Source organism: Mesobacillus sp. ABV4_180 (assembly GCF_056158485.1).
In genome coordinates this window covers 2,736,314-2,963,587 of sequence record NZ_JBSWTJ010000001.1, presented here as the reverse complement: position 1 = coordinate 2,963,587, position 227,274 = coordinate 2,736,314, and the positions used below count along the sequence as shown (strand labels likewise).

General features: G+C 40.5%; 254 protein-coding genes, 1 tRNA gene, 2 pseudogenes and 3 riboswitches (1 of these 260 running past the window's edge). Of the genes and pseudogenes, 204 read left to right on the top strand and 53 right to left on the bottom strand.

Annotation, left to right across the window (positions count from 1 at the left end; genetic code table 11):
- The 26 genes from ACXAEA_RS15250 to ACXAEA_RS15125 form a co-directional block, all read left to right on the top strand.
- Positions 1-308, top strand: the final stretch of a protein-coding gene (locus ACXAEA_RS15250) for a GGDEF domain-containing protein (protein ID WP_475096735.1). 781 nt of this gene lie to the left of the window's left edge; the window shows 308 of its 1,089 coding nt (coding positions 782-1,089); its start codon lies off the left edge, out of view; its stop codon occupies positions 306-308.
- A gap of 222 nt (positions 309-530) precedes the next feature.
- Positions 531-1,808, top strand: a complete 1,278-nt coding sequence (gene yfmF, locus ACXAEA_RS15245) for an EF-P 5-aminopentanol modification-associated protein YfmF (RefSeq protein WP_475096734.1) — start codon at positions 531-533, stop codon at positions 1,806-1,808.
- Positions 1,808-3,103 (top strand): EF-P 5-aminopentanol modification-associated protein YfmH, encoded by a 1,296-nt coding sequence (yfmH, locus tag ACXAEA_RS15240; protein WP_475096733.1) that lies wholly within the window; start codon positions 1,808-1,810, stop codon positions 3,101-3,103. Before yfmF ends, yfmH begins: the two co-directional genes overlap by 1 nt.
- A gap of 69 nt (positions 3,104-3,172) precedes the next feature.
- Positions 3,173-3,895, top strand: a complete 723-nt coding sequence (gene ymfI / locus ACXAEA_RS15235) for an elongation factor P 5-aminopentanone reductase (protein WP_475096732.1) — start codon at positions 3,173-3,175, stop codon at positions 3,893-3,895.
- Between the two features lie 100 nt (positions 3,896-3,995).
- Positions 3,996-4,253 carry a DUF3243 family protein gene (locus ACXAEA_RS15230; protein WP_475096731.1) on the top strand — a complete coding sequence of 86 codons (258 nt, stop codon included), beginning with the start codon at positions 3,996-3,998 and terminating at the stop codon, positions 4,251-4,253.
- Positions 4,254-4,452: 199 nt separating this feature from the next.
- The gene (locus ACXAEA_RS15225) at positions 4,453-5,244 is read left to right on the top strand and encodes a DUF3388 domain-containing protein (protein ID WP_475096730.1); all 792 of its coding nucleotides are present in this window, start codon (positions 4,453-4,455) and stop codon (positions 5,242-5,244) included.
- A 20-nt stretch (positions 5,245-5,264) separates the two neighbouring features.
- Positions 5,265-6,146: a helix-turn-helix domain-containing protein gene (locus ACXAEA_RS15220; protein ID WP_475096729.1), complete on the top strand. Its 882-nt coding sequence runs from the start codon at positions 5,265-5,267 to the stop codon at positions 6,144-6,146.
- 168 nt (positions 6,147-6,314) lie between these two features.
- Positions 6,315-6,893 (top strand): CDP-diacylglycerol--glycerol-3-phosphate 3-phosphatidyltransferase, encoded by a 579-nt coding sequence (gene pgsA, locus ACXAEA_RS15215; RefSeq protein WP_475096728.1) that lies wholly within the window; start codon positions 6,315-6,317, stop codon positions 6,891-6,893.
- 24 nt (positions 6,894-6,917) lie between these two features.
- A complete protein-coding gene (locus ACXAEA_RS15210; RefSeq protein ID WP_475096727.1) occupies positions 6,918-8,168 on the top strand; it encodes a competence/damage-inducible protein A in 1,251 nt (416 codons plus the stop codon).
- Positions 8,169-8,479: 311 nt separating this feature from the next.
- Complete coding sequence (recA, locus tag ACXAEA_RS15205; RefSeq protein WP_475096726.1) at positions 8,480-9,520, top strand: recombinase RecA; 1,041 nt, start codon at positions 8,480-8,482, stop codon at positions 9,518-9,520.
- Positions 9,521-9,875: 355 nt separating this feature from the next.
- Positions 9,876-11,438: a ribonuclease Y gene (rny, locus tag ACXAEA_RS15200; protein WP_475098137.1), complete on the top strand. Its 1,563-nt coding sequence runs from the start codon at positions 9,876-9,878 to the stop codon at positions 11,436-11,438.
- A gap of 120 nt (positions 11,439-11,558) precedes the next feature.
- Positions 11,559-12,356: a TIGR00282 family metallophosphoesterase gene (locus ACXAEA_RS15195; protein ID WP_475096725.1), complete on the top strand. Its 798-nt coding sequence runs from the start codon at positions 11,559-11,561 to the stop codon at positions 12,354-12,356.
- A gap of 147 nt (positions 12,357-12,503) precedes the next feature.
- On the top strand, positions 12,504-12,764 hold the full coding sequence (gene spoVS / locus ACXAEA_RS15190; RefSeq protein WP_010193268.1) for a stage V sporulation protein SpoVS: 261 nt from the start codon (positions 12,504-12,506) through the stop codon (positions 12,762-12,764).
- Between the two features lie 141 nt (positions 12,765-12,905).
- On the top strand, positions 12,906-13,838 hold the full coding sequence (locus ACXAEA_RS15185; protein WP_475096724.1) for a dipeptidase: 933 nt from the start codon (positions 12,906-12,908) through the stop codon (positions 13,836-13,838).
- A gap of 285 nt (positions 13,839-14,123) precedes the next feature.
- Positions 14,124-15,857 carry a 2-oxoacid:acceptor oxidoreductase subunit alpha gene (locus ACXAEA_RS15180; protein WP_475096723.1) on the top strand — a complete coding sequence of 578 codons (1,734 nt, stop codon included), beginning with the start codon at positions 14,124-14,126 and terminating at the stop codon, positions 15,855-15,857.
- A gap of 1 nt (position 15,858) precedes the next feature.
- Positions 15,859-16,725, top strand: coding sequence for a 2-oxoacid:ferredoxin oxidoreductase subunit beta (locus ACXAEA_RS15175; RefSeq protein WP_475096722.1), 867 nt, complete (start codon positions 15,859-15,861; stop codon positions 16,723-16,725).
- Between the two features lie 390 nt (positions 16,726-17,115).
- On the top strand, positions 17,116-18,660 hold the full coding sequence (miaB, locus tag ACXAEA_RS15170; RefSeq protein ID WP_475096721.1) for a tRNA (N6-isopentenyl adenosine(37)-C2)-methylthiotransferase MiaB: 1,545 nt from the start codon (positions 17,116-17,118) through the stop codon (positions 18,658-18,660).
- Position 18,661: 1 nt separating this feature from the next.
- On the top strand, positions 18,662-19,099 hold the full coding sequence (locus ACXAEA_RS15165) for a YlbF/YmcA family competence regulator (protein ID WP_475096720.1): 438 nt from the start codon (positions 18,662-18,664) through the stop codon (positions 19,097-19,099).
- Positions 19,100-19,336: 237 nt separating this feature from the next.
- Positions 19,337-19,879, top strand: a complete 543-nt coding sequence (locus ACXAEA_RS15160; RefSeq protein ID WP_475096719.1) for an outer spore coat protein CotE — start codon at positions 19,337-19,339, stop codon at positions 19,877-19,879.
- Between the two features lie 566 nt (positions 19,880-20,445).
- Positions 20,446-20,889: an NUDIX hydrolase gene (locus ACXAEA_RS15155; protein WP_475096718.1), complete on the top strand. Its 444-nt coding sequence runs from the start codon at positions 20,446-20,448 to the stop codon at positions 20,887-20,889.
- A gap of 210 nt (positions 20,890-21,099) precedes the next feature.
- Positions 21,100-21,243 carry a hypothetical protein gene (locus ACXAEA_RS15150; protein WP_475096717.1) on the top strand — a complete coding sequence of 48 codons (144 nt, stop codon included), beginning with the start codon at positions 21,100-21,102 and terminating at the stop codon, positions 21,241-21,243.
- A 22-nt stretch (positions 21,244-21,265) separates the two neighbouring features.
- Positions 21,266-21,592, top strand: a complete 327-nt coding sequence (locus tag ACXAEA_RS15145) for a hypothetical protein (protein WP_475096716.1) — start codon at positions 21,266-21,268, stop codon at positions 21,590-21,592.
- 382 nt (positions 21,593-21,974) lie between these two features.
- Positions 21,975-24,635 (top strand): DNA mismatch repair protein MutS, encoded by a 2,661-nt coding sequence (gene mutS / locus ACXAEA_RS15140; protein WP_475096715.1) that lies wholly within the window; start codon positions 21,975-21,977, stop codon positions 24,633-24,635.
- Between the two features lie 28 nt (positions 24,636-24,663).
- On the top strand, positions 24,664-26,592 hold the full coding sequence (gene mutL / locus ACXAEA_RS15135) for a DNA mismatch repair endonuclease MutL (RefSeq protein ID WP_475096714.1): 1,929 nt from the start codon (positions 24,664-24,666) through the stop codon (positions 26,590-26,592).
- 328 nt (positions 26,593-26,920) lie between these two features.
- Positions 26,921-27,367 (top strand): hypothetical protein, encoded by a 447-nt coding sequence (locus ACXAEA_RS15130; RefSeq protein WP_475096713.1) that lies wholly within the window; start codon positions 26,921-26,923, stop codon positions 27,365-27,367.
- A 108-nt stretch (positions 27,368-27,475) separates the two neighbouring features.
- A complete protein-coding gene (locus tag ACXAEA_RS15125) occupies positions 27,476-27,997 on the top strand; it encodes a DinB family protein (protein WP_475096712.1) in 522 nt (173 codons plus the stop codon).
- Positions 27,998-28,090: 93 nt separating this feature from the next.
- Here ACXAEA_RS15125 and mreBH read toward each other — a convergent pair whose 3' ends face one another.
- Positions 28,091-29,098 carry a rod-share determining protein MreBH gene (mreBH, locus tag ACXAEA_RS15120; protein ID WP_475096711.1) on the bottom strand — a complete coding sequence of 336 codons (1,008 nt, stop codon included), beginning with the start codon at positions 29,096-29,098 and terminating at the stop codon, positions 28,091-28,093.
- Between the two features lie 276 nt (positions 29,099-29,374).
- On the opposite strand from mreBH, the gene miaA reads away from it, so the two are divergent.
- The 4 genes from miaA (at position 29,375) to ACXAEA_RS15100 (ending at position 32,202) form a co-directional block, all read left to right on the top strand.
- The gene (miaA, locus tag ACXAEA_RS15115) at positions 29,375-30,328 is read left to right on the top strand and encodes a tRNA (adenosine(37)-N6)-dimethylallyltransferase MiaA (RefSeq protein WP_475096710.1); all 954 of its coding nucleotides are present in this window, start codon (positions 29,375-29,377) and stop codon (positions 30,326-30,328) included.
- 29 nt (positions 30,329-30,357) lie between these two features.
- Positions 30,358-30,588, top strand: a complete 231-nt coding sequence (hfq, locus tag ACXAEA_RS15110; protein ID WP_214902219.1) for an RNA chaperone Hfq — start codon at positions 30,358-30,360, stop codon at positions 30,586-30,588.
- 336 nt (positions 30,589-30,924) lie between these two features.
- Positions 30,925-31,872, top strand: a complete 948-nt coding sequence (spoVK, locus tag ACXAEA_RS15105) for a stage V sporulation protein K (RefSeq protein ID WP_475096709.1) — start codon at positions 30,925-30,927, stop codon at positions 31,870-31,872.
- A gap of 99 nt (positions 31,873-31,971) precedes the next feature.
- Positions 31,972-32,202, top strand: a complete 231-nt coding sequence (locus tag ACXAEA_RS15100) for a glutaredoxin family protein (protein WP_475096708.1) — start codon at positions 31,972-31,974, stop codon at positions 32,200-32,202.
- Between the two features lie 39 nt (positions 32,203-32,241).
- On the opposite strand, the gene ACXAEA_RS15095 is transcribed toward ACXAEA_RS15100, so the two are convergent.
- Positions 32,242-32,709, bottom strand: coding sequence for a hypothetical protein (locus ACXAEA_RS15095; RefSeq protein WP_475096707.1), 468 nt, complete (start codon positions 32,707-32,709; stop codon positions 32,242-32,244).
- Positions 32,710-33,154: 445 nt separating this feature from the next.
- On the opposite strand from ACXAEA_RS15095, the gene ACXAEA_RS15090 reads away from it, so the two are divergent.
- Positions 33,155-34,174: an STAS domain-containing protein gene (locus ACXAEA_RS15090; protein ID WP_475096706.1), complete on the top strand. Its 1,020-nt coding sequence runs from the start codon at positions 33,155-33,157 to the stop codon at positions 34,172-34,174.
- A gap of 57 nt (positions 34,175-34,231) precedes the next feature.
- Here ACXAEA_RS15090 and ACXAEA_RS15085 read toward each other — a convergent pair whose 3' ends face one another.
- Complete coding sequence (locus tag ACXAEA_RS15085) at positions 34,232-34,855, bottom strand: trimeric intracellular cation channel family protein (protein ID WP_475096705.1); 624 nt, start codon at positions 34,853-34,855, stop codon at positions 34,232-34,234.
- Between the two features lie 182 nt (positions 34,856-35,037).
- Here ACXAEA_RS15085 and hflX point away from each other — a divergent pair, with 182 nt between their 5' ends.
- The 19 genes from hflX (at position 35,038) to ACXAEA_RS14990 (ending at position 52,844) form a co-directional block, all read left to right on the top strand.
- Positions 35,038-36,297: a GTPase HflX gene (gene hflX, locus ACXAEA_RS15080; RefSeq protein ID WP_475096704.1), complete on the top strand. Its 1,260-nt coding sequence runs from the start codon at positions 35,038-35,040 to the stop codon at positions 36,295-36,297.
- Between the two features lie 30 nt (positions 36,298-36,327).
- On the top strand, positions 36,328-37,599 hold the full coding sequence (locus tag ACXAEA_RS15075; RefSeq protein ID WP_475096703.1) for a methionine gamma-lyase family protein: 1,272 nt from the start codon (positions 36,328-36,330) through the stop codon (positions 37,597-37,599).
- A 144-nt stretch (positions 37,600-37,743) separates the two neighbouring features.
- On the top strand, positions 37,744-38,148 hold the full coding sequence (locus ACXAEA_RS15070) for a MerR family transcriptional regulator (protein ID WP_475096702.1): 405 nt from the start codon (positions 37,744-37,746) through the stop codon (positions 38,146-38,148).
- A gap of 20 nt (positions 38,149-38,168) precedes the next feature.
- Entirely contained in the window at positions 38,169-39,506 is a 1,338-nt protein-coding gene (gene glnA / locus ACXAEA_RS15065; RefSeq protein WP_475096700.1) for a type I glutamate--ammonia ligase, read from the top strand.
- A gap of 437 nt (positions 39,507-39,943) precedes the next feature.
- The gene (locus ACXAEA_RS15060; RefSeq protein ID WP_475096699.1) at positions 39,944-41,275 is read left to right on the top strand and encodes a phenylacetate--CoA ligase family protein; all 1,332 of its coding nucleotides are present in this window, start codon (positions 39,944-39,946) and stop codon (positions 41,273-41,275) included.
- Between the two features lie 13 nt (positions 41,276-41,288).
- Positions 41,289-42,248, top strand: coding sequence for a 1,2-phenylacetyl-CoA epoxidase subunit PaaA (gene paaA / locus ACXAEA_RS15055; protein ID WP_475096697.1), 960 nt, complete (start codon positions 41,289-41,291; stop codon positions 42,246-42,248).
- Positions 42,249-42,300: 52 nt separating this feature from the next.
- Positions 42,301-42,648 (top strand): 1,2-phenylacetyl-CoA epoxidase subunit PaaB, encoded by a 348-nt coding sequence (gene paaB, locus ACXAEA_RS15050; RefSeq protein WP_475096696.1) that lies wholly within the window; start codon positions 42,301-42,303, stop codon positions 42,646-42,648.
- On the top strand, positions 42,645-43,463 hold the full coding sequence (gene paaC / locus ACXAEA_RS15045) for a 1,2-phenylacetyl-CoA epoxidase subunit PaaC (protein WP_475096695.1): 819 nt from the start codon (positions 42,645-42,647) through the stop codon (positions 43,461-43,463). The genes paaB and paaC overlap by 4 nt, the downstream gene beginning before the upstream one ends.
- Before the next feature lie 5 nt (positions 43,464-43,468).
- Positions 43,469-43,951: a 1,2-phenylacetyl-CoA epoxidase subunit PaaD gene (paaD, locus tag ACXAEA_RS15040; protein ID WP_475096694.1), complete on the top strand. Its 483-nt coding sequence runs from the start codon at positions 43,469-43,471 to the stop codon at positions 43,949-43,951.
- Between the two features lie 103 nt (positions 43,952-44,054).
- Complete coding sequence (locus tag ACXAEA_RS15035) at positions 44,055-44,363, top strand: EthD family reductase (RefSeq protein ID WP_475096693.1); 309 nt, start codon at positions 44,055-44,057, stop codon at positions 44,361-44,363.
- On the top strand, positions 44,356-45,135 hold the full coding sequence (locus ACXAEA_RS15030; protein ID WP_475096692.1) for an enoyl-CoA hydratase-related protein: 780 nt from the start codon (positions 44,356-44,358) through the stop codon (positions 45,133-45,135). The genes ACXAEA_RS15035 and ACXAEA_RS15030 overlap by 8 nt, the downstream gene beginning before the upstream one ends.
- A gap of 14 nt (positions 45,136-45,149) precedes the next feature.
- Positions 45,150-45,923 carry an enoyl-CoA hydratase-related protein gene (locus tag ACXAEA_RS15025; protein WP_475096691.1) on the top strand — a complete coding sequence of 258 codons (774 nt, stop codon included), beginning with the start codon at positions 45,150-45,152 and terminating at the stop codon, positions 45,921-45,923.
- Positions 45,924-45,959: 36 nt separating this feature from the next.
- Positions 45,960-47,477 carry an aldehyde dehydrogenase family protein gene (locus tag ACXAEA_RS15020; protein WP_475096690.1) on the top strand — a complete coding sequence of 506 codons (1,518 nt, stop codon included), beginning with the start codon at positions 45,960-45,962 and terminating at the stop codon, positions 47,475-47,477.
- A 66-nt stretch (positions 47,478-47,543) separates the two neighbouring features.
- On the top strand, positions 47,544-48,407 hold the full coding sequence (locus tag ACXAEA_RS15015; RefSeq protein ID WP_475096689.1) for a 3-hydroxyacyl-CoA dehydrogenase: 864 nt from the start codon (positions 47,544-47,546) through the stop codon (positions 48,405-48,407).
- Between the two features lie 12 nt (positions 48,408-48,419).
- The gene (gene pcaF, locus ACXAEA_RS15010; protein WP_475096688.1) at positions 48,420-49,628 is read left to right on the top strand and encodes a 3-oxoadipyl-CoA thiolase; all 1,209 of its coding nucleotides are present in this window, start codon (positions 48,420-48,422) and stop codon (positions 49,626-49,628) included.
- Positions 49,629-50,405: an enoyl-CoA hydratase-related protein gene (locus ACXAEA_RS15005; RefSeq protein ID WP_475096687.1), complete on the top strand. Its 777-nt coding sequence runs from the start codon at positions 49,629-49,631 to the stop codon at positions 50,403-50,405. It abuts the gene before it with no gap.
- Between the two features lie 131 nt (positions 50,406-50,536).
- Positions 50,537-51,412, top strand: coding sequence for a phenylacetic acid degradation operon negative regulatory protein PaaX (gene paaX / locus ACXAEA_RS15000; RefSeq protein ID WP_475098136.1), 876 nt, complete (start codon positions 50,537-50,539; stop codon positions 51,410-51,412).
- 113 nt (positions 51,413-51,525) lie between these two features.
- Positions 51,526-52,071: a flavodoxin family protein gene (locus tag ACXAEA_RS14995; RefSeq protein ID WP_475096686.1), complete on the top strand. Its 546-nt coding sequence runs from the start codon at positions 51,526-51,528 to the stop codon at positions 52,069-52,071.
- A gap of 98 nt (positions 52,072-52,169) precedes the next feature.
- Positions 52,170-52,844 (top strand): NAD(P)H-dependent oxidoreductase, encoded by a 675-nt coding sequence (locus tag ACXAEA_RS14990; RefSeq protein WP_475096685.1) that lies wholly within the window; start codon positions 52,170-52,172, stop codon positions 52,842-52,844.
- A gap of 41 nt (positions 52,845-52,885) precedes the next feature.
- Here the strand turns inward: ACXAEA_RS14990 and ACXAEA_RS14985 are convergent, their stop codons facing one another.
- The gene (locus ACXAEA_RS14985) at positions 52,886-53,407 is read right to left on the bottom strand and encodes a gamma carbonic anhydrase family protein (RefSeq protein WP_475096684.1); all 522 of its coding nucleotides are present in this window, start codon (positions 53,405-53,407) and stop codon (positions 52,886-52,888) included.
- A 74-nt stretch (positions 53,408-53,481) separates the two neighbouring features.
- Between ACXAEA_RS14985 and ACXAEA_RS14980 the strand changes: the two genes are divergently transcribed.
- From ACXAEA_RS14980 to ACXAEA_RS14890, 19 genes are all read left to right on the top strand, one after another.
- A complete protein-coding gene (locus ACXAEA_RS14980; protein WP_475096683.1) occupies positions 53,482-54,429 on the top strand; it encodes an NAD(P)H-dependent flavin oxidoreductase in 948 nt (315 codons plus the stop codon).
- 446 nt (positions 54,430-54,875) lie between these two features.
- Complete coding sequence (locus ACXAEA_RS14975) at positions 54,876-55,874, top strand: ABC transporter substrate-binding protein (RefSeq protein WP_475096682.1); 999 nt, start codon at positions 54,876-54,878, stop codon at positions 55,872-55,874.
- Between the two features lie 18 nt (positions 55,875-55,892).
- Complete coding sequence (locus tag ACXAEA_RS14970; RefSeq protein ID WP_475096681.1) at positions 55,893-56,924, top strand: ABC transporter permease; 1,032 nt, start codon at positions 55,893-55,895, stop codon at positions 56,922-56,924.
- Entirely contained in the window at positions 56,899-57,693 is a 795-nt protein-coding gene (locus ACXAEA_RS14965) for an ABC transporter ATP-binding protein (protein ID WP_475096680.1), read from the top strand. The genes ACXAEA_RS14970 and ACXAEA_RS14965 overlap by 26 nt, the downstream gene beginning before the upstream one ends.
- Before the next feature lie 330 nt (positions 57,694-58,023).
- Positions 58,024-58,413 (top strand): thioesterase family protein, encoded by a 390-nt coding sequence (locus ACXAEA_RS14960; RefSeq protein ID WP_475096679.1) that lies wholly within the window; start codon positions 58,024-58,026, stop codon positions 58,411-58,413.
- A gap of 62 nt (positions 58,414-58,475) precedes the next feature.
- Positions 58,476-59,582 (top strand): Leu/Phe/Val dehydrogenase, encoded by a 1,107-nt coding sequence (locus tag ACXAEA_RS14955; RefSeq protein ID WP_475096678.1) that lies wholly within the window; start codon positions 58,476-58,478, stop codon positions 59,580-59,582.
- A 33-nt stretch (positions 59,583-59,615) separates the two neighbouring features.
- Positions 59,616-60,683, top strand: a complete 1,068-nt coding sequence (gene pdhA / locus ACXAEA_RS14950) for a pyruvate dehydrogenase (acetyl-transferring) E1 component subunit alpha (protein WP_475096677.1) — start codon at positions 59,616-59,618, stop codon at positions 60,681-60,683.
- Complete coding sequence (locus ACXAEA_RS14945) at positions 60,683-61,678, top strand: alpha-ketoacid dehydrogenase subunit beta (RefSeq protein WP_475098135.1); 996 nt, start codon at positions 60,683-60,685, stop codon at positions 61,676-61,678. The genes pdhA and ACXAEA_RS14945 overlap by 1 nt, the downstream gene beginning before the upstream one ends.
- A gap of 11 nt (positions 61,679-61,689) precedes the next feature.
- Positions 61,690-63,123 carry a dihydrolipoamide acetyltransferase family protein gene (locus ACXAEA_RS14940; protein ID WP_475096676.1) on the top strand — a complete coding sequence of 478 codons (1,434 nt, stop codon included), beginning with the start codon at positions 61,690-61,692 and terminating at the stop codon, positions 63,121-63,123.
- Positions 63,124-64,548, top strand: a complete 1,425-nt coding sequence (gene lpdA, locus ACXAEA_RS14935; RefSeq protein ID WP_475096675.1) for a dihydrolipoyl dehydrogenase — start codon at positions 63,124-63,126, stop codon at positions 64,546-64,548. It abuts the gene before it with no gap.
- A 289-nt stretch (positions 64,549-64,837) separates the two neighbouring features.
- The gene (gene hppD / locus ACXAEA_RS14930) at positions 64,838-65,953 is read left to right on the top strand and encodes a 4-hydroxyphenylpyruvate dioxygenase (RefSeq protein WP_475096674.1); all 1,116 of its coding nucleotides are present in this window, start codon (positions 64,838-64,840) and stop codon (positions 65,951-65,953) included.
- 71 nt (positions 65,954-66,024) lie between these two features.
- Complete coding sequence (gene hisC / locus ACXAEA_RS14925) at positions 66,025-67,116, top strand: histidinol-phosphate transaminase (protein WP_475096673.1); 1,092 nt, start codon at positions 66,025-66,027, stop codon at positions 67,114-67,116.
- Positions 67,117-67,119: 3 nt separating this feature from the next.
- Positions 67,120-67,731: a flavin reductase family protein gene (locus tag ACXAEA_RS14920; protein WP_475096672.1), complete on the top strand. Its 612-nt coding sequence runs from the start codon at positions 67,120-67,122 to the stop codon at positions 67,729-67,731.
- An 8-nt stretch (positions 67,732-67,739) separates the two neighbouring features.
- The gene (locus tag ACXAEA_RS14915; RefSeq protein ID WP_475096671.1) at positions 67,740-68,663 is read left to right on the top strand and encodes a fumarylacetoacetate hydrolase family protein; all 924 of its coding nucleotides are present in this window, start codon (positions 67,740-67,742) and stop codon (positions 68,661-68,663) included.
- A 15-nt stretch (positions 68,664-68,678) separates the two neighbouring features.
- Positions 68,679-69,836, top strand: a complete 1,158-nt coding sequence (locus tag ACXAEA_RS14910; RefSeq protein WP_475096670.1) for a homogentisate 1,2-dioxygenase — start codon at positions 68,679-68,681, stop codon at positions 69,834-69,836.
- A 343-nt stretch (positions 69,837-70,179) separates the two neighbouring features.
- Entirely contained in the window at positions 70,180-71,838 is a 1,659-nt protein-coding gene (locus tag ACXAEA_RS14905; RefSeq protein ID WP_475096669.1) for a ribonuclease J, read from the top strand.
- 120 nt (positions 71,839-71,958) lie between these two features.
- On the top strand, positions 71,959-72,375 hold the full coding sequence (locus ACXAEA_RS14900; RefSeq protein WP_475096668.1) for an SRPBCC family protein: 417 nt from the start codon (positions 71,959-71,961) through the stop codon (positions 72,373-72,375).
- Between the two features lies 1 nt (position 72,376).
- Positions 72,377-72,703, top strand: coding sequence for an ArsR/SmtB family transcription factor (locus ACXAEA_RS14895; protein WP_475096667.1), 327 nt, complete (start codon positions 72,377-72,379; stop codon positions 72,701-72,703).
- Between the two features lie 136 nt (positions 72,704-72,839).
- Positions 72,840-76,022, top strand: coding sequence for a DEAD/DEAH box helicase (locus ACXAEA_RS14890; RefSeq protein ID WP_475096666.1), 3,183 nt, complete (start codon positions 72,840-72,842; stop codon positions 76,020-76,022).
- Between the two features lie 62 nt (positions 76,023-76,084).
- Here the strand turns inward: ACXAEA_RS14890 and ACXAEA_RS14885 are convergent, their stop codons facing one another.
- The 3 genes from ACXAEA_RS14885 to ACXAEA_RS14875 form a co-directional block, all read right to left on the bottom strand.
- The gene (locus tag ACXAEA_RS14885; RefSeq protein WP_475096665.1) at positions 76,085-76,924 is read right to left on the bottom strand and encodes an STAS domain-containing protein; all 840 of its coding nucleotides are present in this window, start codon (positions 76,922-76,924) and stop codon (positions 76,085-76,087) included.
- A 172-nt stretch (positions 76,925-77,096) separates the two neighbouring features.
- Positions 77,097-78,545 (bottom strand): zf-HC2 domain-containing protein, encoded by a 1,449-nt coding sequence (locus ACXAEA_RS14880; RefSeq protein WP_475096664.1) that lies wholly within the window; start codon positions 78,543-78,545, stop codon positions 77,097-77,099.
- A complete protein-coding gene (locus ACXAEA_RS14875; protein ID WP_475096663.1) occupies positions 78,542-79,039 on the bottom strand; it encodes an RNA polymerase sigma factor in 498 nt (165 codons plus the stop codon). Before ACXAEA_RS14875 ends, ACXAEA_RS14880 begins: the two co-directional genes overlap by 4 nt.
- Before the next feature lie 202 nt (positions 79,040-79,241).
- Between ACXAEA_RS14875 and ACXAEA_RS14870 the strand changes: the two genes are divergently transcribed.
- Positions 79,242-79,691 carry a GNAT family N-acetyltransferase gene (locus ACXAEA_RS14870; protein WP_475096662.1) on the top strand — a complete coding sequence of 150 codons (450 nt, stop codon included), beginning with the start codon at positions 79,242-79,244 and terminating at the stop codon, positions 79,689-79,691.
- A 65-nt stretch (positions 79,692-79,756) separates the two neighbouring features.
- Here ACXAEA_RS14870 and ACXAEA_RS14865 read toward each other — a convergent pair whose 3' ends face one another.
- Entirely contained in the window at positions 79,757-81,013 is a 1,257-nt protein-coding gene (locus ACXAEA_RS14865; protein ID WP_475096661.1) for a cation:dicarboxylate symporter family transporter, read from the bottom strand.
- A 119-nt stretch (positions 81,014-81,132) separates the two neighbouring features.
- Positions 81,133-81,274, bottom strand: a riboswitch (cyclic di-AMP (ydaO/yuaA leader).
- A gap of 183 nt (positions 81,275-81,457) precedes the next feature.
- On the opposite strand from ACXAEA_RS14865, the gene ACXAEA_RS14860 reads away from it, so the two are divergent.
- Together ACXAEA_RS14860 and ACXAEA_RS14855 are read left to right on the top strand one after the other, a co-directional pair.
- Positions 81,458-82,375: a Nif3-like dinuclear metal center hexameric protein gene (locus ACXAEA_RS14860; protein ID WP_475096660.1), complete on the top strand. Its 918-nt coding sequence runs from the start codon at positions 81,458-81,460 to the stop codon at positions 82,373-82,375.
- 58 nt (positions 82,376-82,433) lie between these two features.
- Positions 82,434-82,955, top strand: coding sequence for a GNAT family N-acetyltransferase (locus ACXAEA_RS14855; protein ID WP_475096659.1), 522 nt, complete (start codon positions 82,434-82,436; stop codon positions 82,953-82,955).
- 127 nt (positions 82,956-83,082) lie between these two features.
- On the opposite strand, the gene ACXAEA_RS14850 is transcribed toward ACXAEA_RS14855, so the two are convergent.
- Positions 83,083-83,598: an undecaprenyl-diphosphatase gene (locus ACXAEA_RS14850; protein ID WP_475096658.1), complete on the bottom strand. Its 516-nt coding sequence runs from the start codon at positions 83,596-83,598 to the stop codon at positions 83,083-83,085.
- Positions 83,599-83,865: 267 nt separating this feature from the next.
- Positions 83,866-84,195 carry a DUF4257 domain-containing protein gene (locus tag ACXAEA_RS14845; protein WP_475096657.1) on the bottom strand — a complete coding sequence of 110 codons (330 nt, stop codon included), beginning with the start codon at positions 84,193-84,195 and terminating at the stop codon, positions 83,866-83,868.
- Between the two features lie 270 nt (positions 84,196-84,465).
- On the opposite strand from ACXAEA_RS14845, the gene ACXAEA_RS14840 reads away from it, so the two are divergent.
- From ACXAEA_RS14840 to ACXAEA_RS14800, 9 genes and pseudogenes are all read left to right on the top strand, one after another.
- The gene (locus tag ACXAEA_RS14840) at positions 84,466-84,903 is read left to right on the top strand and encodes an NUDIX hydrolase (protein WP_475096656.1); all 438 of its coding nucleotides are present in this window, start codon (positions 84,466-84,468) and stop codon (positions 84,901-84,903) included.
- A gap of 138 nt (positions 84,904-85,041) precedes the next feature.
- Positions 85,042-85,620 (top strand): kinase, encoded by a 579-nt coding sequence (locus ACXAEA_RS14835; protein WP_475098134.1) that lies wholly within the window; start codon positions 85,042-85,044, stop codon positions 85,618-85,620.
- Positions 85,617-86,528 (top strand): annotated as a pseudogene (locus tag ACXAEA_RS14830) (serine hydrolase domain-containing protein). Before ACXAEA_RS14835 ends, ACXAEA_RS14830 begins: the two are co-directional and overlap by 4 nt.
- 105 nt (positions 86,529-86,633) lie before the next feature.
- Positions 86,634-87,239, top strand: coding sequence for a DUF4253 domain-containing protein (locus ACXAEA_RS14825; RefSeq protein WP_475096655.1), 606 nt, complete (start codon positions 86,634-86,636; stop codon positions 87,237-87,239).
- Positions 87,240-87,289: 50 nt separating this feature from the next.
- The gene (locus tag ACXAEA_RS14820) at positions 87,290-88,327 is read left to right on the top strand and encodes a DUF2332 domain-containing protein (protein WP_475096654.1); all 1,038 of its coding nucleotides are present in this window, start codon (positions 87,290-87,292) and stop codon (positions 88,325-88,327) included.
- 71 nt (positions 88,328-88,398) lie between these two features.
- On the top strand, positions 88,399-88,623 hold the full coding sequence (locus tag ACXAEA_RS14815) for a hypothetical protein (protein WP_475096653.1): 225 nt from the start codon (positions 88,399-88,401) through the stop codon (positions 88,621-88,623).
- A 53-nt stretch (positions 88,624-88,676) separates the two neighbouring features.
- A complete protein-coding gene (locus tag ACXAEA_RS14810; RefSeq protein ID WP_475096652.1) occupies positions 88,677-89,282 on the top strand; it encodes a hypothetical protein in 606 nt (201 codons plus the stop codon).
- Positions 89,269-89,799: a GNAT family N-acetyltransferase gene (locus tag ACXAEA_RS14805; RefSeq protein WP_475096651.1), complete on the top strand. Its 531-nt coding sequence runs from the start codon at positions 89,269-89,271 to the stop codon at positions 89,797-89,799. The genes ACXAEA_RS14810 and ACXAEA_RS14805 overlap by 14 nt, the downstream gene beginning before the upstream one ends.
- Positions 89,757-90,218, top strand: coding sequence for a GNAT family N-acetyltransferase (locus tag ACXAEA_RS14800; protein ID WP_475096650.1), 462 nt, complete (start codon positions 89,757-89,759; stop codon positions 90,216-90,218). The genes ACXAEA_RS14805 and ACXAEA_RS14800 overlap by 43 nt, the downstream gene beginning before the upstream one ends.
- 540 nt (positions 90,219-90,758) lie before the next feature.
- Here the strand turns inward: ACXAEA_RS14800 and ACXAEA_RS14795 are convergent.
- Positions 90,759-90,956, bottom strand: coding sequence for a hypothetical protein (locus ACXAEA_RS14795; protein WP_475096649.1), 198 nt, complete (start codon positions 90,954-90,956; stop codon positions 90,759-90,761).
- A gap of 90 nt (positions 90,957-91,046) precedes the next feature.
- Between ACXAEA_RS14795 and ACXAEA_RS14790 the strand changes: the two genes are divergently transcribed.
- Positions 91,047-91,466: a hypothetical protein gene (locus tag ACXAEA_RS14790; RefSeq protein WP_475096648.1), complete on the top strand. Its 420-nt coding sequence runs from the start codon at positions 91,047-91,049 to the stop codon at positions 91,464-91,466.
- Positions 91,463-91,843, top strand: coding sequence for a hypothetical protein (locus ACXAEA_RS14785; RefSeq protein ID WP_475096647.1), 381 nt, complete (start codon positions 91,463-91,465; stop codon positions 91,841-91,843). The genes ACXAEA_RS14790 and ACXAEA_RS14785 overlap by 4 nt, the downstream gene beginning before the upstream one ends.
- 13 nt (positions 91,844-91,856) lie before the next feature.
- Here ACXAEA_RS14785 and ACXAEA_RS14780 read toward each other — a convergent pair whose 3' ends face one another.
- The 3 genes from ACXAEA_RS14780 to ACXAEA_RS14770 all read right to left on the bottom strand — a co-directional run bounded on the left by ACXAEA_RS14780 (position 91,857) and on the right by ACXAEA_RS14770 (position 93,315).
- The gene (locus ACXAEA_RS14780) at positions 91,857-92,141 is read right to left on the bottom strand and encodes a YfjL-like protein (RefSeq protein WP_475096646.1); all 285 of its coding nucleotides are present in this window, start codon (positions 92,139-92,141) and stop codon (positions 91,857-91,859) included.
- Between the two features lie 104 nt (positions 92,142-92,245).
- On the bottom strand, positions 92,246-92,773 hold the full coding sequence (locus tag ACXAEA_RS14775; protein WP_475096645.1) for a GNAT family N-acetyltransferase: 528 nt from the start codon (positions 92,771-92,773) through the stop codon (positions 92,246-92,248).
- Between the two features lie 17 nt (positions 92,774-92,790).
- A complete protein-coding gene (locus ACXAEA_RS14770; protein ID WP_475096644.1) occupies positions 92,791-93,315 on the bottom strand; it encodes a hypothetical protein in 525 nt (174 codons plus the stop codon).
- A 173-nt stretch (positions 93,316-93,488) separates the two neighbouring features.
- On the opposite strand from ACXAEA_RS14770, the pseudogene ACXAEA_RS14765 reads away from it, so the two are divergent.
- Positions 93,489-95,416 (top strand): annotated as a pseudogene (locus ACXAEA_RS14765) (ATP-dependent DNA helicase).
- Positions 95,417-95,487: 71 nt separating this feature from the next.
- Here ACXAEA_RS14765 and ACXAEA_RS14760 read toward each other — a convergent pair.
- Positions 95,488-95,724: a hypothetical protein gene (locus tag ACXAEA_RS14760; protein WP_475096643.1), complete on the bottom strand. Its 237-nt coding sequence runs from the start codon at positions 95,722-95,724 to the stop codon at positions 95,488-95,490.
- Between the two features lie 209 nt (positions 95,725-95,933).
- Here ACXAEA_RS14760 and ACXAEA_RS14755 point away from each other — a divergent pair, with 209 nt between their 5' ends.
- Positions 95,934-96,092, top strand: a complete 159-nt coding sequence (locus ACXAEA_RS14755) for a DUF3934 family protein (protein ID WP_475096642.1) — start codon at positions 95,934-95,936, stop codon at positions 96,090-96,092.
- A gap of 69 nt (positions 96,093-96,161) precedes the next feature.
- On the opposite strand, the gene lexA is transcribed toward ACXAEA_RS14755, so the two are convergent.
- The gene (lexA, locus tag ACXAEA_RS14750; RefSeq protein WP_475096641.1) at positions 96,162-96,785 is read right to left on the bottom strand and encodes a transcriptional repressor LexA; all 624 of its coding nucleotides are present in this window, start codon (positions 96,783-96,785) and stop codon (positions 96,162-96,164) included.
- Positions 96,786-96,939: 154 nt separating this feature from the next.
- Between lexA and yneA the strand changes: the two genes are divergently transcribed.
- From yneA to ACXAEA_RS14695, 11 genes are all read left to right on the top strand, one after another.
- Positions 96,940-97,254 (top strand): cell division suppressor protein YneA, encoded by a 315-nt coding sequence (gene yneA, locus ACXAEA_RS14745; protein WP_475096640.1) that lies wholly within the window; start codon positions 96,940-96,942, stop codon positions 97,252-97,254.
- Positions 97,255-97,280: 26 nt separating this feature from the next.
- On the top strand, positions 97,281-97,928 hold the full coding sequence (locus tag ACXAEA_RS14740; protein ID WP_475096639.1) for a YneB family resolvase-like protein: 648 nt from the start codon (positions 97,281-97,283) through the stop codon (positions 97,926-97,928).
- 75 nt (positions 97,929-98,003) lie between these two features.
- Complete coding sequence (locus ACXAEA_RS14735; protein WP_475096638.1) at positions 98,004-98,237, top strand: DUF896 domain-containing protein; 234 nt, start codon at positions 98,004-98,006, stop codon at positions 98,235-98,237.
- A 359-nt stretch (positions 98,238-98,596) separates the two neighbouring features.
- Positions 98,597-100,606 carry a transketolase gene (tkt, locus tag ACXAEA_RS14730; protein ID WP_475096637.1) on the top strand — a complete coding sequence of 670 codons (2,010 nt, stop codon included), beginning with the start codon at positions 98,597-98,599 and terminating at the stop codon, positions 100,604-100,606.
- Positions 100,607-100,836: 230 nt separating this feature from the next.
- A complete protein-coding gene (locus ACXAEA_RS14725; protein ID WP_475096636.1) occupies positions 100,837-101,391 on the top strand; it encodes an RNA polymerase sigma factor in 555 nt (184 codons plus the stop codon).
- Positions 101,388-102,410, top strand: a complete 1,023-nt coding sequence (locus tag ACXAEA_RS14720; protein WP_475096635.1) for a hypothetical protein — start codon at positions 101,388-101,390, stop codon at positions 102,408-102,410. The genes ACXAEA_RS14725 and ACXAEA_RS14720 overlap by 4 nt, the downstream gene beginning before the upstream one ends.
- Before the next feature lie 155 nt (positions 102,411-102,565).
- The gene (locus tag ACXAEA_RS14715) at positions 102,566-102,991 is read left to right on the top strand and encodes a VOC family protein (RefSeq protein WP_475096634.1); all 426 of its coding nucleotides are present in this window, start codon (positions 102,566-102,568) and stop codon (positions 102,989-102,991) included.
- 110 nt (positions 102,992-103,101) lie between these two features.
- The gene (locus ACXAEA_RS14710) at positions 103,102-103,848 is read left to right on the top strand and encodes an SDR family NAD(P)-dependent oxidoreductase (RefSeq protein WP_475096633.1); all 747 of its coding nucleotides are present in this window, start codon (positions 103,102-103,104) and stop codon (positions 103,846-103,848) included.
- Between the two features lie 93 nt (positions 103,849-103,941).
- On the top strand, positions 103,942-104,637 hold the full coding sequence (locus tag ACXAEA_RS14705) for a lysozyme family protein (RefSeq protein ID WP_475096632.1): 696 nt from the start codon (positions 103,942-103,944) through the stop codon (positions 104,635-104,637).
- A gap of 240 nt (positions 104,638-104,877) precedes the next feature.
- Complete coding sequence (locus ACXAEA_RS14700) at positions 104,878-105,876, top strand: phosphotransferase enzyme family protein (protein ID WP_475096631.1); 999 nt, start codon at positions 104,878-104,880, stop codon at positions 105,874-105,876.
- Positions 105,877-106,065: 189 nt separating this feature from the next.
- Positions 106,066-106,215: a hypothetical protein gene (locus tag ACXAEA_RS14695; protein ID WP_475096630.1), complete on the top strand. Its 150-nt coding sequence runs from the start codon at positions 106,066-106,068 to the stop codon at positions 106,213-106,215.
- 39 nt (positions 106,216-106,254) lie between these two features.
- On the opposite strand, the gene ACXAEA_RS14690 is transcribed toward ACXAEA_RS14695, so the two are convergent.
- Complete coding sequence (locus tag ACXAEA_RS14690) at positions 106,255-106,890, bottom strand: FMN-dependent NADH-azoreductase (RefSeq protein WP_475096629.1); 636 nt, start codon at positions 106,888-106,890, stop codon at positions 106,255-106,257.
- A gap of 251 nt (positions 106,891-107,141) precedes the next feature.
- Between ACXAEA_RS14690 and sirA the strand changes: the two genes are divergently transcribed.
- The 7 genes from sirA to ACXAEA_RS14655 all read left to right on the top strand — a co-directional run bounded on the left by sirA (position 107,142) and on the right by ACXAEA_RS14655 (position 111,634).
- The gene (sirA, locus tag ACXAEA_RS14685) at positions 107,142-107,582 is read left to right on the top strand and encodes a sporulation inhibitor of replication protein SirA (protein WP_475096628.1); all 441 of its coding nucleotides are present in this window, start codon (positions 107,142-107,144) and stop codon (positions 107,580-107,582) included.
- An 87-nt stretch (positions 107,583-107,669) separates the two neighbouring features.
- Positions 107,670-107,885, top strand: a complete 216-nt coding sequence (locus ACXAEA_RS14680) for a YneF family protein (protein ID WP_475096627.1) — start codon at positions 107,670-107,672, stop codon at positions 107,883-107,885.
- A gap of 133 nt (positions 107,886-108,018) precedes the next feature.
- Positions 108,019-108,474 carry a GNAT family N-acetyltransferase gene (locus tag ACXAEA_RS14675; protein WP_475096626.1) on the top strand — a complete coding sequence of 152 codons (456 nt, stop codon included), beginning with the start codon at positions 108,019-108,021 and terminating at the stop codon, positions 108,472-108,474.
- A gap of 28 nt (positions 108,475-108,502) precedes the next feature.
- Positions 108,503-108,877, top strand: coding sequence for a DUF2750 domain-containing protein (locus ACXAEA_RS14670; protein WP_475096625.1), 375 nt, complete (start codon positions 108,503-108,505; stop codon positions 108,875-108,877).
- 87 nt (positions 108,878-108,964) lie between these two features.
- Positions 108,965-110,263 (top strand): MFS transporter, encoded by a 1,299-nt coding sequence (locus ACXAEA_RS14665; protein WP_475096624.1) that lies wholly within the window; start codon positions 108,965-108,967, stop codon positions 110,261-110,263.
- A gap of 112 nt (positions 110,264-110,375) precedes the next feature.
- Positions 110,376-111,038 carry a Type 1 glutamine amidotransferase-like domain-containing protein gene (locus ACXAEA_RS14660; RefSeq protein ID WP_475096623.1) on the top strand — a complete coding sequence of 221 codons (663 nt, stop codon included), beginning with the start codon at positions 110,376-110,378 and terminating at the stop codon, positions 111,036-111,038.
- Positions 111,035-111,634, top strand: a complete 600-nt coding sequence (locus tag ACXAEA_RS14655) for a nucleotidyltransferase family protein (protein WP_475096622.1) — start codon at positions 111,035-111,037, stop codon at positions 111,632-111,634. Before ACXAEA_RS14660 ends, ACXAEA_RS14655 begins: the two co-directional genes overlap by 4 nt.
- A gap of 73 nt (positions 111,635-111,707) precedes the next feature.
- On the opposite strand, the gene ACXAEA_RS14650 is transcribed toward ACXAEA_RS14655, so the two are convergent.
- Positions 111,708-112,067, bottom strand: a complete 360-nt coding sequence (locus ACXAEA_RS14650; RefSeq protein WP_475096621.1) for a response regulator transcription factor — start codon at positions 112,065-112,067, stop codon at positions 111,708-111,710.
- Positions 112,068-112,251: 184 nt separating this feature from the next.
- On the opposite strand from ACXAEA_RS14650, the gene ACXAEA_RS14645 reads away from it, so the two are divergent.
- The 5 genes from ACXAEA_RS14645 to ACXAEA_RS14625 are packed head-to-tail and all read left to right on the top strand — an operon-like array spanning position 112,252 to position 116,162.
- A complete protein-coding gene (locus tag ACXAEA_RS14645) occupies positions 112,252-112,899 on the top strand; it encodes a class I SAM-dependent DNA methyltransferase (protein WP_475096620.1) in 648 nt (215 codons plus the stop codon).
- Between the two features lie 24 nt (positions 112,900-112,923).
- Entirely contained in the window at positions 112,924-113,622 is a 699-nt protein-coding gene (gene mtnN, locus ACXAEA_RS14640) for a 5'-methylthioadenosine/S-adenosylhomocysteine nucleosidase (RefSeq protein ID WP_475096619.1), read from the top strand.
- Complete coding sequence (locus ACXAEA_RS14635; protein WP_475096618.1) at positions 113,622-114,089, top strand: S-ribosylhomocysteine lyase; 468 nt, start codon at positions 113,622-113,624, stop codon at positions 114,087-114,089. The genes mtnN and ACXAEA_RS14635 overlap by 1 nt, the downstream gene beginning before the upstream one ends.
- Positions 114,090-114,104: 15 nt before the next feature.
- Positions 114,105-115,028: a PLP-dependent cysteine synthase family protein gene (locus ACXAEA_RS14630; protein ID WP_475096617.1), complete on the top strand. Its 924-nt coding sequence runs from the start codon at positions 114,105-114,107 to the stop codon at positions 115,026-115,028.
- Positions 115,029-116,162, top strand: coding sequence for a bifunctional cystathionine gamma-lyase/homocysteine desulfhydrase (locus ACXAEA_RS14625; protein WP_475096616.1), 1,134 nt, complete (start codon positions 115,029-115,031; stop codon positions 116,160-116,162). It abuts the gene before it with no gap.
- A gap of 89 nt (positions 116,163-116,251) precedes the next feature.
- Here ACXAEA_RS14625 and ACXAEA_RS14620 read toward each other — a convergent pair whose 3' ends face one another.
- Both ACXAEA_RS14620 and ACXAEA_RS14615 read right to left on the bottom strand, forming a co-directional pair.
- Positions 116,252-117,562: a nucleobase:cation symporter-2 family protein gene (locus ACXAEA_RS14620; protein ID WP_475096615.1), complete on the bottom strand. Its 1,311-nt coding sequence runs from the start codon at positions 117,560-117,562 to the stop codon at positions 116,252-116,254.
- Positions 117,559-118,161: a xanthine phosphoribosyltransferase gene (locus ACXAEA_RS14615; protein WP_475096614.1), complete on the bottom strand. Its 603-nt coding sequence runs from the start codon at positions 118,159-118,161 to the stop codon at positions 117,559-117,561. Before ACXAEA_RS14615 ends, ACXAEA_RS14620 begins: the two co-directional genes overlap by 4 nt.
- A 132-nt stretch (positions 118,162-118,293) precedes the next feature.
- Positions 118,294-118,395, bottom strand: a riboswitch (purine riboswitch).
- A 188-nt stretch (positions 118,396-118,583) separates the two neighbouring features.
- Between ACXAEA_RS14615 and ACXAEA_RS14610 the strand changes: the two genes are divergently transcribed.
- Both ACXAEA_RS14610 and ACXAEA_RS14605 read left to right on the top strand, forming a co-directional pair.
- Positions 118,584-120,332 (top strand): ABC transporter transmembrane domain-containing protein, encoded by a 1,749-nt coding sequence (locus tag ACXAEA_RS14610; RefSeq protein WP_475096613.1) that lies wholly within the window; start codon positions 118,584-118,586, stop codon positions 120,330-120,332.
- A gap of 3 nt (positions 120,333-120,335) precedes the next feature.
- Positions 120,336-122,129: an ABC transporter ATP-binding protein gene (locus ACXAEA_RS14605; protein WP_475096612.1), complete on the top strand. Its 1,794-nt coding sequence runs from the start codon at positions 120,336-120,338 to the stop codon at positions 122,127-122,129.
- A 55-nt stretch (positions 122,130-122,184) separates the two neighbouring features.
- Here the strand turns inward: ACXAEA_RS14605 and ACXAEA_RS14600 are convergent, their stop codons facing one another.
- Positions 122,185-122,355, bottom strand: a complete 171-nt coding sequence (locus ACXAEA_RS14600; protein ID WP_475096611.1) for a Spo0E family sporulation regulatory protein-aspartic acid phosphatase — start codon at positions 122,353-122,355, stop codon at positions 122,185-122,187.
- 303 nt (positions 122,356-122,658) lie between these two features.
- Here ACXAEA_RS14600 and ACXAEA_RS14595 point away from each other — a divergent pair, with 303 nt between their 5' ends.
- From ACXAEA_RS14595 to ACXAEA_RS14545, 11 genes are all read left to right on the top strand, one after another.
- Positions 122,659-123,366, top strand: a complete 708-nt coding sequence (locus tag ACXAEA_RS14595) for a cytochrome c biogenesis CcdA family protein (RefSeq protein WP_475096610.1) — start codon at positions 122,659-122,661, stop codon at positions 123,364-123,366.
- A gap of 195 nt (positions 123,367-123,561) precedes the next feature.
- On the top strand, positions 123,562-123,921 hold the full coding sequence (locus tag ACXAEA_RS14590; protein ID WP_475096609.1) for a response regulator: 360 nt from the start codon (positions 123,562-123,564) through the stop codon (positions 123,919-123,921).
- A gap of 85 nt (positions 123,922-124,006) precedes the next feature.
- Complete coding sequence (locus ACXAEA_RS14585; protein WP_475096608.1) at positions 124,007-124,498, top strand: CcdC family protein; 492 nt, start codon at positions 124,007-124,009, stop codon at positions 124,496-124,498.
- Between the two features lie 129 nt (positions 124,499-124,627).
- Positions 124,628-125,386, top strand: coding sequence for a reverse transcriptase-like protein (locus tag ACXAEA_RS14580; protein ID WP_475096607.1), 759 nt, complete (start codon positions 124,628-124,630; stop codon positions 125,384-125,386).
- Positions 125,387-125,586: 200 nt separating this feature from the next.
- A complete protein-coding gene (locus ACXAEA_RS14575; RefSeq protein ID WP_475096606.1) occupies positions 125,587-126,519 on the top strand; it encodes a collagenase in 933 nt (310 codons plus the stop codon).
- Between the two features lie 53 nt (positions 126,520-126,572).
- On the top strand, positions 126,573-127,187 hold the full coding sequence (locus tag ACXAEA_RS14570; protein ID WP_475096605.1) for a class I SAM-dependent methyltransferase: 615 nt from the start codon (positions 126,573-126,575) through the stop codon (positions 127,185-127,187).
- A gap of 133 nt (positions 127,188-127,320) precedes the next feature.
- Positions 127,321-128,334 carry a phosphotransferase enzyme family protein gene (locus ACXAEA_RS14565; protein WP_475098133.1) on the top strand — a complete coding sequence of 338 codons (1,014 nt, stop codon included), beginning with the start codon at positions 127,321-127,323 and terminating at the stop codon, positions 128,332-128,334.
- A gap of 89 nt (positions 128,335-128,423) precedes the next feature.
- Positions 128,424-128,876, top strand: a complete 453-nt coding sequence (locus ACXAEA_RS14560) for an NUDIX hydrolase (protein ID WP_475096604.1) — start codon at positions 128,424-128,426, stop codon at positions 128,874-128,876.
- Positions 128,877-128,878: 2 nt separating this feature from the next.
- On the top strand, positions 128,879-129,382 hold the full coding sequence (locus ACXAEA_RS14555; protein WP_475096603.1) for a hypothetical protein: 504 nt from the start codon (positions 128,879-128,881) through the stop codon (positions 129,380-129,382).
- 18 nt (positions 129,383-129,400) lie between these two features.
- Complete coding sequence (locus ACXAEA_RS14550; protein WP_475096602.1) at positions 129,401-129,877, top strand: NUDIX hydrolase; 477 nt, start codon at positions 129,401-129,403, stop codon at positions 129,875-129,877.
- An 11-nt stretch (positions 129,878-129,888) separates the two neighbouring features.
- A complete protein-coding gene (locus ACXAEA_RS14545) occupies positions 129,889-130,257 on the top strand; it encodes a cupin (protein WP_475096601.1) in 369 nt (122 codons plus the stop codon).
- Between the two features lie 69 nt (positions 130,258-130,326).
- Here ACXAEA_RS14545 and ACXAEA_RS14540 read toward each other — a convergent pair whose 3' ends face one another.
- The gene (locus ACXAEA_RS14540; protein ID WP_475096600.1) at positions 130,327-130,719 is read right to left on the bottom strand and encodes an NUDIX hydrolase; all 393 of its coding nucleotides are present in this window, start codon (positions 130,717-130,719) and stop codon (positions 130,327-130,329) included.
- Positions 130,720-130,845: 126 nt separating this feature from the next.
- Here ACXAEA_RS14540 and ACXAEA_RS14535 point away from each other — a divergent pair, with 126 nt between their 5' ends.
- Both ACXAEA_RS14535 and ACXAEA_RS14530 read left to right on the top strand, forming a co-directional pair.
- Positions 130,846-131,250: a VOC family protein gene (locus ACXAEA_RS14535; protein WP_475096599.1), complete on the top strand. Its 405-nt coding sequence runs from the start codon at positions 130,846-130,848 to the stop codon at positions 131,248-131,250.
- Positions 131,247-131,483 carry a DUF3977 family protein gene (locus ACXAEA_RS14530; protein WP_475096598.1) on the top strand — a complete coding sequence of 79 codons (237 nt, stop codon included), beginning with the start codon at positions 131,247-131,249 and terminating at the stop codon, positions 131,481-131,483. Before ACXAEA_RS14535 ends, ACXAEA_RS14530 begins: the two co-directional genes overlap by 4 nt.
- A 73-nt stretch (positions 131,484-131,556) precedes the next feature.
- Here the strand turns inward: ACXAEA_RS14530 and ACXAEA_RS14525 are convergent, their stop codons facing one another.
- On the bottom strand, positions 131,557-132,030 hold the full coding sequence (locus ACXAEA_RS14525) for a hypothetical protein (protein ID WP_475096597.1): 474 nt from the start codon (positions 132,028-132,030) through the stop codon (positions 131,557-131,559).
- 159 nt (positions 132,031-132,189) lie between these two features.
- Between ACXAEA_RS14525 and ACXAEA_RS14520 the strand changes: the two genes are divergently transcribed.
- The 7 genes from ACXAEA_RS14520 (at position 132,190) to ACXAEA_RS14490 (ending at position 135,605) form a co-directional block, all read left to right on the top strand.
- Entirely contained in the window at positions 132,190-132,663 is a 474-nt protein-coding gene (locus tag ACXAEA_RS14520) for an NUDIX domain-containing protein (RefSeq protein ID WP_475096596.1), read from the top strand.
- Positions 132,664-132,692: 29 nt separating this feature from the next.
- Positions 132,693-133,175 (top strand): GNAT family N-acetyltransferase, encoded by a 483-nt coding sequence (locus tag ACXAEA_RS14515; protein ID WP_475096595.1) that lies wholly within the window; start codon positions 132,693-132,695, stop codon positions 133,173-133,175.
- A gap of 117 nt (positions 133,176-133,292) precedes the next feature.
- A complete protein-coding gene (locus ACXAEA_RS14510; protein ID WP_475096594.1) occupies positions 133,293-133,766 on the top strand; it encodes a GyrI-like domain-containing protein in 474 nt (157 codons plus the stop codon).
- A gap of 74 nt (positions 133,767-133,840) precedes the next feature.
- Positions 133,841-134,224 carry a DUF2500 domain-containing protein gene (locus ACXAEA_RS14505; protein WP_475096593.1) on the top strand — a complete coding sequence of 128 codons (384 nt, stop codon included), beginning with the start codon at positions 133,841-133,843 and terminating at the stop codon, positions 134,222-134,224.
- Positions 134,225-134,258: 34 nt separating this feature from the next.
- Positions 134,259-134,654: a hypothetical protein gene (locus ACXAEA_RS14500; RefSeq protein WP_475096592.1), complete on the top strand. Its 396-nt coding sequence runs from the start codon at positions 134,259-134,261 to the stop codon at positions 134,652-134,654.
- A 23-nt stretch (positions 134,655-134,677) separates the two neighbouring features.
- A complete protein-coding gene (locus tag ACXAEA_RS14495; RefSeq protein WP_475096591.1) occupies positions 134,678-135,166 on the top strand; it encodes a hypothetical protein in 489 nt (162 codons plus the stop codon).
- A 1-nt stretch (position 135,167) separates the two neighbouring features.
- Complete coding sequence (locus tag ACXAEA_RS14490) at positions 135,168-135,605, top strand: hypothetical protein (protein WP_475096590.1); 438 nt, start codon at positions 135,168-135,170, stop codon at positions 135,603-135,605.
- Between the two features lie 28 nt (positions 135,606-135,633).
- Here the strand turns inward: ACXAEA_RS14490 and ACXAEA_RS14485 are convergent, their stop codons facing one another.
- A complete protein-coding gene (locus tag ACXAEA_RS14485) occupies positions 135,634-136,089 on the bottom strand; it encodes a putative periplasmic lipoprotein (protein WP_475096589.1) in 456 nt (151 codons plus the stop codon).
- 115 nt (positions 136,090-136,204) lie between these two features.
- On the opposite strand from ACXAEA_RS14485, the gene ACXAEA_RS14480 reads away from it, so the two are divergent.
- The 6 genes from ACXAEA_RS14480 to ACXAEA_RS14455 all read left to right on the top strand — a co-directional run bounded on the left by ACXAEA_RS14480 (position 136,205) and on the right by ACXAEA_RS14455 (position 139,622).
- Positions 136,205-136,609: a VOC family protein gene (locus tag ACXAEA_RS14480; RefSeq protein WP_475096588.1), complete on the top strand. Its 405-nt coding sequence runs from the start codon at positions 136,205-136,207 to the stop codon at positions 136,607-136,609.
- Positions 136,606-137,166, top strand: coding sequence for an AAA family ATPase (locus ACXAEA_RS14475; RefSeq protein WP_475096587.1), 561 nt, complete (start codon positions 136,606-136,608; stop codon positions 137,164-137,166). The genes ACXAEA_RS14480 and ACXAEA_RS14475 overlap by 4 nt, the downstream gene beginning before the upstream one ends.
- 21 nt (positions 137,167-137,187) lie before the next feature.
- Entirely contained in the window at positions 137,188-137,769 is a 582-nt protein-coding gene (locus ACXAEA_RS14470; RefSeq protein WP_475096586.1) for a DUF899 family protein, read from the top strand.
- An 81-nt stretch (positions 137,770-137,850) separates the two neighbouring features.
- Positions 137,851-138,294 carry a GyrI-like domain-containing protein gene (locus ACXAEA_RS14465; protein WP_475096585.1) on the top strand — a complete coding sequence of 148 codons (444 nt, stop codon included), beginning with the start codon at positions 137,851-137,853 and terminating at the stop codon, positions 138,292-138,294.
- Between the two features lie 100 nt (positions 138,295-138,394).
- Positions 138,395-139,135, top strand: a complete 741-nt coding sequence (locus ACXAEA_RS14460) for a class I SAM-dependent methyltransferase (RefSeq protein WP_475096584.1) — start codon at positions 138,395-138,397, stop codon at positions 139,133-139,135.
- A 4-nt stretch (positions 139,136-139,139) separates the two neighbouring features.
- Entirely contained in the window at positions 139,140-139,622 is a 483-nt protein-coding gene (locus ACXAEA_RS14455) for a GNAT family N-acetyltransferase (protein ID WP_475096583.1), read from the top strand.
- A gap of 1,350 nt (positions 139,623-140,972) precedes the next feature.
- On the opposite strand, the gene ACXAEA_RS14450 is transcribed toward ACXAEA_RS14455, so the two are convergent.
- Complete coding sequence (locus ACXAEA_RS14450) at positions 140,973-141,383, bottom strand: nuclease-related domain-containing protein (RefSeq protein WP_475096582.1); 411 nt, start codon at positions 141,381-141,383, stop codon at positions 140,973-140,975.
- Between the two features lie 145 nt (positions 141,384-141,528).
- Between ACXAEA_RS14450 and ACXAEA_RS14445 the strand changes: the two genes are divergently transcribed.
- Positions 141,529-141,753, top strand: a complete 225-nt coding sequence (locus tag ACXAEA_RS14445; protein WP_475096581.1) for a hypothetical protein — start codon at positions 141,529-141,531, stop codon at positions 141,751-141,753.
- A 15-nt stretch (positions 141,754-141,768) separates the two neighbouring features.
- Here the strand turns inward: ACXAEA_RS14445 and ACXAEA_RS14440 are convergent, their stop codons facing one another.
- Positions 141,769-142,077 carry a hypothetical protein gene (locus ACXAEA_RS14440; RefSeq protein ID WP_475096580.1) on the bottom strand — a complete coding sequence of 103 codons (309 nt, stop codon included), beginning with the start codon at positions 142,075-142,077 and terminating at the stop codon, positions 141,769-141,771.
- Positions 142,078-142,160: 83 nt separating this feature from the next.
- Here ACXAEA_RS14440 and ACXAEA_RS14435 point away from each other — a divergent pair, with 83 nt between their 5' ends.
- From ACXAEA_RS14435 to ACXAEA_RS14425, 3 genes are all read left to right on the top strand, one after another.
- Entirely contained in the window at positions 142,161-142,337 is a 177-nt protein-coding gene (locus ACXAEA_RS14435) for a hypothetical protein (RefSeq protein WP_475096579.1), read from the top strand.
- 15 nt (positions 142,338-142,352) lie between these two features.
- The gene (locus ACXAEA_RS14430; RefSeq protein WP_475096578.1) at positions 142,353-142,880 is read left to right on the top strand and encodes an AAA family ATPase; all 528 of its coding nucleotides are present in this window, start codon (positions 142,353-142,355) and stop codon (positions 142,878-142,880) included.
- 553 nt (positions 142,881-143,433) lie between these two features.
- Positions 143,434-143,724, top strand: coding sequence for a hypothetical protein (locus ACXAEA_RS14425; protein WP_475096577.1), 291 nt, complete (start codon positions 143,434-143,436; stop codon positions 143,722-143,724).
- A 205-nt stretch (positions 143,725-143,929) separates the two neighbouring features.
- On the opposite strand, the gene ACXAEA_RS14420 is transcribed toward ACXAEA_RS14425, so the two are convergent.
- A complete protein-coding gene (locus ACXAEA_RS14420) occupies positions 143,930-144,361 on the bottom strand; it encodes a DUF2621 domain-containing protein (protein ID WP_475096576.1) in 432 nt (143 codons plus the stop codon).
- A 139-nt stretch (positions 144,362-144,500) separates the two neighbouring features.
- On the opposite strand from ACXAEA_RS14420, the gene ACXAEA_RS14415 reads away from it, so the two are divergent.
- A tRNA-Sec gene (locus ACXAEA_RS14415) sits at positions 144,501-144,597 on the top strand.
- 106 nt (positions 144,598-144,703) lie between these two features.
- On the opposite strand, the gene ACXAEA_RS14410 is transcribed toward ACXAEA_RS14415, so the two are convergent.
- The 5 genes from ACXAEA_RS14410 to ACXAEA_RS14390 form a co-directional block, all read right to left on the bottom strand.
- A complete protein-coding gene (locus ACXAEA_RS14410) occupies positions 144,704-145,822 on the bottom strand; it encodes a site-specific integrase (protein ID WP_475096575.1) in 1,119 nt (372 codons plus the stop codon).
- A 132-nt stretch (positions 145,823-145,954) separates the two neighbouring features.
- A complete protein-coding gene (locus ACXAEA_RS14405) occupies positions 145,955-146,134 on the bottom strand; it encodes a helix-turn-helix domain-containing protein (protein ID WP_214784645.1) in 180 nt (59 codons plus the stop codon).
- Positions 146,135-146,266: 132 nt separating this feature from the next.
- Complete coding sequence (locus ACXAEA_RS14400) at positions 146,267-147,769, bottom strand: hypothetical protein (RefSeq protein ID WP_475096574.1); 1,503 nt, start codon at positions 147,767-147,769, stop codon at positions 146,267-146,269.
- Positions 147,762-148,634, bottom strand: coding sequence for a bifunctional DNA primase/polymerase (locus ACXAEA_RS14395; protein ID WP_475096573.1), 873 nt, complete (start codon positions 148,632-148,634; stop codon positions 147,762-147,764). Before ACXAEA_RS14395 ends, ACXAEA_RS14400 begins: the two co-directional genes overlap by 8 nt.
- Before the next feature lie 29 nt (positions 148,635-148,663).
- Complete coding sequence (locus tag ACXAEA_RS14390; protein ID WP_475096572.1) at positions 148,664-148,849, bottom strand: hypothetical protein; 186 nt, start codon at positions 148,847-148,849, stop codon at positions 148,664-148,666.
- 989 nt (positions 148,850-149,838) lie between these two features.
- Here ACXAEA_RS14390 and ACXAEA_RS14385 point away from each other — a divergent pair.
- The 13 genes from ACXAEA_RS14385 (at position 149,839) to ACXAEA_RS14325 (ending at position 164,158) form a co-directional block, all read left to right on the top strand.
- On the top strand, positions 149,839-150,471 hold the full coding sequence (locus ACXAEA_RS14385; RefSeq protein ID WP_475096571.1) for a hypothetical protein: 633 nt from the start codon (positions 149,839-149,841) through the stop codon (positions 150,469-150,471).
- Positions 150,472-150,497: 26 nt separating this feature from the next.
- Complete coding sequence (locus tag ACXAEA_RS14380) at positions 150,498-150,686, top strand: hypothetical protein (protein WP_475096570.1); 189 nt, start codon at positions 150,498-150,500, stop codon at positions 150,684-150,686.
- A 191-nt stretch (positions 150,687-150,877) separates the two neighbouring features.
- Entirely contained in the window at positions 150,878-151,195 is a 318-nt protein-coding gene (locus tag ACXAEA_RS14375) for a hypothetical protein (RefSeq protein WP_475096569.1), read from the top strand.
- Positions 151,196-151,251: 56 nt separating this feature from the next.
- The gene (locus ACXAEA_RS14370) at positions 151,252-151,557 is read left to right on the top strand and encodes a hypothetical protein (protein ID WP_475096568.1); all 306 of its coding nucleotides are present in this window, start codon (positions 151,252-151,254) and stop codon (positions 151,555-151,557) included.
- On the top strand, positions 151,545-152,093 hold the full coding sequence (locus ACXAEA_RS14365) for a hypothetical protein (RefSeq protein ID WP_475096567.1): 549 nt from the start codon (positions 151,545-151,547) through the stop codon (positions 152,091-152,093). Before ACXAEA_RS14370 ends, ACXAEA_RS14365 begins: the two co-directional genes overlap by 13 nt.
- Positions 152,094-152,126: 33 nt before the next feature.
- A complete protein-coding gene (locus ACXAEA_RS14360) occupies positions 152,127-153,179 on the top strand; it encodes a hypothetical protein (protein ID WP_475096566.1) in 1,053 nt (350 codons plus the stop codon).
- A 159-nt stretch (positions 153,180-153,338) separates the two neighbouring features.
- Positions 153,339-154,280 carry a hypothetical protein gene (locus ACXAEA_RS14355; RefSeq protein WP_475096565.1) on the top strand — a complete coding sequence of 314 codons (942 nt, stop codon included), beginning with the start codon at positions 153,339-153,341 and terminating at the stop codon, positions 154,278-154,280.
- A 190-nt stretch (positions 154,281-154,470) separates the two neighbouring features.
- The gene (locus tag ACXAEA_RS14350) at positions 154,471-155,715 is read left to right on the top strand and encodes a replication-relaxation family protein (RefSeq protein WP_475096564.1); all 1,245 of its coding nucleotides are present in this window, start codon (positions 154,471-154,473) and stop codon (positions 155,713-155,715) included.
- Positions 155,716-155,975: 260 nt separating this feature from the next.
- Entirely contained in the window at positions 155,976-157,436 is a 1,461-nt protein-coding gene (locus ACXAEA_RS14345; protein ID WP_475096563.1) for a phage NrS-1 polymerase family protein, read from the top strand.
- Positions 157,437-158,032: 596 nt separating this feature from the next.
- Positions 158,033-160,003 carry a GIY-YIG nuclease family protein gene (locus tag ACXAEA_RS14340; RefSeq protein WP_475096562.1) on the top strand — a complete coding sequence of 657 codons (1,971 nt, stop codon included), beginning with the start codon at positions 158,033-158,035 and terminating at the stop codon, positions 160,001-160,003.
- A gap of 60 nt (positions 160,004-160,063) precedes the next feature.
- Positions 160,064-160,774: a YqaE/Pmp3 family membrane protein gene (locus tag ACXAEA_RS14335; protein ID WP_475096561.1), complete on the top strand. Its 711-nt coding sequence runs from the start codon at positions 160,064-160,066 to the stop codon at positions 160,772-160,774.
- A gap of 1,852 nt (positions 160,775-162,626) precedes the next feature.
- A complete protein-coding gene (locus ACXAEA_RS14330) occupies positions 162,627-163,157 on the top strand; it encodes a hypothetical protein (RefSeq protein ID WP_475096560.1) in 531 nt (176 codons plus the stop codon).
- Between the two features lie 437 nt (positions 163,158-163,594).
- Positions 163,595-164,158 carry a recombinase family protein gene (locus ACXAEA_RS14325; RefSeq protein WP_475096559.1) on the top strand — a complete coding sequence of 188 codons (564 nt, stop codon included), beginning with the start codon at positions 163,595-163,597 and terminating at the stop codon, positions 164,156-164,158.
- Between the two features lie 152 nt (positions 164,159-164,310).
- On the opposite strand, the gene ACXAEA_RS14320 is transcribed toward ACXAEA_RS14325, so the two are convergent.
- Positions 164,311-164,775 carry a hypothetical protein gene (locus ACXAEA_RS14320; RefSeq protein ID WP_475096558.1) on the bottom strand — a complete coding sequence of 155 codons (465 nt, stop codon included), beginning with the start codon at positions 164,773-164,775 and terminating at the stop codon, positions 164,311-164,313.
- A gap of 117 nt (positions 164,776-164,892) precedes the next feature.
- Positions 164,893-165,348, bottom strand: coding sequence for a hypothetical protein (locus tag ACXAEA_RS14315; RefSeq protein ID WP_475096557.1), 456 nt, complete (start codon positions 165,346-165,348; stop codon positions 164,893-164,895).
- A 295-nt stretch (positions 165,349-165,643) separates the two neighbouring features.
- Between ACXAEA_RS14315 and ACXAEA_RS14310 the strand changes: the two genes are divergently transcribed.
- Together ACXAEA_RS14310 and ACXAEA_RS14305 are read left to right on the top strand one after the other, a co-directional pair.
- The gene (locus tag ACXAEA_RS14310; RefSeq protein ID WP_475096556.1) at positions 165,644-165,910 is read left to right on the top strand and encodes a YolD-like family protein; all 267 of its coding nucleotides are present in this window, start codon (positions 165,644-165,646) and stop codon (positions 165,908-165,910) included.
- Positions 165,911-166,041: 131 nt separating this feature from the next.
- Positions 166,042-166,407, top strand: coding sequence for a hypothetical protein (locus ACXAEA_RS14305; protein WP_475096555.1), 366 nt, complete (start codon positions 166,042-166,044; stop codon positions 166,405-166,407).
- Between the two features lie 38 nt (positions 166,408-166,445).
- Here ACXAEA_RS14305 and ACXAEA_RS14300 read toward each other — a convergent pair whose 3' ends face one another.
- Positions 166,446-166,763 (bottom strand): hypothetical protein, encoded by a 318-nt coding sequence (locus ACXAEA_RS14300; RefSeq protein WP_475096554.1) that lies wholly within the window; start codon positions 166,761-166,763, stop codon positions 166,446-166,448.
- Positions 166,764-167,077: 314 nt separating this feature from the next.
- On the opposite strand from ACXAEA_RS14300, the gene ACXAEA_RS14295 reads away from it, so the two are divergent.
- From ACXAEA_RS14295 to ACXAEA_RS14280, 4 genes are all read left to right on the top strand, one after another.
- The gene (locus ACXAEA_RS14295; protein WP_475096553.1) at positions 167,078-168,379 is read left to right on the top strand and encodes a hypothetical protein; all 1,302 of its coding nucleotides are present in this window, start codon (positions 167,078-167,080) and stop codon (positions 168,377-168,379) included.
- A 301-nt stretch (positions 168,380-168,680) separates the two neighbouring features.
- Positions 168,681-173,147: a sacsin N-terminal ATP-binding-like domain-containing protein gene (locus ACXAEA_RS14290; RefSeq protein WP_475096552.1), complete on the top strand. Its 4,467-nt coding sequence runs from the start codon at positions 168,681-168,683 to the stop codon at positions 173,145-173,147.
- An 859-nt stretch (positions 173,148-174,006) separates the two neighbouring features.
- On the top strand, positions 174,007-174,447 hold the full coding sequence (locus ACXAEA_RS14285; protein ID WP_475096551.1) for a DUF6376 family protein: 441 nt from the start codon (positions 174,007-174,009) through the stop codon (positions 174,445-174,447).
- Positions 174,448-174,976: 529 nt separating this feature from the next.
- Complete coding sequence (locus tag ACXAEA_RS14280) at positions 174,977-175,660, top strand: hypothetical protein (protein WP_475096550.1); 684 nt, start codon at positions 174,977-174,979, stop codon at positions 175,658-175,660.
- A gap of 102 nt (positions 175,661-175,762) precedes the next feature.
- On the opposite strand, the gene ACXAEA_RS14275 is transcribed toward ACXAEA_RS14280, so the two are convergent.
- Positions 175,763-176,698, bottom strand: coding sequence for an LCP family protein (locus tag ACXAEA_RS14275; RefSeq protein ID WP_475096549.1), 936 nt, complete (start codon positions 176,696-176,698; stop codon positions 175,763-175,765).
- Positions 176,699-176,989: 291 nt separating this feature from the next.
- Between ACXAEA_RS14275 and ACXAEA_RS14270 the strand changes: the two genes are divergently transcribed.
- The 7 genes from ACXAEA_RS14270 (at position 176,990) to ACXAEA_RS14240 (ending at position 181,552) form a co-directional block, all read left to right on the top strand.
- The gene (locus tag ACXAEA_RS14270) at positions 176,990-177,259 is read left to right on the top strand and encodes a DUF1450 domain-containing protein (protein WP_475096548.1); all 270 of its coding nucleotides are present in this window, start codon (positions 176,990-176,992) and stop codon (positions 177,257-177,259) included.
- Between the two features lie 103 nt (positions 177,260-177,362).
- A complete protein-coding gene (locus tag ACXAEA_RS14265; protein WP_475096547.1) occupies positions 177,363-177,713 on the top strand; it encodes a hypothetical protein in 351 nt (116 codons plus the stop codon).
- 130 nt (positions 177,714-177,843) lie between these two features.
- Positions 177,844-178,356: a cell wall hydrolase gene (locus ACXAEA_RS14260; protein ID WP_475096546.1), complete on the top strand. Its 513-nt coding sequence runs from the start codon at positions 177,844-177,846 to the stop codon at positions 178,354-178,356.
- A gap of 215 nt (positions 178,357-178,571) precedes the next feature.
- Positions 178,572-179,354 carry an SGNH/GDSL hydrolase family protein gene (locus ACXAEA_RS14255; protein ID WP_475096545.1) on the top strand — a complete coding sequence of 261 codons (783 nt, stop codon included), beginning with the start codon at positions 178,572-178,574 and terminating at the stop codon, positions 179,352-179,354.
- A 12-nt stretch (positions 179,355-179,366) separates the two neighbouring features.
- Positions 179,367-180,278 carry an ABC transporter ATP-binding protein gene (locus ACXAEA_RS14250; RefSeq protein ID WP_475096544.1) on the top strand — a complete coding sequence of 304 codons (912 nt, stop codon included), beginning with the start codon at positions 179,367-179,369 and terminating at the stop codon, positions 180,276-180,278.
- Entirely contained in the window at positions 180,271-181,251 is a 981-nt protein-coding gene (locus tag ACXAEA_RS14245) for an ABC transporter permease (RefSeq protein ID WP_475096543.1), read from the top strand. The genes ACXAEA_RS14250 and ACXAEA_RS14245 overlap by 8 nt, the downstream gene beginning before the upstream one ends.
- 85 nt (positions 181,252-181,336) lie before the next feature.
- On the top strand, positions 181,337-181,552 hold the full coding sequence (locus ACXAEA_RS14240) for a YczF family membrane protein (RefSeq protein WP_475096542.1): 216 nt from the start codon (positions 181,337-181,339) through the stop codon (positions 181,550-181,552).
- 16 nt (positions 181,553-181,568) lie between these two features.
- On the opposite strand, the gene ACXAEA_RS14235 is transcribed toward ACXAEA_RS14240, so the two are convergent.
- From ACXAEA_RS14235 to ACXAEA_RS14225, 3 genes are read right to left on the bottom strand one after another with little or no spacing between them, the layout of a single operon-like run.
- A complete protein-coding gene (locus tag ACXAEA_RS14235) occupies positions 181,569-182,681 on the bottom strand; it encodes a GerAB/ArcD/ProY family transporter (protein ID WP_475096541.1) in 1,113 nt (370 codons plus the stop codon).
- Positions 182,682-182,695: 14 nt separating this feature from the next.
- Positions 182,696-183,880: a Ger(x)C family spore germination protein gene (locus ACXAEA_RS14230; RefSeq protein ID WP_475096540.1), complete on the bottom strand. Its 1,185-nt coding sequence runs from the start codon at positions 183,878-183,880 to the stop codon at positions 182,696-182,698.
- Positions 183,881-183,895: 15 nt separating this feature from the next.
- Complete coding sequence (locus ACXAEA_RS14225; RefSeq protein ID WP_475096539.1) at positions 183,896-185,410, bottom strand: spore germination protein; 1,515 nt, start codon at positions 185,408-185,410, stop codon at positions 183,896-183,898.
- Between the two features lie 351 nt (positions 185,411-185,761).
- Between ACXAEA_RS14225 and ACXAEA_RS14220 the strand changes: the two genes are divergently transcribed.
- On the top strand, positions 185,762-185,938 hold the full coding sequence (locus ACXAEA_RS14220) for a hypothetical protein (protein WP_475096538.1): 177 nt from the start codon (positions 185,762-185,764) through the stop codon (positions 185,936-185,938).
- A 139-nt stretch (positions 185,939-186,077) separates the two neighbouring features.
- Here the strand turns inward: ACXAEA_RS14220 and ACXAEA_RS14215 are convergent, their stop codons facing one another.
- Positions 186,078-187,490 (bottom strand): glycoside hydrolase family 18 protein, encoded by a 1,413-nt coding sequence (locus tag ACXAEA_RS14215; RefSeq protein ID WP_475096537.1) that lies wholly within the window; start codon positions 187,488-187,490, stop codon positions 186,078-186,080.
- A 172-nt stretch (positions 187,491-187,662) separates the two neighbouring features.
- On the opposite strand from ACXAEA_RS14215, the gene ACXAEA_RS14210 reads away from it, so the two are divergent.
- From ACXAEA_RS14210 to ACXAEA_RS14145, 14 genes are all read left to right on the top strand, one after another.
- Entirely contained in the window at positions 187,663-188,031 is a 369-nt protein-coding gene (locus ACXAEA_RS14210) for a hypothetical protein (RefSeq protein WP_475096536.1), read from the top strand.
- 164 nt (positions 188,032-188,195) lie between these two features.
- Positions 188,196-188,534: a YolD-like family protein gene (locus ACXAEA_RS14205; RefSeq protein ID WP_475096535.1), complete on the top strand. Its 339-nt coding sequence runs from the start codon at positions 188,196-188,198 to the stop codon at positions 188,532-188,534.
- 200 nt (positions 188,535-188,734) lie between these two features.
- The gene (locus ACXAEA_RS14200; protein WP_475096534.1) at positions 188,735-189,259 is read left to right on the top strand and encodes a cysteine hydrolase family protein; all 525 of its coding nucleotides are present in this window, start codon (positions 188,735-188,737) and stop codon (positions 189,257-189,259) included.
- A gap of 72 nt (positions 189,260-189,331) precedes the next feature.
- Positions 189,332-189,748 (top strand): hypothetical protein, encoded by a 417-nt coding sequence (locus ACXAEA_RS14195; RefSeq protein WP_475096533.1) that lies wholly within the window; start codon positions 189,332-189,334, stop codon positions 189,746-189,748.
- Between the two features lie 177 nt (positions 189,749-189,925).
- A complete protein-coding gene (locus ACXAEA_RS14190) occupies positions 189,926-190,834 on the top strand; it encodes a DMT family transporter (protein ID WP_475096532.1) in 909 nt (302 codons plus the stop codon).
- 180 nt (positions 190,835-191,014) lie between these two features.
- Positions 191,015-192,253: a glycine zipper domain-containing protein gene (locus ACXAEA_RS14185; protein WP_475096531.1), complete on the top strand. Its 1,239-nt coding sequence runs from the start codon at positions 191,015-191,017 to the stop codon at positions 192,251-192,253.
- A gap of 9 nt (positions 192,254-192,262) precedes the next feature.
- Complete coding sequence (locus ACXAEA_RS14180) at positions 192,263-193,045, top strand: hypothetical protein (protein ID WP_475096530.1); 783 nt, start codon at positions 192,263-192,265, stop codon at positions 193,043-193,045.
- Entirely contained in the window at positions 193,035-193,553 is a 519-nt protein-coding gene (locus ACXAEA_RS14175) for a DUF5381 family protein (RefSeq protein WP_475096529.1), read from the top strand. The genes ACXAEA_RS14180 and ACXAEA_RS14175 overlap by 11 nt, the downstream gene beginning before the upstream one ends.
- Positions 193,554-193,633: 80 nt before the next feature.
- Positions 193,634-194,146, top strand: coding sequence for a DUF5381 family protein (locus tag ACXAEA_RS14170; protein WP_475096528.1), 513 nt, complete (start codon positions 193,634-193,636; stop codon positions 194,144-194,146).
- Between the two features lie 549 nt (positions 194,147-194,695).
- The gene (locus ACXAEA_RS14165; RefSeq protein WP_475096527.1) at positions 194,696-195,367 is read left to right on the top strand and encodes a sigma-70 family RNA polymerase sigma factor; all 672 of its coding nucleotides are present in this window, start codon (positions 194,696-194,698) and stop codon (positions 195,365-195,367) included.
- 20 nt (positions 195,368-195,387) lie between these two features.
- Positions 195,388-195,969 (top strand): ATP-dependent Clp endopeptidase proteolytic subunit ClpP, encoded by a 582-nt coding sequence (clpP, locus tag ACXAEA_RS14160; RefSeq protein ID WP_475096526.1) that lies wholly within the window; start codon positions 195,388-195,390, stop codon positions 195,967-195,969.
- Positions 195,970-196,198: 229 nt separating this feature from the next.
- A complete protein-coding gene (locus ACXAEA_RS14155) occupies positions 196,199-197,383 on the top strand; it encodes an LL-diaminopimelate aminotransferase (protein WP_475096525.1) in 1,185 nt (394 codons plus the stop codon).
- A gap of 476 nt (positions 197,384-197,859) precedes the next feature.
- Positions 197,860-198,687 carry a pentapeptide repeat-containing protein gene (locus tag ACXAEA_RS14150; protein WP_475096524.1) on the top strand — a complete coding sequence of 276 codons (828 nt, stop codon included), beginning with the start codon at positions 197,860-197,862 and terminating at the stop codon, positions 198,685-198,687.
- Positions 198,688-198,848: 161 nt separating this feature from the next.
- Positions 198,849-199,394, top strand: a complete 546-nt coding sequence (locus tag ACXAEA_RS14145) for a hypothetical protein (protein WP_475096523.1) — start codon at positions 198,849-198,851, stop codon at positions 199,392-199,394.
- Positions 199,395-199,441: 47 nt separating this feature from the next.
- Here the strand turns inward: ACXAEA_RS14145 and ACXAEA_RS14140 are convergent, their stop codons facing one another.
- The 4 genes from ACXAEA_RS14140 to ACXAEA_RS14125 form a co-directional block, all read right to left on the bottom strand.
- Positions 199,442-200,257: a DUF2785 domain-containing protein gene (locus ACXAEA_RS14140; protein WP_475096522.1), complete on the bottom strand. Its 816-nt coding sequence runs from the start codon at positions 200,255-200,257 to the stop codon at positions 199,442-199,444.
- A gap of 119 nt (positions 200,258-200,376) precedes the next feature.
- Positions 200,377-201,246 (bottom strand): permease prefix domain 1-containing protein, encoded by an 870-nt coding sequence (locus ACXAEA_RS14135; RefSeq protein WP_475096521.1) that lies wholly within the window; start codon positions 201,244-201,246, stop codon positions 200,377-200,379.
- Between the two features lie 8 nt (positions 201,247-201,254).
- On the bottom strand, positions 201,255-201,584 hold the full coding sequence (locus tag ACXAEA_RS14130) for a PadR family transcriptional regulator (protein ID WP_475096520.1): 330 nt from the start codon (positions 201,582-201,584) through the stop codon (positions 201,255-201,257).
- Positions 201,585-201,706: 122 nt separating this feature from the next.
- Complete coding sequence (locus tag ACXAEA_RS14125; RefSeq protein ID WP_475096519.1) at positions 201,707-202,456, bottom strand: YqcI/YcgG family protein; 750 nt, start codon at positions 202,454-202,456, stop codon at positions 201,707-201,709.
- A 188-nt stretch (positions 202,457-202,644) separates the two neighbouring features.
- On the opposite strand from ACXAEA_RS14125, the gene ACXAEA_RS14120 reads away from it, so the two are divergent.
- Positions 202,645-203,034: a thiol-disulfide oxidoreductase DCC family protein gene (locus ACXAEA_RS14120; protein ID WP_475096518.1), complete on the top strand. Its 390-nt coding sequence runs from the start codon at positions 202,645-202,647 to the stop codon at positions 203,032-203,034.
- A gap of 379 nt (positions 203,035-203,413) precedes the next feature.
- Positions 203,414-203,773, top strand: a complete 360-nt coding sequence (locus tag ACXAEA_RS14115) for a hypothetical protein (RefSeq protein ID WP_475096517.1) — start codon at positions 203,414-203,416, stop codon at positions 203,771-203,773.
- Between the two features lie 231 nt (positions 203,774-204,004).
- Here the strand turns inward: ACXAEA_RS14115 and ACXAEA_RS14110 are convergent, their stop codons facing one another.
- Positions 204,005-204,403 carry a hypothetical protein gene (locus tag ACXAEA_RS14110; RefSeq protein ID WP_475096516.1) on the bottom strand — a complete coding sequence of 133 codons (399 nt, stop codon included), beginning with the start codon at positions 204,401-204,403 and terminating at the stop codon, positions 204,005-204,007.
- An 802-nt stretch (positions 204,404-205,205) separates the two neighbouring features.
- Positions 205,206-206,528, bottom strand: coding sequence for a DUF3238 domain-containing protein (locus tag ACXAEA_RS14105; RefSeq protein ID WP_475096515.1), 1,323 nt, complete (start codon positions 206,526-206,528; stop codon positions 205,206-205,208).
- Positions 206,529-206,727: 199 nt separating this feature from the next.
- Here ACXAEA_RS14105 and ACXAEA_RS14100 point away from each other — a divergent pair, with 199 nt between their 5' ends.
- From ACXAEA_RS14100 to ACXAEA_RS14075, 6 genes are all read left to right on the top strand, one after another.
- Positions 206,728-206,910, top strand: a complete 183-nt coding sequence (locus ACXAEA_RS14100; RefSeq protein WP_475096514.1) for a hypothetical protein — start codon at positions 206,728-206,730, stop codon at positions 206,908-206,910.
- Between the two features lie 41 nt (positions 206,911-206,951).
- Positions 206,952-207,881, top strand: a complete 930-nt coding sequence (locus tag ACXAEA_RS14095) for a DMT family transporter (protein ID WP_475096513.1) — start codon at positions 206,952-206,954, stop codon at positions 207,879-207,881.
- A 351-nt stretch (positions 207,882-208,232) separates the two neighbouring features.
- Complete coding sequence (locus tag ACXAEA_RS14090) at positions 208,233-208,796, top strand: DUF3267 domain-containing protein (RefSeq protein ID WP_475096512.1); 564 nt, start codon at positions 208,233-208,235, stop codon at positions 208,794-208,796.
- A 108-nt stretch (positions 208,797-208,904) separates the two neighbouring features.
- Positions 208,905-209,699: a phosphotransferase gene (locus ACXAEA_RS14085; RefSeq protein WP_475096511.1), complete on the top strand. Its 795-nt coding sequence runs from the start codon at positions 208,905-208,907 to the stop codon at positions 209,697-209,699.
- 455 nt (positions 209,700-210,154) lie between these two features.
- Positions 210,155-210,547, top strand: a complete 393-nt coding sequence (locus tag ACXAEA_RS14080) for a MarR family winged helix-turn-helix transcriptional regulator (protein ID WP_475096510.1) — start codon at positions 210,155-210,157, stop codon at positions 210,545-210,547.
- Between the two features lie 182 nt (positions 210,548-210,729).
- Entirely contained in the window at positions 210,730-210,957 is a 228-nt protein-coding gene (locus tag ACXAEA_RS14075; protein ID WP_475096509.1) for a hypothetical protein, read from the top strand.
- A 29-nt stretch (positions 210,958-210,986) separates the two neighbouring features.
- Here ACXAEA_RS14075 and ACXAEA_RS14070 read toward each other — a convergent pair whose 3' ends face one another.
- Entirely contained in the window at positions 210,987-211,508 is a 522-nt protein-coding gene (locus tag ACXAEA_RS14070) for a ferritin-like domain-containing protein (protein WP_475096508.1), read from the bottom strand.
- A gap of 139 nt (positions 211,509-211,647) precedes the next feature.
- Between ACXAEA_RS14070 and tatA the strand changes: the two genes are divergently transcribed.
- Positions 211,648-211,842: a twin-arginine translocase TatA/TatE family subunit gene (gene tatA, locus ACXAEA_RS14065; protein WP_475096507.1), complete on the top strand. Its 195-nt coding sequence runs from the start codon at positions 211,648-211,650 to the stop codon at positions 211,840-211,842.
- A 412-nt stretch (positions 211,843-212,254) separates the two neighbouring features.
- Here the strand turns inward: tatA and ACXAEA_RS14060 are convergent, their stop codons facing one another.
- On the bottom strand, positions 212,255-212,548 hold the full coding sequence (locus tag ACXAEA_RS14060; protein WP_475096506.1) for a hypothetical protein: 294 nt from the start codon (positions 212,546-212,548) through the stop codon (positions 212,255-212,257).
- A 1-nt stretch (position 212,549) separates the two neighbouring features.
- Positions 212,550-213,836: a TolB family protein gene (locus tag ACXAEA_RS14055; RefSeq protein ID WP_475096505.1), complete on the bottom strand. Its 1,287-nt coding sequence runs from the start codon at positions 213,834-213,836 to the stop codon at positions 212,550-212,552.
- 212 nt (positions 213,837-214,048) lie between these two features.
- Here ACXAEA_RS14055 and ACXAEA_RS14050 point away from each other — a divergent pair, with 212 nt between their 5' ends.
- The 9 genes from ACXAEA_RS14050 (at position 214,049) to ACXAEA_RS14010 (ending at position 218,456) form a co-directional block, all read left to right on the top strand.
- Positions 214,049-214,303 carry a hypothetical protein gene (locus ACXAEA_RS14050; RefSeq protein ID WP_475096504.1) on the top strand — a complete coding sequence of 85 codons (255 nt, stop codon included), beginning with the start codon at positions 214,049-214,051 and terminating at the stop codon, positions 214,301-214,303.
- A 142-nt stretch (positions 214,304-214,445) separates the two neighbouring features.
- Positions 214,446-214,784, top strand: coding sequence for a PadR family transcriptional regulator (locus ACXAEA_RS14045; RefSeq protein WP_475096503.1), 339 nt, complete (start codon positions 214,446-214,448; stop codon positions 214,782-214,784).
- Positions 214,771-215,631 carry a permease prefix domain 1-containing protein gene (locus ACXAEA_RS14040; protein WP_475096502.1) on the top strand — a complete coding sequence of 287 codons (861 nt, stop codon included), beginning with the start codon at positions 214,771-214,773 and terminating at the stop codon, positions 215,629-215,631. Before ACXAEA_RS14045 ends, ACXAEA_RS14040 begins: the two co-directional genes overlap by 14 nt.
- 18 nt (positions 215,632-215,649) lie before the next feature.
- Positions 215,650-216,063: a hypothetical protein gene (locus tag ACXAEA_RS14035; RefSeq protein WP_475096501.1), complete on the top strand. Its 414-nt coding sequence runs from the start codon at positions 215,650-215,652 to the stop codon at positions 216,061-216,063.
- Positions 216,064-216,178: 115 nt separating this feature from the next.
- Positions 216,179-216,568, top strand: coding sequence for a hypothetical protein (locus ACXAEA_RS14030; protein WP_475096500.1), 390 nt, complete (start codon positions 216,179-216,181; stop codon positions 216,566-216,568).
- Positions 216,569-216,590: 22 nt separating this feature from the next.
- Positions 216,591-217,094, top strand: a complete 504-nt coding sequence (locus tag ACXAEA_RS14025) for an N-acetyltransferase family protein (RefSeq protein ID WP_475096499.1) — start codon at positions 216,591-216,593, stop codon at positions 217,092-217,094.
- A gap of 86 nt (positions 217,095-217,180) precedes the next feature.
- Complete coding sequence (locus ACXAEA_RS14020; protein WP_475096498.1) at positions 217,181-217,366, top strand: hypothetical protein; 186 nt, start codon at positions 217,181-217,183, stop codon at positions 217,364-217,366.
- Between the two features lie 13 nt (positions 217,367-217,379).
- Positions 217,380-217,628 carry a hypothetical protein gene (locus ACXAEA_RS14015; RefSeq protein WP_475096497.1) on the top strand — a complete coding sequence of 83 codons (249 nt, stop codon included), beginning with the start codon at positions 217,380-217,382 and terminating at the stop codon, positions 217,626-217,628.
- A 90-nt stretch (positions 217,629-217,718) separates the two neighbouring features.
- Positions 217,719-218,456 (top strand): phosphatase PAP2 family protein, encoded by a 738-nt coding sequence (locus ACXAEA_RS14010; RefSeq protein ID WP_475096496.1) that lies wholly within the window; start codon positions 217,719-217,721, stop codon positions 218,454-218,456.
- Here the strand turns inward: ACXAEA_RS14010 and ACXAEA_RS14005 are convergent.
- From ACXAEA_RS14005 to ACXAEA_RS13995, 3 genes are read right to left on the bottom strand one after another with little or no spacing between them, the layout of a single operon-like run.
- Positions 218,451-219,227, bottom strand: coding sequence for a nucleotidyltransferase domain-containing protein (locus ACXAEA_RS14005; protein ID WP_475096495.1), 777 nt, complete (start codon positions 219,225-219,227; stop codon positions 218,451-218,453). The two genes, ACXAEA_RS14010 and ACXAEA_RS14005, sit on opposite strands and share 6 nt — an antisense overlap.
- Positions 219,228-219,241: 14 nt before the next feature.
- Positions 219,242-220,093 (bottom strand): patatin-like phospholipase family protein, encoded by an 852-nt coding sequence (locus ACXAEA_RS14000; protein WP_475096494.1) that lies wholly within the window; start codon positions 220,091-220,093, stop codon positions 219,242-219,244.
- 30 nt (positions 220,094-220,123) lie between these two features.
- Positions 220,124-220,870 (bottom strand): AAA family ATPase, encoded by a 747-nt coding sequence (locus ACXAEA_RS13995; RefSeq protein ID WP_475096493.1) that lies wholly within the window; start codon positions 220,868-220,870, stop codon positions 220,124-220,126.
- Between the two features lie 208 nt (positions 220,871-221,078).
- A riboswitch (cobalamin riboswitch) is annotated at positions 221,079-221,264 on the top strand.
- Between the two features lie 144 nt (positions 221,265-221,408).
- On the opposite strand from ACXAEA_RS13995, the gene ACXAEA_RS13990 reads away from it, so the two are divergent.
- The 4 genes from ACXAEA_RS13990 (at position 221,409) to ACXAEA_RS13975 (ending at position 226,249) form a co-directional block, all read left to right on the top strand.
- A complete protein-coding gene (locus ACXAEA_RS13990) occupies positions 221,409-221,897 on the top strand; it encodes an acyl-CoA thioesterase (protein WP_475096492.1) in 489 nt (162 codons plus the stop codon).
- Entirely contained in the window at positions 221,894-224,104 is a 2,211-nt protein-coding gene (locus tag ACXAEA_RS13985) for a ribonucleoside-diphosphate reductase subunit alpha (RefSeq protein ID WP_475096491.1), read from the top strand. Before ACXAEA_RS13990 ends, ACXAEA_RS13985 begins: the two co-directional genes overlap by 4 nt.
- Before the next feature lie 18 nt (positions 224,105-224,122).
- A complete protein-coding gene (locus tag ACXAEA_RS13980) occupies positions 224,123-225,160 on the top strand; it encodes a ribonucleotide-diphosphate reductase subunit beta (protein ID WP_475096490.1) in 1,038 nt (345 codons plus the stop codon).
- 318 nt (positions 225,161-225,478) lie between these two features.
- Complete coding sequence (locus ACXAEA_RS13975) at positions 225,479-226,249, top strand: TerC family protein (protein WP_475096489.1); 771 nt, start codon at positions 225,479-225,481, stop codon at positions 226,247-226,249.
- A 108-nt stretch (positions 226,250-226,357) separates the two neighbouring features.
- Here the strand turns inward: ACXAEA_RS13975 and ACXAEA_RS13970 are convergent, their stop codons facing one another.
- Entirely contained in the window at positions 226,358-227,125 is a 768-nt protein-coding gene (locus tag ACXAEA_RS13970) for a FixH family protein (protein ID WP_475096488.1), read from the bottom strand.
- Positions 227,126-227,274 lie beyond the last annotated feature (149 nt).

The following is a 227,274-nucleotide window of genomic DNA, read 5'->3' as shown; positions in this document are numbered from 1 at the left end:
TCCGTTATGGTGGAGAAGAATTCGCCTTCCTTTTACCCGCCACTGATGAAACCAGGCAAATCAGCTTTTTTGATGAACTATACGGCAGGCTGTCTTCAGAAACATTCAGTGAACAATGTGCAAGTGTGACCATGAGTTTTGGTATTGCTCCTTCAAATGGAGAGGCTTTCCCTGATAAGCTTCTGGGATATACTGACCAGCTATTATACATCGCGAAAGGATCCGGTAAAAATCAGGCTAAATTCGCGACCGGTTATACATACCATTACTCAGCTGCAAATAAAGAAATTGCAGCCTCAAGGCAATAAAGGCTCCCCTATCGGCGGAGCTTTTGCTGTATTTATTCTTGTTTGCCGGGCGTTGCTTGAATTAGCCAGAACGGGATAGGTATAGTTAGAGTATATTTATAGGAATATTAAATGTAGGCATAACACGTATACATAAGAATGAGAAATGTTTTGTTTGTATGAAACATGTGAAGAAGAACGATGTAAGGCTAGTGTAGTTGTCATAAACAAAGGAGGATTTCAATGGCTGTCATTTCAGAAACAATCAAGGATATGAAAGGCTACAAGCTCCATATTGTAAAAACGGAAAAGTTCAAGACGAACACAATTGTATGGAAGATGAAAGCACCCCTGACCAGGGAAGATGTGACCAAACGGGCCTTGCTTCCATATGTGCTGCAAAGCAGTTCCAAGGCTTTCCCATCCACTTCAAAGCTGCGTTCCTATCTTGACGAGCTATATGGTGCCAATTTATATGTTGATGTTTCAAAAAAAGGTGAATATCAGGTTCTCAGCTTTTCCCTTGAGATCGCCAATGAGAAGTTTTTAAGCGATCCAGAACCATTATTAAAAAAAGGCATGGAGTTAATTGCAGAAATACTTGTGAATCCGCTAGCGGAAAAAGGTGCCTTTGATAAGGACACGGTAGAAAAGGAAAAGCGTACTTTAAAGCAGCGTATTCAGGCTGTTTATGATGATAAAATGAGGTATTCAAATTTCAGGCTTGTCCAGGAAATGTGCAAGGATGAACCATATGCACTCCATGTGAATGGTGAGATTGATGACATCCCTCAAATTAACGAGCAAAATCTTTTTGAGTATTATAAACAAGCATTTGCCGAAGATGAGTTGGATTTATTCATTATCGGCGATGTGAATGAAAATGATGTTCAATCCATTGCAGAAACCCTTCTCCAATTTGAGCAGCGTACGCCTAAACTGGTTGGAAATAAGGGACCTGGAAGCGTAGAAGAAAAGACAGTGAAGGATCAAGAGGATGTAAAACAAGGGAAATTGAACATTGGCTACAGGACGAATGTGCTTTACGGTGACAAGGACTACTACGCACTTCAGGTATTCAATGGTATTTTCGGAGGCTTTTCACATTCAAAGCTGTTTTTGAACGTCAGGGAGAAGAACAGCCTGGCTTATTACGTCGCCAGCAGGCTTGAAAGCCATAAGGGTTTGATGATGGTGATGTCAGGGATTGAGTTCAATAATTTTGAACTGGCCGTAAAAATTATCCGTGAGCAAATGCAGGCAATGCAAGCGGGGGATTTCACCGATCAGGAAATTGAACAAACGAAGGCCGTCATTGAAAACCAGATGCTGGAAACGATGGACACAGCCAGAGGGATGGTAGAGGTTTTATACCATAATGTGGTATCAGATCAGAAGGTCACTCTGGATGACTGGCTACAGGGCATGAGCAGAACGACGAAAGAGGAGATCGTCGAAGTAGCCAAGAAAGTCCAATTGGATACGATTTACTTCTTAACTGGATTGGAGGCGGACAAATAATGGAGAAGATTATTTTTGATCAGCTGCAGGAAGAGATGTTCTATGAAAAGCTGGATAACGGCCTGGATGTATATATCCTTCCGAAAAAAGGCTTTAACAAAACGTACGCAACATTCACAACCAAATATGGTTCAATCGATAATCATTTCCTTCCGCCTGAAAAAGATGATTTTGTAAAAGTGCCAGATGGGATTGCCCATTTTCTTGAGCATAAATTATTCGAAAAAGAGGACGGCGATGTATTCCAGCAATTCAGCAAGCAGGGCGCATCAGCAAATGCTTTTACCTCTTTTACCCGTACAGCTTATTTGTTTTCCAGTACTTCCAATGTAGAGAAGAACTTGGAAACATTGATCGACTTCGTTCAGGAACCATATTTTACAGAAAAGACGGTCGAAAAGGAAAAGGGCATTATCGGACAGGAAATCACGATGTACGATGATAATCCTGACTGGAGATTGTATTTTGGCCTAATTCAGAATATGTATAAGAATCATCCCGTTAAAATCGATATTGCAGGAACGATCGAGTCAATTTCCCATATAACGAAGGATATGCTGTACGAGTGCTACGAAACTTTTTACCACCCGAGCAACATGCTTCTATTCGTGGTAGGGCCGATAAATCCAGATGAAATCATGGTGCAGATCAAAGAAAACCAGAGCAAGAAAGAATACAAGAATAAGCCTGAGATCAAGCGCGAATTCGAAGACGAACCTGCAGGAGTCGCCGAGAAAAAACAGGTTCTGAAAATGAATGTCCAGACATCAAAATGCCTTGTGGGAATCAAGGCAGCCAATCCGACACAGTCGGGGAAAGAGATGCTTAAAAACGAACTTTCAATCAATGTGATGCTTGATCTCGTCTTTGGCAAAAGCTCTGAGAACTACACTAAGCTATATGGCGAAGGTTTAATCGATGATACGTTCTCCTATGATTATACTCAGGAACAGGGATTTGGCTTTGCAATGGTAGGTGGGGATACTAATGAGCCTGATGTTCTTGCTGGTGAACTTGAAGCCATGCTGTTGGATGCTAAATCCGGCAATGGCTTGACGGAGGAAAGCCTTGAGCGGACGAAAAAGAAAAAAATCGGTACCTTCCTTCGGGCCGTGAATTCTCCGGAATACATCGCCAACCAGTTCACACGCTATGCCTTTAACGATATGGATCTTTTTGAAGTAGTTCCAGTACTGGAAAGCCTGAAACTTGAGGACATTAAAGGAGCTGCAAACAGCTTGATTGCAGAAGACCGGTTTACTGTCTGCCAGGTGATCCCAAAAGATAAGCAATAACATTCCATACAGTGCGCCGGGGCTTCCGGCGCATTTTCGATTAGATGATTAGTGGAGAGGGATAGGAAGATGAAAAAATTCGCATTGGTGACAGGAGCAAGCGGTGCAATTGGCCAGGCTATATCAATCAAGCTGGCAGAGGCAGGTTATTCGCTGTACCTGCACTATAACAATAATGAAAAAGGAATAAATGAGCTTCTTAAGATGCTTCAAAAATATAACGGGGAATACATCCCGATCAAGGCCGACTTGTCATCGAGGTCAGGTTATTTGGACTTAGCAGCAAGCATATTTTCTCTGGATGCCATTGTGCACAATGCAGGAAATGCCTTGTATGGCCTCCTTGAGGATTTGGAAGAGGAAGATGCAGATGCACTTATTCAGATTCATATGACCAGCCCGCTTTTATTGACAAAAAAGCTGCTCCCGAAAATGAGGCAGAGAAAAAGTGGCAGTATCGTCATTGTTTCTTCCATTTGGGGCCAAACAGGCGCGGCTTGTGAAGTGGCCTATTCAATGGTTAAGGGAGCACAAATCTCCTTCGCAAAAGCATTGAGCAAAGAGTTAGCTCCCTCCGGCATAAGGGTGAATGCCATTGCGCCGGGAGCCATCCGTACTCCTATGGTTTCAGGGTTTACTGCCGAAGAGATGGATCGTCTTGCAGAAGATATTCCCGCAGGACGGCTAGGGAAGCCTGAGGAAGTGGCAGACAGTGTCGAATTCCTTTTATCAGATAAATCAACATACATAACTGGACAAGTTCTTGCGATTAACGGCGGATGGCATACCTGATGATTTGTGACAAATTTTCAAAAGCGGTATGGAAATGAATAATAACCGCCATTCGTATGCAAAATAACCTTGTACTATTTTAGACAAGGAGGTTGTCAATATGTCCGTATTGGATAATTGGAATCAATGGAAGGATTTCCTGGGAGACCGCCTTCACCAGGCGCAGAATCAGGGCATGAATAAAGAAGTGATGGGTGATCTTGCTTACCAGATTGGAGATTATCTTGCACAGAATGTGGATCCTAAAAACGAGCAGGAAAGGGTTCTCTCAGATCTTTGGTCAGTAGCAAGCCCGGACGAACAGCATGCCATCGCAACAATGATGGTGAAACTTGTTCAAAACAACGGTTCTAAATAACAAATGCAGAATTGAGAGGGGACATCCATTCCTCTCTTTTTTTTATTCATATCTCGCCAATAGCTCCCCCTTTCCGCCACTTTTCATTTATGGCTTGTTTTTCCTTTCATCTTCCGGAAAAATCATATAATATAGTAGCTAGATATTTGATGTCAAAATGTGTCGCATATAAAAGGCAAGATAGCAGAGGAGGAGAACGATGGAGAAGAAAGAATGGTACTTGGAATATGAGATCGTGATTAACCGTCCAGGACTGCTTGGTGATATTTCCTCTTTGCTTGGGATGCTGTCGATCAATATTGTCACGATTAATGGAGTCGATGAAGGCAGACGCGGCCTGTTGATCCTTGCTAATGATGATGATCAAATTGAGCGATTAGAGTCAATTTTAAATACAATGGATACAATAAGAGTAATTAAAATCCGAGAACCAAAGCTTCGCGATAGAATGGCTGTACGTCATGGACGATACATCCAGCGTGACGCAGATGATAAAAAAACATTCAGGTTTGTAAGGGATGAGCTTGGACTGCTCGTCGATTTTATGGCAGAATTATTTAAGCAAGAAGGGCACAAATTGATCGGTATTCGGGGAATGCCTCGGGTTGGGAAGACGGAATCGGTTGTCGCATCAAGTGTCTGCGCCAATAAAAGATGGCTCTTTGTTTCATCTACATTATTGAAGCAGACAATCCGCAACCAATTGATCGAGGATGAATATAATGCTGACAACTTGTTCATCATTGATGGGATTGTCTCCACCAGGAGGGCTAATGAAAAGCACTGGCAGCTGGTAAGGGAAATCATGCGGCTCCCTGCAGTTAAGGTTGTGGAACATCCGGATATCTTTGTCCAGAATACGGAATATACAATGGATGATTTTGATTATATAATTGAACTTCGAAACGATCCAAGTGAAGAAATTGTATATGATATGGTTCAGAAGAATCACATGTTTACCGATTCTGATTTTGGAGGATTTGATTTTTAACAGTATTGGAAGGTGTTATCGTGACTGAGTTAGGAATTATTTTAAGAGAAGCGCGTGAAGCAAAAGGCCTCAGCCTGGACGAACTGCAGTCCATCACGAAAATACAAAAGCGCTATCTGCTTGGTATTGAAGAAGGCAATTACGCGATGATGCCAGGGAAGTTCTATGTCCGTGCATTCATCAAACAGTATGCAGAAGCTGTAGGGCTTGATCCAGACCAGCTTTTTGAGCAGTACAAAAATGAAGTTCCATCTACATACAACGAAGAACTGCCTGAGCAGCTTTCGCGTGTCCAGTCGAGGAAAAGCCTATCTCCTGACACGTCCAAGGTTTTTGACCTGCTTCCTAAAATATTGATAGGGGTCTTCATTATTGGTGCAGTCGCTTTAGTTTGGTATTTGATTGTCCAGAATGCCGGAGATGATGCCGAGCAGCCAGCGAATACCGACAAGAGTCAGCCAAAGGTCGAAGAGACGGAAGAGTTTGCTGATGATAATGCAAGCGAGGGTGATGGCGAGGAAGAAGATAAAGCCGTGGAAGAGACGGTTGAGGAAGAAACTGAGCCAGAAACTCCCGCACAGGAACTTGTATCTGTATCAAACAGTGGAAGCAATTCTGTCTATGAGCTGAAAAACACCGACAAGTTTGTCATCAAGATTGTATCCTTAGGCCAAACATGGGTAGGGGTCTCAAATGGTGCAGGGAAGTCAATTTTCCAGGAAACCCTTGTTAAAGGGAAAAATGAAAGCCGGACAGAAGATTTATCCAACGAAACCCAGGCTGTGATCAATGTCGGACGAGCTCCTGAAACAGAAATATACGTTAATGACCAGAAGCTCGAGTACGCTGTTCCGCCTGAAAAAGATATGACCCAGTTAATAACAATCAAATTTGTTAAGTAATTTGGATATTCGCTAAAAGTAAAGAAGGACCAAAATGCCCGTATGGACTTTTGTTTATACGGGCTAAAATTATAATAGGCATTTTTTGAAGTTGATTGTACATATCGCATATAATGGATGAAGTCAGACTTCTGGCTTCATAATTTTTCATCCTGGAGGAAATTGAGTATGAATTTGCCAAATAAAATTACGATTTCACGGATCTTTTTGATTCCATTATTCCTGATCGTGATGATCGTGCCATTTTCATGGGGAGAAATATCCCTTCTTGGTACGACTATGCCGGTTACCCATCTGGTAGGTGCACTTATTTACATCTTTGCGTCTGTTACAGATTGGGTGGATGGCTACTTAGCACGCAAGCACAATCTTGTGACCAATCTAGGGAAATTCCTTGATCCGCTGGCGGATAAGCTCCTGGTTTCATCAGCCTTGATCGTCCTCGTCGAGCTTGGGTATGCTCCAGCCTGGATTGTCATCGTCATCATCAGCAGGGAGTTCGCCGTTACAGGGCTAAGGCTCCTGCTTGCAGGCGGCGGTGAGGTTGTTGCAGCTAAAATGCCGGGCAAGATAAAAATGTGGGCACAAACAGTTGCCATTTCTGCATTGCTGCTACACAATATCATTTTTGAAGCAATTTCGATTCCATTTGCCGATATCGCATTATGGGTTGCTATGTTCTTTACGATTTGGTCTGGATGGGATTATTTTGCTAAAAACAAGCATGTGTTCAATAACTCGAAATAAGGGGATCGGGCAGGAGGAAATCGAATGAATGCCGAAATCATTGCAGTGGGGTCTGAACTTCTTCTGGGCCAAATTGTCAATACAAATGCGAGGTTTCTATCCAGGCAGCTTGCTGATCTGGGGATAAACGTTTTCTATCATACGGTCGTCGGCGATAATCCTGACAGGCTGGAACAAGCGATAAAGGTTGCACAACAACGAGCAGAGCTGATTATCTTTACCGGTGGCCTTGGGCCGACGAAAGACGACCTGACTAAGGATACAATCGCCTCACAGCTGGGGAAAAAGCTAGCCCTGGATGAAGAAGCCATGCGCTCGATAGAGTTATATTTTGAAGAGACCAACAGGGTAATGACTGAAAATAACCGAAAGCAGGCTCTTGTCATTGAGGGATCTGTCATATTAAAAAATGACCATGGTATGGCTCCGGGTATGTTTCTGGCAACACCTGACCATAAATATATGCTTTTGCCAGGACCGCCGTCCGAGATGGAGCCGATGTTCGTTAAATATGGACAGGAAGCGATCGCAGGGCTTTCAGGAAAACAGGCAAAAATCGAGTCCAGGGTATTGCGTTTCTTTGGAATAGGCGAAGCTGCTCTTGAAGCAAAAATTGAGGATCTAATCGATCAGCAACGCAATCCTACGATAGCTCCTCTTGCGGGTGATGGCGAAGTTACCCTTAGGCTGACAGCCCGGGACGAATCATCTGACACTGCCCAGTCTTTGATCGATAATACGGAAGCGAGGATCATGTCGCGGGTCGGAGAATATTTTTACGGTTATGACGATACTTCATTAATTGCTGAACTATCAAAGAAGCTCAAAGAAAAAGGGATGTCCATTTCTGCAGCGGAGAGTCTTACAGGTGGCATGTTCCAGCAGGAGCTGACATCTTTGCCTGGGGCGAGCAGCCTGTTCAAGGGAGGATTTGTCTGCTATTCAAATGAGGCAAAGATCGCACTTGTTAAGGTGAAACCAGAAACACTCGATAAACATGGTTCAGTAAGCTGTCAATGTGCCGAAGAATTGGCTGTCAATGCTGCATCCTTAACCGGGGCCAATATCGGTATCAGTTTCACCGGCGTTGCCGGACCGGAGGAACTTGAAGGACATCCTGCCGGAACAGTTTATATTGGAATCCATATTAATGGAGAACCAGTCCTTACAGAAAAACTAACCCTTGGAGGGTCCCGCACAGAAATCAGGAAGAGAGCAGTAAAGTATGGCTGCCATTTATTGATTAATAGATTGGAAGAAACACGGAGGCATTAAACCTCCGTGTTTTTAGTTTGAATATGGCCTCACGACGAGAGGGAAAACCAATTTATATAACTCCTGATTTATATAGGCAGTTTATTTAAGGAAATTATATTTTAGGGGGTACAATCCATTGTAAAAATGGAATAAATCCCGTCTAAAAATGATTTTATTATGTTTTTATCATCTGAAAAAAATCGAATAAATGTTCGATTTTTTGATGGACAAACGATGCCGAAAAAGGTATAGTAATAGTAGGTTTTAAATAAGAGATTTACGGGCAGGCAGTATGCCGGTTCGTCTTTATATAAAAGGAGGAATTTTGAGTGAGTGATCGTCAAGCTGCGTTAGATATGGCATTGAAACAAATCGAAAAGCAATTTGGTAAAGGCTCAGTTATGAAGTTGGGAGAGAAGACGGACACTAAAGTTTCTACTTCTCCAAGTGGTTCCCTTGCATTGGATGCTGCTCTTGGAATAGGCGGATATCCTCGCGGGCGTGTTATTGAAATCTATGGACCTGAAAGTTCAGGTAAAACGACTGTTGCACTACATGCGATTGCTGAAGTACAGGCTAATGGAGGCCAGGCTGCGTTTATCGATGCTGAACATGCATTGGATCCAGTCTATGCCCAAAAGCTTGGCGTAAATATCGATGAACTTCTTCTTTCACAGCCGGATACAGGTGAGCAGGCTTTGGAAATCGCTGAAGCACTTGTACGAAGCGGAGCGATTGATATCATTGTTATTGACTCCGTTGCAGCGCTTGTACCAAAAGCTGAAATCGAAGGTGAAATGGGTGATTCCCACGTAGGTCTGCAGGCTCGTTTGATGTCCCAGGCATTGCGTAAGCTTTCTGGTGCGATCAACAAATCCAAGACAATTGCCATCTTCATTAACCAGATTCGTGAAAAAGTCGGAGTTATGTTCGGAAACCCTGAAACAACTCCTGGCGGCCGTGCATTGAAGTTCTATTCAAGTGTACGTCTTGAAGTGCGCCGTGCAGAAACATTGAAGCAGGGCAATGACATGGTAGGTAACAAAACAAAGATCAAGGTTGTTAAGAATAAGGTTGCTCCTCCGTTCCGTGTAGCTGAAGTGGATATCATGTACGGTGAAGGGATTTCCAAAGAAGGCGAAATCATTGATATGGGTTCAGACCTCGATATCGTTCAAAAGAGCGGTTCATGGTATTCCTACAATGACGAGCGTCTTGGACAGGGAAGGGAAAACGCAAAGCTTTTCCTTAAAGAAAATCCGTCTATCCGTCTTGAAATCCAGAAGAAGATCCGTGATCACTACGGCCTTGATGGCGAGTTCACAGTGGCGGAAACAGACGAAGACCAGGAAGAATTCCAACTGGATTAATAGTAAAGCTAGTTTCATTGACAAGGTCTCCTGAAATTCGGGAGGCCTTGTTTAGTTTTTTCCAAATATCATGTTGTCCTATGTGGTGCCAGGACAGAAAATAATCAGTAAAATGGTGATTAGCTGCAAAAAATAAGACTTATTCGAATAATTAATCAAAAGGAATCGAATCCTTGGGGGACAAACCCTTGACAATAAAAATTGGCAGCTTTACAATTAAAAATGTATATTTTACATTTTCATGGTATTAAAAACGTTTAAAAGCATTAGAGCTGTATGTTGATGCTTGAAACAATGTACATGCCGACACTTTAAAAAACGTAACACAAGTTCATAGCAAGAGGAGGTGAAAATGATGGATCCTATTATTTCAATCATCTCCATTTTGCTTGGCCTATTCGTCGGTGCAGTTGTTGGCTATTTTTATCGTAAATCCGTTGCGGAAGCAAAAATTGCAGGTGCCAGAAACGCCGCAGATCAAATTGTTGAAGATGCGAAGCGTGAGGCAGAGGCTATGAAGAAAGAAGCCCTGCTGGAGGCTAAGGATGAAAATCACAAACTGCGTACTGAAGCAGAGCGTGAGATTCGTGAACGAAGAAATGAACTGCAAAAACAAGAAAATCGTTTATTGCAAAAAGAGGAGAATCTTGATCGTAAAGATGACTCGTTGAACAAACGTGAAAATCTTTTAGAGAAGAAAGATGATGCTCTTTCCAAAAGACAACAGCATATTGAAGAGATGGAAAGCAAAGTGGACGAGATGGTACGAAATCAGCAGGCTGAACTAGAACGCATCTCGGGCTTAACGCGTGATGAGGCTAAATCCATCATTTTGGAGCGTACTGAGCAAGAACTTGCTCACGACATTGCACTAATGATTAAGGAAAACGAAAACAGGGCGAAAGAGGAATCCGATAAGAAAGCAAAGGAAGTCCTTTCACTTGCCATCCAAAGATGCGCAGCTGACCATGTTGCTGAAACAACAGTGTCAGTCGTAAACCTTCCGAATGATGAAATGAAGGGACGCATCATCGGACGTGAGGGACGGAACATCCGTACCCTGGAAACGTTAACGGGAATTGACCTCATTATTGATGATACTCCGGAAGCAGTAATCCTTTCCGGATTTGATCCAATCAGACGTGAAACAGCCCGTTTGGCTCTTGACAAGCTTGTCCAGGATGGACGTATTCATCCGGCCCGAATTGAGGAAATGGTTGAAAAGGCACGCCGTGAAGTGGATGAACACATTCGTGAGGTGGGGGAACAAACAACCTTCGAAGTGGGCGTTCACGGGCTGCACCCAGACCTTATCAAAATTCTTGGCCGCTTGAAGTATCGAACTAGCTACGGACAGAATGTTCTCAAGCATTCAATGGAAGTAGCCCAGTTGTCCGGATTGCTTGCAGCAGAGCTAGGTGAAGATGAAACATTAGCTCGCCGTGCAGGACTCCTGCATGACATCGGAAAGGCAATTGACCATGAAGTAGAAGGAAGCCACGTTGAAATCGGAGTGGAACTTGCTACTAAATACAAGGAGCATCCTGTTGTTATCAATAGTATTGCTTCCCACCATGGCGATACTGAGCCGACTTCGGTTATTGCAGTACTCGTTGCTGCTGCTGATGCATTGTCAGCTGCAAGGCCTGGTGCCCGCAGCGAAGCGCTTGAAAACTACATCCGACGACTTGAAAGATTAGAAGAGATTTCTGAATCATACGAGGGAGTCGAGAAGTCGTTTGCTATTCAGGCAGGAAGAGAAATCAGGATTATGGTAAGGCCTGATCAAATTGATGACTTGCAGGCACATCGCCTCGCACGTGATATCCGAAAGAAAATCGAGGAAGAACTCGATTATCCTGGACATATCAAGGTTACAGTCATCCGTGAGACTCGGGCAGTTGAATACGCAAAATAAAGCGGTGCTTATGCGCCGCTTTTTATTTTGTTGTGAAATGTTCAGGGGTTTTCTTCTGACCTCGATAGTATGATACAATTTTAGCAAAACAACATAATTTTAGACGGGAAAGTGAATGCAATGAGAATTTTATTCGTTGGTGACGTGGTTGGTTCACCGGGCCGGGATATGGTAACTGAATATCTTCCTAAACTTAAGGAAAAATATCGTCCAACTGTAACGATTATAAACGGGGAAAATGCGGCGAGCGGCAAAGGGATTACTGAGAAGATTTATCGGCAGTTCCTGGAGGAGGGTGCACAGGCTGTAACACTTGGCAACCATGCATGGGATAACCGCGAGATCTTTGAGTTTATCGATAAAGCGAAATATTTGGTAAGACCTGCGAATTTTCCTGATGAAGTGCCTGGAAAAGGAATCGTCTACCTAAAGATCAATCAGGAAGAACTGGCGATTATCAATTTGCAGGGAAGGACTTTTTTGACTCCGATTGACTGTCCCTTCAAGAAAGCTGATGAATTGATTACTGAAGCAAGTAAAAGGACTTCATTGATCTTTGTTGATTTCCATGCAGAGGCAACAAGTGAAAAGCAGGCGATGGGCTGGTATCTTGACGGAAAAGTTTCGGCTGTTATTGGTACACATACACATGTCCAGACGGCGGATCAGCGTATTTTGCCGGGCGGGACGGCATATTTATCTGATGTAGGCATGACTGGTCCGTATGATGGCATTTTGGGCGTCGAGAAAGAGGCTGTCATGCGAAGATTCCTGACAAGCCTGCCAACACGCTTTGAAGTGGCAAAGGCCGGCAGGAATCAATTATCTGCTGTTTTGATTGACCTCGATAAGAAAACAGGTAAGGCAGTGAAAATTCAGACTGTCCTTGTCAATGATGATCACACTTTTTATACTTAAGCTGCGATTTTTTTATGTGAATCTGCTCGATTTTCGATGTGCAGGTCATATGTAGGCTTCCTCCTGAATATAGTAGCAGTGGAACAAACTAACCTGGATGTCCTGATATGGAATCTGGGATCGGGAGAAAATAAGGAGGAGCCAGGAATGGAAATATTAAAAGTTTCAGCAAAATCTAATCCTAATTCTGTAGCTGGTGCGCTTGCTGGGGTACTGCGTGAAAGAGGCGGCGCAGAAATCCAGGCTATTGGAGCGGGTGCATTAAATCAGGCCGTTAAGGCAGTAGCGATCGCAAGAGGGTTCGTAGCACCTAGCGGAGTCGATCTAATCTGCATCCCGGCATTTACTGATATCCTGATTGATGGCGAAGAGCGGACTGCTATTAAATTGATTGTTGAACCCAGATAATTGTTTGCGCAGGTCTGGATAGAAAAAAACTACTTACATTCGAAACTGTTTAATATACTTTAACCTGTTTGCTTCCGCAAGCAGGTTTCTTTTATTTTCGCCAAGGTTTATACCTTATAATAGGGGATGAGGAGGAGTTCCATGAAAATTTTTGATGCCCACTGTGATGTATTATATAAACTGTTCATGAATCCGGGCCTGGATTTCGCGACATCATCGGAGTTACAGGTGAATTTAAAAAAACTGGAAACATCAGGAACAAAGGTACAGCTATTTGCAATCTATGTGCCTGAATCGGTCCATCCTGATTTAAAGTTCCAGGCCGCCTTGCGAATGGCAGATTTATTTTATGAAAAAATCCTGTCAGGAAATTCACGGATGAAGCAGGTGAAAAGCAGCGATGAGATAAATCAGCTCGCTGAACATGAAATAGGGGCGGTTTTGACTCTTGAAGGCTGTGACGCAATTGGACAGGATCTGTTGAAATTACGGACTTTGTTAAGACTTGGAGTGCGTTCGGTAGGCTTGACATGGAATTTTGGGAATTTTGCCGCAGACGGAGCAATGGAAGAACGTGGCGCAGGCCTTTCGAGGTTTGGCAGGCAGGTAGTTCAGCTTTTGAATGAAACGAATACTGTATGTGACGTGTCGCATTTGTCTGAACGAGCCTTCTGGGATGTATTGGAGACAAGCCGCCAAATATTTGCCTCCCATTCTAACTGCCATTCTCTGTGCCCGCATCCCCGGAACCTGCGTGATGACCAGATCAAGGCTTTAATCGGCCGGGACTCTGTGGTTGGCATTACCTTTGTGCCTGAATTTCTTTCTGGAGAGAAGACTGCTTGCATTGATGATGTCATGCGCCATCTAGAACACGTATGTACATTGGGAGGCGAGGACCATGTTGGTTTCGGGTCGGACTTCGACGGGATTGAATTTACTGTCGAGAAGCTTACGGGGAATGAACATTATGCAAACATTTGGGATGAATTGCAAAAATATTATTCTGATATACAAGTAAAGAAGTTCCTTTTTGATAATATGGCAACCCGTTTACCTGGCAGATATAGCTGAACCGGGCATTGTCAGCTGAATTGGCAGACGCTTTTGGGCAGTGAACTTATAATATTTTAATAAATAAAAAAATATTCATATTTTCGCCAATATTTGATTGGAAAGGGTTGCTTTTTTTTTCACATAGGTCTAGAATTGTAAGCGTTTAGTACCATCCATTTACTAGATTTCTACAAGGTATTGGTTGAAAAACCGTTTAATTCTAGTGAATTACTTGGAAAAGTGCTACACTTAATAACGAAGCGTTTTTACATATTTTTCTACGTATCTAAAGGGGTGTAAGAGATGATCAATCAACTTTCATGGAAAGTTGGCGGACAGCAGGGAGAAGGAATTGAATCTACCGGGGAAATTTTTTCTATTGCATTGAACCGTCTAGGCTACTACTTGTATGGCTACCGTCACTTTTCATCACGTATCAAGGGCGGACATACAAATAACAAGATTCGAGTAAGCACTACACAGGTTCGGTCTATTTCTGACGATTTAGATATTCTTGTAGCTTTCGACCAGGAAACGATCGATGTAAACTACAAAGAATTGCATGAGAACGGCGTCATCATTGCTGATGCAAAGTTCGACCCTAAGAAGCCAGAGGATACTAAAGCTGCAATGTATGCGGTTCCATTTACGGACATGGCTACTGAACTGGGAACATCTCTTATGAAGAACATGGTTGCGATTGGTGCTACCAGCGCAATTCTTGACCTGGATATCCAGGTTTTCGAAGAAGTCGTCCAGGAAATCTTCGGGCGCAAAGGACAACAAGTTGTCGATAAAAACATGGAAGCCATCAAAGCTGGCTACGAATATACGAAGGAACAATTAGGCGGCGCGGAGACTATGCAGCTTGAAAAAGCGGATGGACAAAAACGCATGTTCATGATTGGAAACGATGCTATCGCATTGGGAGCACTTGCAGGCGGTTGCCGCTTCATGGCTGCTTATCCAATTACACCGGCTTCTGAAATCATGGAATATCTGATCAAGAAACTACCTGCCCTTGGCGGAACAGTTATCCAGACAGAGGATGAAATCGCTGCTGTAACGATGGCGATCGGCGCCAACTATGGCGGCGTCCGTACTATTACAGCTTCTGCAGGTCCTGGTCTATCATTGAAAATGGAAGCAATCGGTCTTGCTGGAATCACTGAAACTCCGCTTGTTATTGTTGATACACAGCGTGGGGGTCCATCAACTGGTCTTCCAACCAAGCAGGAACAATCTGACCTTATGGCGATGATTTACGGAACACACGGTGAAATTCCTAAGATTGTCATGGCTCCAAGTACAGTTCAGGAAGCATTCTATGATGCTGCTGAAGCGTTCAACCTTGCGGAGGAATATCAGTGTCCGGTAATCGTCCTGACTGACCTTCAATTGTCTCTAGGAAAACAGACTGTTGAACCTCTTGACTTTGAAAAAGTGGAAGTCCGCCGAGGCAAGCTTGCAACGGATGAACTTCCTGAAATTGAAAACAAAGGCTACTTCAAGCGTTATGAAGTAACAGAAGATGGCGTTTCACCTCGTGTAATTCCTGGTATGAAGAACGGAATCCACCACGTTACGGGTGTTGAGCATGACGAAACTGGAAAGCCATCAGAATCTGCTGCGAACCGCATTGCCCAGATGGATAAGCGTTTCCGCAAAGTCAGCAATCTGAAGTTCGATACGCCAATCCATAAAAACGCTCCGCATGAGGAAGCTGATCTATTGATCGTCGGTTTCAACTCTACAAGAGGCGCAATAGAAGAGGCTATGGGAAGACTGGAGAAGGATGGTTTGAAAGTAAACCACGCACATGTGCGCCTGATTCACCCATTCCCGGCTGAAGAAATGATGCAGCTTGTAAAATCTGCAAAGAAAGTTGCAGTTATTGAAAACAATGCAACAGGACAGCTGGCAAACATCATGAAGATGAATGTCGGAGGACATGAAAAGATCCATAAGATCCTCAAGTACGACGGAAATCCATTCTTGCCGCAAGAAGTCCACACAAAATGCAAGGAGTTGTTCTAGGATGGCGACTTTTAAAGAATTTCGCAATAATGTAAAACCAAACTGGTGCCCAGGCTGCGGCGACTTCTCTGTACAGGCGGCAATTCAGCGTGCTGCTGCAAATGTTGGTCTTGAGCCTGAAGGCTTGGCTGTCATTTCAGGTATCGGCTGCTCTGGCCGTATCTCAGGATATATCAATTCATACGGTTTCCACGGCATCCACGGCCGCGCACTTCCAATTGCGCAGGGCGTTAAGATGGCGAATCGTGATTTAACAGTTATTGCTTCCGGCGGCGACGGAGATGGCTTCGCGATCGGTATGGGACATACAGTCCATGCGATCCGCCGTAACATCAACATTACTTACATTGTCATGGACAACCAGATTTATGGTCTGACAAAGGGACAAACTTCCCCGCGTTCGGCTGCTGGCTTCAAAACAAAGTCAACTCCAGCGGGTTCTATTGAGCAAGCGATCTCTCCAATGGAACTGGCTTTAACAACTGGTGCTACTTTCGTGGCACAAAGCTTCTCTACGGACCTGAAAGATTTGACTGCTCTAATTGAAGCAGGAATCAATCACGATGGATTCTCTTTGATCAACGTATTCAGCCCTTGTGTAACGTACAACAAGGTAAACACATACGACTGGTTCAAGGAAAACCTTACAAAGCTTAGCGATATCGAAGGATACGATCCATCAAACCGTGAAGCTGCAATGCAGACATTGATGCAGCATAATGGTCTTGTAACAGGATTAATCTATCAAAACACTGAGCGTAAATCTTATCAGGAGCTTGTAAGCGGCTATTCAGAAACTCCGCTTTCACAAGCAGACCTTAAGCTGGACCAAGCTCATTTTGATAAGCTTGTAGCTGAATTCATGTAATATAATATCCGGTCGTGAACACCGGATTGCGATAAAACCCCAATCCTTTGATTGGGGTTTTATTATTCAATATCTGGTTTCTTAATGAACGGCCTTATTTTATCGCAGTCGGATCGATTATAGTGATGAGAATCACAACTAAAATTAAGATATTAAGATAATATTTATTCTTAAGGATGCTTTTTTACTATTCAAGCAGCCCTATTTAAAGTGCCTGCTATTGTTTTCATTCAATGAAGAGTTTATACTATTATAATGTGTATATTTAATATTTTCAGGGGGAATATGACCCTGTTTTCAAATGATAGAAACAGGATTTGGATGCTTCCTGGTTCGAGCGCATAGACATAACATGATTCCTGCGCTTTTCTGATGAAAGGAGATCTATAAATGAACGAGAATCAACGCTTAGAAGGACAGCAAGTACAAACTGCAAATTCTTCGGACAAAAAATCTAGCAAGGATTACAGCAAGTACTTTGAAACAGTTTATACAGCACCTTCTTTGAAGGATGCCAAGTTGCGCGGCAAGGAAGAAGTCAAGTACCAGAAAGATTTTGATATTCCTGAGCAATTTAAGGGAATGGGCCAGGGCCGCAAATTCTATATCCGTACTTATGGCTGCCAGATGAATGAGCACGATACAGAGGTCATGGCTGGCATTTTCCTCGGTCTGGGCTATGAACCAACCGACAGTGTCGATGATGCGAATGTCATCCTGTTGAACACTTGTGCAATCAGGGAAAATGCTGAAAACAAGGTATTCGGTGAACTTGGTCACTTGAAGCATCTCAAAAAGGAAAAGCCGGATCTTCTTTTAGGAGTCTGCGGCTGCATGTCACAAGAAGAATCTGTTGTTAATAAAATCCTTAAGACATATAACCAGGTTGACATGATTTTTGGAACGCATAACATCCACCGCTTGCCTCATATCCTTCAGGAAGCCTACATGTCCAAGGAAATGGTCATCGAGGTATGGTCAAAGGAAGGAGACGTTATTGAAAACCTTCCTAAAGTCCGCCGTGGTAACATCAAGGCGTGGGTTAATATTATGTACGGATGCGATAAATTCTGCACTTACTGTATCGTTCCTTATACACGAGGCAAAGAGCGAAGCCGACGTCCTGATGATATCATCCAGGAGGTGCGCCAATTGGCAGCACAGGGCTATCAGGAAATTACTCTGCTTGGCCAAAACGTAAACGCGTATGGAAAAGATTTTACAGATATGAAATATGGTCTGGGTGACCTGATGGATGAAATCAGTAAAATTGATATTCCTAGGATCCGTTTCACGACTAGCCATCCGCGTGATTTTGACGATCATTTAATCGAAGTGCTTGCCAAGGGCGGAAACTTGATGGATCATATCCATCTACCAGTACAGTCTGGGTCCACTGAAGTATTGAAAATCATGGCGCGCAAATATACTCGTGAGCAGTATTTGGAGCTAGTGCAAAAAATCAAAGCAGCGATTCCTAATGTTACTTTGACTACGGATATTATCGTAGGCTATCCGAACGAGACGGATGAGCAGTTTGAAGAGACAATGTCCCTTGTTCGTGAGGTGGGCTATGAGGCTGCCTATACCTTCATCTATTCTCCAAGAGAAGGGACGCCTGCTGCTAAAATGCAGGATAATGTTCCAATGGAAGTGAAGAAGGAAAGATTGCAGCGACTGAACGCACTTGTGAATGAGCAGTCTGCACAGTCTATGAAGAAGTATCAGGACCAGGTAGTGGAAGTGCTTGTCGAAGGAGAAAGCAAAAACAATCCGGATGTATTGGCGGGTTACACAAGCAAATTGAAGCTAGTCAATTTTGTTGGTCCAAAAACGGCAATCGGCAAGATTGTCAAAGTGAAGATTACTAATGCAAAAACATGGTCTTTAAACGGGGAAATGGTAGAAGAAATCGAACCAGTTGAGGTGAAGTAAGTTGGCAAAATACAATAAAGATGATATTATCCAGCGTTCAAGAGAAATTGCTTTAATGATTGCAGAAACAGAAGAGGTTGACTTTTTTAAGCGTGCGGAAGCGCAAATTCACGAAAATGAAAAAGTAAAAACAATTATTTCTTCTATTAAAGGACTGCAAAAGCAGGCTGTGAACTTCCAGCATTATGGAAAGCCAGAAGCTTTGAAGAAGACAGAAGATAAAATTGCTTCCCTGGAACAGCAGCTGGATGAAATTCCTGTTGTACAGGAATTCAAACAATCTCAGCTTGAAGTGAATGAACTTCTTCAGCTGATCGCAACAACCATTTCCAATACGGTAACGGACGAAGTTATTGCATCAACTGGTGGAGATGTCCTGCGAGGCGAAACTGGAGCATCACTCAAAAACGGTGCAAGCTGTCATAGCCACGATCATTAATAAGATTATCTAACAAGGGATCTGCTTTTAGGCGGGTGCCTTGTTTTTTTATTCCTCTGTTAGAACATTTAATGCGAAAACAATCCTTACAACTTTCATCAATCGGGAACATTCAGAACAAATGGGCATACAATGAACTATGCCTAAGTTTTTACCAGCTGTTCTAAAATTAATCGCACACTAGTCTAATATCACGCATAGGATGAATTGAAAAAGATTGAGGAGGTTTCGCTCGCAATGGGAGATTACAGAGAGATTATTACGAAAGCCGTCGTAGCGAAAGGACGTAAATTCACACAGTCCAATCATACGATCAACCCAGCGCATCATCCGAGCAGCATTCTGGGCGCTTGGGTAATAAACCATAAGTATAAAGCAAAAAAGGTCGGCAAAACAGTTGAAGTAAGCGGACATTATGACATCAATATCTGGCACTCCTTTGATGATAATACAAGAACGGAAGTTGTGACGGAGAAAGTAACATATTGTGATGTCATCAAGCTAAAATACCGCGACCCGGATTGCATGGATGACCATGATGTCCTTGTCGAGGTCCTTCAGCAGCCTAACTGCATCGAGGCAGTCATTTCGCCAAATGGCAACAAGATCATCGTTCATGTAGAGAGGGAATTCCTGGTGGAAGTCATCGGTGAAACGAAGGTCTGTGTTATTGTCCATCCAGGGGGCTGCGATTGTGACGACGATGAATGGGGACACGGAGTCGATGATGATGAATTCGAAGACTTGAACCCAGATTTCCTCTTAGGAGAAGAAGAATAAGGTCGAACTAGGAAGCTTGCACTTCCTAGTTTTTTTGACTTGAAAAGGCAAAGTCAGTCAATGCAGCAGCGGACCGCGTAATGTTATTAGAGAAAGGTAGATTTGTGGAAAACGGGCATGGGTTCATCTCCCATGCTCTTATTGTATTGATTTAAGCATCTCGCTTCTTCTTTGTTTTTATTGAGAAGTTAATGAGTTGAATAGCAATATGAAGACCAGCCAGGATTATAAAAGTCCAGAAAAATAATGGGTTTTGATGATCAATCCATTCCAATTCTAAAAAATTCTCTATAAGGGAAAAAATAAAGAAGAACAGAAAGAATTTAAGGGTTAAGCTCTCAAGTTTTTTTAACATAGGAAATATCCTTTCTCTGCATTTAAACTATATAATTTCAATAAAATTGGTAAAAATCCTTCTCTTTTTGCCTCTTTAGATATACATTTTTCTAATTCTAGAAAGGAATTTTACTCCAAGGTGAAGAACAATTATTCTGTTAGGGCAGGCTCTTCGTTTCCAATCCCGGTGGATAAATGATTTAGTTATTTAATTAAAGCAGGAGGAAGATATGCTTATTTTCGGAAAAAAGGAGAAAGGCGTCAGATACACCTGGAGGCCTGGTGTCTATGGAATTATCTTTAATGAACAGAAGGATAGGATTGCTTTAATGCAAACAGACGATGGTAAATACTTTCTTCCTGGCGGAGGGTTGGAAAATGGGGAAAGCCACCATGACTGCCTTTTAAGGGAAAGCATTGAGGAAATGGGTATGTTCATTAAGCTAGGGGTTTATATCGGCGAAGCCCAGCGCTATTTCTATTCAACAAAGGATCACGAATATTATCTGGTTGTGGGATATTTCTACTTCGGTGAACTGGCTGGTTATGCAGGAAAACCGACTGAGACAGACCACCATCTCAAATGGGTGGAACCTGAGTTGGCGGTCGTGTGTTTGTTCCAGGAACATCAAAAATGGGCTGTAGGAAAGTCTTTAACAATGTTGTGTAAATAGAAGTAGGGATATCGATTCTAAAGCAATGCCAAAGGCTGTCCTGCGAAATTAGTTGGGAAAATGAAATAAACCAAAATACTTCTTTTCTTTATCGCCTGCTTAATGGTACTGTTAGCATAATATAATATCTCTCATTAGAAAAATTGTTTGACCCAAGGAAAAATTGGGAAAATATTTTCTAGAATAGTCAAGAATATAATGAGGGCGATTATGGATAACAAATTTGAATACCGGATCTTTCACGAGGAACTAAGCAAGCTGCAAAAAGAATTTCAGCGGTGTGAAGATGTCAGGATAAGGATTGAGATATCTAAAGACATCGAACTTATAGTAAATGCACTTGAAACGATCTAAAATTTATGCAGGAGATTTATATATGAATAAAATTTTAAATGATCCAGGATTCCTGACTTTTTGCGAGTCAGCTATGCCGATTGATGTGGTCAAGAAATTTACAAACAACAATATCCGAGGCCTTGAAAACATCGCATTAAGGTCCATTTCAACAAGGAACAAGCTTCCTGCTAATGTAGTGAATGTTCTGTTGGCGTATTTCTATAGCCACTTTGGCAATCAAGTATATAATCGGAATGACCTGGCCAGGCTTTATGATTACTGGGCATCCAAAGACGTCCGTACAATGTCTCAAGCAATCGAAATGGTCAATGAAGACATCGAACAAGTGCTTAAAAACTTAAAATGATTCATTCGCATTGAACAGGCTTCGGCCTGTTTTTTTTAAAAAGAGAGAAAGTATAAAATTCACTTCGAGAATTGTCCAGCTCCATCGCTTAGCCAGTTTTCATCCTGTGAGTCTTCTTCGATGATCTTGCGATAAGCGTCAGCTTTCAGCAGCTCGAGACGCTTATCCAGTTTCGCCTCCTAGAAACTCCGAAACTTCAACTCCGCCGGTCGGCCCTCCAGCGCTAGTCGGGTCTGAACGAGGCGCTTGCGCTTTTCTTTATACTATCCAAAATTGACTGGTAATTCTTTTTTAAGGGGATTCTATCGAAAATTAACTTTTGTCGAGTTATAATAGATATTTAGAGTAATAGATCGAAACAAAGTGAATTTTGGAGGATAATATGGCTACATATACCCCTATGATCAAGCAATACTTGCAAGTGAAGGCAGATTACCAGGATGCCTTTTTATTTTTTCGCTTAGGCGATTTTTATGAAATGTTCTTTGAGGATGCGCTTAAGGCTTCCCAGGAGCTTGAAATTACACTTACTAGCAGAGAGGGCGGTGGAGAAGACCGTATACCAATGTGCGGGGTTCCGTACCATTCTGCTCCTAACTATATTGAACAACTGGTCGCAAAAGGATACAAAGTTGCGATTTGTGAACAAACAGAAGACCCTAAAACAGCAAAGGGTGTTGTAAGGCGTGAAGTTGTCCAGCTGATCACTCCCGGAACAATGATGGAAGGCAGAGGACTATTAGAAAAGGAAAACAATTTTATCGCAGCTCTGTCTATTTTTCCAGGAGAAATATATGGATTTGCATGCAGTGACCTTACAACTGGTGAAAGCAGGGCTACAGTAATAAGTGGGAATATCGAGGAACTGATCAACGAAATGTCCTTATCAGGTGCAAAGGAAGTTATTATTGAAAGCACTCTTTCAACAGAAAACCAGAAAAAGCTGAAGGAGCGCTTCAATCTGGCACTTTCCATTGAAGATAACACTGAAGTCAATGACAGCTTCAATCATCTTTTCGCAAATCTTGAAAATGAGCAGCTAAAAAAGACGTCTTCAAGATTATTCAATTACTTGCACAGGACTCAGAAGCGCAGTCTTGATCATTTGCAGAAGGTTTCCGTATATAAAGTACAACAGTATATGAAGATCGACTATTTTTCAAAGCGTAATCTTGAGCTTACAGAGACAATCCGTTCTACGGCGAAAAAAGGAACGCTCATATGGCTGCTCGATGAAACAATGACAGCAATGGGCGGAAGGATGCTGAAGCAATGGATCAACAGGCCGCTGATAGAAATGGACGAAATCGGCCGCAGGCAGGAATTGGTCCAGCTTTTCACCGGCCAGTTTTTCGAGCGACAGGAATTGAGGGAAAAACTGAAAGACGTCTATGACCTGGAACGACTTGCGGGTCGGGTGGCGTTTGGCAATCTGAATCCAAGGGACTTAATGCAGTTGAAGAGATCCTTACTGCAGGTTCCTTCACTAAAATATATTCTGAACAATCTACCGCATGAAGAAGCAGTACGTATGGCTGAACGCGTCGACCCTTGTGAAGAGGCAGCAGATCTGCTCGAGCAGGCCATTGTGGATAACCCGCCTATGTCCGTAAAAGAAGGGAATATCATCCGGGATGGCTATAATCAGCAACTTGACGAATACCGTGATGCCAGTCGAAACGGAAAGAGTTGGATTGCTATGCTTGAACGTGAAGAGCGGGAAAAAACAGGCATCAAATCGCTGAAGATCGGCTACAACAGGATATTTGGATATTATATCGAAGTGACTAGGGCGAACCTGCATTTACTGCAGGAAGGCCTGTATGAACGAAAGCAGACACTTTCGAACGCAGAGCGATTCATCACTCCTGAACTGAAGGAAAAAGAGGAATTGATCCTGGCTGCAGAGGAAAAGAGCATAGAGCTTGAGTACCAGTTGTTTGTCAGCATCCGCGAAACAATCAAAGAATATATCCCTAGGCTGCAAGGATTGGCAAAAGCACTAAGCGAACTGGATGTCCTTCTCGGGTTCGCGGAGCTGAGTGAACAGCGCAGATATGTAAGGCCAGCATTTTCAGCCGAGAGGAAAATTGTGCTGAAGGATGGACGCCACCCTGTTGTCGAAAAAGTAATGGATGCACAGGAATATGTGCCAAATGATTGCTACATGGACAATGAGCGGGAGGTCCTTTTGATCACAGGACCGAATATGTCCGGGAAAAGTACGTATATGCGTCAAGTTGCCTTGACTGCGATCATGGCGCAAATTGGCTGCTTTGTTCCAGCATCTGAAGCTGTGATGCCGATTTTTGACCAGGTGTTCACCAGGATTGGAGCGGCTGATGATCTTGTTTCAGGGCAGAGTACTTTTATGGTTGAGATGCTAGAGGCGAAAAATGCGATTACAAACGCAACAAGTGACAGCCTGATTTTATTTGATGAGATTGGCCGCGGGACATCGACTTATGATGGGATGGCACTTGCACAGGCAATGATTGAATACATTCATGATAAAATCGGCGCAAAAACACTGTTCTCGACTCACTATCATGAGTTGACATCCCTTGATCATGAACTGTATAAGCTAAAGAATGTCCATGTAAGTGCGGTCGAACAAAATGGAAAAGTTGTATTCCTTCATAAAATCAGAGAAGGCGCAGCAGACAAGAGCTATGGAATTCATGTCGCCCAGTTAGCTGAACTCCCAGCTGATCTGATTGAGCGTGCAGCAGAAATTCTCGAAATCCTGGAACAAAATGATGTTCATGTTTCAAACGTCCCTAGTGGAGAAAAAATTAGAGAATCTGTACGTGAACAGAATACAACGGAACAAATCAAAAACAATGAACTTCACATGAAAGAAACAGCGGCGGCTGCACAGCTTTCGTTCTTCGATGAAGCGCCGGTAAATAAGAAGGACAGCGGTGCGAGCAAAAAAGAGAAGCAGGTCCTTGAACAATTGAGCGGACTTGAAATCCTTGATATGACACCATTGCAGGCAATGAACATGCTATACGAATTACAGAGAAAACTGCGCAAGTAAGCGTGGAAATCGATCTGGGGGTGAGGGAATGGGGAAAATCATTCAGCTTGATGATGCATTATCAAATAAAATCGCGGCCGGTGAGGTAGTTGAACGCCCTGCCTCTGTGGTCAAGGAATTGCTTGAAAACTCTATAGATGCTGGAAGCACAGTTATTGAAATTGATCTTGAGGAAGCGGGCCTTGCAAGAATCCGGATTACTGACAATGGCGATGGAATTGAAGAGGAAGACGTACTTGTCGCATTCCAGCGCCATGCAACGAGCAAAATCAAGAATGAAAACGACTTATTCCGAATCAGAACGCTTGGATTCCGTGGTGAAGCATTGCCAAGTATAGCCTCTGTTTCTAGACTTGAAATGAAGACATCCACCGGAATGGAAGGGAACAAGATCATCATAGAAGGCGGCAAGGTTGAGTCGCTGGAAAAGGCAGACAGCCGCAAAGGCACAGACATCTTGATCTCAGATCTCTTTTTTAATACCCCGGCACGACTGAAATACATGAAGACCATTCATACAGAGCTTGGAAATGTCACCGATGTCGTCAATCGGCTGGCACTGGCGAATCCAAATATTTCATTCAGGCTTGTGCATAATGGACGACAGCTGCTGAAAACTGCTGGAAACGGAGATGTGCGACAGGTTCTCGCTGCCATTTACGGAATCAATATGGTTAAGGCCATGATCCCGATATCCGGTGAATCCCTTGATTATAAAATCAGCGGATATATCTCAATGCCTGAAATGACAAGAGCGTCAAGGAATTATATTTCGACTATGATCAATGGTCGCTTTATCAAGAATTATGCTCTGGTAAAAGCAATTCAAGAAGGATATCATACATTGCTGCCAATCGGGAGGTACCCCGTCATCCTTTTGAATATTGAGATGGACCCGCTTTTGATCGATGTGAATGTCCATCCATCCAAAATGGAAGTGCGGTTAAGCAAGGAACAGGAATTGAATGAGCTTGTTTCCGGATTAATCAAGTCTCTATTTAAGACGAAAGAATTGATTCCTGCAGGTTTCACCACTCAGAAACCAGTAAAGCCAAAGACTGAACAAACCTTTATGAATTTGGACCATTTACCCGTCAACGAGAAAACCTCAGAGACGTCAGAACCTGCGAGCAGGTCAATAATAGAAGAAAAAGCATACGAGCTTAGCCAGCGGGGGCAAGCTTCAGAACAAAAGGACCTTATTCAACCAGAACAGCCAAATTGGCGAAATGCGTTTATGGTCGAAGAAACCCGGAGTATGGTTGAGGAGACACATGCCCAGAATGAAGTTCAACCTGAAAAGGAAGATATGGAAGATGAACAGGTAAATGACCTGAACGAGGTTCATGTACCTGTAATCGAAGAGTCTGCCTCCCGTGTCCCTCCCCTCTATCCAATCGGCCAGATGCATGGAACCTATATTCTCGCCCAGAATGATCGAGGACTGTATATTATCGACCAGCATGCAGCACAGGAGAGAATCAAGTATGAATATTTCAGGGAAAAGGTAGGACAGGTTGCAACCGAGCTTCAGGAAATGCTTGTACCAATCACGCTTGAGTATTCTGCTGACGAATGCATTAAAATCAATGAATATCAGCATGAGCTGGAAAAAGTCGGTGTCTTCCTTGAGCCGTTTGGATATAATAGCTTCATCGTCAGGTCACACCCTCAATGGTTCCCTCAGGGCGAGGAGCAGCAGCTGATTGAAGAAATGATTGAACAGCTTCTGGCCATGAAAAAAGTCGAAATCAAAAAACTTCGAGAAGAAGCTGCGATCATGATGAGCTGTAAAGCATCCATAAAAGCAAACCATTATTTGCGAACCGATGAAATCCAGGCATTACTGGATGAACTGCGTCGATCATCAGATCCATTCACCTGTCCACATGGCCGGCCGATCATTGTCCATTATTCAACCTATGAAATGGAAAAAATGTTCAAACGAGTGATGTAAGAAAAGCGTAAGCGTCTCGGTCAGCCCCGACAAGCGCTGGAGCTGGACAATTCTCTAAATGTAATTTATCTCCTATCTCTAAAAAACGTAAAACAGTGTTTCCTTTGGGAAATGCTGTTTTTTTATTTTACTTTAGAATGAAATATCTGTATTTGATGGATAAAAATTCTTGTTAATTTTCTAATTTTAGTGTAAAATTACACCGTAAGGAAGAAATGACATGATTTTCTGTTAATTGGTCACCTGTTTTGGAAAAAGATATTTTTAGTGCAGGTCATTAATCAAAAATAATGGCTGGCAATATATTTAGTTTAAGGGAGGTGATTCATTGTTTGCTTTTTCATTGCTATTCATGATCATGCCGGCTGTAATTTTGGTTTTCATTTTGGCCTTTGCTGTGAAAAATAAAGATAAAGGGGGAGAAGAAGTGGTTAGGCATTTATACACTTATCTTGTATTATTTGCAACATTGATGATGGTGATTGGTGGAGGAGTTTCGATTTTTATGGCTACAGCAGACCTTGTCAGTCCATCAGGTTATTATCAAAGCTATTCAGAATACAAACAAATGAACATGCACGAAAAGATAGAAGGTACAAAGGAAGACATGAGCGAGGAAGAACTGCGGAGCAGCTATGAGACATATATAAAGGAAGAAAAGGAAAGGCAAAAAAATCAGGCAATAAACCAGATTATCAAAAGCACTGGATTTATTGTCATCCCACTGCCAGTTTTCCTGTACTTTAATAGGTTAAGGAAACAATATAAAGAGTAATGAAGGAAGAGGCACTGTTTTTAGTGCCTCTTAAAATAAGTAATAAGAAGGGGATATTAGCCGCAGAATCGAATGTAAATAGAGACCATAGAGGGAGTGTGAGAAAATATGTACAATCGGCCAAAGTTCGAAGAATTCCCGGAATATACAAGGAAATATATCAGACTGCTTCCAGAAGGAAAATTGATTGACATTCTCAACAGCCAGATGAATTATACATATCAGCTTTTGTCAAACATTACTGACTCTCAAGCCAACTTCAGATATGCTGAAGGGAAATGGGCACTGTGCGAGGTATTAGGGCATCTGATCGATACGGAACGGATCATGTCCTACAGAATTTTGCGTATTGCCAGAGGTGACACGAGCCCGCTCTTGGGTTTTGATGAAAATAGGTTTGTAGAAGAAGCGCTGTTTCCATTGCGCGCAATGTCAGACCTCCTGGAAGACTACCAAAATGTGAGAAATGCGACGATTAGCCTTTTAACAGGATTGCCACAGAAATCATTAGAAAATTTGGGAAGTGCGAATGGATTTGACGTAAAAGTGGAAACCATCGCTTATATGATTGCAGGACATGAACTCCATCATTTGAAAATCATAAAGGAAAAATATTTAGATGCAAAATAGTTATAGTCCTAAAAATTCCCCAAGAACTTTTTAAGTGAACTAGATATAAAAAAAAAATCGCCAAATCTGGCGATCTTTTTTTTATATCGTTATCTATCTCACAGCTGGCTGCAGCTTGTGAATGTATTGAAGTGCCTTGCCCGTACCAATTGCGACTGATTCGAGTGGGTTAGGAGCAATGTGTACTGGAACGACCATTTCGCTGCCGAGCCAATCCTGCATGCCGTTAAGCAATGCGCCTCCACCGGAGAGGATTACACCGCGGTCTACGATATCACCACTTAGTTCTGCGGGGCAATCCTCGAGAGTTGCGCGGATCGCTTCCATGATATGAAGAAGCGATTCCTTGATTGCGTCCCTGATTTCATATGAATTCAAGGTCACCGTTTTTGGAAGTCCTGTCACCAAATCACGGCCGCGGATGTCCAATTCCATCATTTCATGGTCAACGAGTGCATAGCCGATTTCCATTTTAATCTTTTCAGCTGTTCTTTCACCGATCAAAACATTGTATTCTTTGCGTACATATTGAATGATGTCCTCGTCCAATCTGTCACCAGCAATTCGGATGGAGTGGCATGCGACAACTCCGCCATAGGAAATGATGGCTACTTCAGTCGTTCCTCCGCCAATATCAACAACTACGTTTGCTACCGGCTCGTCAACAGGAAGTCCCGCTCCGATTGCTGCAGCAACCGGTTCTTCAATCAGGTGAACCTTTTTGGCACCTGCATTTCTGACTGCGTCCTGAATTGCACGGCGTTCAACGCTTGTGGAACCTGATGGCGTACAGACGACTACATCAGGTTTGCGTAGCGAAAAGCCGCCTTTCTTTGCAGCCTTTTTCATAATTTGTTTCAGCATTTCAGTAGTTACATCAAAATCTGCGATGACGCCATCTTTTAAAGGTCGGATCGCCACGATTTTGCCTGGAGTCTTCCCGATCATTTCTTTCGCTTCCTTACCAACAGCAAGGACGCTCTTACTTTCAGTATCGATTGCCACAACGGAAGGTTCGTTTAAGGCAATACCTTTATTTTTACTATATACAAGTGTGTTTGCTGTACCTAAATCAATTCCAATTTCTGTAGTTGATAACATTCGTTTTCACCCAGTTCTCTATAAATTAGTTAATCCATCATAGACTTCTATTAAACTACCATGAATTTGGGGGTGAAGGAGCCTTTGTTACTGAATCGTTATCTAAATGTAAAAGTTAAGGAAAATTTTTTCAAAAAAGAGAAATAAAGAATACCCATTAAAAAAAAGGGGTATAATGCATAGATGTTCAACTGCTTTCTAATTAATGGTAAGATTAAATCAAGATGTCGGTATTCTATAACTGGCACGTTCTTTGAAAAGGCAGTGTGAAATTTTTTGGAACAGAAACAGAAATTAATTGTGTTAATTGGTCCGACTGCAGTCGGCAAGACGAAGCTGAGTATTGAACTGGCTAAAAAATACAATGCTGAAATCATCAGCGGCGATTCGATGCAGATTTATAAAGGGATGGATATTGGAACAGCGAAAATCACCCCTGAAGAGATGGATGGTGTCCCGCATCATTTGATTGATATTAAAGAGCCTGATGAAAGTTTTTCTACTGCAGAATTCCAGGAGCTCGTCCGCAAAAAGATTGCAGAGATCAGTTCCCGGGGAAGGCTGCCCATGATTGTAGGCGGTACAGGGCTTTATATCCAATCAGTCATTTACGATTACCATTTTACTGACGCACCTTCAGACCCTGAGTTTCGTCGACAGTTAGAAGAAGTTGCCGAAAAATTGGGGCCAGAGCTTTTGCATGACAGATTAAAGGAAGCTGACCCGATCAGTGCAGAGAGAATTCATCCGAATAATGTGCGCCGGGTGATCAGGGCACTGGAAATCATCCACTGTTCAGGGAATACACCGGGAGAGCTGCAGGAAGACCAATCCCCAGAGTTATTATATGATACCGCCATCATTGGGCTGTCCATGGAAAGGAACCTGCTTTATCAGCGGATCAATCTGAGGGTGGATTTAATGATCGAACAAGGGCTGCTTGATGAAGTAAAGTATTTCTATGATAAAGGGTTACGAGAAAGTCAGTCGATCCAGGCAATCGGCTATAAAGAATTGTACGAGTTTTTCGATGGCGACATATCGCTTGAGCAGGCGGTCGAAAATTTGAAACAAAATTCACGCCGATATGCAAAAAGGCAGCTAACATGGTTTCGAAACAAGATGAATGTGGAATGGTTTGATATGTCAGTGTCAAATGACACTGAAAAAAAATTCGCCGAAATTTCCAAGTTCATTGAAGGAAAGCTCGAGATAACAGCGAATACATAATAATAGAGATAAAAGAGGAGGATCCGCCCATGAAACAAGTGAACATTCAGGACCAGTATTTAAATCAGTGCCGCAAAGATAATATTAATGTGACCGTTTTTTTATTGAACGGTTTTCAGTTAAGAGGACAAATTAAAGGATTTGATAACTTTACAGTCCTTTTTGAATCTGACGGCAAGCAGCAGCTCGTCTATAAGCATGCGATTTCTACATTCGCACCGCAAAAGAATGTTCAAATTGATTATGAAGGCCAAGCTTAATTCAGATATGCAAGAGGACCCGCCATTGGCGGGTTTTTTCTTTATCAGTGAATGGACTTAAGATTGTGCATCAGATTAATACATAAATAAGATTTATTTTAAAAATGAATTCCTGCCCTGACGAATACATATAAATATAGGAGTTTATTTCTTGGGAAACCGCAGATTGTGACAAAGTCTATAGATTAATACGAAGTTTGTCTTTTAATCGGTTCCCAAGTGCCCAGATCTCAATGATCAGAAATGTTCTCCTTGCTCGGCGTATGCCTCAAGCAGGTGAATATCAGAGTTACAGCTATTTTGCGAATATTGTTTCCAGAATGAGAGGTGAAATCTTTGGACCAACCGCTTCGCAAGAAAAATAACGGTCAAATCAGCATTGTTTTGAACTCGCAAAAAAGAAAGACGTTGACGAAAGAATTACCTGAAACGAATATGGTTCCAAAGTCGATCCCGCAGGAGCACACAGCCTTGAAAGAAATTGAGGAAGAGCTCGGGGCGCTTGTTGGCATGGAAGAAATGAAAAGAATGATAAAAGAAATTTATGCCTGGATATATGTGAATAAAAAAAGGGAAGAAATGGGCCTGAAAGCAGGCAAACAGGCTCTTCACATGATGTTCAAGGGGAATCCGGGAACAGGGAAGACAACTGTGGCAAGGATCATCGGCAAGCTCTTTCTGAAGATGAATGTTCTTTCGAAAGGGCATTTAATCGAGGCAGAACGGGCCGACCTTGTTGGGGAATATATCGGGCATACGGCACAAAAGACACGGGATTTGATAAAAAAAGCTCTTGGGGGCATTCTTTTCATCGATGAAGCATATTCGCTCGGACGCGGCGGAGAAAAGGATTTTGGCAAGGAAGCGATTGATACGCTTGTCAAACATATGGAGGATAAACAGCATGAGTTCATTTTAATCCTTGCAGGGTATTCCCGTGAAATGGAATACTTCCTGACCCTGAATCCTGGTCTTCATTCACGTTTTCCACTGGTGATCGATTTTCCGGATTATTCTATTGAACAACTGATGGATATCGGCCAGCGAATGTTAAAGGAGAGGGAATACAGCCTGAGCCATGAAGCAGAACGCAAATTCAGGGAGCACCTTGTCACTGTAAAATCCACTCTAGGTGCAGCGGCATTTTCGAATGGGCGTTATGTAAGGAATGTAATCGAAAAATCAATCAGGGCACAGGCAATGAGACTCTTGATGCAGAATCAGTATGACAAGCATGAATTGATGACCATCCGCAGCAATGACCTTGTCTTTTCAGAAGATTAAAAAGGTGAAACAATGTCAAAAGCTTTTGTTGACATTGTTTTTGGTCTTTGTTAATATACCCTTAAGGGTATATTAAATCTTTTGCTTGGGGGAATAATCATGAACGATATTACAGTTTACACAACGAATACATGTCCTTACTGCACGATGATGAAGAACTTCCTGGACGACAAAGGAATCGCTTATAAGGAAGTTAATGTCCAAAAAGATCCAATCGCCGCACAAAGACTGGTTGAAGCAACTGGCCAAATGGGCGTGCCGCAATCAAATGTAAACGGAAATTGGGTATTAGGATTCGATCCAAATTCGGTAATGTCTTTTCTTAAATAATGATAAAAAGGATCCCGTAGTGAGTCTGGGGATCCTTTTTCATTTTTCGATTAAAACCTCTTCCTGCCATACTTGATATAAGTAGATCACTACAGAGAATAAAACAAATAATAGAAATCGCTCCCAGGGGGTAATATTGATCAATCGATAAATGCCCATTTTTTCTTGTAACAAATAGTGGACAGGAAAAATGGCAAAAACGAAATCAACGATGATGTTTGTAATGAGGTACTTCCAGAATTGTCCGTATGTATAGTAGAAAATCCATATAGTTATTATGATAAAAACCCCGAACACCCCTGAGACAAATAGAGGTTTTAATGAGGGGATAATCGAAACTTTTATCTCCCAGTGCTTTTGGTTGTAAGCAATGACATTGTATACTGCCATTATAAGAGAAGTGAGAATCGCGACTGGCATATAACGTTTGATCCCTACCTTCTTTAGAAATAGAAGGGTGAACCACGGGACTATCAGCGAAGCCCACAACAATAATTTATTGACCATACGGAAATCTCCTTTGTTAAGGTAATTCTAGTATTTGAAATTCCCTCCAATTTATCCATAAGAATCAATCCCTTCGATTCAATAAAACTGAAAGATCACGCTCGAGGTTACATCTATTATCGTTTTGCCTTTTAACAAAACATTCTTTACTTTTTAAAGTACCCTGTCCAATTTTTGAAATAATTCGGCAAACAACGTTCTCTTTTTCTCCTTTTCATGTAGTTTGGTACTAGCTTGATGACAGAAGTAAGTCATGAGCTAAATTATGATTGAACAGAAATCAAAGAAGTTAAAGAAATACTTTTATCAAAAAAAGGTTTACAAAGTTTTTTTATGGGTAAACAATATTGGGTTTTTCTATTAATTTTTCGACTGTGGGAGAAACTAAACACCAACATAATTTTCAATCTTAGTTAAGCTATAGATATTAAAGGAGAAATAAAATATGGGGTATGAGTACAACCACAAGATTGAGGGTATTGATTTTAGCTGGGATGTCAATAAAGGAAGATTCTCATTCGAAGGTGAGGATGCAGTGCTCTTCTGGATTTCTTCAGCTATGAAAACTTTTTTTGATACAATCGAAGAGATCTCAGGTGAAGAGGCATCGAATCTTGTTTTTGAAACGACAGGATTCCGGCAGGGCCTGGTAGTCGGACAGTATTTTGAAAAAATGAAGGAAGTCAGTGTCACCGAGGCTGCTGAAATGATCACCAATACATATTCTACCGCAGGATGGGGCATGACCATCATTGAAGATTTGAACTTCGAAACGAAAACATTTACTGCCATCATGAAAGACAGCTGGGAGCATAAAGTGAACGTAGCCCAGGGCAAGTCCAAGGGAGGGAGATTCCTCCCGGCACATTATGCAGGAGTATTTTCGGGGCTCTTTGGCACGAATATTTGGTATAAAATCAAACAGGACCAGTTAGAGGGAAACGAACACAGTATAATCGAATATTTTCCTTCCGATGTGACGATATCGGATAATATTCATCAGCTGGCTCGCAAAAAAGAGTCAGAACAAATCAGGAAGCTTGAAAGCCTGGTCGAAGAAAAAACCTTGGAATTGAAGGAATTGGTTAACAAGCTTTCGTCACCTATTATTCCGGTGCTAGAGGGAGTCGTTGTGGTACCCTTGATCGGAAAATACGACGAAGACAGGGCAGACCAGCTGATTATCAATACACTCAACAAATTGCCTGCGTATAAAGCAAGCTATCTCGTGCTTGACCTGACAGGCATGGATCAGGATATCGGCCCACATGCCGTCAGTTTAATCGAGAAAATTGGATCTGCTGCAAGATTGATCGGCACAAAAACAATTCTCGTTGGCATTTCCTCGTCATTGGGAATTGAAATCACCCAATCAAATATTAACTTATCAAAATTTGATTGTTTCCAAACGCTGCAACACGGTATCCATTATGCAATCGGACAGATGGGCAGGAAAATCATCTAAAAAAAGCAGAGTACATTCATTAAACTGAATGCGACTCTGCTTTTTTTGCAGTCTTTTTTATAGCTGAGGTGGATGGAGATTGACTCCCAGCTTCCGGACTGGAAGATGCCACTTATAGGTGTAGGATAATACACGAAGTGCAGTCAGGATACCAAATAAGCCATAGAGCGTAACGGCATTGTCTGCCATTCCGAGCCCGATGATTAGACCGGCAAGAACTGCCCATACAGCATAGATCTCTGCTTTAAATACCAATGGTTTCCGGCCGGCAAGCAAATCACGGATGATTCCGCCGCCGCTGCCTGTCAATACGGCTGCCACAATGACTGCGCTAAGCGGATGCCCCATATTGGAAGCGTATATGGCTCCCTGGATTGCAAATGCAGCAAGTCCGATGGCATCAAAAAAATTGCCCCATCGTTGCCAGTGTTTCAAAAGATTGGTTGGAAACAGAAAAACGATCGTAATCGACAGCAAAGCCAAATTGAAGAAAATTCCCTGATCCCAAATTGCCGATACAGGCACACCAATAAGCAAGTTTCGGATTGCTCCGCCGCCAAAGGCTGTCACGATTCCCAGTATATATACTCCGAAGATATCATATTCCTCTTCCATTGCGATAATTGCACCGCTGATCGCGAATGCGACTGTTCCAATCATGCTGAGTACTTCCCATGTCATTTCCGCTGTGCTCCTCTTGTTAAAATAAAACTTAAATACTAAAATAGGAAAATGCAAACATATTGATTTTATCATTTTTGATGCAATTTACAACCACTTTAGCCCGGTATGCCAAAATTTTTGTTTGAGGATGAATTTTGGTATGATGTTTTTAGCTATATAGAAGGAAAGAAGGGGATTGTTTGGAACAAGATCATGTACTTGAAAAAGTGATCCTTGTTGGCTGCCAGACGAATGATGAGGATGATCTTCGCTTTCAGTATTCAATGGAAGAGCTTGCATCGCTTACGGAAACGGCAAAAGGGAACGTAATGGTGCAGGTTGTTCAAAAGAGGCCCAAGGTCCATCCGGCTACATACATAGGAAAAGGGAAAGTTGAAGAGCTTCAGGCACTGGAGGAAGAGCTTGAACCAGATTTGATTATCTTCAATGATGAATTATCACCAAGCCAAAACCGCAACTTGTCTGCAGGACTGAAAGCAAGAGTTATTGACAGGACACAGCTCATTCTCGACATTTTTGCACAAAGGGCCCGTTCAAAAGAAGGGAAGCTTCAGGTCGAGCTCGCACAGCTTCAATATCTTCTTCCTCGTCTTGGCGGAAAAGGAATTGAGATGTCGCGTCTTGGAGCCGGTATCGGTACGAGGGGACCGGGGGAAACGAAGCTGGAGTCAGATCGCCGTCATATCCGCAGGCGGATTGACGATATCAAAACACAACTTTCAGTCATTGTTCAGCATCGCGACCGCTACAGAGAACGCCGCAAGAAAAATAAGGCATTCCAAATCGCACTTGTGGGTTATACGAACGCTGGGAAATCTACATTGTTCAATCGGATGACAGAGGCTGATTCTTTTGAAGAAAACCAGTTGTTTGCCACGCTTGATCCGATGACAAGAAAGGCTGTTTTACCAAGCGGGTTCACTGTCTTGCTGACAGATACGGTCGGTTTCATACAGGATTTACCGACTACCCTGATTGCAGCTTTCAGATCAACACTTGAAGAAGTAAGCGAAGCCGACCTGCTGCTTCATGTAGTCGACATGTCGAGTCAGGATTATTTTTCCCACGAACAGACGGTGAATAAATTACTTGAGGATCTTGATGTCCATCAAATCCCGCAGATTACCGTCTATAATAAACGCGATATCGCACACCAGGATTTCGTGCCTAATGCCAAAAATGAAACGGCATTCATTAGTGCATTCAGTGAAGAAGACAGAAAGAATCTGCTTTTAAAAATCGAGCAGAGCATCATCGGAATGATGGAACCATTCAACGTGCTTGTCCCTTCAGACGAAGGCAAACTGCTGGCACAATTGAAAAATGAAACCATCCTTCGTGAACTTGCTTTTGATGAAGATAAACAAGCTTATGTTTGCAAAGGTTTTTCTTTAGCTGACCATCAAATTACCGGACAGCTGAAGCGTTTTTCAATATAATCATGATTTTCACAGGAATAGGAGAGCAACATGTTTACACAGCTAAAAAACGGGCAAATGCTTCAGCCGCTTGTCAGTGGCGTTGAGCAGCAAATTGCCGAAGTGCACAAAAAAATTGATGCGAGGATTGATTCCAATCAATTCAGGGTTCTGCAGAGTTTCCAGCGAAATCGTGTCAGTGATTCACATTTCATCCCGACGACCGGTTACGGATATGATGATGCAGGCCGGGAAACGCTCGAAAAAATCTATGCCGAGGTTTTTGGCGGAGAAGCAGGCCTTGTTCGTCCGCAAATCATTTCGGGAACACATGCAATTTCAATTGCGTTATTTGGCATTCTTCGCCCTGGCGATGAACTTCTTTACATTACAGGAAAGCCCTACGACACCCTTGAAGAAATCGTCGGCATACGTGGTACAGGAAATGGGTCCTTAAAGGAATTTGGTGTATCCTACAATACCGTGAATCTAACGGCGAACGGTGGGATTGATTGGGATGCTGTCCAAAAGGCGATTAAGCCTGAAACGAAAATGATTGGCATCCAGCGGTCAAAGGGCTATGCGACAAGGCCGTCCTTCACGGTATCTGAAATTGGTGAAATGGTTAGATTCGTAAAAGAAATTAAGTCTGACGTAATTGTCTTTGTCGACAACTGCTATGGCGAATTCGTTGAGGAAATGGAACCATGCCATGCAGGTGCGGATCTAATGGCAGGTTCACTGATTAAAAATCCCGGCGGTGGCATTGCGAAAACAGGCGGGTATATTGTGGGCAAGGCTGAATATGTAGAGTCCTGTTCTTACAGGATGACATCTCCCGGTATCGGGGCGGAAGCTGGTGCTTCATTATATTCCTTGCAGGAAATGTATCAGGGCTTCTTCATGGCGCCGCATATTGTTGCCCAGGCATTAAAGGGTGCTGTATTTACTGCTGCAATGCTGGAGCGCCTGGGAATGAACTCGTCGCCAAGATGGGATGCTGAACGGACTGACCTGATTCAATCCGTCCAATTCGATGATCGAGACAAAATGGTCGCTTTTTGCCAGGCGATACAGTTTGCTTCCCCGATAAACTCTCACGTCACTGCTCATCCAGCTTATATGCCTGGATATGAGGATGATGTAATCATGGCAGCTGGTACATTCATCCAGGGAGCAAGCATCGAATTAACTGCAGATGGTCCGATCAGACCGCCGTATGTAGCCTATGTTCAGGGAGGGCTGACATATTCCCATGTGAAAATGGCGGTATGTCTTGCCATCGATTCATTAATAGAAAAAGGTTTAATTCATATAAAATAGGAAAATATACAACAGGACAGCTTGCTGAAAGTGTCCTGTTGTTTTTTTATGAAAATTCATGTCAGATAATCTAACATATGTTTGACAACATATCTTACATTGAATATAATGAAAATATCTTAAGAGGGAAGGAGGAGAAATCAAATGGGCGGAAGTGAAATTCGCCGGAATATGCCGCTCTTCAGCATTGGGATTGTCATGCAGCTGACTGATTTAACAGCCAGGCAAATCCGATACTATGAAGAACATGAATTGATTTCTCCGGCAAGAACAGAAGGCAAAAAAAGACTCTTTTCCTTAAATGATATTGACAAGCTCCTTGAGGTCAAGGATTTGATTGATCAGGGAGTCAACATGGCAGGCATCAAGCAACTATTTAATGTGAAGCAACAGACAGCCATTAGTGCTGCTGAAGAAAAACAAGCTGAAAAAGCAAGACGTGAACTTTCCGATTCAGATTTACGGAAATTGCTCCGCAAAGAGCTTCTCCAGGCAGGACGTTTCAACCGTTCAACCGACCGTGGAGACATGTCGAGATTTTTTCATTAAAATTTAGGAGGAAATTTAGGATGGCAAAGTACACAAGAGAAGACATTGTACGTTTATCAAAAGAAGAAAATGTAAAATTCATTCGTTTGCAGTTCACTGACATTCTAGGAACAATCAAAAACGTAGAAATTCCAATCAGCCAGCTTGAAAAAGCGCTTGATAATAAAATGATGTTCGATGGATCATCTATCGAAGGCTTCGTTCGTATTGAAGAATCTGATATGTACCTTATTCCAGACTTAGATACATGGGTTGTCTTCCCTTGGACAGCTGAAAAGGGGAAAGTTGCACGTTTAATCTGTGATATTAACAATGCGGACGGCACACCATTTGCTGGTGACCCTCGTGGAAACCTGAAGCGTATCCTTAAGGAAATGGAAGAGTTGGGCTACACGAATTTCAACCTTGGGCCAGAACCAGAATTCTTCCTGTTCAAGCTTGACGTTAATGGTGAGCCAACACTTGAATTGAATGACAACGGTGGATACTTCGACCTTGCTCCAACAGACCTTGGCGAAAACTGCCGACGTGATATCGTTCTTGAACTTGAAGAAATGGGCTTTGAAATCGAGGCATCTCATCACGAGGTTGCTCCAGGACAGCACGAAATCGACTTTAAATATGCAGATGCTTTAACAGCTTGTGACCAGATCCAAACGTTCAAGCTTGTTGTAAAAACAATCGCACGCAAACACGGCCTGCATGCTACATTCATGCCAAAGCCATTGTTCGGTGTGAACGGCTCAGGAATGCACTGTAACATGTCATTGTTCCGCAACGGCGAGAACTCATTCTATGATCCATCTGATAAGAAACTTGAGCTGAGCGAAACTGCATACCAGTTCATCGCTGGAACACTTAAGCACGCATCTGGATTTACAGCTGTAACGAACCCAACTGTAAACTCTTACAAGCGTCTGGTTCCTGGCTATGAAGCTCCTTGCTACGTAGCATGGTCTGCAAAGAATCGTTCTCCTTTGATCCGTATCCCTGCATCACGCGGAATGAGCACACGTGTTGAAGTCCGCAGTGTTGACCCTGCAGCTAACCCATACCTAGCAATGGCAGTATTGCTTGCAGCAGGCCTTGACGGAATCAAGAACAAAATGACACCTCCTGCATCAGTAGACCGCAACATCTATGTCATGAACAAAGAAGAGCGTGTTGAAGAAGGAATCGATGATCTGCCACCAACATTGGCTGCAGCACTTGACCAGCTGAAGAAAGATCAGGTCATCTGCTCAGCACTTGGTGAGCACATCCTTGAACACTTCATCGAAGCGAAAGAAATCGAATGGGATATGTTCCGCACACAAGTTCACCCTTGGGAACGTGAACAGTATATGAGCATGTATTAATAGAAAAGAAATGGCCTCTTGATTGAATCAAGAGGTCTTTTTTTGCGAAAAAAAGCCGCTGCAGATGTTATCACTGCTTCTCCGTGATGAATTAGGATGAAATGAGTAGTAGTAACCCGCTGCTGGTTAAAATCTCTACAGTTTGCAGGATAATCTCTCCGAAAGCTACATTAATCTCTCAATAAATCACAATAATCTCTCAATAAATCACAATAATCTCCCCGGAAGTCACGTTAATCTCTCTGAAAACCACATTAATCTCTCCTTTTTCCATCTCCTAACAAAATTCCGCCATCAAATATTAAAATTTTCAGAAAAATAATTGACTTTTTCCTATATACACGTTATCTTTGTTTTAAAATATATAACACTTTTATTGTGTTACGGTTATATAACGTTATATAAATAAAATTTTATGTAATGTAGGGGGCGGAAACTTGATCTTACATGAAATCGAAACGAAAAGCCGTGAGTCAATTGAGGGAATCCAGCTTCAAAGACTTAGGACAGTAGTAGAAAAAGTCGCTCAGAGGGTCCCATTTTACCGGGAGAAATTCGCAAAGGTTCATTTTTCTCCAGAAATGCTCAAAAGTCTCTCAGATTTGGAAGCGCTTCCTTTTACAGAAAAGCAAGATTTACGGGACCACTATCCATTCGGATTATTTGCTGTTCCGCAAAGTGAACTGGTCAGAGTCCATGCTTCTTCTGGAACAAGCGGCAAGTCCACGGTTGTAGGCTATACAAAAAATGATATTGAAATGTGGGGAGAGATTGTAGCCAGATCCATCGCCTTAGCTGGCGGTGAACCAGGTAAGTTCCTTCACAATGCTTATGGGTACGGGCTTTTTACCGGAGGGCTGGGGCTTCACTACGGAAGCGAAAAGCTCGGGATGGTGACAGTGCCGGTTTCAGGAGGGAATACGCAAAGACAGATCATGTTAATTGAAGATTTTAAACCAGAAGTCATTTGCGGAACTCCATCCTACATACTGAATATTGCTGAAACGATGGAAGAAATGGGCAAGGACCCGAGAAAGACTTCCTTAAAATATGGAATTTTCGGGGCTGAACCCTGGTCGGAAGAAATGAGGAAAACGCTTGAAGAAAAGCTGGATATTAAGGCGGTCGATATTTACGGGCTAAGTGAAGTGATCGGGCCAGGAGTGGCGAATGAATGTCATGAAGCACAGGCCGGACTCCATGTTGCTGAGGACCATTTTTATGTCGAAGTAATCGATCCAGAAACATTGAAGCCACTTCCAGATGGCGAAGAAGGAGAGCTAGTCTTCACCAGTCTGACGAAGGAAGCCTTCCCGGTCATTCGATACCGCACAGGAGATATTGCATCGCTTACTAGAGAAAAATGCAGCTGCGGGCGGACGACAGTGAGAATGTCCCGTGTCAAGGGAAGGATCGATGACATGCTGATCATCAACGGCGTGAATGTATTTCCGTCACAGATCGAGCACTGTCTGCTGACTGTCCCTGAGCTTGCCCCTCATTACCAGATTCAAATTTTACAAAAACGGACATTAAAGGTTCTTGAACTGCATGTAGAAATGAATGAGGAGTACTTCAGGATGATAGGAGAGGACCCTATTTCTGATGCAGTTTATATGCTGGAGAAAAACATCCAATCATTGCTGAAAAGCCAGTGCCTGATCTCAGTGGAGGTGCGTGTGCATCGTCCGAAAACGATCCCTCGTTCAGAGGGGAAGGCTGTCCGGATTATTGATAAAACGAAGGAACCAATCGGAACACAAACATAAGGAGGTTAACAGCATGGAAAACATGATTTCCTTCGATCAGCTGACTGAAGAAGCTAAATATGAGCTTTTCATAAAGCGGATTGAAGCTGGCGAGAAAATTGAGGCAGACGACTGGATGCCGGATGACTATCGAATGACGCTGATCAAACTGATTTCAATGCATGGAATCAGTGAAATAATGGGTGCATTGCCAGAAAAGGAGTGGGTCCCAAAAGCTCCTTCGCTGAAAAGAAAGCTTGGAATCATGGCGAAGGTCCAGGATGAAATGGGACATGGGCAGCTGCTGCTGCGGGTGGCAGAGGATTTGATGAAGCCGCTTGGGAAATCAAGAGAAAATATTATTCAGGATCTCCTTTCCGGTGACCTGAAATTCCATAACGTCTTCCATATGGAAGCTAAAACATGGGGAGATGCCGGGTTGATCGGCTGGCTTGTCGATGGAGCCGCAATTATATCCCAGACAAATATGCTCGATGCTTCGTATGGTCCATATGCGAGAGCATTAAAGCGAATCTGCGCAGAGGAAGTCTTCCACGCACAGCATGGTGAGGCGATCATCATGGCGCTGGCTGAAGGAACAGAAGAGCAAAAAGCATTGATCCAGGATTCGATCGACCGATGGTGGGAAGCACTCCTTATGTTCTTCGGACCAGCAGATGCATCGACGACGGGAACATCAAAGCAGGATACGACAATCAAATACAGAATCCGGACAAAAACAAACGAAGAGCTGCGCCAGGATTTCTTCACGAAGTATATTCCGCGGGTTCTTTCACTGGGACTTAAGCTGCCGGATGAAACGATGCACTTCGACCAGGAGTCAGGCTTGTGGCAATATAAGCAGCCAGACTGGACCAAATTCAAGCAAATCATAAAGAATAATGGTCCAAAATCAAAGGATCGCCTGAGATTAAGGGAAATTTCCTATAGCAATAACAAGTGGGTCATCGACGCATTAAGTGCAAAAGCATAATGGTGTTTGGGAGAGGATAACTCTCGAAACTACAGGGAAAGGAGAGGAAATCATGTCTGGGAATGGATTTTACCAGGAATTTGAAGTGTTCAGCAAGCGGACGGATACTTCGCCTATGCAGTACCAATTCTCATTGCTTGCTCCGAACCATGAGCTTGCTCTGGTGATGGCACAGGAGAATTTCATGAGGCGGGAGCCGGTTGCCGATATTTGGGTCGTCAAGCGCGACGATGTAAGGAAGATGTCGCTTGAAGAACGACTGACATTGCAGCGGCTTGACAATAAAGATTACCGGAATACAAAAGGCTATGGCTATTTGAAAAAGAAATGGCGGCATTATGAGCAGGAAATGCTTGATGAAAAAGAAATACTGTCGTGGGGAGGGAAGCAGGAGAAATGAAATATACACTTGAAGATGCTTTGAAAAATGAAGCTTACCGTGCCGCTGCTGCAAATCTATTGTTCCAGCTTGCAGACGACGATTTCATCCTTGCATACCGCGGTTCCGAGTGGCTTGGCCTTGCACCCCATATTGAAGAAGACGTGGCTTTTTCATCAATCAGCCAGGATACGATGGGCCATGCGGCGATGTTCTACCAGCTCCTGCATGACCTCGGAGCCGGTGATCCTGATGAGCTGGCACACGCAAGGCCTTCAGCAGAAAGGAAGAATGCGATTTTACTAGAAAAGGTAAATGGCCCTGGAACCTATATGAATGAGCCCCATTATGACTGGGCATTCGCTGTGGTCAGGAATTACTTTTACGCCCAGGCCAAGAAAGTGAAAATTGAATCGCTGAAAAATTCTTCCTATCAGCCATTGTCCGAGGCAGCGGTGAAAGTAAATATGGAGCTTTTCTACCATCTGCTTCACTGGAAAACGTGGTTTACGCAGCTTGTCAGTGCCGGTGGAGAAGCAAGGACCAGGATGGAATCTGCCATGGAGCTTGTTTTCGAGGAGCTGGAAGGCTTGTTTTCGCTGGGGGATAAAGCTGAAGAAATTACAAAGTACCGTCTGGTAGATTCAGAAGATGGACTAAAAGCAAGATGGGTGCAGATGATGACACCAGTTTTTGAGTCTTTGAACCTCAAGATGCCGGAGAAGTTCGGGATGAAGAGCGGAAATGGACGCAATGGTGAACACACGCCCGATTTGCAGAGTGCACTGGATACTTTGGGAGAAGTCTATAACTTCGATCCGGCAGCAAGCTGGTGATCTTCATGGTGCGAGAAAAAGTCATTGAAGCACTGCAAACTGTTAAGGACCCGGAAATTGACAGTATTTCGATTATCGAGCTGGGAATGCTCGAGGATTTGGAAATCAATTCTAATGTAGTCTTGGTCAAACTGCTGCCGACATTTATGGGGTGTCCTGCCTTGGATATCATCAAAAAAAATGTCGTTAACGCGATTGCTGCAATTGAAGGGGTCAAGGACGTCAATGTCCAATTCTTCTTCCATCCGCCATGGACGTCTGATCGGGTTACAGTAGCTGGCAGGGAAAAACTGAAGGAATTTGGAATCGCTCCACCGCCAAGGCATATTGAGGAAACAGGTGAATGGCAGGCGGACTGCCCTTACTGCAGTTCGACCTATACGACCATGGAAAACCTCTTTGGTCCAACAGCTTGCCGCAGCATTTTATACTGCAAATCATGCAAGAATCCATTTGAAGCAATGAAACCAGTATCAACCTTGATGTGACCCAAATATTTTTGGATGTCACATCAAATGATTAATAGATTCACGAAGAAATGCATATATTCATTTTGGTCTACAATTCTATCGATTAAGGGAGAGATTTTTTATGGTAAAACTAATCGCGATCTACAAGCATCCACAGGATAAAGAAGCATTTGACCAACACTATTTTGAAACGCATGCGCCGCTTACAGCAAAAATTCCAGGACTTCGCAAAATGGAAGTGACTCGTATTGTGGGCAGCCCAATGGGTGGAGAAGGAAAATATTATTTGATGTGTGAAATGTATTATGACGATCATGAAGCATTAAAAGCTGGGATGAAATCAGCAGAAGGCAGAGCTTCCGGAAAGGATGTTATGAGCTTTGCAGGCGATCTGGTCACGATGATGATCGGTGAAGAAGTGAATGAGTAGGAATTATGAAGTAATTGAAAAAAGTATAAAAGGTGAAGTCGGACTGATTTTGCTTAACCGTCCGAAGGTCCTTAATGCCCTGAACAGGCAAATGGTTTCAGAGGTCCTTTCTGCGATGGAAGATTTCGATCATGATCCTTCTGTTAAGGTCATGGTCCTTGCGGGAAAAGGAAGGGCGTTTGCAGCAGGTGCCGATATCGATGAAATGATGGATGCTGACGCAATCAGCATGGAAACAATGAATCAATTCACCGACTGGGACAAATTAGCCTGGATCAAAAAACCTGTCATTGGAGCTGTCCATGGATTTGCATTAGGCGGCGCATTTGAGCTTGCACTATGCTGTGATATGCTTTTTGCTGCTGAAAATGCGGAGTTTGGTTTCCCGGAAGTCAACCTTGGAGTCATGCCTGGAGCCGGGGGAACACAACGGCTGACAAAGCTTGTCGGCAAAACGAAGGCGATGGAATGGATCCTCAGCGGCAAGCGCATCTCTGCGCATGAGGCTTTACACTACGGAATCATCAATTCGACATTCGCCGAGGAAGTGCTGATGGAAGAAACGCTCAAATTTGCGAAAACAATCGCGAACCAGGCACCAATTGCGGTCAGGATGATCAAGGAGTCTGTCTTGAAAGCGGTCGACTATCCTTTATATGAAGGAATGCAATATGAGCGTAAGAATTTCTACATGCTTTTTGCCACAGAAGACCAGAAGGAAGGCATGAAGGCTTTCAAGGAGAAAAGAAAGCCACAATTCAAAGGGAAATAAGGGGGTACATAATTGTGTTTGAAACCGTTTTGTATGAAGTGCGGAATCAGGTCGCATACATTACCCTGAACCGCCCGGATAAATTGAATGCCTTCACCGAGCAATTGAACAAGGAAATCCAGAATGCGATCAAGACTGCATCAAGAGATAAGGAAGTCAGGGCGGTTGTCATCACTGGTGCCGGACGCGCCTTTTGCTCAGGAGAGGATCTGGCAGGCGTTTCTGATGATATGGATCATGGTGAAGTCCTCAGAAAACGCTATAATCCAATGCTCCTTGATCTTGATCGCTGTGAAAAGCCAGTGATTGCCGCTTTGAACGGAGTTGCAGCCGGTGCAGGGATGAGCTTGGCATTGTCATGTGACTTCCGTGTTGCATCTGAAAAAGCCAGCTTTGTCGAAGCTTTCATCCATGTAGGCCTTGTGCCTGATGCAGGAAATCTATATTACCTCCCGAAGATTATCGGCCATGCGAAAGCAATGGAACTGGCTGTTTTTGGAGAGAAAATTCCGGCAGACAAGGCGAAAGAACTCGGTCTCGTTACAGAAGTTTTCCAATTGGATAACTGGAATGAAAGTGTCGCTGCTTTTGCAGAAAGGCTGGCCAATATGCCAACAAAGGCAATCGGCCTGATCAAGAGGAACCTGAAAGCGAGCTGGCATTCAAATTTTGAAGACTATCTTGAAAGAGATGCCCAGAGCCAGCGGATTGCCGGACAGAGTGCTGACCATAAGGAAGGCGTCCAGGCGTTTATGGAAAAAAGAAAACCAGTTTTCAAGGGTGAATAAACGAAACAATGAATCCACTTAAAGGAGATGTTACGCGTGACAACAGTAAAAGAACAAAAATTCGAATCAATGGCGGTAAAACGCGAGACATATCAGCTGATTATCAATGGAGTTCGCCAGGACAGTGTGAACGGGGAAACTTATAAAGTGTATAATCCAGCAACAGGTGAAGAAGTTGCAACAGTGGCGAAAGCGTCCAAAGAAGATGCAGAGATGGCAGTTCAGGCAGCCAGAAATGCATTCGACTTCGGAAAATGGCGTCATTTTCCTGTGAATAAGCGCTCACGGACACTTAATAAAATTGCTTCCATCATGCGTTCCCGTTTCAATGAGCTGGTAGAATTAGAGATTCTGGATACAGGGAAATCGCTTGCGGCAGCCCAGGGACAAGTGATGCAGGCAATCGAAGATTTCGAGTTTTACGCGGGTGCGATCGTCAGCCACCGCGGTGCTGTCAACAGCATGCCAGGTGCATTCCAGAACATAACGGAAAAAGAGCCAGTCGGTGTCTGCGCGCAAATCATTCCTTGGAATTATCCTTTGATGATGGCTGCATGGAAAATTGCCCCGGCCATTGCTGTCGGCTGTTCTGTCATTGTAAAGCCAGCCTCACTGACGCCTCTTACTGCGATTGTTCTCGGGGAAATCTGTATTGAGGCGGGCGTACCTGAAGGTGTGGTAAACGTAATTCCTGGATCAGGTTCGGTAATTGGAAACTATCTAGTAGAGCATGAAAAGGTCGATAAAGTGGCTTTCACAGGATCTACTCCAATTGGCAAGGACATTATGGCAAGAGCTTCACAGACTCTAAAGCGCGTAACACTTGAGCTTGGCGGTAAGTCCCCAAGCATCATATTCAACGATGCTGACATCGATGCGGCTGTAGACGGTTCTTTGTTCGGTATTTTCTATAATACTGGCCAATCCTGTGAGGCCCGCTCAAGACTCTATGTCCATGAGGATGTATACGATGAATTCATCGAGAAATTCGTCGCAAAGACTAAGCAGCTGAAGCTCGGCAACCCTTTTGATAAAGAAACGCATGTCGGCGCGGTCATCAGCGAAGACCAAATGAATGTCATCGACAGCTATGTAAAATCAGCTGTAGAAGATGGAGCAGCCGTATTGACAGGCGGAAAGGCAGCTAATCTCGAAGGCTATGAGAATGGCTACTGGTATGAGCCTACCATCATCGCTGAAACAAATCACAGCATGAAAGCTGTAAAAGAAGAAATCTTCGGACCAGTTGTTGTCGTCATGAAGTTCAAGGATGAAAAGGAAGCTGTAAAACTTGCGAATGACAGCGAGTATGGTCTCGGTTCCGCAATCTGGACGAAGGATTACGGCCGTGCCACAAGGGTTTCCAAGCTGATCCAGGCAGGAATCGTCATGATCAACTGCCCATTCTCCGCTTTCCCTGGCACGCCATTCGGAGGCTACAAGCAATCCGGATTCGGCCGCGAGCTTTGCATCGAAACACTAGATTTATATACAGAAACAAAGAGTATCGTCTCTTACTACGGCAGCCGCCCGCTAAACCCGTTTAACGTATAAAAATGAGGCGAGCACTCCTTTATTTGAGTGCTCGCCTTTCAGTTTTTCAATTAGGAGGTATATATAATGAAGAAACTCGTCGTAATCGGCTCAGGCGTTATGGGAAGAGGCATTGCCTACGTCAGCTGCCTTGGCGGCTTTGATACAGTATTGATTGATGTCGATGAAAAACAGCTCCGCAATGCTGAACGTGATATCAACAGCATTTTTGAAAAGGGCATCGCCCGCGGGAAAGTTACGTTTGACGAAGCGGAGTCCGCAAAAGCTAAGTTGAAGTATTCTAATTTCCTCGCCGAAAACGTGCAGGATGCGGATTTGATCATTGAAGCAGTCCCGGAAAAAATAGACATCAAAAAGGCAATTTTTGAAGTAATTGACCAGCATGCACCCGCAAACTGCCTGTTTGCATCCAACACATCGACAATGAGCCCGACTGAAATCGCTTCTTTTACGAAGCGTCCTGAGAAGGTCATCGCGATGCACTTCTTCAATCCTGTCCATAAGATGCCGCTCGTTGAAATCATCCGCGGTCTGGAAACGAGCAATGAAACGGCAGAAGCGATTCAGAAGGCAGCTATTCAGATGGGAAAAGAAACAGTTATCGTCAATGAATTCCCTGGATTTGTTACAAGCCGGATCAGTGCGCTGGTCGGCAACGAAGCCTTTTACATGCTGCAGGAAGGCGTAGGCACAGCTGAAGAAATCGATAAAGCAATCAAACTCGGACTTAATTATCCAATGGGACCATTCGAATTAGGAGATCTTGTTGGTTTGGACACCCGTTTGAACAATTTGAAATACCTGCACGAAAAGTTAGGTGAAAAATATCGTCCAGCCCCATTGCTTGAGCAATATGTAAAAGCTGGCCGCCTTGGCAGGAAGACCGGGCGCGGAGTTTATGACTACAGAGAATCAGTAACCACGAAATAAAGGAGGATGGCGATGAGAGAAGTAGTAATTGTAGATGCAGTCAGGACCCCAATAGGAAGGTATAACGGCAGCCTCCGCCATATTCGTCCGGACGATCTTGGGGCAATTGTCATAAAAGCATTGCTCGACCGCAATCCTGCATTGCCAGCAGCTGCAATTGAAGAAGTGGTGTTCGGCAATGCCAATCAAGCCGGAGAAGATAATCGAAATGTCGCAAGGATGTCTGGCCTGCTGGCAGGCTTGCCTGTCGAAGTTGCCGGAACTACCATCAACCGTTTATGCGGATCTGGACTTGATGCTGTCAACTATGCAGCTAGGGCGATTTTAGCTGGTGAAGGCGACATCTTCATTGCTGGCGGGACGGAAAGCATGACAAGAGCGCCTCTTGTGATGGCAAAGCCGCAAACGGAATTCCCGCGCGGCAATATGGAAATGTTCGATACGACAATCGGCTGGCGTTTTGTGAACAGTAAGCTGAAGGAAATGTACGGAACAGACAGCATGCCTGAGACAGCAGAGAACGTAGCGAAAAAGTATGGCATCTCCCGGGAAGCTCAGGACGAATTCGCAGCAGAAAGCCAGCTTCGCGCACAAATAGCAATGGAGGCAGGGATGTTTGAAAATGAAATTGTCCCTGTTGTGTATGAAGATAAAAAAGGAAACAAAACAGTTATTGACCGGGACGAACATCCACGCCCGGGCACGACGGTCGAGAAGCTGTCAAAGCTTAAGCCGTTATTCAAGGATGGTACCGTTACTGCAGGGAATGCGTCTGGGGTAAATGATGGTGCGTCCGCTCTGCTGCTAATGAGCCGTGATAAGGCTGAGGAGCTTGGATTGAAGCCGTTGGCAAAATATATCGTTTCAGCAACAGCGGGACTTGAGCCGTCCATTATGGGCATGGGGCCAGTCTATGCAGTTCAGAAAGCTTTGAATAGAGCAAATCTGTCTGTTGAAAACGTGGATCTGATCGAATTGAATGAAGCATTTGCGGCACAATCACTTGCCTGTATCCAGGAGCTGGGACTCGACCAGTCCAAGGTGAATGTCAATGGAGGTGCAATTGCATTCGGGCATCCGCTTGGTGCGAGCGGGGCGAGAATATTGACTACCCTATTGTATGAAATGAAAAAGCGGGATTCCAGATATGGACTGGCGACCATGTGTATTGGTGTTGGCCAGGGAATCGCCACGATTATTGAAAATATAGGAGAGAGATAAATGAATTATATCAAATTCCAGAAAGAGCAGCATATCGCATATGTAACAATCGACCGGCCGGAATCCCTTAACTGTTTCAATTTCGAAACGCTCCAGGAGCTTGGGGATTTAGTAGACAGACTGCACACAGATGCAGATGTCAGAGTCGTCATTTTTACCGGAGCAGGAGAGAAAGCTTTCAGCGCCGGAGCAGACTTGAAGGAAAGAAAGCACCTTACTGAGGGAGAAGTGCGCCGTAATGTGAAGAAAATTCGTGATGTGTTCAGCGCGGTTGCCGAACTGCCCCAGCCGACAATTGCCGCTGTGAACGGCTTTGCTTTTGGTGGCGGCTTTGAATTGATGCTGGCTTGCGACTTTAAAATTGCCGCAGAAAGTGTCGTAATGGGGATGACCGAAGTGAGCTGGGGAATCATCCCTGGTGCAGGCGGGACACAGCGTCTCTCCAGGCTGATTGGTGAGATGAAGGCGAAGGAATTAATTTTCACAGCAAGGAAAATCTCAGCGGAAAAAGCTCATGAGCTGGGGATCCTTACTTCAGTGGAATCAAAAGAGAACGTCATGACTGCCTGCAAAGACCTTGCGGAAGAAATACTCCAGAACGCCCCGATCGCTGTGAGACAGGCGAAGTATGCGATCCAGCATGGCAGCAGCACGGATTTGCAGACTGGTTTGGCAATTGAGACCAAAGCTTATGAGGTAACGATCCCTACGAAAGATCGCGTCGAAGCGCTGAACGCATTCAGTGAAAAACGCAAGCCTGTTTTTACAGCACAATGAATCCATAGGGAGAAATCCCTATGGTTTTTTCACATTTGTTCGAATTGTTTTTGCAAAATAATGATAATACTGTAAAATATTCTATAACGGATTTATTACGAACGACAAAAACGAATGAGGATGACAGAGGCTTGAATACTAGATCAATGATTTTCACTTTATATGGGGACTATATCTCCCATTATGGGAGTAAGATTTGGATTGGCAGCCTGATCAGGCTGCTAAATGAATTTGGCCACAATGACCAGTCCGTGAGAGCTGCGATTTCGCGGATGAACAAGCAGGGGTGGGTGCAGGCTGAAAAAATCGGGAACAAGAGCTATTATTCCCTGACACCGCGCGGCCAAAAAAGGATCGACGAGGCAGGGAAACGTATTTTTAAATTGAAGCCAGAGGAATGGGACGGGAAGTGGCGAATCCTGATGTACACGATCCCTGAGGAGATCCGCAATGTCCGTGACGAACTGCGCAAGGAATTGATCTGGAGCGGCTTCGGTTCGATGTCCAACAGTTTCTGGATTTCGGCCAATAATCTCGAAAGACAGGTAAGGGACCTGATCGAGAAATACGAAATTGAACAATATGTTGATTTCTTTGTCGCAGAGTATAATGGCCCGCATGAAAATCTGCGGCTAGTTGAAAAAAGCTGGGACCTTGTTGAAATAAACGCAAAATACCAGGAATTCATCAGTGAATACAGCCAGAAATACATTATTGACAAAAATAAAATCCAAAGAGGCAGTATGTCCGACGCAGAATGCTTCGTTGAAAGGACGAAGCTGGTCCATGAATACAGGAAGTTCCTCTTCTTTGACCCAGGACTTCCTGAAGAACTGCTTCCGGAAAAATGGCTTGGCAGCCACGCAGCCGCCTTATTCAGCGAATACTACAAAGAACTCGCAGAACCAGCATCCCGCTTCTTCGAATCCGTATTTAAAGAAGGCAATGAAATCAAACATAAAGACGTTGATTATAATGTCATGGACCATCCGTATATTTTAGAATAATAAAGCAGGGCACTTGCCCTGCTTTTAGTGTTTTATTAAGCAGGTAAGTGTGAAGCTGAATCATTTTAGGTAAAATAAGGGTGGAGTTGAAAGGATTAGAGGAGGGAAATTGTATGAGCATTGCAGTCATATACGGGGGGACCCGACCAAATGGAAATACAGAATTACTTACAAAGCACGCTTTAAAGGGCTTAGAGGTTGAACAAATTATTCTCAGAGAGCACAACATTCTTCCTATTGATGATAAACGCCACGATGCTAAAGGATTCGAAGACAGGCATGACGATTATAATTCAATCATGAAACGTATACTTCCACATGATACACTTATTTTTGCGACACCAATTTACTGGTATAGCATGTCAGGCATCATGAAAAACTTTGTTGATCGCTGGTCACATACAATGAGGGATACAAAATTCCCCGATTTCAAACAACAAATGTCAAAGAAGGACGCATTTGTCATTGCCGTCGGAGGCGATAATCCCGCAATTAAAGGGCTGCCGATGATCCAGCAATTCCAATATATCTTTGATTTTATGGGAGTCCAGTTTAAAGGGTATATTATTGGAAAAGGGAACCAGCCTGGTGATATACTTGATGATGAAACTTCACTAACAGCTGCAGAAATCCTTTATGCAAAATTGAAAGCAAAATAAAGGGAGAGTTTTTAGCAATCTCCAAGGCTTATACGAACAGCAATAATTAATGCTAAACAGCTTCATATAAAAATTAATCCTGGGAGGAGAGAAGAAAAATGCGTGAAAAAGAGACAGTGAAAAAAGAGATTTTAGACGCTTTCAATTTTAGACATGCTACTAAGGAATTTGACCCGGACAAGAAGATTTCTGAGGAGGATTTCCAATTCATTTTAGAAACAGCCCGTTTATCTCCCAGTTCGTTTGGATTCGAGCCATGGCGCTTATTGATTGTCCAAAGTGATAAAATGAGGGGAAAAGTTAAAAACACAGCATGGGGCGCATTTGGCAAGCTGCCGGAAGCAAGCCATTTTGTTGTAATATTAGCCAGGACTGAGCTCGATACCAAGTATGATTCGGATTATTTGCAGGACCACTTCAATAATGTGAAAAAGCTGCCAGAGGATTTTAAAGCTAATTACCTGAAAAGGATCGAAGAATTCCAGAAATCCGATTTCAAATTGCTTGATGGAGACCGGCCTCTTTTTGATTGGGCATGCAAGCAAACATACATAGTCCTCGGAAACATGATGACTGCTGCAGCACAAATAGGAATAGATTCATGTCCGATTGAAGGCTTTAATTTTGAAAAAATGAATAAGCTTCTTGCTGATGAGGGTTTGTTGGAAAATGGCCATTTTGGCATTTCAGTCATGTGCGCCTTTGGCTATCGTGTTAATGAACCAAAACCAAAAACAAGAAGGCCGATGGACGATATTGTGAAGTGGGTATAGTGGAATCATAAAGAGCTTGATGCAAACCAAGCTCTTTTCGCTTATTTAATATCTTTCAAAGATTCCCGGTATTCCTTGCCCTTTTGCACATATGTATCAATGGAAAGCTGGATCAATTCCAAATCCTTTTCGCCGATTTCCCTTACAACTTTGCCTGGTGCACCAACAACAAGAGAGCGAGGCGGAATTTTCTTGCCAGCAGGAATCAAAGTGTTGGCCCCGATAATACACTCCTCACCAATTTCTGCTCCATCAAGAATGGTGGAGCCCATTCCGATAATGCATCTTTTCCTGATCGTACAGCCATGAAGAATCGCGTTATGGCCAACGGTGACTTCATCTTCAATGACGAGTGGAGATCCTTCGTAAAGGTGGCAGGTCACATTGTCCTGGATGCTGCAGCTTTCGCCAATCGTAATGGTGTCCTCATCACCACGGAGGACAGCATTGAACCATACACTCGAGTTCCTGCCGATTTTCACATCACCTATAATATAGCTTCCAGGTGCCTGGAAGACACTTTCATCTACAGCAGGCTTTTTATTGGAATAACTAAGAATCAAAAGAAAATCCTCCTTTAGCAATTGTCATAATTTTAGAACTAGTATAACATTAATTTAACGAAGGGGGAATTTTTGTGAATGGAATTACTTCTGTTCTGGACATAAAATATCCAATCATCCAGGGTGGAATGGGGAATATCAGTAATGCGGTTTTGACGGCTGCTGTATCCGAGGCTGGAGGTTTAGGCACAATTGGTGCCGGGACGATGCCTGTTGAAGAAGTTGGACTGATCATTATGGAAACAAAGTCTAAAACATCAAAACCGTTTTCTGTGAATATTGCATTAAGTGTATCGCCGAATGCGGCAGGAATATTGCGTCTGGCTGTAAAACATAAGGTTCCAGTCGTTACATTGTCTGCCGGCAATCCTGCGCCATTCATTCCAAAGCTGAAAGAAGCTGGTGTCAAGGTGATTGCGGTTGTGGCTTCAGTAAAGCAGGCTGTGAAAGCAGAAGCAGCCGGGGCAGACATTTTAGTAGCAGAAGGATATGAGGCTGCAGGTATAAATTCGAACCTTGAAACGACTACATTAGCGCTGATTCCGCAAATTGTCGCCCATGTTAAAATCCCTGTCGTCGCCGCAGGGGGAATTGGTGACGGCAAAGGGCTGGCCGCGATGCTGGCACTTGGTGCAAGTGGAGTGCAAATGGGAACGAGGTTCATTGCCACGAAAGAAGCTCCGTTCCATGATGTCTATAAGCAAAAGCTATTGAAGGCTAATGATCATGAAACGGTCATAGTAGGACGGTCAGTAGGGAAAATTCGCAGACTCCTGAATACTCCTTATGCAGGCAAACTGCTGGATGCAGAAAAGCAGGGGATTACTGCCGAAGAGTTCGCAGAACTGACGACTGAAGAAATTCATAAAAAAGGTGCGCTGGAAGGAAACGAAGAGAACGGGTTCATGAATGGCGGCCAGGTATCAGGACTGATTTCTGATATCCCGACCGTAAAGGAATTACTAGACAGAATGGTGAAAGATGCCAAGGAACGGCTTAAGATTGCAACAGTATTATTATAATCTTTACAAAGTATGCTTCAAAAAAGGAGCATGCTTTTTTAATTTGTTTTTTTAATCCACACTCAAGACAAGAAGCTAATAAAAGTAAATTAGCAATAAATGTCCTAAAATACATAGTTTATTCAATCACTTTCGCGCATAAAAGCGAAAAAGTTTTATTATTTTTAAAAAACATCTTGTTCATTTTCCCAAAAGGTGTTTTAATAATTAGAAATCTCAACATACGAAATTTTCGGAATATTATTGACACCATTTTAGGGCTGGTGTTAATATAACGTTATATTTACGGTGCCTATAGTGAATATCATACGTTTTGGTAACGCTTTCATCAATTCATTCCTATTAGTTTAAGAAACAAAATTTTTCTGGTGCATTCCGGCTGCCTGTAAGTTTTAACCTACATAGTTGTTCTGCCGGTTTATAAAAAAATATCAAGGGGGATTTTTATGAAAAAGTCTGTAAAAGCTATTTCTCTTGTTCTTGCCAGTGCGCTGCTAATGGCTGGCTGCGGAGGAAAAGAAGCATCAAATGGTTCTTCAGACAAAAAGCAGTACAAGATCGGTTTGACTCAGTTTGCTGAACATCCATCTCTTGATGCTGCAACCGAAGGCTTCAAGAAAGCTCTTGAGGATAAGGGATTCAAAGAGGGCGAAAATGTTAAGTATGATTTCCAGAACGCACAGGCTGATATGAACAATACCGCAACAATTGCCAATAACTTTGTTGGTGACAAGGTTGATTTGATTTTTGCCAATGCGACACCAAGTGCGGTAGCCGCTCTTAATGCAACGAAGGACATCCCAATCATCTTCACATCTGTTACAGATCCGGTTGGAGCAGGATTGGTGGAAGCGTTTGACAAACCAGGGGACAACGTCACAGGGACTACAGACAACCATCCAGATGCGACCAAGAAGACGATTGATTTTATGGTAAAAGAAGTTGGTGCGAAGAAAATCGGTGTCATTTACAACGCTGGAGAACAGAACTCAGAAGTTCAGCTGAAGGAAGTCAAAAAGCTTGCAGAAGCAAACGGAGCAAAAGTGGTTGAAGCTTCAATCTCAACGTCTGCGGAAGTTAAACAGGCTGCTGAGTCACTCGTGGGCCGTGTTGACGCAATGTATGTTCCAACTGACAACACAGTAGTATCTGCTCTTGAATCTGTTATCTCTGTAGCAAATGGGAAAAAGATCCCATTGTTCGTTGGTGAGCTGGATTCCATGAAGCGTGGGGCAGTGGCTGCGAGCGGTTTCAACTATTATGACATCGGCTACCAGTCAGGTCTGATGGCAGCTGAAATTTTATCAGGCAAGAAGAAAGCATCAGAAATTCCTGTTGAGCTTCCTAAATCATTGACACTGACAATCAACAAAAAAGCAGCATCGGAACAGGGTGTTGAAGTCAAGGAAGAGTGGGGAGAAGACGCAGAGTTTTACGAAGAATAGGAGAAAGGATGATTCAACTTGTTTACTGCAATATTCGGGGCATTTGAGTCAGGCATCATCTATGCAATCATGGCTCTTGGCGTATACTTATCCTTTCGGGTACTTGATTTTCCGGATTTAACGGTTGATGGCAGCTTCGTAACGGGTGCTGCGGTTGCCGCAATCATGATCGTGAATGGAACCAACCCATTTATCGCGACATTGACGGCCCTTGCTGCGGGATTTATCGCAGGCTGTTTGACAGGCATCATCCACACTGTAGGCAAAGTGAATGCCCTGTTGTCGGGTATCCTGATGATGATTGCCTTGTATTCTATCAATCTCAGAATCATGGGAAAATCGAATGTTCCGCTGCTGAATACTGATACTGCGATGACGGCAGTCAGGGACTTTTTCGATAAGACTGGAATTGACTCGATTTTTAATGGGTTCCTGACGGCGGTCGGCCTTGGCGACAGCCTTCCTAGAACATGGGGAATCCTGTTGTTCATGATTTTCGTGACATTTGCGATAAAATTCATAACGGATGCATTCCTTAAAACTGAAATTGGCCTTGCGATCAGGGCAACTGGCGATAACAAAAGAATGATCCGCAGTTTTTCATCTAACACCAACTTGATGATCATACTCGGACTAGGTCTTTCGAATGCGATGGTTGCTTTTTCAGGAGCCTTGATTGCCCAGCAGGGTGGGTTCGCGGATGTCGGAATGGGAATTGGGATGATCATCATCGGCCTTGCTTCTGTAATCATTGGAGAGGCGCTCTTTGGTACAAAGTCAATTGCAAGAACGACACTAGCTGTAATTGGTGGTGCGATCATCTACCGCATTGTTGTTACACTGGCATTGAGGGTCGAATTCCTTGAGCCTGGTGACATGAAGCTTATTACCGCGGTGATCGTAATCCTGGCACTGACAGCGCCTAAGATGATAGACAGCTATAAAGAGAAGAAGCGTAAAGTTAAACGACAGCTTGAAAACATGCAAATGGCAAGCGTGGCTGCTGACAGAAAGGGTGAGACTGGTGCTGCACTTAAATCAGATTCATAGAGTCTTCAATGAGGGCACGCCAAATGAAAAAATTGCCCTTGATAATATCAACTTGACATTGAAAAAAGGTGACTTCGTTACGGTAATTGGTAGTAATGGTGCCGGTAAATCGACTTTGATGAACATCATTTCCGGTGTGATGCTGCCAGACCACGGCCAAGTGTCGCTCGATGGCAAAGACGTAACTTATATGTCTGAATACAACCGTTCAAAAATGATCGGGCGTGTTTTCCAGGATCCAATGGCAGGAACTGCTCCAAGCATGACGATTGAGGAAAATCTGGCAATTGCCTATTCAAGGAACAAACGCAGAACGCTGGCACGTGGCGTGACAAAAAAACGACGCGAACTTTTTAAGGAAGTGCTGGAATCGCTGCATTTGGGCCTTGAAAACCGCCTTAACGCCAAGGTAGGCATGTTGTCGGGCGGGGAACGTCAGGCATTGTCCCTCTTGATGGCGACATTTACCGAACCGTCTATTCTCTTGCTGGATGAGCACACTGCAGCACTTGATCCCGCGCGTGCCGAACTGATCACGAATCTGACAAAGGAAATCGTCGACAAATATCATTTGACTACTCTAATGGTAACTCATAATATGCAGCAGGCCCTGGATTTGGGGAACAGGCTGATTATGATGGATAAAGGCCAAATTATCCTTGAAGTGAATGAAGAACAGAAAGCAAATCTGATGATCGAGGATTTGCTCAACGAATTCCAGCGAATTCGCGGAACGAAACTCGCAAGCGACCGGGCATTGCTTGGGTAAGGAAAAATCAACCAGCTATTATAGTTGGTTGATTTTTTTTGTATTGAATGTAAAGGTCCGTGACCATTCAGGATTATATAAACTCCTTACCCATACAGGTGAATAATTCTTGAGAAAGTGAACTAAAATTCGGTTTCAGGACCAATCACGGGAGGAATCAACTGATAACTGCCGGTAGGGATTGAAATTAAACGACGAATTATTATATCAAAATTATTTTTGAGAAAATACCAAAATTTCTTACAATTTATTGACCGTTTATTTAACGAAATGTTATGATAACGTTAAATAAACGTTATACATATTTACAACTTGGAAAGGTGGGTTATTATGCATGATGGCTTAAAAGCTGGGCATACAGCCTCCATCGATGTCATAGTTACACCAGATATGTTTGCCCGCTTCGAGGGACAGCTCGTTCATCCTGTCTACTCTACGGTTTCGATGGTCTACCACATGGAATGGGTATCCAGACAAATTATCCTTCCTTTTTTAGAAGATCATGAAGAAGGCATGGGCGGAGCGGTTACCGTGAAGCATATCGCACCGTGCATTGAGGGTGCGGATGTGAAGGTGACGGCCACTGTTACCGACCTGCATGGCAACACGGTCATAACGAATGTGAAGGCAGAATGCAGCGGTCGCCTTATTGGTGTGGGGGAAGTGAAGCAAGTGATCCTTCCAAAAGAAAAGATATCGGAGTTGCTGACAGGCAGCTAAAAATTTTTGTGAAAAAATGAAAGCGCTAACATTGTTTAACGGAATAAAGGGGGAAAGCGAAAATGGATATGTTTGAACAAATTCGAGAGCATGAGCAGGTAGTATTTTGTAATGATGAAGCAACTGGGCTGAAGGCGATTATTGCGATTCACAGTACCCGTTTAGGGCCGGCTCTTGGCGGTTGCCGCATGTATCCGTATAAATCAGTCGATGATGCACTGGAGGATGTATTGCGCCTTTCGAAAGGGATGACCTATAAGTGCGCAGCAGCGGACGTTGATTTTGGCGGAGGTAAAGCTGTGATTATTGGCGACCCGACAAAGGACAAAAGCCCGGAATTGTTCAGGGCATTCGGCCAATTTGTTGAATCCATCCAGGGCCGTTTCTATACAGGAACTGACATGGGGACCGAGCCAGAAGATTTCGTCCATGCTTTAAAAGAAACGAACTGCATCGTTGGTGTCGATGAAGTATATGGCGGCAGCGGCGATTCTTCTGTGCCGACTGCACAGGGTGTCATTTACGGACTTCAGGCAACAAGCAAAGCACTTTGGGAAACAGATGATTTATCAGGAAAATCTTACTCCATCCAGGGATTGGGCAAGGTAGGCTACAAGGTTGCTGAATACTTGCTTGATAATGGAGCCGACCTTTATGTGACGGATATCAACCAGAAAGCGATTGACCAGATTGTCCAGAAAGCAAAGGAAATGGGTGCCGGAATCAAAGTTGTGAACAGCGATGAAATTTACGCACAGCCAGCAGATGTTTTCATTCCATGTGCAATGGGCGGAATTATCAACGACGATACGATTTCCCAACTTCAGGTAAAAGCGATTGTAGGCTCTGCGAATAACCAGCTGAAGGAAGTAAGGCATGGCCTGGCTCTTCAGGAAAAAGGAATCCTATATGCGCCTGACTATATTGTCAATGCTGGCGGTCTGATCCAGGTGGCGGATGAGCTATATTCTCCGAACAAGGAGCGGGTCCTGAAAAAGACAAAAGCAATCTATAATTCTCTTTTAAATATATACAGCCAGGCTGAACGTGATGGGATCACGACTGTTGAAGCAGCCAATAAATTCTGTGAAAACCGGATTGAAGCAAGAACAAGACGCAACAGCTTCTTCTCTCATATGAAGCGTCCAAAATGGGCTGTGAGAATGTAATAGAATCCGAGATTTTAAAAAAAGGGTGAGCCGATGGATAAGGATTTTCCGATTTTTCAAGTGATGGACCAAAACGGAAACATTGTGTCCGAGGAACATAAAGATATGGTTACCGAAGATCGAGTCAAGCAATTCTACTCCGATATGGTAAGGATTCGGACGCTGGACAGGAAATCAATCAGCCTCCAGCGCCAGGGACGTATTGGAACATACGCCCCATTCGAAGGTCAGGAGGCATCACAGGTTGGCACAGCCCTGGCATTGAACAGTGAAGACTGGATGTTCCCAACCTACCGCGATCATGGTGCAGCCATGGTATTTGGACATTCTCTAAGAAATATTTTGCTGTTCTGGAATGGACGGAATGAAGGTTGTGTGCCACCTGCAGGGAAGAAGATCTTCCCGCCGGCAATCCCGATTGCAACACAGATTCCACATGCTGCTGGTGCAGCTTTTGCCGAAAAGCAAAAAGGAACAAAGAATGCGGCGATTTGCTATTTTGGCGATGGAGCAACATCTGAAGGTGATTTTCACGAAGGGCTGAATTTCGCCAGTGTCTTTAAATCTCCTGTTGTTTATTTTTGCCAAAATAATCAATATGCAATTTCAGTGCCGATCAGCAAGCAGATGAATTCCGCCACGATCGCGCAAAAAGCAATCGGATATGACATTCCTGGTGTCAGGGTAGATGGCAATGATATCTTTGCTGTTTTTGCTGAAACGGAAAAGGCGCTAGAGCGTGCCCGTAACGGCGAAGGCCCAAGCTTGATCGAAGCGATGACGTGGAGATATGGATCGCATACGACAGCTGATGATGCTTCCAAATACCGCGACCAGGGTGAAAGCGCGATGAAGCGGATGGAAACTGACCCGCTCTTGAGACTGGAGCGATGGATGAAAAATGAAGGTATCTATGATGAAGCTTGGGTGAAGGAAATAGAAGAGAAAGCAGCCGCTGAAATCGATGCAGCTGTTATGGAGATGGAAAGTTTCCCTGCAGCTGACCCGGCTGTGATCTTTGATTATGTTTTTGAACAACCAACCTGGACAATCGAGAAGCAAAAACGGGAGTATCTCGAACTGATCGGAGGTGAAGCGTGATGAACACAGCACTCCAGACGAAGACATTGACACTTGTCCAGGCGATTACTGATGGCCTCGACACCATGCTTTCAGAAAGCAAGGACGTCATTCTCCTTGGAGAAGATATCGGCAAAAACGGAGGTGTATTCCGTGCTACCGACGGACTTCAAGAGAAATATGGAGAGGACCGGGTCTTTGACACCCCTTTAAGTGAAGCGGGATTTGTCGGCGCCGCTATTGGCATGGCTGTGAATGGATTCAAACCTGTAGTCGAAATCCAATTTCTTGGTTTCATCTATCCTGCTTACGAACAAATCATGACCCATGCCTCGAGGCTGCGGATGCGGACGATGGGACATTTTACCGTGCCGATGGTGATTCGCGCTCCTTATGGCGCAGGCGTACGCGCTCCGGAAATCCATTGCGACAGCACGGAATCGCTTTTCACTCATATGCCTGGCATGAAGGTTGTCTGTCCATCGAATGCATATGATGCAAAAGGTTTGATGATTGCCGCCATTGAAGATCCCGACCCAGTCCTTTTTTTAGAGCCGATGAGAAGCTACCGTTCATCACGTGATGAGGTGCCTGAAGGAAAGTACACGGTTGAGATTGGCAAGGGCAAGAAGCTGACAGAGGGTGAAGATGTGACCGTCATTGCCTGGGGCGCAATGGTTCCGGTGGCAATGAAAGCTGCGGCGGAAATGAAGGAAAAAGGAGTCCAATGCGAGGTGCTCGATTTGAGGACACTTTATCCAATTGATAAAGATCTGGTCATTGAGTCCGTTCAAAAGACCGGGCGTACAGTTATCGTCCATGAAGCACATGCGACAGGCGGAACTGGCAGCGATTTGATTTCATTGATCAATGACGAAGCTTTCCTGTATCAAAAGGCTCCGGCTGAAAGAGTAACAGGTTACGATACGCCTGTACCTTACTTTGGTTTTGAAGACCATTATCTGCCGACCCCGAAAAGAGTCGCAGCTGCAATCGATAAAGTGATGAAGTTTTAGGAGGCGTGCCAATGGTTGAAGTAAAGCTCCACGACATAGGGGAAGGAATGACCGAAGCAGACATCAACTGTTACCTGGTGAAGCCCGGGGATTTCGTCAAAGCTGATGATCCATTGGTAGAAGTCCAGACAGATAAGATGACCGCTGAAATTCCTGCACCCCGTTCTGGTGTAGTGAAAGAATTGCTGGTGACTCCAGGTCAGACAGTCAAGGTCGGTACGACACTCCTGATCATGGAGGACAGCGCCGGCAGCGGGAAAACAGGAGAAGCACAGCAGGTGATTGATTCTGTAAAAACAGGAGCTATGCCCGTAAATATTGCCGTTAACTTGCTGAACAGACCGGTAAACGAAAATGAATTTGAAAGTGGCGTCGTGCGTTCTGGACGAATCCTAGCTTCTCCATACACAAGGAAAATTGCCCGGGAATTTGGCGTTAATATTATAGAAGTAACGGGATCTGGACCATCAGGCCGGATTACCGACGAAGATGTAATGGCATTTGTAAAATTAAGAGATTCTGGTGTTGCGAATGTTTCGGAATCCAGTTCTGAGCAGCAGCTTCCGAACATTTCGCAACCTGGTTCCGAAACAGGGGCTGCGAATCATTCGGAAGCTGGTTCCGAAGAAGTTGCTTTGAATAATTCAGGAACGGATTATGAAACATTGGTTGTGAATCATTCGGAAGCAGGTTCTGAAACTGGAATGAAGACTGCCAGCAAAGCAGTACAGAGTGAAGCGGAAGGTCTTTTACTGGATAGCTTGCCATTCCGCGGACGACGCAAGCAGATTGCGAAAAAGATGGTTCAATCCATTTATACAATTCCGCACTGCACGCACTTTGAGGAAATCGACGTAACCGACTTGATCACCTTCCGGGAGGAAATCAAGTCTTCTGGCAACTCGATTTCGGCCACTGCATTTTTCATCAAAGCACTTTCAATCGGGTTGAAAGAATTTCCGGTTTTCAATGCGAAACTGGATGAAAAAAACGAATGTATCCAGCTTTTGCGTGAGCATCATATCGGGATTGCCGTGGATACTCCAGATGGTTTGATCGTACCAGTGATCAGGAATGTTGAAAAGAAAAACCTGAAGCAAATCCATGAGGAAATGAAGAGTCTGACAAAGCTTGCCCTTAATGACAAGCTAAGCATTAAGGATATATCGGGCGGGACATTCACCGTCAGCAATGTCGGTCCGCTAGGAGGCAGCATTGGTGCGACACCAATCATCCAGCATCCGCAGACAGCGCTCGTTTCCTTCCATAAAACAAAGAAAAGACCTGTCGTGACGGACCAGGATGAAATTGCCATCCGATCCATCATGAATCTTTCAATAGCTTTTGACCACCGGGTTGCGGATGGCGCAACGGCTGTAGCTTTTACAAACCGTTTTGCCCAGTTGATTGAAAACCCAAAAATGATGCTGCTGGAGTTGATGTAAATGGTCGTCGGCGAACTTGCACATGAAAGAGATCTCGTCATCATTGGCGGCGGCCCAGGTGGTTACCATGCTGCAATCAGGGCGGCACAGCTTGGGAAAAAAGTGACTTTGGTCGAACGGGATCAGTTGGGAGGGGTATGCCTGAATAAAGGCTGCATCCCATCAAAAGTACTGGCCCACGGTTCCGAAAGGCTAGTAGCGGCTAAGCAGGATGAGATGCTTGGGATTAAGGCAGCTGGCCTGAATTTTGAGATTAGCAAGCTATTAGACTATAAAAATCAAGTCGTCAAGCAACTTCGCGGTGGGGTCGAGGCCTTATGCAAGGCAAATAAGGTTGAAGTGATCAAAGGCAGTGCCTTTTTCCTTTCGGAAGACAGAATAGGGGTCGAGAACGAGGACAGCTATGAGGTATATCGGTTCAGTGAGGCAATCATCGCGACAGGCGGCACTCCTAAGAAATTGGATGGAGTCGTTCAATCAGAGAGGATTCTTGATATTTGGTCAATTGCTGATTTGGCAGAGGTTCCTGACCATCTCGTGGTGCTGGGGGAAGATTACATTGCATTGGAAATGGCGATGGCATTCCAGGCCTTTGGGTCAAAGGTGAGCTTAATCTTAACTGAAGATGACTTTGCGTTTGACACGAGTATCAACAAAGAGCTAAACCGGATTCTTAAAAAATCTGGGATAACGATTTTGAAGGGTCATAGAGTAGAGGAAACGCTTTTAGCAGGAGATGGGGTTTCCGTATTGCTCTCTGGAAAAAATGGCAGCAAAACCGTTGAAGGCAGCCATTTGTTTTATTCGTTGGGAACCAGGCCGCAACTTCTGAATCTGGGGATTGAGCGTTTAGGGATGAAGCTTTCTGATGAAGGGTTTATTTTAACAGACAAAACCGGAAGGACTTCCATTTCAAGCATTTTTGCGATTGGTGATGTAACTGAAGGTCCTCAGCTGGCAGTCAAGGCTATCAAACAGGGGAAAACTGCTGCCGAGACGATTTGCGGCCGCGCCAGTGAAAATGACCTGACATTCATTCCGCATATCGTGCGCACGAGACCACCGATCGCCTGTGCAGGATTGACCGAACAGGAAGCTGTTAATCAAGGGTATGAGGTGGGCGTTGGCGAATTCTCAATGTCAGCGAACGGCTTTGCAGCGATTCTGGGGAAAAAAGAAGGTCTTGTAAAAGTCATCTTTGATAAGAAAAGCGACTTTCTGCTAGGTATTCATATGATTGGTGCCGGCGCAGTGGAGCTGATTTCAAACGGAATCCAGGCTCTCGAAATGGCAGCACGGGACGAAGACTTTACATTCCCATCCTACCCTCATCCAAGCGTGAACGAAGCACTGCTTGAAGCAGTCGAGGCGTTCAAGGGAGAGGCGATTCACAATGTACCGAAGAAGCAGAAAATGAAGGTATAGGCCTGGATTGGCCTAAGGGGAATAAATCCGGTTTATCGGGGAAAAAAGCTCGGTTAAAGGGGAATAATCCTGCCCAACAGAGAGAAAAGTGCTGCCAACGTAAAAAATGCGGTTTTGTTGTAAGTCATAGAATGAATTGGAAAGAAAAATTGAAATTCTCGCAGCTAGTTAGCAAGGGAACTTCACTGCGTAAAAGCATTATAGCTTTACACCATACTCTTGAGAGAAAAGGAAGAGTTACTATAAAATAATTTTAAATATTGTAAATATTTAAATAGGAGGTCACAAAATGCAAGAAAAAGTGATGGTATCTGGCCAAACAACGGAAGATTTTTTTCCTGTAAAAGATGTTGATTATTTAGAGCTTTATGTTGGGAACGCGAAGCAGGCGGCTCATTTTTTCCAGACGGCTTTCGGCTTCAAAGTTGTAGCGTATTCCGGGCTTGAAACTGGCAACCGTGAAACGGCTTCTTATGTGCTTCAGCAGCGTAAGATTCGTCTTGTTGTAACAGGTTCTTACAATGACTCTTCACGTGTGGCTCAGTTCGTAAAGACACATGGTGATGGCGTCAAGGATATTGCGCTGGCTGTCGATGATGTCCAGAAGGCATATGACGGAGCGGTAAGCCGCGGAGCGATCGAAATCCTTCCGCCGCAAGAGGTTTCAGATGAACACGGCACATTGAAGAAAGCGGTCATCGGTACATATGGTGACACGATCCATACTTTAGTAGAAAGAAAAGATTACAAAGGCATCTTCATGCCTGGGTTTGTTGAGCATGAAACGACTGTACCTGTCCAGGATGCAGGTTTCATCGGCATTGACCATGTTGTCGGCAATGTTGAGAGAATGGAAGAATGGGTCAACTATTATGCGAATGTAATGGGCTTCAAGGAAATGAAGCACTTTACAGATAAGGATATCGTGACTGAGTATTCAGCGTTGATGTCGAAAGTCATGCATAATGGCGGCCGCATCAAATTCCCGATCAATGAACCGGCTGAAGGCAAGCGGAAATCGCAGATTCAGGAATATCTGGAATTCTATAATGGCCCAGGCGTACAGCACCTTGCGATTTTAACTGAGGATATTGTCAGCACGGTTACAACACTTCGCAATAATGGAGTGGAATTCCTGAGCACTCCTGATTCTTACTATGAAATGCTGTCAGAGCGTGTTGGTAAAATTGATGAAGAAATCGATAAGTTAAAAGAGCTTAGCATTCTAGTAGATCGAGACGACGAAGGCTATTTGCTGCAAATCTTCACGAAGCCAATCGTGGACCGTCCGACACTTTTCATCGAAATCATTCAGCGTAAAGGCGCAAGAGGATTTGGTGAAGGGAACTTCAAGGCACTATTCGAGTCAATCGAACGTGAACAGGAAAGACGCGGCAACCTTTAAAAGCCGGTACGGAAGGGGGCGATTCGCTCCCTTTTCGTCATAAAAGGCTACTTAGAAATTGGGGGATCAATATGAATGCAAAAGCAAGAGCAGAACTTGAAGGAATCACACCATATGCCCTCGGCCAGACCATTGAGGAAATCAAGGAACAGTTTGGCATCAGTAAAGTAAGGAAGCTTTCGGATAACGAGAATGTATATGGCACATCACCTAAAGTCCGCAAAGCGATCATACAGGAAGCGGCGAATCTTGCATTTTATCCAGACGGCATGACTTCTGGAATTGTCGGAAAGCTTTCAACACATTACAAACTGGATGAGAAGCATTTTCTTGTCTCCAATGGGTCCGAGGAAATCATCCGGCTGTTGACAAGAGCTTATATCGATAAAAATGATGAAGCTGTCATGGCAGAAGTAACGTTTCCTCGCTATAAAACGAATGTGCTGATTGAAGGCGGCAAAGCGGTTACAGTTCCGATGATAGACGGCAGGCATGATCTTAAAAAGATGCAGGAAGCAATAACTGAAAAGACAAAAATGGTATTCGTCTGCAACCCGAACAACCCAACCGGAACCATTGTTGGTAAACAAGAGCTGCTTTCGTTTATTGACAATGTACCATCGAATGTCCTGATCATCATGGACGAAGCGTATTTTGAATATGCAGATTCTGATGAATACCTGGATACGATGCCGCTGCTGGATCATTATCAAAATATTGTCATCCTCAGGACTTTTTCAAAGATCTATGGCCTTGCAAGCCTGCGTGTGGGATACGGCATCATGCATGAAGATATCGCGAAGGAACTTCACAAAGTCAGGGATGTGTTTAATGTCAACCAGCTGGCCCAGGCGGGTGCTGTCGCGGCCATCGAGGACCAGGCATTCGTCAGGGACTGCGCAGCTAAAAATAGTACAGAAAGAGAATATCTGAGTTCTAAGTTCAAAGAGTTGGAGATTGATAGTTTTCCTTCACATACCAACTTCATATATGCCTTCACAAACAGGTCGGTCATCCAGGCGCTGACGGAAAATGGCGTGCTTGTCCGCCAGATGCTGCTTCCTGGCTACAAGGAAGCATTCCGAATCACACTGGGCACCCGTGAAGACCATGAGTTCATTTTGCAAATCGTCAGCCAGCTTTTTCAGGAAAGGGCGGTGTAACCTTTGGAAATTAAAACAGACTCGCTTGAATGGCGTGACGCATATAAATTGTTGCAGGGATCGGTCCTCCCGCGGCCAATCGCTTTTGTCTCGACCCAGGATGAAGACGGCAATGCCAATCTCGCGCCATTCAGCTTTTTTACCGTCATCAGTGCTAATCCAATGATGGTCTGCTTTTCACCGATGAGAAGGGGAACCGATGGAGCAAAGAAAGATACGCTGAAAAATATCGAAGCGACAAAGGAATTCGTCATCAATATTGTGAGCGAGGAATTTGTAGGTCAGATGAACGAATGTGCAACTGAATTCACTTCAGAGGTTGATGAATTTAACGCATCTGGTTTGACGAAGGTCAGCAGTGTTGCTGTTAATCCTCCAAGAGTCCAGGAATCAAAGGTACACCTTGAATGCGAACTGGACCAGGTCCTCCACTTCGGTGGTGATGAAGCTGGAGCTGGCAGTCTGGTCATCGGCAGGGTCGTGCATGTCCATGTCCATGACGATTTATATGAAAATGGCCGCATCAATTCGGAAAAATTGAACCCGGTCGGCAGGCTGGCCGGTGCAACGTATACGCTGCCGTTGGCAAAAACCTTTGAGCTGCAAAGAAAATAGGTGATGACATGAAATTCATTACGTTCATGAAAAAAGATGGTTCGATGACTGCCGGATGGATTAATTCACGAAATATGGCTGTTGATATGCATGAAGCCTCGAACGGCACTTTGCCTGACAATATGCTGGCTTTTATTGAAAACCAGGAACAATTCATGGAGTATATCGAAAAAAATCAAGGGCTGATCGAGACTGGAAATGGCTCATATTCATTGGATGAGGTCACTTTGAAAGCGCCACTGCCAAATCCAAAGAGCGTCCGCGATTTCTACGCATTTGAGCAGCATGTCAAAACAGCCCGGGAAAACCGGGGACTGGAAATGATTCCTGAGTGGTATGAAATACCTGTGTTTTATTTTACAAACCATCTCGCCATCAAAGGACCTGAGGAAGAAATCAGGCGGCCAAAAGACTGTGCGTGGCTTGACTATGAGCTTGAAATCGCCTGTGTCATCGGGAAGGAAGGCCGGAATATCAAGGCGGAGGATGCAGGAAAACATATCTTTGGCTTTTTTATCATGAATGACTGGAGTGCCCGTGACCTGCAGCGACAGGAAATGAAGGTCGGACTTGGGCCGGCGAAGGGAAAGGATTTCGCAACTTCGTTCGGTCCTTACCTAATTACCAAGGATGAGCTGGAATCCCGTAAAGCAGGGAAGGGCTATGACCTTGAGATGATCGCCCGAGTAAACGGCAGGGAACTTTCTAAAGGCAATATGAAAGACCTATTTTACTCCTTCGGTGAAATGATCGAACGTGCCTCCGCAGGTACAACTCTTTATCCAGGTGAGGTAATCGGTTCCGGTACAGTAGGAACGGGGTGCATTCTAGAGCTTGGCACCGATGTCCACCGATGGCTTGTGCCAGGGGATGAAGTGGAACTTGAAATTAAGGGCCTTGGTGTCTTGAAAAATAATATCATAGAAGATTAGAAAGAAGGTGTTCTCATGTATTACCGTCAGCTTGGAGAAATCCCGAAAAAACGCCACACGATTTTCAAAAAAGAAGATGGTTCACTGTTCAGGGAGCAGGTAATGGGGACGAAAGGCTTCTCTGGATCACAGTCGATCCTTTATCATCACCATATGCCGACAGAGGTCGTGAAGAGTGAATTGATTGGCAGCTATCTGCCCGAATATGAAGAGCAGACCTCACTAAACCACAGGCATTTCCTGACTGACAAGATCAGCAAGTCCGGTGATGCACTGCATGGCAGAGAATACATTCTTGGAAATGATGATCTGCTGATTGGTTTTGCGAATATCACCGAACCAATGAAGCAATATTACCGAAATGGTGATGGCGATGAAATGTTCTTTTTCCATCATGGGTCCGGTAAAGTAGAGACAATGTTTGGTACATTGACATACCGCCCTGGAGATTATGTCGTGATTCCAATCGGTACAATCTACAGAGTTGTGCCTGATGACACAGAACCGACTAAGGCTCTGATTGTGGAATCCTTCAGCCAGATCACAACTCCTCGCAGGTATCGCAATGAATACGGACAACTGCTTGAGCACAGCCCGTTTTGTGAACGCGATATCCGCGGTCCTGAGACACTTGAGACTTTCCCGGAAAAAGGGGAGCACGAGGTCATCACGAAAACACGAGGTCATCTGCACCGCCATGTCATGAATCACCACCCGCTTGATGTTGTCGGCTGGGATGGCTACCTGTATCCATGGGCATTCAATATCGAGGACTTCGAGCCAATTACAGGACGAATCCATCAGCCGCCGCCAGTGCATCAGACTTTCGAGGGTCATAACTATGTAATCTGTTCCTTCGTGCCAAGGCTATATGATTATCATCCAGAGGCGATTCCTGCGCCATACTATCACAGTAATGTAAACAGCGATGAGCTGCTGTACTATGTGGAAGGCAATTTCATGAGCCGCAAGGGAATCAAAGAAGGGTCAATCACTCTGCATCCAAGCGGTATCCCGCACGGACCACATCCAGGCAAGACGGAAGCGAGCATCGGTAAAAAAGAAACACTCGAGCTTGCAGTTATGATCGATACATTCAAGCCGCTGAAGACTGTCAAGAAAGCGAAGGATATTGAGGACGATCAGTACATGTATACCTGGATTGAAAAATAGAAGAGAAGGCCAATTCGTGATATAGCGAGTTGGTCTTTTTTGATTGTGGGAGGATAAATGAACTGGGAAAAATCAATGATTTTTTCCAGTTTGCGAATAAAATCGTTTTTTTGCGAATAAACATATGGATTTTGCGAATAAAAACGTTTTTTTGCGAACAAACATATAGGATTTGCAAATAAAATCATTTTTTCGCCTATAGAGTTTTGACTTTTGCCTTTTAACAAAGAAATATCGCCAGGATTTTAAGATTTCTACGATTTTATAGTATTTTCAGTGCAAAATAATCTTAACCAACATAGGCAATACTAACAAAATCGATTATGGATTAGGAGGATATAACGTGACTTTATCTATATTCGCCTTGGGCGGTATTAATGAGATCGGAAAAAACATGTATGTTGTCCAATATGAGGACGATATTTTTGTGATTGACTGCGGCGGAAAATTCCCCGATGAAAGCTTGCTCGGAATTGATTTGATCATTCCGGAAATGACGTACCTCGAAGAGAACAGAGAAAAAATCCGTGGTTTGATTGTGACTCACGGACACGAGGACCATATTGGCGGAGTGCCTTACTTTTTCAAAAAACTGAAGGCTCCTGTATATGCGACGGATTTTACATTGGGGTTAATTGAACTGAAACTAAGTGAGCACAAGCTATTAAGAGGTACTGAACTGAAAAAAATAAATTCAGATTCGGAATTGGATTTTGGAAAGGTCAAAGTTTCGTTTTTTAAAGTAAACCATAGCATACCCGATTGCCTTGGCGTTGTGTTCCACACACCAGAGGGGAATGTTGTCCATACAGGAGACTTCAAATTCGACCTCACTCCTGCAAACAATGAGCAGTCTGAAATCCATAAGATGGCCAGAATAGGCACAGAAGGCGTCATGGTATTATTATCAGAAAGTACGAATGCGGAACGTAAGGGGCTGACACCTTCAGAAAAGATGGTCGCCAGCCATCTGGAAGAAGCATTCATGAAAGCGGAAGGGAAAATTTTTGTATCAACCTTTGCTTCTAACGTGAACCGGGTGCAGCAAGTCGTCGAAGCTGCAATCAAGACAGACAGGAAACTGGCTCTACTTGGCAGGAGCATGGTAAATGTCGTTGATGTTGCAATTGAACGAGGATACTTGAACGTACCGGAAGGGATGCTGATCGAACCGAATGTTGTCGATCAATTGGATCCTGATAAGGTTGCGATTTTGTGTACAGGCAGCCAGGGAGAACCGATGGCAGCTCTCGCGCGGCTGTCAACTGGTAACTATCGTGATGTTTCTGTTTATCCTGGTGATACCGTCATAATGGCCGCGTCTCCGATACCTGGAAATGAAAAGGATGTCTCAAAAATCATCGATAATTTGTTCAAACTTGGAGCGAAAGTCATCTACGGTTCCGGCAGCACAACCGGCATGCATGTGTCCGGTCATGGCTACCAGGAAGACCTTAAGCTAATGCTGACATTGATGAAGCCGAAGTATTTCATCCCGATCCATGGTGAGTACAGGATGCTGCACCATCACAGATTGCTTGCAGAATCAGTAGGGGTTGAAAAGGGCAACACCTTTATTATCAAAAATGGGGATATCGTTGAGGTTGAGAATGGACAGGCACGTCAGACTCGCAATGTTCCAGCGGGTGATACATATGTAGATGGCGTGAGTGTTGGAGACGTCGGTGAGATCGTCCTTCGTGACAGAAAGCAACTATCTGAGGATGGCATGCTTGTCATCGTCCTGACATTAAGCAAGGCAGAAAGGAAAATCATCTCCGGTCCAGATACCATCTCCAGAGGATTTGTTTTTGTGAAGAACTCAGAGGATTTAATGAGGGATGTAAATAATCTTGTGACAAAAACAGTGACAGATCTTCAAGAGGAAAATATATATCGCTGGAATGTCATCAAGCAGGGAATCAAAAAGGCAGTCGGCCAGCATATTTTCCAGCAGACGAGAAGGAAGCCAATGATCCTGCCGATTATTATAGAGATTTAAAACTGGATTTGGCCAGGCATTTGCAAAGTGCCTGGTTTTATTATTGACATAACACTTAAAGGTGTTATAAAGTGATAATATGACACTAAAGGGTGTTATTAAATGTTGGAGGTTATACGAATGGACACACAACTTGAAATCCGTAAAAAGGTTGTTTTTAACGCATCAATTGAAAAAGTATGGAATGCTGTCGCAACATCTGAAGGTATTGCCGCTTGGTGGATGCCGAATACATTTGTGCCTGAGTTAGGAAGTGAGTTTATCCTTCATGCAGGTCCTTTTGGGGATTCACCTTGTAAGGTGACTGAATTGGACCCGCCGAACCGTTTAGCCTTTGACTGGGGCAAGGATTGGCAGCTCCTATTTGAACTGAGGGAGCTGGAAGAAAACAAAACGGAATTTACGTTGGTCCATTCAGGATGGGACCCTGATAAGGTTACTGAGTTCGGACAACCTCATTCAGTCATCATGGGCAGAATGGACAGTGGCTGGGATAAGATTGTGAATGAAAGCCTGAAATCTTATATCGAGGGTTAATATGCCTGCATCCCAAGCGAAACATGATGTCTTTCAAGCGGTTGCTGACCCGACGCGCCGTAAAATACTGAAATTGCTTGCAGTTCAGGAAATGCCGATCGCCTCCATAACGGATAGTTTCCCGATCACAAGAACAGCGATCAATAAGCATTTATTCGTCTTATCAGAAGCAGGGCTTGTTTCGAGTAAAAAGGTTGGCCGTGAAACACGATACACTTTGCATCCTGAACCGCTTCAGGAATTAAAAGAATGGCTGACGTTTTTTGAGCTTTACTGGGATAATAAACTTTCTGCTTTGAAGAATTTTGTGGAGTTGGAAGAGGAATAAAATTTAAAGCAAGAGTACATTTAGTGTTTTTTTAGCATGGGGAATCTCTCCATGCTTTTTTTCTCGCTTAACAAATGAGTCGAGAACGTCTACACTTAGAATTATCGATTAGCCTATCCTCAGGAGGAAGCAGCCCATGGACATCAAACTGAATCAAAAAGCCATCAAGGATTTGTGCGGAACTGTTTCCTTCAAACGAGGGGATGCGTTTTACCGTGCGGGAAAAGTAAGGGTTACAGATTACAGCAATGAACGGACAGAAGCGATTGTGACGGGTGCAGATGAATTCCATGTTACAGTTATAAAAAATGAGGATGGCAGCTACAAGACTGAATGTACATGTCCGAAACTCACATCGGTGAAGCATGAGTGCCAGCACGTGGCGGCTGTTTTGCTCGCGATCCTTGATGAACAAAAAAGAGGAATGGCACTTTCATCACAGAAGAATCCGGACCCGTCGGACAGCCTTGCTCATGGATTGCTGACAATTTTCAATGAAGTGCCACGCCGCTCTAGTGGTCACCAGCTCCATTTTGAGACAAGGCAGGTCCTGAACACTGAATTCAGGATCAAACCGGTCACTGACAATGAGCAGCAAACGATGCTAGGACTCTTGATGAGTATTGGCCCTATAAAAATTGATGATATCCGAGGGTTTTTGGAAAATGTTAAACATCACCAGTCTGCGGCGCTTTCAAGCTTGTTCACATATGAACCGAGTCTTCAGTGCTTTACAAATCAAGCAGATGCTGTGATCAGAATGCTAATCCAGATCATCCAGGATCATGAAGACCTTCATAATGAAGAAAATGATAAGTCCACATTGATCATTCCGCCCTCCTTTTGGCCCCAGCTTCAGGCAATCCTTGTGAGCGCTCCAGAGACTAAACTGGAAATGGAAGGGAAGGTAACTGGAAGATTTTCTGTTACGACCGAAAGGCTGCCGCTGCTATTCAATTTTGTGAAAAATAAAGATAAAGATTACTCGTTAAAAATAACTGGAATTGATCAGGTGATCGTTCTCAATAAATATGACCTTGTCTGGTCCTATGGGCAATTGGTCAAGTTGAGCAGTGAGGATTGTGGAAGACTATTTGACCTTAAAAATATGCTTCATCAATCAAGAACTGATAGCATTCCAATTCTGCAGGAACAGATGAATTTTTTTGTTGAAAAAGTGGTTCCGGGTCTGCGAAGGATTGGTGAGGTGCAAATAGATGGAGATATAACGAAGCAGTTTTTATCGGAGCCACTGTCTGCGAAGTTGTATCTTGATCGCTTGAATAACCGTTTGCTGGCGGGAATTGAATTCCAGTATGGAAATATTGTCTTCAATCCAGTTGAGAATAGGGAGCCCAAGCTGAATTCGCTATTAATCAGGGACATTGAGAGGGAAAACATGATCCTCGAGATGCTGGATGAAAGTTCATTTGCAAAAACAGATGGCGGCTATCTGTTGCACAATGAAGAGCTTGAATATGAGTTTCTTTACCATGTCATGCCAAAGCTTCAAAGGCTGGTACAGATATACGCAACGACAGCAGTCAGGAACAGGATATTCAGAGAGCCGGCCCGTCCGCAAATCCGGGTCAAGGTGAAAAAGGAGCGGACTAACTGGCTTGAATTCAAATTTGAAATGGATGGAATTCCTGAAAAGCAGATCAGGGATGTCCTTGAAGCACTTGAGGAAAAACGGAAGTATTATCGTTTGCGAAATGGAGCCTTGATGTCACTTGAAACAAGAGAGTGGGAAGAAATCCAGCGTTTCCTGAAGGCAGGACCAGTTCAAAATGAGGACCTGGAAAAAGGGCTGAATATGCCAATCGTGCGCGGCATGCAAATGCTTGATTCATTGGAGAATGAATCTGTATTTATGCTCGAAGACTCATTTCGACAGTTTATAGAAGAAGTCAGCAGCCCGGGAAGTGTGAAATTTGAAGTCCCTTTACATTTGGCTCCTGTCTTGCGTGAATACCAGAAGCAGGGTTTTCAATGGATGAAAACTCTCGCAAGCTATGGATTCGGCGGAATTTTAGCAGATGACATGGGACTTGGCAAAACACTTCAAAGTATTGCGTATATTGCATCAGAACTTGGGGTTGCACGAAAAAGGGAACAGCCAATACTAATTGTGTGCCCATCTTCTCTTGTCTACAACTGGCTGAGTGAATTCATGAAATTCACACCTGATATCCAGGCAGTCATCATTGACGGCAATAAAACCGACCGGGCAATGCTCTTAAAAGACTTGTCGGGTATGGATGTGGTTATCACATCGTACATGTTGCTGCGGAAGGATATTCATCTGTATGAAAAATTGAATTTCCATACCATCTTTTTCGATGAAGCACAGGCGTTCAAGAATCCGCTGACGCAGACGGCGAAGGCCGTCATGAGTTTGCAGGCTGAACATCGGTTCGCGCTTACAGGTACGCCAATTGAAAATTCGATTGAGGAATTATGGTCTATTTTCCGCGTCGTCTTCCCCGAGCTTTTTCAGGGGTTGAAAGAATACAGTAATCTGACAAATAAAACCATTGCTCGCCGAATCCGTCCATTTTTACTGCGAAGGGTTAAAGAAGAGGTATTGGCTGAGCTGCCGGAAAAAATTGAATCGATTGATACAGTGGAATTGCTTCCTGAACAGAAAAAACTGTACGCAGCATACTTGGCAAAACTCCGCCACCAAACATTAAAACAGCTTGATAAAGATACAATCAGAAAAAATCGAATCAAGATCCTGGCCGGATTGACAAGGTTACGTCAAATCTGCTGCCATCCAGCTTTGTTCGTGGACGGCTACAAGGGCAGTTCTGCAAAGTTCGAACAACTGAAACAGATCATCGAGGAATCCAGATTTTCAGGCAGAAGAGTCCTGATTTTCTCACAGTTCACGAAAATGCTCTCGATGATTGGAAGAGAATTATCTGATCAGGGGATTCCGTACTTTTACCTTGATGGAAAGACACCATCTGAAGAACGTGTAGAAACGTGTGAACGATTTAACGAAGGAGAAAGGGACTACTTCCTGATTTCCTTGAAGGCGGGAGGGACCGGATTGAATCTTACCGGGGCGGATACGGTCATTCTGTATGATCTATGGTGGAATCCGGCAGTCGAGGAGCAGGCGGCAGACCGTGCCCACCGAATGGGGCAGAAAAATACCGTACAGGTAATCAAGCTCATTGCCAGGGGAACGGTTGAAGAGAAGATGAACGAGCTTCAGGATAAGAAGAGAAATATGATTGAAGAAATAATCGACGAAAAATCCTCTGCATCCCTAACTGAAGAGGACATTCGTGAAATCCTGATGATTTAAATTCCTTATGTATTAGCCTGGAAAAAGCCCCTTTGAAGTCAAAGGGGCTTTTATTAGTAATATTATTTCGAAACTTCATTATCCAAATAAGATCTCAATGTTTGCTGCAATGTACCTCTTGTTTCTGCTTTTTCTTCAAAGGATATACCGGCATGAATCATCCTTCTTACAAGTTCAGGCCTCATGCCCGTGATAACAGCCTTTGAGCCCATCATTGTTACTCCAGTCAAAACTTTTTGGAAATGATCAATCACATTCATTTCCATTTCAGCGACACCTGAAAGGTCCATGATCAATGTCTGCACTTTCAGCCTTGAAATATCCATGAGGACTTTTTCTTCAATGATGCGCATTCTGTATTCATCAATCATGCCGATCAAAGGCAGGACAGCAACAGAATTGCTGATTGGAATGATTGGTACTGAAAGGTGTTCAACCAGCTTTCTTTGCGAGTTCAGGATTTCATCCTTGTATTTAGTATAGCTTAAGAAAAAAGTGTTCAAGAACTGATCGACTTGGTCGTTGATCCTTTTCTCAAGACGGAAGAATTCATCACGGTCAGTAAAACTGTTATTCAAGCGGTCGAATTGATTAAGGAAATGCCATAATGTCCTTCTTATGGCCTGTATCCATTCCAATTTAAATGCAACGGTCAGGGAATGCTCTGCCCATGCCAATCCTTCTTGCTCTGCAAACGCAACAAGGTTCTCCTCTTGCTGTTCCACTATGTAAACGACTAACTTTTCAGCGTTTTTTAAGAGGTCGATATTTCCCTTTTGGAGGATTTCATTGATTTTTGATGCAACGTTAACTGCCTCTGATAATAATTGTTGTTCAAAAAGATCCCTGTTGGCTTTGATGAACTCAGTTACTTCATCTTTTTGATAAAATGTTGATTCCATTTTATGTACACCCCTCAAAAAATAACGGTTTAGTTAACAACGCCTTCGTAGGTTAAAGACTCCTTATTTTAAATGTAGCAAACCGGGTATGAAAACACAAATAATTGTAATGTACAAAAAAGACAGCTGACAACCTCAGATTTCTCGAGTTTGCCTACTGTCTCGTGCGAATTTATCTTTCTTCAATATAAATCTTCTCATGCAGTCCAGTTGTCGCTGAAATGAATTTTCCTTCTTCGTAGTAATCCAAATCAGACTCCATATAGACAAGCTCGAAATTTCCTGTCAGTGCTGAATAAATGATGACCGGCTGTTTATTGCCCTTATTCTCTAGTATTGCTGAAAGGTCAACTTGATCAAATTTTTCGAAGGAGGGGATATAACGATTGTGATCAAAGCTTTCAAGCTCGCCGTTCCTGGCATTAACGTTGATGATGGTTTCGGATTCCAGCGGAGAATACAATGCTATCCCTTTAAAGTTTGGGACTGCTTTAAAGCTGTAGACTTTATGTCTTGGATCATCTGAGAAAGAGTTGTAATTGAACCCTGATGGTACCAGCTCAAGGTTAAGGTTTTCTCCATAGATTTTTGTTAAATATTCTTTTGCCTTACTCTCAGCTTCCTCCTCGCTTATGAGGGGACCATCATTTAATGCTCCGGTATTCCCGGTATAATTCGTGATTTGACCTGTGATTGCATCAATTGTCCCACCGAATCCCGCTCCGATATCAAAATGGTAGACAAATAAGTCATTAATCGGACTTTCCTTTTTTAATTTGATTTTATCTCTATCTATATCCAAAGTATTGGCAATCAGGCTCTTCAATTCTGCCTCGTTCATTATTTTCATTTGATCAGGCAATTTATGAAATCGTGTATAACTGTAACTCAAGAGATTCATTTTTTCATAAAACTGGTCCATTGTTTTTACATCCAGGTTGTGGAGATATGAACTATATCCATGATGTGTTTTTCTATATTCCACTCTCATGACTTTTTCCTGTTCAATGAAATAATCCTTTACAGATTGAAATGCTGCTTCGTCTGTTTCTGTCCATCTGCCCTGGTCATAACGGATTTTCAAGACTTCAAACATGGAATTCAATCTTTGCGTATTCAGGCTTAGATGGAAGGCAGTTGTGTTAATATTTTTTCTTTCGAAAATATTTATATGTTCCTCAAGTGTCATATTTTCTTCGAACAACTGATGTAACATTTCCTGAAGGAATTCAAGGCTCTGTCCTTCGGTTTTAACAACATCAAACATTCCCGAAAAGTTTCTGATCGTGCCATAATAGTTGTCTACGGCCATGAACATTTTTTCGCGTTCCTTCACGTAATCTGTGAGGACCATTGAAAAAATAATGGTTGCGAGGACCACAGTGACAAGCCTTAATCGATTCAGCTTCATTTTTAAGATGATTTTATCATCCAGGGAGCTGGATACTTTCGGTTCATCCATGTTAGCTACTGTAATGCTTCTTTCTCCGGTTTCGTAAAAAATCCTGCATGCTTCACAAGCCTGCAAATGCTCATCCACTGAAACTTTTACCGAAGGACTTAAATCGTTTTCTATATATAATGGATAAAGATCCTGGACTACATCATGTTCCAATTTCATTCCCCATCCTCCATCTTATTGTAGATTTCCCTGAATTTCTTCCGTGCCCTATACAAGCCAACCTTTACCTGGCCAATTGTTTCGTTTGTGATTGTGGCTACCTCTTCATAGGAGAGGTCATTGACATCCCGCAAAATAATATAAGTTCTGTAGTTTTCAGGAAGCATCAGTAATGTAAGCTCAATTTCGTGCTGATCATCTGAGTTTTTGTACAGATCTTGCTGTTGTACAAATTGCTGATCAAGCTCATCAGATTGAAACTCCATATTGTTATGTTTTCTCTTGCTGAAATTGATAAAAGTATTTCTGGCAATTTTAAAAAGCCAGGTCTTTAATGAGGATTCCCCACGGAAACTGGCTAGTGTTTGGAAAGCTTTTAAAAAAGTATCCTGTGTAAGATCCTCAGCAACATGCCGATTCAGTGTTGACCGGTACAAGTATAAAAAAATCGCATTTTTATAGGTTTCGTATAATTCGATTCTTGGATCCGACATTACATCCCCCTCTCTCCAAAAATCATAGACAAATAATAACTGTAAAAGTTACTTGGATTTTTTAATTATTTTAAAAAATTTAAAAAGATGGTTGAGAATTTTATTGCTGATGGTAAAATTAGCTAAAATATATGAAATTTAGTTGTTAACAACAATATCATCGGTTCAGAATGGTATTTTTATAGAAGGATGGGATTATTTTATGGATCTGACTTTAAGACCTATTACGAAGGACAACTGGGAGGATGCAATTCAGTTAAAGGTTAAGGATGAGCAAAAGCACTTTATGGCCTCTAATCTATATTCGATTGCTGAAGTTCAATTCCTTGTACAGTTCAGCGCCTCCGGGATATACGAAGGTAATCAGATGATAGGCTTTGCCATGTACGGTATTGACCAGGATGACAATAATTATTGGGTATACCGTTTGATGGTAGATCAGGCATGCCAGGGAAGGGGAATCGGTGCCGCTGCTGTGAAATTAATAATTGAAGAGATTAAAAGGGAGAACACAGATAGAATTCCGACTATCATGATTGGCTATCATCCAGAAAATGAGGGGGCACGAAAAACATATAAGAACGCTGGTTTTGTCGAAACAGAAATTGCGCCTTGGGGAGAACAACTCGCTGCATTTAAGCTGGCATTTTAGTCATAACATTGAGAAAAAAAGCAAAAAAATATCCAACAGGTGATCCTGTTGGATATCAATATAATTTAAGAAGCTTTATTCAATGAAGCTGATTGACTATTTGGTTTGAAGACGCCTTCCCATTTGGCGATTACAATGGCTGCCAGAGAGTTCCCGACTACATTTACAGCCGTACGTCCCATATCAAGGATTCTGTCAATCCCAGCAATGAATGCTAAACCTTCAACAGGCAATCCTACAGTACCTAGTGTCGCCAGGAGAACGACGAATGAAACACCCGGGACTCCGGCTATGCCTTTTGAAGTAACCATCAACACCAGCATTAGTGATATCTGTTCTGAAATGCTCATGTCGATTCCGTACATCTGGGCGATAAAAATGGCTGCGAGTGCTTGATATAGCGTTGAACCATCAAGGTTAAAGGAGTAGCCTGTCGGTATGACGAAAGAAGTGATGTGTTTTGGTGCTCCTTCTTTCTCCATTTTATCCATGATTCTTGGCAATACTGTCTCGGAGCTCGCTGTCGAGAATGCCAATATTAATTCATCTTTCAGTGTAACAATCAATTTGAAAATATTGTAACCTGCCATTTTAGCTACTAAGCCTAATACGACGATTACGAAGAAAGCCATTGTGCCATAAACGGTAAGGACTAATTTGCCAAGCGGGATTAATGATGCAAGACCGAATTTTGAAACTGTCACACCAATCAGTGCAAATACCCCAAATGGTGCGAATTTCATGATTTGGTTGGTAGCATAAAACATCGCGTCAGCTGTTCCCTGGAAAAAGGCTATAACTGGTTTTCCTTTTTCACCGATCGCCGAAATCCCTAAACCAAATACAAGGGAAAAGAAGATGATCGCAAGCATATCGCCTTCTGCAAAAGCAGCAATTGGATTGGTTGGGACGATTTCTACCAGTGTCGTGATCATAGACTTTGTTTCTTGTGTTTCGGCTGTATCTACATAACTGGCAATATCCGTTTTATCCAGTTCGCTCATATTAACGCCAGCACCTGGCTGGAATAAATTCGCTGCGACGATACCAACAATGATGGCAATTGTCGTGATAATTTCAAAATACAAGAGCGTTTTACCGCCGATTTTACCCAACTGTTTAATGTCGCCGACACCAGCAACGGCAACAATGATACTTGCAACAACGATCGGTACGACGATCATTTTAATTAAACGGAGAAAAATATCTCCAATCGGCTGAAGGTAGGAGGCAACTGCTGGGTTCCCAATAAATACTGCACCTACGATGATACCGACAATCAGGCCGATAAATATTTGTCCTGCCAAACTGATTCTTTTCATATGGATTTCCTCACCTTCTGTAAATTCTATGCTGTAATAGCAATTGGCAAGGGATACAAGATTGTTTTTCTCCGTAAAAAAAGACACTTAGGGTGTCATTTACCACAAAGATTATGATCTACTGTTCCCTTTGGTCGCTTACGAGGTTAGCTGTCGGGTTAGGACTTGGAAACGCAAAGCCCTTTCAGGTTGAATTCACCCCAGGCGAGAAGACGCCAATTGGTTCCCCCGTTCTTCGGTAAGATTAAGCGGAAAATATTCATAAATATTATATTATTATTTTAAAATTGTAAATGTATATTGGTTTCCATTTGAAATTTTTCTAGGAATCACATTGTTCTGGTGACGGAGGGGGCTTGAAATTCAGCTGCTATTCGCTGCCAATAGAGAATCTTGAATTAACGTTAGAAATCGGAAAGAGTCTACACTAGATATGGGGTGGTAATGTTGAAGCTTGTGCACATTGTGAGTGAATTAAATCGAGTTTTTGAAATCGAAGAGTTTGGAAAGGATCCAGGGTTCAGCAGATTTCTTCCGGCAGCCTATGAAGAGACGGGTTTTGATTGGAAAGGTATCTTTGAAAAGGAATTTACTGTACGTTTCAATGGGTTGATGATAAAAGGAGCTCCAGAGGTAAGCAAAGTATTCTTGGCTGTGTTTCCAACAGACGAGGTGCTAGAGCATTTTATCGAAAATAGCATAGAAGGTGATCTTCTATTTATGCATCATCCTTTGCTGATGGAATGCGGTGATCCGAATGGCGAATGGGGGAAAGGCTTTGTCCCAATTAAAGAAAAATATATTACTGGAATCATAGAGAAAAAACTTTCTGTTTATACGGTACATGAACCATTGGATTTTCATAGAAAGCTGGGGACTAGTGTTGCAATCCAGCAAGCATTAGGAGCTAAAAAAGTTGATGGTTTTTTGCCAGAGTACAAAGGGATTGACCTGGTATTTATTTGCGAAATAGAGGAAACCAGCACAGACTTTCTTGTTTCCAGACTGGAGAAAATCTTCAATATTCCATATGTGGATTTTGAAGGCAAGAAGCATGAACGCATTACGAAAATTGCGATTGTTGCAGGCTGCGGTGACAAGGTGGACTGGATGAAGGAAGCAGAGCAAAGAGGAGCACAGGCCTATATCACCGGAGAGATTCATTGCCATATTGATAACGAATATGGCAAGAAAAAATTCCAGCAAATGGTGGATTATGTGCCAGAAACAAATATGTCGCTAATCGGCGTATCGCATTCTGCGTCGGAATACTTAGTGAAGAAAACGTTGCTCAGAAAATGGTTTAATGAAGAATTGGGACTGGATACGATTTTGGTACCACAACGAAAATGGTGGCTGTGAAATAGAATGTTTGCGGCGGATAAAGTAGGAATAAATTTTACAAAAGGGGCATGAAGAAATGGGAGAAAAAGTATATTTGGTTAAGCCGACAGTAGATTTAGAAAAAGAATACCTGGAATTTTATGAGGAGTGGATGGCTAGCGGAGAGGATATGATTCCGTGGGTGATCGAAAAGGATCCATCTGATTTCCCTGGAATGGTCCAATTTTTGATGAATAACGAGAACGGTATAAACATTCCTGAAGGCTGGGTAAGGGATTCAACATACTGGCTAATTAACGAAAGCAATCGGGTTTTGGGAGCAGTTAATATAAGGCATGCACTTACAGAAAGACTTATGAATTCCGGTGGCCACATCGGTTATGGAATCCGGCCAAGTGAACGTCAGAAGGGCTATGCGACGAAAATCCTTGCTTTTTCCCTGGAGAAGACGAACGAATTGGGCATACAAAAGGTACTTGTCGTTTGCGATGCGGACAATGTCGCCTCGGAACGGACCATCCTTAAAAATGGCGGCAAACAGGATACTAGTTTTACGGAGGAAAATGGCAATGTAGTGAAGAGGTTTTGGATTCAGTAGATTATGGCTGCAGTGAATAACCAGCGTATATTTTTAGACTTGAAATGGATCTCCTCGGTCAATTAACCGGGGAGATTTTTGTCAGCAGTAAAATGAACTTGCGATTAGGGTAGTATAAAACCTAATGTTATTCTGGTTTTCTCCCGAAACTGTTATAAAAAATCACACGGTTTACAACGCTAATTGCTGAACCCAGAACAGCGCTGCCGAAAATGTCAGAAGGGTAATGATGGCCAACCCAAATTCGTGAAAAACCAGTAAGTGCAGACATGTAGATCATGAGTCTCCCTAATGTCCGATGAAACATCAAAATCGTAGTGGAAGCAGCAAATGCCAGGACGGCATGTTTGCTTGGGAAACTGGAATCCGTTTTTGATGGGATCAGAATGCCGACTCGTCTTTTTTTGAAAGGCCGCGGTTTATGATAAAACAATTTTATGAAGAAATGGGCGATGAAGCTGATGAATACGGAACTGCCAGTTTCTAGTGCAATTTTTCTGTTAGTGCGATTTTTGAAAAATAACATCACAATGATTAAGACGTAAGCATAGCGAATTCGATTGGAAATGAAGATCATCAAATAATCCAAAAGAGAATTTCGTCCAGACAAATTATTGATCAATCTGAAAAGTTTAAGATCCATCATGTTCTCCTCAGTGTTTTAGTTTTAAGTTTCCCTGGCTGTAACGAATAATGCGTTAAGATCTTGGTAAATCTTGAATGAACAAAACTAACTGAAAGGAAATGGTGATGGAGCTCGTCGAAAATTCAGGATTGGTTCCATTCGGTGGATTTTTTATGTGGGGAAGGAAGGATGGAAGGCTTGAAATTTTCCCAATTTTATTTTTACCAAAAAAAAACAAGCACTTTGGAAGCTGCTTGACCAATGGCGTTAGCAAACTTCATTCTATCAGGCTGAGGTATTGGTTTTTTCACTAGCCATTTCCTCCCCGCCTGGGTTACTGTTACTTATTCGGAATAACTCGAGACCTCTGAGTAAAGCGTCTCCGCCAAATCCAGCCATGATTGACATTAAAAATACTCTCAGAAGCGAATCCGCTTCAGATGAAACAACCAAGAGTGCTGCCGCTAACGCCCCTGTAAGAATTTCCTCAAAAAATCCAAGGTAGATGAATTTTTTTGTCCGTCTTGGCATGATGATCTTTCCTCTTTTCCTTACATGCCCTGTCAATCCAACAAAACCACCAATGGCGATTGCGAAAAGAATGTTTTCTAACATTTTTCCTCACTCTCCTAAAGTCCAAATTTTTATTGGGGTGACCTTAGGTAACTCTTGGTGTATTACTATTATACAAGTCGTAATGGTGGAAAAGCATGTGTAAATTTATCGAATTTTCAGTATATTAAAATTAGTAAAATTTATGTGTAACTATTTGGAAATAACCCATGTATTTTTTCATCCTAAAAAGTTACAGGTCTTTTTGCTTAAAGGAGGAATTGGTTTTAGGAAAACAGAATTAAGAGGAAGAAAAGGAGTGGGGGATCGGATATGTTCATTTTAAACGTAGAGGGTGCACTGTATAGAAATGGCAAATGGTTAGTCATTCAAAGAAGTTCTAAAGAAGAGCACGCAGGAGGATTGCTCTCTCTTGCAGGCGGAACAGTCGAGAATGAGGGTTTCTCGAAAGACTTGCTTGAACGCACTCTGAAGAGAGAGTTGTTTGAGGAAGTCGGCATTCTGATCAAGGATGAGGTTCAGTATGTAAGGAATACGTCTTTCTTGCTTCAAAATGGAAAGGAAGTTCTTGACCTGGTTTTTTATTGTGAGATAGAAACAGGAGAACCATTTGTTAAAAGTCCTGCTGAAGTGGATGCTGTATACTGGATGACTGCGGAAGAAATCTTCGCTCATCCCAACGCTCCCATCTGGCTGAAGGAAAGCATTGAAGAAGCAGAACGTATACCAAATAAAATTCAAATGAAATGAAGCCGCCTCTTTAAAGGCCGTAATTTTTGTCTGAAAAAGGTAAAAGATGGCGGGTTAGCGAATAATTAATTGTAGTTTTCATATTTAAAATGTGGGGTTTGAAAAGTGGATGTTAACGAACAATTGCTTTCATTAGTTATGAGTGAATCTGGTAAATTGAAAAACTTAATACTGGGGATTGACGGCCTGAGCAGGTCAGGGAAAACAACCCTTGTTAAAAGAGTATCTTCGAATTTGGGGGACATGGGAATATCGCATCATGTCTTCCATCTAGATGACCATATTGTTGAGCGATCAAAAAGATATGACACTGGGCATCAGGAGTGGCGGGAGTATTATTCATTGCAATGGGATGTGGAATGGCTAAAAGTAGCTTTATTTGAGAATCTCGGCAATTCCCAGGAACTCGAGTTGCCATTTTATAACCATGAGCTGGATAAAACAATCCTTAGAAAAATAAATGTATCTGGTAAAAAGGTCTTCCTAATAGAAGGAGTGTTTCTTATGCGTCCGGAATGGAAGGATTACTATGATTTTATCATTTATTTGGATTGTCCAAAGGATGTTAGGTTTTCAAGGGAAAGCCCCCAGACTCAGAGCCAAATTGAAAAATTCAAAAAGAGATATTGGAAAGCTGAAGAATTTTATATTGAAACTGTAAGGCCGGTGGAAAATGCAGATTTGATTATTACGTGTGATGATATGGTGGGGAAATGAACCTAAATAGTAATTTATCAAAGAAACGGACAAAGGGGAAAATCAACTCTTGCCTTGTTTTTTATCAGGACAAAGTAGTTTATGAATTTTTTCGTAATAAAATGCTGGAGCAGAAATTGCATAAATTGAACTCTGTAACAAAAAGTGTGCTGTCTATCTTGATTGGAATTGCCATAGACCAGGGGGATATTCAGAGTGTAAAACAGCCGATATCGGATTATTTCGATGGTCTTGATCAATCTAAAATGGATGTCACCATTGAACATTTACTGACAATGACTACTGGTTTTGATTGGCCGGAGTTTTCAAGTTGGAGCGGCAGCCGATGCCGATGATCAATAGCCAGGGCTGGATAAGGTTCGTGCTGGAGCGTGAAATGGTAGAAGATCCAGAAATGTATATGCATTATAATTCCGGTGCTTCACATTTGCTGAGCGCCAATCTTGCAAAAAGCTGCTGAAGAACCAGTGACCCGCTTTGCTGAAACATATTTGTTCAAACCGCTGGAAATCAACGATTATAGCTGGCATTCAGATTCAAAAGGAGTTGTAATCGGGGGTTTCGGATTATCACTGAAACCTTATGATCTGCTTAAACTCGGAATGCTGATGATGAATAAAGGCGTATGGAAAGGCAAGAGAATCATTTCTGAAGAATGGATTAATGAATCGACAGTCCCCAGATATGAAGGACCTTATTTTGGACTGTACGGATTCCACTGGTGGATCCTTTCAGGTGAAGAAGGACTTCCTGCCTTTCCGCAAACCTATTTTGCAAGGGGATATGGAGGTCAATATATCATTGTAGTGCCTGATTTGAAATTAGTAACTGTATTTACAAGTGATAATTATGCTGAAACTCATCAACCTTTGGAGTATTTCAGGATAGAAATAATGCCTTTTTTTTAGTTAATGCAGCTAAGCTTTCCATGGTAGTGCTGAAATATCTAAAGAGTAATTGCCAGGGGTTCAACAAATGAAATATTAACAAAAAACTTTGCGGGAGAAGGATATATGAATTGGAAGAAGCTTTTCGGTTTCGGCAATAGGGAAGAACAGAATGTCGATTTTAATGAAGCTGGAATCTCAGATGACGCATTGACGATTATTAATAAGGTTTCAGATGAACGTTTGAGGCCTTTTTATAAGACGGTCTTATACTCCGACAAAGATGCTGAACTTGCGGGAGTTTATCTTGAAACGAACGAGGAAGAATCCGAATTACTTTTATCTAAGCTGATGAAGGAACTGGAGCAGGTGGGTTACCAGGCTTTTCTTTGCGATTCTGAGCGTAAAAAGGTTGCCATTATTAAAGGTTCTGACCAGTTTGACATTCTTAAAGTTCAGCAGACAAATGGGGATAATTACGATATCGACAATGAAGAAGTGATCAGAAAAATTAAAGATTGGTATAATCGCTATCCATTCACTATAGTTGGCGCAGATTTTGACTGGGTCGAAGCGAATTTTGATGTATTTCCATCAAACAATGAGCTCAAGTCCTTCGCCAAAGAAATCTATAAATTTTGCCCAGATGTCGTTGATCAGGGTGCTGGCAGTATTGAAGAGTTCATCGAAGAGATGAAGGAAACAAAAAAATTATATTTGTGGTGGGATTAAATAGTATAAGAAAGTTTACGTTGTGCAAATACACAAGGAGAAGAGTCTTTATGTATTCGGATATCTCATTAAAATTTAAACAATTCGCAATGAAAGAATGCAGTGCATCAAGTCCGCTTTACGAATGTCTCTCTTTGCAAATAGCCGAAGACAATGAATTGCTCAAGATCGCTGCAGAGGCAAAAGAGGGGCAGCCAGTACCGAATCTGTTTTTTGGAGCTGTTCATTATTTATTGTTGAAGGGGATCGATCACCCACTGAAAGAGTATTATCCAAGCATCAGCACAACTACAAAGAATCCCGAGGAAGCTTATCCTGATTTCGCAGATTTTTGCCAGATATATTCAGAAGAAATGAAGTTGCTGCTTAAAGATAAAATCGTTCAGACAAATGAAGTCAGGAGATGTTCGTATCTTTATCCCGTATTCAGCCATATTTTTCAAAAGACAAATAGCCCATTAGCGCTAATCGAAATTGGGACCAGTGCAGGACTGCAGCTTTTTGTAGACCAGTACAGTTATTCATACGGTACAAATCAGATATATGGGAACATGGAATCAAAAGTTCATATAACCTCTGAAATTTTAGGCGAAAGAAAGCCGTTTGATCAATTGATTATTCCAAAAGTAGCACACAGAATCGGAATCGACCTGCATGTTAATAATGTTACGGACGATGAGGATTATTTATGGCTGAAAGCACTCATCTGGCCAGAACATTATGACCGGCGGAAGCTGTTCGAAGCAGCGGCGACTTACATAAGCAGCCAAACAGTGAAATTAATTGAGGGAGATGGAGTTGAACTACTTAAAGAAATTGCCGAAGAGATCCCATCAGAACATGCGATTTGTGTATTCCATACCCATGTCGCCAACCAGATGCCTGCTGAAACAAAACAAACTTTCCTGGAACGAATAAAAGAAATCGGAGCCCAAAGAGATATTTTCCATATATATAATAATATCCACGATCGCTTTCTGCACCTCGATTATTATCAGAAAGGAGGAGAGCACTTGAACTTAGTGGGTGAAACAGAAGGCCATGGCCGATGGTTCAGCTGGGAACTGGATATACAGAAGAATATTTGACATTGACGGTTTTTGGGTTAGTGAAGAAGCGATGATTAAACAATCTTGATGTTCATAAGGAGGAATAACGGGTGGCAGGGACATTATTTTGGTTGCTGGTTGGAACCTCCTTTATTCTATTTTTTTATGGTTTGGCCAATAAAACATGGAAACATCTTATAATGAGCGGGATTGCCATCTTGCTACCATCTCTTTATTTCCTGGGAGCTGAGAACTGGTTTAGGGTATTGGCGTTGGTTCCGTTGCTGCCTTTTAGTTTTGGTTTTTATTATAGAAAAAATAATGGAAAAAGGTGATTTTTCTGGAACTTGAATTGCCAGCCTCATTGGAATTACAGAGAAATGAATTTATGTCTATGATTGGGAAGGCAATACAAAAGCTTGATAGTTTTGCAGCCAGGCACGGGTGGGATCACCATGTCACTGCTCCGCTGGTTAGTAAAGTTCAAGTGTTCGATACGAAAAATAGTTTCGATGAAAAGGTTCGAGAAGCATTTTATTTAGATGTGGATATCAATGTTCCAGAAACCGCTGTGGCCGTAATAGCAAATGATGCGCTGCTGATAGTCTCACCTGATATCTATATAAATGTTTATCCGCAGGGAGTAGAAGATGATTCATACATAAAGTTGATCGTCCATGAGTTTGCACATGTATTGCATATCCGAATCCTGAACGGAGATGAGGAGAAGATGGGACCGAAGTGGTTCTACGAGGGGTTTGCAATCCACGCCGCTGTTCAGTTTGATAAGGTGTCAGGAAAATTAAGCGAAAATGAAATGATTGACATCATTGCATCTGACCAGGACGTAAATTATCTATCATATAAAGAGATAATGGATGACATGCTAAAGAAGGCTGATTTAAGGGGACTTGTAAGTGCTGCTGGTGAAGCAGGTTTTACAGAAAGGGTTCTTGTGATTTTGAAAAGAGGTATGACGAATGTTGCAGACTAAGAGATGTGTTCTTAATAAGCTAAATGAATCCGATTTTCATGAAGTGAAAAAACTGTATGTAAACCATGAAGTTAGGAAGTTTCTTGGGGGAGTAGTGGACGAAAGCGTCCTTTTGGCTGCTGGAGAAGCGATGCTTGTTGAAGAGGGTGCGCATTACTGGATCGTAAAAGATAACCGGAATGGTGACTTCATTGGTGTAGTTTCCATTACTGTCCATCATGACAGAGAAGATAAGGAAGTTTCCTATCAACTAATGCCTGATTGGTGGGGAGAAGGATATGGTACAGAAGTGGTTCAGGAAGTGGTTAGATTTGCTCTGGAAGAATTAAAGTTTCCTAGGTTAATCGCAGAAACACAGACTGCCAACCAGGCATCTTGCAGGCTGCTTGAAAAAATTGGCATGAAGCGTGAAAAAACACTGATAAGATATGGAGCGGAACAAGCGATTTATTATATAGTCAGGGGGATGGAAAGATGGAAATTCGATTGGCCCAGGAAAATGATATCGAACAGTTAATTAAGATGAGATGGGATTTTACCCTGGAAGACTATCCGGAAATGGGAGTAGGCATAGAGTATCGTTCATTTGAGGAAGAATGTGGAGAGTTTATAAAGAATGCTTTCGCAAGCGGGCAATGGTTCATTTGGATTGCTGAAGAGGAAGGGAAGGTCGTTTCGCATATTTATATCGAATTAATCAATAAAGTTCCTCGGCCTGGCAGAGTGACCAATCCTTTTGCTTATATGACCAATGTTTATACAGTGCCTGAATATAGAGGAAAAGGCATAGGTAGTCAGCTGCTTACAAAAGTGAATGAATGGGCCAAGGACAAGAACTACGAGTTCATCATTGTCTGGCCAAGTGACACGAGCATTGACTTTTACGGCAGGAATGGATACACCATTTGTGAGGAACCAATGGAACTGCAGTTTTAGGCAATGACTCTGTGAAAAAATGTCCAAAGCGGGTGTATTCGGACAAAAATCTGGAGAAGGCGCGCAGAAATGTCCGAAGTTAGGTACCCTTTGGACAAAATCTGGAGAAGGTAGTCAAAAACGTCCGAAGACTTGTCTCCATCGGACAAAAATCTAAAGATGGCGCGCAGAAAAGTCCGAAGAAATGTACCCTTTGGACAAAAATCTGGAGAAGGTAGTCAAAAACGTCCGAAGACCTGTCTCCATCGGACAAAAATCTAGAGAAGGCGCGCAGAAATGTCCGAACAGATGCCTGTTTCAGATTTATTAATATCAACATATTAACTTATCAAAATCCACCTTATTTAAGGCAACGATATAAATGATTCCAGAAACAACTGAATCAACAAACTGTGCTGACTACCAGTAAATTGGGGGAGTTGTATGAGTGAGTTTGTATTAAAAAGAAAGTTTGGTGATCGTGCTGACTGGACACGGTTGGTGCAAAGGGAGTTTTCACAAAATTACTTTGCAGAGGAAGATTTCAGAGGTCATGTTACCTTAGATTTCCTTTGTCGTCCCGATTGCGATAATCATTAAAATAAATAAAATCCTAATGAGGTGGTCTTTGGTAACAGATTTTATAAGGGCAACCAGGGCAACTGCCAAAATGGGATTATCTTCAACAAGCAAAATAACAATGATATCTAATAAAGCGATAACCATATCCTGCACTAGCTCATCAAAATGGATATCCATCAATACAGCTCCTTTCTCTGTTTATAACTTATTAAGGAAATCAAAAACGGTGAAGGTTTAGAGCAAACTACTTATTTCGGAGGAATAAACATGTGGAAGTTTGTGATATCCTTGAGCGTTCTTCTGTTATTCATTACAGGCTGCAGCGGTAATTTCAAACCGGAGCTCACAAGGATCGATGTGCAAAAAATCTCTCCAGATGGGACGAAAAATGGGGAAGAAACAATCATAGCTAAAAAAGAAATGCTAATGCCTATTAAACAAGCATTTGAAAAAATCGAATGGCAACCGAACACAAAACCTGAAATGGCAAGACGGGAAGATGTGGTAGCCACATTCTTTATTCAGGAAGAAAAGAATATGCCTGAAATATTGTATCAATACAGAATTTGGTTTGAAGGTGAGACCGCGACCATCATCAGTGAAAAAGAAAATGAGGGGTATGGCAGATTAACAGATGAAGAGCAGGTGCAGATTTTAAAATCCAAACTGCTGGATGGTGATTTGTGAATAAAGAAAAGTGGATTAACATCATATTATTCAGCTTGTTTATAGTAGGGCTGCTCATTACAATGTACATAATATTTATTGATTTGAATACACCTTACGCCTTTAGATTTGTTGTTGGCTTTGTCATCTTCATGATGCTCTATGCACTCTTTCAGGTTTTACTCATTATTATGAACATGAGGAAAATGAAGTCGGGTACTTTTAGAAAGAGAATCTTGAAATTCATTGGTGCCTTCGCATTCTTAATGGCGTTATCATGGGTGTTGAATTATTTTTTCTGGCCAGAGGATTTAGGTAACTGGGATTTTGGCGTGCCGCTTGGCCTGGCAACTGCTTTTGCATTTTATGACTTAATGTTCATTCATAAAAAAAATTAAAATGGAGATGCAGTCATTCAGCATCTCCATTTTCTTCAAATCTGATTACACCATTTCTTACATCGAGAGACCCAGAGACTTCCTTATCCAATGACCGGAATCCAACAATGTATGTTCCTTCACCAGGATAATAACCATTATTGCTCAGCGTGAATTCTACTCTAGGGTAACGTTCTTCAAGAAAATCTCTGGCAAGCTTGTTTGCTTCTGAACTGGATAACGGGTTTCCGTTGAAAAAGAAATAGAAGAAACAGACCAAAAGCAACAAAGGTACTACGAACCAGCATTTATGTCTCATATTTCACCTCGTGGTTTATCATTTACCTATTATATTATCGTTTAGTGTAAAATTACACTATTTAAACAAAAATAAAAGTGCCACATTGGCACTTTCACTAAGAATCAGCTAACGGAATTAAATGCAGGAGGATATTCAATTTTCCCTTTTAATCCCGTCAGTGCTCCTTTTTCTAGTTCAAGTGCCATGAATACTTCGTCAGGCACAGGGAAGGGGGAATTGATCTCAAATTTAATTGCTGGTGAAAAGCCAAATTTCGGGTAAAAATTAGGATGTCCAAGTACAAACACATGTTTATGGCCCATAGATTTGGCTGCTTTTAATCCTTCCGTTACCAGGGAAGAGCCAATCCCTGAATTCTGGCAGCCGGGCTTTACAGCCATAGGGGCAAGACCTATTGTCGGAATGTTTCCGTTTTCAGTGACAAGATCGATGGTGCTGAAAAGGATATGTCCGATAATCGCCTCATGTTCATCTACCGCGACAAGGCTTAATTCAGGGATGAATTGTTCTGAATCTCTAATAAGCTCAACCAAACGTGCTTCATTATCCCGATCATTGAAAGCATGAAAATTAACTTCCCGAATCCCAGGGAAGTCTCTAGTGGTCTCCTGCCGAATCATATATTTCATTTGTGTTCCTCCAATTTTTATTTCTTTTCAAATTTCTTATATTCTATCCAAACTAAATTAGAAGTTTTTGATTCGGAATTTGTGAATTCTCGATAATAGCGGCGTTCATTTTCGCCTGATATCGAATCCATTTCATTTAGTAGTGTTATGAGAAACTGCGTTTTGCTTGTGATTGCTTTTTCGTAATAGTGATAATCCATTTCATTATTGAAGTTTTTTGCCAGCTCATGGAAGTCATTGACAATTGAATCCAGTACAACGCCAATCATCGAAATTTTACCGTTCATCATGTGGAATTTTCTGCTCAAAAGAGTCAGTTCACCAATATGTCTTTCTAATCTGAACTGGCCATCCTCTCCTTGTAATGTCTTGATCATCTGCTTAGGATTGCCTTCTTCCAATACATACATGGAATCACGGACAGTTCTTTGATAATCAAAACCTAATTGTTTCTCGAAATCGGCATTTCTGTTGTACTGATAAAGATTGAATAAAAGTAATACGGTAATAATTACAGTACTTATGTAAAATAAGCGTTTCACCTGTCACATCACTCCCTATTTTGGTATCTGAATTTATTTTAGCAGAATATACCAATTTTGTTTGTGATTTTTTGTTAGTGTTTAATTTGATCATTTCTTTCACTTACAGGCTGATTTTCTGTTATGATAAAAGCTGGCTTTTTTGCCGGCATTAATATTTGAGGAGAACATGCATGACAAATAAACTTCCATTTACCATTACCAAAAACGATACATTTTTTGATTTACTGGGTGATTATATTGGTGATGTATTTTACGATATTCTGCCTGAAAAAGGCTACGAGCTCCGCGATGAACAAATCTATATGGCGTTCCAGGTGGAACAGGCCTTCAAAAATAAAGGGATCATTTTTGCTGAAGCAGGAGTGGGCACAGGCAAAACCTTTGTCTATCTGATTTATGCAATTTTGTACGCACGTTATATGGGAAAACCTGCGATTGTTTCCTGTTCCGATGAAACGCTGATTGAACAGCTGGTGAAAGAGGGGGAGACATCGAAAAGCTTGAAATAGCATTGGGCCTAAAAGTGGACGTACGTTTGGCAAAAGCGAGGGAGCAGTATGTTTGCGTAAAGAAACTTGATGATCTTTCGAACACGACTGATGATTTGGAAATCCTCGATGTCCATGACCAGCTTCCAGATTTCATTTTCGATGAAGGAATTTCAATGAATTCATTCTCTCGTTATGGCGACCGAAAAGAATATCCTTGGGTCACGAATGAAAAATGGTCATCGATGGCATGGGATCCCCTACAACAATGCTCAACATGCAATTGGCGCCATCGCTGCGGCCAGACACTGAATCGTGATTATTACCGCCATGCCGGGGATTTGATCATATGCTCACATGATTTTTATATGGAGCATGTCTGGACTAAAGAATCACGCAAACGTGAAGGGCAAATGCCTTTGCTTCCTGAGGCGAGCACAGTCATTTTTGATGAAGGACATTTGCTTGAGTTTGCGGCACAAAAAGGGCTGACCTACCGTTTTAATTCACAAACCCTGACTACTGTACTGACTGGATATATGCACCAGGATGTCAGGGAGGAATCGCTTTATTTGATCGAGGATATCCTCGAACTTCATGATGCATGGTTTGACCTTCTTGTCGAGAATTCGAAAGCTGTCGAAGGTTCAAGTCGTAAAGAAGTGCCTTTGCTTCCGGGAATAAAGAAAACAGCTCAAACACTTGAGAATAAAGTAAGTGAATTAATGGATCAGTTAGTCTTTGACGCGGAGATGTTCGTGATTGATGAGTACCATTTAAAAATCATGGAGGAGTATCTTGAGTTCTTCACATATGGACTGTCCATTTTCTTGAAAAATGATGAAGGTATTTTCTGGCTTGAAGAAAATGAAGTGCAGACTTCACTTGTGATCATGCCGCGCCTGGTTGAGGATATTTTAAAGAAAGAAGTGTTTGCCCAGAATATCCCGTTTGTGTTCTCATCAGCAACATTATCCAAGGCAGGAGATTTCAGCTATATAGCGAAAAGCCTTGGAATTGAACAATATACCTCTTTCACAGTTGCTTCACCATTTGATTATGAAGAACAGATGGAGATGTTTGCCCGTGTTGAAGATGATGAGAATGCTAAATGGACACAAATCGGCAATGATCTTAGAAGCAAAACTGGCAAGTCACTCGTTCTGTTTTCGTCATTACAAGAAATGAAGCGATTCAGAGAATGGGCTGATCGACAAGATTGGTCATTTTCCATCCTTTTTGAAGGGGATCGTGAAATCAGTGAAACGGTTAAGGAATTCCAGGGAAACGTGACAACAGTTCTTTGTTCATACAGTCTGTGGGAAGGGCTGGATGTGCCTGGTGAATCATTGATCCAGGTCATTATTTCTTCGCTTCCGTTCCCTCCGCATGACCCAGTATTCCAGGCGAAGCGCAAACATGCGAAGAACGCTATGGCAGATGTGGACCTGCCCTATATGCTTTTGCGATTGAGACAGGGCATGGGACGTTTAATAAGAACAACACAGGATTATGGCAGTGTACATTTATGGATGACGAAAGGGCAGAATGATTTATTTTATGAAGAGATTTCAAAAGTGCTTCCAACCAAAAATGTGAGATGGGTATAAGCTGAATTGCTAAAAAAGAATCCCGAAAGACCTTTATCTTTCGGGATTCCTTTTTGCTATCTACTTTCAAATTAGAAACCGCAGCCGCATCTCCGGTGGCGCCTTCTGTCCCTGTCATCATCGCGATCATCACGGGCACCTGCAACTAAATCATTGATCAAGCAACGGCGAACTGCACGGCAAAGATCATCAAAATCAACAGTAGCCCGGACTCTATCCCGATCGCGGTCTCGATCCCGATCCCGATCTCGATCCCTGCTAGGGAAAAAGATGCCCGCTACATCATTGTTATTTCGATTGCATCCCATTTGTATCAACTCCTTCCCTTGTCAACTGGTGGTACACAATATCTTATGTGCAAGGGGACAAGATGATAGGGTAGGAACCTAAATATACAATAAATGTGCTGTTCTCATAGTTAGGTAAATGTTTTTTGCACAATAATTGAATATTGCTTTAGGTTAAGCACCAAGAATAATGGTAAAAATTAAAACAGAAAAACATTGGAGATGATTTAATGAGTAAAGCAAAGAGTAAGGGCGGGACTGGAAGAGGCACTGGCAAAAAAGGCTGGAACCGCTGGCAGTCGAGCGCGAATAAAGCAAAAAGTGCCAAACCATATAAAAGTAAAGGTGTTAAGCATAAAAAGGATTCAAATGCAGCGAGCGAGAGCTAGTGTTCAGGTTTTTACCGCCAATAAGAGTTTCATAGAATGTAAAAAAGCAAGCGGAGGCCGCTTGCTTTTTTAGTGCATATGACGGTAAACACCAATGACTTTTCCAAGGATGGAAACATTGCGAAGGATAATGGGATCCATCGTTGAATTTTCCGGCTGCAATCTGAAGTAGTCCTTTTCCTTAAAGAAGCGTTTTACAGTTGCTTCATCATCTTCTGTCATCGCTACAACGATATCTCCGTTGTTCGCAGTTTTCTGCTGCTTCACGATTACGTAATCACCATCAAGGATTCCGGCTTCAATCATACTGTCTCCCATAATTTCAAGCATGAAAACTTGCTCATCATGTGGAACAAGACGGTCAGGAAGAGGGAAGTACTCCTCTACATTTTCAATTGCCGTGATTGGCATACCGGCAGTTACCTTACCGACCACAGGTACGTTCACTACATTATATTTAGGGATTCGGCTATCCTCTTCGATATCCAAAATTTCTATTGCACGCGGCTTAGTTGGGTCACGGCGGATCAAACCTTTGCTTTCGAGCCTTGCCAGATGGCCATGGACTGTGGAACTTGAGGCTAGCCCGACCGCTTCGCCGATTTCGCGTACGGATGGTGGATACCCTTTTTTCTTGACTTCACCTTTTATGAATTCAAAAATATCTTGCTGCCGTTTTGATAATTTTGTCATATTCACGCACCTCGTATAATTTCTTGTCCTTATTATACCATGTCCATCTCACGGATACAAACATAAGTTCGAATTTTGAGTTGACACAAAACAAATGTTCGATTTATAATAAAAACAAATAAAGCGAACATATATTCGTTAAGAGGTGCTGGATATGAAGAAACTATGGGAAAACTATTCTTTCGCAATTATACTGCTTGCTGTCAGCTTGATTTTTTCACTTGTTGCTAAGTTCCATTTAAATAACGAGGATGCATACATTACTGTTACTATAGAAGAAGGGCAATCTTTATGGGAGCTTGCAGAAACTTTTGCTCATGATCATAATCTATCGGAGAATGAGTTCGTCAGCTGGGTAGAGAAGGAAAACGGGATTGCCGGACAAATGATCCATCCTGGTGATGAACTTGTCATCCCTGTCATGGCTGAACATTTTGAACCTACACAGATTGCCGGAGCTGAAAGATAAATAGTAATTAGAAATAAGGTGACAACATGAAAGCAATTATATATTGCCGGGTTAGCACAACAAAGGAAACACAAGAGACATCGCTCGCCAGGCAGGAGGAAGAATTGCTTCGTCTGGCAGGAGAGTATGGATTCGAAGTAGCAGGCATCATTAAGGAACAGGCTAGTGGTTATGACCTTGATAGGGAAGGCATCTTGGAGTTGCTGGAACTGATTAAGGACAAGACCATCGGTGCCCTGCTCATCCAGGATGAGACACGTCTTGGAAGAGGAAATGCGAAGGTCGCGATCCTTCACTGTATTTTGAAAGAGCATGTTAAGTTATACAGCATATCACACCATGGGGAACTGCAGCTTTCTGATTCGGATTCCATGGTGCTGCAGATTGTCAGCATGGTTGAGGAATATCAACGAAAGATCCACAACATTAAAATAAAGCGCGGAATGAAACGGGCGATTGATCAAGGATACAAGCCTCAGCGGAATTTGAAAAACCAAGGGGATCATGCAGGCAGGGAGCGCAAGGAAATGCCGATTGAAGAAATTGTGAAACTTCGCAATAACGGCCTGACTTTTGCAGATATTGCTGCCACTCTTAGAGGATTTGGTTATCATGTCTCGAAGGCAACTGTGAATCGAAGATATTTAGAGTATATAGAGTCCAGGGAATCATAAGCTTCATTCTTGTAAAAATGATCTAAATCTAGTAAGATGTCACTTGACGTATTTTTTTTACAAAGGAGCTTTACCATGCTATCAAGTGATAAAATTGCCAGAATCAATGAGCTGGCTAATAAAGCCAAGACCTCAAAATTGACTGTGGAAGAAGCGAAGGAACAGTCAAAGCTTCGCGCTGAATATCTGCAAACATTCCGTTCCTCTATGCTTAACACTTTAAAGGGTGTAACCATCATTGATCCTGAAGGTAATGATGTAACTCCTGAAAAGTTAAAGGAAGAAAGAAATAAGAACAAGCTTCATTAATATAACCTTTGGAATACATGATTCATGTATTCCATTTTTATTTTTTGGCTGTGTTAAAGCTGGCTGTTGTTTTAAGTCCTGTTGATCTACGTTCCAGGCGCGCAGACTCCTGCGACGAGGAGGCTCAGCGCCAGCCCCGCGGAAAGCGATGCGCCTGGAACGGAAATCAACAGTCTAATTTAACACAGCCTTTTTTTAATCTCAGGATGATCGTCCTGTTACATATCAATAAGGTGTTTGTGTCAAAATAAATAACAATACGGCCTTTTCTGTCTCCTTCAGGCACAATTTGTTGTATAATAATTGTTCTCGCTATAATATTAAGGATGTAGCCAGTACTTATAGAAAGGATGTATTTAATGTTTAACAAAATTGATATGCTTTCAATTGATTCGATTCGTACTTTATCGATTGATGCAATTGAAAAGGCGAATTCCGGACACCCTGGCATGCCAATGGGGGCTGCTCCGATGGCTTACACACTATGGACTCGTCATATGAACATCAATCCTAAAAATCCTGAATGGTTTAATCGTGACCGCTTTGTCTTATCTGCCGGCCACGGATCTATGTTGTTATACAGCTTGCTGCACCTTGCAGGTTATGATTTATCAATGGATGATATCAAAAACTTCCGTCAATGGGGAAGCAAGACTCCTGGACACCCTGAATTTGGCCACACTGCTGGCGTAGATGCTACAACTGGACCACTTGGACAGGGGATTGCCATGGCAGTGGGTATGGCAATGGCTGAACGCCACCTGGCAGCTGTCTATAACAAAGATAACTATAATCTTGTTGACCATTATACATACAGCATTTGCGGTGACGGAGATTTAATGGAGGGTGTATCTGCTGAGGCAGCATCCCTTGCAGCACACCTTAAATTAGGCAGAATGGTTGTTCTTTATGATTCAAACGATATTTCATTGGACGGCGATCTTGATAAATCTTTCTCTGAAAGCGTAGAAGGCCGTTTCAAGGCATATGGATGGCAGTATATTCGTGTTGAAGATGGAAACAATCTAGAAGAAATCGCAAAGGCAATCGAGGAAGCGAAGACTGATGAGAATCGTCCGACTTTAATCGAAGTTAAGACGATTATCGGTTATGGTTCTCCTAACCTTTCTGGTAAGTCGGATGTTCACGGTGCTCCATTGGGCGCAGATGAATTGAAGCTTACAAAAGAAGCGTATAAATGGACTTTCGAGGAAGACTTCCATGTACCAAGCGAAGTGTATGATCACTTCAAGCAGCAAATCGCTGATAAAGGTGAACAAACTGAACAAGCATGGAATGAGCTTTTCGCAAAATACAAGAGTGAATACCCTGAACTAGGAGCACAGCTTGAAAAGGCAATGAAGGGTGAATTAGTAGAAGGCTGGGATAAGGATCTTCCAGTTTATGCAGAAGGCAAGAGCCTTGCCAGCCGTGCTTCCTCTGGTGAAGCACTAAATGGTTTAGCCAAAAACCTTCCATACTTGATCGGTGGTTCAGCCGACCTTGCGGGTTCAAACAAGACAATGATCAAAGGGACAGGTGATTTCTTCCCAGGTTCATTCGAAGGCCGCAACATCTGGTTCGGAGTCCGTGAATTTGCAATGGGAGCAGCAATGAACGGGATGGCTCTTCACGGTGGATTAAAAGTATTTGGCGGGACATTCTTTGTATTCTCTGACTACTTGAAGCCTGCAATCAGACTTGCAGCTTTAATGGGCTTGCCTGTAACATTCGTATTTACTCATGATAGTATCGCAGTGGGTGAAGACGGCCCTACACACGAACCTGTTGAACAGCTTGCAGGACTTCGTGCGATGCCAAACCTATCTGTGATCCGTCCTGCAGATGGTAACGAAACGGCTGCTGCTTGGAAGCTTGCTGTTGAATCAACTAAGACTCCTACAGCTCTTGTGCTGACTCGCCAAAACCTGCCGACAATCAAAGACACAGACAAGAATGCATACGAAGGCGTCTCAAAGGGTGGATACGTGATTTCTCCAGCTGGCAAAGAAAATGCCGATGCATTGCTTATTGCTGCAGGTTCAGAAGTGGGACTTGCTGTACAAGCTCAAGAAGCTCTTGCTTCCGAAGGGATCAGCGTTGCAGTTGTAAGTATGCCTTCTTGGGATCGTTTCGAAAAGCAGTCCAAGGAATACAAAGAAAGCGTCATTCCGAAGTCTGTCAAGAAGCGTTTGGGTATCGAAATGGGATCTTCACTTGGCTGGCACCGCTATGTGGGTGACGAAGGTGAAGTCCTTGCGATCGACACATTCGGTGCATCAGCACCAGGAGAAAAAATCATGGAAGAGTACGGCTTCACTGTGAACAATGTAGTTGCTCGCGTGAAAGCATTGCTTGAACAAAACTAATTAAATTACACATAAACGAGTATCAAACCAATTTGGTTTCGTACTCGTTTTTTTTTCAATTATATTAATGGAAAGTTATGTTAAACTGAAATGGATGCATAGACCAAGCAATCAGACAACTCGCCAATGGGCGGGTTTTCTTTATGAAAACGAATTTTTTTAACAAAACGTGCAACCTAAATAGTGTCATTGGCGCCTAAAGTGTAGAAACAAACAAGGAGGTGCTGCTGGTGGAACAGGCAGAATTGATGCAACGAATCCGAAATGGAGAGGATTCAGCTTTTGCTGAACTCATAAATCCCCTAATTGAAAAAGGATACAGAACCAGCTACAGTATCGTCAGGGCAAAGGACCAGGCAGAAGAAGTTGTCCAAAATGCCATGATTGAAGCGTACCGTAACATAATGAGCGGCAAGGAAATCATTTATTTCAGCACATGGTTCTATAAACTCGTTTCCCACAGGTCGATTGATGTTCTTAGGAAGAATGGAAGACAGAAAGAAACCGTAATCGTGATGGATTACATAAAGGATAAACGTGGAGTTCTTGATAGGGTCATAGATGACGAAACTGAACATGAAATTAAAAATGGAATCGATTCATTAGAAAATCTTGATTACAGAAATGTGCTACTCCTTTATTATTATCAAGAGCTCTCAATCCAGGAAGTTTCTGAAATGCTCGGACTTAAGACTTCAACGGTTAAATCCCATCTGAGAAGAGCAAGAAATGCTCTGAAAACGAGATTGATCGAAAATCAAATCATAGGGGTGAACATACAATGAAGATGGATGAACACATTATGAAGGAAATAGAAGCGGATATGAAAAAAATCCACGTACCACCATCACTTTATGATTTTGCAAAGAATATAAAGGCTGAAGCAGACTTTAAAGAAAAAACAGTAATAAATAAGACCTTTAGGAAGAGTATCCAATTCGCGGCAGCAGCTGTAATCGGGTTTGGAGTTTTGACGGCTTCAGCGTTCCTAAATCCATCGGTAGCTGAAATGGCATCCAAAATTCCTTATCTTGGCCAGATATTCAAATCGGAACCAATGGATGTCCTTCTTTGGGAAGCGATGGAAGAAGAGGGATATAGAAAGTTTTTTTTAGGCATGAGTCCTGGTGAAACGAATCAGATTTCTGTATCTATTGAAGGGTCTGAAAAAGATGCAGATCGTGAACGGGAGAAAATTACTAAGATCATCGATAAGGTTATGAAAAGTAAAGAGTATGATTCCTATGAAATCAATGTATCCTCGTTTATGCCTGAATATACCTCATTGACAGATGAAGAGAAAAAAATGGATGATCTAGGTGTACAGGTTGACGAAAAACTAAGAGGTTTAGGATATGAAATCATCCAGGTAAATCCGTTTAACGAGAAAATCGAAGTTGCTATTCCGCTTACTGAAACAAGAGGAGAAGAAATAAAAAATATTGCACTTGATATTGCTAAAGCGAATGACACGGAAAAAGATGTTTTTATCACAAAAGTCGATGTTGACAAAAATATGCGAGAAGATATTTGGACATCTTACCTAAGAAGTATCTTTGAAGGACTAGGCATGAAAAAGGAGTATAGGGTTTCTGGTTATGGCTATTCCTATAAGGAAAACGTAATGAAGATGTTCATAAAAACCAGCTTGCAGCAATCTGATGAAAATGCAAAAGAGTCAGTTAATAAAATTCGTAGCGAGATAGAGGCATTCATAGAGATGGAAAAGGAAAACTCACTCGTAAAAGATGATAAATATGAAATCATTGTTCGGGATAAGACCGGAAATGATTTTCCCTATTAATAAATAAAAAAGCGGGTACCCCCGCTTTTTTTGCTGTCCAATTTTCTAGTTTATTCTTACCTTTGTCTGGGAAAAATAGATAATTGTCAAGGAAAGAAAATTATGGTAAGATAAATATCGAACATTTGTTCTAAAAAAATAAAAGAGGTGCTGTAATGGTAACAGGAATTGTCCCTTATCTAGTAACAAACGGAAATGGCCAGGAAGCTGTGAAGTTTTATCAGCATGCATTAGGAGCAGAAGTAACAAGTCTCCAAACATTTGGTGATATGCCGGAAAACCCAGAATTTCCACTGCCTGAAGAAGCAAAAGACCGCGTTATGAATGCTCAGATGAAAATTGGCAATGGCAGCTTAATGTTGTCTGATACTTTTCCTGGACATCCATATCAGCTTGGATCTCAGGTAACGATTGCTATTTTGGTAAACGATGTGTCAGAAGCAAAAGAAATTTTTGAAAAACTTCAGGATGGCGGAAAAGTAACAATGCCAATGCAGGAAACATTCTGGAGCCCTGCATACGGACAAATAACCGACAAATTCGGAGTTGAATGGCAAGTATCAACTGAACTTGAAAAATAAACAGAAAGCCAGGCCTCAGTTGAGGTCTGGCTTATATATTGTTAAGCTTGAAATTTGCGAAAAAGGGTAAACGTTTTATTGTCAGCAATCATGAAAGGTATGAGTGAAGGATGGATAATAAATTTATTGGGAAAGTGGTCATCATCACTGGAGGATCCAATGGAATCGGCAAAGGGATTGCCAGGGCTTTTGCCAAAGAACAAGCAACTGTTTGTATTGCCGATATAGATGAACGGCAAGGGGCTGAAATGATTTCCTTGATTGAAGAGATGGGCAGTAAAGGTGCATATTATAAAACTGACGTAAGGAAAGAAGAAGATATTTTAAACCTGGTTAATCAGGTTATTGAAAATTTTGGCCGGATAGATATATTGATCAATAACGCAGGTGTCTCCCGGTTCAAACCATTATTCGAGCTCACAACTGAGGAGTGGGAGGATGTCATTTTTACCAACCTAAGGAGTGTGTTCATCGGATCACGTGAAGCTGCGAGAAGGATGCACAAGGGCGGCCGGATTATAAATATTCCTTCAACAAGAGCCACTATGTCTGAACCAAACTCTGAAGCCTATGCCTCTTCAAAGGGAGGGATTCTTGCATTGACACATGCGCTGGCAGCCTCCCTTCAGGAGAAAGGAATCACGGTTAATTCAATCAGCCCCGGGTGGATCCAAACAGAGGGGGATGATGAACTGAGAAAGAAGGATCACCTTCAGCACTGGTCCAATCGCGTTGGAAAACCAGAGGATATTGCAAAAGCATGTTTGTATCTGGCTGATCCGGAAAATGATTTTATAAATGGCCAGGATCTCGTCATCGACGGAGGAATGACAAGGAAAATGATTTACGAAGAATAGTGAGGGGGCTGCTAAAATGTTGCAGCTCCCTTTCAAATTTCACCGTTTTCCAATAAAATAGTATGCATGAGCCTATTAATTGGGAGAGAGATCATGAAATACAAGACAAAGAAACCCAAAAAGAAAAAACAAATTCAAAGAAACTTCAATCTGGCATTCTTGCTGTTTACTGCATTCATAGTGTTTTTTCTATTTGATAGATTCCTGGAGTTGTATAATGAGAGTTTTAAAAAAATAAATATTGGAGCGAACAGCTCAATTGGCGAAGTTGCCAAGTATACACCCATAATTCAGGAAGAGTTAAAACAAATCGGTCTTGAAGAACACACGGTCACAGTTGCGGCATTAATGATGCAGGAAAGCAGGGGGAAGGGCGGCGATCCGATGCAAGCCTCCGAGTCAGCAGGACTTGCACCGAATACAATCAATGACCCTAAAAAGAGTATCGAGCAAGGTGTCAAGTATTTCCATCGGGCAGTGAACTATGGCAATCAAAAACAAGTCGACTTTCCTGCCATCATTCAGGCATATAACATGGGAATAGGCTATATAGACTTTGTAGCTAAAAACGGAGGGCGACACAGCGAAGAGCTGGCGAAGAAATTTTCGATGCTACAAGTCGAAAAAAATCCGCAGACCTATAATTGCGGAGGTGACAAAAACAATTTCCGGTATCCCTATTGCTATGGGGATTTCACTTATAGCACAAAGGTAGCGAGGCATATGGAATCAATCTCAGTCAGTGATCAGCCAAACATACGTGAATCTTCAGCCAAACGTTCTTTTTGATAAAATGGTTGACTTTTCCAATTGATATTAATATAATAACCATACGAATGTAGAAGGGAGTGAGAGGATAAAATGCTTAAATTTATAAGAATAACCTTGGAATTTAATTATTTGCCACTCACTCATACGGAAGATTTAAAGTAGGGGAATGGAGCCACGAGGTTAAGAAAAAATCTCGTGGCTTTTTTGTTGGCTATATCGATTCCAGTTGTTATTTTTATCAAACTGGAGGAAAAGTTAATGATGAAACTTAGTATTATGTACAACGTGGTTCAAACTGTTGACCATGAATGGAGGAGCCCTCTTGCAGAAAAAATTTTAGATAGATGGGGCTATGATCCTGGAACAGTCTATTATTATCGGGCAAGCGCAAATTTTCTATTTGTTTTCAAAAGAGCAGGGAAAAATTACTTTCTGAGATTCAGTGATTCTGATGAAAGAGAATTATCACAAATAGAAAGTGAAATGAACATTCTTTTATTTCTTCACAAACAGGACATAGAGGTAGCCCTTCCGGTAAGATCACTTGAAGGCAATTACATTGAGGTTGTCAGTGATGAGTCAGGCACATTTTATGCTGTGGTTTTTGAAGCACTCTCTGGAAAGCAGTTAGAAGTTGATGAATTAGAAGCAGACGATTTTCGTGTTTGGGGAAGGCATCTAGCAAAGATGCATAAAGTATTTAAAAACATGCCAATGGAATATCGGAATGCAAGGAAAGACTGGCGGGATCAGTTGGATTGGGCCTATGAAAAGTTACCAGCTCATGAAACTTCAGCACTGAGAGAGTTCGATTCAATTAAGAATTGGGCAAAAGGTTTGCTTATTTCCGAGGATAACTTCGGAATGATTCATTATGATTTTGAATTAGATAATCTGTATTTCACAGATGACAAGATTGGGATTATAGATTTTGATGATTGTATGAATAACTGGTTTGCAGCAGATGTCGCATTTGCTTTGAGAGACATCCTCAGAACAGAGGAAGATATGGGAAATCCCATGATCAATGAGTTTATCCAAGGCTATCAGTCTGTAAATAACCTGGACGACAATATGATAAAAGAATTGCCAATGTTCATTCGTATGCATAATCTATTAACGTTTGTCAGGCTGCTGGAAGTAGTGGATCTTAAGACGGATGGCAACCAGATGGAGACGCTTGGGAACTTACAAAATAAATTAGTAAAATATATCGAGAACTACAGAAGCACTTTTTCACATTATAGCACCCGATGATTCGGGTGTTTTTTTTATACTGCGGAAAGCTTAGCGCTTGTTACGGAAATCAACAGCCTGATTTAACAAAGCAATAATAATAAAAAATCAGTACAAATAAATTTTTCCCAAGTCAGCAGGAAAAAAGACGATAAATGGTAAATATATTAGTAACAAATACCCATAATAATCAACAGGAGGTGTGTTTTAATGTTTGAATATGGTAAAGATATCCCGTTGGGGGGAGCGGTGAACGGCCAGGCTGCCGAGCAGGGGTCTGCTATGGAACAGGCAGTTTCTGATGGAACTGTTTTCAGCTTCGATCACCCTAAAGAAATCCCGTTGGACGGAGTAAAATAATACAGCAAAAAAGCCTGTAACCAGGCTTTTTTTAATGCATTAAAATTGTTTTGCAAGTTCGTTTGCACGCTGGATCGCTTGCTGTTTGATTTCCTGAGCTTTGTCAGGCATTGCTGCCATCCCTTCTATTGCCAGGGTTTCAACATCCGTAATTCCCATGAAGGCAAGAACAGTGCGCAGATAACGATCTCCAAATTCCATGTCTTTTGCCGGACCTTCTGAGTAGATTCCTCCGCGTGCCTGGATGTGAAGAGCTTTTTTTCCACCCAGTAAACCTACGGGACCTTCCGCAGTATATTTAAAAGTTTTCCCTGCAATCGCAATGTTATCAATATATGCTTTCATTTTGGGAGGGAAGCTGAAGTTCCAGAAAGGTGTGGCAAAAACATATTTATCTCCTGAGATAAATTGATCTGTAAGGGTATTGATTGAGCTGACTTTTTGCTTTTCGTCAGCACTTAACTGATCGAAAGCAGCCCCTTGCTGCAATTTGCCCCATCCGCTGAAAACATCGGTATCAATGAATGGTACATCCATTTTATAAAGGTCAAGACGGATTACTTCATCGTCAGGATTATTTTCGCGATAGGCTTTGATGAATTCCTCCCCAACTGATAAACTGAATGATTCCTCAACTGGTTTTGGATTTGCTGTAATGTAAAGAACTGTAGCCATGTATTGTCATCCTTTCTCTTTCTAAGTAACATTGATATATTCCCCTGATTGCAGGCAAGTATGCCCCTTTTGCAGAATAATTTGCCATTATCCTTTTTGAATGACAATCAATTCTGTGAGTTTTATAATAAAATGTAAGAAAGTTTTGAATTCGACATAATTAGTGGATTTTTTCGGCATCTTTAGACAAACGCAGACTGGACGTTTTCCTATAATAAAGACAAAAGCTTGTCTGCAGAGGAGGGGATCATATGAGATCCTACCAGCTATATTTAATTGAAGATGAATTTGCCTCTCATTATTTTGGAAGAGAACGGATGTTTTATCACTTGTTTTTGGAATATAGTCAAGCTAGCGGCGAGTTAAAAACAATCATCTCCAAACAGGTGGAATTTGTAACCAAGCCTATCCCTGTCTTAAGAATTCACCAGCTCCTTCATCAACAGCTTTCTAAAATGAAGGGCTTTAAGGCGGAAAATGGTGTTTATATTTATGAAAATAAAAATACATCAAGCTCAGCGACACTAAAAGTCCACGATCGATGGCTGGAGCTTGAGTCCCATGGTCACGTCGATGCTGAAACGGTCTTTTTTGAGATTTTACGTAAATGCGAGTCTTCATTCCTGGCGATTGATCTTGAATCTACCAAATACGGCTGGCTAAAGCCGATAAAAGAACGAAAATATATTTAATTATTAGAGAAAAAAATCAACAGATATTGTATAATAGCTGTTGGTTTAGTACACTGTATGTTAGACAACATGAAGGAGGAAGTTTTTATGTGGACGTATATTCTAGTTGGTATACTGGCACTAATTGCTGGTGTAGCGCTAGGATTTTTCATTGCTCGTAAATACATGGAGAGCTACCTGAAGAAAAATCCGCCAATTAATGAACAAATGCTTAAAATGATGATGATGCAAATGGGTATGAAACCATCCCAGAAGAAAATCAATCAAATGATGTCAGCAATGAACAAGCAGACAGGAAAATAATAGAGGACAAGCACTCATTCTATGGATGGGTGCTTTTCTTATTCTCCGGTAAAAGTATTTTGAAACCTTAGCAGGATAACACAACATGATTCAAGAAGTATTTCGGGAAATGATTTATCAAAGGGGACTCAATATGTATCAATATTATAACGGGTTTGTTATTAGAGAAGGCACAGAGGGAGTTCCGTCTGACCAGGTCGAAAAACTTTTTCAGGATGCTGGCTGGACAAGAAGTACACCGGATTGGCAAAAAGAGAAATTTACACTTATTTTTAGTAATTCTACATGGGCATTCACTGCCTGGAACCAAAATGAAATGGTCGGGATGGTCAGGGTCATTTCAGATCAGATCATGGCAGCGAATATTATGGATTTGGTCGTATTAACAGATTACAGGGGTAAAGGAATTGGCCAAAAGCTTATCGAACTCTGCGTGCAAAAACTCCCGCATGGCGATTGGTTTGCTCATACATCAGCAAATAATTTTAGTTTTTATGAAAAGTGCGGATTTGAGGTGAAAGATCTTTCTCGAAATGGAACCTGTGCTTATTATGGATATATCCAGGCACGAAAGGACGGGCATAGATAGATAACTACATATAAAGGACGGAACTGAAATGAATCAAAAAGAATTTGATGCAGTCATCAAACTGCCTGCGAATATAAGGTACGAATACTTCATTAAAAAGGTTGCAGATTATCAGGAAGTCTGGGGTTTGTATCATGAAGGGTGGGCTACTGCAGAGGATGATAATTCCTCCACACTAATCCCATTTTTTCCTCATAAAGAATTTGCGGAAAGCTCCGCTAAAAATGAATGGCGGGGATGTAAGCCGAAACATATTGATTTGGATGAATTTATCGAAAAGTGGATTCCTGGAATGAAAAAGGATGGCATCAAGGTGTCGATCTTTCCAACTGACAAGGATTCGGCCGTCGTGGACGTGCAAACAGTACTAAGGGACCTGGAGGAAGAACTTGAGGAATATTGAAGTAGCGCAACGCTTTCTTTTTATATTCAAAAAATACCTTGTGTAGTATAATTTAAGTAAAGAAACAAAGAAAGAGAGAACAGTGATATGTCACATCAATCTAAAGAATCAGCTGCTCTTGAAGCCCAGCCGGAATGGCTCCAGAGCTATATTGATTCTCCTGAAAAGCAAAAAGCGTTATACAAAAGGACTCTTTTCATTGTTGTCCTTTCACAGATTTTTGGCGGTGCGGGACTTGCTGCTGGAATCACAGTTGGGGCATTGCTGGCAAAAGAAATGCTTGGCACTGACAGTGTAGCCGGGCTGCCAACCGCGCTGTTCACTCTGGGATCAGCCGGGGCTGCGCTCATTGTTGGACGGCTTTCACAGCGGTATGGACGGCGTGCCGGGTTGGCTTCCGGTTTTTTAACAGGCGGAATTGGTGCAATTGGCGTAATTCTTGCAGCAGTAACTAATAATATTTACCTTTTGTTTGCCTCCTTGTTAATCTACGGGGCAGGAAGCGCAACTAACCTGCAGGCGCGCTATGCGGGTACAGATTTGGCAAGTTCAAAACAGCGGGCGACGGCCGTAAGTATTGCGATGGTATCAACAACATTTGGTGCAGTTGCGGGACCAAACCTTGTTGATACAATGGGCAAATTTGCCCTGTCAGTTGGAGTTCCGGCTTTAGCCGGGCCATTCATCCTTGCAGCGGCAGCCTATATCGTAGCCGGTTTAGTGCTGTTATTTTTCCTTCGTCCTGACCCGTTTGTCGTCGCAAGGGCGATTGTAATGGCCGAACGGAATGCCCAATCCAGCAACCCTGAATATGTTGAAGAAACCATCGAAGCGGATAAACGAGGAATCGGAGTTGCGGCACTGATCATGATCCTGACCCAAATGGTCATGGTAGCGATCATGACCATGACCCCGGTTCATATGGGGCATCATGGACATGGTTTGAGCGCAGTAGGCATGGTTATCGGGTTCCATATTGGCGCGATGTATCTGCCGTCATTATTGACAGGTGTACTTGTGGATAAGATCGGACGAGCGGCAATGGCAATTGCCTCTGGAGCGACGCTGCTGGCTTCAGGAGTATTGGCCGCTGTTGCTCCCGGAGAATCCATGCTGTGGATTACGATTGCCCTTATCCTTCTTGGGCTTGGCTGGAACTTTGGATTGATAAGTGGCACTGCTCTGCTAGTCGATGCAACCAACCCGACAAACCGTGCAAAGATGCAGGGGACGATCGACGTCATGGTGGCATTATCAGGAGCATCGGGCGGAATGCTGTCAGGAATGGTAGTGGCAAGTTCAAGCTATGCCTTCCTGTCATTAGCAGGGGGAGTACTGTCACTTGTGCTTATTCCATTCGTTATTTGGTCAAGTAAAAGTAAATAGCATTTTATGAGAGTTCGGGGCCGGCCCCGGGCTCTTTTGTTTTTTAAAAGGTTTTTACTATAACTTTATCGAATTATTACTTTGAAAATGACTAGGAAAGAGATGTATTGATATGACTAAGTTAGTTTTATTAAGTAATTTAAGAAATAATAACCCGATTTTGAAAGGGAAAATTAAAGAGTTCATAGGGGTAAAGCCATTTAAACTTGCCTATATCCCAGCGCAAACCGATCGTGATAGGAAGTATTTTGAAGCAGCTAAGCCGGAATTTTTAGAACTTGGTGTCACTGAATTTTTCTATTTTGATGTGGACCAGGAGTTTCAAGAACCCCTTCTAGATGAGTTTATGGACTGTGACGGCATATTTTTATCTGGAGGAAACACTTACACATTCCTGAAAAATCTGCAGGATCGAAATATTACTTCCTGTATTAAAGAGATGGTTCAGGACGGAAAGCTTTTGATAGGACAAAGTGCAGGGAGTATCATAATGTCCGAGTCAATCAGGGTAGCTGAGTTTTACGATGAAAATGAAGTCCGGTTGGATCGATTGGATGGATTGGGACTAGTTGATTTCGAGTTCATGCCACACTGGCAGTCATATGAAGATCGGATCGGCGAATTGTTGGTCTATTCCAAGAAACAGGAAACAAGCATCTTTGCTTGTAAAGATGGCGATGGAATCATCGTCCAGGATTCCGATATTGAATTATGTGGTGCAATCAGCGAGATCCGGGGTGGGGAAGTGGTCAGGCAGGAGGAGTGGAGTGTATGACAAGCTGGACAGGTGCTTTAAAGAAAATATGTGATGGTTATTCTGATTCTGGAATGCAGGTCGATTGGGTGATCGTCGGTTCGGTTGGATCTGTATTGCAGGGCTGCGACATGATTCCCGGTGATATCGATATATATGTTAGAAACAAGGAAGACGTAGAGGTTTTTGCGAATTTGTTAAAAGTAATTGCGCCACAAGGTATGAACGGAGAACTATTTTTTACGGAAACTTTTCCCTCGGGCTTCAGCTGGACTAAAAGCAGTTGGATGATTGAAGGGGCAGAAGTTGAAGTCGTCCATATATCAAACTCAGCTGGTATTCCTGACTCCATGGATGGAGAGGGTATATGGGAAGGCGGAAAATATATCTGGACCCTATTCAAAACGGTTGAATTTAAAAGTTATCGTATTCCTGTCATTCCACTTGAAATCCAATTAGAGTCAAATCTGAGAAGGGACCGGAAAGATCGAATTGAATCAATCATGGAAGCGATGAAGAAGAATGGATTTGATGAGGTGCTTATGCATAAAGCAGTCTCCAAAAAGCATTTAAAGGATGTTCTAATGAAGTTATCCAACGGAATAAAGTACGGGTAAAAAACGGCAATATTCTTATCGTTAAAAAGAGCCCTCTAGTAGCGAGAACGCCAGCGGGGGCTCTTTAACTCTTTTATGAGCCTAGTAGCACCTTAATTTTGGATACAACATCACGCGGGCTGAAAGGCTTTAATATGTATTCATTGGCTCCCAGTTCTTCGCCCCGCTTTAAGTCGTGATCTTCTCCTTTTGCAGAAAGCATGATAACGGGAGTGGTTTTTGTTTTCCTTACTTCCTCTAAAACGGAAAATCCATTTCTGCCTGGCATCAGAATGTCGAGAATGATTAAATCATAGGACTCTTCGATGGCTTTTACCAATGCTTCTTCTCCATTGTCGACGATGTCAACAACATAGGATTCTCTCTCTAGATACATTTTTAATAAATGGCTGATTCTTTGTTCATCCTCTGCAACAAGCACTCTTATTTCCATGTTTTCCCCCTTAGAAATCATCGACTATTTATAAGTATACACCATCACGGAATTGTTTTCTTGCCTGCTTTTTACCGAAGAAAAAAATTGATTTCAAAAACCTTCTATGCTAATATGTGACCTATAATATTTTAATTCATACTATACTTATAGGAATTATAAAATATAAAACGGAGTGAAGGAAATGGGCAGGGAATTTATCCCCTTATTTGATGATTGGGCTGAATTTTATGACGATACCGTTGCAGGTCATGATGCGGAATACAAAGAAGTTTTTGAAGATTATGATAAAATATTACAAACAGTGGCATCAAAGTCAATGGGGACAGTATTGGAGTTTGGGGTAGGGACAGGAAATCTTACTGAAAAGCTGATTGCACTTGGGAGATTGGTTTACGGTGTCGAGCCGTCAAGGGTCATGAGGGAGAAAACGAGAGCGAGGTTTTTGAATCTGCATTTATATGATGGAGATTTTATACATTTCCCTGAGTTGCCTGGCAAAGTAGATTCGATTGTCAGCACTTACGCTTTTCACCATCTTACTGATAAAGAAAAGGATACTGCCATCAAACTATACAGCGATTTATTGACGGATGGCGGCAAGATCGTGTTCGCTGACACAGCATTTCTAAATGAAAAAGATCGCCAGGATCGTCACAGTCTGGTTAAACAGCAGGGTTACGAAAATCTGCTGACTGACCTGCAAAGAGAATATTATACAACTCTTGAAGTGCTGGAGGATATTTTTCAGCAGAATGGTTTCAAGGTCACTTTTGAAAAAATGAATTTCTATGTTTGGCTGATGGAAGCTGTTAAGGTAAATCAAAAATAAAGATAGTATTGGAGAGTTGCAGCGATGAGAGTTGGAATAATCGGAGCAATGGATGAAGAAGTAGAATTACTGCGCAGCAAACTAGTAGACAGGGAAGATACGAATCTTGCAGGTAGTGAATTTTATGAAGGTAAGATGAATGGCCTGGATGTGGTACTGCTGAAGTCAGGTATTGGAAAAGTAAATGCCGCAATGGGTACAGCATTATTGATTGAAAAATTCCAGCCGGATGTCATCATCAACACAGGCTCTGCAGGTGGATTCCACAAGGAGCTTAATGTAGGTGATATCGTGATTTCAACAGAAGTAAGGCATCATGATGTGGATGTCACCGTTTTTGGCTACGAATATGGCCAGGTACCGAGAATGCCTGCCTTTTTTGCACCGGATGAGATGCTCGTCGAGGCTGCGGTCAAGAGCGCTGAAAAAATCAGTGGCAACCGTGTCGCAAAAGGCTTGATTGCTTCTGGGGATTCCTTTATGAGTGATCCCGAAAGAGTAGAATTCATCAGAACGAAGCTGCCTGATTTGTATGCTGCCGAAATGGAAGCAGCAGCGATTGCCCAGGTAGCACATCAATTTGAAGTGCCGTTTGTCGTCATCAGGTCGCTGTCAGATATAGCAGGAAAAGATTCAAATATTTCATTTGATCAATTCCTTGAAACGGCCGCTAAAAATTCCGCAGAACTGATTTTACTAATGGTAGAGGAGCTGAAGAAGTAATGGTAAAGAAAATGAATGTCGAAAGCTTTAATTTGGATCATACCAAGGTTGCCGCACCATATGTCCGCCTGGCCGGAACAACAAAAGGAGCGAATGGCGATGTCATTCATAAATACGATATCCGCTTCTGCCAGCCTAACAAGGAGCATATGGAAATGCCTGGCCTACATTCACTTGAGCATCTTATGGCAGAGAATATCCGCAATCATCATGATACTGTTGTGGACATCAGTCCAATGGGCTGCCAGACTGGATTTTATTTATCAGTAATCAACCATGATGACTATGACAATATTCTTGAAGTGCTGGAAAAAACATTGAATGATGTGCTGGAATCAGACGAAGTCCCTGCCTGCAATGAAATCCAGTGCGGCTGGGCAGCAAGCCACAGTCTTGAGGGAGCAAAAGAAATCGCAGCAAAAATGCTGGAAAAGAAAGATGAGTGGCGCCAGGTTTTTGCTGAATAAGGAGAGTTATTTGCAATGACGGTTTACCGCAGTATCCATGAAATCATTGGGCAAACACCGATGGTCGAACTTACTAAATTCCAGCTTCCAAATGAGGTGAAGATCTTTGCTAAATTGGAATACCTTAACCCTGGCGGAAGCATTAAGGATCGACTCGGTCTGGAGTTGATCGATGAGGCAATCCTTACAGGCAAATTGGCGGTAGGTAGTACAGTGATCGAGCCTACTGCCGGAAATACCGGAATTGGCCTGGCGCTGGCAGCAATCGGCAAAGGAATTAATGTAATCTTTGTAGTTCCGGAAAAATTCAGTGCTGAAAAACAGGCTGTCATGAAGGCGCTTGGTGCAACCATCATCCATACTCCAACTTCGGAGGGGATGGCTGGAGCAATCCGAAAGACGGAACAATTGCTCAAAGAAATACCTCATTCTTACTCGCCATCACAATTTTCCAATCCTTCGAATCCAGAAACCTATTATAAAACTCTGGGACCGGAGATTTGGCAAGATCTTGATGGAAAGATTGATATTTTCATTGCTGGTGCTGGTACAGGTGGAACATTCATGGGTACAGCAAGATTTTTAAAAGAAAAAAATCCAATGGTGAAGACCGTCATTGTTGAACCAGAGGGATCGATACTGAATGGGGGGCAGCCTGGTCCCCATAAAACGGAAGGAATCGGGATGGAATTTCTCCCGGATTATATGGACTCTTTCTATTTTGATGAGATTCATACGATTTCCGATCAGGATGCATTTGAACGCGTGAAAGAACTCGCGGCCAAAGAGGGAATACTTGCTGCAAGCTCTTCGGGCGCAGCTCTTCACGCAGCATTGATAGAAGCTCATAAAGCCCCTCCTGGTACAAACATCGTGACTGTGTTTCCAGATGGAAGCGAGCGTTACTTAAGCAAAAAAATCTACGAGGGGGGAATTTAAGTGAAACGGAAGACTAAATTGATTCATGGCGGCATACCTGGAGATCAGGCGACCGGCGCCGTATCGTTTCCTATTTATCAAGTAAGTACTTACAAACAAGAGGATGTCGGTGTCCATAAGGGATATGAATATTCCCGCACAGGGAATCCGACCCGGTTTGCATTGGAAGAATTGATCAAAGATTTGGAAGAGGGAAAAAGAGGGTTTGCATTCGGTTCCGGAATGGCTGCAATCACTGCGGTCATGATGCTTTTCAGCTCTGGTGACCATATCATTCTTACCGATGATGTATATGGCGGGACGTATCGGGTGATGAACAAGGTATTGAACCGAATCGGCATCGAGTCCACTTTTGTCGACACAACCGACCTTGAAGCAGTCAAAGCGGCGATTCAGCCAAATACAAAAGCCTTATATATCGAAACACCAACAAATCCACTTTTGAAGGTGACCGACATACATGCCTGCTCACTACTGGCAAAAGAAAAAGGCTTGCTGACGATCGTTGACAATACATTCAGCACACCTTACTGGCAGACGCCACTTACATTAGGGGCTGATATCGTCCTTCATTCTGCAACTAAATATCTTGGAGGCCATAGCGATGTTGTCGCTGGATTGGTTGTTGTGAATGATGATCAGCTTGCTGATGAGCTTCACTTTGTCCAGAACTCAACAGGGGGCATTTTGGGACCGCAGGATTCATGGTTGCTGATCAGAGGCATCAAAACACTTGGACTCCGAATGGAAGCCCACGAGGCAAATACAAAGAGAATCGTTGAGTTTCTTTCGGAAAACAAGAGCGTGGAGAAAATTTATTATCCAGGCCTCGAAACGCATCCGCAGCATGCTATTGCGAAGAAGCAGGCAGAAGGTTTTGGAGGTATGGTCAGCTTTGATGTCGGAAGCGCGGAAAAAGCAGCTGAGGTTCTCGGAAGAGTGAAGTATTTTACACTTGCTGAAAGTCTAGGTGCAGTCGAGAGCCTAATCTCCGTTCCAGCAAAAATGACACATGCCTCAATTCCCGCAGAAAGAAGGGCAGAATTGGGTATTACGGATGGATTGGTCCGAATTTCTGTCGGGATTGAAGATGTGGAGGATCTGATTGAGGATCTGAAGCAGGCATTGGAATAGAAGAAAAAAATGCCGATTTGGCAGTAAAAAAAATGACGTGGGCACGGGCTCACGTCATTTTTTGTATGTTTTCAATTCGAGTAGGATATTTAAGAAGCCTTCTGTTCAGAAAAGGAAGCTTTCTGGACTACTTTACTGTCCTTGAAGACATTGAATACCAGGTTTAATGCAATTGCAGTTAAGCTCCCTGCCACAATTCCGTTATCTGTCAGGATTCGGATGCCAGAGGGCATTTGGGCAAATAATTCCGGTACGGCTGTTACGCCTAATCCCATACCGACGGAGCATGCAATGATCAATAGATTTTCCTGAGAAGCGAAATTAACTTTGCTTAGCATTTTTATTCCATAGGCAACGACCATACCAAACATTGCCACCATTGCTCCTCCAAGAACCGGGGTAGGGATGATGGTTGTCAATGCGCCAATTTTAGGTACCAGTCCAAGCAATACGAGGAAAGCTCCTGCTGTATAAATTACATTCTTTGTTTTTACCCCTGATAGCTGAAGAAGTCCTACATTTTGTGAATAAGTTGTATATGGGAAAGCATTAAAAATTGCTCCAAGGATAATTGCAAGCCCTTCAGCCCGGTAACCATTCGCCAGATCTTTTTCTTCAAGCTTTTCTTCACAAATATCACCCAGCGCAAAGTAAACTCCTGTCGATTCAACCAGACTAACCATCGCAACCAAAATCATCGTTAAAATCGCTGTCAGCTCAAAAGTAGGGAGGCCGAAATAAAAGGGAGCAGGCATATGAAACCAGGAAGCCTCCGCTACAGCTGTAAAGTTCACCTTACCCATAAAATAAGAAGCAATTGTTCCTGCAGCCAATCCAAGCAGAATGGCAATGGCACGAATAAAGCCTTTAAAGAAACGGAACAAGACAATGATGAACAGCAATGTTCCAAATGCGAGTCCAATGTTTGTAAGGGAACCAAAGTCCGGGCTTCCCTGTCCGCCGGCCATATTATTCATTGCAACGGGGATTAAAGTGATTCCGATAATCGTAACGACAGAACCGGTTACAACAGGTGGAAAGAATTTAACCAGTTTTCCAAAAAACTTTGAAATTGCTACAACAAAAATTCCAGAAACAAGGATTGAGCCATAGATGGCTGAAATACCGTATTGTCCGCCAATTGCGATCATTGGTCCTACAGCCGTGAATGTACAGCCCAGCACTACAGGAAGGCCGATTCCAAAGAATTTATTGCGCCATACCTGTAAAAGGGTAGCGATACCGCACATTAGAATATCAATGGAAACCAAATAGGTTAACTGCACTGCGGTCAATCCAAGAGCTCCTCCCACAATCAGCGGTACAATTACTGCTCCAGCGTACATTGCAAGAACATGCTGAATTCCTAGTGAAGCGATTTTTAATGGATTCTTTTTCATTGTGTCATTTCCGCCTTTCCGACTGGTGATTGCTCAAAGCTGATGATTCCATTTTCCAGGGAATTTATGATTGCCAATGACTCTATTCGGTATCCACGATCTCTAAGGAGGCGTCCGCCATCCTGAAATCCCTTTTCTATTACAATACCAATCCCTGAAACTGATGCATTCGCCTGCAAGACTATATCTGCAAGGCCAATTGCAGCTTGTCCGTTTGCGAGAAAATCATCAATAATGAGCACCTTATCATTATCTGATAGATATTTTTTTGAAACGGAAATTTCACTGGTTTCTTGCTTGGTAAAAGAGTAAACAGATGCTGTAAGCAAATCATTTACTAGAGTCAGAGATTTTCTTTTTCTTGCAAATACGACTGGCACGTTGAGTTCAAGACCTGCCATCACTGCTGGAGCAATACCGGATGATTCGATTGTTAAGATTTTTGTAATCCCGCATCCGTCAAATCTTTTGGCAAATTCCTTGCCAATGCCGAGCATCAGCTGGGGATCTATCTGGTGATTTAGGAAGGTGTCTACCTTTAGCACGGAAGATGAGAGGACGCTCCCTTCACTTTTAATTTTTTCAATTAGCTGTTCCATTTCGTATTCCTCCTCTGAAAATTAGAGCAATAAAAAAGCCCAAATGTCATGCATTCACATCATAATTTGAGTGAAGCAATGACCTTTGGGCTGTTAAACAGCAGCAATAGGCAATTAGAGGGTAGAGCTCTGCCCCCTGCATTGCTCACTCATAGTCAGATCATTTACGGTAATCCGGTAGAAACTTGCAGGCCATATTCCTGCGATTATATGAGCGAATGTATTTAATTTATAGCCATTATAACATCCTACTAAATTTATTCAACAAAAAACACCAAAAAACCGAACGTAAATTTATTAAATGGATTTTAATATTCGTAAATAAACTTTTTAGCTTTTTATTCATAAAAGAAAAAATCTTCCCCATTTTGCAAATATTTGTTAAACTATTTAAGCATTTGACGGGTTTGGGGGATATACATATGAGCGTATTTAAAGATTTGATGTGGTATTTCAAAGCGGAGAAAAAGGCTTATTTGACAGGTATAAGCTTATTGTTGTTCGTTGCCTTGCTGCAACTGGTTCCGCCAAGGATCATCGGCATCGTCGTCGATGAAATTACAAACGGTACCCTGACGGCGGGGAAACTCGGGAAATGGATTTTCATCCTTGCGGCTTCGGGACTGGCGATGTATTTGCTTCGCTACTACTGGAGAATCATGATTTTTGGTTCTGCGGTAAAGCTGGCGCGATTGTTAAGAAACCGTCTGTATGCCCACTTCACGAGCATGTCGCAGTCTTTTTACCAGAAAAGAAGGACCGGGGATTTGATGGCGCATGCGACTAATGATCTTTCAGCGATTCAGCAAACAGCCGGGGTAGGGGTCCTAACGTTTGTAGACTCATTATCAACAGGTGGATTCGTCATCATAGCAATGGCAGCAACGATCAGCTGGAAACTGACGCTAATCGCACTGATTCCAATGCCATTGATGGCTGCTTTGACAAGCTGGTATGGAACGATGCTTCATAAAAGATTCCATAAGGCGCAGGAGGCTTTTTCTGACTTAAATGACAAGACACAGGAAAGCATTACTGGAATCAAAGTCATTAAGACCTTTGGTCAGGAAAAAGAAGACATTGAAGATTTTCGCAGACAATCCGAAGATGTTGTAAACAAAAACATCGCAGTAGCAAGAGTGGATGCGCTGTTTGATCCGACGATTTCCATTATCGTAGGGATATCATTCTTCTTATCGATTGCCTTTGGGTCAAGATATGTTTTGAATGGAGAATTGACGATAGGTCAGCTTGTTTCATTTACTGCGTATTTAGGGCTATTGATTTGGCCAATGCTTGCTTTTGGCTGGTTTTTCAATATCGTTGAACGAGGCAGGGCGTCCTACGATCGGGTAGCAGCCTTACTCGGGGAGAAAATTGATATTCAGGATCATCCAGATGCCCTCGATATCGTTCCAATTGGAAATATTGATTACAACATCGAATCGTTTACCTACCCGAACGATCAGGAACCAATCTTGAAAAATATCAATTTCGAACTTGGAAAAGGAAAGACACTGGGGATTGTCGGAAAAACAGGTGCCGGAAAAACGACCCTGCTTAAACTGTTGATACGGGAATTCGATGTAAATGATGGTCATATCGACATTGGCGGCAGAAACATCCAGGAATTCAGGATGGAAAGATTAAGAGAGGCAATCGGCTATGTGCCTCAGGATCATTTTCTTTTTTCAGCCACCGTTCATGATAACATCGCTTTCGCAAACCCGTCTGTTGAAAAGGAAATTGTCCATACTGCTGCGAAAGTGGCGAATATCCATAACGACATCCTTGATTTCACTGATGGCTATGAAACAGTTGTTGGGGAGCGGGGAGTTTCTCTTTCAGGGGGACAGAAACAGCGGATCTCGATTGCCCGAGCATTGGTGATGAATCCAGAGATTTTGATTCTGGATGATTCATTGTCAGCGGTCGACGCGAAGACAGAGGAACAAATTTTATCAGCATTAAAGGAAAATAGAAAAGATAAGACAACGATCATCACAGCCCACCGCTTAAGTGCGATCCACCACGCTGACCTGATCATCGTTCTTGAAGACGGACGCATTTCTGAACGTGGCAACCACGGTCAGCTGATGGAACAGGATGGCTGGTACAAGGATATGTATTTAAGGCAGCAGCTTGAAGAGCTTGTCGAGCAGGGAGGGTGACCTATGGAAAAAACGCCTGTATTAAATGCAAAAGAGCAGCGTTCTGTGCTGTTCCGTTTACTTGCCTATGCAAATCCACATATGAGCAAGATCATTGCCGCGTTCGGATTCCTTCTGATTGCGACAGTTGGTGACGTGCTGGGTCCGATTTTGGTGAAGATTTTCATTGATGATTATTTGAGAGAAGGCTATCTGCCTTTCAAGCCGTTGCTGCTCCTGGGTGCTGCCTATATGGGTATCCAGATTCTCAATGTCGTTGTTTCCTACTTGCAATTATTGAAGTTCCAGGAGATCGCTCTCAAGATCATTCAGCAAATGCGTATCGATGTGTTCACAAAGGTACAACAGCTGGGTCTGAAATTCTTTGATAAAACCCCGGCAGGTTCACTTGTTTCAAGGGTGACAAATGATACGGAAGCGATCAAGGACATGTTCGTGACCGTGATTGCAACCTTTATCCAGAGCGGCTTCCTGCTGTTCGGAATCTTTGTGGCCATGTTCTTCCTGAATGTGAAATTAGCCTTGTTTACTATGTTGATTTTACCTTTGATCGTGTTCATTATGAGCATGTACCGAAAGCTCAGCTCTAAGTTCTATCAGGATATGCGCGAACGATTAAGCCAATTGAACGCCAAACTGAGTGAATCATTACAGGGGATGGCCATCATCCAGATGTTCCGCCAGGAGGAAAGGCTGAAGAAAGAGTTTGGGGAAATCAACGACAGGCACTTTGATGCAGGCATGAAAAACATCAAGGCAGACGGATTGCTGCTGCGTCCGGCAGTTGATCTTGTCTATGTATTCGCGCTCATTATCGTGCTTAGTTTTTTCGGGATCACATCCTTTAACAGCCCGATTGAAATTGGGGTACTATACGCATTCATTAACTACCTTGACCGATTCTTTGAACCAGTCAACAATATGATGATGCGTCTCTCCATGTACCAGCAGGCGATTGTCGCAGCATCCCGCGTATTCAATCTTTTGGATGAAAAAGAACTTGCACCTGCTCAGGCAGATTCGGAAGCTGCTGAAATAAATGATGGGAAAATTGAATTCAAGAATGTCAGTTTTTCATACGACGGAAAACGCGATGTATTAAAGAATATCAGTTTTTCAGTAAATCCTGGGGAAACTCTGGCTTTTGTAGGCCATACCGGCAGCGGCAAAAGCTCAATCATCAACTTGCTGATGCGCTTCTACGAGTTTGAGCGAGGCGACATTTTGATTGATGATCATTCAATCAAGAATTTTCCGGTGAAAGAGCTTCGTGATAAAATGGGGCTTGTGCTGCAGGATCCATTCTTGTTCTATGGCACAGTTGGCGATAACATTAGGCTGCATAACAGCGAGTTATCTGAAGAGGATATTAAGAAAGCCGCTGAGTTTGTCCAGGCAAATTCTTTCATTGAAAAACTCGAAGATGGATATGCTCAGAAGGTGACGGAGCGGGGCTCTACTTTTTCCAGCGGCCAAAGGCAATTGGTTGCTTTTGCCCGCACAATTGCCGCGAATCCAAAGGTTCTTGTACTGGACGAAGCGACGGCGAATATTGACACCGAAACCGAAGAAGCAATCCAGACAGCGCTAGCCAAAATGCGCAAAGGGCGGACAACGATTGCGATCGCCCACCGATTGTCAACAATCCAGGATGCGGATCAGATCATCGTCCTTCATCATGGTGAGATTGTTGAACGGGGAACGCATCAGGAGCTGCTGGCACAGCAGGGGCTATACCACAAAATGTATTTGCTGCAGAATGGGACAGTGGAACGCCTGGAAGATGTAGTGGGATAATTATATTAGAAAAAATAAAAAACAGCTACAACGCCCTGATGCGTTTAGCTGTTTTTTAATGTGCCGCGACTTTTTTTATGTATACTCGATTATATTCGTTTAGCAGTTCATCAAGCTCCTGGCTGTAGTGGATCGCGATTGTCGAGCTAAGTCCGTTCTTCGAAGCGATTTGAATCAATTCTTCACGTTTCTTCTCAATCAGGGTGATCAGTTGCTCTTTAGACAATTTGAAAATCCTTTCCTATTTTATCTCATGGCAGTCTATTAACCTAATTTATATGTAAAATGGTTATAAATATAGAAATAATTTCAAGTGCTATATTAGTATATAGCATTTGCTGCCAAATTTCAAAAGAAAGATTTGTAAAAAATTTTCCTGCTAAAATAATCACCATACTTATTTACCCGGTTTTTTTTATGTTAAACATCTTTTTTATAGAATTTAATAAATTGTTCACAGCTTATATATTATAATATGGATGGGTTTTGTTAGAATGGGAACAAATGAATACGAACTGGAGTTGGAATCATGACAGATATTAATATTTTCATTGCCCTGGGAGCGGGGTTCCTCAGTTTCATTTCTCCCTGCTGCCTGCCGCTCTATCCAGCTTTTCTTTCATATATAACAGGAATGTCAGTCGGGGAACTAAAAAGTGAAAATGCGATGCTTCAAAAAAGGAGCCTGCTTCATACACTATTCTTTCTGCTCGGATTTTCGGTAATTTTCATTGCGATTGGCTTTGGAACATCATTCGTCGGCCAATTCTTTATTCAATACCAGGAACTCATCCGCCAGCTTGGAGCCATTTTCATTGTTGCATTCGGTTTAATGGTCATTGGGTTTTTTAAACCAGAATTCCTTATGAAGGACAGGAAGATTGAATTCAAAAACCGTCCAACTGGTTATTTCGGTTCGTCTTTGATAGGAATGGCGTTTGCGGCAGGCTGGACTCCTTGCACAGGGCCAATTCTCGCCTCTGTCATCTTACTTGCAGGTTCGAACCCTGGCTCAGGTATGCTGTACATGATTGCCTATACACTGGGCTTTGCCATTCCGTTTTTTATTCTTTCATTCTTTATCGGGAAAATGCAGTGGATTCGAAAGCATAATGCCAAAATCGTGAAAATCGGCGGCTATATCATGATTCTTGTCGGAGTCATGCTGTTCTTTGACTGGATGACGAAATTGATTTCACTCCTGTCGTTGCTGTTTGGTGATTTTACAGGATTTTAATAGGAATAGTAAACTTCGAACATCTTCGGGAATATATGACGATATTTAATGTTTTGTAATTGGGGTTTTTAAAAATAAGAATTTTGTCGGTGTCTTTACATTGAAAATAAGCTTCAAATATAGTTATATAGTATGTGAAGGGTAATTTTAACAGATTTATATAATTGTTGTGATTGTCGGGGAGGATATACAGCGATGGCCAGAATTTTGATAGTTGACGACGCAAAATTTATGAGAATCACCTTAACCAATATTCTGAAGAAGGCGGACCACGAAATCGTAGGGGAAGCAGAAAACGGACGTGAAGCTGTCAGGCTGTATCGTGAGTTGAAACCCGATTTAGTGACAATGGATATTACGATGCCAGAAATGAGCGGGCTGGATGCTGTAAAAGAAATCAAAAAGGATTTCAAGGATGCAAAAATCATCATGTGCTCGGCAATGGGCCAGCAGAAGATGGTAGTAGATGCAATCGAAGCAGGTGCAAAGGATTTCATCGTCAAGCCATTCGATTCTTCACAGGTAGTTGATTCGGTATCAAGAGTACTAAGATAAAAAATGGCCATTTAAGAGCTATCTTAAATGGCTTTTTTTCTTTATAATGATAGTGGAAATCTAATAATAAGGGATGAAATATAGAATGAATTATGTTCTGGCATCAACTGTTGGAGCAGTCGGAATGGCGATCTTCGTAACGTTCATGAGGATGAAAGCTGCCAAAAAACCGGCATCAGCCAAGAAAATCATTTTGCCGCCCATCTTTATGAGCACAGGCGCGCTTATGTTCATTTTCCCTATGTTCAGGGTGCATTATCTTCAAATTATTGAGGCGTTGACAGTAGGAATCCTTTTCTCCATCCTGCTGATTAAAACGTCGAAATTCGAAATTCGCAATCAGGATATTTACCTTAAGAGGTCAAAGGCATTTGTTTTTATCTTGATTGGTCTATTGATTGTCCGGGTCATTGCGAAGCTCGTGCTGAGCAGTACCATCGATGTCGGTGAGCTGAGCGGCATGTTCTGGATCCTGGCTTTTGGAATGATTGTTCCTTGGCGCATTGCGATGTATGTGCAGTTCAAGAAGCTGCATAACGAACTGCATAGCGGTCCAGCTAATACGAATATGGTTTAATGGAATCTCCTTGCCTTTTGGCGAGGAGATTTTTTTTGGATATAAGGACCTATTTTCGATTTTGTATGAAGGAAATGGATATTATTACATTTTGTGGAATGGTATGATTGTAATGAAGGATTTAATAGAATGCAGGTGCAAAATGACAACGAAAACTTTGAAGATTGCCCCGGACCTTTACTGCTCAGGGGCGAGTTGATAGGCAAAACGAAAATGTCAAAATCCCAGCTGAATGCCTGCCTAAAAGATGGCATGCCTCATTATTTGATTGGAAACGAATACAGATTCCTGGAAACCGAGGTAATAGAATGGCTCAAGACATACATCCCGACACAGGAGAGATTAGAGAAGGAGTTTCGCGACAAGAAAGGCAGGGGTCTTGATGAGTATGTTACTCAAGAAATCATACTTTCTACGCTAAGAATTCCAAAAGAACGATTAGTCAACCTGAAGAAGAATGGTCTTCCTTTTCAGCTGGTAGGTGAAAGGGACTTTTACCATGTCCAGGACATCCTTGATTTTTATCGTAAAGGGGTAAACGCTGCGGCCACGCCGACGGTGAAAAATATGCTGATGCCGCTTTGTGATCATATCCCGGCTGAAGTACCGTTCATTGTAGTTGATGGGTCTTACATTTTTAAAAATGGGACTGCTGGTACTGGGATGGTAGTAGTCAAAAATAGAAAAACTGCAACAGGTTATTCATCGGTAAGAAATATTGAAACCACCCAGCCGATTGTAAGTGAACTGCTGGCAATCCTCGATGCTTTAAAGCTAGTTAAAAAGAAAAAATATAAAAAAGCCATCATTCTAACCGACCAAAAAGCATGGACAACCGGATTTTCCATCGATGTGAAATCCTTTCAAGGTCCTGTTAAACACTGTTAAACAATACATAAACGAATTGAATCAGTTATGGAACCAGTTAAAAGGAAAAGTTGTCATTAAATTTGTTGGTGAACTGAACAAGGGCAAAGAGAATCCGCTTTATAAAAAAGCGCATTGCCTCAGCCGGGAACACAAGAATACTATCGTGGGAAGTCTGAAATTTGAAAATAATTAGATAGTCAGATGAAATGAGGAAAGAAATGAGCGACAGAGCTTATGCAAGAATTAAATTATGGTTGTTAGTTTTTGGTGTCATACTCATCATTTTTCTAGTTTCTGCGATTGGTGTTATCAAAACATTTCAGAAGGAATTGAATGCGAAGACAGATGGTAATACATCATTATTTGCTACGTTCATAACGATGATCTCATTGGATTATGACAGTGAATTAGAAAAAGAGCTTAAAAATAAGAGCCTGAAGCAGGATCATAATCATGTTTCAATTTACTATCAGGAAGAGAACAAGGAACTAATTCCCCAGACTATTGAAACACTGAAATGGGCAGATGAAAAAGTAATTGAGGTAGTAGGAGAGTTCGATGAGAAGCCAATTGATTTTATCTTTATGGATAGAGATAAACTGGAACAACTATCAGATATAGATGGGGTTGCAGGCTTTTATTCGAATTTTGATAGACTCATTGGTATTAATGTAGATGATGAAAGTCTAGAAGGAATCCTCGAGGAGAATGAAACTCCATTATATTTTTTCCAAAAGAAAATTTTGCATGAATATGCTCATTATGCGACCTTCCGAAAGTTGGAGAAAGAGAAGATGAGCAGTGATTCCTTACCAGAATGGTTCGTTGAAGGAGTTGCTGAATTTGTAGGAAACGACAAAACAGAAGTTCATTTCGACTCCTTTCAATATGAAACAGTCCCGTTAGGAAGTATCAGCTGGGGTAATGATTTTCAGGAAGCCCGTCTTACAACAAAAGCCGACCCTTATATGCAAAGTTATTTCACGGTCAACTATTTAATTCAAAAGCACGGAGAGAATGTGGTAACAGAATTAATTGGTAAGACGAAAGAAACTGGGGATTTTTATAAGGCATTGGAGTTAATTACAGGCCAAACTCTTCCTGAATTTGATGAAGCGATTGCAAGTTATTATCATACAATGACTCAATAAAAATGATGAAATGAACCTTAAAATAGTATGGCTATTTCAAAGGAGGAACTTTCTTGTTGAATAAACAAGGCTTTGATTTATGGGCAGATGGCTATGATCAGACTGTTCAAGTTAGTGAAGATAATAATGTATATCCCTTTGCTGGATATAAAGTAATATTAAATTCAATTTTTAATGATGTAATGGAGAAGGAGCAATCCTGTGTCTTGGATATTGGCTTTGGGACAGGTGTGCTTACTTCTATGCTCTATGAAAAAGGGCATCTAATCGATGGAATCGATTTTTCCTCAAGGATGATTGAGTTAGCCCAGCCAAAAATGCCTGATGCTAACTTGATAGAATGGGATATTGCAAATGGGCTTCCAGATCGGGTTAAGGATAAGAAGTATAACTTCATTATAAGTACGTATGCATTGCATCATTTGACTAAGGAGGATAAAGTGACATTTATCCAACAGTTGCTGCCATTGCTCAACGATGAAGGGAAAATACTAATCGGGGACATTGCATTCCAAACAAGGCAGCAGATGGAGACATGCAGAATGAATAGTTTGGATGATTGGGATCACGATGAACATTACTTTGTTTTTGATGAAATCTATTCTCTGCTGGAAAACAGCTGCAGGTGTGAATTCAAGGTTATTTCGCATTGTGCAGCGTCATTGTAATTTCAAAATGAAAATATTAATTATTATTAGTCCTGTTATCGTCATTTTAGGCCGTCAACTATAAAGGAAGAATGCTTTTTGGTAGACTTTTTTGGCTTTCTCAAAAACTTTAACCTATAAAGAGGAATTAATAATGACCCAACAAATCGTGGAGAGAGCTCTTGATGCTTACAATCTTTGTCAGCATTCATTATTAATTGAAAAAGAACTTCCGAGTTGGAGCCAAGATCTTCATTATAAAATTCTGGCAGGTGGAAAAGCATACTCGGCAAGATTCTTGAAAGAAAACAGGTCTCCGAACAATGTTTTTGGAGAAATAACAGACGAAGTTTTATTAGAACAAACAAAGTTTTGTCGTTACATAGTGGATAAGGGTATTCCATTCATGAGGTTCGTATCTTCCAAAGAGGGCAATTCCTATACAAAGATCAAGTGGGAAGAGGAAAATTACCGTTTTATCTTGTTTGAATGGATAGAAGGGCATCATATTACTCACTGTGATCAGGACATGGCCAGGGAATTCGGAAAAATGGCAAGGCAGTTTCATGACATTGCTAGTGCTTTTAAGAGCTCAGTCTTCACAAAAAAATCCCACCTGATAGGGTACGAACAATTTGCAGAGCACTTGCATAACAAGATTATGTCGACCGCAATAAAAGATTATACATTATTGTTGGAATATATCGAGTTAGCTGAAAAGCATATTGCAATTGCCCGGACGGAGACTATGGACTTCATCATTCAATCCGATTTAAATCCATTAAATATCTTGTGGGATGATGACAAGAACATTATCGGGATTGTCGATTTTGAATCAATTGGGTATGGGGATCGAATTGAGGGGCTTGCATGGCTGATAAAATGGTATTCCCGAACAGAGGGTTTAGAGTCCTCAGAAATGTCGCCTGAAGTTACGAAGGCATTTTTACAAGGGTATAAGGCTATTGATTTTCTTCGGAAAGATGATTACGAGCGGCTTACCTCTCTTCTATGGCTATCGGGATGTATGAACTGGAATTTTGTTAAAGCTACAATATCAATACTAGAATCAGGTAATGAAGAAGAGTTAAAGGCTTATTTACTTGCTTATAAGAAACGTGGTGAGAAATTAATAGCCCTAGTTCCTGAAGCGTTTCTTATCAACTAAAAGAAACGCTTGTTCTTTTTCAGGAAAATGAAGGGAATTCTGGAATGCTGTCGAATTGTGTTTATCTATCAGAAATTCAGGAGGGGAATATGGGATACATAGAGGAATTGCGTAAAGTTGTAGGTAACCAGCCCATTATTCTAGTGGGAGTTGCTGTGGCGGTCGTTAATGAAGCGGGAGAATTTTTACTGCAAAAAAGAATGGATGGCCAATGGGGCGTTCCGGGCGGGTTTATCGAATTAGGTGAATCGACTGAAGAGGCTGGAAGAAGAGAAGTTTTGGAAGAAACCGGGCTGGAAACTGGAAAGTTTGAGCTTGTAGGCGTTTTTTCAGGGAAACAGCATTACGTGAAGCTTCCGAATGGAGACGAATTTTACTCTGTAACAGTTGCATACATTACGAAGGAAATCTTAGGCGGGGTTTTGAAGGCAGATGGAGTGGAAACCACTGAAGCTCGTTTCTTCAAGTTGAAAGAATTGCCTGACCAGCTACACCCAATGATCAAAAATCTCATGAAGCAATTTGTACTGAGGTCTGTTTAGAAATGCAGAAACGACTAAATCGGAAGTTATTTAATTTATACACTGGCGAATTGTTTGCCGTTATCACCTTTGCTTTCATGTGGATTCTTTACATTCAGCTTTATGATTGGGCAGAACCTTACTTAACCTCTTACTCTTCTTTATTTGCATTTGCTTTGCTGGAATTTATCCTGCTGCAGGGAAGTTATTACTGGTATTTAAAATGGACACAAGTTAAACGGAACGATTTTTCACACTTGCCCGTCCAAAAACTTCGAACATTTTCAGTTCTCAAGAGAGTAAACACCTGGTTCATTATAATAGGGGTATTAATATTAGTTTATCAAATTGTTACTAGACCAATTGAAATTTATTGGTTTATATTTCTCTTCCTTTTTGCGATGGTTGAACATATAAACTATTATTATGTCCGGCTTTCCTATCAAACGATTGATGAATGGAAGGAATTGAAGCGCCAAAAGGGCTTTAAGAAATCAAAATTGGCAAGAGAATTAAAGATTTTATAAATGATGGGTGGTTACAAAATGGATGCAACCTTTTACCTGGAAAAGACCGTTTTTAATTATCGAGTAGCAGCAATCATGATTGCAGATAATCATGTTCTTATTCATAAACAGGCGAAAGATGAGCACTGGGCATTGCCGGGCGGGAGAGTGGAAATCCTTGAAGATTCACAAACTAGCATTGTACGGGAAGTAAAAGAAGAGTTGGGGATGGATGTGAAGGTAGATCGCCTGCTATGGTTCACTGAAAACTTTTTTGACTATAAGGAGAGAAAGTTTCATGAAATTGGTTTGTATTATAAGGTATCTCCGGTTAACGGGAAATTCAATTTTCGAACCGGGGGATTCTTTGGAGAAGAAGGCGAGAGGCTGATTTACCAATGGGTTCCGATCAACCAGCTTGAAAATATTCGGCTTTATCCAGAGTTTATCAGGACGTCGCTTAGTGAATTGCCAGTGACACCGCAACAAGTGATTGTAAAGCAATATACTATATAAGGGGTGAGAGGGTGGAATTTTACACTTTTAAAAAGAAGAGCGGAATGAAAATCACAAAATTCGATTCGGACTTTATGATGTCGCGCATCATTAGAACGACAAATGCTACCCATATTGGTTTTATGTACCTAGAAAAGGACGGGATCATAGGTTTGCATCAGGCGACTATGCCGCAGCTTTTGTTAATTGTGAATGGCGAAGGCTTTGTTAGAGGAGAAACAGACGAATATCATAAAGTGGAGCCTGGCGTGGCCGTGTTTTGGGAAAAAGGTGAATGGCATGAAACGAAGACGGAAAAAGGGTTAACTGCGGTGGTAATTGAAAGTGAAGAGTTAACTCCTGAAACTTATATGGCGCTAGCTGCTAATGGTGAGGAATAAGGCTTAAAAATGATTAGAAGTTAAGGCAGCATCATGCAAAGGCTGCCTTATTAAGGAATTAACTTCTTTTTACATAATCGTAATTTTCAGAGCTTCCAGCACTCGTGAGACATGTAAATCATCTTGCATCGAATCAAGAGAATGCCACTTAATTTCTTTTAATGTTTGTTCGTTGCCAAGTTCAGGATCATAGCCCAACCGTGGAACTTCGTCATTTATAGGACGTACTAAAAAGCATCGTTCTTCACCGCCGCTATAGTGACCAGAAAATAGATAGTCAACAACTTCTACTTCGAGATTCACTTCTTCTTTTACCTCACGGATAACAGCTTCTTCAAATGTTTCACCTTTTTCAAGGCCACCACCGGGCAGTGTCCAGAAAGTTCTATCTGGGTATACATGTTTGGTCATCAGGATTTGATTGTTTTTAATAATAGCAGCGAATGCTCTGGGTCTCGTCAAAAGGTACACCTCTCAATTTATCTATTTGTATTATTTTACCATGATTTAATTGTAATGAATGAGAGGCTCGAAATTTTTAATGGAAAAAAGTTTTTTAATGATAATCATGAAGGAGATGAGCAATAAGTGATTTACGAAATGACTTATCAGGTGAGGGTAACGGATTTCAATGAAGCATTAAAATGGTATAAGACTCTATTACATAAAAAGCCAGATGTTATCCCTCATGAAGGGTTTGCAGAGTGGGAGCTGCTGCCTGGGTGCTGGCTCCAGATTGCTGAGGGAATGCCTTCTGATTGCAGTGGTCCGCTTCGGCTAGGTGTTGAATCAATTGAATCAGAGAGAACAAGAATGGTAAAAGAATTGGAGGTGGATCCCTTTGAGATTTTTTGGCGAGAGGAAGTTCCTGTGAAATGGGCTACTTTTTCCGATCCATGGGGGAATCAGATTGGATTCTTTGAATACATAAAAGAAGAAGAAATGAAGGAGAGAATTCATATGATTACAGCTTTAATGGATAAGCATCAGTGAGGTTCATTGAATTCGGTATAGGGAATACCTGGTTGGTCCGGACGGAAGTTGAACAAGAAGATGGAAGTGAGTTTGAAGAAAAAGGGGTAAGGGGACCGATAAAGTTCCAATCGCTGTATATCAGAATTTGGATCGGAAAAACAGTATGGATTTTTGATACAAAAGAAGGGTTTAAGAGGGTATCAAAGAGCCTAAAGAAAATGAAATTTATTATCGGAATCGTTAGTGAGTGACTTAAGTGGTTGTCCTGTTTAAGGGTTGCATAACCTTCAGATTGATAGGATCTGAAGATTAATGTTAAGCATTTCACCAGTAATATCTGCTGTAATATCTTCCTTGGCTGTTGTATAGCAAGTCAGAAGTTAAAAAGACACCCGCTGGCGGTATGCCTCCAGTGTGAATTGCGGGACCCGTGAGAGCTCTATCGGTTGTTGCGATCCAATTTCCAGACTGGCCAGCTTGTAAGGAAGGTGGTTTCATTGTGAACCGTCCACTTAGCACAAGATGCCGGACTTTGATTGCTGCATCATCATAGATGGTTAGATTGCCGGCAAAAGTTGCATAAGGTGAATCAAATCTGACTTGTTTTGTTTTTTCATCCCAGGTTCCCTGGATAGGAATAGGTGCCCCGCGAAAATCTGCTGTTCCAATTAGTTTATTTCCTGTAATGGAGTTGATGGTGATTGTTCCCCTGACTATTGGTTTCCCAGCGATTTCTGCGTCAATCCCCCAGCGAGAAGGTGCAGGCAAAATTCTCGTTGTATTCTGTTCATTTCGCAATCGTCTCTCTCCTTGTCAGCTTTTTTCTAAGTAAGTGATTATAGCCTATTAAGAAGTATATGCAGGAAGTGAGTGGATGGCGAAGGATTAGTTGGATTCATCTATCCAGCATCAACAAGAACAACCGTAATTAAGAAGGAATGAAAATGAGGGGAAATGATGAGTAGCTCGATAAATTATAAAATATGGACAGTTTGCATGATTAGAAATGGAAATCAAGTATTGTTGCTCGATCGGCAACACGACGACTTCAAAGGGTACATTCCGCCAGGCGGAAAAGTAATGTTCCCAGAAAGTATCGTAGAAAGTGCGATGAGAGAGGTGAAAGAGGAAACAGGATTAAATGTATGGAATTTAAAGTACAAAGGTCTATATGAATACGTGAACCCTGCAGCTAAGGATAGATACATGATTTTTAACTACATCACAGAATATTTCGAAGGCGAACTAATCGAGGACGGACCCGAAGGAAAAGCGGTTTGGGTCAATATTGAAGATGCTTTTCACCTTCCCATGCAGGAGTCTATTATGAGAAGGTTACCTTTATTTTTTCAAGAAGGGATTTTCGAAATCCAGGTTACATGGAATCATGAAGAGGATAAAGAAGACAGTGTGTCGATTAAAGTTACATAATGGAATCTTAAATACTAGGGGAGTGCCAAATGGCTAGAAAAACCGTTTCTTTACAATTTTATAAGCCAGAACATAAAAGCTCGCTGGAGAATTACAGTTTGTTAGATGACCAGATGAAATACACTGCCCTCCCTTTAAATGCTTTGGAAAAATGCGAAATAGAACCCGACCGCAATCCGATTGTCATTTTATATGGAACGCAGCCTGCCGGATTTTTTGTTCTTCATGGGTGGGAAGGCGTCAAGGCATTCTGCGATAACAAAAACGCCTTACTGTTAAGAGCTTATTCAATAAATGTGGCCTATCAAGGGAAAGGAATCGCGAAGGATTCAATGAGATTATTGCCTTCATTTGTAAAAGAACACTTTCCAGAGAAGAGTGAAATCATACTGGCTGTGAATCATGCTAACCTTGTTGCACAAAACGTATATAAGAAAGGCGGGTTCATTGATCAAGGAATCCGAGCAATGGGGAGCCAGGGGGAAATGTTTATTTATCATTTTGAATTATAATTTTGGAGTACATGACTTTATTGGCAACGCGTATTGGTGGCTTTATACACTTTCTATGCAGGCATTTCAACAACCCTATAGAAAGTGTGTAGTAAGAAAAAGGAGGTAACTGTAAATATGGGTGAAATAATTCAGCTTGGTAATCTGAAGTTTGTGGGATTTCGCGTCCTATGTGCTGGTGACCAATATATTGTTGAGATTCCGAGAGCATCGGAACAGTTAAGTATGCGGCTTGGAGAAATCAAAAATGTGCTTAGCCCAAATTTGCAGTTCGGTGTATTTGTTGTTGATTGCAGGACCGACAAAGAGGATGGCTATTGGGTGTGTGCAAAGGTATCGGAGTTTGAAGAAATTCCTTCCGATATGGTTACGTTAACAATCCCGGCTCAGACATACGCGGTTTATAGGCATAAGGGAGCTAATACTAAAATTAGAGAGGCATATGATCATTTACATAGCTGGATTGAACTGAACCAGTATCAACGGTTGACAGATAAATGGCACTTGGAAATTTTCCATAGCTGGACTGATCCTAAGCATGTAGATGTGGAACTTTGGGATACGGTGGAAAAAAATGAATCTTTTTCCTGATTTGTTCGTAAATCATAATATACAAAAACTGGATGTCCTTCAATTTGTATCTGGTTTTAAGGAGGTTGGGATGCATGACAGAAGTGCCTGGTGGTTTTATGAATGACGGGTCAGGAGATTTTTTATTTCAATTCGGCCCGCTTTTTATGGGAGCAATTTTCATTTTGGTTTTTGGATTCATCATTTTTACAATCATTAAAAGCATCGGGACTTGGAGCAAAAATAATCACGCACCGCGGCTGAATTCAAATGCAAGAGTGGTAACAAAAAGAACGAGTGTCCGTGGTGGCGGGGAAACAAATGCTCACAGCCTATATTACGTAACGTTTGAATTCGAAAGCGGAGACAGGCTTGAATTACAGGTGAATGGCCAGGAATATGGGCAGCTTGTTGAAGGAGATCACGGGGATCTTCAATTCCAGGGTACAAGATATTTAGGATTTAACCGATTTCGTTAAAGTTATTAGAGTTGCATGAGCAGCTCTATTTTTTATGGCTAAAATACATAAATACATAATTTTGGTAAGGGTTAGGGCAATACTAGTACAAATGACAAAAGTAGGTGAGACCTTGCCGCGTAAATCAGCTGCGAACCCTGAAGAGTCAGAAACAAAAGAAACTGAACATCCTAAGGACGGAAATAAGGATGAAATTGAAAATTTAAATCGGCTGCTGGCTTCAGTGTTGAATTATCTTTCAGATGATGAAGTAGAGGTCATCGATATTGAGTACTTATTGAATAATACAGAGGGCTTGCGAGATTGGTGGGATCAATATCGTGAGAGAAACAGGAAAGTGATTGAAGAGGAAATTAAGAAATCCCTTAGTGACCTATCCATCGAAGAATTAGAGAGCCTGAGGGAAAGAATCAAAGGGAACGATAAGTGAATCAAATGTAAAGGGTTTTGCATATGATCATACTTCTTTTATCAGTGCTGGTTTTTAATCTGCTTGCTTTTAAAATAAATAAAAGACTGACACCCAGCCAGGTTGTGCAAATTTGGACATTCACGATTGCATTTCAGTTGCTTTTTGATTTAATCGTTGAGTTTAAGTACCAGAGTTATTGGTATTTTACTCAGGGAGTAGACTGGGCAGGATTGATTCCGCGAACCGCCCTGATCCCGCCTGTAAACATACTATTTTTAAATTGGTTTCCTTTTGGAAAAAGCCTGATAAAAAGAATTTTGGTTTTGTTGGCCTTTGTTATCCTCATATTGCTTTATGAGTTAGCTGCCTTGCTTCCCGAGCCATGGGGATACTTCCATTATGGATGGTGGAAAATTGAGTATTCCGCAATCGTCGATCCAATGCTTCTGCTATCATTATTAGGATTCTATAAATGGATTCGCTGGCTTGAGCTTAAAAATAATCGTCTGAACAATAAAGGTGGTTATTAATTTGTACTGGGCGCCATACTTTGCATTGGCCGTTAACCTTCTGATAATTTGGTTCATGCCAAAGCGATTGACTGGAAGGGAAATTTACATAACATGGTTTGTCATTGCGCTGGTTAATCTGAGCACCGATGTCATGTTAGATTTGCACTTTAAGTTATATGAATTAAATGGGCCTGGTGTTCAACTATCTGTACATTTCATCGAGCTAACACTGGGTGCTTCATTCGGGATCATATATTTGAACTTCATGCCAAAAAGGCTTAAGCCATATATTTTTTACACAGTAGCATGGCTGGTTTTCACCATATTGTTTGAGCTTTTTATGGTCAAAGTCAAGTTTATTAATTACACTGGATGGCAGCCTGTGTACTCAATTTTTTACTACATAATTGCATTCGTTTTTATTAGATGGCATCTGTACTTTATAAGAAAAGAATGAGGCACTTCTTATCAGAAGCGCCTCGTTTTTAATTTGTAAGAAATGAACGCAGTAATAATTTGTCTTCCTTAATGGTGAATTCGAAATAATACTCTGCAGGGGGCTGTGCGAAAGTTACAGTAATGATGTCATCCTGAAAAATGTGAGCACAATATTCGAGCTTGCTGTAGTCAATCGATTGGAGGAAGTCCTGGTGATCTCCATTTTCAAATTGAAAAGAGCCAGTTTCTTTGTTGATTATGACGGTTGAATCTGCAATGGATTCAAGGTATTGGAAATCCTTTTGAACCATGGCATTCATTGCTTTCATCGATAGATTCATTGTTTCCCTCAGCTCGTGTGCACTAAGAGGCGGTCTTTCTTCCAGTTTTTCATGCAGCAGTTTGTTTTCTTTGACCAGCAATTCCATTTTAGGGTCAGGTTCTTCATTTGAACAACCAGCGAGTGATAACGATGTAGCTAGGATGATTAAAAACTTTTTCATAAATTTCCCACCTTCCATTTATTGGATTTTATCATTTGTTTGGGAGAAATAATAGATAGATAGGAAGGGAAAAGAGCGGAAGTGGAGAATTTTATTTTAGAAGGGTGGAGACGCGATGAGAAATAAGTTACTTAGAGTGGGGACGATTTATGTTCCTGTTAGTGATCCAGCACTCTCATCAGAGTGGTATTCCGATAAGCTTGAGGCACAAGTGAATTATCTTGAAGATGACAAAGCAATCCTCGACATAGCAAACATAAGCTTGTTTTTGGTAAAGTCTATAAACCAAAGCTCTAATTTTTTCGATGCAAGCGGTGTAGAGCGATTTATACTTACATATGAAGTGGATGGCTTAAATGCTTTAATTTCAATGCATGCTGATTTTAAAGAAAGAGGAATCAGTGTGGGTGACATCGAAAACAGGGGACATGCTGGCCGGAACTTTGTATTTTATGACCTGGACGGGAATAAATTTGATGTCTGGAGTGAGCTGAGCAAGGAGTTTAAGGAGGACTTATGAAGTTTGTTTTAATTTTTGGCCCGCAGGCGGTCGGTAAGATGACGGTCGGCCATGAACTTGAGAAGATTACGGAGTTAAAGCTTTTCCATAACCATATGACGATTGACTTGGTGAATCCGTTTTTTGATTACGGTACGAAAGAAGGAAAACGGCTTGTTGCACTTTTTCGCAAGGAAATCTTCGAGGCCATGGCCAAAAGTGATCAATACGGAATGATCTTTACCTTTGTCTGGGCATTTGACCTCAAAGCTGACTGGGAATACATCGATAGTGTATGCCGGATTTTCGAATCGCAAGGTGGAACCGTTTATTTTGTTGAACTGGAGGCAGATCTAGATGAAAGGCTTCAGAGAAACAAGTCCCCTCACCGTCTTGAACATAAACCGACTAAAAGGAATTTGGAGTGGTCCGAGCGGGATTTGGTGAAATCAATGGACCGATATCGTTTGAATTCTTTTGTTGGTGAGATTCAAAGAGAGAACTATTTGAAAATCAATAACACCAATTTGAGTGCTGCTGATGTTGCGAAGCGTGTTAAGGATCATTTTAATTTGTGAGGAAAAAGGGGAGAAAATTAAATGCAATCTATTAAACAATTAGAACAGGAAATTGAGGCAAAAGAGAATGAACTGACTCGGGTAAAGGAAGAACTGGCTGCTCTAAGAAAACAGCACCCTGCTTTTACAGTTGAGGATTATACATTCACGACAACCGAAGGTGAAAAGGTCCATTTGAGTGAGTTGTTCGGTGAGAAAAAGGAATTAATCGTTATTCATAATATGGGGCAGTCATGCTCTTATTGTACTCTCTGGGCTGACGGATTCAATGGATTTACGAAGCACCTTGAAAATAGAGCAGCGTTTGTTCTAGCCAGTCCGGATGATTATCAGGCATTAGCTGATTTTTCAAAGGATAGAGGCTGGACCTTCAGCAGTGTGTCAACAAAGGATACTACTTTTAAGGAAGACCTTGGTTTTAAGAAAGAATCCAGCAATTGGCCTGGCGTCTCGATTTTATTAAAAGAAGAAGATGGAGCAATAAAGCATTACACTAAGGCTTCTTTTGGACCTGGAGACGATTATTGCAGCATTTGGTCATTGTTTGAATTATTGCCAGGAGGAAGCGGTGACTGGGCTCCGAAGAAAAGGTATGAGGATTGAGTTTTGAGAATGGCTAGACCATCTCTTCAAAAAAACTGAACAAGGGTGAACTATAGAAGTAAACCTTAAGGGGGAATGTTGATGTGCCATTTAGTAACAAAGGAATTTTTAGTAGCTGGTATGAAAAATACTGGACTCTTTAGGGATTATGCTGAACTCGTGCCTCAAGCTGCGCAGCAATTTTTACAGCGTGCAGATCAAATTGAGCATAGTACAGGCATTGAAGTGGCGGTTTATGAGCCAAAAGTGGATGAGCATCATGAAGAAGGCAGCTTTTATGTTGGTATGCTGGTGAGTAAAAAGATGGAGAACTTGCCAGAGGGGATGGAGTACCTTCATTTTAATCATGCATACGCCGTGATTAAGGGAAAGAGCAGTGAAATGGGGAGCTTGTACTCAACGTTAGACCGATGGGTTGCTGAGCAGAGTTATCAGCGGGATACACCTGCACATAAAATTATTGAAGTGTATCATCCAGGGGAGTTTGAAGAGGAAGTAGAGATACATATTCCAGTTAAGAATTAAGGACAACGTTGCTGCGTTGTCTTATTTTTTTATTGCTTTGTTTTGTATTTATGTTAAAATATTGAAGATTTGCGAATCTTTAGATGCTGGAGGTAATCGGATGGAGTTCAGAGGTGCATCGGTATATGATGAAGGTGAATTTTTTAAGAATTACATGGAGCGAAGAAACCGGCCAGAAAGCCCGAACAACGTAATCGAAAAACCAATCTTGCTTGAGCTGCTAGGAAATGTTTTGGGGAAAAGGGTTTTGGATTTAGGATGCGGTGATGCAGGGATTGGGGTTGAACTGCTGGAGCGAGGCAGTTCCTCATATGTTGGGCTCGAAGGGTCGGAGAACATGGCACGAGCCGCTGTTTTGAATCTGGAAGGTACAGTAGGTAAAGTGCAACTAACTTCAATGGAAGAATGGGAGGCACTGCCTGGACAATTTGATATAGTTCTTTCCAGGTTTGCGATGCATTATATAGCCGATTTAGCCAGTATTTTCAAGAAGGTTTATGACACACTGGTGCCCGGAGGAAGCTTTGTTATAAGCGTTCAGCACCCCGTACTCACATCCTCCACGAAAAGCGCAGAGGGTTCCGGCAGGAGAACAGACTGGATTATCGATGATTATTTTAACCAGGGAGAGCGCCCTGAACCTTGGATTGGCAAAAAGGTAATTAAATACCATCGGACAGTCGAAGAGTATTTCCAGCTATTGCTGCAAGCGGGTTTCAAGGTAGATGACCTGAGAGAAGGGACGCCAAGACGCGAAATCTTCAGCAGCCTGGATGAGTATGAGCGGCGGATGAGAATTCCGTTGGTTTTGATGTTTGCATGTACGAAGGCTGGAGAGTGACAGGATGGAAATTAGGGCAGCGACTTCGGACGACTTGGAGGAGATCCTTACTTTATTAAATTCAGTTTCATTAGATTTAAGGGAAAAGGGAATCAACCAGTGGGAATATCCATGGGATAAAGGAAAACTTGAGGCTCAGATGGAGACTTTACACGTGGTTTCAGTTGACGGGGCTGTGATTGGGACATTTGGAATCCGAGATGTTTATCATATAGGGGAATTCAAAGTAAATGTCGGCAGCAAGTATTTATTTCAGATAGCCATTCATCCGGAATATCAGGGAAAAGGATTTGGTTCGGTGATTGCTTCGTGGGTCCTGGAAAATGCAAAAGATCCTCTGTATTTAGATTGCTGGGCAGGGAATGAAAAATTGAAGAGCTTTTATTTGGAGAATGGATTCGAATATGTAGGCGATTTTCCGGAAGAAGATTATTACATAAGTGTGTTTAAGGGTAATCCCGGAGGTACGAGGGAAATAGCCATATAGCAAAAGGGGTTACCGTGAAAAAGTTTACAAATTAGTCGAATTTCTTTAATCCAGCTTAACAATGCTATGGTAACGTAGAAGTGTAAGGGAACTCTCAAAATAAGGAGTGTTGACAATGGTCTACAAAGTCATCATTAATTTCTTATTGGTCTGTACCCATTTCTATCTGCTTTAACAAAGCTTTAACAAATTACGGCAATGACCTTTATATTTATCTATTAATATAAATACTAGGCAGGATAGCAAGTGTGGCTATCAAGGCAATCGGCGAAGGTGGGGCCGGTTGCTTATTTTTTTGGTATAAAACTAATATGCATATAAAAAAAGTAATTTTTCATGGCGATGACGGACAAATATGGAAGGAAACACTAGAAAAATGTACGTCATCAAGGCAATGACGGACAGTACTAGTAGGTATCTCGAGAAAAATGTCTGTCATCAAGACGATGACGGACAGATATGGAAGGAAACCTGAGAAAACTGTCCGTCATCAAGGTAATGACGGACAGAAATGGAGGGAAACCCGAGAAAAATGTCCGTCATCAAGGTAATGACGGACAGTACTGGAAGGAAACCCGAGAAAAATGTCCGTCATCAAGGTAATGACGGACAGTACTGGAAGGAAACTCGAGAAAAATGTCCGTCATCAAGGCAATGACGGACAGATATGGAAGGAAACCCGAGAAAAATGTCCGTCATCAAGGCAATGACGGACAGTACTAGTAGGAACCTCGAGAAAAGTGTCCGTCATCAAAGCGATGACGGACAGAAATGGAGGGAATTCCGAGAAAAATGTCCGTGATTGAGGTTCAAAATGTCAAAAAAGCAAGATTAATTGATTCATATAAATAATTTTAATAATACTTTGTCCATTGTTTACAACCTGTAGTTTTTAAGTTTTTACCTAGGATCCTTCTAATTCGTTTGCTGGATTCAATTGCCGCACACCATTCATTGATGGTGTTAGATGTTATATCTCGATCTGGATATAGTAATTTAAATTCAGCTACTGATCGCATAACAGCACTTTCAACCAACTCTTTGCTCCCACAAGCATTACATACTAAATACTTATGTTGTGTTGCCGTCACCGAAAAAGAATCGCATTCTCTGCAGGTGATTCCCTTCTTCAGCTGATTGTAGTCGTAGGGTGGCAATTTATTGAAGGATGAATCTGTCTGATGCAGTTCAACGAGTTTGGTTGCAAGTTTTTTATGACCAGTGTTTATTTTCCCTTGCTGTGAACTGAGTTCGTTGAAGAGTCTTTTTAGTTGTGTGGGAAAAATGAAGGGGAGATCGGTTGGTGTCTGATAAAGTGTGAATTCGGGATTTACGAATACGACAAAAGCTTTAAAGGTTATAGCCTATTTGATTAAGTAGTTTTTTATATAAGATTTTGCTGCGATTGAGTTGGTCGAGAGGGTTTTTGATGACGGTACTCGTGGTGGTTGATGTCAGACCGTCTGCTTTGTAAATGTAATCTCCAGAGTTATTCTTTATTTCGAAAACATCCATGGTTTCGGCGAAGATAATCAACGAATCGATCTGGAATGTGGTTTTTTCTACTTCAAACAATAGTTCGTTTAAAATGAGGCAGCTATTTGTTAGTTTCTCTGTCAGCAGATCAAATTTGACCTCTCCTTTATATCCTTTATCCAATGAATTGAAATACCTGTTTTCTTCCTCCGTGAGCTTCATTCGTTTTTTCAAAATCCTTAGTTTCGTCAGGACCATAGGTTCCATTCTCTCTTTAAAAGCCATTCATTACATCCTCACTATTAAAAATTGATATCCATCCTAATGATACTATTTTATTAAATCAAAAATATTGAACTTTTGACGAATATTGGCGTCCTCAGGTCAATACAATGATAAAACCACTTAATTTCAGACAGGAGGAGAAGGGATGTCCTTGAAGCATTACGCTATTTTACTGAAAGCCTTTGGTCTCGCTGTTTTCCTTGTGCCGCTGTTTATGAAGGGGATGGGTTATCTTACGGCGATTTCTCATGGGATTGTCATAGTGTTGATGATCATCGGGGTGATATTGCTGATTGTTGGGAATGTGTTTGAAGCGAAGGCGATGCGGGCTGAGGCAGCTGCTAAAAGAGGGAAAGAGGGTAAAAACTAGTTTCAGCTGCTGAAACTAGTTTTTTTTCACAAAGAACGAAACGAACCAATACAACATGTATGCATAGCCGGCAAGAGTAAAGATTGCCCAAAGCGCACCGTGCTTTAATTGCGCTGCTAAAAATTCGAATTCATTTGTATCGACTGGCCTGCCGATGCTGTTTATCAAACTGACCATCGGAACAGAAATCGTCAAAAGGATAGCGATCATGGACATAGCCGTTCTTCTTTTTTTAATCACACTGAAAACCGCTGTTGTAAAAATCGTTAAGATAAATAAGTAGTAACCAATCCAAAACCAGACCGAAAGAGTTTCCCAGTACATATTCCCACCTCCTTAGTTATTCTATCATTTTTTTACGGAAGAAACTTGCTAGAATGTGGTAAAATTGGAATTGAGGTGATTATGTGACCGTTAACAATATTTGGGTAGCAATCATACTAGGTCTTGCTGTTTTGGCGGCAGTCGGTGCCTGGATCAATACTAGAATAATAATGAGAGATATGGCTGTCATTAAAGCCAGGTTAGGAATCAACGAAGAGCGAACACCATCAGTTTTTGATAATGATCTTGATAAAGATTGAACAGGGTGGAAGACAGTGACGAAAATTCATATTATCGGCGGACCGGGGAGCGGGAAGTCATACATAGCAGGGGAACTATCGAAAATGCTCGGGCTGCCAAAGCAGGATCTGGACAACTTGTTCTGGGATCATGAGTCAGAATTTTTCGGCTCGCAAACACCTCCGGCTAAAAGAACGGAAAAACTCGCCCAAGTTTTATCTCAGGAAAAATGGATTATCGAAGGAGTTTACTACAGCTGGCTGGAGGAGAGCTTCCGGCAGGCTGATTACATATTTGTGCTTAAAACGAATGTGTACGTGAGGGATTGGAGAATTGTGAAGCGATTCCTCCTGAGAAAAGTAAAGCTGGCTGCTTCCCCGAGGAAAGAGAATCTCAAGACACTTCTCAAGTTGTTAAAATGGAATCATCGTTATGACGGGAACAATCTCGTGGAAGCAATCAGATTGATGAAACCATATAAAGACAAAGTCATTATCCTGACTAAGAATGATGATGTTTTCAAGCTGTTTAAGAAGCGGAAAAAGAAGAAAAAACTGCCTTGATAAAATTAGGGGTTCAGTTTAAGGAGAGAAAATAACAAATAGCACATAAAATGGCAGGCTTATTCGCATAAGAATTAGACCTGTTTTTTTGTTGGTATACCAGTTTTTATATTCAGTTTGTGATGGATTAGCACTTCCTTTAGCACTCTAATCAGCATGTAGACAATAACCATTGTCCAGTTAAAAAATGCGGTTCCAATTTAGGTGTTAAAATACCTGTTAATTCACATTTTGTTATATCTATATAACTACTCACTGAACCTCTCTAGCATGTTTTTTTATTGATACTATTGTAAATAATGGATATTCCATTAAAGGGCAGACCAATTATTTCGTCTTATTTTAAAAAGGGGGCATTTATATAAAAATTAAGCAGATTTTTTCTTTATTACTATTCGTTATTTTTTTATGTTCTTTCATATATCCAAATACATCATTTGCAACTAAATGGGTCCACAAGTTTCTTGTTTGGAATGATTATGTTTATGTTGTTAAAGATGAGTATGTAACAGAAATAGATAAGGAAATCGGGCAGGTTACGAAGTATTCAGACATGGAACAGCACCCTGGAAACTTCTCAAATGTTTATAGAAAAGGGACTAAATATTATTCGATTAAAGGTATCAGTACAGATGAATCAATAGCGGTTGAAGATGAGAAAGGGAAATATATAAAGGCTGTAAGAGAAAAAGAGTACACATATGGCGGCAGTAATGATGGCAATTCAAAAGGTAATAAAAATGAAGGAGAATTTACTTTCTCAGATATAGCTGTAAATTTTTTAGGTCTACTCAGTATTGGTATATTCGTTATTTTTTTAATTGCAAAGAGAATAAACAGGTGACTATACTTATTCCGCAATCGGGAGATATAACGGAATAACTTATTAGCTCAGTTCAACAATGAACTGAGTTTTATTATGAAAAAAAAACACCGCTAAAAGCGGTGCGAATTAGTATGCTAATCCTCATGCTATTTCGGGTGCTGAATACCGTGTGATTTCAGGTTTTCCCTCCTAAAACCGAACCCGTTATAAATAAAAGGCAGTTTTAAAACAAACTCTCAAATGGTCTAGTGCTGATTTGCAATTCAGAGAGCTTTTTGCGTAAAAATTTATGGTCACGTTTTGGAGTTGCCAGGATATAACCCCGGATGACAAGTTCCTGTGTGATCTTGTCCGCTTTCTCCTCCAACGCAAGCTCACCGATCTTCCCGGCAATTTTATGTCTCGCCACATCCCTGAACAACTCAGGAACCGGGCTGACCAAATCCTCCAGCAATGCCTTCTGATCATTCGGCCATAAATGCCGCGTCTCATTCACATAATACTCTTCCCAATCCATATCCGATTTGCCATCGTTCTTAGGCAGCTTTTTCAAAAACTTGCGGAACATAAAATATCCGCCAATCGCGAATAAACCTACCAGCACAACAACCCAAAATAAAATAAACAACAAAAACCAACCTTCAAGCTGATACATAACCCTTCACCCACACAATTCAAATATCTTTCCTTATTATAGTATCAGCCAACAAGGGAAGACAAGTCCTGTGACAATTTGAGTAACTCTCTTGTAAAAAAGCCAGCTTGTAAGTATAATAGACCTTGTTCTAAAATACGGGGCTGATTGGGGTGCTGGTGCCCTCCACGGTCTTCAAAACCGCTTGTGACCTGCGTGCCAGGTTAGCTGGGTTCGATTCCCAGGCGGTCCCGCCAATCCATTGAAATCAAGGCTTTTCACTATCATACATAGAGCACGAGATCGAGTGGAATCGGTCTTTTTTTATTGGTGGTGCCCTAAGTGGTGCCATTTGTAGCTAGCTTACTCAAGTACCCCATTTAAATAATCGACAGCAATTCCTTCAATTGAGTCTGTCAGGTGAGAATAGGTATCCATCGTAACTTGAATTTTGGAGTGACCTAAACGAGCGCTGACAATTTTAGGATGGACATTTTCCTTCAATAGAATCGTTGCATGGGAATGCCTGAGGTCATGAAATCGGATATCCGGAAGGTCCGCTGCCTTTAAACACCTTTTAAGTGCTCTAGTTATTTCAGATGGAGGCATAATATTTCCTTTTGTATTGCAAAAGACTAAGTTATGAGGGTTAAAGGAATCTCCTAGGATTTTTTTTCGATGATCGTTTGCTTCCTTAAGTTTCTGCAAAAGCTTGAATAACTCAAAGGTTACCCTTACACCTCTGGGTTTCTCGTTTTTAGGAATATTATTAAAAAAATATTTCCCATTCGCTTCTGTAATTGTTTGGCGGATGTAAACTTTCCCTGTTGTAAAATCTACATTGTTCCAGGAGAGTCCAATCAGCTCACTCTTTCGCATGCCGGTATGGGAGGCTGCATAGATAACTGGAAAGTATACCGGGGTTTTTTCCTTTGCAATTTTCATCAGTTCATTGAGCTGTTCTACTTCAAGTGTTTTCATTTCCGCCTTTCCTGGCTTTGGGGGCTTAGCGCCTTTGGTCACGTTTTTATTAATAAATTCCCAATCAATCGCATCATTTAGCGCCTTTGACATAAGGCGGTGATGGTGCGTGACTGTTTGAGCGGACAAGGACGTTATTTTTTTCTTATAATAGTTTTGTAGCTCTACAGGTTTTAATTCTTTCAATGGGATGTGACCTAGAGAAGGGTAAAGATGAGTTTTGATGATCTTCTCGTATTCGACAAACGTTTTAGGCTTAAGATTTGTCTTAGCGTAGTTTTCCAGCCAGTAGTCCAGATACTCTCCTACAGACAACTTCTTTTCAAATACCAAGTTGCCTTTTTGTATTTCGAGCATTAATTCAGCCATAGCGGCTTTTGCCTCGCTGATTTTTTTAAAGCCACGTCTTTTAATTCTCTTACGCTTGCCAAACGAGTCTGTTCCAGCCTCCAAAACAAAATAATACGTCCCATTCTTATCTTTCTTAGGATAACCAGCCATTATTTTTCCTCCAAATATAGCTGGACACCAAGCATATGCACCTATTAGTAATAATACTGGAAGTAGTGTTGGTTGCAAAGGGCATAGTGTCCTCAAATATTAATTATCATTTGATGTGTTCAAGGTAGTTGTTTAGCTACCTTCAAACCAATCTAAAAACGACTTTTTTGAAATAAGGATTCTTTTTCCTACATTTACTGCGTGAAATAGATTGGATTTTACTAATCTATATGCTTGGCTTCGGCCAATTCCGAGATATTCTTGAATATCTTTTACCTCAAGTACTTCTGGTAATTCTCCTGTTTTTTTCATGAGATATTCCTTTCTTATTACATGATGCAAAAATGGTAGATTCCAATTAAAAATCCTCATTTTGAATAAAAGCATTGCAGTTAGCCGACATTATCGTCATATCGTCATATTTAATTGAAATTTATTAAACCGTTATAGCTTTTCTAAAGAATGAATTCTACCTAAGTTATTTCGAATATAGACATAACTTATATTATTTGCTGTTAGAATAGGCTGAATACGAGTCAATTGGTCTTTCAGTTGATTTGGTGATTTAATCCATTGTTTAGAAGTCTGTGCTTCTACAGAGATATACTTTCTAAGCCTTTCAATTATAAATGTAGCAGTTCCTGAAATTCTTCTTTCTCTATCCAAGCAATCTATTATCGTTGACACTAACAAATCATGTTCAGCTGCTTCTTCAGCTGCTTCTTTACGATTACGGGTATATTCTTTCATGAATGTACCTTTTTTGAAACCAAATCCAGTTTCAGCAGCAGTTGCTAATTTCGCAAAATCAGCCATGCGCGGTGTTGAGTCAAGCTTAACATTGTGCAAATTTCTTAAAGCGATACTTAGTGCATCAAGTAGAGCAGCGAGTATCTTAGGCTTTAGATCTTCAAACTCCTTTAAAATCTCATCCTCTGATAAACGTTCATTACTATTGAAAGGTGAAAGATTGATAATAATCGCTCTATCAGCGAGATCAGGTCGCCTGGCAATATAATCAATCCCATTTAAAATAATTGGGCGGAGTGTAGATAAAACTACCTCTTCTGTATTTTCATAGAATTTTCTTGTGGAAAATCCCCCACCTGTTGAAAGTTTACATAACGAATCTGACATATTATTGCTTATACCAGATAAGTTATCAAATGCTAGTAAACGACTCTTCTGGGCGGAAATCATTAAATCTTCTTCATTCCTAGGTAACGAACGTATTGGAGCGAAAGTTGGATCAATAATACTTTTCATCAATCTACTAAAGAAGCTTTTGCCAGAACCTTGTGGACCTTGAACAATTAAAATAGGATATGGTCCGGTAGGTGAAAGGCAACTTAGAAGAAATGAATAAACTAATATTCTATCTTGATCATTAATATTAATAAACTTATCTAAATCTTTTATTGTTCCACCTTTAACAGGAATAGGGAGCGACCTATAAGTATTAGGTCTTAAAAATTTAAGCGAATTATTTTGAATAACTCGCCAGCTCTGGTTATCCACTTCTACAATTTCTCGACCTGGAGTACCCAAGTCGAGATATATAGTAGACTTGTGTTTACCTACACGAATAAAGGTTTCTTGAAAATCACGGAAATTAAACTCTTGAATAGCTACTATGGTATCAATAGCCTCTGACAAGGGTGTTTTCCCGATTGGTTTATTAAATACCTGGTAATAATGCATTCTTATAAATTTTTTGAATTTGTCACTATTGACAGCAAAGTGTTCATTATTTCCATCAATTTTGACAGAAGCAAAAACTTCCTCATTTTCTGTTATGAAAAAAGTAGCATTTTGCTGGGCAAGTTCAATAATTGCTTGAGAAACCGTCATATCACCTTGTTCTACAAGTAATTTCACTCGTTGTGTTGGAGATAGATCATTTGAGTTAACCAATTCCCCAATTTTTACTTTATCGCTTTTAGACAATTAAATCTTCTCCTTTGATAACTTTAAGGGCTTGCTGAAAATTTATTTTATATATTGTTTGAACAGCGCTAAATCCATTTCCAGAACCGCAACCGGCGAAACATTTCCAAGCCCCATTTTTAATATTAAAGCTAAATGAGTTATGTTTATCTTGATGAAATGGACACTTAGAACTAAGCCATTCACCATTTCCTTTAATGTTGTTAGTAAACCTGCTATAAAAGTCTATCCAGTCTACATTTTCTAATAGCATGTTAGGTGCATTGCTTTTAAAGTTGGTTCTTAATTTGTTTTTTGTAGTTATTTTATTTTCATTAGTGGAAGACTTATCGAAAATACCATTCCTACTGTTTTCAAAAATGTACTTAACTAACCAAAAAGGTAAATTTGCCTTTTCAACTTGTTTTGGCGACAGTTCCCATCGATAAATTGTGCCCTTAGGATGAATGGAAGGTGGAGCTACTACTTGTTTTTTATCAGAAAGAATGTCAATGCTATCCCATAATTTCATGGAAGGAACATTCTGGTTGTACTTAAAATAAAGATGAACTCCTCTGTTGGAACGAACTCTCCAAGTCAAAGGTAAATCCCCCATCTTTTCTAATTTTGTTAATGTTGACAGATTATCGATATCTAATACAACACAATCAGATACCGAGCCAGTTATTATCCCGATGTTTTTATTTTTGTAAGTTATTATTTTGTCATCTTGATCTACTATCCCATTTATTATTTCAGTTGCTTGAATACGTTGAACCGTAAATCGACTGGGCCAGTTTTTTAGTATTGGCCTTTTACCAAGAAGAGGGATAGGTGTCAATCCATAACTCAACAATTGCAAAGCTGCTCTGATTGATTTATCCAAATAGTCATCTCATTTCTTAGGATAATTGTTTATATGATTTTTAGATTTTCAATAGCATTTAATATTCTTTCTCTTTGGGCATCTGATAGGTTATGTCTTAAGAGCCGGTATAATGTGTTCTCATGTATTTGCATTTCTTCAGCAACTTGCCAAATATACAAATTAGCCTTCTTTATTTGAAGTTTTAAATCGATATTTCTTTGTTGCACAATCAAATTCACCTCCTTTAGAGAAACAAAAAACCCCTAGATTAAGAGAAGGTTAATTTTCGTTAACCTTTTCTCATCTAGGGGTTGTCCCTTTATGATATTAAATTAGATATTATTTAGATGAATGGCAACTACAACCACCATCATCATTTTAATCAAAGATTATAATACACTTTATCTATTGTCAAGTGACTTTATGAAAAATTGAAAAGTACTCCTTTTCTAATAATATTGGAAGGAAAGTTAATGACGGTCATGTCGACATGATGAGAAGATTTAAAATCTGAACTTCACTTTCCTTAGAAGAAATTAAATATACGGTGAACCAATGCTGAAAAAATGGAATAAAATTGGGGGGTTCGTAAATTGCTAGAGTGAGGTGATGATTGGTTCTGATTTTCTCCTCGTCCAGTACTTTCTGTATAGTTTGCACAACCAAATATATATTTATCTCCAAATGCATAAATTTCCCCTACGTATTTCGGGTGTAAAACTACCCTTTGACAGAGCTCCTGTGCCTGCTTCCGTTTTCCGTATTTTGGTGTTGTAACCTATGAAAATTAAGCTGTATAACGAATGTTTGCCGACATTCTCATTATCCTGGGATCAAGTCGTGAGTATTCTGGGTTAGACATAATATACTCACAAAAGGATGGATATCTCGGTATATTTTTTTGAAGATACTGATGGGATATCATCCACTAGCTTATTAGAATGCTATCGTCATTCCTTGTTTTAATTTCTGATAGGTTTTCAGGAAATACAGTCAATGGCACAACCTGTTTGATAGATGTTAACTATTGAATTCACTGCACAAATTTAGTGCCTATTCTATGCTTAATTATAAACACAATATCGACTAAGAAAATCAAAACGACATTGTGTTTTTTTTTATTTAAATAAAGAACGTATGTTTGACAAATGGAAAATAATGGCATATACTGAAGTGGTAGATCTAGTTGAACTCTAAATTGTAGAAGGAAAGGGGGATATGAATGAAAAAAGAAGGGATTATTGAGTTTAAATCTATTGAAGAAAAAATGAAGTTAATCAAACAGGAAACAGAAAAGAAACAACAAGTGCTTAATGAAAAAGTAAAGGAGCTAATGGAAGGTGTTTCAACAAAATGGAGTGACGATGAGAAGGAGGCATTAACATCAATAAACACTTCTGACAGTAATGAAAGTTACCAAAAGGAAGAGGAAATAATAGCACAAATCCATGTGCATCGAATAGAAATACTCGAAATCCAGAAAATTATTTTGAATAGCAAAATGGGAATAGAAAATATGTTTTATAGATTTTATCATTCAAGTTTTAAGGTGTATGACCTTCAAAAATTAACAGAAAGAATCGTAAAACTGTTTTGCGATATTGGAAAATGCCATTTCCATGACTTAAATCCTTTTTATATTGAAATCGTTTCTGAAGGAGTTCGTAAAAAGTTTGACCGCAGCCATAATATCCGCTGGACATATGAAACACGGCCCATTGTTGAAGCATTTTTTCATAGTAATCACCTCCTTGAGATGATGAGAAAGTATGGTTTAAAGATGGATTCGAGAGATCCTGCTATGAGTTTAGATGAAGGGTGGGCAAGTGTCTTATATCTATATAAAATTCGTTAGTTGTTTTGTCAAAAGGAGGCACTGAAATGACACAATGGCCAAAAGACCTTCAAAAGACGAGATATGGAGATATTAATGAGCTCTTGTTGGAATCATATAGAATGCGCAAAGAAATAGAGGAGCTTCAAAAGGAAATCGAGAAAGCCTTAGCGTTTAATCCAAAAAAAGATATTGTATTTTACGAAGGGTATTTTTGGAAAAAGATGAAAGTGTGAATTAATTAAGATAGGGGTAGATGAGTATGTTTTGGTTTTTAAAAGAGAAAACATTTAATAAGTTAAATAATTTGGTTGTAATTATTAGTTTTATAGTATTGGGAATTTCGGTCATAACAACCATTATGAATAAACTTTAAGGTTTGGCACAGATTATCAGGTGAATTTTTCAGTGCAGGAGGATTAATTGTATGGAGGATAAATTAAAAACGAATATTATTCAATATTTAAGGGATAACGAGTTTTTTCAAGTTAAGAGACAGGAATTGGTTGTGCGCAGAAAGCTTAGGAATTACTTTTGTAGAGGTGTAAACGGACAACCTATCCCAATAAAAGAAATTGGGGATGTATTTGGACTTTTTGATGGCCTCCCCAATGATCACACTAACAAATTGTTACCAGTTTTGTTGGAACTAGGAATACCGGTATATGCCAAGAGAAAAAACAAAACTGTGAACCAAAAATTCGCATGGGCAATAAAGCAAAACTTATTAATATATACAGATTAATGTTTTCACTATATGCCCTGAGGTTAGACTTAATCTCTAATAAAGGAGAGAGACACTTGCAGAGAAAAATCGACTCAGAATTCAAAAACCAATTCTTAAAGGATATGAAACTTATTAAATCCATTTTAATGAAGTATGAACACATGTTCAGTGTGGAAGAGTCTGAAACATCGGATCCACGGTTTATAGATATATTACTTCCAGAAGAAAGAGGGAAAATTGATGAACTGAAATTAGAACTGTCACATGCTTGGTCTGACAGGGAAAGAAATTTAATTCTCAAAGAGGTTGACCTTATATTTGAGAAAGCCCAAAACAGGTATTACCAAAATCTAAAAGGGGAAAAAACTTGCTCAAATTAATCGTCGATAATACTAAGAAAACTTGCAGGAATGATTGTCAACTGTTTGATGGTATTACGGAGAGGTGTTCTATTAGACAGCAGATCTACCAGGATAACCCAAAGACCTTAAACGAATGTGGATATTTCCTAAGGAAAGTACAACATGATCAAGATCAAACTCAGTTGGAAAATATAAATAAGCATTTTTTTATTCCCCCCAAGAATCGGGAACGACAAGAAAGTGATTCGTTATACCCGTTTTATCCAGATGAATCAGCGAATCGTGAGGATGCTTTATGGTTTGTTTCTCCATGTAAGGAGTATGCGTGTTGGGTAATCAATCACTCTATCAACCCGTTAAATGTTGCGAACCACATTGAATACAATGAAAAAGCAGAGAGAAAAAGGTCTTATCAATCTCCAAATCCATTACATAATCATCAGGCTCCACTATCTCTAGCTTCAAAAATAGCATGGTACGTAAATGGAGATGGTTACGGAAAATATGTGCTCCTTCAGGATGGTAAAATTGTTCATATTTCCAAAGAGCGCTAAAATTTTAAAGAGTTAACGATGTGAGGTAAAAATATGAATTTAATACTCGGGTTGTTAAATGGGGTTGTTCAGTATAAAAGGGGAAGAGATACTGGTTTGGCAGGATTAATGGGAATTGCCATTACCCTTTTGATAGTGTTTCAATGGCATAATTTAGTACCTATATTTAGGAGAATCGGAATTATTGATTTATTAGATAGACACGGTCTTATTTTTGAAGGGGCACCGGAACTTACAGGTGCTGCTATTTTGGGGATAGCTGTTGTTGGGGCGTATGCTTTTATGATTGTTGGTTTCCTGGTTATTGTCATTGGGGTAATCATTGCCATGTTCTTTTCGAGCGAAGTAGGGGTAAAGATATCTATCGCAGTATTAATGATCCCTATGATTCCTTTAATGGTAATATGGATAGCATTTGATTACTTTAAAACTCCAAAGGTTGTGAGGAAGGCTCAGCGCCTAGAAAGAATAAAGTATAAGGAAAAAATGAAAAAGCCGATTATTGAATGGGTCGTGGCCTCTTGCGAAAAACAGGTATCAAGAGAAGAAGCTCTTTATACAATGAATAATCTACCATCCTTAACGAGAGATACCTTTTTATTGGGCATTACCGGAATTCCTGGAGAAGAGAAATACTATATTATACTTCCTAGGCCGGTTAACTTGGAGACTGCTGAATTTTCAATAGGAGATCTAGCAGTAGTAGAGTGCAATATTGAAAAGTATAAGAGACCGTTGTTTTATGATGTAGGCAAACCGGAACCTACAGAGTTTATTTTGACAACTAGTGAGAACTGGCAAAACAAAATAAAGACCCTACCATCCAAAGAGATGAAAAGATTCTATCTAACCAAACAAGATGACTTCTTAAACCTCTTTAATGAACTAAAATCTGATGCTCATTATTTAAAGTACGTTGATGAGACCGTAGCAAATTATTTTAGAAGGAAAACCTCGCTGCTTGCCATGGTTAGTGCTGAGTCGGATAGCATCAAGTTTAAAGAGTTAGTAAATAGAGTAAAAGTTTTGGATGTGTCAAATGAGGAAGAGGCTAAATTAAAATATGGGTTGAGCAACAATGCTTAGAAGAACGGATAATAAAAGGTATTGCATAATAGACTTCTTGATGATATATTGAAGGCACAATAATTTAATACCAAAGGGAAATACCCTAAAGAAGAGACCGATTGGTAGGCCTCTTTCTTTAGGGTATTTTTTTTTGATCAATAAGGAGGAGTTAAGAAAGTGGCATATCCAATAATGAAAAATCCGTTTTGCTTCAATACCAAAGAAACTATGAAGATTTGTCCATTGCTAACCCATATGTATCCACGTTCAGAAGCTTGGGTTTTAAATGAAGCGAAAAAAGAGGAGAGGAAAAGAGCATTAGATAATGAGAAATCCAGGGCTTTTCTCATGGCAGGGTTAAATACTGAGATTAAGGAAACTAAAAAGTTAATTGGATTGTGGTCGTCACTTAGCGGAGAGGATGTTTCTGAATTTCTATTGAGTTATTCGAGTTTCTTTTCCGATTATAACATCAAGACATTTATATATGAAGCAGAGCCTGCCGAAAAGCCAAAGTGGATATTCCCAATAAAACGATATGTGGCCACGTACAACAGTGATTTAGATAAATTTAAATTCAATGCTCTCGAAAATCCATCCATTCTTAGTCTGAATCTAACCCAGTATAAAGATCTCTATTTCCAATTAAACTTTTTACGCCAGACAACACGAGGATCAAACATAAACTTCATGCTGCTTAATCCTGGTAAAGCAAGTCCTTTTATTTATGAGTTTTTAAGTAAGGATATCCTGCATGAACTATGGATTTTGGTGGGTGAGTCTACTTGTGATATTACGGAACTTAATCATGTTATCGGTTTATCAAAGGAGCTTAGTATTGATATAAAAGTAATAAGTATTTCGCTAATAAAAGAAACGATTAAAAGTTATTTGAAAAATGTCGATTTAGAAGTGACCAACTTGCATGAAGAAAGAATGTTTCCTGATAAATGGATAAAGTCATTCTGGCCAATTAACAATCAAATTAACCATTTTAAAATAAACCATCAAAGAAAGAAACTAGTAAACCACATTATTTTAGAACAGAAGTTAAAGAATCCGATTTATAGAGGAATTCATGAAAGTACCTTAAAATTACGTGGGTTAACAGAAGATTAGTAACAAAAAAAGAAATCATGTTACTTCTGAAGTTTCTGTATGTTACTAAGTAACCATAGTTTCTTTTTATGTTACTCTCTTTAATCCTTGCTATCAAAGGGATTAGTAAGGATATCCAGGTTAAATATATAGTACGAAAATATACCCTATTTTAGAGGCGTGAAAATGTAATAAAAAGGAGCTGAATTTAATGCCAATGTTATCAGTATATAATCTTTCACTTACTTCAACTAGAATCATTGAAACCCTTTTTACTTATCGAGGTGTGACTGCTCCCCAGTTAACTAAATTCCTATATGGGAAGCATCATTCAATCTCACAGGAGAAAAATATTTATAACCACCTTAGTAGATTATCAAAAATGGGGTGTCTTACAAGTCACCGTTTACAAGGATCATATGCTAGGGGGTCATTGTATTTTTTAACTCTCAAGGGGTATGAGTTAGCGAAGGAATGGCTAAACATCTCGGAAGGACAGTTAGGAAACGGATGGGTTAAAGCAGATATGCCATTATTTGCGGATATTCCTTATCCGATCTATAAGCCTCCTGTAGTCCAATCATCTCACCATTTATTGTTAATTGATTTCTTTATGCAGCTAGAGGAACTCAAAGAGTTAGACGTCGACTATCGCTTAAACCTCTATGCTTCCATTACATATCAAACAATGAATGAGAAAGTCCGGTTTCGCCCTGATGCAGAAATTAAATTCTTTGATGGAAGAAGATTTACAATCGAGTGCGACTTAGGCACCGAGTCCCATAGTCAATTGCGTCAAAAGTTTCAAGTGTATAAAAAGTACTTTGATTATTTAAAAGAAAATGACGATGAGGGTTTACCTGCTGGGATTCTTTTTGTAGGTCCTGACAAAATTAGAGATCATGGGATGAAAAGAAGATGGGCAAGCATAGCCACTGCATTCTTTGAAGAAATTGGTCCGTACCATTCTCAAGTAAATCTAATTATGACCACACTTAGTAATGTTGAAGAGACCCTGCAATTTGAAGATGATAGAATGCAAAATGAAATCAGGTGTGGAAGGGAAGTCTACAAACAATTATTAGAAAAAAACCTTAATGTCCATTCTTATTCCAGGTCAATAGGCCATAATCAAGAAAATGCTTTTATGTATGCAATTAATAATCATAAATATGAAGTTTACTTTAATGCAGTTTGCCAAGAGTTCGAAACAAGAATCTATAGCCTCTTTATTTTATACAGCGATACAATTCTAGGTAAGTCTAAGATACACGAGGAAATAAAAGACCTTGAATATGAATACTTTAAAATAAATATATTTTTTTCTGGTAAACAACCTTTGATCTTTTCGAGACCCCTCGATAAAGCAATTGAATTATCGGAACAACTCTCCAGAGCATGTGAAATACTAAATAATGAAGCTGATTTTAAGGATCTTAATGAAATGGTTGATTAATTTAATAGAAGAACAGGAGAGCTTTGATGATTTGTAGAATAGAGAGGACACCAGTCTTGAAAGAAATATTCACCGTTAAAGCTTGCAATTCAAATCTAAGGATAAGAGATTTAGGAACTGGCAAATTGATATTTTCAATTATTCCAACGATCTGGTCATATCTTTTAAAAGTTGTGTTAAAATTAGAAAAAAAAGGAAGAGGAATAAGAGGCATAAGTTGTCTGAAACGAGAGGCAGGTTAGGGAAAAGTGGTAATAAAAATGGGAGAGAAAATACCAGCGCCAAAATTTCAAAATATCCCAAACGAATTGAAGCAACATCCAAATTGGTTATTATGGCAGGCTAAACCAGTGAAAGGAAAGCTTGGAGAACTTACAAAAGTACCAGTAACTAGTAAAGGTGAATATTTTAAGGGTTGGAACAACCCAAAAAATTTACATAGTTTTGATGAAGTTGAAAAAGCTTTTAAAACAGGAAAATTCTCTGGTGTCGGATTTGCCTTAGGGGGAACAAATTTCATTTGCATTGACTTAGACTATAACGCTAGCTCTGGGGGCATATCGGATGAGTTATTGGAACTTATAGCGTATGGTTACACAGAGTACAGTCCAAGTGGAGAGGGATATCATATTTGGCTTAAAGGAAACAAACCAAAAGGTATGGGTAAAATTGGCTATACTGAAATTGGTGAGAAGTTTGAAGTATTTGGAGGGAACGGTTGGGTAACCATGACCGGTGATGCCTTTTGGAATTTGCATGAGCCAATCGAAGAAAACCAGCCATTTATTGAAAGTTTATATGAATCTTATTTTAAAGAAAAACGCAGTAAGATAAAACCTTATAAAGCAGCGATAGTTCCAACCGATACACCTAACCTAGAAGTAATCAAAGAAACGATGTTTAATGCAAGAAATGGTCACAAAATACAGGCTCTATGGAACGGTGACACAAGCATGTATAACGGCGACCATTCAGCAGCGGATTTAGCATTATGTAGGTACTTGGCCTTCTTCACCGATGGAAAGTATTCCACTATTGATCTATTATTTAGACAATCCGGCCTTTATCGTACAAAATGGAATGAAAAACGTGGTAATACGACATACGGCGCAATGACAATAGCTAAAGTAATTAGCACAGCAAATAGAGATGATTACCAATTGGAAACAGACGCTGTATCAGTGGATTATATGAGTAACTTAATTACTAGTGTTGAGAAAGTTAATGATATTTCTATCAGTATGGAAACTAGTCCTGTTTTAGCAAAGGAAGGAAAAAAACTGTATGAAATAAAACAACGTTTAACTCAATTTAATGAAGAAATAATCGGATTTTTATTAGATTATATAAAAACACAAGAAGAAACCAACCTAAGTATGTTGGAACGATTAAATAAACAGAATAAAGAATACGAGGATTTATTAGAGAGGATGGAAAAGCTCGAGAGCACAATGCAGCGAATCACCGAGGGAGGCCAGAGAGCAACCTTTCCAACAAGCAGCACTCCAGAAAAGGTAAAAGTATTAAATGAATTAAATAATTTATTTGAGGGGATTGAATACCTAAGGGAAGATGAATATAATTGGTATTTTGTTAGTGAATTTGAGGAAATGAAAGTTGAAAAGAAAGACTACGGGCTATGGTATAAGGATATAGTGGAGGGTTGGCTCTTTACATCTTATCTATTTTCTGGAGATAAGGAGCCATACGATTTTTTCTAAGTTTTAACAGTGATAAATATAGAGGAAATGTTATAAATGCGGTATATGAAGTTTTGGATACATCTGAGAAACTAAGGGAATGGGCCTACGAAAGAAATGGAAAAGAGAAGGCACCTATTGAAGAATTCTACGACAGATTAAATACTTCCTTCGGTGAGGTTCATTCTCAAACCATAAGCACCTTGAAAGGAATTGCTCAAGGAAGGTAATAGAACAAAAGAAGATTGCAAACTTCAAAACCAATTGTGACCTCCGTGCCAGGTTAGCTGCTTTCGATTCCCAGGCGGTCCCGCCAAAATACATAATTTTGCCACACAGTTATAAAGCTGTGCGGTTTTTTGTATTTTATATAGTTCTTTTAAAGGTCTTAAGGCAAACCTCGCAATGTGGTTGTAGTTTCTCCGTTACCTTAAAACACCTCCCTCCCTGTTTTTGAAATGCATTATTGTAGTTTAGAAAACTTGATTATCATTAATTGTTCACCAATGTTCTCAACAAAAAATAAAAAATATTTATGAGGGAGAGAAAGTGTGAAAAATAATGGTAAACTAAATTTGGAAATAAATTTCAAATAGTAAAAAGGGGGAGGACATGGCATGGATAAAGATGAGAGTCAATTCGATAATATTAAAGCCAAAGTTAATCAATTGATTCAGGAGAATTTACATAAGGAAGTTACACCAGCAACAAAGCATAATGTTTCTGGTATCTATATGATTTACTTAGATAATTTTAAGTCTAATAATATAGTTCCAATTTATATAGGTAAAGCAAAGGATATACAAAGAAGATTTAAACAACATTTTTCTGAAATTATTGCATTAAATAGGCTACCATATGATGAGTATAGCAAATATTTCTTTTCAAATTCTTATTCCTTCTATGAAGGCAATTTCAAAACAGTTAAGATATTTAAATTTATGTTAGAACACATCTGCACTCTAAAAGACTTTCGTATGGTAATCATTGAAGAGGTAGAGGAACAGTATCTAGATGAAAAAGAACAAGAATATTTTAAGAAGCTTTTGCCTTCTTTCTTTGGTTTCAATCAATTAAATTCTTTTCTTAAACAACTCGAGTTCCGTTTTACTAATTCTGAAATGAGTAATTCAGAAATAGATAATTATTTAAGTATCTTACTAGAAGATATAGGCAGTATAAATTCATTATACGAATATGGGTTTACCAGATTTAATTTTGAACATTCCTTACCTAAAGATATTTCTACTCTTTCTAAAAGAAAAGCACACCTAGACAATGACATACAGTTAAAGTTAGAAGAAGTAAAATTAGGTCTTTATAACTTGTGTAAACAATACATACCTGAGTTTGATCTAACACAAAGAATGTACGAATTAAACGTAGTTTATGAAATCGCTAAGGAAGAATATACAAAAGCCTTAAATTTACTTACAAAAGATATAAGTGAGACATTCAAAGAACACAAAATTTATTATGAGGAAGCAATTGAATTTTTTATCTACAGTATAGTTCACGAAGAAAAATCCAAATATAAAAAACTATTTAAAAGCTATTTGAAATCTAAGAAGTGTAAACTGAATTTTTATAAGATATTTGAGGAACAGATTAAGGATGTGCAAAGAAAACGGGAGGAAAAAGATGTTAAGAAAATCCCTTATTCAGAAGCTTTGGATTTATACCTAGCAAGAGAGGATGAAATGAGGTCTAAAAGATATAAAATGATATTCCCCTCAAGACAATTTGAATCCTTTTCTTTAGGGGATATGTCTAAGAATCTTTCAATAAAAGTAAACAAGGATAATAATTTATTAAATACGTGTCATATCAATATATACATTTCGAATAATGGAATTAACAGAAGTCTTGAAGTAGAGAAGGAACCGTTTATTATTAGATTTGATTATTGTTACATCAATAATGAAGGGGATTTCACAGAAAAAGTGTATTATATTGATAATGAAACAACAGCAAATTGTAAGTCTGGAATACAATATTTCGAGAAAGACTTTTATAATGTTTTTGCGTTTAGGAAAGAAAGGTTTAAAATATCTGGTCTTATAAATAATGAAATAGATAATTCTTTTATCTCTGTTCAGGCTGAATACAAGCATGGAATAAATGATTATACATTGAAAGATAAAGAGTTAATTAAATTAGCGAATGTAATAGATGAAATTAAGCAAATAACTGACGAGGAGACTAGATATAATATTGATGTTTCAGAATCGGTTAATTGCTTAAGAAGATGTTTGTTTAATGAGAGACTACAAAAAAATGAATTTGTGGAACAGATATTACTCACAAAGAAATTGCTTAAACTTAAGAAACCTAAAAAATCCCCCATCAAGAAGCCTAAGAAAGTAGTTGATAAGGCTGAACTAATCGAAAAAAATAAGGTTAATAGGGCAGAAGCATATAAAGAGAAGGTGGCAGTAAAATCAGATAATGCTGTTAAGGTGATTTATTATGTTTCCAGTAGAGAAAAAGTTACTGCCCAATGTACGAAGTGTGGTTATAAGTGGGAGATACGTAGTGACCATTTATTAAGAAGACCTTATTGCCCTTCATGCCTTAAAAAAACTTGAAGTACTTTTTGCCTAGTGTGAAGAATAAAGAAAATAACCAATTTTTAGGAGGACTATCCATTGTTATATTTATTAGCTATATTTTTTCCACCCGTTGCAGTATTGTTAACACGTAAACCATTACAAGCCTTTATAAATTTGATTCTTTGCTTCTTTTATTTTATACCTGGAGTAATTCATGCGATTTATATAGTCTATAAATACAAGTCTGAAAGAAGCGGTATCAATCAGGCAGCGGTAACTTCTGCAAGGGCAATTACTCAAACAGAACCGCCTAAAGTACAGAAAAAGAACAATATCATTACTTTTAATGTTGCAGGTGTGACTTATGAAAACGATAAGGGTAAAAAAATCCAACCGTTATTAAGAAAGATTGCAAAAGATATAGCTGAAGAAAATGGTATTCCTGCTTTTTCAGGATATACAAATAAAGAAATTTTAGATGGTTATATAGAGGTTTCCGAATTTGAAGATGTTGAATTTGGAGATTATGTATCTTTGGAGAAAGACCTTGACAATAAATTTGATAAGAATGCAATAAAGGTTTTGATTAATTTAGGAAATGACCGTCTACATATAGGTTATGTTCCTAAATCGGATAATGTCAGAGTAGGGCAATTGATGGATTCGAACTCAATTGATTATATTGATGCTGTTTTTGTTGGAGGTAAAGTAAAAGAAGTTGAATATAATGATGAGAAGGGTAAGGATATTATTGTTGTAAACGAATTAACATTAGGGGTAGAAATTACCTTAGATGTAGGTAAATAAGAAGTTAGGCTTCCTCTTTTGGGGAAGTTTTTTTGTTTGTATATGTAAAAGTGTTTAACCCTTTAATTTGACATCATCAGGACCAAAAAATGGAGCTTCCTTGTTCATGTTTACCTCGACAATAATAGAATCAGCATCCTTGTTCCTTTTCACTAGGATGGTTGGAGATGCTCAGTTAAATTTCTCGCCCTCTGTCCGAAGTTGTTGGATCTGTAATTCCATATAGCCATCTTTACGAGAAGGTTCATCTGCAGGTTGAGGGATGTCTTTTCAGCTTCGCTTTCCATGAAACCGGAAAGAGCGCTGTGTCTTCAATTACCTTGAACGCCGTCATGTTATACTCAGCATTGTTGTTTTCTCTGTGCTTGTCTCACTCTGTTTTCAGATCATGCACGATCAGCTTGATTCTCCCCATCAGTAGGCAGATATGATTTATTGTACGTTTGTACAGGAATTACATCTGGTGGAAATGATAAATAAGGAATTTCGTGTCTGGAAAAAAAGATGCTAGCAAACTTGGAATTCAGGTGAGTGGTGATTACATTGGTAGTTTTGCCAAAGGATAAGTAAGAAAGTATCGGTACAATTTCGGTTTTTATGGTAAAATTAGCTAATGAAAGGGGGTTTATATAATGATTAAAAAACTTTTTATCTCATTTATATTTGTCTTTATAATTATGGTACTTTCCGTATTTGGTATGAACCCCTCATTATTGCTCACTGGTGGAATTAAATGGGTTACACTGTTCGTTCTTCCTTGGATTATACTGTATTGGATTATCAGATTAGTAAAAGGGATAGAAAATAATAATCGAAAGTTTTAAGTAATTACATAATAAAAGAGTTATATGTTTTTGTAAAATTTGCCTTGAAAGTGATATCCCCAGATACTCATTTTAAAGGACCTCGTAGTGTACATTAAATTGTTTGGAGGCTTATTTGCAGTGGCAAAAACGATTATTTATGGAACTGGAAGATTGCGTAATGGATTCTGCTGATAAGTCGGTTCTAAACTGTATCAAAAAACAGTACCGTCTCATAGTTGCAACATAGTACCGTTTATGATGGGGATTTAAAATCGGAAATACTCGCGTAAGTACACATGATGCACTGAAGGAGGCTAGTTGCGAACGGATATTCACGCAAAACAATGCAGTAAACAATAATAATGGGTAGTGCTACAGGAAGCGCTTTGAAAAGGCGATACACTCGTCCTTAATAAGCTAGATATGTTAGTTAGGGGCGCTCAACATTTAAGTTGCTGGAATTGCCCCCTGGATATGAACGAGATGGCAGTGATTTCGTTTCGAATGTGGTTTTTATCTATATGACAAAGCCAGTTGGTCGCTTCTTCTTTCGAACGATGGCAAGCATTACAGAACAGGGATATAATCGTCGAGCGAATGCATGCAGGTTTTCATTAATAAATGAACCAGATAATTGAAAAGTCAAGGGGGTATTTAATTGGATAAATGTAAAAAATGCAAGAAACCAATCGATAATTCACTCCATAAAGAAAATGTATTCTTCCCGAAAAGAATTTACTGTTCAGAGTGTGAGGCGAACATTGCTAAGTTTTTTAGGGAAACAGAAGAAGAAGATCAAGAGTCCAAGCGACGGGCGGATAGGTACAGGTCGAAAAATACTAAGATGTATTTTAATAAAGTAAAAAGAAGATGAAGTAAACTAATGCTGTTAGATCATATTGAGCAGATTTTTTACAAACAAATGCGATTGTTGTATAAGAATTTTGAACTTGTTTTTAAAATAAGCAGGTTTTTCTTTTGTATATAAAGTGTCATAACTCAAAGTTTCGGTTCAATAAAATAAAAATAGTGATAGGAGGAATATTATGAGTTTTAGAAAAGAAATACAATGGTACGAGCAGAAAAATGGAAAAGCATTTATTGAAAAATATATTCCGCAGCATAAATGGATACAAGAAAACTATTGTAAAATGCCAAATTCGGATGAACAAAACTGTGGTGTATACGGTATCTATTTTAATGGCAAGTGTGTATACGTAGGAGAATCAAGTGAAATTGGGTGTCGATGGTTGGCCCATATTTATAATATATGTGAAAATTCAATAAAGTTTTGGGGAATATCTAATGAAGAAATAGAAGAGGGTACTGTGAGTATAGAGATGCGAATCATTAAAGCAGGAATAAGCGATAAAAAAAATAGAAAAGAATTAGAGAGGTTGTATATAGAAGAAGAAAATCCCGTTTTGCAACGAAAATTCGAGAAGTATTACCCAAAAGATAAAGCTGAATATTTACAAGGTATTTGGCTTCCAAGAGATGAAATTAGAATAGATCAATGTATAAAAAAAGATTATAGACGAGAAGCGATAAAGGAAAGTGTGTTACTTTGTAAATAAGATTGAATAAAATAAGACTCTTCACTGTACATAAATTTTATGAAATAGTTTGATAAAGCAACGATAATAATTTCGAGACAAGTCTTAAGGGAAATAATTAAGCGTTATTTCACGTATTTTTGAATCTATCCCAATAGATTAGAATCTATTTGAGACAGACATAAAATCCTAGAAAAATAAGAATTCATAAAAGTTCTATACGACTTGTCTCAAAACTCTTACCGTTGTAAATCCACATTTTCCTGATGCTACCCCATGTTGAATAAAAAACAGATCGATGCCGAATTCCATCTGGAATTGGCTTTTTTGACTTTCATTAAAACGAAGTGTGTCATAACTCAAAAGTTTTGACACCGGTATTCCTATCCGCTATAATCAATGCATAAGTCGGTGTCATAACATAGAGCCAAAAATTAACTGAAAATGAGGCAGAGAAAATGAAATACGGATATGCTCGCGTATCAACTACCGGTCAGGACTTACAAGCGCAGATGGAAGCCTTGCAACGCGAAGGATGTGAAAAGATTTACTCGGAGAAGTTCACGGGAACAAAGGCGGATCGGCCGCAATTTCAGGCTATATTAAAAGTGCTGGAAGCTGACGACACGTTAGTTGTTACAAAGCTGGACCGGTTTGCCAGGTCAACTTCTGAAGCACTAACAATCGTAAAGAATCTATTTGATCGAGGCGTTAAGGTACATGTGTTGAATATGGGGCTAATTGAGAATACACCGACGGGCCGCCTAATCTTTACCATAATGAGTGGCTTTGCGGAATTCGAACGGGACTTAATCGTGGAGAGAACGCAGGAAGGAAAGGCAATAGCAAGGCAACGAGAGGACTTCCGTGAGGGTAGGCCAGCAAAGTTCACTAAGAGGCAAATAACTCATGCCTTATCATTGTTGGATAAGCATTCGTACAAACAAGTTGAGGATCTGACCGGTATCTCAAAAAGTACTTTAATTAGGGCTAAACGAAAACAATCGTACAAAGAGCGTTGATTCAAGAGGATTAACGGTCTTTTTGTTGAAATCCTTATTAAACAAACGGGGCAGGTTAGCTAAAGAATGATTTCTAAACTATCTTGTGAATATATACTCCATCACTTTTTGAGGAGGTTCTAAATATAAACAGAAAAAAGCTCCTTTACTATTCAAAACAGTGTGAAGGAGTTTTTTGGAGTCAAACCAAGTTCCTTTGCAATTTCAACAATCTTATCATTACGTTCCCAAAAGTCACTAAACGACTCAATACAATTAATTTGGTACTGGGAAAGTGAAGATTTCGGAACTATAACGTCAACATTAGCCTCAACAGTTTTCATTCCAGTTTTTTTTGCAAAGTATGTTCTATGGTTACCATTACTTTGAACACAATATTCACCATTAGGAAATAATATCAAGTCTATGTCATTACAAAACCGCTCTGGGTCATATCCGTTAGCTTTTATCGATTTTTCTATTTTATCTAGTCGTTCTTGTTTTAATCCCGTTTCGTAAGTTAGACCCATAATTTTATTCACAGGGACAGTTGCTTTACCACTGGTACAAACATACTCATCTTCATAACCGTCCATCATTTCCTTTAAATGTCTCCAACCTGAATAGTCAATTTTCACTTATAAAACCCCCATGTTTTCTCTATTTTACATACCTCAATATTACCAAAGTTTTCGGAACTGACAGGATTCCAATAAGAGGAGAGGAAAAATAGTTGAATAAGTTGTTTCGAAACCCTATTCGCTATAAGAACTCAATTTGCGGGAACTCAAATATTCCATCCATTTCAAGAGAAGGTGTTTGTAGTCCCTTTTATCGGAAAGGACATGAGGCGTGGCTTCTACTTTGAAAAACTGATAGGTCGTCATGCTTGATGGCACCACAGTGAAACTTTCAAGTCCACGGAGTACAATGCCAATATCCACTCGGTTTTTATTGCCTTTGAAGTCAAAATGGTCATCCAAAAATTCAACTTTCAGCTGAATAGGGAGTTCAAAGTCTGAGTGAGAGGGTGTTAATTGCTCATAATCCTCTATAATCCAGTCGGAGACGGTAATCACAACATTTTCCCTGCCTCCCGTTGCATTTGTTTTGAGTTGAAAAAATTCCTCTGTTGCTTTTTGTAAATAGGATTCCAAGTCAGACGGACGTAAACACGGTAAGGCAATCGCCATTGGTTGGTAAGATGGCATGGTAAAAACTCCATTCTATAGGGATTTACCTCAAGTAAAACACAAGGAAAAACCCTTGTAAATACAGTGTTTTTCCCCTTGTCGAACTGAACCCTTCAACTTTCGGGTTTCTCTCTTAAAATTTTTTTCCAGAAGAACAAATTCTCGTACCAGTGAAAGAAGGGGATGTTGAACAATCCCTGTTTGAAAATGGGGGTTGCCTTTTCAAGTGTAATTCAGCAAAGCTGTTTTTTTATGTATAAATAGGAACTTGTGTTCTATAATAAAAAAGAGAGAGGAAAGAGAGGTTTGAATTATGGGAATACAAGAACGTGGTCTGATAAATTGGCGAGCGGCAGCTTTCATGCAAGAACAGGGACCTATGTTAAAACAAGCATGGCTGGATGATTCAAAAATAGAAAAACCATTACTTGATGAACTGCAATGGGAAGGAATTGAGCAAAACCTCCTTTTAGCGATGGAATACGCAAGCCCGGTTGTGATTAAAATCTGGAAAAATGGGTCTTTCAAAGAGTACAAAGGGATACTGCATTACATGGATGACATAAACAAAGCGCTCTAACTGCAAACAGAAGAAGGACATATGATCAAATTACTCTTCAATGAAATCGTTGAAGCTTGGCACAAAATACATAACAAAATAACGTAACATAATATACAAAAATGCTACGTACTACCAATGATGGTTAATGTATGATGGAAACAGGAATGCAGAATTACGTTCTATGGGCAAAGGAAGAAATTAGCAAACTGAAGCAGTTCGTGGAGCTCGCGGAATCTTATCATCCGGATACACCAGAGGGGCATATTATTAAGGAGAATGCCTACTATAACAGCATTCCAAAGGTAATTAAGAATCTTTATGAAAAGGGTATAATAAAAAATGGAAAAGAGATAGGTAGGAAGGATGTATTAGAAGTTCTAAACGCGACACCAGAGGGAGAACTTCACCGAATTATCCAGACCTGGTACAAAAAAAGACTAGTGGTAATAAAAAGCAATTGTCCGAGACAACAAAACCTAGCAGGAATGGAAAACTTACTTTGTTACATTCTTTGAAAAACGAATCTATAAATAGATGAAACTAAGAAGGGAGTCTATCTAAACGACTCCCTTTTTTTGTTGGAACGAACCTGATGGGATTTTTCTACTTGGTGGTTATCCGTCTTTTTTTGAAGACCTTTTGCACTATTTAATTTTGAGTATTTAGGCCAAACAACCTCATCGAATTGACCAGCTAGCAGTAAGCAGGATGTTTTTTCATTTGTATTTGTGGAATCTAAAGGTATTTTTTTTATTTTATAAGCTTCTTGGAATTCTAATTTAACTACATGCAATATATCTTTGGTGAAAAGAGAATGATCTTTTGCAGTATCAATGGCCTCTCTCTTATCAATGAATATTTTGTTAATCATTTTGTTCTCCCCTTTTAAATATGGTTAATATATACTTATCCCTCCTATTATGCATTTATTACAAAAAATTTAAAAAATAATGTAAAAAAATGCTGGTTTATGGAATAATTGGGTTTATAGAAGTCCAGAAGAAGTTTTATAACCTTTAAAAAAGAAAGCCTCGCCGTTAAATAATACGACGAGGTTTTAAGCAGTTTATTAATAGGAATATGGTCTATCTTGCGTAAACATAGTTTAAGTAGAATCCTTAACAATTCCTAGGAATGACAAGGTTGGGCGGTTACTTTATAAAATAAATTATATTAGGAGGAAGTATGTACTATCAGGAATCAATAGAATATAAAGTGGAATCAATCTATCATGCCAAGACAAAGGAATACTTTAGTGAAGTTTTTAATTCATATAATAACGGAAACTACCGTTCTGCAATAGTTATGCTTTATTCGGTAGTAGTTTGCGACTTAATTTATAAACTTCAAGAATTATCAGATAGATATAACGATACTATTGCAGTATCAATATTAGAAAAGATTAAGGAAGAACAAAATGAAAACCCAAGTAATCCTAAGTGGGAAAACACATTAATTACAGAAATTAAAGATAGAACAAATCTATTGGAAACCCAAGACGCCCTTAATATTGATTATTTAAAAAAGAATAGACATTTATCCGCCCATCCCATTCTTGACCAGTTAGATATGTTAGTCATGCCTAATAAAGAAACTGTTAGAGCTAATATTGTAAATATGTTAGATGGAATCCTCTGTAAAGCTCCCTTACTTTCAAAGAAGTTTATATCAACATTTTTAGAGGATCTTGTTTCTGTAAAAGATCAATTAATTAAAGACAATGAACTTGAAAATTACTTGAACAGTAAATACTTAAGTAAAATAAACAAACCAACGGAAGAAAAATTGTTCCGGGATTTGTGGAAATTCACTTTTAGATTAGAAGATGCTAACACAAATGAAAACCGTGATGTCATTTTCCGGGCACTCTTGGTTTTATACAAGAAAAATAAAGTATCGTTCAATACTTTGATTGATTCTGATAAAAGTTATTTTAGTCATATAAAGTTAGAAAATGAAAAAATCTTAGATTTAATTTTAGGATTTATGTCACTCTTCCCGGAGGTTTACAATTCAATGGAAGAGTCGGTTAAATTAATAATAAATACTAATGCTACCCATAGCTTTGACGCATTTACTAAAAGTATTTTTTTATCTGAAAGTATTTTACAACATTTAGAAGCAATTAAATCCCGTATGGAAAATGCCTTTATTTCTGGTCGACTTTCTGAAAATGGGAGATGGCTTTTATTTAAAATATCTGTAGAACACGGGACGGTCAATCAGTTTTTAAATTTAATGATTGATTTATTTAGCGCTAGCAGGAGTTATGATAGTTCCGATATTAATTTTCAAGATTATATTTCTGCTTATGGAGACCTGTTTAGTAAGGAGCAATTTATAAAAATTCTTGAAGCTATAAATGAAAATAAACAAATATATGAACGAAGGCAGGCTTGGCGGGATAATAACATTCTTAAAGATTTTATTAATAGGAGGTTTAAGGACGAGATTGATTTTGATGATTATCCCAATGTTAGGTTGTAATTCCTAGGTAAAGTGTAACAAAGAGCGATGCGTATTAAAATTGCATCGTTTTTGTTATAAGAGACATCAAGTCGATTTCTTCTTTGGCCAACTGTCCGCAAGTATAGGGCAACAAAATAATTCTATGAACCCCTGACGGATTAAGCTGCTAACGGTTAAATAGTCAGTTGGTGTTAGATTTAAAATTCGGTTGGCTTGTGGAAGTTTGTGTGTTTTGATTGTTCTGGATCAAAAACAAACACCGTGATAAACATTGAAAATGAATTAATAGGCTAAAGATTTGTTCTGGGGGTGTGTTTGTATGACTTTAGTTGAGAAAATAAGAAAACGATATATTGATAAATACAAAACGTACCAATATGAATTAGAATCAGATTATAAAGAAGATGAGCAAAGAAAAACGGATTATCATGGAAGAGAGTTGCTTGAGTTGTTGCAAAACGTAGATGATGCTGCAGTCAATACTACATTGATTGAAGTTGATGTTCTACTCGAATACAAAGATAATGTCCTTACAGTGGCAAATAACGGGACAGTATTTACACAAGAAACTATCGAAAGATTATGTCATGGTTCTGCTAGTAATAAAACTGATGATTTTATCGGAAATAAGGGAACTGGTTTCCGATCATTATTAAATTGGGGGAAACAAATTGAAATTCACTCTGGAGGATTCCACGTTGGTTTTTCTCAAGAATTTGCAGATAAAGAATTTAATAAATTAATTGAAGAATCTGAAATAATCAAAGAACAGCAGCACAACGTTCCCAATCTTTCTATCCCTGTTCTCCATTGCCCATTTGAAGCGGAAAGTATTGAAACTAGTTATGATACTGTAATAAGAATCATAACCGATGAATCTTTTCAAAATGACCAGCAGAATATATTGAATCAGATTAATAGTTTTGACTATAAAACTTTGATTTTCCTTCCGAATATTACAAAGATAACTATTCAAACAGACGAGTTTTATAAGGTCGTGGAAAAGGTAAGTAAAGAAAACGGAAAAATAGAGATACATGTAGGAGAAACCGTTGAAAAATACTTATTCTATCAAAATCCAGATGAGCCATATATTAATGTAGGAAAAAACGAGAAAAGAAAGATTCGGTCTTCGGTCGCAATTTCTTTAGACAAAGAAGCTGACTATTCTGTAGATAAATTGTATTGCTTTTTCCCAATCAGAAACTTTTCTACACCATTGAATTGTTTGATGCACGCTACCTTTGATTTAAATACAAGTAGGGATGACGTTCCCTTGAATGATATTAACAAGGCGGTATTTGAGCATTTATTGAAGTTTGTTAAAACAATAAGCGAGAAGGAACTCATTTTCCAAAAAGATAGACTATTGGCCATCAAGACTTTGACGCCTATTTATAAGAAAAGCAAATTGTGGAACGATAATGGCTTTAATTTATTCAAGTATTACTTGGAACTACTCAAGGATTGTAGAGTTATACCAACTGTTAATGGAAATTTTGTTTCCATAGCTGATAAGCCCAAATTGATAACTTCAGTGTTTCCTGATTGTTTTATGGGTGAAGAATTTGCAACTTTATTGGAATATATGCCAACCACAGAAAATGATGATTTATTAAAAGTCCTTGCTGAAAAAAATGATGTTGAATTGGAGTATAGTGATGAAGACTTGTGCAAAATAATTAATCGGGCTGCAAGTAGTTGGGATATTCCAAAAAAAATTGAAACATTTATCTGGTGGGGTAAGGAATATAAGGATTCCAAATTGTTACCAGATTTGTTATGGAGTACTCAAGAAGGTTTTATAAAAGCAAATGATACAGTGTACTTTGTGCGTGGAAGAAAGCTCGATATTCCTGTGTGGACTAGTGTAACTCAACTGGATAAAGAATTTGAAAAAGAGTTAAAAAGACAATTACTAGAAATTGAAAGTATAAAAAGAGACTTAGCAGATGAAGGTATTCTCGAGAGGGTAATCGCACGAAACTCCGGAAGCGTTTGGAATAGTTTAATGCCGCAGTTGAAATTTCGAGATGCTGATTCGTCAACTATTTTATCTCCAGTGAATAGTTCAGTTGATGATTATGAGAAGGCTAAGGAATTTACTAAATGGTTGTGGGATAATTATTCTTCAAACCCAAATTGGCAACCTCCTGAAGATATAAGATTTAATTTACCAAGTCAAAAAGAAACAGTTGAACGTTCAAATAATTTATATTTCGATAGACAATACGGCAATAAGATTGGTGATAAATTATTTTTAGACGACAAATATAAAGCATTTGTGAATATTAATGAAATCGGGATCGACGAGGATAGCAAAGTTGATTTTAAATTGTTTGTTGAAAAACTGGGTGTACTTAAATTTCCTGAAATCGGCAAAAAAACCATCAATGACAATAAATTTAAAAGCATATTTACTAAAAAATACTTATCTGAAAAGCTACCAGGAAATGATGTGGATGAAAGAGCTCCAAGGCTTAGTAGCATTGAATTCAATACTATAGACAATCTGAAAGAGATATTGGAAAAAATGTCTATAGAAGATATTGTATTTTGGATAAAATCCGACGCTATATTGCAGGATGAGCTAAATCAGAAGCACGCTGGGACAGTTTCATTTCATTTTACAGCAAGAATACAAGCGGACAGATATCAACGATATCAGGATTATGTGCAAAGCTATATCAAATTCATTTTTGAGCATACAAAGTGGTTAGAAATTGACGGAGAAAGATTTGCTCCGAATCAATGTGTATTTGCTTATCCAGGTTTAGATATTTCAAGTGTGTCACCAACAATCACGAACCATCATGTAAAAGCCCTTGCTGATGGGTTGGGGTTAAAACAAAAAGAATTGAAAGAATTCTTGGTTAAAATAGGAGTAAAAGAAAAAATAATAGAACTGAAATCCAATGATTTCTATAGCGTATTACTGAAGTTGCCACAATTAGATCAGAGTGGGCAAATATCTGAGAAAATTTACCGTGAAATTGTTGAGTTAGATGAAAATCCATTTGAAGATTCCAAGCAATATCAGAAGTTTATCAATCAAGGAATGGTGTTTACACAAAACCAAGTGGGTAAAAAATACCACTTGGCAAAAGAATCTTACTTTAGCAGCAGTATTCAAGTTAATGTTGGGAATTACCACATTATGAGAACACCTTTGAGAAAGGGTAGTTTTCAAATATTTAATAGCATCTTTGGGGTTAATGAGTTTAAGGAGCGTTATCGCGTCGTTCCTGAAAGTATTAGAGTCCATTATGATAATGCTTTATTTCAAAGTAATTTTAATGATTTTATTGTTTACGCAAGAGCCTGGAGCGAAAAAAATGCGAATATTAAAATGCGAATCGATAATATTCAACTGAGTTTAGTTTCTCGCGTTGTGTTAGAGGATAATGGCACTGAAAAATCCTTAACAACCAATTATTTACTCATTAAAGGCAAGAATGACTGGTTGATTTATTTAGACTCTTCTCAAACGATGGATTCGCGACAAATCTCAAAATGTATAGAAGAACTATTTGCCCAAATAGCAAACACGACAAGCAATGAAATTCCTAATCAATTAGGGGAATTGTATCGAGATAGAGAAGGGCGAAAGTTTTTAGTTGAAAAGCACTTTGGAACTGTGGATGTAATAAATCAAATATCAAAAAATTCAATACGGAATAATCTTTCTGATGTACTTAAATTGAATTATGAGTCAGAAGAACTAAACCATATTGATTACAACCAGTTCAATAATATCGATAATTCTGAGTTGCTCATCATCCTATTAAAAAAACATAGTTTAGATATTGAGATTTTAAAAGAAAAGGGTTTTGAATACGAAATTAATTTAAGAGCTTATTGGACAAAGATGATAAAATCCTTTATTAGAGGTAATTTTGAAAAATATAAAGCCAACTTATTTTTAGAATACACTGGTTATAGTCAAAACGAACAGGAAAACTTCATTATGGATTTAAATAAGTTTAAAAACTTTAATCCACAAAAGGATGAAATATCAAATTCTGTTTACTTTGATGTAGAAAAATTTATAGCAAATAAATTCCCCTCATTGACAAAGATTTGTCCTGAAATATATATAGATGAAGTTTATAACAATAACTTTAGTCTATTGAGTGGTAAAATTCATGATTCAAATTTCAATGATTTTGTTGACGAACATTTTAAGTTAAAATCGTTAGTTTATTTCCTGAATGATAAGTATGTGGACTATATCAAAGAACAATTTGAAAAATATCACGAAAGAAATAAAACAGACAATTCAGTAACTACATTGGTAACTACTACTCAAAGTAGTGAGCCAACTTTGTCGAAAACAGTTGTTCATCCAATAGAACCTAAAGTAAATGCAAATCAATCTTCCCATATTAAACCACAAACAAGATCCTCGATAGAGAGAAGTGAGGTTACGAAGAGCAAAAATGGTAAAGATGCTGAAAAGTTAGTTCGTACCAAATTAAAAGGCATATACGACACATTAAGATGGACATCTGAAAATTCGGATATTCCAGCGGAAAGAAACCAATCGTCTATATATGATATGGAATATCAAAGAGATGGAAAGATTGTATATGTTGAAGTCAAGGCTGCTGTTAGAAACTTTTATATGTCATCTCAAGAGTACGATTTTGCACATGAACACTCAGAATCATATGAAATATATTTAGTTAATTTGGAAAACAAGCATATAGACGGACCACATAGCATTGAAGAATTTAAAGCGTCAAAAAGGGCAAGCCAATATAGATTTTCCTATAATTTGCAGTAATTTTTTTGTTAATCTCATTTAAAACCAGTGCATTAACAAAGATTAAAGATCGTTTATTATTTACAGTGTTTTATATACTTATTCTTTTTATTTGAACATTAGTGATCTATTTTGACAGACCGGGGCCGCTCCCATAAGCTAAGTAGCAACTGTAAGTAAACAGGAAAATGTTCTTCTTTTATTTAACATTAAGGTACGTTTGGTGCCATGCTTGGTGCCCAAATTTTTAAAATTAGAAATCACAAGGAATCTTTAGAAAGCAAAAAACCTTGATTTATCAGTATTTCTAGGTACATAAAGGTACTAGAAAAACAGATGCCAGCAAACTTCAAAACCGCTTGTGACCTGCGTGCCAGGTTAGCTGGGTTCGATTCCCAGGCGGTCCCGCCAACTATAATGTATTATCAACGGTTTAGACATTTTTTGACAGTGATTTGAACCGTGATTTTTTGTGATAAAGTCCCAAGTATTTTTTCTGTAAATTACATAGACCTAGTGTGACCGATTATCGTTATACTGGTGTGTTTAATCCACTTATTTCTGTTAAAGAAGGGTGGATTTTTTTATTCAATCTCTTATTGATGTTTATTGTTTTTCAAAAGGGGAAATAACACAAAAGACATAAAAGGATGGGGGATTTTCATTTATGATGAAAGTACTTTTAATTGTGGCAGTAATTGCTGTTGCATACATAGCATATAAGAAATTTGTAAAACAAAGATAGGTGGGCTCCTGCAAAGGGGCTTTTTATTTTAGAATAAAAACGATGTTTAATTATAATTATTTAAAGAACTGAAACCTTTCTTGATTTTGCTTCGTATCACATATGGAAAGGCAATTTAAGAAAGGAGGTCGGGGAATGAAAAAAATACATTTGCTTCTTATAATTGCAGCCTCACTGATTTTAAGCGCTTGTTCATTTCTAGGTGAAGTTAATGAATCAATTGATTATGTAAATCAAGCTACTGACCATATAAATAAATTGAATGCTTTTGCAGAAGAAGCTCCTCAATTGATCGAGAGTGCTGCCAATGATTTAGAAAGACAGAAAGAACTCGAAACTAAATTGGTAACTCTTAAGCAGGATATAGAGGACTTTATTAAAATTAAGGATGTCCCTTCCATAGCAAAAGACATACATCAAGAATTAATTGTAAAAAATGAGCTATTACTTGTTGAGATAAATGAAGTGTTACAAAACGGACATTTGGCTTTGGATAAGTTAGAAAACTCACAAATATTTAATACGGTTAATGAAGTAACAAATTTATTAAATAGAATAGAAAATCTAGGACAATAAAAAGGATACTATAAATGAAGTGAACCAAAATAGTTAGACACATATTTTAGCGACACTGTTGGACATGAGTTTGATATTCTACTGGACTCATGTCCTTTAACTTTTTTACTTCATACTCTTGTTGTTGTAGTAATCGATCTAATCGTCTAATTCAAGTAATATTGCGCAATACCTTCAAATTCCTGAAGATAGAGAAGCTCTGTCTTTAGTGTACAAAGAAGTTTGCCTTTGTTAAAATATGCCAATATAGAACTCTTAATATATCCCGAAAAGTGGAGCAAAACAATACTATAACGATTAAAGATATTAATAATAAAATTCTCTTTCTAACTTCAAAACCGCTTGTGACCTGCATGCCAGGTTAGCTGGGTTCGATTCCCAGCCGGTCCCGCCAAACATACATATTGAACCGCACAGGTGAAATTTCACTCGTGCGGTTTTTTTGCTTTCAATTGATAGATTGGAAATTGAATCAGAGGAAAAGTTATACCGCATAATAAAATTAATACGTAAAGAAAGTAGGGAATTTATGAAGAGGGGTCTAGTTATTCTTTGTTGGCTTGTTTTCTTTGCTTCGAATGTTGTTTCAGCTGAAGGGTCGTTGGAGAATCAAACACTCGTTGTGGGGGATGAGAAAGAAGGTGTATCCCTATACGCTACTCCGAATGAAGCAGAAGGGATATTTACAAACTTTACTGTAAAAATCGGAGATGAATTGGTCGAAACTTATGGCTGGGAAGTTGAGATGAGAGAAGAAAGACTCCCGGAATTACATGTAATCGATCTCAATAATGATGGAGAAAAGGAAGTTGTCGTCATACTGACGAAAGGGACGGGTACATGGGTTGTTCAAAAAGAGGCTCATATTATCCAGAAGGTGGAGACACCTGATGGTCTATCCTATGAGGAAATGGACATTGACAATCCGGTTCACACAATCGAGCGGGACTTCGGAATAGCCGCTACTGACAAAACGATAAAAGTTGAGGGGCGTGGGCATTCATGGCAAGGGAAGAACCCATGTGGGAAAACACTTTATCGTCACCGCTTTCCGTTCTCGCAGTCTGTAAACTGGAAAGTAGATGGAAACAAGCTTGTGTCAATAGTGGGTTTGCCAGTTACCTACGATTGCGTGCCAGCGAGTTTCGTTCTCCAGTATAAGCAAAAGGGAGAAATTTATGTAGCAAAGCGGGTACAGGTGAATTTAGAGTAGTATTTTCATTTATCAATAAGTTTTTAGTAGTCGGGTGAGGTAAGATTTCCAATTTGCAAATTAAACCGCACAGGTGATCTTATACCCGTGCGGTTTTTGCTTTCAAAGGTTTAAAAACTCTTCCAATGTTTTTCTATTCTCATCGAAGTCGACTTCTAAAACTTCTCCGATGCCTGGATATCGTTCATTTGTAAAACTGCCATCTTTAGGTATTCTTAGGGTGTCTATTTCTTGGCCTTCATTTGTTATTAGATCTTTTCCAAGTGTTAAAAGGGTGGAAGTGTCGATATCTGTATCGACATTTTTATTTAGAACTTTCAACAATTCAGGGAGTTTGCCTACGCTTTCTATACTTACAGCTTCTTCTTTTAATTTTGATATAACTTCTTGCTGTCTTTGTACCCTGCCAAAGTCACTTAAGCGGTCCTGCCGAAAACGGACGTATCCAAGAAGTTCGTTGCCATGCAGCTGCTGCTGACCTTGTTCTAATGTCATACCGATCCCATCGGACATCTCGTATGGTATGTCAACCTGAATCCCATTTGGAGCAAGGATATCTGCTGCATTTACGAATCCCTGAAAATCAACAATGGCATAGTGATGAATATTTAGCCCGAAATTTTTTTTTATTGTTTTCCTTAATAGTTCAGGTCCTCCGTAGGTATATGCAGCATTTAATTTTTGCTGGCCATGTTCAGGGATCGAGACATACATATCACGCATGAGCGAGATTAATTTTACTTCCTTATTTTTTGGATTATAATGGGCAACCATGATCGTATCTGTTCGGGATTGTTTTTCACCTCTCGTGTCACTTCCCAATAAAAGAACATTGATGGAGTCCATTTTATTCTTCTCTCCATGAAACGAGTGTTTTGCTTCGACCTTTTTGAGTGGCTTGTTAAATATCTTTATACTGTTTTCTATGTAATGAATGATGTTAAAAAGGCCAACCATAAAGATTCCGATCAGCAGAAATGCGCCTAATACTCTCCTCCATCTTATTCTTTTTCTCTTTTTATTTTTCAAAATTTGCACCACCTGGACTGATAAAATGAGCATTTAAGTTTTATAAAGTGAAACTTGGAGTAGCCATTATTTCATATTTAGATTTCAATTAATGATAAATTAGGTTACAGTTGTTTGAAATTCTATTAACAATTTTTTCATAGGGAAATATTTCTCCTTAGTAAAGCTGTGAAAAAGGCTGCCTATAAATATTCACTGGATAATGAATTCTCAAACATAAGTTTTTTAATAGTAAAGATTTTTATGTTTATTGAGCCTCAATAAAAATGATATAATTCTTATGCTGGAAAGAGGTGTTGCATGATGAGCATGTTTCAAAAGCTTTTCTCAAAAAAGAAGAAAGCGAAGATTGAATTTTGCCAGCGGAACCTGGAGCAGTTTTTAAAAGAAGAGAATTTCGCTTCATACAACGAGTTTTTGAGCCGTAAAAATGTGACTTATAAGGAATTTGAATGCCAAAGCAGGTGCAAGGAATGCCGGATGTCTCCATATGCTATGGTGAATGGGGAGTTTGTGGCTGCCGAGGATTCAGCGGAATTGCTTAAGAAAATGGCGAAATATATAGATTAAAACCGCTCTTGGATTTTTACCTGAGCGGTTTTTTAGTGCCATAATTGAAAGTATTAAAATCCACGCCTATTTCATATTTTTAATTTAAGGGAGGCGTGGGAATTTGACCTTTGAGATGCAAAAAGCGATCCTGCTGGCAGAAAATATGAAGGGTTTTGTGGATTTTGTCCTTAAATGCTATCACGAAAAAACGCGATTGATTTTGAATCATGATAAATTGTATCAAGTGAAACTATGGGTGGAGGAGTATAAGTTCCAAACTCTCGCAGACGAAATGATGAGAATCAATATGTATGATTGGGATGAAAAATATACTTTGCTGCTCGCGGGGAGATTTTGGAAAGGTTTGAAGATCATTGAAGAGTATGTTGAATACAACTATAGTGATTTGTTCGTGCTGTCTGCGAGGATTCATACGTTAAAAAATTTAAGTGCTTGTTTTATCAACCCATAATTACAAGATTTTACCCTTGTTGGCATAAACTTTGAATCCACCCAGTGATTAACTAATGAGTTCGTTTTGTAAACCTGTTAGCCTTATAAAGGGCCTGTTCAGTCTAAAAAACAAAAACAGGAGGTTTACAATGAAAAAAATTATCATGTTAGTTTCCATACTTACTCTCGTTATTGGTTCATATACAGTTTATGCCGAAACGTCGAATTCAAATCAGACTGCAGACAAGTTGACAGCAAAAAAGGTGGATGTCGACACGAAGGAATCATCTGTTACAGATAAACGCTTCATAAAGGAAGAAGAGGTTAAGCTTCTTGCCCGCCTGGTCCATGCGGAAGCGAAAGGCGAACCTTATGAAGGAAAGGTTGCGGTGGCAGAGGTCGTACTGAATCGTGTGGAACATGAACAATTCCCGGACACGGTTAAGGAAGTCATTTATCAAAAAAATGCTTTTGAACCCGTTCAAAATGGATCGATCCAAGAACCTGCGGATCGAGAAGCTGTCAATGCAGTTGAAGATGCATTGGAAAACGAGAATAATATAGATTGCCTTTACTTTTTTAACCCCGATACAGCTACAAGTGAGTGGATTTTCACTCGTGATGTGGTCAAGACAATTGGAAATCATTCATTTGCTATCTAAAAAGCGCGAACAGCATGAAAGCTGCGCGCTTTTTTTGCGTTTGAAAGAGGCTGGTTCGGTTTTTAAAGTAAAAAAAATTTTTTATAGCGAACTGGAAAAAATCCCTGTTTATTTTCAATTTCGCGTCCAGCACATTGCAATAGCATTATTATTTTTAAATAAGAAGAAAGTATTATAAAATAAACCTTACCAATTAGTGGAACGAGGGTGATCGTGTGAGGAAGTATACGGTGAAATTGACGCTGATGTTTTCAGTGCTTTCCCTTATATTGATGTTGTTCGGTCTTGGATGGACGATACAGAATCAATTTTTTAGCAATGGCACTGCTGGTATGGTGGAGGAAGTGAAGCCAGGTAAGGAAGAATCGGCCAAAAAAGAAGGGAAAGTGGTTGTTGCCCTGGGGGATTCTCTTACAAGGGGAACGGGCGATGACAGCGGCAAGGGGTATATTGGATACCTGGTTGAAGAGCTTGAGGATAAATCGAAAGAGAAGATTACCATACATAATTATGGAGTTAAAGGATATCGATCGAATCAGCTTCTGGAACAGCTGAAGCAGGCTGAAATACAAAGGAAGATCAAGACTGCGGACTACATACTGATCACGATTGGCGGCAATGATTTGTTCCAGAGCGGGGAAACCTTTTTACAAATGAACGAAGAGAAAATCGTCCAGGCGAGGGAGAGTTATTTGAAAAATCTGCAGTCTGCACTTGAGGAACTAAGAACTATCAATGATTCGGCTGTTATCTTTCACATCGGGCTCTATAATCCATTCATCGATTTGAACGATGCCGAGAAGACGACGAATATTGTCCGGGACTGGAATTATGAAACGAACAAGCTGCTGGACATGCAGAAGCAGGCGGTGTATGTGCCGACCTTCGATTTATTCCAACTCAGTGTGAACGACTATTTATACACAGATAAGTTCCACCCGAATGCAGAAGGCTACAGGCTGATTGCGGAACGGGTTGCGTCTTTGATTACGTGGTAAGGGGGGAGAACGATGGCTGAAGTCACACTTTCTGTAAAAGGATTAAGGAAGACGATTGGCAAAAAGGAAATCATTAAAGGCATTGACTTCGATTTGAAAAGAGGAGAAGTATTCGGTTTTTTAGGTCCGAATGGTGCTGGTAAAACAACAACCATCCGGATGCTGGTCGGTCTGATCAAACCTAGCTCCGGGACAATTGAAATTGGCGGCTACAATGTCAGGAAACATTTTACGAAGGCAATGTCGCAAATGGGCTGCATTGTTGAAAATCCGGAGTTGTATTCATATTTAACTGGCTGGGAAAACCTTGAGCACTTTGCGAGGATGCTGCCTGTGGTCGACCGTGAACATATGCAGTATGTTGTTGATCTTGTCCGGCTGCAGGAGCGGATTCATGATCCTGTTAAAACCTACTCGCTCGGGATGAGGCAGCGTCTAGGTATCGCACAGGCTTTGCTCGGAAAGCCGAAGGTATTGATTTTGGATGAGCCGACGAATGGACTGGATCCGATGGGGATACGGGAAATGCGGAATTTCATCCGTTATCTGGCGGAAGAAGAGGGGCTGACAGTGCTTGTATCGAGCCATCTGCTAAGTGAAATCCAGTTGATGTGTGACAGGGTTGCTATAATCTCTCGAGGGTCAGTTATTAAAGTTGACTATGTTGAGAACCTTCTAGCTCTGCAGGAAAGAGTGATTTGGAAAGCGGAACCGAGCAAGGCAGCAAAAGAGGTTTTGGAAGAAGTTACAAACGTTGTGGAAGGGCCGGATGGTACCCTGATTACTCCTTACAGTGAAAGAGATACTGCATCCTGGAATCACATGCTTGTTGAAAAAGGAATCAAAGTTAAAGAGATGAACAGGAAACTGCCTGCACTTGAGGATCTTTTCCTTGAACTGACCGGGGGTGAGACGATTGATTAATCTCGTTCGGAATGAAATGTTAAAGATCGTCCGCAAAAAAAGGATTGTTATTGTAGCGGGAATCATCGCTGTGCTTGTGGCACTTTTTACTTATTCGCAATTCAGGGAAATCGAAAGAAGGCTGGAACGGTTTGGCGATGTCGATTGGCGGACGACTTTGCAGCAGCAAATCATCGATACGCAAAACCGGATCACGAGCAGCGGTATTTCTGATGAATGGAAAAGCGAATTGCAGCTTCGAATTCAGCAGCAGCAATACTATCTTGATAATGATGTGAATCCGATGGAGCCTGGCGCGCCAACATTTGTACGCACTTTCGCGGAGCATTCCATCAATCTGTTCCTGCCATTGATGATCATGGTCGTAGCGGCAGACATCGTATCTTCAGAACGGAGTGCGGGGACCGTGAAATTATTGCTGACAAGGCCAGTGATGCGCTGGAAGGTGCTGATGGGCAAATATATCGCATTGATTTTATCCGTTTCGATCATTGTTGTTTTATTTGGAGTTATCTCCTGGTTGATTTCCGGCATGATTTTTGGTTACCAAGGCTGGACGGCCCCTGTGATAACCGGATTCAGCGTCACTGGGAATGAACTCAATACAAATGCTGTCCAAATGATTCCGCAGTGGCAATACCTTCTGATGGAGTTCAGTCTTGTCTGGTTTGTGGCGTTAATCGTTGGAACAATTACGTTCATGCTGTCCGTATTGATTCGAAACACACCTGCAGGAATGGGAGTCATGCTTGCTGCTCTAATTTCAGGAGCTATCCTCAGCAGCATGGTGTCTTCATGGGAATCAGCAAAATACTTGTTCATGATCAACTTAAACCTCACAGGTTATTTGTCCGGCCAGGCACCTCCGATCGAAGGGATGACTCTTGGATTTTCACTGGTCGTTTTGACGATATGGGGAATCGCGGCATTATTGGTTTCGTTTGCAGTGTTTATAAGGCAGGATATTTATTAGAGGTCAAATCACCGAAATGACCGAGGTTTTTTGTTGATGGATAACGAGCACCATTGCCACAAATAATATGGTTTAGGTGATGCATATGAAACTGGTATTGGCGATATTTTCATTGGTTATCCTTGTATTTGGTTTAGCCATTTTTGCTGATGTTATTCAAGGAAATGGTGTCTTCGAAGCGATCAGTGCTTTTAAGAAAATCAGGCATACGATAGGACCTGAAGAGTACATGTTGATCATTCTCTTTTTCCTTCCGTTGATTGGTTCAAAAATAAATCAGTTCCGAACAAAACTTGAATAATATAGCGGCTGCCCGATTAGAGATTTAACCGGGCAGCCGCCATTTTTTGTCTAAAAAAGGCAACAATTAATATGAATGAAGGAATCAGGATTTGCATGGGTACATGGAAGTAATAAGGTGTAAAGTTCAAACCTTCTTTAATATGTTCGATATAATTTGGAGCAATGATGAGTGAACAGATTAAAATGATGATTCCAAGCGGATAAATGAGCTTTTTTGTTTCTTTTGTATTAAAAAGTTCGGAGATTCCAAGCATTGCGCAGAAAAAGAAAACTGTAATTTTTACAAAGCCTAATAGGACCATCGAAATGATCACGACTGTATCAAGCCTTTGAACAAATTCAGCAATGTTGATATAGCTAACAGCTGTCAGGAAAGGGAATGCTGAACGTGCTCTGACATCAGGCCCCATAATGGATAGGTGGAGAAAATTAATGATGGTTAAAGTTATTCCGATAATAGAGAGTCCCAAAATCCCTATTTTCCAAGTACTTTCTTGATTATTCAGAAAGGGGATCAGCATAGTAAATGCAATCATTTCACCAAAAGGAAATGTCAGTGTCGGTATCAGCTCCTTAATTACTGGCTTCCATCCGTTTTCCAGGACAGGCAGAAGGTTATCAAGCTGTATGATACCTGCAGCAATTTCAAATACAATAAGTAATAACAGCATAAGTACCAGAAGGAAAAAGCTGAGCTCAGTTATTCGAAAAAAGACCTCTAGTCCCTTGAAGGCTGCATACATGATACAACTGACCATGATGATGCCGATGGCCAGAAGTGAACTGGAGCGATAGGCCGTGACGACTAAAAGCTCCTCAAAGTCGCGCAGAACACGGGCTGCTATGTAAACAAAATAGCCAACATATAAAAAACCAATCGTCCAGCCTAAGTATTTCCCGAGAATTTTTTGCAGATAACCAATCAACGATAAATTTGGATACATTTTTGCTAACTTCGCGTAAATCAAAAATAAAAGACAGCCAAGGCAGGTTGCCATTAATATAGCAATCCAGGAATCCTGCTTGGAATTTTTTGCTTGTCCAATAAGAATGGAGCTGCCAATTTCAAAGACAAAAATGACACAAAATAATTGAAATCCATTTATTTTAACTTTCGGAATCATCATCTGCATCTCCTATCTCAATATGGATAAGGCATGATTCTCATTCCAGTACCTTCAATATCCATCTGTACTTGAACCTTTACCTCTGCTCTAGCAAAAAATTCATTCCAATCTTGCTTATGTCTTTTCCAATCCTTGACGCGTGTTTTTCTTAAGATTTCTCCAAAACCATATACATCACTTTTCAATTCCTGTGCAGTTGTAATTCCGTCTTTTATTTCCTTTTCCAACTCTCGTGCTGCTGTATTCTCAAATTCCTGAATGACTTCTCGTTTGCTGATATCCTTATTGCACAGCATTTCCGAAATATAGCCTGAAGCATTGGCATTAATCGAAATTTTTGGATGATCATTTACAATTTCAACTTTAGTCCGACTCTTTAAACGATTAACCATGACAGATGTATAGCGGTTCTCGTCACAGTGGATCCTTAAATTCGTCTGTTGCAATTGGTTGTTGATAATCTGGAGAGACTTTGTCTTCTTGCCATCCATCCAGCCTGCAAGTTTTCCTTCATTGAATATAGCCATACCATTGAGGGTGATGTGTGTCTTTTCCATCGATTCAAGGTTTTCCTTGCTAGCTCCCGTTTTTATGTTTCCTAAAACACTAATACCAGGTATGACTGGCTCAGCTCCAAAGTTTGATAAGTCTTCGATTACATCGTAAACTTTGATTTCTCCATATTCACCTAACAGTTCGGAGGCATTCTTCACTTTTCCTACTAAAGAACGGACTGGGATTTTGTCAATTGTCGAAAGGATGTCCATTGTCGTTTTTACATCAGTATCTCTTGCGATGAGTATCGGTACATTCACACGAACGCTTGCATCCCTTTCAAAAATATCAAATATGAAATTGAGGCTTTCCTTTTCAGCTAACTTTTCACCTATAACGACTAATTGTATATGTGAATAGATATTTTCTCGGGAAAACACATTTGCATGTTTTCTCCCAGCTTCTGAAATCGTTTTGCCGGTCGTTTTGAAATTGATGACAGGGGAAGCGCCTGAACCAGTTCCTTTTGCGGCATTTTCACTAGGATTGACCACTTGATAAGTAACTTCGTAAACATCCTGATCTGGGATATAGTCAAGACCCATTCCAAGTACAAGAGAAATCTCATTCAGTTCCTTATAATTGGAGCATCCACCGATAGTCCCCATTAATAATAGTGCAACAATCAATAGATTCTTTCTCAAACTTTCCACCTACTTTTAACTCTTCCTGAGTCTCACCTTGTTTTTCCTGCTCGCTGGAGCGGGTCTGTTCACCATATTCTTGATTGAAAATCGGAATAATAGATCTTTTTGCTCAGAGAGCCTAAATGGGGCAATTGGAGCAAGATAAGGGATTCCAAAAGACCTTAGGCCGCACATATGCATACCGATCATCAGGGAAACAATCAAAACCCCATAAAGTCCAATATAGGAAGCCGCAATCAACAGTATAAAACGAAGAATACGTGCTGTAATCGCCAGATTGTAGTTTGGAATAACGAAACTTGCAATGGCTGTTACAGATACAATAATGACCATGGCTGCAGAAACAAAACCTGCTTCAACTGCCGCCTGGCCGAGAATTAGTGCTCCCACAATTGATAGTGCAGACCCAACAGCTCTAGGCATTCGGATTCCCGCTTCTCTCAGTACCTCAAAGGTAATCTCCATGATCAAAGCTTCAATGATTGCAGGAAAGGGAATCGCTTCTCTTTGCGCTGCGATGCTGACCAGGAGGACTGTTGGAACAAGGGCATGATGATGCGTGATCATGGCAACATACAAAGCAGGAGCGTAGAGTGATAGAAAAAATGCACCAAGCCGAAGGAATCTCAACATAGTGCCGATATATTGGTTTTGGTAATAGTCTTCTGGAGATTGGAAAAATTGAGAAAAAGTAACTGGAACAATCAGAACATATGGGGTGCCGCTGATAAAAATGGCTATCCGTCCCTCGATTAAATTACCTACGACCACATCAGGGCGCTCTGTATTTTGGACAGTTGGGAAAGGGCTTGGCTGGTCGTCTTGAATGAAGCTCTCAATATAATTCGATTCAAGAATTGCATCGATTTTAATACTCTGAAGCCGCTGCCTTACTTCATCAACAATCGATTCTTCAGCTATGTCCTGTATGTACATAAATTCAACAGCTGTTTGTGTCACTTCTCCAATCTTAAATGATTCAAGCCTCAGCTTTGGACTTTGGATCCGGGACCTGACAAGAGAGGTGTTTGTCCTAAGGTTCTCCGTAAAGCTATCTTTAGGGCCACGGATTACTGTTTGGGTGGTTGGTTCAGATATACTGCGTGAAGCGACTTCTTTTGTATCTAGAACAAGAGCGATGCTCTCTCCGTCAACCAGAACCACAGTGCTTCCAGATACAATCGCTGCGAGTACATCATCAAATGTGTATTTTTCATTGAAATTTGTAACTGCAATGGATTGTTCTAAATGATTTTTCACCTTAGGTAATTCATTGATGTCTTTTAATAATGGCTCTAAAATATGTTCATCGATCTTTTGCGCGTTTGTAATGCCATCAATATGAATAATAGCAAGAGAATTAAGTTGCCCTGAATGCTTAATCAGTCGCACAATCAAGTCAGAACAATAGCCAAGATCCTCTTTTATTTTCGCAAGATTTTGATCCAGGCTAGTACCGAGCTTTGTTTGAGAAGGCAAAGGATTTTTTAGGGATTTACTCTTTTGAGAACCGAACTTCTTCCACATTGATTCCTGCCTCCCTCTGTTTAAGATTCCACGATTATCATTACCAAATTGCGCTAATTTATGTAATTGGATGCAACAGAGGGAGATATGGGTGAGCTTTTGAATAAAGGTCTGAAACTATTTACCTGCAGATCCGTATGAACAATAGGGAGGCGGTATAATATGATCAAGATTGCTGCGCACTGTTCCATCTGTAAAAAAGAGATTCAACCATCCGAATAAGTATATGTAAAAATTAGATATCCGAAAAATAGAGGAATGACCGAAATCAAAGCATATTTGCAAAACGAGGGCAAAATTTTTTGTAAAAATTGCTATTCAAGTTCAGAAAAAAGGTAGGAGGAACCAGACGTGTTTGTGGAAAAGCGGGCTGAAAAGAGAAGGAAGAAGAAAAATGAAGGAGATTATGGATTTTGGGATTTTATTTTTGATGTTTTATTTTGGATTCCTGAGTTGATCATTCTGCCATTCAGGTTGTTATTCCTAATATTCAGGTTCCTTGTAAGGTCTGTGTTTGATTCATTTTAACTTGATCTATTCGAAGCTCCTGTTTGCAATGGAAGGCTGTGCTGGCTTTCAAGGGAACTCTTTTCATCTATTTGCTGATAACATTTCTTATAGAGTTTAACAGCAAAAATCCTGCAAGCCATCTCGCAGGATTTTTCATTTATTGTTTTCTGACCATAAACTGATCCTGCAATACTGGCCAGTTTTGCGGGAACGGGACTCCGAGGACCCAGTAGCTGACGCCTCTGAGGCCGTATTCTTTTACTGTATCGTACTTGGCTTGAACGCTTCGGGCATCTTCGAACCAGACTTCGTGCTGTTGGCCTTCTCCGTCGCTATAGCGGAAAAACGGTGATTGATAGGTGTCATGGAATTCGATATTTACTCCGTATTGGGTTGCGAGGTTTACTGCTGCCTTTGGGCTGACTGTGCGTGCATATGTTCCTTGTACCCATGGGATCCTCCAATCTCTTCCGTATAACGGAACGCCCATTAGTATTTTTTCAGGGGGAATGGCGGTTACGGCATAATCGAGAACTTTTCTTACTTCGTTTAATGGTGCAATTGCCCATGGTCTTCCCCCAGACCAGCCCCATTCATAGGTCATGATCACAACGAAATCCACTATCTCTCCATGAGCGTTATAATCGTGGGCTTCGTAAAGCAAGCCTTCCTGATCTGCCCGCGTTTTTGGTGCGAGTGCAGTTGAGACAGTATAGCCCTCAGGGTGAAGGCGGGCAACGGTTTTCCGCAAAAAGTTATTATAGTTTTCACGGTCTTCAGGGAAGACATATTCGAAATCAATATTCAAACCGGTATAGCCTTTTTCCTTTATTTTAGCTAGGATGTTTGTCAGCAAGGTGTCCTGTGCTGCCGGATTTCTTAAGATGGCTGCTGCACGGTCAGAACTGAACGAGCCATCCGCAACATTTGTGATCGTTAACAAGGGAGAAGTGTTCGTTGGTACTGCCGCCTGAAGGACAACTGAATCCTGCAGGTTGAGCAGGGAGCCGTCTTCTCCCATACCATAGGAAAAAGGTGCAACATAGGTAAAGTGAGATCCCAGTGTGAGCACCTCTTGTCTGCCCGATTCGTTCATCTTTGTAATATATGCATTTACTTCAATGACAGGTCTGGAAGGGGATGGGATTCTGAGTATACTGCCTGGATATATGAGCGCGGGATTGGAGATTCCATTTGCCTGTACGATCTGGTTCACGGTGACACCGTAACGCTGTGCAATCGACCATAGAGCTTCGCCGGGTTGGATCGTGTGGAAAGAATAAGGAAGTTTCAGCATTTGTCCGACGAAAATTAACGATGGATTTGAAATATTATTATAGCTTGCGAGATCTTCCACAGTAGTTCCATATCTTGAGGCAATTGTCCAAAGGTTATCTCCTTGCTGCACGACGTATTCCATATTTAGTTCCGGAATCACGAGCGACTGGCCCACAACCAAAACATTAGGATCTTCAAGCCCATTCACTAAAATTATCTGATTGTTGGTAGTTTGATAACCCTGTGAGATTCGCCAAAGTGTGTCTCCAGGTCGAACAACATGTATTTTCATGTAATATCATCCTCCACTTAATTTACCTTTTATCATGGTATGCTTCTAAAAGATGTCCTATCTGTAAAGTTTTCTACGATTTTTTTTCTGAATTTTTAGAATAAAAGAGTATACCTTTCCTCCAATTCGTATATAATAGACAGAAAAAACTATTAAACAAAGGGGAAAAAGTATGGTTACGTATGGCACTTTTTTACGTTTAGTAGAAGAGGCGGAAAAGTTGAACTGCAAGGTGATTTTAGACTCGAAGAAAAAAATCAATTTTAACCCTGACATGTCCATAACCATTCCTTTATCGACCACACTGGAAAATGTATATGCCTTTGCACATGAAATTGGCCATTTAATTGATTTTATTAACGGCGAGCTTCATTATGAAAAATGGCTGAATGACTGGTCTTACAGGATTACGGCTGAAATGAGCGCATGGGTCCACGCCTATAAGATATTGCAGAATTTAGATGTGCCTTTGGATGGATGGAAGGACCACGTCAATGCAAAGCTCTCGACTTATTTTAAATATCAAGAGGTAATTGCATAACAAGCCGGCTATGAAGCCGGTTTTTTTCTGTTTAACCGGAAGTCATTCTTTAAAAAAACTTCAATGTTAAAAAACTTTTATCAAAAAAAATTACCCCCCCCTCTAGTTTACGAACGTTTGTTCGGGATATAATATCATTAAACAATCCCGAAAGGACGGTCAGCATGAGGATACGTGACAGAGGAAAGCTGAAATTTATGCCAGCCCATTTCATGCCGGAGCATAGGGCTTTATTAAAAAGGCTTGCTCGGGATGAGCTCCGGAAGCCCAGGCCATTGCTGGATGAATACGACATTCAAGAGCTGGAAAACTCTATTTGCCTTGCCATGGAATATACATACACAGTTGTGATTACAAAGTGGGATGACGGATTTACATACGAAGAAAAAGGGCGTGTACATTATCTCGATCCAATACGGAAAGAGGTCCGTTTGGTAACCGAGGATGGCTGCGCAGTCGCAATCCCTTTCGTCGATATAGTTGCGGTAGAGGTATTTGAGTAAAAAAGATAATAGCCAGGCGCAACTCGAGTTACAGCGTTTATTGTAATGATGGTGCTTTTTAGTTTTGTTAAAAGGATTTATTGGGTTAAGGAAGAAGTAATGATAGTGCAGTAAAGAGTGATTAGTCAATGGGAACATCTCTGTAGTTGGCTATTCAGGAAGGTAAATTACAAATGAAAAACTTTAAGGGGATTTAAACAATGACAAAAAAAGCATTGCTTATTATCGACGTCCAAAATGAAATGTTCCAAGAAGGGAATGTGGTGTTTAACGGGAATCATTTAATCAACGGAATAAAGAATTTATTGACCAATGCACGTTCCAAAAAGATTCCGATTTTTTACATCCAACATAATGAACCAGCTGGTTATTCATTAGAGCATGGATCTGAATTATGGAAAATCCATTCTGAAATCACTCCGCATGAAGAGGATATCATCATTCAAAAAACCACTCCGGATTCATTCTATGAGACAACTTTAGCTGAAGAATTAAAAACAAAAGGGATCGAACAATTGATTTTGGCCGGCATCCAAACTGAAATTTGTATGGATACTACATGCAGGAGCGCATTCAGTAAGGGATATAAGGTAACTCTAGTGTCTGACCTGCATAGTACATGGGATAGCAATGAACTGGCAGCCCAGCAAATTATCAATCACCACAATAATGTATTACGCTGGTTTGCAGATGTTCAGTCAAGTGATGAAATTCGTCTTGATTAAAAGGAAGTACTAAGCAGAAATTTTCATAGGCAACACCTCACCTTAACAGTTGATTGCAAAGGAGTGATTTAAATGGAACAGTCCACACGTGAAAAGGGGAATGTAAAGGTCACTAGCCCGATTGACTGCGGCAATGCACCCAAAAAACTATTGCTGAAAGCTTTGACCATTGGCTTTGCAAAAAGAGAATTTGGCACTCTAAAAGAATATGTTGCTGAAAATATTCACTGGCAGATCGTTGGCGACAAGCATATCAATGGGAAGTGCGAATTTGAGAACGAATTGCTTCAAATGGAAAGCAAGGTTGTCACTGAAGTCCGACTCGCCTCAGTCATCACTCATGGAAATACTGGTGCAGTTAATGGTTCTTTAATATTAAAGGATAATAATAGCATTGCATTTTGTGATATCTATACTTTCACTGGTGCCGGTAAAAATGCAAAGGTGAAAGACATCGTGTCGTACAGGATAGAAGAGAATTCATTTTAATCGAATACTGACATAAGGAAAGAAAAATACAGTTCGATAAAATAATTGATTGGAGTTACATATATGGCAAGGACTTCTTCACAGGAGTCCTTACTTTTTTTGTAAAATATCTTCTTGGATAAAGGGAATCCCTTGCCTGGCGGAGAATATACTTTTTTTAAAAAGGGAGGGACCATAGTGACGAAAATAAATGAACAAGCCAGGTTAAGTCCATTCCTATTTGGTGTGCTTGTAATTGTAACAACCTTTCTAATGGGCTCTTCTTTTACAGTTGGCAAGGTTGGTTTAAAGTATGTTTCGCCATTATTATTGGTTGGATTAAGGTTTACGATTGCCGGAATACTCATGGCGATTTTGGTCAGGAAGAAGCAGCTCCCGGCAACTCGGGTTGATTGGGGAAGAGTAATAGTCATTGGCATGGTTCAAACTGCGGGGGTCATGGGCTGTATCATCCTCAGTTTGCGAACAATTACGGCAGGTGAATCCTCCATCTTAACTTTTACTAATCCGCTAATGGTTGTCATCATGGGGACAGTCTTCCTCGGAATCCGTTACCGGCTTTTACAGTGGATCGGTGCGATAGTAGGCTTTTTTGGCGTGTTTATTACTCTTGGTTTCCATTTACAGCTGACATCAGGAACTCTGCTCGGACTCGGCGCGGCGGTGTCATGGTCGATTGGTACCCTTTTGATAAAACTATGGGGCAGCCGCTTTAACGTCTGGGTACTGACGGCGTACCAGATGCTTTCCGGAGGAACCATACTCTTAGTGATGGGACTCACTTTGGAAAGTCCGCGTCTTGTAATCAATCCACTGTCCATTTCCATCATATTATGGCTGGCCATCATGGCATCGATTGTACAATTCGCCATTTGGTTTTATCTAATCAATGAAGGGGATCCTGGAAAAACAAGTGCCTTCCTGTTCCTCGCTCCGTTCTTCGGGGTTCTAACTGGCTGGGTCCTGCTGGATGAAGTGGTTAAACCTTATGTATATATAGGTGGTGCACTTATTTTCTCAGGGATTTTCTTCGTGAATTGGACATTTAAACCGAAAAGAAGTTTAACCCTCCGGAAAACCGGGTAATAAGACCTGAATGCTTATTGGATAATTCACCCTTTACGCCTATATTTAGGTAAAAATGAATATTTAACTAATAAATATTCTCATCTATAATTAGATTGGTATGGAAAACTTCACCAATACAAAAGTCTTATGGGCCTTGGGTGTTGTTAAACAAATTTTTAATACAGGAAGTGATGGTCCTTGTCATCGAAAATTATATTCAACATCAATGAGGTCAATGGTTCGATATCAGGTTTAAGCCACACGATTTCCAGATTGCAGAGTATTCAAAGTAATGTATCTGGTGTAAGGAACAGTGTGGATCCGCGGATTCTTGGGCGGAGTGGAATCAGTGGACAATTCAGACGGGCGTCCGCTTCTTTTGACCGGATCGAAATGAAAATGAATCAGCTTAAATCCTTTACAAACAACTCTGCTGATCGATATTCAAATTCTGAAAATCGGGTGAACCGTCAGGCGGATGCGATGAATAAGGCGATTGATGCAGCGAGGAAGCAGATTGATGAGCGATTCGTTAGCGATTTGTATGAAACATATAATAATACCTATGGCAGATGGGTGGATTTCCTGCATGGTGCACAATATGCCGCTGGTGCAGGACTCATGCATCTGCTTGGATTCAGGTTTGCGGATATCGATGGTGTACTGCGCAAGTTCCAGGTAGTCGATGATGTTTTTTTGGGAAAGATGCGGATACCTGTTGCCAGCATGGTCCATAAAATTGAGACATCAAAATTGAATATGCTTGCCAGGTTGATGGTGAGCCCTACCAGAGCGTTTGGAAAAAAAACATTGTCTGAACTAATATACAAGCGAACAGCTAATTATTTTCCCAAGGACATCGCAGGTCTAAGCAATAGCGTTTCTAAACTTATAGCCGATGGCAAAAGAAGTACGTTGGTAAATGCGGTAAAAAATAATGCGGGAAGTGTATTGAAGAACGGTCTGAGGCTCGGAAAATCGAATGCAGCACTGGCCGTATTGATTACAGCAGGTGCAGAAACGATTGGCGCAGGAATCAAAATTACCGAAAATTATAATATGTATAGTGGCGAGAAGCTGAAGGAAGAGAACGCAAAAGTAGTTGGCAGTGCTGTATATAAAACTGCGGTTGTATCTGGTACTTCTGTTGCAGGGGCTGTGATAGGGGGAACGCTTGGCAGTATAGCCGGACCTATAGGAACAGTTGCCGGCGCTGCAGTCGGCGGCTTTGTGGGAAGTTGGGTTGGCGACAAAATCGCAGGTAAAACTCCTGCTTGGGTCGATAAAACAGCTTTGCACTTTAAAGATGGTATTCATAAAGGTACTGAGGCGATTGCTTCTGGTGTCAGTAAGGTGAAGGATGGATTTAATGATGTGAAAGAACATGCATCGAACTTATTGGGCGGAGCGAAATCATTCCTTGGGTTTGGAGATTAGGAGGGGAACATGAATAGAATTTCACTTTCAATTGAGGAGTTAATTTATTGTTTTTACAACGAAGGATATTTTGAACATGGAAATGCATTGAAGCAGGTTTACTTCGGGGACCTGGACGATGAGAAAATGGATCTTTTGCTCCAGATTACTACTCGATCACTTTTATCCAAAAGTTTGGTTGTGTATGAGAATCACAAATTTATATTAGTAGAAGAGTTGGCAGAAATCATCTCCATGCTAAATTACTCAGAACAGTCTATTAAAGCCTCCCGACACGGAGTAGAGGGAGGAGAGGAGTCTGTCTCCTTCCATTTCAGCGGAAAGACAGTACTACAGCATTCTTTGATGTATGATGACCAGGTGCATGTCTTTGAAAAAGTATCTGTTGAAACAGCGGCAGAGCTTATTACGGGGTTTTACAGAGTCAGTAACCATGGCAGTGAAAGTCAATTTGAACTCAGCGAGGCAGAATTTGAACAGTTACTGGAATCCATGGAAGATAATAACAAGCTATTTGAACTACCTGTGCTGCAGGGTGAAAAACAGCAATTCTATGAAACTCTGAAAGCAACAAATGGTTTATTAAATACGTTACTATTTTTGGAGTTTACGGAGCAAAAGGAACCAGTGGCTAAGAACGTAGTGTTATTTACTAATGACAGCAAGCGGAACTGGGTCATTGAAAAATACGAGGATGTTTTTTATATCAATCAATGCGATAGCAGAAAAATAAATCAATTAGTAAGAGAAAATGTCATAGAGCCATTGGAAAAGGTGCAATATGGAAAATAAAATCGAAGAGAATAACATAAAAGTTTACGACGATCGTGTCGAAGTAGTCTATACGAGCGGAGGTGCAGGGTGCCTGCTGATTGGCGGTGGATTCCTGTTGGTGGCCTCCCTCTTTATCTTATTTTACATAGTTCCCACTTCAGGGTTCGTCAGGTCTTTTATCGGAATTATTATTGGTGGCTTTGGATTACTGTTTTTCGGTACAGTTATGCTAAAGGTTGTTGGAGCATTGCTAACCGGCAAGGCAGTTTATACGGTTCAGGATGGATATTTTAAGGGCAAGAAGACATCTGTCAGAATCAGTGAAGTCAAAGATATGAGATGGGCTGGAAGGTCATTGAAATATCTTGCAGTAAAGACAACAAATAATAAAACAGTCAAGATGTCCTCCTATAACCTTGTCCCGGAGGAGAAAGTGGAACAGGTGATAACCGAATATGTCGTTCCTCATTCGACCCCTGAATTCAAAGTGAACTGGGAAAAGCGTATGAGCAATAAAGGTGTCTGAATTTAAGAAGCTTGCAGAGATATTCGTTTCGTTCTGCAAGCTTTTTGTCATTGAATATAGATATGAAGGGTGTCCATTAAATGGGAGAACATAATATCAAAATATCAGAAGGTAAGGTGGAGGTTGTTTATACCAACCCAGGCGCAGGTTGTATGATATCATCTGCTTTGTTCGGTACGTTGCTTTCTGCGTTCGTCCTATTTGTCGTAGCGCCTGATTCAGGAATCGTAAGAGGTTTTTTGAGTGGCGTCATCGGGATCATAGGACTACTCTTTTCTGGGGCGATTTTATTAAAGCTGATTGGTGTGTTAATGACTGGGAAAACCTTGCTTACTGTAGAGAACGGATTGCTAAAAGGGCGTATGAATAGTGTGCCAATTAATGAAATAACAGATATAAAATGGGGCGGCAGCTTAAAGTACCTTGTTATCCAAACCGTTAACAAAAAGAAAATGAAAATTCCTACATATAACTTGGTAAGCGAAGATAAGGTTCAAAAGGTTATTGAACAGTACATAATCCCTAAAGGCAGATCAGAATTAAAGAGGAATTGGATAAATAGGTATGAAGGAGATGGCAGGAATTTGTTTTAATTGAAAATGGTCCAAGATGAAGCCTAGTTTTATAAGAACCAATTGATTTGAAAAAAATAATAATTAAGGGGCAATGATGATTGTGTACAGATTTTATGAGAAATTAAAAAGTTTATTTGGCGGTGTAATTTCTTTATTTTCTTTGATTGTATGTCTTGCTTCTTCTGTATCATTTTTCATGGAGGGTGACATTCTCTATGGAATAGTACTTTTTGTAATAAGCACGATTTTTGTAGGCGTATGTATAATGTTTTTTTCTGACCTCAGACGAAAAAAAAATGAGTCAGCCTAAACAGCATGTGAAGGACGACTATTCTAGACAATTTAATTTAACGTCCGGTAATACAGGTAAATGTCTATAGTCGACAATCACGTTTAATGCTTGCTACAGGTCTTATTCTGTTCAAAAGAAAAAATTGTCTATTGAACGGGTAGGATAAAAAATGGTTTACATATAATGAAATACTCGAGAAAATTTTTCATTAAGACCGTATCTTTCCCCTCCCTTAATCCGTTTTAGGTGCAGAGAGGTTAAAAGGAGTGAACAGGATGTATATTGAAAAGCGGTGGAAAGTGAATGCAGCTGAGGAACAAACCTCAGGAATCATGGTGTTTTATGAGAATCTGCAGCAATACTGCCGTTTTCTGACACAGAGCAGCTGGGATGGCGATGATCTCGTTCATGAAGTGATACTAAAAGCGATTCACCATTATGATTCATCACAGTTTAGTTCAGCTCTGTTGAAGAAAATTGCCTATAACCATTGGGTCGATACAATCAGAAAGCAGCGGCGCGAGATTACTGGATTACCGGAAAATCTTACTTCGTTCACACAGAATAACATCATGGATACAGTCGAAATGGTTATGACTAGGCTAACGCCAAAGCAGGCTGTTGTTTTTATCCTGAAAGAGGCTTTTCGTTTCAAATCAAGCGAAATTGCCGAGCTAATGAGGACAACAGATATGGCAGTAAAAGGGTCTCTTCACCGGGCAAGAAGGCGCCTTGAAAGGGAAGGGAGCCTTCGTGAGGTAAATCAGGATTTGAGTGAAGAAGAAAAAAAGAGGTTAACCGAGCTGCTCTCAGAATCACTAATGGCAGAAGACCCGACTGTATTGATTGAAAACATCCCTGAAATCCCAGCGCTGTCTGCAACCACCTCACCGGAAATGTCCTTGCGTTCACGTTTCCCTCTCTCTACTTTCAAAATGGCTGCGTAAGCAGGAAAGGGAGGACCAAAGTGAGTACAATTCCATACGTAATTGAACAATCCAACCGTGGAGAGCGTTCCTACGATATTTATTCCCGGCTGTTAAAGGACCGGATCATTCTGCTTGGAGACGAGATCAATGATCATGTTGCGAACAGCGTCATTGCACAGCTTTTGTTCCTTGAAGCAGACAATCCCGAGAAGGACATCTCCATCTATATTAATAGTCCAGGAGGTTCAACCACAGCGGGCTTCGCGATTTTTGATACGATGGAATACATCAAGCCCGATATCAGCACCATCTGTATCGGAATGGCCGCATCTTTTGGAGCAATGCTCTTGCTTGCCGGCACAAAAGGCAAGCGATATGCACTTCCAAACAGTGAAATCATGATCCATCAGCCGCTTGGAGGGGCAAGGGGGCAGGCAACAGAAATAGAAATTTCGGCCAAAAGAATCCTCAAGCTCCGGGAGCATATTAATCAGCTGATTTCTGAGCGGACCGGCCAACCGGTGGAAAAAATCGAGAAAGACACGGACAGGGATTATTTTATGACCGCCAATGAAGCACTGGAATATGGGATCATCGATAAAATTATTTCAAGGAATTAGTTATTAGAAAGAAAGATGGGCTGCCTGGCAGTTCATCTTTTTTATATTCAATAGGATTGTTCCTCTATGGTCACATTTTCTCATTAACTAAACAAATGATACAAAAATCCATTTGATACTGGTATAGAAAACTTCAGCCTGATATAATCGATTTTATATTTCGAAAAATTAAGAACAATCAACCTTTTAAGTGCAACAAGAAATCTAACGAAAGAAAAGGGGAATGTCCATGAAATTCAGTGGATCAGAAAAGATTAGAAAAATGACATCCAGTATTTTTCAGGAAGTGGTTGATCGAAAGCAGGCTGCATTATTGAACGGAAAAGATGTCATCGACCTTAGCATCGGGAGTCCGGATTTCACGCCGCCGCCATTTGTTGTGGATGCTTTGGTGAAATATTCACAGAATCCTGGCAGGTATGGTTATACGTTAAAAGGGATTAGTGAATTTAACGAGGCAGTAAAATATTTTTATGAGCAGCGCTATTCCGTAGAATTGGATGAAAAAAGCGAGGTCCTCCAGTTGATGGGTTCGCAGGATGGTCTTGCACATCTGGCAACTGCAGTCATAGACCCTGGGGATTATGTCCTTGTTCCCGATCCTGGCTATCCAATCTATGAAGCTAGCGTTACGATCGCAGGAGGCAGCATTTATCCAATGCCGCTGCTAGAGGAAAATAATTTCCTGCCACAGCTTGATGAAATCCCGAAGGATGTTCTGGAAAAAACGAAAATGATGATTTTAAGCTATCCAGGAAATCCTGTCACCGCGCTGGCTGATCGTCATTTTTTCGAAGAGGTTGTGACGTTTGCTAAGGTACATAATATTCTGGTTGTCCATGATTTTGCCTATTCTGAGTTGATCTATGACGGGAACCCGCAAATCAGTTTTCTGTCTGTACCGGGTGCAAAGGAAGTTGGGGTAGAGTTTAACTCACTCTCAAAAACTTTTAATATGGCAGGCTGCCGTATTGGCTATGTGGCTGGCAACTCTCAGGTCATTGAAGTTCTCTCATCATTCAAATCGCATATTGATTATGGCATCTTTTATCCGATTCAGAAAGCAGCGATTGCCGCTCTGACTTCTGATTTTTCTTTCTTAAAGGATCAGGTGAAGCAGTATGAAGCAAGACGGGATGCATTAGTATCAGGGCTCAGGAATGGCGGGTGGCAAGCGGCCAATTCCCCAGCCACGATGTTTGTCTGGGCGAAAATCCCCGAAGGGTGGAAATCACGCGACTTTGCCTTTAAGCTGATTGAAGTGGAAGGGATTGCTGTCGTGCCCGGGGATGCTTTTGGCAAGCAAGGCGAAGGGTATGTACGAATCGCAATGGTCCAGCCTCCGGAACGACTAACAGAAGCAGCACAGCGAGTAAATCAGTTTCTGATGGATTTTACTGTTGTTATCCAATAAAGAATCTGTTCGGAATACTAAGAAGGAAACAATGAAGCAGTGGATTTCATTTTCGAAATCTCACTGCTTTAATAGCGAAAAAAGAAATATATCGACCACTTTTTGAAATATATCAGCGGAAAACAAATAGATCGACCACATTTTCCAATATATCGTCCAACTACATATTTGCAATATGAATTCCAACTGATATATCAGATTTTAAAAGAAAAGATTATGTTAAAATTATCCTTAAACGATCTCCAAAATGTAAACATCGATTGAGTCAAAGACTTATTTCGATTTATTGGCATACGAATTTTTTGCAGGTTGCATCTGTATCCTCTGCTGCTCGGCATCTTTCTTAAATGCTTCCATTGCCTTAGTGTAGAGTAAACTCATCGGTTCAACCTCCTATACATGTATTAGTAATGCCCTTCCCTTTCTTGATATTTATAAACATTTGGATTTAAAACATTTATCGGGAGTTGTGATGAATGACAACTACAAATATCGATAACCAGAAGGTACGAAACAATTTAAATGCTGATTGTGAAAATTGTTTCGGATTGTGCTGTGTGGCATTGCCATACGCCAAATCAGCAGACTTTGCTTTTGATAAAGAGGGAGGAACTCCTTGCAATAATTTGCAGACAGATTACCGTTGCGGGATACATAGCAAGCTAAGGAATAAAGGTTTCAAGGGGTGTACGGTATACGAATGCTTTGGCGCCGGACAAAAAGTTTCGCAGGTGACATACAAGGGCCGTGATTGGCGAAGTCACCCTGATTCTGCAAAAGAAATGTTCAACGTGTTCCCGATTATGCAGCAGCTTCATGAAATGCTGTGTTACCTGGAGGAATCCATTTCTTTAGGGGAGGCAAATTCCATTCATCCACAGCTGCGTGCTGCTTATGAAAAAACAGAGTCACTGACGAAACTTGATGCTGTGGAAATCATCGCTTTGGATGTTCCAGCGCATAGAGCGGAAGTGAATGATTTGCTTTTACAGACGAGCAGCTTGATTCGAGGCAAGGTTAAAAGTAAGCAAACACAAAGGGGGAAGGTTCTTCTTGGTGCAAAGCTAAGGCGTGCCGATCTTAGAGGGACTGATTTGCGAGGGGCGCTGTTGATTGCAGCTGATCTTCGGGAAGCGGATCTTAGAGTATGTGATTTTATTGGCGCGGATATGAGGGATGCCGATTTGAGCGGTGCGAATCTAGAGGGCAGCTTCTTCCTTACACAGGCACAGATCAAATCGGCTATTGGAGATTATCAGACAAGATTACCTTCGAATTTGCAAACACCGAAGCATTGGCACTAGAGGTCGGAGGTGAAGTCTTTTATTGGTTGTGAGTGGTATAAGTGTGGGTTTGGCTGAAAGTTGCCTCGGGTTTGGAAGTTTTCGGTTAGGTATTTGGATAAAATTTGAAACTATTCATGGGGTCCCCCGTATTAATAAGTAACAGAAAAGGGGGAGAATGGATGAGGAAGTTATGGTTGATTCCTATAATGGTTGTTTTAATACTCGCAGGCTGCCAGCAAAAGCAAAATGGTGTACTTGATACCAGTAAGCTTGAGAAGGTTGAAGAGACCGGAAATGCAACCGATGAGCAATTAAAGAGCATTCCAATCATGTATAAAGTGCCATCACTCAAAGTAGGCTTAGGAGCATTGCCTTTCGAATTGAAGCCGCCTAAAGACCTTCCATTTGACGCCATGCCGCTCAAAATGACGATTGAAGACTTTAAGCATGATGGAAAAGAATTATCGGTCACCCTTGACAGCGTGTCAAAAAAGAAAGAAGACCAAATCATTTTGAGTATCTTAGTCCATAATTTTAAAGTAGAATATGCTGATTTATCAGGAGAAGAAGTCCAATTGAAGGATGGTGTCGCCGGAAATTATGAGAATGGAGCCCTTCTTTTTGAAAAGGATGGACTCATTTATCATGTTGGCTACAGCAATCAAAATATCTCTCCTGAGCAGTTGAAGGAAGATACCATTGATATGGCTAATCAAATGTTATAAAACATTGAGTCTATAAAAAAATGCTCAGGACAAATCTGAGCATTTTTTTAGTTCTGCAGCTGGGATTTTAAAAGGTTTTCAATCTCTTTTCTCGATTCTTGACCTTTATTTAAAAATAGTAAACGGAAATAAAGTGATTTTAAGAATTGATTTAAGTTTGTATTTTTCCTAAAGTAGGCTGGAGTATGGCCACAAGAGTTTTTAATATCAGATACTTCATTTGATAGCTTAAAAATCCAATTTGTTAAGGATTGTTCGTCCATTCCTTTTTCTAATAGGGCTGTTATGGCATAAATGAGCCGCTCATCTTCCTCATCAACATAGGCTGTCTCTTTTAATATGCAGTTTCCAATCGTATCAAGACAATTGCTGGCTAAAGCTTGATTAAACAATGGATGTTTGACTGCTTCATCTAATAAATCTGCTCCGTGAGCAATACTATGTGCCCAGCCTTTTTCCTCTACATATCCGCGGGTATCTTCTTCCTTTTGCAAATAAAGAATACTGGCCTCTATGGCATTTAGCACAGTTGCTTCAGCAAGAAATCGTTTCTCACGATCTTTGCCTAAAACAAGAGCTATTACCAATGTGGAAAATGCTCTGGTAAAAACGGTATCGTTATTCACTGTGCCGATGCCGAGAAATAAATGATTCTGGTCGAGGCATGTTTCAATCAAGTATTCCATTTGTTCCTGGCTAAGATAATTTTGTTTAACCAAGTAATAAAAAGAAGTGTAAATCAGTTTGTCACGCAATACCGGATCTGTGGAGCCAATATTATCCATCATCGCTTTTATCAGCTGATTGAGATTCCTGCTTCTTATCGTTTCAGGACTCTTAAAATCCAATTCTCTCATTTCCATCTTCAATTGCTCTGCAGCTATCACTAATACCCATCCTTCGTTACACATTTACTATATTTTAACATATTTTTTTCTAAAGAAGATTGAAAACAGCAACTGTTTCCAGCTGCTGCTTCTTTTTACTTCATTACATTTTTCAAATGTCTGCCTTGTCTATTCAGGAAGATCCACACAATTGCTAGTACGATGAATAGTGCAAGGAATAAAATCGGCAGCTGATAAAAATTCCAGAAGCTTGGTCCGTAATGTTTCAATTGGTGCTGCATTTCGACCGTCTTTTCATATGATCGATTGTATTCATATTGAACAATCCATTGTTCATTAGCCATCATGACCGTGCCTAAATCGTAGTCACTTGGTACGATTTCTTCCTTGTTTTCAACAATACCGCTATCACCAATGACAACTGCTGCCTGTTCGTAATCAATTGGGAAGTGGGTTGTAGGTTGATTCAGCACATTTTCATCATTTTTCAAGAAATCAGCCGAGCCAGACGCTGGAAACACTGCCAGGAAATTTAACTGCTCCTGGTATTTTTCAAAGATTCCAAGCAATAGATCCTGTTCTTTTTTTGTCACTTCGTTTGTTGAATCAAGGATATCAAAAGCATCATCCATTATAGATTGTTTTTCTCGTTCAACGATTTTGAGGTCGTTGACTTCTTTATTAAAATCTTTTACATCCGTAAGGGCATTAATGAAGAAAAAGATACTAACTGCCAAGAATAATAGAGCAAATGATAAGACATAATTTGTAAATCTCTTTTGGACTGTGAAGTATTCGGACAGTTCTTTTTCAATTTGGCTTTCACCGCCAAAATTCTCAATCGAAATTCGGATTGCTTCTTTTTCTGTCTTCCCTTGAGCTGTTAGCTCTTCGACCGATTCAATTAAGTGAGAACGCATTTCTTGCCTTAAATCTTCTATTTCTTGGGGATCTCCAGATACATTTCTATAAATGGAATTCACATACTGATCTATTTGCTTCAAATTTATTCTCACCCTTCAATAAAAGTATCGATGATCTTTTTTACAAACTGCCATTCCTCGCGTTTTTGTTGATAACCTTCCACACCTAAAGGAGTAATTTTATAATACTTTCGTCTTCCACCGGGACCTTGTTCATCACCCCAGTAGGATGAAATCCACTCATTCTTTTCTAAGCGCTTTAAGGATAAATAAAGCGTTCCTTCCTTTAATTCAAATTGATCATCGCTCTTTTCCCGAACTAATTTAGCTAATTCATATCCATATAGATCTTTTTTATTTAGTAAAGAGAGGATTAATGTGTCTATATGGCCTTTCAAAACTTCTTTGTTAATTTCCAAATTTTATCACCTCTATAAACAATATAAATTATAATACTTAATAATGCAAGGTATTGTATAAAATTAATTTACTATGAAATAATCAAGAATACATAAAAAAACACAGGATTCCTTCCTGCGCTTTATTTTTCCATCCCAAGAAATCTAAGAACCCTATGGTAAGGGCATTTGGATAAGGAAGTATCATCATCCCTGAGAAAATATTGCCGCCATTCAAAGTTATCCTCTGAACCATAAGTATTGAGATCCGGGTGTATCGTAATGAAGTCATAATTAAACAGTCTTTTTCGAACCTGAGCCTTAATGCTCTGTGCGTATTTTTGAGATTTATTGAATTCCTGGAGAACCCATCTTGGGGTGATTGCGAGCATCATGACATCAAAGTATCTGCTCTTGCGGCTTTCGTGAGCAGGTGTGGCACAATACATAAAGTATTTTTCACCATTGAAACAAAATTCCCAGATAGGATCGTGTGGATCATAAGGTATGTCTTCAGGCCAATCATGCTCATCCAAGGCACTTAGTCCGTTAAGCTGCTTCCAAAATAGTTGCTCAAAATCTTCCACGGTGCCATCCTTCAAGGTATCTGGTGTCTCATAAAACACGATTAATGATGTGTAGCTGCCAAACTTCCTCGAGTGATCCGTATATATGGTTAATAATTCAGCAAGTTCCCTTATTGTGGACGAATTTCGCGGATCGCCAACAAACCCATACCGAAGCTGATTCATGGAAAAGCCTATCGTCGCAGGGATACAGGGAAAAGGCTTTTCTTTATCACTCATTTTGGCGAAGAATTTTTCGAGGGCATTCTTTTCCCAATCCAGTAACTGATCCCGTGCAGAGGGACCATGCGTATACAATTCTTTCATCACAGGCACCTCCAATAGCTTCTACACTATATTCAAAGCATGGAGGTTAGGGTAGATGTCCAGGGACAAATGGGCAAGTACCCAGAGTTGGGAACAATAAGTGGGCAAATAGATGTTTCATAAAGCCGAATAAGGATATATGTTAAAATAAAGACAGTATCAAGTCCGATAAATAGGAGGGATGTTCGATGCATCCTGTTATTTTATTTGACGGGGTTTGCAATTTTTGTGATGCAAGTGTCCAGTTTATCCTAAAGCGCGATCCTAAGGAAACCTTTCACTTCGCTTCACTGCAGAGTGAAGCAGGGCAGGAACTGTTGAGGAAATACAATGTCCATGATGACGTGGTTAGTATGATTTTGATTGAAGATGATCAAGTCTATTATAAATCGTCTGCTGCTTTAAGGATTTGCCGCCATTTGCAAGGCGCATGGAAGCTCCTATATGTATTCATGATCTTTCCGGCTCCAATCAGGAATTTGGTTTATGATTTTATTGCCAGGAATCGTTACAAATGGTTCGGCCAAAAGGATAGCTGCATGCTGCCGCCACCTAATGTCCGGAAACGATTTTTATAATGTAGTGGAGAAAAAAACGGAAAAGCTGAATAACGGGTTTGGATACCTATCACAAAAAGTTAATTTGCAATGTGAAATGTAATGTTTGTTGAATGTAAAAATGTTATTGGTATTGTGGACTCAATTGCTATGCCGGCGATTGGTCCTTTTCTTTTGTGTACATTTATAAGCATTTTACTTTGAAGGATATAAGCCTCTTTTTGTTGAATTTCTTATTAAACTAAAGATGCAGTTTAATTGAACAAGCCTTGGGATAAATGAGCCAATAGATTTGAAACCAAAGAGGAATTCGTTACGTCCTATATCACAATTTTAAACAAATATTGACCATTTAGTTACTTTTAAACAAACCTTAAAGTTAGCCCTCATGGAGGATAATATGAAAAAAATCATACTAGTTTTATTTTTGGCAGGCCTAGTTACTCTCTTAGCGTTTTATTCCTTAAACAAGAAGGAAGAGGTAGTGCCCGATATAAAGCATTCCTCAACCATGAATATCATTGTTAAAGATAAGTCAAAAGTGCATGAACCCAAAACAAATTTTAAGATTGAAGTTCAAAACCTATCTGAACCTAATCAGGAATTCTATATTGTAATTGACGATGAGAGGTTATGGAACCTAATTAATGTTAATAAAGAATACTTTGTTTTAGTTGAATGGGTGGACCAAAGTATGATTTCAGAAATCAGTGGAAAGAAAACCAGTCTTTTACAAATTGAATACATGAATTTAGATTAACGGAAAGGAAGCTATTTACATTAGAAAGTGACTAGTCCTGTCAGTTTTAATTCAATTTTTATGGAACTTGTTATTGAACATATGAAACAGTTTAATTTAAGTGAATTATTTACAATCTGTTTTTTTATAGGTCCTTTTCCTCCAAACAATAAAGCTCCCACAATACGAAAAAGAAGAATGAATTCAATATGAAATCATCCCCTCAAATAATTTGAAAATGCTTGTACTACATTAATGACTCGCTAAACGTTTTTCAAAATCCGCCTTAAACAACAAAATAGCATCAATATTTACAGCAAAATCGTAGTCGCTGATATTAAAATTAGTTATAAACTGTTCAGATCTCTCACGGACCATAATTGTCGGACGGATTTTGTCTCCAATAGCGTCCTGAGTTACAGCACTTCCATAGAAGTACCAGTTAGTTTCAGTAGGCGCATTTTCTGCATTCATAAATAAGTCATTTTTTATTATTTTGCATAAATTATCCATAAAGTCTTCACTAAGCTTAATGTTTTTTCCATGCTCTCCATCAACAGATATATCAGCATATCCATACCAAATATTCCTGCTTGTTCGCTTTCCGTCACTTGAAGTGTATGTTTCATCAAACAAAATCTTCATTTTCATGACCCTTCCTAATATAAGATTTCTTCACACTATTATACAATACGACCATATTGTGAAGAAATATACTTAAACTATTTGGTGCGTGTGTTAAGTAGATAGTGCTGCTGAAGCACTTTTTGTTTATTCAACTATAGAGGCAGGTTTACTTATATAGGAAGAAAGGGAAAAGTTAGGCTAAATTAATTTGGATGGTGGAAATATGACTCTTAATTGGGGAAGGGTTCTTCTTGTCGTAATGATGCTTATTCAGATTAGCATTCTTATTTATACTGCCTACAAGTACCCCGTGTATAAAGCCGTTTTGTGGTTTGCAGCCATAGTTACTTTTCTAATATACGGAGGGATTATTCTAATGATTATACTTACAAACCTTAATTTACTGTAAATCCTCCTTCAATTTGATGGGTTAATGCGATTATCAAGGTAGAATGACACCATACTTTGTGAAACATTCTACTTAAACATAAGGGTGCTTTAGTTAAAGAAGGACTCGAACATAAAAAAAATCGCTTAATGCTGTTGTTAATCGATATTTTTATTTCCCAAATTATTTCTGTTAGCAAAATTGCCGGTTAAAATGTATCGTAATTTGCACCCTTGTAGAAGTGTCTGTTAGTCTTCAAATTGATATACAAATTCTATAACAAAAAAACAAGATTAATTATTATAAATGCCTGGTATATAAATAAAAATAGACCATCATTTTCAATTACATTTTGATGGTCTATTTGCTTTACATAATTAAATATTGTGACAGGTAACTGAACCCGTTAAAAGCTGACTAGCAGCTTTTCCGTTTTTTTTAGTTTGTAAATGTAGAGTAACGCCAATAATGATTGGCCATTGGGTCTGCCATCATTTCAAGTCCTTTGCTGTAAGCCTGGTGGAGGGCTTGCCAATCATCAGTCCCAGTTTCTTTGAGATAAATCTCATGTTCAGGTGCCTGGTCATGGATTCCTACCAGGTCAAATTCGTTGTCCTTATAAAACGTACCGCAAACGAAATAATCAATCGCCGGGGAAACAACTAATGGGTTGCTGACAGAATGTCTTAAGTGAAATTTAATTCTGTCATCGTCTGTCAGTATTTTTTCCAATTGGATTCCTTCAACTGAGGCATTCGCTGAGTCTATTTCTTCATGTTGTTTGTTGAAAGCTTCTGTTATGCCTGTTTCCTTGCTAAGCAAGGCAGTCGCATCATCCATGTCAATGAATACGTCAGCTCTTGTCCTGTAATGGGATGAATCAGGATCGAAGGAGCGATGATCTCCTTTGAAAAAATGGTCCTCGGAAATAGCATTCGGATTCTTGAGCCATCCTTCCTTTAGGAAAGTTGTATAGCGAAGTTGCCATTGCTTAGGATTTATTTTGTATTCTTCAGGTGATTTTAACAAATTCTGAATAGATCCGACCGACTTGGTAATTGAAAACTCTTCTTTAGCAGCCAGTTCAGTCGAAGAGTCTTTCTTGATCACTCCAACCATATTGGCGACAATTGATTTAATTTCCCATTTCATCTGGTCAGACCGCTGCAATGGCCGCATCGCTTTAATTGTATAAGTATACTCCTCGGATTCACTGATGTCAGAGTCGGTAAAAGTACAACACCTAATCGTATCCAACTTCACTCCATTCCGAATAATGGCATACTCAGAAACACCCTCGATCGGTTCCCATTCAAAACTAATCCGCTCCTTTGCGATGATTGTGGTAATGAGCAAATCCTGAAGAATGTTCTCTTTTTCCTTGAAATCTACTGAAGTCATCGTCTGGACCCGTATTCTTTCTATGACATTGCCCTGGTGATCCAGGTTTTCAATACAATATGTGTAAAATGTGCCTGGAACAAGATCTTGATCTGCAAACTGAGAGGCACGGTCTTCATAAATAAGCTCATTCCCTTTGAAAACTCGATAAAGACTGGCTTGATTTTTCCAGGCTAATGTAATGCTATTTGCATTCTGCTCAACCTTTTCAAGCATGCGGGAGTGAGAGGAAGCAACTGTTTTTCTCCGGCGGTTCAATCTGGCAGCATAAAGTGTCCCGGCAATTCCTAAGGCAGCAAGTGGCAAAATGAATCCTGAACGTCTGTTTTTCGTTGATTTTAACGGAAAAGATGTATTCATGAATCCACCACCTAATGTTTTTTTTATTGCATAACAATTATTTACCCATTGTCACAATCGCTTAAAGAAACCAATGTGCTAAAGTAAGTGGTAAATTAAGGAGAAATGATAATACTAGAATGAAAGAGACGTCTAGGATGGTTTTTGTAATTTTTATGGTAAGATAATATCTGAGTAGATTTAAACGGGGGGACAAACAATGGAAACTAGCAAACACTTATACAAAGAGGGAAACTACCGGTTCTGGCTGGATACAGAGACAGGCTCACTTCGGATTAAGTTTGATGGAAATAAAGAATTATACACGATCCCTAAGAATACAAAGCTGTACGATCGTCTCATGGAGGATTTTTTTAGCAAAGCAGAACAGGAAGAAAAATAATTTAATTTTTACATGATCCTGCAACTATAGGAGCGTTCAACATGTTACGTTTAAAAGGAATCCTTATGATTGTGACAGGGGCCATGCTTTGGGGTATGACGGGATCGATCACTGAATGGGTACTGTCAAACACGGAATTGACTGTGCCATTTATCCTTTCCATTCGGATGATGATCGCTGGAAGCAGCATATTGGCTTTCCTGGCTATGAAAAAAGAAGATATTTTTACGGTAGTGAAGACCCCTTATTGGCGGAATCAGCTGATCGTTTTCAGTATTCTTGGAATGGTGGGCCTGCAATATACCTTTACGATGGCCATTGAAACAAGCAATGCGGTAGTGGCCACACTGCTGCAATTCTCTGCACCGATTTTTGTCGTTCTCTATGTATCTTTTAATCATAAAAAGTGGCCCCCGCGGTACCAGATGTTAGGGATAGCAGGAACATTGGCAGGCCTGTTCCTTTTATTGACGAATGGGTCAATGAGCGGTCTATTGGTTAGTACTGAGGCATTGTTATGGGGAGTGGCTGTTGGACTGACCTTTGCCTTCTATACACTTTACCCGGCACGGTTGATGAAGGAATGGAGTGTATTGGCCATCGTCGGCTGGAGCATGTTATTCGGAGGCATTGTGGTTGGATTGGTTAACCGAGTATGGCTCTCAGGGGAATGGGTTCTTTTGGCTGAGCCAAAAATGATCTTGATCATGGCTATACTGATAATCTTTGGAACATTGGCGTTTCTCTTATTTTTAGGCAGCATGAAATACATCAGTGCTGTTGATACGAGCATTTTATCAAGTGTGGAACCATTAACGGTCATGGTCATTTCAGTGATTTGGTTTGATACCATGCTCCAAAGCATCCAATTGATGGGAGCAATGGTCATGCTCATTTTTGTGACCTGGCTTTCCATTGGCGATCAGAAAGCATCCGTTGAAGCGCAAATGGCTAAGCAAAAAAATATTTAATTGGGCCTCCAATTTGATGAAGTAGATCAGATAACTTGGAAAATAATAATATTAGCATAGAAAATCGAGTATGAAACTGCAGAGGTTTTATACTCGTTTTTATTTTGATTTGTAAGGTTATTCCTGTTTTCATTGTCCAATTAACAAGTAAAATAACTTAAGAATTAAAGTGATTGACAACAGCTTCCAAGATTTTAGGTATGTTTCTGGTTGTTAAGGTACTGAAAAATAAACAAATGAAAAGGAAATTTATGTTAATATGTAATTAAAGAGAAATTGGTCTTGTTCCGTTATTGAGCTTCTTAATGGAACAACTCTTTAAGACCGTATTAATTTAAATGAATGAGGTGAATGCCTATGATCATTTGGTTTAGACACTTACCACAGAAAAGTATGGAATTGTCAGAATGGACTCCATTCCTACAAAATAAATGGTATCGAAAACATTATATGAAGTTTGTATACTTACTTCAGATCATCATTCTTCTGATACCAAATTTCTTTAGTACAGGATTCACTAATGTAAATATATTTTTACTTATGATAATAGGTATCCTTGTCTTCATCATTCACGAATGGCTACACATTTTGATCATAAACAAAAAAGGTGATATTAGCCTAACGTTTAGCGGCATATTTTTTTGGCTAAATACAAATGCAATCCTCACCAAACCTAGATTCTGGGTCTTTATGAGCTTGCCCTTTATTGTATTATCAGTTGTGCCAGCCATTATTTCGTTCAATGTATTAGGAAATATCAAATTAATTCTATTATTTGTAAGTTGGTTCAACACTTTGATTTCTTCCTCAGATATAATTAATTCATTTCTTATTGCAATTAAACCCAAGAATACAGTATTTTGCAGAGGCTATTACCGAGTAAAACAGGATTTAGAGGTAACTCAAATGCGTTAGAACTAAAGTTAGGGCAACTTCAATTGCCTTTTCCTATAATTAAACTAAAGGGAGTTTGTTCTGTTATTTGGCAGGTCTAGATTTCTATTCATGGAGGGGGATTTCCAGATGTCAAATTTCGAAGATGAAGAAATACTGACAGGCGGAAATGTCTCAAATGTATTTCGTTCCGGGGATACCGTTCGACGAGAACTAAAACGAGAGAGTATCAAAGTACATAAATTACTTAAGTATCTTGAAAGCAAAGGGTTCAATTTGGCACCGAAATTTCTAGGTATTGATGAGAAAGGCAGAGAGATATTATCCTTTATTGAAGGAGAAGCTGGTAATTATCCGTTAAAAGAATATATGTGGTCGAACGAGGTACTAATTGAAGTAGCAAAGATGCTCCGTCTTTATCATGATACTGTGAGTGATTTTCCAATTGGGGAATGCTGGCAGCCAATCGATCACACCCCTAAGCCATTTGAGGTGCTGTGTCATAATGATTTTGCCATTTATAACATTATTTTTAATCACAACATGCCAGTAGGTATAATAGATTTTGATGTGGCGGGTCCTGGTCCAAGACTTTGGGACATAGCCTATACGCTTTACACTTGCGTTCCTTTAAGTAGAATTTATCATCTGGAATCAGGTGAGGCAGTTTATTATGATTCGTTAAAACATGCTGACCGAATAAAACAAAGAATTGATTTGTTTTTTAAATCCTACGGTATTGAAGGGATGAAAGTAGGCTATTTAGAGGTGGTTTTACTCCGTTTAGAAGGCTTATGTAAAACCATTAGAAGAAAAGCCGAAGAAGGTGATAATGCATTTCAAAAAATGATAATGGATGGACACATTGAACATTATCAAAATGATGTTAGATTTATTCGTGAAAAAGCAAAGGAATGGGTTTAAGATGTAGTTTATTCAATTGAAAAGATCCTAAAAAGACAAGCTCAGAGTAGTTCATTATGAACTACTCTGAGCTTTTTGTGCTTTTTTTTGATAGCAACTGATGATTCAAATAATAATTTGCGTTTTTCAACAATACTTGACATAAATTTAATCTCTGTCATTTTGGATAGTATCCACATTTTGTTCATCCGAAAAATTATATACTTTAACATTTAAGTAGATCGTTGCAATAAATCCTAATATGAATAATGTGGCTCCAAAAGGGGAGGTTGGAGCAAGGTAATCATAGATTTCCATGGTTGTCACCGTCCTGATCTTTGATTGGTGAAAATATTTCCGAATTTATGATATAAATGCAGATGGTTTAAGAAAATGTATCTTAATACGATATATATTTTATAAAGTAATTATATCGTGTTAAGATATAATTATCAAGAGGCAGGAAAGGAAAATTTATGAAACAGCCCTTATCAAAAGACGTATATGAATCTTTAGCGGAGTTCCGTTATCAATTAAAGAAGTTTCTTCATTTTAGCGATTCTGAGGCAAAAAAGTTTGGGATTACCCCGCAGCAGCATCAGCTATTGTTAGCGATAAAAGGCTATCCCGGAAGAGAATACGCAACACCTAGTGAACTGGGAGAACGTTTGATGATCACCCATCATGCTTGTGTGGGCTTGATTGACCGCTGCGAACAATCAGAACTCGTTTCAAGAAGGAAAAACCCCGAGGACGGCAGAAGCGTCCTCGTTGAGGTAACGGACAAAGGTGCCGAAATCCTGGAAAAGCTTTCGGAAATCCATATGGCGGAAATTACTCGGATTGGGTTTTTGAAGAAGAGTTTGTAATAGATGTCAGTATTCAAGTATTCTTTAGCATGACTCTTATGGCCTTTGCTTACGGAATGGTTAACGAGCCGGATTTTAAATTCACATAATAATATTATGTCTACTTAAACCGTATTCCCCAGGAATAATTCAGGAAGGAATGCTCATCCTATTTATCATATCATTGATAAAGGAAGATGGATTTGAAGGACTATACAATCAACAACATAATCATTGATGAAGAAGCTTATGATGAAGAACATGTTACCGCTGAAATTAGTTATGAAGATAAGAATTATGTCATCACTTTTCAAAAATCGGATCTTGAACTAATGAATGCCTGGGTGATTGAGGATGGGAATTCCCTACCTGCAGATTTACCGGAAAGGCTCCTTGATTCAATACGGCAAGATGTCACAAAGAAAATCTAGTCAATCAGACTAGATTTTCTTTATTAAACCTATTGGCTGCGGCCTAATCCTCTTCGGAATGCCTCAAGGTGGTTTTTGGAAGCATCACCAAGCTGTGTGAATACGATTTTAGCATCGTCGGGCAGGGAAGGGATGTTTTTTAACTTGTCATACATCGCAATATTTTCAATTTCACCGTCGACTCCTTGTTTAAATGCATCTTTTAAAGTTGCTGGTACTGAGATGTACTGCTTTGCTGTGTCTTCTGGAACTTTTACATTATACTTCTGGAATAACGTGAGCAGTGCGCTTATATGGCGCTGTTCTGCAGTCTTGATATTGCTGAAGGGCCGGATGCTTCCAAATTTGCTGATGACTGCATCATAACGGGCCTGTGCGAGATATTCATCCTGGATGGCATAAACCAGGCCTTCTTCCAGAGTAATGGATGAATCCTGAAGGGCTCCTTTTGCTCCGAAATCAGAAGGGACTTCAGGCTGTGCCAGGGCGGTTCCGGAAAATCCAGTGAGCATGATAAATATGGCGATAAATTGTACCCATTTAACTTTCATTGCGAGTCTCCTTTTTGTGTAGATGATTTAGCTTATTTTTTTTCAAAATCGTGAATTTGATACGCTAAAATGGATAAGGGTTCAAATCGTGTCGGTTTTTAGCTATAATGGACGTATCTTTTCATTAGGAGACGATAAAATGCTTTCAAATATAGGTTTTCCAGGACTGATCCTGATTCTGGTGATTGCCCTGATCATCTTTGGGCCAAACAAGCTTCCCGAAATCGGACGAGCAGTGGGCAAGTCGATGAGAGAGTTCAAAAAAGCGACAGAAGGAATCACTGACGATATCAAGAAGGAAATCAAAGACGATCATAAAGATACAAAGAACTAAACCAAACTGCCAAATGATTTTGGCAGTTTTTTTATCCGACAAAACCGAAGCATAAGACCTGTTGATTGTCCGATAGGAGATCCCTAAAGGACAAATCTACGTTGGATAATGAAGAAAATGTCCGATTGGAGGGTTTTAACGGACATATTCTTGAGAGAAGTCGAGAAAATTGTCCGTTAGGAAGGCTCTAACGGACAAACCGAAGTGAGAAAACGAAAAAATTGTCCATTAGACGGTCTCTAACGGACAAAACTGAGCGAGGAAACGAATAAAGTGTCCAATAGGAATGCTCTATAGGACAAACCAGAGCAAGGATACGTAACAAATGTCCAATAGAATTGATCTAACGGACAACCGAGAGTAAGAATACAAAAAATATGTCCAATAGCAGCACGCTATCGGACACAAACAATTAATTTCTAAAATGAATATGAATGGCGGAAAGCAGCAGGATGATGCCATTCAGTATATATAGGCCGGTAAAAATGACAGACAAGATGCCTGCACCCCAGCCTGAGTCACCCCAGGTGACCCCGAGATAAAGGGTGCTGAAGAAAATGACTGGTGTCATCAGGAGGAACAAAACTCCTGCGGCGATTCGCCTTTTTACATTCCGGACGGAGTACTTTATTGCATAATAGTTAGCAGCTCCAAACAGCGACATATTCATTAACAGCGTCAAAATCATCCACAATGGCTCAGACAATTTATTTCACTCCTTTCCTGAAAAACTTCAATCCAAAAGCGAAAAGAAACGATAAAAGAGTACATGCCATCAGTGCTGCTGCAACCATTCCTACAGCAATCCCAGCCCATGGATCATAGGCAGAAGCGACAATAAAGCTTGATGCAAAAGACACAATCGCAATACCAAGGCTGATTAATGAAGGTAAGAACACTTTTCCTGCCCCCTGGAGATAAACAGTGAACAACATTAACAGCAAAGTATATAAAAGTCCGACAGTCCAGCCATTAACAGAGTAATCAATTGCCTTCATCAGTAAGTTACCGGTTTTTAAATCAGGCAAGTCAAGGGTCAGATTCTGGACTTTCCCGCTTTCCACATCAACGCTCAACAGCTTGTATTCTTCAGGTTCCGCTGGCCAATTCACGTTCTCAAGGAAAAGGATTCTTTCCTGCTTGTTGAAAAATACAGGTGACACAACTGCTGTCTTTAAATCGGTCAGCCGCTGGGTGTCTCCACTTGTAAGGTCTTTTAGGAATAATTCATATTTAAAGAGAGAGTCATTCTCTGATTCTTCTGAAACGGCAGTGTATGCAAGGGCGTTCCATTTTGTGGATATGGTAAGGTGAAACATGTCGGATGGCATCTGCTTGCTGAAGTCGGACTGGTTAACTTGTTTTTCTTCGAATTTATATGAATAGATTCCTTCAAAGTCCTGAAACAAAATTTCAGTTCCTCCAGCAGACAAAACGAGACTGTCCATCGAAAAGAAATCATTATCTGTTAACTGATCCAATTCGGTTCCATCCAGATTCACCGAAAATAGATCATAGCCTTCCTGTGTTTCTCCTTCAGATTTCATAAATTCGTCAGCAGGCATGCTGGCGAAGAAAATGGTTTCCCCATCCTCCGAAAAAATGGCTTCAGAGACATGCTGACTGCCATTTGATAGTTTTTCAGGGTTGCTTCCATCTGCGTTTACGGTATAAAGGGATTGAATTTGGTCATTCTGTGATAAGAATAATAGCTTCCTGCCATCAGGTGAAAACTGCGGCTTCCGATGATATACCTTTTTTGGATGGCTAACTTTTTTAACATCCTTGCCATCATTTACAGCGGTATAGATTGCCTCACTTCCATTATTGTAAAAAGAAAAAGCAATACGCTGATCATCTGCAGAAACATCGAGTCCGCTCCCGAGACCGGTATGATGTTTGTAAGCGTCTCGATCAGCAATAAACATATAACTGACACTTGCCACCAGCAAAATAGTGACAATCCCAATCAGTAAACGGAGTTTCGTTTTCATTCTTTGTATATCCCCCTCTGGATACGCAATTTTTCTATTTAATCATCATACATACAAATATAGTGTAAATTTACACCAAATAAAAGGTTTTTTTAGGAAAAAATAAATATTTTTTCTAAGGTTCTATTTTGTCTAAAAGTGTTCAGGGATAGGACAAATTACTACATGGTAAAATATAGAGGAGGGATACCTTCATTGCAGGGGGTGTAGAGATGAGTCCAAAATCAAGCCTGACAGGTCCATCCGGAAAACGGCAGCCTTCAAAAAGAACAATCACTGCTAGGAATGAAATGAGATTTTCTCACTTGTATCATGAGTATGAAGAAGATGACCATGACTGGTCCAAGGAAAAGAAACACAAGGTTATTTCTCGTCCAAAGCCAACACGCATTCAACCTTGTAAGAACAGCAAGTCAAGTCGAAAACGAATGCTGGCTCAAAGAACGAACCTGGAGAATTATTTTTAAAAAAATTTTTTAAGCGATTCCTTTCGAGGGATCGCTTTTTTATTAAATTGGAAACATTATCTAATTTCTTCTTGCTTTTTCCAGCTATATAGTGATACGATATACACTAAGTAGTATTCCTATATAGAGGAGGTTGAATTAGTTGAGTAAATCTGAGCTTTTAAAGGGGAGCACAAGCATGATCCTGCTATCGCTGCTTTCTGAAAAAGAAATGTATGGATATGAAATCACCGAGAAAGTCCAGGAGATGAGTGAAGGCTACTTAAGTTATAAAGAAGGAACATTATACCCAGCCTTAAAACGCCTGGAGTTATCCGGTTTGGTGGAGAGTTACTGGGTCAATTCTCAGGATGGTCCTCGCCGCAAATATTACCGGATCACAAAGACTGGTAAAAAAGCGTTGTCGGACCAAAAACGTGAGTGGAATATATTTAAGAATGTCGTACATCGAATTGTGGGTGATGGAATTGTTAAAGCATGAACGAATTAAACCATTCGATGACTATATCAATAGACTTGTACATAATTTAGAGCTTGATGATAACGAAAAAAGTGAACTGGAGGAAGAGTGGAAACAGCATTTATATGACCATTTCGCAGCGCTCCGGAAGCAGTACATTGAGAGGGAGAAGGCAATCCAAATCGTAATCGAACAATTTGGGGATATTCAAATGCTTCAGACAGAAGTGAATGATACTTATCCAAACTCAATAAAGAATCATGTCCAGAAAGAAGTAATCATTGCCATATTATGCGTCATTGCAAGTCTCATAGGACCATTCATATTAATTGGAGCACATTATCAAGCTTATTTTATATTGGCGTCATTGCAATCATTGATCTTTGCCTATGTGATACACCGCTTTATCATCAAACGTCAAAACGATTGGAAATTATCATTGATCGGATTCATCGTAATTTATATCGTCTTCTTACAACTACTTCCTCAGATATACGGAACTTCTTTGTCATTTCAACTTTATTTTTCTCAGCTTTTCTCTTTAGACTGGAATCGCCTTACCGGTTTTAACGGACTTTTCGAGTTTGTCACTATCCAAATGATGTGGTACGTGATCGTGGCTTTTCAATTTATGACCATAGACAATTACATTCCTGTTTGGAAACGAATCTTAAATGCCAGCTTTCAATTTTGGGCTATGGTGCTCATTGGATTATTCCTGGCGAGATATCAATCCAGTGCTGAATCGTCAGTGATTTTATTGAATGTATTCCTTTTATATTCATTTTTGCAGCAAACGATCTCAATTAAAAGGATTACGATTTTTAGAGAAAAAGTGTCACGGATGCTTTTTCGGCAAACTCTTTAATCATTTTTGGAGGTTAAGATGAAGGAGCTTAAAAAAGGGATCATACCATTTTTATTGGTTATTGCCGTTGCTTTCGTGTTGATGGATTTTGGAGATGGGGAACTCGATTATAGCCTAGCAAACTATGACAGTCTTCCAAAATCTCAGCAAGATATGATCAAGGAAATTGGACCTGGCGGGACAGGATTATTTGAATATGATGGCACTTCTTACGCTTTTATTGCAACAGAGCCCGAGGAGGCGGTTGAAATACTCTTCGTGGGAAAAGCGGAAGATGGAATTGGCAAAGAAGTGCGATACAGAGTAATTAAAAACGAAGAAAGTGCTCAATCTGAAATAATTGAAGGGAATATGGGGAGATTTGCGCTCCACCTGCTTAGGCTCGAAAAAGTTGTCTCAACACCATTCGGGTTCAATAATATCGATCTTTAAAATAGGCTGCCGTTCTTGGCGGCTCTTTTCTTAAGGCTATTTTTGTTCGCATTAAGATTGGGAACTAGCATAACGAATTATACGTCATATTAGTAAAAGAATAGAAGAGGTAGTTATGAAAAAGATCATCTGGTTATTGATGTTATTAATGGGTTTAGGAATGTTAACTAAAATCTTAATTGAACCAGCAGGGTTTAACATTACGATAAAAAATGAGACAGGTATGGAAATTTCAGGTTTGTATCTGACATACAATGAGATTAGAAAAGATATTGAAATACCTGCAATCCTTCCAGGGAAGAAAAATAAAATTGAAGTCAGACCACAGGAAGAGTTCGGTGAGAATTCTATGACCATGTACTATTTTGATGCAGATGGCGTCAGGCAAGAAGAAACGGTCATTGGTTACTTTGAGAAGGGTTACTATGGAGAGGTAATGATTACATTAAAGTCAGTCAATCAGCAAGGTGTCATTGAAATGGAAATGAAAGAGGATATACTCTAATAAAAATTTTAGCGGGTGTACGATGAACGAGTCAATTTTGCTGGATAAAATGTGTGTTGAGGATTGGGAAGAAGTTCGGGAAATTTATTTGGAAGGTATTGCAACTGGTCATGCAACGTTCCAAAAAGAAGCTCCCTCATGGGCAGATTGGGATCGCAGCCATACTTCAGAATGCAGATTTGTGGCAAGGTTGAATGATCAAGCTGTCGGCTGGGCTGCATTAAGTCCGGTATCGAGCCGTCCGGTTTATGCTGGAGTAGCTGAAGTCAGTATCTATATCAGCCAAAAGGTTGCGGGGAAAGGGGTCGGCAGCAAGCTGCTGAACTTCCTGGTCAAGGAGAGTGAACAGCATGGATTCTGGACCTTGCAGGCATCGATATTCCCAGAGAACAGCTCAAGTCTAAAAATTCATTTAAAAAATGGTTTCCGGGAAGTTGGCAGACGGGAGCGTATTGGCCAGATGGATGGAGTGTGGCGAGATACAGTTTTGTTGGAAAGAAGAAGCAATGCGGTTGGAATGAACTAAAGATGGTTATATTTCGCTTGGGAACATGAAACTTTTTCCATTCTCACTCGTAAAAAAATTAACACTTTACGATAAGGAGATTTGATATGGCTGAGCAAAAATGCACGAAATGTGACGGAAATGAGTTTGCAGAAGGAACGGATTTTAACGCGATCAGACCTCTTGATAAAAAGATGTCAATGGGATCGAATAAAATATACACTTTTTGTTTGAGATGCGGTGAAGTTCTATCGATTCGCGTGGAGAATCCGGGGAAATTCCGGAGATCGTGAAAAGGGGAATCCTATGGATTTATTAGCTATTATTTCATTTGCTTTTATCAGTTCACTTGCGGTATGGATTATAAATACTAGAAACAAAAGGACTATGCGCCAAAACACCGTCGCAGTGATCATGCTGGCAACTTCGTCTGTGGCAGCTGGATGGAGTTTGAAATCCATGTACGCACTTGGGTTTTATGGTTTGCATCTAGTTTTGTTGATCATCGCTCTTACATTTGCTATAAAAATGTCTGCTGAACAGAAGAGAAGCTGAACCTCATCACAGGTTCAGCTTTTTTTAGTTTATTGCCAGTTTGCGAGGGTATAGGCTATTGATGCAGAGATTAGAAATGAGTGAAATGATGTGAACTTGAACAAGGAAAATATGAAAGTTATTTTGCCGGTCGTTCTAATCGGTTCAGGTGTTGGTCTTTCGGTTTTGTTTATTTACTTATTCGCTGAAATTGCGGAAGACATGCTGGAAAAAGAAATAGAAGTTTTTGATTCAGCAGTGATTGGATTCTTTGATCGAATTCAAAATGAGTCATTGAGTCAGTTTTTATTTTTTATGACAGAGCTGGGTTCGTTATGGTTCTTATCTTTGTTTTCGATTGCCGTAATCATGACCCTTTGGCTGAAAAAACGAGACAAATGGGGAATCCTATTTTTCATCATGGGCATTGGTGGTGGAGGACTGCTGACGAAGGTCCTGAAATTTTATTATGAAAGAAGCCGCCCTTCGATTAATGAGGAAATCGATGCTATTGGGTATAGTTTTCCCAGTGGACATTCTATGGGTTCGTTTGTTTTTTATGGATTCATCGCTTACTTCATAATCCGCTCGAAGAAGAGCAGGGCGATAAAATGGATTGTCACACTCACAGCTGGTATGTTCATTGTTTTAATTGGGACAAGCCGAATTTATCTGGCTGCCCATTACCCAAGCGATGTCATTGCAGGACATCTGGCTGGAGCAATCTGGCTGATTCTGTGTATCCTGGCATTGGAATGGGTGCAATGGCGTAATCATACTTCAATCAGGCCGATGAAATCGGTCAGGAAATTCCTTTCGCAAATGTTTAAAAGGCTGAACCAATTATAAACGGTTCAGCCTTTTTTCTGTAATCATAACATCCCATAGTGGTTTAATTTTCGCAGGAACAGGAATTTCTGAAAATAACCAGTCTGATTCACAGTTAAGAAGGTCATAAATTAGAATCACAGCCTTGCGATGCTTTACCGGAGTAATATTTTCATAGATTTGACGAATCTCATCCACCAGCTCTCGAGGCAGAGCTGTTTCGATTGTTTTCAACCCCAGCTGAGCTCTTTCTGGATTATAGCGATGAAGCAATATTTTTGATACATGTGACATGACATTGTGCAGCATATTCACGGACCAAAGATCATTCCCGCGCGCGTTTGAATTCATGTATTGAAAAAGGAACCATACGGTGTCATCAACACAATCCTGAAATTCAGCTGAAGACAATCTCAGGTTTTGCGATGTTTTGTATTTTTCGAGCCGTTGGTCCGGATCGTAGATGACCTTGAAAAAGTCCTTTTCGATGAAGGTTTGCTCGGTTACGGTGAACAAGTCGACATGAAGCATATTTTCATAGACTGCGAGAATCTGCGGTGCCACGATAAAGATATCATCATGAAAGAGTAATTGGCCATAAGACTCTAAATGGTGAATTTTACTTTTAAGAAAATCCTCCAGATCGGCTTCATCGACCAGGCAATAAAGATCCAGGTCAGAATGTTCGTCATGTTCGCCGCGTCCCACTGACCCTTTTACAAAAATCGCCTTGACTCTGTGGTCCTTTTTGAGGCTGTTTGCAATCGTTTCTAAAGCATCATCCAAAACCATGCTGATTCCCTCCGTCATTTTTTCAGCCAATCGTCCATTTGATGAAAACTCTGCTTCGCATCCTCATACCCGAGATCATACATTTGAGTCAGTTTTACCGAGTTGCGCTCGACGCGGCCGACTTTCAAATTTTGCGTAGGGCGAATGACGAATACTTCCTGTTTTGCTTCAAGCTCTTCTATGTAATCAAGCGTCTCATTATACGATTTATAACGGGTTTCAAGGGCGTTATTGAGCCCGTGGTACTCTTTATAAACATATCGTGGAAGCCAGGAGAAAGAAGATTTCTTCTTTCTGTATCCCTTTGGTTTTGTCAGGATGATAACGTTTTTCAGCACCCCGTCAGTTTGGGATTTTCTGATCGGGATCGGGTCGGCAATCCCGCCGTCCATTAGCGTTCTGCCCTGGAACTCGATTGCTGGCGCCATGAAAGGAAGTGTGCTGGATGCCCTGATGATTTTTAAGAAATCGTCCGGCACATCATTCTTGTTAAAATAAACCGGTTCACCCGTCTTGCAGTCCGTTGTGCCGACGAGGAAGGTCTCAGCAGCAGAGTTGAACGTATCAAAATCGAATGGGACCAGCTCATTCGGGAGTTTATCAAAAATGAAATCCATGCCAAATAGTTCTTTCTTTACAAGCAGATTCCGATAAGAAATATAGTCCTGGTGACTTACATAATCAATCGTTACCTGCCTGTTGCGTCCCGGCTGCCTGGCAACATAGGATGAGCCCTGGCACGCCCCTGCAGAGACACCGATGACATAAGGAAAATACAAGTCATTCTCCATGAAATACTCCAATACTCCTGCGGTGTAGACACCTCTCATGCCACCACCTTCAAGGATAAGTCCGCTGCTGTACATTTTGCTTCCCCCTAGATTATCTATAAAATATCAATCACTTAATAAATGATGGATCATCCGCGAACGGTCATCGAAGAACTGTTTCATGATTTGATAATGATTTGTTTCTTCCAGTTTCCGTTGTTCAATCCCAGTTTCACTGAATTCATAAATCGCTGCATCAGGATAGGCCATAATGATTGGTGAGTGGGTGGCAATGATGAGTTGTGAATTTTCTTTCACCAAATCATGGATTCTAGTCAGCATTGACATTTGCCGCAATGGGGAGAGGGCAGCTTCCGGTTCATCCAGTATGTAGATGCCGTTCCCGCGAAAGCGATGAATGAAGGTCGAAAAGAATGCCTCGCCATGGGATTGTGCGTGAAGAGATTTGCCGCCAAAGGAATCGATAATTTTCGGACCGCCTAATCCCTGGTCCATTTCTTCAATATTGGAAGCCACATTATAAAAGCTTTCAGCGCGCAGAAAAAACCCGTCCTTAGGTTTTTCAACTCCCTTCACAACTCTCAAATAGTTCCCCAAATCCGAATGAGAGTCGAAGGTTGAAAAGTTGAAGTTAAAGGAGCCTCCTTCGGGATTGAAACCGAGAGCGGTTGCAACAGCTTCAAGCAGCGTTGACTTCCCCATGCCATTTTCACCGATGAAGAATGTAACCTTTGGGTGCAATTCAAGCTCGTCCAAAGCTTTAAAGCTTGGAAGGTTAAATGGATATTGACGAAACGAAGGTACTAATTCTTTTTTTAGACTCACTCTTCTGACATACTGCCAATTCATCATAATCTTACCTGCCATACTTAGGATTTTTCTTATTGTATCATTTTGGAAGAATTTTTGTACTGAAGTGCCTCATTGATGATTACAAAGCCACTGCATTTTGTTTCTATCATTCTTTTAAATAATGGTTGAAATTCCCGTAGCAATGATTTATTATCTAGAAATATAACACGATATATTGTGTTTATGTCAATAATGAAAACTATATATTGAATATACCAGTAAAAATGGTGTCTGAAAAAGACTTAATAGGGAATCTGGTGAAAGTCCAGAACTGTTCCCGCAACTGTAAGTGCAGACGAAATAAGGATAGACCACTGTCTGAAAAAATAGATGGGAAGGCCTTAAAGTAGAGTGATGCACAAGTCAGGAGACCTGCCATTTTTATTCGTGTTATCTTCTTCGGGAATTGGGAAGGTATTACGTGGATCCAGTGGCAGACTCATCTTGTCTTTCAGCAGATCAACGTGACTTAAACCCATCCTTCGAGATGGGTTTTTCTTATTTTCCAGGAGTATTTTTGCTAAAAGGAGCCTGAAAAATGAACGCAATATCATCCAATGTGTCGAGAACAATCCAAACCCGCCTGGTGCTGCCGCCTGATACCAATCACCTTGGCACCATCTTTGGCGGCACCGTCCTGTCCTATATTGATGAAATCGCCGCAATTACTGCAATGAAGCATAGCAGAATGGCAGTTGTTACAGCCTCGATCGATTCCGTGAACTTCCTTTCGTCGGCCGAAGTGGGAGACATCCTGACTCTAGAGGCTGTCGTCGTCTCTACTGGAAGGACGTCTATGGAGGTTTTCGTAAAAGTAGAAAGTGAAAACCTGCAGACCAACACGAAAACGCTCACTACGACTTCGATTCTTACCATGGTCGCAAAAGACATAAGTGGCCGGCCTGCAGCTGTCGCAGGAGTCATCCCAGAAACAGAGGAAGAGAAGGAACTATTGAAAACAGCTGATGAAAGAAGAAGAAGACGGATGGAAATGAGAAATAATTCAAATGGAGGATCTCACCTATGAGCATACAGCTGCAAAACAAGGTCATTGACGAAATGGAAGCTAAATTTCCTGATTTGGATTTTAAAAGCTATAAAGAGAAGGTTTTTAAAGCACTTGAATTAAAACATATGTCTGAGGAACAGCTGGAAAATATGCTGATTTTGATGGCTGTGGAGAGGATTGCGCGTGATGAGCCGGACTGGACATACGTGGCAGCACAGATTTACTTGAAAAAATTGTACAGGCTTGGTGGAGGCTTTCGCCAGTCAGCTGGATACAGTTCTTTTTACAATTTGATCGAAAAATTAACAACTATAGGTATTTATGAAGAGCGGTTACTGATGGAATACACGAGGGAGGAAATACATCGGTTTGAAAAAATGATCGACCCTTCCAGGGATGAGTTGTTTACATATATCGGTCTTGTAACGATGGCCGAAAGGTATTTGGCGAAGACACAGGCCGGAGCGGTTGCCGAACTGCCGCAGGAGCGCTTCATGATCATTGCGATGACATTGATGGTGAATGAGCCAAAGGAAGTTCGAAGCGAGCTGATTGAGGAAGCTTACTGGGCCCTTTCCAATTTATATATGATTGTTGCAACGCCGACATTATCGAACGCTGGAAAGAGCTACGGCCAGTTGTCCAGCTGCTTTATCGATACGGTTGATGATGATCTGCGGAGCATTTACGACTCGAATACCGATATCTCGACTTTGAGTAAAAATGGCGGCGGAATTGGCGTTTACCTGGGAAAAATCAGGAGCCGGGGAAGTGATATCAAAGGTTTTAAAGGTATCAGCTCTGGAGTGATTCCCTGGATGAAGCAGCTGAATAATACAGCCGTTTCTGTCGATCAACTGGGCCAGCGGCAAGGGGCGATTGCCGTTTACCTCGATGTTTGGCACAAGGACATTTCCCCGTTCCTGGATGCAAAATTGAACAATGGAGATGAGCGCCAAAGAACACATGATTTGTTCACAGGCATCTGTATCCCGGATTTATTTATGGAACAGGTAGAGAAACGGAGGGACTGGTATCTCTTCGACCCGCATGAAGTAAGAAGGGTGATGGGTTTTTCTCTCGAGGACTATTTTGATGAAGTCCAGGGGGAGGGCTCTTTTCGGGAAAAATATTGGGCATGTGTGAACAGTCCTGAATTATCCCGCGAAGTCGTGCCGGCAATCGAAATATTCAAATCGATCATGGTCTCTCAGCTTGAGACAGGCACACCATACATGTTTTACCGTGATACCGTGAACCGGTACAATGCCAATCACCATAAAGGAATGATATACTGCAGCAATCTTTGTACAGAAATTGCCCAGAATATGAGCCCGACGGTTGTTGAAGAGGAAAAGATCGATGACGGAAAGATCATCATCAGTAAAAAGCCAGGCGATTTCGTTGTCTGCAATCTATCCTCCATCTCACTGGCAAAAAGTGTGATGGACGAAGTTCTGGAAAGAGTCGTCAAGATCCAGGTCAGAATGCTTGATAACGTGATTAATATGAATCAGATTCCTGTTCTGCAAGCTCAGATCACAAACAGGAACTACCGAGGCATAGGGCTTGGAACCTTTGGCTGGCATCACCTTTTGGCGTTAAAAGGAGTGAAGTGGGAAAGTGAGGAAGCTGTTGACTACTGCGACACCTTATATGAAGAAATTGCCTATTTGACAATCAAGGCAAGCTGCGAACTGGCGAAAGAGAAAGGGTCTTATCAGTATTTTGATGGCTCGGATTGGTCAACTGGGGATTATTTTGCCAAGAGGGATTATTTGTCTGGAAAGTGGTCGGCTTTACGTGAGGAAGTCAAGCGAAATGGCATCAGGAATGGTTATTTAATGGCGGTTGCACCAAACTCGTCTACGTCCATTCTTGCCGGTTCCACTGCAAGCATTGACCCGATTTTCAGGCTCGAGTATTCCGAGGAGAAAAAAGATTACCGGATTCCAGTCACCGCACCTGATTTGAGTCCCAACACGACCTGGTTTTACAAAACAGCCTATAATCTTGACCAGCATTGGAGCATCAAACAGAATGCCAGTAGGCAAAGGCATATTGACCAGTCCATCTCCTTTAATTTTTATGTGAAAAATAATATCAAGGCAAAAGCATTATTGGATCTTCATCTCGACGCGTGGAAATCCGGTCTGAAAACCACCTATTATATTAGGTCAACATCCAGCATGGAGATTGACGAGTGTGAAAGCTGCCATAGTTAAGGAGAAAGGATGAGGAAAATGAATCAATTGATAAAAAGGCCAATTGTCGATGTGACTGCACCGAATGCGTCGACTGGAATCATCAATGGGCAGAGCTCCAATATCTTAAACTGGGATGATGTCCGCTATCCCTGGGCTTATCCAAAATATAAGCGAATGCTGGGGAATTTCTGGACGCCATTTGAAATTAATATGTCCAAGGATATCAAGCAATTCCCGATGCTGACAGAAAATGAAAAGGATGCTTTCTTGAAAATTATCGGCTTGTTGGCGCTGCTCGATAGCATTCAAACGGATTATGCCGGAAAAGTTGCTGACTATTTGACCGATTCAAGCCTGAATGCGTTGATGATCATTCTGGCGCAGCAGGAGGTCGTCCACAACCACTCGTATAGTTATGTTCTCTCGAGCATTGTCCCTAAGGCAAAACAGGATGAGGTGTTCGATTATTGGAGAACCGAGCCAATCCTCCGGAAGAGGAATGACTTCATAACAGACGGATATAAAGGATTTGCCGAGAATCCAAATATCGAAAACCTGCTGCATTCCATTGTGTATGATGTCATTCTTGAAGGATTATTTTTTTACTCCGGTTTCGCGTTTTTCTATAATCTCGCCCGCAATCAAAAAATGGTCGGCACAAGCACGATGATCAATTACATCAATCGGGATGAACAGCTGCATGTTGGGCTATTTGAAAAAATATACAAAGAGATCATTACCGAAAACCGTGCATATGATACAGCAGAATTAAAAGCATTTGGTACAGAGAAATTTAGAGAGGCAGCCCAGCTGGAAATAGAGTGGGCTGGATTTATCATCGGAAATCAAGTGGAAGGATTGCTGATGTCGGATCTCGAAGCGTATATTAAGTTCATGGCGAATAAAAGAGCAGAACAATTAGGCTTTGCTGCACCATTTGAAGGACACAGGACGAATCCGCTCCGATGGATCATTGCCTATCAGGAAGTGGATCTCGGCAAGACAGATTTCTTCGAGCAAAAATCAAGGCAATACACAAAAACATCTGATGCGAACGGATTTGATGAATTATAGTGACAATGTAAAACATTAGACAATAAAGAAGAGTTGTAAAAAAGTGCATTGATCCATTAGGGAAAAAATGCACTTTTTTGTTGTGTTTTACCAAGTAAACAGGGTAGTATATTAAAGCAGAAGAAGTTTATCCGCAGACACTTTATAAGGTATGTTGATGAAAATGCTTTGTGAAAATACCATATTCTTAGGAAAAAGGGTGGTGTAGAGGGAAAAAATGTATCGATAGTATAGACCGCATTCATGATGGGTTATTTGGAGATTCTATTGGTAACCAACCTTTACATAACATTATGGTTTTAGAAAGGAGAGAGGCGAATGGAGTCAATTTGGCTAGAGTATGCCTGGGCATTATTAATCTTAATTGGATTAGAAGGCTTATTATCAGCAGACAATGCCCTCGTACTTGCGGTAATTGCGAAGCATTTACCTGATGATCAGAAGAAAAAAGCAATCAATTATGGAATTATCATGGCGTTTGTTTTCAGATTTGGTGCACTTTTTGCGATTTCGTTCATTGCAAACGTATGGCAGGTTCAGGCGATTGGTGCAGCGTATCTTCTCTATCTTGGCTTAAAGCATGTGATTCAGGCCAAGTTCGGGAAAGAGAATGAGAATATACATAAGGATGTTGAAGAGGAGTCAAAAGGGAAATCTTTTTGGCCTACAGTTGGAAAGATTGCGTTAGCAGACCTTGCATTTGCGATCGACTCAATCCTTGCAGCCGTTGCGCTTGCTCTTGGTCTTCCGGATTCACCGCTGGATGACTTTGGCGGTATGGATGGCGGACAATTTATTGTGGTCGTACTTGGTGGAGTTGCTGGATTGATTTTAATAAAATTTGCAGCAACATGGTTTGTTCAGCTACTTCAAAAGAGGCCATCATTGGAATTAACAGCCTATGCCATCGTCGCATGGGTCGGAGTCAAACTGGCAGTCATCACACTTGCACACCATGATATTGGAGTCCTCGACCATGACTTCCCGCATAGCACCGGATGGACAGTGGTTTTCTATGGAGTTTTAGTCGCGATCGCCTTGTTGGGCTGGTTTGCACCAGACAAAAAGAAATTATCTGAAAATCGATAAACACAGGGACGGTTCTTTTGTTTCTTTCGGTTAGCTCCAAAGAAGCACGAGAACCGTCCCTTTGTTTCGAAATAGATAAATGCCCTTCCAAGGTGGAAGGGCATTTAATTATTTTACATCAATGGTTTTCTCTGTGTGATCGTGGATGTTGCCTTTTTCAACATGGATTTTTACATGATAGCTTCCTTTTGATTCAAAAGTGAATGGAGTGGAATAAGCACCATCTGAATTTTCCTCAGCATCGATAAAATCATGTTTTGCCTGGTTTTCTTGCCAGATTTCATAACGGACCGTGGCACCTGTAATGGCTTTTTCATTCTGTGTAAGATGCACCTTCAACTCTGTTGCTTGTTTGCTCTGTACAGGAGATTGAACGTGGAAGTCAAAATCAACCTTGCTTGAATGGTGTTCACCGTGTCTATGTTCATCATTTTCTGAATGTTGTTCTTCGTGGTTATGTGCATCACCATCGGTAGTTTGTTCAGGTGATTGAACAGTCACTTCCTGCCTTGGCATACTATGCATCCGGTTTGCCGTCGTATGGGCTACGATGAAGTACTTTCCGCCTTCAGTGAAGGTTTTCTTTATAGAATAGACACCATTCTCTTCATTGTGAGCCTCCAGCATTTCATGTTCATCCTGGCTGGCCATCCATATTTCAAACTTTACCTCATCAGCATTTTTGACTTTTTCATTTCCTTGGACTACGTGGGCTTCAATTTTTATCTCCTCATTAACATTGATTTTTTCAGGTGTCACGATGGAAACTTCCAATAGTTCAGGTGGGTTCTCTGATGTTAGTTCTGCTTGATCGGGTTCTTTAGAACATGCAGATAAAATCAGTGCAAAAACAATAAAAATCATTATTTTCTTCATATTTTTATGACTCCATTCAAAGTAGGTTAGGATTTAATTAATTCTAATATGGAAATGTGATAAATGTATGAAAACCAATCGAATTTTTTTAAAATTTACTAAAGTGGATTTAGCTCCAAAAAGACATGCATCGTTTAAAATTAGGTGAC

Excerpts from the sequence above, each read along its gene's own strand:
- yfmF (WP_475096734.1), top strand. The coding sequence starts at position 531 with ATGGCTGTCATTTCAGAAACAATCAAGGATATGAAAGGCTACAAGCTC.
- yfmH (WP_475096733.1), top strand. The coding sequence starts at position 1,808 with ATGGAGAAGATTATTTTTGATCAGCTGCAGGAAGAGATGTTCTATGAA.
- ymfI (WP_475096732.1), top strand. The coding sequence starts at position 3,173 with ATGAAAAAATTCGCATTGGTGACAGGAGCAAGCGGTGCAATTGGCCAG.
- ACXAEA_RS15230 (WP_475096731.1), top strand. The coding sequence starts at position 3,996 with ATGTCCGTATTGGATAATTGGAATCAATGGAAGGATTTCCTGGGAGAC.
- ACXAEA_RS15225 (WP_475096730.1), top strand. The coding sequence starts at position 4,453 with ATGGAGAAGAAAGAATGGTACTTGGAATATGAGATCGTGATTAACCGT.
- pgsA (WP_475096728.1), top strand. The coding sequence starts at position 6,315 with ATGAATTTGCCAAATAAAATTACGATTTCACGGATCTTTTTGATTCCA.
- ACXAEA_RS15210 (WP_475096727.1), top strand. The coding sequence starts at position 6,918 with ATGAATGCCGAAATCATTGCAGTGGGGTCTGAACTTCTTCTGGGCCAA.
- rny (WP_475098137.1), top strand. The coding sequence starts at position 9,876 with ATGGATCCTATTATTTCAATCATCTCCATTTTGCTTGGCCTATTCGTC.
- ACXAEA_RS15195 (WP_475096725.1), top strand. The coding sequence starts at position 11,559 with ATGAGAATTTTATTCGTTGGTGACGTGGTTGGTTCACCGGGCCGGGAT.
- spoVS (WP_010193268.1), top strand. The coding sequence starts at position 12,504 with ATGGAAATATTAAAAGTTTCAGCAAAATCTAATCCTAATTCTGTAGCT.
- ACXAEA_RS15185 (WP_475096724.1), top strand. The coding sequence starts at position 12,906 with ATGAAAATTTTTGATGCCCACTGTGATGTATTATATAAACTGTTCATG.
- ACXAEA_RS15180 (WP_475096723.1), top strand. The coding sequence starts at position 14,124 with ATGATCAATCAACTTTCATGGAAAGTTGGCGGACAGCAGGGAGAAGGA.
- ACXAEA_RS15175 (WP_475096722.1), top strand. The coding sequence starts at position 15,859 with ATGGCGACTTTTAAAGAATTTCGCAATAATGTAAAACCAAACTGGTGC.
- miaB (WP_475096721.1), top strand. The coding sequence starts at position 17,116 with ATGAACGAGAATCAACGCTTAGAAGGACAGCAAGTACAAACTGCAAAT.
- ACXAEA_RS15160 (WP_475096719.1), top strand. The coding sequence starts at position 19,337 with ATGGGAGATTACAGAGAGATTATTACGAAAGCCGTCGTAGCGAAAGGA.
- ACXAEA_RS15155 (WP_475096718.1), top strand. The coding sequence starts at position 20,446 with ATGCTTATTTTCGGAAAAAAGGAGAAAGGCGTCAGATACACCTGGAGG.
- ACXAEA_RS15150 (WP_475096717.1), top strand. The coding sequence starts at position 21,100 with ATGGATAACAAATTTGAATACCGGATCTTTCACGAGGAACTAAGCAAG.
- ACXAEA_RS15145 (WP_475096716.1), top strand. The coding sequence starts at position 21,266 with ATGAATAAAATTTTAAATGATCCAGGATTCCTGACTTTTTGCGAGTCA.
- mutS (WP_475096715.1), top strand. The coding sequence starts at position 21,975 with ATGGCTACATATACCCCTATGATCAAGCAATACTTGCAAGTGAAGGCA.
- mutL (WP_475096714.1), top strand. The coding sequence starts at position 24,664 with ATGGGGAAAATCATTCAGCTTGATGATGCATTATCAAATAAAATCGCG.
- ACXAEA_RS15125 (WP_475096712.1), top strand. The coding sequence starts at position 27,476 with ATGTACAATCGGCCAAAGTTCGAAGAATTCCCGGAATATACAAGGAAA.
- mreBH (WP_475096711.1), bottom strand. The coding sequence starts at position 29,098 with ATGTTATCAACTACAGAAATTGGAATTGATTTAGGTACAGCAAACACA.
- hfq (WP_214902219.1), top strand. The coding sequence starts at position 30,358 with ATGAAACAAGTGAACATTCAGGACCAGTATTTAAATCAGTGCCGCAAA.
- ACXAEA_RS15100 (WP_475096708.1), top strand. The coding sequence starts at position 31,972 with ATGAACGATATTACAGTTTACACAACGAATACATGTCCTTACTGCACG.
- ACXAEA_RS15095 (WP_475096707.1), bottom strand. The coding sequence starts at position 32,709 with ATGGTCAATAAATTATTGTTGTGGGCTTCGCTGATAGTCCCGTGGTTC.
- ACXAEA_RS15090 (WP_475096706.1), top strand. The coding sequence starts at position 33,155 with ATGGGGTATGAGTACAACCACAAGATTGAGGGTATTGATTTTAGCTGG.
- ACXAEA_RS15085 (WP_475096705.1), bottom strand. The coding sequence starts at position 34,855 with ATGACATGGGAAGTACTCAGCATGATTGGAACAGTCGCATTCGCGATC.
- ACXAEA_RS15075 (WP_475096703.1), top strand. The coding sequence starts at position 36,328 with ATGTTTACACAGCTAAAAAACGGGCAAATGCTTCAGCCGCTTGTCAGT.
- ACXAEA_RS15070 (WP_475096702.1), top strand. The coding sequence starts at position 37,744 with ATGGGCGGAAGTGAAATTCGCCGGAATATGCCGCTCTTCAGCATTGGG.
- glnA (WP_475096700.1), top strand. The coding sequence starts at position 38,169 with ATGGCAAAGTACACAAGAGAAGACATTGTACGTTTATCAAAAGAAGAA.
- paaA (WP_475096697.1), top strand. The coding sequence starts at position 41,289 with ATGGAAAACATGATTTCCTTCGATCAGCTGACTGAAGAAGCTAAATAT.
- paaB (WP_475096696.1), top strand. The coding sequence starts at position 42,301 with ATGTCTGGGAATGGATTTTACCAGGAATTTGAAGTGTTCAGCAAGCGG.
- paaC (WP_475096695.1), top strand. The coding sequence starts at position 42,645 with ATGAAATATACACTTGAAGATGCTTTGAAAAATGAAGCTTACCGTGCC.
- paaD (WP_475096694.1), top strand. The coding sequence starts at position 43,469 with ATGGTGCGAGAAAAAGTCATTGAAGCACTGCAAACTGTTAAGGACCCG.
- ACXAEA_RS15035 (WP_475096693.1), top strand. The coding sequence starts at position 44,055 with ATGGTAAAACTAATCGCGATCTACAAGCATCCACAGGATAAAGAAGCA.
- ACXAEA_RS15030 (WP_475096692.1), top strand. The coding sequence starts at position 44,356 with ATGAGTAGGAATTATGAAGTAATTGAAAAAAGTATAAAAGGTGAAGTC.
- ACXAEA_RS15015 (WP_475096689.1), top strand. The coding sequence starts at position 47,544 with ATGAAGAAACTCGTCGTAATCGGCTCAGGCGTTATGGGAAGAGGCATT.
- pcaF (WP_475096688.1), top strand. The coding sequence starts at position 48,420 with ATGAGAGAAGTAGTAATTGTAGATGCAGTCAGGACCCCAATAGGAAGG.
- ACXAEA_RS15005 (WP_475096687.1), top strand. The coding sequence starts at position 49,629 with ATGAATTATATCAAATTCCAGAAAGAGCAGCATATCGCATATGTAACA.
- ACXAEA_RS14995 (WP_475096686.1), top strand. The coding sequence starts at position 51,526 with ATGAGCATTGCAGTCATATACGGGGGGACCCGACCAAATGGAAATACA.
- ACXAEA_RS14990 (WP_475096685.1), top strand. The coding sequence starts at position 52,170 with ATGCGTGAAAAAGAGACAGTGAAAAAAGAGATTTTAGACGCTTTCAAT.
- ACXAEA_RS14975 (WP_475096682.1), top strand. The coding sequence starts at position 54,876 with ATGAAAAAGTCTGTAAAAGCTATTTCTCTTGTTCTTGCCAGTGCGCTG.
- ACXAEA_RS14960 (WP_475096679.1), top strand. The coding sequence starts at position 58,024 with ATGCATGATGGCTTAAAAGCTGGGCATACAGCCTCCATCGATGTCATA.
- ACXAEA_RS14955 (WP_475096678.1), top strand. The coding sequence starts at position 58,476 with ATGGATATGTTTGAACAAATTCGAGAGCATGAGCAGGTAGTATTTTGT.
- pdhA (WP_475096677.1), top strand. The coding sequence starts at position 59,616 with ATGGATAAGGATTTTCCGATTTTTCAAGTGATGGACCAAAACGGAAAC.
- ACXAEA_RS14945 (WP_475098135.1), top strand. The coding sequence starts at position 60,683 with ATGAACACAGCACTCCAGACGAAGACATTGACACTTGTCCAGGCGATT.
- ACXAEA_RS14940 (WP_475096676.1), top strand. The coding sequence starts at position 61,690 with ATGGTTGAAGTAAAGCTCCACGACATAGGGGAAGGAATGACCGAAGCA.
- lpdA (WP_475096675.1), top strand. The coding sequence starts at position 63,124 with ATGGTCGTCGGCGAACTTGCACATGAAAGAGATCTCGTCATCATTGGC.
- hppD (WP_475096674.1), top strand. The coding sequence starts at position 64,838 with ATGCAAGAAAAAGTGATGGTATCTGGCCAAACAACGGAAGATTTTTTT.
- hisC (WP_475096673.1), top strand. The coding sequence starts at position 66,025 with ATGAATGCAAAAGCAAGAGCAGAACTTGAAGGAATCACACCATATGCC.
- ACXAEA_RS14915 (WP_475096671.1), top strand. The coding sequence starts at position 67,740 with ATGAAATTCATTACGTTCATGAAAAAAGATGGTTCGATGACTGCCGGA.
- ACXAEA_RS14910 (WP_475096670.1), top strand. The coding sequence starts at position 68,679 with ATGTATTACCGTCAGCTTGGAGAAATCCCGAAAAAACGCCACACGATT.
- ACXAEA_RS14900 (WP_475096668.1), top strand. The coding sequence starts at position 71,959 with ATGGACACACAACTTGAAATCCGTAAAAAGGTTGTTTTTAACGCATCA.
- ACXAEA_RS14895 (WP_475096667.1), top strand. The coding sequence starts at position 72,377 with ATGCCTGCATCCCAAGCGAAACATGATGTCTTTCAAGCGGTTGCTGAC.
- ACXAEA_RS14890 (WP_475096666.1), top strand. The coding sequence starts at position 72,840 with ATGGACATCAAACTGAATCAAAAAGCCATCAAGGATTTGTGCGGAACT.
- ACXAEA_RS14885 (WP_475096665.1), bottom strand. The coding sequence starts at position 76,924 with ATGGAATCAACATTTTATCAAAAAGATGAAGTAACTGAGTTCATCAAA.
- ACXAEA_RS14880 (WP_475096664.1), bottom strand. The coding sequence starts at position 78,545 with ATGAAATTGGAACATGATGTAGTCCAGGATCTTTATCCATTATATATA.
- ACXAEA_RS14875 (WP_475096663.1), bottom strand. The coding sequence starts at position 79,039 with ATGTCGGATCCAAGAATCGAATTATACGAAACCTATAAAAATGCGATT.
- ACXAEA_RS14870 (WP_475096662.1), top strand. The coding sequence starts at position 79,242 with ATGGATCTGACTTTAAGACCTATTACGAAGGACAACTGGGAGGATGCA.
- ACXAEA_RS14865 (WP_475096661.1), bottom strand. The coding sequence starts at position 81,013 with ATGAAAAGAATCAGTTTGGCAGGACAAATATTTATCGGCCTGATTGTC.
- ACXAEA_RS14860 (WP_475096660.1), top strand. The coding sequence starts at position 81,458 with ATGTTGAAGCTTGTGCACATTGTGAGTGAATTAAATCGAGTTTTTGAA.
- ACXAEA_RS14855 (WP_475096659.1), top strand. The coding sequence starts at position 82,434 with ATGGGAGAAAAAGTATATTTGGTTAAGCCGACAGTAGATTTAGAAAAA.
- ACXAEA_RS14850 (WP_475096658.1), bottom strand. The coding sequence starts at position 83,598 with ATGGATCTTAAACTTTTCAGATTGATCAATAATTTGTCTGGACGAAAT.
- ACXAEA_RS14845 (WP_475096657.1), bottom strand. The coding sequence starts at position 84,195 with ATGTTAGAAAACATTCTTTTCGCAATCGCCATTGGTGGTTTTGTTGGA.
- ACXAEA_RS14840 (WP_475096656.1), top strand. The coding sequence starts at position 84,466 with ATGTTCATTTTAAACGTAGAGGGTGCACTGTATAGAAATGGCAAATGG.
- ACXAEA_RS14835 (WP_475098134.1), top strand. The coding sequence starts at position 85,042 with ATGAGTGAATCTGGTAAATTGAAAAACTTAATACTGGGGATTGACGGC.
- ACXAEA_RS14825 (WP_475096655.1), top strand. The coding sequence starts at position 86,634 with ATGAATTGGAAGAAGCTTTTCGGTTTCGGCAATAGGGAAGAACAGAAT.
- ACXAEA_RS14820 (WP_475096654.1), top strand. The coding sequence starts at position 87,290 with ATGTATTCGGATATCTCATTAAAATTTAAACAATTCGCAATGAAAGAA.
- ACXAEA_RS14810 (WP_475096652.1), top strand. The coding sequence starts at position 88,677 with ATGTCTATGATTGGGAAGGCAATACAAAAGCTTGATAGTTTTGCAGCC.
- ACXAEA_RS14805 (WP_475096651.1), top strand. The coding sequence starts at position 89,269 with ATGTTGCAGACTAAGAGATGTGTTCTTAATAAGCTAAATGAATCCGAT.
- ACXAEA_RS14800 (WP_475096650.1), top strand. The coding sequence starts at position 89,757 with ATGGAAATTCGATTGGCCCAGGAAAATGATATCGAACAGTTAATTAAG.
- ACXAEA_RS14795 (WP_475096649.1), bottom strand. The coding sequence starts at position 90,956 with ATGGATATCCATTTTGATGAGCTAGTGCAGGATATGGTTATCGCTTTA.
- ACXAEA_RS14790 (WP_475096648.1), top strand. The coding sequence starts at position 91,047 with ATGTGGAAGTTTGTGATATCCTTGAGCGTTCTTCTGTTATTCATTACA.
- ACXAEA_RS14780 (WP_475096646.1), bottom strand. The coding sequence starts at position 92,141 with ATGAGACATAAATGCTGGTTCGTAGTACCTTTGTTGCTTTTGGTCTGT.
- ACXAEA_RS14775 (WP_475096645.1), bottom strand. The coding sequence starts at position 92,773 with ATGAAATATATGATTCGGCAGGAGACCACTAGAGACTTCCCTGGGATT.
- ACXAEA_RS14760 (WP_475096643.1), bottom strand. The coding sequence starts at position 95,724 with ATGGGATGCAATCGAAATAACAATGATGTAGCGGGCATCTTTTTCCCT.
- ACXAEA_RS14755 (WP_475096642.1), top strand. The coding sequence starts at position 95,934 with ATGAGTAAAGCAAAGAGTAAGGGCGGGACTGGAAGAGGCACTGGCAAA.
- lexA (WP_475096641.1), bottom strand. The coding sequence starts at position 96,785 with ATGACAAAATTATCAAAACGGCAGCAAGATATTTTTGAATTCATAAAA.
- yneA (WP_475096640.1), top strand. The coding sequence starts at position 96,940 with ATGAAGAAACTATGGGAAAACTATTCTTTCGCAATTATACTGCTTGCT.
- ACXAEA_RS14740 (WP_475096639.1), top strand. The coding sequence starts at position 97,281 with ATGAAAGCAATTATATATTGCCGGGTTAGCACAACAAAGGAAACACAA.
- ACXAEA_RS14735 (WP_475096638.1), top strand. The coding sequence starts at position 98,004 with ATGCTATCAAGTGATAAAATTGCCAGAATCAATGAGCTGGCTAATAAA.
- tkt (WP_475096637.1), top strand. The coding sequence starts at position 98,597 with ATGTTTAACAAAATTGATATGCTTTCAATTGATTCGATTCGTACTTTA.
- ACXAEA_RS14720 (WP_475096635.1), top strand. The coding sequence starts at position 101,388 with ATGAAGATGGATGAACACATTATGAAGGAAATAGAAGCGGATATGAAA.
- ACXAEA_RS14715 (WP_475096634.1), top strand. The coding sequence starts at position 102,566 with ATGGTAACAGGAATTGTCCCTTATCTAGTAACAAACGGAAATGGCCAG.
- ACXAEA_RS14710 (WP_475096633.1), top strand. The coding sequence starts at position 103,102 with ATGGATAATAAATTTATTGGGAAAGTGGTCATCATCACTGGAGGATCC.
- ACXAEA_RS14705 (WP_475096632.1), top strand. The coding sequence starts at position 103,942 with ATGAAATACAAGACAAAGAAACCCAAAAAGAAAAAACAAATTCAAAGA.
- ACXAEA_RS14700 (WP_475096631.1), top strand. The coding sequence starts at position 104,878 with ATGATGAAACTTAGTATTATGTACAACGTGGTTCAAACTGTTGACCAT.
- ACXAEA_RS14695 (WP_475096630.1), top strand. The coding sequence starts at position 106,066 with ATGTTTGAATATGGTAAAGATATCCCGTTGGGGGGAGCGGTGAACGGC.
- ACXAEA_RS14690 (WP_475096629.1), bottom strand. The coding sequence starts at position 106,890 with ATGGCTACAGTTCTTTACATTACAGCAAATCCAAAACCAGTTGAGGAA.
- sirA (WP_475096628.1), top strand. The coding sequence starts at position 107,142 with ATGAGATCCTACCAGCTATATTTAATTGAAGATGAATTTGCCTCTCAT.
- ACXAEA_RS14680 (WP_475096627.1), top strand. The coding sequence starts at position 107,670 with ATGTGGACGTATATTCTAGTTGGTATACTGGCACTAATTGCTGGTGTA.
- ACXAEA_RS14675 (WP_475096626.1), top strand. The coding sequence starts at position 108,019 with ATGTATCAATATTATAACGGGTTTGTTATTAGAGAAGGCACAGAGGGA.
- ACXAEA_RS14670 (WP_475096625.1), top strand. The coding sequence starts at position 108,503 with ATGAATCAAAAAGAATTTGATGCAGTCATCAAACTGCCTGCGAATATA.
- ACXAEA_RS14665 (WP_475096624.1), top strand. The coding sequence starts at position 108,965 with ATGTCACATCAATCTAAAGAATCAGCTGCTCTTGAAGCCCAGCCGGAA.
- ACXAEA_RS14660 (WP_475096623.1), top strand. The coding sequence starts at position 110,376 with ATGACTAAGTTAGTTTTATTAAGTAATTTAAGAAATAATAACCCGATT.
- ACXAEA_RS14655 (WP_475096622.1), top strand. The coding sequence starts at position 111,035 with ATGACAAGCTGGACAGGTGCTTTAAAGAAAATATGTGATGGTTATTCT.
- ACXAEA_RS14650 (WP_475096621.1), bottom strand. The coding sequence starts at position 112,067 with ATGGAAATAAGAGTGCTTGTTGCAGAGGATGAACAAAGAATCAGCCAT.
- ACXAEA_RS14645 (WP_475096620.1), top strand. The coding sequence starts at position 112,252 with ATGGGCAGGGAATTTATCCCCTTATTTGATGATTGGGCTGAATTTTAT.
- mtnN (WP_475096619.1), top strand. The coding sequence starts at position 112,924 with ATGAGAGTTGGAATAATCGGAGCAATGGATGAAGAAGTAGAATTACTG.
- ACXAEA_RS14635 (WP_475096618.1), top strand. The coding sequence starts at position 113,622 with ATGGTAAAGAAAATGAATGTCGAAAGCTTTAATTTGGATCATACCAAG.
- ACXAEA_RS14630 (WP_475096617.1), top strand. The coding sequence starts at position 114,105 with ATGACGGTTTACCGCAGTATCCATGAAATCATTGGGCAAACACCGATG.
- ACXAEA_RS14620 (WP_475096615.1), bottom strand. The coding sequence starts at position 117,562 with ATGAAAAAGAATCCATTAAAAATCGCTTCACTAGGAATTCAGCATGTT.
- ACXAEA_RS14615 (WP_475096614.1), bottom strand. The coding sequence starts at position 118,161 with ATGGAACAGCTAATTGAAAAAATTAAAAGTGAAGGGAGCGTCCTCTCA.
- ACXAEA_RS14610 (WP_475096613.1), top strand. The coding sequence starts at position 118,584 with ATGAGCGTATTTAAAGATTTGATGTGGTATTTCAAAGCGGAGAAAAAG.
- ACXAEA_RS14605 (WP_475096612.1), top strand. The coding sequence starts at position 120,336 with ATGGAAAAAACGCCTGTATTAAATGCAAAAGAGCAGCGTTCTGTGCTG.
- ACXAEA_RS14595 (WP_475096610.1), top strand. The coding sequence starts at position 122,659 with ATGACAGATATTAATATTTTCATTGCCCTGGGAGCGGGGTTCCTCAGT.
- ACXAEA_RS14590 (WP_475096609.1), top strand. The coding sequence starts at position 123,562 with ATGGCCAGAATTTTGATAGTTGACGACGCAAAATTTATGAGAATCACC.
- ACXAEA_RS14585 (WP_475096608.1), top strand. The coding sequence starts at position 124,007 with ATGAATTATGTTCTGGCATCAACTGTTGGAGCAGTCGGAATGGCGATC.
- ACXAEA_RS14580 (WP_475096607.1), top strand. The coding sequence starts at position 124,628 with ATGCAGGTGCAAAATGACAACGAAAACTTTGAAGATTGCCCCGGACCT.
- ACXAEA_RS14575 (WP_475096606.1), top strand. The coding sequence starts at position 125,587 with ATGAGCGACAGAGCTTATGCAAGAATTAAATTATGGTTGTTAGTTTTT.
- ACXAEA_RS14565 (WP_475098133.1), top strand. The coding sequence starts at position 127,321 with ATGACCCAACAAATCGTGGAGAGAGCTCTTGATGCTTACAATCTTTGT.
- ACXAEA_RS14560 (WP_475096604.1), top strand. The coding sequence starts at position 128,424 with ATGGGATACATAGAGGAATTGCGTAAAGTTGTAGGTAACCAGCCCATT.
- ACXAEA_RS14555 (WP_475096603.1), top strand. The coding sequence starts at position 128,879 with ATGCAGAAACGACTAAATCGGAAGTTATTTAATTTATACACTGGCGAA.
- ACXAEA_RS14550 (WP_475096602.1), top strand. The coding sequence starts at position 129,401 with ATGGATGCAACCTTTTACCTGGAAAAGACCGTTTTTAATTATCGAGTA.
- ACXAEA_RS14520 (WP_475096596.1), top strand. The coding sequence starts at position 132,190 with ATGAGTAGCTCGATAAATTATAAAATATGGACAGTTTGCATGATTAGA.
- ACXAEA_RS14515 (WP_475096595.1), top strand. The coding sequence starts at position 132,693 with ATGGCTAGAAAAACCGTTTCTTTACAATTTTATAAGCCAGAACATAAA.
- ACXAEA_RS14510 (WP_475096594.1), top strand. The coding sequence starts at position 133,293 with ATGGGTGAAATAATTCAGCTTGGTAATCTGAAGTTTGTGGGATTTCGC.
- ACXAEA_RS14505 (WP_475096593.1), top strand. The coding sequence starts at position 133,841 with ATGACAGAAGTGCCTGGTGGTTTTATGAATGACGGGTCAGGAGATTTT.
- ACXAEA_RS14500 (WP_475096592.1), top strand. The coding sequence starts at position 134,259 with ATGGCTAAAATACATAAATACATAATTTTGGTAAGGGTTAGGGCAATA.
- ACXAEA_RS14495 (WP_475096591.1), top strand. The coding sequence starts at position 134,678 with ATGATCATACTTCTTTTATCAGTGCTGGTTTTTAATCTGCTTGCTTTT.
- ACXAEA_RS14485 (WP_475096589.1), bottom strand. The coding sequence starts at position 136,089 with ATGAAAAAGTTTTTAATCATCCTAGCTACATCGTTATCACTCGCTGGT.
- ACXAEA_RS14480 (WP_475096588.1), top strand. The coding sequence starts at position 136,205 with ATGAGAAATAAGTTACTTAGAGTGGGGACGATTTATGTTCCTGTTAGT.
- ACXAEA_RS14475 (WP_475096587.1), top strand. The coding sequence starts at position 136,606 with ATGAAGTTTGTTTTAATTTTTGGCCCGCAGGCGGTCGGTAAGATGACG.
- ACXAEA_RS14470 (WP_475096586.1), top strand. The coding sequence starts at position 137,188 with ATGCAATCTATTAAACAATTAGAACAGGAAATTGAGGCAAAAGAGAAT.
- ACXAEA_RS14465 (WP_475096585.1), top strand. The coding sequence starts at position 137,851 with ATGTGCCATTTAGTAACAAAGGAATTTTTAGTAGCTGGTATGAAAAAT.
- ACXAEA_RS14460 (WP_475096584.1), top strand. The coding sequence starts at position 138,395 with ATGGAGTTCAGAGGTGCATCGGTATATGATGAAGGTGAATTTTTTAAG.
- ACXAEA_RS14455 (WP_475096583.1), top strand. The coding sequence starts at position 139,140 with ATGGAAATTAGGGCAGCGACTTCGGACGACTTGGAGGAGATCCTTACT.
- ACXAEA_RS14450 (WP_475096582.1), bottom strand. The coding sequence starts at position 141,383 with ATGGCTTTTAAAGAGAGAATGGAACCTATGGTCCTGACGAAACTAAGG.
- ACXAEA_RS14445 (WP_475096581.1), top strand. The coding sequence starts at position 141,529 with ATGTCCTTGAAGCATTACGCTATTTTACTGAAAGCCTTTGGTCTCGCT.
- ACXAEA_RS14440 (WP_475096580.1), bottom strand. The coding sequence starts at position 142,077 with ATGTACTGGGAAACTCTTTCGGTCTGGTTTTGGATTGGTTACTACTTA.
- ACXAEA_RS14425 (WP_475096577.1), top strand. The coding sequence starts at position 143,434 with ATGGAACAGCACCCTGGAAACTTCTCAAATGTTTATAGAAAAGGGACT.
- ACXAEA_RS14420 (WP_475096576.1), bottom strand. The coding sequence starts at position 144,361 with ATGTATCAGCTTGAAGGTTGGTTTTTGTTGTTTATTTTATTTTGGGTT.
- ACXAEA_RS14410 (WP_475096575.1), bottom strand. The coding sequence starts at position 145,822 with ATGGCTGGTTATCCTAAGAAAGATAAGAATGGGACGTATTATTTTGTT.
- ACXAEA_RS14405 (WP_214784645.1), bottom strand. The coding sequence starts at position 146,134 with ATGAAAAAAACAGGAGAATTACCAGAAGTACTTGAGGTAAAAGATATT.
- ACXAEA_RS14385 (WP_475096571.1), top strand. The coding sequence starts at position 149,839 with ATGAAAAAAGAAGGGATTATTGAGTTTAAATCTATTGAAGAAAAAATG.
- ACXAEA_RS14380 (WP_475096570.1), top strand. The coding sequence starts at position 150,498 with ATGACACAATGGCCAAAAGACCTTCAAAAGACGAGATATGGAGATATT.
- ACXAEA_RS14375 (WP_475096569.1), top strand. The coding sequence starts at position 150,878 with ATGGAGGATAAATTAAAAACGAATATTATTCAATATTTAAGGGATAAC.
- ACXAEA_RS14360 (WP_475096566.1), top strand. The coding sequence starts at position 152,127 with ATGAATTTAATACTCGGGTTGTTAAATGGGGTTGTTCAGTATAAAAGG.
- ACXAEA_RS14350 (WP_475096564.1), top strand. The coding sequence starts at position 154,471 with ATGCCAATGTTATCAGTATATAATCTTTCACTTACTTCAACTAGAATC.
- ACXAEA_RS14345 (WP_475096563.1), top strand. The coding sequence starts at position 155,976 with ATGGGAGAGAAAATACCAGCGCCAAAATTTCAAAATATCCCAAACGAA.
- ACXAEA_RS14340 (WP_475096562.1), top strand. The coding sequence starts at position 158,033 with ATGGATAAAGATGAGAGTCAATTCGATAATATTAAAGCCAAAGTTAAT.
- ACXAEA_RS14330 (WP_475096560.1), top strand. The coding sequence starts at position 162,627 with ATGAGTTTTAGAAAAGAAATACAATGGTACGAGCAGAAAAATGGAAAA.
- ACXAEA_RS14325 (WP_475096559.1), top strand. The coding sequence starts at position 163,595 with ATGAAATACGGATATGCTCGCGTATCAACTACCGGTCAGGACTTACAA.
- ACXAEA_RS14315 (WP_475096557.1), bottom strand. The coding sequence starts at position 165,348 with ATGCCATCTTACCAACCAATGGCGATTGCCTTACCGTGTTTACGTCCG.
- ACXAEA_RS14310 (WP_475096556.1), top strand. The coding sequence starts at position 165,644 with ATGGGAATACAAGAACGTGGTCTGATAAATTGGCGAGCGGCAGCTTTC.
- ACXAEA_RS14305 (WP_475096555.1), top strand. The coding sequence starts at position 166,042 with ATGATGGAAACAGGAATGCAGAATTACGTTCTATGGGCAAAGGAAGAA.
- ACXAEA_RS14300 (WP_475096554.1), bottom strand. The coding sequence starts at position 166,763 with ATGATTAACAAAATATTCATTGATAAGAGAGAGGCCATTGATACTGCA.
- ACXAEA_RS14295 (WP_475096553.1), top strand. The coding sequence starts at position 167,078 with ATGTACTATCAGGAATCAATAGAATATAAAGTGGAATCAATCTATCAT.
- ACXAEA_RS14290 (WP_475096552.1), top strand. The coding sequence starts at position 168,681 with ATGACTTTAGTTGAGAAAATAAGAAAACGATATATTGATAAATACAAA.
- ACXAEA_RS14285 (WP_475096551.1), top strand. The coding sequence starts at position 174,007 with ATGAAAAAAATACATTTGCTTCTTATAATTGCAGCCTCACTGATTTTA.
- ACXAEA_RS14280 (WP_475096550.1), top strand. The coding sequence starts at position 174,977 with ATGAAGAGGGGTCTAGTTATTCTTTGTTGGCTTGTTTTCTTTGCTTCG.
- ACXAEA_RS14270 (WP_475096548.1), top strand. The coding sequence starts at position 176,990 with ATGATGAGCATGTTTCAAAAGCTTTTCTCAAAAAAGAAGAAAGCGAAG.
- ACXAEA_RS14260 (WP_475096546.1), top strand. The coding sequence starts at position 177,844 with ATGAAAAAAATTATCATGTTAGTTTCCATACTTACTCTCGTTATTGGT.
- ACXAEA_RS14250 (WP_475096544.1), top strand. The coding sequence starts at position 179,367 with ATGGCTGAAGTCACACTTTCTGTAAAAGGATTAAGGAAGACGATTGGC.
- ACXAEA_RS14240 (WP_475096542.1), top strand. The coding sequence starts at position 181,337 with ATGAAACTGGTATTGGCGATATTTTCATTGGTTATCCTTGTATTTGGT.
- ACXAEA_RS14235 (WP_475096541.1), bottom strand. The coding sequence starts at position 182,681 with ATGATGATTCCGAAAGTTAAAATAAATGGATTTCAATTATTTTGTGTC.
- ACXAEA_RS14225 (WP_475096539.1), bottom strand. The coding sequence starts at position 185,410 with ATGTGGAAGAAGTTCGGTTCTCAAAAGAGTAAATCCCTAAAAAATCCT.
- ACXAEA_RS14215 (WP_475096537.1), bottom strand. The coding sequence starts at position 187,490 with ATGAAAATACATGTTGTTCGACCTGGAGACACACTTTGGCGAATCTCA.
- ACXAEA_RS14210 (WP_475096536.1), top strand. The coding sequence starts at position 187,663 with ATGGTTACGTATGGCACTTTTTTACGTTTAGTAGAAGAGGCGGAAAAG.
- ACXAEA_RS14205 (WP_475096535.1), top strand. The coding sequence starts at position 188,196 with ATGAGGATACGTGACAGAGGAAAGCTGAAATTTATGCCAGCCCATTTC.
- ACXAEA_RS14200 (WP_475096534.1), top strand. The coding sequence starts at position 188,735 with ATGACAAAAAAAGCATTGCTTATTATCGACGTCCAAAATGAAATGTTC.
- ACXAEA_RS14195 (WP_475096533.1), top strand. The coding sequence starts at position 189,332 with ATGGAACAGTCCACACGTGAAAAGGGGAATGTAAAGGTCACTAGCCCG.
- ACXAEA_RS14180 (WP_475096530.1), top strand. The coding sequence starts at position 192,263 with ATGAATAGAATTTCACTTTCAATTGAGGAGTTAATTTATTGTTTTTAC.
- ACXAEA_RS14175 (WP_475096529.1), top strand. The coding sequence starts at position 193,035 with ATGGAAAATAAAATCGAAGAGAATAACATAAAAGTTTACGACGATCGT.
- ACXAEA_RS14170 (WP_475096528.1), top strand. The coding sequence starts at position 193,634 with ATGGGAGAACATAATATCAAAATATCAGAAGGTAAGGTGGAGGTTGTT.
- ACXAEA_RS14165 (WP_475096527.1), top strand. The coding sequence starts at position 194,696 with ATGTATATTGAAAAGCGGTGGAAAGTGAATGCAGCTGAGGAACAAACC.
- ACXAEA_RS14155 (WP_475096525.1), top strand. The coding sequence starts at position 196,199 with ATGAAATTCAGTGGATCAGAAAAGATTAGAAAAATGACATCCAGTATT.
- ACXAEA_RS14150 (WP_475096524.1), top strand. The coding sequence starts at position 197,860 with ATGACAACTACAAATATCGATAACCAGAAGGTACGAAACAATTTAAAT.
- ACXAEA_RS14145 (WP_475096523.1), top strand. The coding sequence starts at position 198,849 with ATGAGGAAGTTATGGTTGATTCCTATAATGGTTGTTTTAATACTCGCA.
- ACXAEA_RS14140 (WP_475096522.1), bottom strand. The coding sequence starts at position 200,257 with ATGGAAATGAGAGAATTGGATTTTAAGAGTCCTGAAACGATAAGAAGC.
- ACXAEA_RS14125 (WP_475096519.1), bottom strand. The coding sequence starts at position 202,456 with ATGAAAGAATTGTATACGCATGGTCCCTCTGCACGGGATCAGTTACTG.
- ACXAEA_RS14120 (WP_475096518.1), top strand. The coding sequence starts at position 202,645 with ATGCATCCTGTTATTTTATTTGACGGGGTTTGCAATTTTTGTGATGCA.
- ACXAEA_RS14115 (WP_475096517.1), top strand. The coding sequence starts at position 203,414 with ATGAAAAAAATCATACTAGTTTTATTTTTGGCAGGCCTAGTTACTCTC.
- ACXAEA_RS14110 (WP_475096516.1), bottom strand. The coding sequence starts at position 204,403 with ATGAAAATGAAGATTTTGTTTGATGAAACATACACTTCAAGTGACGGA.
- ACXAEA_RS14105 (WP_475096515.1), bottom strand. The coding sequence starts at position 206,528 with ATGAATACATCTTTTCCGTTAAAATCAACGAAAAACAGACGTTCAGGA.
- ACXAEA_RS14100 (WP_475096514.1), top strand. The coding sequence starts at position 206,728 with ATGGAAACTAGCAAACACTTATACAAAGAGGGAAACTACCGGTTCTGG.
- ACXAEA_RS14095 (WP_475096513.1), top strand. The coding sequence starts at position 206,952 with ATGTTACGTTTAAAAGGAATCCTTATGATTGTGACAGGGGCCATGCTT.
- ACXAEA_RS14090 (WP_475096512.1), top strand. The coding sequence starts at position 208,233 with ATGCCTATGATCATTTGGTTTAGACACTTACCACAGAAAAGTATGGAA.
- ACXAEA_RS14085 (WP_475096511.1), top strand. The coding sequence starts at position 208,905 with ATGTCAAATTTCGAAGATGAAGAAATACTGACAGGCGGAAATGTCTCA.
- ACXAEA_RS14080 (WP_475096510.1), top strand. The coding sequence starts at position 210,155 with ATGAAACAGCCCTTATCAAAAGACGTATATGAATCTTTAGCGGAGTTC.
- ACXAEA_RS14070 (WP_475096508.1), bottom strand. The coding sequence starts at position 211,508 with ATGAAAGTTAAATGGGTACAATTTATCGCCATATTTATCATGCTCACT.
- tatA (WP_475096507.1), top strand. The coding sequence starts at position 211,648 with ATGCTTTCAAATATAGGTTTTCCAGGACTGATCCTGATTCTGGTGATT.
- ACXAEA_RS14055 (WP_475096505.1), bottom strand. The coding sequence starts at position 213,836 with ATGAAAACGAAACTCCGTTTACTGATTGGGATTGTCACTATTTTGCTG.
- ACXAEA_RS14050 (WP_475096504.1), top strand. The coding sequence starts at position 214,049 with ATGAGTCCAAAATCAAGCCTGACAGGTCCATCCGGAAAACGGCAGCCT.
- ACXAEA_RS14035 (WP_475096501.1), top strand. The coding sequence starts at position 215,650 with ATGAAGGAGCTTAAAAAAGGGATCATACCATTTTTATTGGTTATTGCC.
- ACXAEA_RS14030 (WP_475096500.1), top strand. The coding sequence starts at position 216,179 with ATGAAAAAGATCATCTGGTTATTGATGTTATTAATGGGTTTAGGAATG.
- ACXAEA_RS14025 (WP_475096499.1), top strand. The coding sequence starts at position 216,591 with ATGAACGAGTCAATTTTGCTGGATAAAATGTGTGTTGAGGATTGGGAA.
- ACXAEA_RS14020 (WP_475096498.1), top strand. The coding sequence starts at position 217,181 with ATGGCTGAGCAAAAATGCACGAAATGTGACGGAAATGAGTTTGCAGAA.
- ACXAEA_RS14015 (WP_475096497.1), top strand. The coding sequence starts at position 217,380 with ATGGATTTATTAGCTATTATTTCATTTGCTTTTATCAGTTCACTTGCG.
- ACXAEA_RS14005 (WP_475096495.1), bottom strand. The coding sequence starts at position 219,227 with ATGGTTTTGGATGATGCTTTAGAAACGATTGCAAACAGCCTCAAAAAG.
- ACXAEA_RS14000 (WP_475096494.1), bottom strand. The coding sequence starts at position 220,093 with ATGTACAGCAGCGGACTTATCCTTGAAGGTGGTGGCATGAGAGGTGTC.
- ACXAEA_RS13995 (WP_475096493.1), bottom strand. The coding sequence starts at position 220,870 with ATGATGAATTGGCAGTATGTCAGAAGAGTGAGTCTAAAAAAAGAATTA.
- ACXAEA_RS13990 (WP_475096492.1), top strand. The coding sequence starts at position 221,409 with ATGAACGCAATATCATCCAATGTGTCGAGAACAATCCAAACCCGCCTG.
- ACXAEA_RS13985 (WP_475096491.1), top strand. The coding sequence starts at position 221,894 with ATGAGCATACAGCTGCAAAACAAGGTCATTGACGAAATGGAAGCTAAA.
- ACXAEA_RS13980 (WP_475096490.1), top strand. The coding sequence starts at position 224,123 with ATGAATCAATTGATAAAAAGGCCAATTGTCGATGTGACTGCACCGAAT.
- ACXAEA_RS13975 (WP_475096489.1), top strand. The coding sequence starts at position 225,479 with ATGGAGTCAATTTGGCTAGAGTATGCCTGGGCATTATTAATCTTAATT.
- ACXAEA_RS13970 (WP_475096488.1), bottom strand. The coding sequence starts at position 227,125 with ATGAAGAAAATAATGATTTTTATTGTTTTTGCACTGATTTTATCTGCA.